We start from the raw sequence: 228,448 nt of genomic DNA on the forward strand, positions 1-228,448 counted from the left end.
CCCAGGACGGTGACGCTGATCAGCCCGCCACGTGAATCGGCGTACCGGCACTGTGATGCTGGTCGGAACGGCAGCCAGCTCTCGTACCGCACAGACGACATCGGCGTCCGACGACTTCCACACCGCACTCCACCGCCGAGACCAGCCCTCGCCGACCTCCAGATGCTCAGCAACCTGCTCATCCAGCACGTACGGCGCGATCATCATCCAGCCCGCACGTATGCGACCACACCGGCCCGCAGGGCCCCGTAGAGACCTCCACCAGCCCAGCACAGCCGATGAACCCGACATAGCGGTCGACTTAATCGAAACCGGCATCAGCTACCTGAATCCATCGCTGTCCTCCGGCCAACTGTGACGCTCAGAGTGGCCAACAGAAGCGCTCAGTCACAGCCGCACCGGACCGACGGCTGAACGAAGACCAGCGCGCCCGCCCCCGCAAGGGCGAACGCGCTGGGCTGGTCGATCCGGCGGGTGCCGCGAAGGCGGACTGGCGGACTAGTCGACGTCCACCGGACCGTCGTCCGACTTCCGCCCCTTGCTGGTGGGCAGCTGGAGCAGGCCGCCGGTCTCGCTCTCCCCGGAGCGGCGGCCGTCGGGGCGCTGCCCGTCGGAGTCCTGGCCGCCCAGGTTCTGCCGGACCGAGTCGAGGATGGTCAGGCCCTGGGACACCAGACCGGCGGCGAGCTCGCCGAGGCCGTCCGCGCCGTTGAGGACGTTGACGTTGGCGCCCGCGAGACCGCCGGCGGCCTCCTTGACGATCTGCGGGAGCTGGTCGATCAGCATCCGGTCGAGCGCGACCCGGTCGTACGACGCCGCCGCCTCCGCCTGGATCTTCATCCGCTCCGCCTCGGCGGCCGCGAGGATCCTGACCCGCTCGGCCTCGGCCTCGGCGGGCCGCACGATCTCGGCGACCAGCTGCTCCTGGCGCAGCCTGGCCTGGCGCTGGGCCAGCTCCGTCTGGGCGGCGAGCACCTCCTGCTGGGCGTGCGCCTGCGCCAGCGGTCCGGCCTGCGCGGCCTGCGCCTGGGCGCGGTCCACCTCGGCCGAGTACTCGGCCCTGACGATCGCGGTCTGGCGGGCGTACTCGGCCTGGTTGCGGGCCGCCACCTGCTCCGCCTCGACCGAGGCCTGGGTGGCCTGGGCCTGGGCGATCTGCGCCTGCCGCTGGATGGCCGCCTTGTGCGGGGCGGACATGGCATCGATGTAGCCGGTGTCGCCGTCGTCTATGGACTGGATCTGCAGCGAGTCGACGATCAGCCCGATCTTCGCCATCTCCGTCTTCGAGGTGTCCAGCACCTCCGCGGCGAGCTTCTGCCGCTCGGTGACGATCTCCTCGACCGTCATCGAGCCGATGATGGCCCGCAGGTGCCCGGCGAAGATCCGGCCGGTGAGCACCGACATCTGCTCCTGGTCGGAGAGGAACCGCTGGCCCGCGTTGATGATGCTCTCGTGGTCGTTGCCGACCTTGAAGGCGATGACCGCGCGGACGTGCAACGCGATGCCCTGCTTGGTCACGCAGGTCTCGGTGACCTCGGACTCACACATGGACAGGGTGAGGAACCGGACCTTCCGGAAGACCGGCAGCACGAACTTTCCATGCCCCGTGACCACTCGGAACGGCGCGCCCCCCAGTCCCCGCCTGCCCCCCGAGATCAACATCGCCTCGTCGGGAGCGGGTACGCGGTATCCGAACATTCCTGTTACTCCTCAGCCGGCCTCGGCGCTGTCGCCGAGCGCGTCCAATGGATCCACCCACTCGATGACGCCGACTTCGCGGCATCCCCGTGATTCGATCACGAGTACCGTCGCGCCTACCGGCAGTGGCTCCTCGGACCAGGCGAGGAACGTCTCCGAGCCGCCTCTGACCCGGACCAGGACTTCGCCGGGGCCTGTGGAACCGCGGGTTCCGATGAGCACCGTCCCCGTGCAGCCGATCACGGCCTCGTCCTGCGGCATCACCGGCCGTCCTCCTCGTTCCTCCTCGTTCTGGCCCGATGATTCCGACGATAGACCCGTTCCGCGCGGGACCCAACGGTCAGGGGGGACCGGTCCTGCAACATCGGCCGCGCCGGCCGGCGGGACGGGGCCGGCAAAGCCGCTCCCCGAGGCGGTGCCCTCGCCCCGCGAGCCGGCCGGAAGCCGGTCCGCCCGCTGTCCTGACCGGTGGGATGCCGTGCGACATGAAGGGCGATACGGTGTAAATGCTGTCAGGCTGCGCGCAGTTGCCCGCATGGTGGGCGGGACGGATCGCCCGTGCGGGGCGACATGTGCGGGACGTGGCGGGGCCGTCACGTCCTGCCGGTCGCATCAGTGGCATCCAGAGAATGGCATCCGAAGCAGGTTGAATGATGAACCGAACTCGTCGTCTCGCAGCGTTCGCCCTCCTTGCCGCCCCCGCGCTCGCGGCGGGCCCCACGACGACCGCACCCGCCGCTGCCGCCGCCGTGCCGCACGCCCCGTCCCGCGCGGTGTGCCATGTCGAAACGGAGTCCGACGGCAACTACCACCTCTGGGGTGTGGGGTTCCCCGGCGGTGCGAGGGTGACCTACTCCGGTTCCGCCTCCGGCACCGTCTCCACGGACCGGACGGGGCGGTTCGACATCGGCGGCCTCAGCGGAAGCAGGTTCGTCGTCAACACGGCCGACGGGAAGGCCACGGTCGCCTGCACCATGGTCCATCACTGAGCCCGCCGGCGGGGGCGTCCCGGAATCGGATCGGAAGCGGTTGGCGGGTACCGGCGGAAGCGCCCGGGGTGGTCTCGTGGACAGCGGTGAGGCCGGGCGAAGCGGCGCGAGGCGTGGCCGGCGGGACGATGCCGCGAAGGGGGAACGGAGAGATGCGGAGCAGCCCGTCGGCCCGGGGGACACGCCCGGGCCGCCGCCCGGCCCCACCTTCGCCGTCAGTCCGCCGCGCGCAGCCCGAGCACCAGGTCCGCGAACCGCTGCTCCACCGGGGCCAGGTCGGTCCGGGCCAGCTCCTGGGGCAGGATGACGATCCGGAGCTCGGGGGTCAGCGCGGGGTGGCGACCGCAGGCGTCGATGAACGAGTCGACGATGAGCGCGGCCAGCTGGCCCCGGTCCAGGTCGGTGACGCGGGCGAGGCCGGAGCCGATCAGCGGCACGGCGACCGGCTTGAACAGGCCGTGCACCGCCACCGAGGCCCACAGGTTCTCCAGGCTCAGCCGCAGGTCGAGGTGGTTGGACCTGGCCACCAGATCGTTGCCGAGCCGCGAATAGGCCGTGGCGAACACCCGGCGGCCCTCGACCGGCACCATCACGGTCGTGCCCACCGGATAACGGACCCGCCGGCCCAGCGGCTTGGTCCGCACGGTCTCGGTGCCCGCCGCCTTCACCGCCCGCAGCCCCGCCCGCAGCCGGTCGTCCAGCAGGCGACGCCGCCCGGCGAACAGCCGGTCGACGAGCTGGCTCTGCAGGCTCTCCCGGCTGATCACCAGGTCTTCCGCGGTCTCCGTGTCGAAGGTGTCGGAGAACCCGATCACCAGGTTGCAGTCCATCTGGTCGAACAAGTCGCCGCGCACCAGCACCACATCCGCCCGCTGGCCGGGCAACGGCACCCGGTGCCGCAGCAGTTCGGCCCCGTGCCGGGCGCGCAGCTCCGCGCGCAGCGCGTCGAGGACACGCGCGGCCTCGGTGTCGTCGGGATGCTCGTGGGCCATCAGTTCGGCGACCGGCAGGGCGAGTTCGGGTCGTCCCAGGTCGGTCTGCACGCGGACCAGTTCGCGTCGCGCGGAGTCCTGGAGGGCGGTCAGGCGGCGTACGAAGGGCGCCGCGAAACCCTCGCCGTTGACCTCGGCCAGCGGCCGGCCGCGCACCAGGGACAGCGCCTCGGCCAGCCGGTGCGCGGCGGTGGCCGGCGGTGCGTGCAGGGCCTCGCCGACGATCGCGGTGAAGCGCGCGCTGTCCAGCTCCTCGGGCCGCAGCACCAGACGGTAGGCGGTCTCCGGGCCCTGCACGGTGACCTGCTGCTCGGTGCACAGGACATGCGTTCCCGCGCTGTCCTGGCCGGGGGCCAGCGCCCGCCGCAGCTCCAGGACCCGTTTCTGCACCTCGTTGCGGTTGCGCTGGTCCAGATGGCGCGGCTCGTCCGCGAGCCCCCACACGTCGCGGCGCAGCTGCCGCACCGGCACCGCCTCGCCCTCGGCCGCCACCAGACGGACCAGCAGCCGTACCGTCAGCGGGGTCAGCCGGACCGGAACCCCGTCGACTTCGAGCTGGACCGGGCCCAGTACCTTCACCCGGATTTGTGCTCTTGCACCGGCCATCCGCGTCGCCCCCCGGCGGTTTTGCGTCACTCTGCGTCAGCCATAGTGACTGAAAGATTATCATGATGCCTTGGGGAATCCATGAGTTCGGGTGATTCCGGCGGGCTGGACCCGATGAGCCCGATACGGCCCCCGGACGCGATCCGGCCACGCGCCCCACACGCCCCACGCACCCCACGCCTCCACCCCCACCCGCGCCCGCATCTGCGGCCGCATCTGCGTCTGCGTCTGCCGCGGGGCACGCGGCGCGCCCGGCAGGTCTTCGTGCGCGACACGATGGTGGCGTTCGGCGGGCTGTCCGCCGTGTCCCAGGTCGTGGGCCCGTTCGTGCCGCAGAGCGCCTCCGGCGCGGTGGTCGGGCTGTCGGTGGGGGCCTGCCTGGGCTGGGGGCTGCTGCGGTCCCGTCCCGCGGCCCGGGTACGGCAGGTGTTCCGGCGGCCCGACATGGCGGTGGTCGTCGAGACGGGCGACGTCTTCGACCAGCCGGCCCATCTCGTCGTCGGGTTCTGCGACACCTTCGACACCCTGTCGGCCGGCGGCCGGCTCATCAACGGCGACAGCGTGCAGGCCCAGCTGCTGGACCGCCGGTACGACGGCGACGTACACCGCCTGGACGCGGAGCTCGGCGCGGCGCTCGCCACGGCCGAGCCCGTCGCGCGGGAGGAGCGGGCGGACAAACCGCTCGGCAAGCTCGACCGCTACCCGGTCGGCACGGTGGCGGTGCTGGGCACCCGGCCCCGGCTGGTGTTCGGCGTGGCCTACAGCCGGATCGGCAACGACTACGTGGCCTCCTCCGGCGTGGAGGACCTGTGGCGGGGCCTGGGCGGCCTGTGGGACGCGCTGCGCGCGCACGCCCAACTGGAGCGGGTGGCCATGCCGTTGGTCGGCTCCGGGCTGGCGCGGCTCGGCCACCTCGACCGGGACAGCCTGCTCCGGCTCATCCTGATGTCCTTCGTGGCCCGCTCCCGGGAGGGCGCGATCTGCCGCGAACTGCGCCTGGTCATACGGCCCGAGGAACTGGAGGGCATCGACATGCGCGAACTGGCCGCGTTCCTGGACGCGTTGGCGTCGGGCCCGGAACGGTAGCGCGGTACGGACGAGGGGGCGGGCGGCCCGCGGCCCCCGCCCCCTCGCCCGTACCGTCCGTCAGGCCAGCCGCCGGTAGGCCGCCAGATTCCTGAAGTACGAGGTGTCACGCCAGTCCGGCCGGGTGTCGTCGAGGTCGCACTCGGCGCCCTTGAGCCGCTCGACGATCTTCGAGACGGCGGTCTCGGAGCCGTCGAAGCGGATCACGTTGCGCCCCCCGAGGTCCGCGGCGGGCCGCACCCGGCCGACCTCCACGATGATCGTCCGCTCCGGGTAGGCCATCAGCGCCATGCCGAGCTCGATCAGCACGTTCTGGCGGGGCTGGCCGGTGTACTGGGTCTCGTAGGGCTGCTCGTTGTCGCCCAGCAGATGCGGATGGAGTTTGGCGACGTCGTCCGGGGTGAGCAGCACGAGCGCCGCCTGCGCCTGCGACAGCGCGGTCTCGATGACCTCGCCGAGGAACGGCGCGGTCCCCCCGGTGCTCCGCACCAGCCGCTCCCACTCCAGCGGGCGCAGGTCGAGCCGGCGCAGCAGCCCGAACATGGCCGTGCGGACCTCCTCGTCGCGGCCGTGCACGACGAAGACACTGCGCCTGCGGGCGTGCTCCGCGCGCGCCCGGTCCGCGAGCGCCGCCGCCTCCTGCTCGGCGGCCTCCCGGTCCTGCGGCGGGGTGTTGTAGACGTTGTACCCGAAGCCGCTGTTCCGGCCGCCGAGGATGTTCTGGCCGTTGTCGCCGAAGGTGTGGCCCTGGCTCATGGTCACTGCCCCGCCTTTCCCGATGAACCGCCGTTCGACGGCTGGTAGTTGTACCCGAACCCGCTGTTCTCGCCGCCGAAGATGTTCTGGCTGTTGTCGCCCAGCAGGATGTTGGTCTGCGCGCGGTCGTGCTCGACGAGGTCCACGTCGTGCTCGTCGAGGAACGCGCGGATGTTCTTGAGCAGCCGGCGCTCGACGATCTGCATGTACTTCACCGCGTCGGACTGCTGGAAGAAGTGGTGGTACGTCTCGCTGGTGGCCAGTTCCCGGACGCTCGCCAGCGCACCGCAGTTGGCCCAGCGGTTGACGTAGCGGCCGAGCCGGAACTCGCTGGTGTCCGTCACCCGGTCCGAGAGCAGCAGCGCGGCCGTGGCCCGCCTGGCCCGCCTGACCCGCCAGGGCCGGGTCACGCGGGCCACCCACGCCGGCAGGAACCGCTCCGGGACCAGCAGCAGCGGCCACATCCACAGCGTCACCCACCAGCGCACCATGGCCGTGAACATGTCCCACACCACCCGCACCGCCAGCCGCCCGTCGACGGCACTGGGCAGCTGGTCCACGAGGTGGAAGTCCGCCACGAGCGGCCCGAGCACATAGGTGTAGAACTCGGTGTGCAGCGTGTTGCCCTTGATGTCGAACCCGACGAAGATCGAGGTCACCAGCTCCTCGTTCCACGACCCGACGCGCACGCACAGGTACTCGCGGGCCGCGTCGTAGTCCTCCCGCCAGTGGATGCCGGGCAGGTCGTCCACGCTGGGCAGTTCGGACCAGCCGGCGCCGGTGGTGCGGTCGTTGGTGCGGATCGCGGTGGTGTAGCGGCGCTGCTCGACGGTCAGCCCGTCGATCCGCTCGTCGGGGCGGGGATCGTCGCGCAGATCGGCCCGCAGCCGGGCGGCGACCTCGCTGGTGATCTCGTGCACGGTGAACGGGACGACCCGCCTGCGCTCGACGGTGTCGAGGTCGGGCGGTGTGCCGTCCGTGCTCTTGCGCGCCATGATCCGGGTCTTCGGGGCGCCGAGCAGCAACTGTGCGTTGGACCAGTCGCGCAGCGGCAGGCCCGCGCCGACGAAGGGCCGGTAGCCGCCGTAGAAGACCAGTCCGCTGCGCCCGGCCTGCTCGTGGTCGATCTTGCGGGCCAGTGCGTCGGTCAGCCTGGGGTGCGACGGGCAGGCGCCGTCGAAGCCGCCGTCCGGGCCCTTCTCCCGCACCCGGGTCATCAGGACGTGCAGGGTGACGATCCGGCGCAGGTAGGCCGCCGCCCACGGCACCCAGCACAGCAGGACGACGCCGAGGAACGGGTTGAGCACCCCGTTGCTCAGCAGTACGAGGACCAGGATGTCCACGCCGGCCGCGACCGACCACTGGATGCGGCGCAGCCGGCGCGCGGCGAGGGCGTGGGCGAGGACCGACACGGCGTCGTAGCCGTAGGAGGGCGCGACGACCCGGAACCGCCTGCGGAGCAGTTCCCGGATGACGGCGCGCCGGTAGCCGGGATGGAGGTAGGTGCCGGCGGACAGCAGCCGGGTGGCTCTGGTGCGCGCGTACGCGCGGTGCTCCGGCGGCTCCTGCGGTGCCGGGCCGGGAGGACTGGGGTCGAGAACTTGTGTGGCCATGGTGGTTCAGCGCTCCGCTCGTGCGGGCGCACCCCTCCGGGCACGCCCCGGTGGGTGTCAGCCGGTCTGGGTGGCAGTGCCGCTGGTGATCACGCCGTCCTGGACGGTGTAGGTGGCGTCGTACGAGTGCGTCGTGCCGTCCGTCTGCAGGGCCTCGATGGTCAGCCGCACCTTGGTGCCGGTCACGGAGACGATGGCGATGGTGTCCTGCTCGGTGGTCGAGTAACCCGAGACGAAGCTGTCGTAGCTGGAGTCGAGGTTCTTGCCGCCGAGGGCCCAGGCGGTCTGGTAGTCGCGGGCGTCGAGCGCCGCGAAGTAGGCGGTGACGACTCCGCCCGGTCCACCGCTCGGGCTCGCGCCCGGAGTACCGGCGGCGGTCTCCGACGGGTAGCCGAACCCGTCGGTCGTGGTCGTGGTCGCGTCGGGGGTGCCGTAGGCGTCCGTCGGTGTACTGGTGTCGCCGTACGGCCACGCGGACGCCGTCGTCGGATCCGCGTAGGTCGGCTGGCCGCCCGTGCCGCCGCCGTCCGAACCCGAGGTGCCCGAGCCGTACAGGCCGGAGCCGGAGCCGGACGCCCCGAATTCGCCGGATGATCCGGATGATCCGGAGCCGCCGGCCAGGCTGCCGATCAGGGTCAGGATCAGGGCGAGCAGCAGGGGTGTGGCGATGACCACGAGCCCCCAGGTGCGGGCGGGGCCGCCCGGCGGTATCAGCCCCGGGGCGCTGTAGGAGGGCGGTGCACGGTGGGTGGACGGCGGGTCGGGACGCTCGGCGGGCGGCGTCAGCCCTGGGTCGGTCATGGGGTTCTCCAGCGGTCACGGCAGTGCACCGCGCTCCGCTCCGGCCGGCCCGGCAGCGGGCCCGCACGGTGACGGACCCGCCCTGGGTCGACCGTGAACAGCGGTGCGCGACAAGGCGGTTGACGCCTCCGATGCGACCAGCGCGACCGCTTCCGTGGCCAGAACCGGGCTGCTTCCGATCCGCTTCCGGCCCGCTGTGAACCCCTTCGGGCCGCCCGCCCCACCGCCCACGCCCCAGACGTGAACCAACTACCCGTCCGCCGCCGCGCCGGCACCGGATCCGGCCACCGACTCCCGGGGACGCCATCCGCTTGCCGTCCGGGTAGCGGAGTCCACCGGCCCCTTCCTCGGCCGCGCGCCGCGGAGCCCTGCCGCCGCCGGTCGATAACTCCGTTGCCGGAACAGGTGAGTTGATGTCTAGTGACCTCGCACATCAGCATCCGGAGAGGAGAAGAGAGTGATCGGACTCAGACGCCTGGCGGCGTCGATGACCGCCGCCGGAGTCGCGTGCCTGCTGGGCGCGGTCCCCGCGGCCGCGGCGCCCGCAGGGGCAGAGCACCACGTGGCGGCCCCGGGCACCGCGTCGGCGATGGGCGTTTCGGCACTGTCGTTCAGCGCCAAGTCGGTCGATGCCACCTCGGGGTCGGCCACCATCGATCTCAACTGGACGATGACCTCGTCCAACCCGAACGCCTCCGGCTTCGGCGGCGACATCCACCTGCGCCGGATCAATCCGAAGACCGGCGCCTACATCGGCACCGAACTCGCCGTCGATTTCGACTCCCAGGGTTCGCCGTCCGGCGGCGTCACCATCGGGTCCGGGGCCACTCCCGCCTCGACCACCTACACATGGACCGTCGCCGTCCCGCAGTACGGAGCCACGACGAAGACGACCTGGGCGGTCTCGGAGATCCGGGGTGCCGACGGCGCCGACGACTCGATCGACTGGACCGCGCCCGAACTGTCCGCGTTCCCGCGCACCTTCACCGCCAAGACCACGGCGGACCAGGGCTCCCCGAGCCTCGACCGGATCGCCCTGGCGCAAGGTTCGCAGGCCACCGTCTACGAAGCCCCCGGCCAGGGGGCCACGCTGCGGTACCAGCTGGACAGCCAGGAGACCAGGTCCGGCGTGTACGGCGGAACGGTCGTGGCCACCGGTCCGGACGGCCGAACCGCCCGTGGATCGTTCGCCATCGGCTGGGACTGGAGCGAGGGCTACCAGGGCTGCGGCTACCTCGACTGGATGCAACGGCAGGTGCTCGACTGCGCCGTGACCGTGCCGCTGCCGGCCGGCCTGCCGGAGGGCGACTGGAAGGTCACCGAGGTCGACCTGACCAGCAACGCCGGAGTCACCCATGCCTACACCGGGCTGTCCGAGGCCGCGGTGCACGTGACCTCCGACAGCGTGCTGTCGGCGACCGGCTTCGCGTTCACCCCGAGCCAGATCGACAGCTGGCACTCGCCCGTCCCGACCGCACAGCTCTCGCTGCGGCCCACCGGCGCCGTGGGCGGGATCAGCTCCGTTCAGCTGACGAGCTGGGGGAACAACGCCAACGAGTGCACCCAGCTGTCCACCACCCCGACCGTGCAGGACGACGGCACGATCACCGTGCCGGTGCGCGGGCTGCCGCGCCAGTTCAGCTGCCGGCTCACCGGTGTGATCATCACCGACGGTCACGGCGACCAGGCCGTCTACGGTTCGTCGCTGGGCGCCCCGGACATCGACGCCACGCTCACCAACATCCCCGACACCGTGCTGCCCACGGTGGACACGGTCACCGTCGCCCCGGACACGATCGCGGCCGGCGACACCCAGACATGGATCAAGCTGACGATCGACGTGTCCGCCTCCACCGCCGGGGTGAACGGCCTCGACCTGTACCTGGTCGACGCCTCCGGACATGCCGCCTCGATCCAGTCCGGCGGTGTGCCCACCACCTTCTCGGGCCCGATCGACGAGTACTTCACGCTGCCGCAGGGCACCGCACCCGGCCAGTACACCATCGGTTTCCGGCTCCAGGACCAGGGCTACAAGACCGTGAGCTACGGCCTGCCCGGCACCGGCAGCCAGCCGACACCCGGCGGACCGGCCACCCTCACGGTCACCTGACCCCAAGCCCACACACGACTGAGGGCCGGCCCGGGAGAAAGCCCCTCCCGAGCCGGCCCTTCGCTCCGCGCCCCGGCAGGACTCGAACGAGTCCGATCAGGCCTTGGGCGAGGCCGCTGCACGCCTGGCGGATTCGGGGCGGGCCGGCCGGGTGCGCGGGCAGGGCGAGGCAGGTCGCCTGAAGCTTGCGATCCCATGGCGCCAGGAGCACTGTGGATACTGCCTGGGACAAGAGATCAGAGACCACCATGCACACCTGGGGCAGGCGGAACACTCGCCGATTCACCGGTGCTCGCCTGGACGTGTCCGCCGCGACAGGCGTGTTGGACCGGGACGGCTGCGTCACCCACTGGAGCAGTGGTGCGCAGGAACTGCTCGGATACGCCCCTGTCGAAATCATCGGCAGGCCGGTGGACGACCTGCTGACGGCCGAGGGAACGCTGCGGCACCGCGACGGCCTCCCGCTGCACGCGCGGGTGCACCTGTGCCCGCTGCAGGACACCGATCGGGACGGCGGCTTCCTGCTCCTGCTGACGGCCGTGCCCGAGGCCGCGACAGACACACCCCGGGATTCCCTGCTCCCGCAGTGGATATTCGAACAGCAGCCGCTTGCCGTTGCCATCTGCGACCTCGACGCGCGCCTGCTGCGCGGGAACGAGCCGATGCTCGGAGTGGGGGGCTTTTCCGAGGAGGAGGCCCGCGGTCGGCGCCTGACCGAGATCCTCCAGGGCAACGCCATCGAGGAGGTGGAGCGGCGGGTACTGCGAGTGGCCCGGACCGGGAAAGCGGAAGCGGCGGAGCCCATCGTCAGGCTTCCCGGGGAATCCAAGGCTCATGCCTGGGCCATGGACGTCTTCCCGCTCAAGGACGCGGACGGCTCGGTGCGTGCGGTGGGCGTTACGGCATCCGACTACTCCCAGCAGTACGACTCCAGGGAGCGCATCGCCTTGATCAGCGAGGCCAGGACCCGCGTGGGTACGAGCCTGGACATCGTGGGAACCGCACGAGAATTCGCCGAACTCGCTGTCCCCCGCTTCGCCGACTTCGTCAGCGTGGATCTTCTGGAGCCTGTCTTCCAGGGGGAGCTGCCCGCGCCCGTCCTTCCTCGGGGTGTCACCGCCCTGCGCAGGGCGGCACACCGGTGGGCCGCCGGGCACGTGCCCGCCCTCGATGCGGTGATCAGCGCTACGGAAGTGCACCCTCATCCGTGGTCGTCGCCGGTCGCCCGGTGTCTGGCCGAGAGCCGGGCCGTTCGCCACAGCACCGAGGACCCCGAGGTCGTCCGCTGGCTGGCCGAGGATCCCGTTCAGGCGTCCCTCGCGGAGTCGTTCGGCCCCCACTCGCTCATCGCTGTGCCGATCCGTGCTCAGGGCGTTTCCCTCGGGGTGGTCCTGTTCGTCAGGTACGCGGCCTCGCACGAGGAAGCCTTCGGCCCGGACTGCACGGCGATCAGCGAGGACCTCGTCGACCGGCTCGCGATCTGTCTGGACAACGCTCGCCGGTTCACGCGGGAGCGCGGCATCGCGCTCGCACTGCAGCGGGCCCTGCTGCCCCGGGAATCGGCCGTGCACCCCGCTGTGGAGACGGCCGCCCGTTACCTGCCCGCGGGCGGCGGCGCCCAGGTGGGCGGTGACTGGTTCGACGTGGTTCCCCTGCCCGGGGCACGGGTCGGCCTGGTGGTCGGCGACGTCGTGGGACACGGCATCAACGCCTCCGCGACCATGGGACGCCTGCGTACCGCCGTGCGCACCCTTGCCGACATCGACCTGCCGCCCGAGGAACTCCTCACCCACCTCGACGACATCATCACCCACACCGCGGGTGAGCAAGGCGGCGAGCCCACCGGTGAGATCCCCGGCGACATCGGTGCCACCTGCCTGTACGCCGTCTACGACCCGGTCTCCGGCACCTGTTCCCTGGCCCGGGCCGGCCACCCCGCCCCGGTACTGATCCGCCCGGACGGCACCAGCAGTGTCATCGACATGCCCTGTGGCCCCCCGCTGGGACTCGGCAGTCTGCCGTTCGAAGCGGCGGACGTCATCGTGCCTGAAGGGGGCCTGCTGGCACTGTTCACCAACGGTCTCCTCAGCACCCGGGATCGCGACATCGACGAAGGGTTCTCCGACCTGCGCCGTGCCCTCGCCCTCCCGGCCGCCTCGCTCGACGCCCTGTGCGACACCGTCCTGGACACCCTGTGCCCCGAACCGCACGCCGACGATGTCACCCTGCTCCTTGCCCGCCCCCGCGTGTTCGACGAGGACCGCCTCGCCAGCTGGGACCTGCCCGGCAATCCCGCGGTCGTCGCCGACGCTCGCCGGCTCGCAGCGGAACAGCTCGCCCTGTGGGGACTTGCGGAGGCCGCGTTCGTCACGCAACTGGTGGTGAGCGAGCTGGTCACCAACGCGATGCGGCACGCCGGAGGGCCGATCCGGCTGCGGCTCATCAAGGGCGAGACGCTGATCTGCGAGGTCAGCGACGGAAGCAGCGTCAGTCCTCACCTGCGCCGGGCCCGAGTATTCGACGAGGGCGGCCGCGGCCTGTTCATGGTCGCCCAGATCACTCAGCGCTGGGGCACCCGCTACACCCGCACCGGCAAGACCATCTGGGGCGAGCAGGTGCTGCACATGCCGTAGGTACCGGCAATCCGGCCGGGAAGGGCGGTCACGATCGGCGGCGACCTCTGCCTGGCAGGTCTGAGGATGATCTCCAAGCGGCTGCCCTGATCACCCCTCCCGTGCGGGCCTTCACTCACCTCGACCTGCCCCCCGACCAGCTCCTGCACCATCTCGACGACACACCCCAGGAAGTCGACAGCCCCCTCAAGGCCACCTGCCTGTACGGGATCTGTGGCTGCACAGCCTGCCGCTGCCGGCGCAAGGACGGCCGTTACGAGGCGCGCGTCTACGTCCCTCAAAGAGGCACACCGCGTGCTCCGCACCGCGCTCACGGCGGCTGTGCGGGAGGAACTGATCACCCGGAACGTTGCAACGCCGGTGGAGCCACCGCGAGTCAGGCAACGGGAGGTCCGGCCCTGGACCCTGGAGGAGACCTTGGCCTTCCTGGAAGCCGCACGTCGTGATCCGTTGTACGCGGCGTTCGTGCCGGCGGTGGCCATGGGCCTGCGACGCGGTGAGCTCGTGGGTCTGCGCTGGTCGGATGTGGACCTGGACAACCAGGTGTTGTATGTGCGTCAGCAGACGCAGCGTCGAAGGGGCGAGTTGTACGACGACGACCCCAAGAGCCGTCGCAGCCGCCTGGTTCCGATGCCCGCACGGTGCATTGCGCCGCTGCGCCGGCACCGCTTGCGGCAGCGCGAGAACTTCTCACGCACAGGCGTCGAGTGGTCGGAGAGTGGCTACGTCTTTGCCACGCGGAACGGTCGGCCGGTCGAGCCGCGCAACGTCTACCGCTCGTCCACGCGGGTTGCCGCTGATGCCGGGCTGTGTGTGGTCCGGCTGCACGATGCCAGGCACGGCACCGCCACGCTGCTGTGAACCCACGTCCTGCTGGTCTCGAACCACTGGGTGCTAGGTCCGCCAGGGGCCAATCCAAAATGCCGCCTCTGACGTATTGGAAATAGGCCGCATCCTGGGAGTACGCACCTGGTCGGCTGGGTCCTGTGCAGCGGGATCTTGGATTCGGGACGTGCTCCGCGGCTGCAGACGACGGAAGGAAAGGCGTATCCATCATGCGAGCACAACGCGCGAGGCGTCTCGTCGCGCCGTTCGCTGCCAGCATTCTGATGGCTGGCGGCGCTGCGATCAGCGCAGCCGGTACGGCCGAAGCAGCCCCTGCCGTGCACACCCAGGTGACCACCAACCGGTGCTTTGGCCACGATGACTGGCGCTGCTTCGACCACGGCGGGTTTCCGCTTCGACCCGGGTTTTGCTTCAACCACCCCGGGCTCTGCTTCGACCACCGCTTCGACAATGGAAGCATTGTGATCATCGTGTTCCGGTAGTGGTCACCGCAGGCACATAAGGGCGCGCCCGTCACGGGCGCGCCCTGAGTCACGCCATGAACGATCTTGAAAACCGTCGTAGCGCGAGCCACCGTGGGTTCAAGTCCCACACCCACCGCATGATCGAACGGCCTCTGCCCCGGGCTTTCGTCGCTGGCAGCTTTGGGGCGTCTGTCACTCTAGGTCGCCGTTGTTCGGCCTGGGGACCTTGGACTGCCCAGGGTCCGACCAGAGCTGACCACGCGGACTGGTCGACGACGGACCCTTACGATGCGGGCCGCATGAACCTCGGCCGACGACAGTCAGGCATGACGGCGGGTGCGCCGACCGATCAGGCGCGCATACGTCTCGCTGCACCCCTACCCGCCTCAACCGCGGTGTAGTGCCGTCGATGGGAGCAAGTCGCGGGCGTGTCCACCGGCGTTGCACGTGGCGGGACACGATCCCTTGCTGCTCGGCAACAGTGGCTCCAGCACTGCCCACTGCCTGTCCGTCAGATTTCCGCGCCACAAAGTGCCGCCCCGGTTTGCCGCTGCGCTGACGGATCTCGTCTGTCCGAAGCCGGCACGTGAGACGGAGGCCAAGGCGTTAGGCGCCTTGGCCGTGGTTGCGAGCGTGTCGAGACGATTCATTGTGGTCGCCCTTGCTACCGTCCACTTCGCCTGAATAATCCTAAAAACCCGATTCGCGTCTGCTTATGGTCGAGAGGACACGGACCATGAACGACTTCTCCCGTCGCGGCCTGCTCAAGGCGACGGCGGCCGCCGGTGCCGGCGCTGTCGCAGTCCCGGGCATTACGGCCGTGGAGGCCCCCGGCGCGAGCGCCGCGAGCAAAGGGCCCGGGCACGGGAAATGCCCGCCGGCGGAACTGACCGGCCGCATCGTGCGCCCCGAAGACGCCGGGTACACGGATGCGCGCCTCGGCTGGGACCAGCTCTTCTCCCACTATCCGCTGGTCATCGTCTTCGCCCAGAACACCCAGGACGTGGTCAACGCCCTGACGTGGGCGCGGCAGAACGACGTCGCGGTGCGGGTGCGCAGCGGCCGCCACGCCCTTGAGGGCTGGTCGAACGTGGACAACGGCGTCGTGATCGACATCAGCGAGCTGAAGTCGGTCGACATCGACGCCCACTCGCGTGTCGCGACGGTCGGCGCCGGGCTCAACCAGCTGGAAGCGGTGACCACGCTCGCGAAGCAGGACCTCGCGGTGACCACCGGAACGGAGGGCAGCGTAGGTCTGTCCGGTGCGACGCTCGGCGGTGGATTCGGCTTCCTGACCCGCTGGCTCGGCATGGCCTGCGACAGCCTTGTGGGAGCTGAGATTGTCATCCCGTCGGGTGACGAGTGCGCCAAGGCGATCAAGGCGGATCTGAGCAACAACTCGGACCTGCTCTGGGCGCTCCGCGGGGCGGGAAACGGCAACTTCGGGATCGTCACGTCACTGACCTACAAAGTGGCTCCGTTGAAGAGCGTCACTTATCTCCAGGCGACGTGGAAGGGTATCAAGGACCTCCACGCCATCTTCGACGCATATCAGCGTACGGCGCCGACCACCGACGCCCGCCTCGGAACCCAGCTCGAGATCCACAGAAACCAGATCTTCCTGTTCGGGGTTCTCCCCGAGGGAACGCCGGACGAGGCGAAGGAGTTGCTGGCCCCGATCCTGTCGATCGACAGCCCCAAAGTCACTACGCAGGTCGACAACTGGGGCGACGTATACGCGGGATTCCAGATTCCGACCAAGCTCGAACCGGCGAACTGGAAGTTCTTCTCGCAGTTCACCAGAAAGCCGTTCCCGAGCGAAGCGATCGACATCGTCACCTCGTTCATTCAGCACGCCCCTACGGATGACACCAACTTCTTCGTCCAGGCCTTCGGCGGGAACGTCAGAAGGAGCCCCCGCGGCGGCACCGCGTTCCCGCACCGCGACGCGCTCTTCTACTCCGAGCCCGGCGTCGGCTGGGGGACTCGTTCGAACCAACCAGGCGTCTGCGACCCGCTCACCTCGACGTGCCAGGCCTGGATCGCCGAGTTCAGCCAGGCGCTGCGGCCCTACGTGAACGGCGCCTACGTCAACGTGCCGAACATCGCGCAGCAGGACTGGGAAACCGCCTACTGGAGAGACAACTTCGACCGGCTGCGCAAGATCAAGGCGAAGTACGACCCGCACAACGTATTCCAATACGAGCAGAGCGTCCCGCCCGCGGTCTGCTGACCGAGCAGCTGCAGGGGCCAAGGAAGCTCCTTTAGGAGCGTGAGCTCTACGCCGGAGTCGCGCCCCGTGTCGTGATGGATATCCTCGGGCACTCCCAGATCAGCATCACCATGGATGTCTACACCCACGTCGTCCAGGACACCCAGCGCGAAGCCATGAGCCACATGGACCGGCTGCTGAGGAACAGGAAGAAGCGCCCCGGTCGCGGCTGACCCCCCGCGTTGATGTCAAAGGCCCCGGACCATGATCGGTCCGGGGCCTTTTGCCTGGTGCCCCCGGCAGGATTCGAACCTGCGACACTCGCTTTAGGAGTGGGATTGGATCCTTGCCGGGTGGTGCACGGCGCTGCTACATGGTGCTGTTTCCCCTGGTCGGAAGAGCACGGCGAGCCACTTGATCCGGCTCATGCCGCCCTGTGTCGGGCCGTCCGCTCACGCATCGCCTGTGTCGGGCCGTCCGCTCACGCATCGCCTGTGTCGGGCCGTCCGCTCACGCATCGCTCACGCGCTGCCGGCTGCTGAGCAGCGCCAGATCAGACCTGCCCGAGGTCGATCTCCACTGGGAACGGGGCCACTACCTTGAGAACGCCGGTGAACACGTCTCCCTCCCGGTAGGTCTTCGTCGCGGGGTCGAGAATGTAGGTGTACACGAGCGGAACGCCTGTCGCGGCCTGCTCGATCCGCCAGTAGAAGCCGATGCCTGCCTTGGCGTACTGGTCGACCTTCACGATCCGGTCGGTGGTCTCCGAGCCCGGCGACACCACCTCCGCGACCAGCAGCACGTGCTCGGGGCGGGTGGGGGTGACGTCGATGGTGTCTGCGCGGTACACGACGACGTCCGGGCGGCGATTGGTGAGCGGGACGTCCTGGAGCCGGACGTCGAAGTCCGTGTCGGCGTTCCACTCAGGGCCCGCGGCGGCGTCCAGGGAGTTCGCCAGGATCCGGGCCAGCCGGTTGTGCCGCTTGGACGCACTCGGACTCACGACGACCATCCCGTCCACGATCTCGATGCCGGCGCACTGCTCCTCGGACCAGGACTCGTACTCCTCCGCCGTGATCTGCTCATGCATCCACGCCGGGGCCACCATCTCGGCCGTCATGAAGCACCTCCCGGACACTGTGCTGCGGGCCCGATCCCGCTGGATTCAGCGTACTGTCCGCCATCCGCCCGGCATGCTGATCCCGCTCACGCCCCTCCCCGTCGGCCGGCGTCCGACCAGCGATCCCACAACAAGTGAAGAACCGGCGCCGGCCTGCGGAACGCCCCGGTCGGTAGCAGCCCCTCCGTCGAGGGACCGTACGGGGCGTTCACCTCGCTGCCCCGGACCCGGACCGGCACCCTGCTGATCGCCGAGGGTGCGGGGATCACGCCCGTGCGGGCCATGCTGGAGGAGGCGCCCGGCGTCGTCGTGCTGTGCCGGCTAGACAGCGGCGCCGACGCCGTGCAACTGAACGAGGCGCGCCACCTGGTCGCGCTACGGGGGCGGACGGCTGCACCTGCCCACCGGCGGAACCGGCGAGGGCGGCACTGCGCCGTTCGGCCCGGGCAGCCGGTACCGGCTGGTCCCCGACATCACCGAACACGACGTGTACGTCTATGGCCCGCCCGCCATGACCAGGGCCGTGCTCGCCGGCCTACGAAACCTGCGGGCCCTGCGCGACAGGCGCACGCCGAGAAGTTCGGTCTGGCCTGAATCGGAAAGGGGCCCGACGCTTGCGGCCCTGGGCCATTAGGTACAAAGCGGCTTGAAAGTGTCGCTTCATCTGATTTCCGGATGGGGAGACATGCGCTCGTTGACCAGTCAACGGCGAGGAGGCTGCGTGTCGCGGAGACAGGACACAGAGAGGATCTTCAAAGAGCTCGAAGAGATACGGGAGGCGCTCAACGATCCGACCATCGGGCTCGGTGCTTTCCATCAAGATCAGGACCAACTGCGCCGCAGGTCCTGGAGAACGTCCAGCAGGGCACGGCCGGGCTGCGCGAAGAGAACCGGGAGTTGCGCCGCCGCCAGGAGCGGATGCTGAGCGATCTCGGCGACACCCGCACTGCGGTCGAAGCGCTGCGTCGCGAGATCGCGCAAGCGTGGGCGCACACGTTGGGGGTGCCACGCCCAGTGACTCCTGATGACCGGATCCGGATTGTGCTTCCAGAGCATGAGCCACAGCCTTTGGGGGCCGGCAGCGACAACGAGGAGCCTCACAGGTGGGGGGAAGAAGAGGTGGCCGAGGTGACAGACGCGGACCCTGCTGACGAAGGAAGCGACAGGCACGACGATCAGTCGGGAACGAACGACCCACCTGCAGAGGCGTTTGCGGTGCCTGAACCGGACGTGGCGTCAGCTGATGCGAATTCCACCGAGGCACCGAACGCCGTAGTACCTGAGGGGGCGCCAACCGGACACGACGTAACGGCATCGGACATCGAACTGAGGGAGTCCCGGCGTGCGGAGGAGCGCGGCAAGCACCTTCGCGGCCTACTGACGGCCGCGGCCATTTCCTCGGTCCGACTGATCTGCCACAAAGATACGTGGGCATTCCTGCTTGAGCAGACCTCTCGGCACCAGCACTTTCGCCTGCCGGACCGCGTCACCGACCTCGAAGACGGGCGAATCGAGACGTTCGTCTCCGGTCGCTCCCTGCTCGCGGTTCTGGTCACCACCCGGGAAATTCTCGATGATCACGGGCCCGATACCGACATGGTGACGTGGGCCCTGGCAAGCGCGGTGTACTCGCGAACTCACCTGGCTATCGAGAACGCCACGCTGAATCGACCCGATGACAGCGAGGTCACGACCATCGTTCTGGACGACCGTCCAGGCCGCCCGGTGCAAGGCAGCGCCGCGTGATCTCCTTGAGCCCGACCGCCGGTTCGTGCCCATGAAGCACTGCGGCGTTCGCCCAGAGGGCGATGTCAGCTGCGATGGGTGAACTCGGTAAGTGACCGCCGAGTGGCGCCCCCTGGACTTGGTTCGCCCGGTCTGCAGGGGGCGCACGTATCCGAGTTCTTCGAGCAGCCCGAGCACTGGGCATCCCGAGCACCGGGCTGACGGTAGGGATCTTGGACCCGGTCAGAAGCGTGGACTGCTCAGTACTGGTCGAACTGGCGTCGCCGACACCAGCATCGCGCGACGGCCTGCCGGCGCCGCTGGAACAACGTCACAGCAGTGGCCAACGCATGACAGGAACCTCACAAGTCACGAACTACAGCTGCCGTGGCTGTATAGCCACGTGCGAGTGATTTTGCGTTCCCGGGCGGAATGCTGAATCGTTCCGTCGGGGAAGTCTTCCGGGCATGAGCCCGCAGAACAGGTGGCGTTCCGGCGCTGTCGTGACCGCCCTGCTGGTCGCCGTCTCCTCCGCCTTCGCAACTGCTCGTGCACTCGCCGCCGCTTCGCCTGAGTCCCGGGCGGTGTCGGCATCGGCGATGGCACCCTCCTCCCTGCCGAAGCCGTCGTCGGTGGCCACCGCCCCGGGCAGAGCTGGACAGCAGTCCGACGCCGATGCCTGCCGGGGGACAGCCGCTGTCCACCAGGCTGTGGTGGAGGCCGTACGCCGTGGCGACTGCGCCCGGGTGCCGCACTGAACAGGCGTGAAGGCTGGAGTTGGGTGGGTCATGTGGGCTTGGGATGCACGGGATGTCCGGCGCTCGGGGGAGATTGTGGGTGCTGTTGCCGAGCGGCTCGCCGATCCGGCCGGTGTCGCTTCGGCGGCACTCCGCGATACAGCGCGGGAGGCTGCCGGTGCTGTGCCCGGGGGTTTGGATCCGAAGGCGCCTTGGGAGCCGGTGTCGCTGGCTTCGGGGCTGTGCGGGACGGCGGTGCTGTTCGCGGAGCTGTCCGACCGGCGTGCGGCTCGTGCGCATCTGGCGGCGGCTGTGGGTGCTGTGCCGGGACGTCTGCCCGGTGGGGTGTGGAGCGGTGTGACCTCGCTGGCCTTCGCGGCCTGCGCCGTACGCGGCATGGCCGGCGGCTGCGAGACCTTGCTGGAGGGGCTCGACCGGCGGGTGGAGGCGTTCACACAAGGGGTTCTGGCACGGGAGGAGCAGCGGCTGGCCGAGGGCGGTGCCGGGGTAGCTGTGCCGGTCTACGACGTCGTCAGCGGGCTTGCCGGGGTCGGCCGGTATCTGCTGCTGAGGGAAGGGCGCCATCGTGCTTTGCTGGACCGGCTGCTGGCCTGCCTGGTCCGGTTGGGCAAGCCGGTGCGTGTCCACGGGCGTGATGTTCCGGGCTGGTGGACTCCCGACGTGTCACTGCTGGGGGAGGAGGCCGACCTGCCGCGGGGGCACCTCAACGTGGGGCTGGCGCACGGCATCGCGGGGCCGCTGGCGCTGCTGGCTCTGGCGGCGCGGGCGGATGTGCGGGTCCCCGGTCAGGACGAGGCGGTGGAGCGGATGTGCGACTGGCTGCTGGCCCGCCGCACCGCGCAGGGGCTGTGGCCGGCGTACATCGCGTTCGACGAGGAGAGCGACACGGCAGCGGCGGGGCTGGCACCGGGGCGTCTGGCCTGGTGCTACGGGACCCCTGGGGTTGCCCGCGCCGTCTACCTGGCCGGCTGCGCCCTGTCGCGTGCCAGCTGGCGGCATACGGCCGTTGACGCGCTGGCGCGGGCTCTCGACGAGGCGCCCCAGCCGGCGGATCCGTTCTTCTGTCATGGCTGGAGCGGTGTGCTCAACCTGACCTGGCGCATGGCCCGTGACAGCGGCGACCCGCATCTGGCGGCCCGCCTTCCCGCGCTGGCCGGGTCCGTCGCCGACGCCTTCGATGCCCGGCATCCGTTCGGGTTCGGCAGTGCGCCCCTGGGGTCCGGCCGGCCCGGCAGCCGTCCTGGGCTCCTGGACGGCGCGGCGGGCTGTGCCCTGGCCCTGCATGCCTACGCTTCGGGCAAGGCGCCCGCGGTGGCCTGGGACGCCGCGTTTCTGACCGACTGACGTGTCCCGTTGACGTAGCCGGACCCACCCATTGTTTCCTTCTCTGAATATTTCCTGCCCGAACGCGGTCCTGCCGGCCAGAATTTTTCGGCGAAGGAGCCGATCATCAGGCGTTTCGCTCGTTCGAGTGGTTTTCAGTACCGCTTTGAGGAAAACATGAGACACGAGAAGAGTTGGCAATGAGGGCCAGCTTTCATAGCAAGGAAAGGATGAATCATGCACGAGCAGAGTGCAGAATTCGATCTTGACATTCGTGAGGACGTGGAGATCGAGGAGCAGCCAACCATCGGCCGCTCAGGCGTCACCTGCAATTCCTTGGGCTGCTGAGGATATCCGGCTGCCGCACGCCCGGTTTCCATGGGAACGCCGGGCGTGCCCGTCAGCATATTGGGCGCTTGTCGCCGTTCAGCCACACCGGGCTCCGCTTCGCCTGGGCCCGGTACCGAGGAGGAACCCGGATGGCGTGGGATTTCCTGGAAGGTAGAAAGTGTAATCTGCGTTCCCTTATGTCTGAGGACGCGGATTCCGTGGTGGCGATCATGGCTGATCCGCAGGTGATGGAGCCTTACGGTCAGCCCGTTCGGAACCGTGAAGAGATCATCTCGTACCTCCGGGAAGCGGAAAAGGAAGCAGCCGAGAGCCCGAGGCTGCACTACAAATGGGCTGTGGTCCGCAAAGACACCTCTGTGGTCATCGGCGTCTGGACGCTGGACCTCGCGGGCGCCGGCACCAGCAGTGCGATGTTCGGTGCCTTTTTCGGTGGACGCCACCAGGGGAAAGGCGCAGCCACGGACGCCGCGCGGGCGGTGTTCCGGTTCGCGTTCGAGGAACTGGGGCTCCACCGGCTCTGGGCCTGCCACAACGACACCAACCCCGTGTCCGGGTTCGCCATGCGTTACTACGGCATGACCTACGAGGGCTGCCGGCGCGAGGTCAGCTTCGCCGACGGCCGCTGGGTGAACTCCCTTCACTATTCCCTTTTGGAGCACGAGTGGCGCCAACTGGAAGCCCCGACAACGGGCTGAACACGCCGCCCGCTGCCGGGGGCACTGTGTTCTGCGAGACCGGTATCGGACTGCTGCGGGCACCGGTCCATGCTCTCGGCGCTCCCGGCGGTGTGCACGGCCCTGCTGCTGTTTCCGGCAGCGGACCGGATGAGGCGGCCCGCCTGTCCGCCTGGTTGTGCACGATGGTGGCCGACCCGCTCGTGGAGGAAGCCGTCGCAGTCTCCAGCCCGGCCCTGGCCGCGGTGGTGGGGCGGGTGCGGGAAGGCGGGCCTGTCGGCCTGCGGCAACTGCGGCGTGCCGTGCGGTCCCTGGCCCGGTACCGGCTGCGGATGAGCACCCGGGCGACGCCGTTCGGTCTCATGGCCGGTGTCGCGGCCGTCCGCTTCACCGGTGAGGCCGCCGTACGGCTGGGCGGGGCGCATACCCGCGCGGTGCGTCCGGACCAGGAGTGGCTCACCCACCTCGTCGCCTGCCTGGAGCGGCGGCCGGAGGTGCTGCGCCATGTGCGGCTGGTGTCCAACGGGCTGTGCTTCCGACGCGGGGGCCGCCTGGTGCTGCCATACGTTCCCCAGACGCGCCGGGACGACGAACCCGCGGAATCGGGCGTACGCGCGGTGCACGAAGTCAGCGTCCGCCTGACGAGTGTCGTCGAGACGGTGCTGGAAGCCACCGAGCGGCCCGTGACCGGGGCGGAGGCCGTTCGGCTGCTGCTGGAAGGCCACCCGGGAGCCACCGAAGACCAGGCGCTCGGCGCGCTGTCCCAGCTGGTCGGCACCGAGATGCTGCTCACCGATGTGCGGCCGCCGCTGGAAAGCGCCGACCCGCTGGGACACGTCATCCACGCCCTGTCCGGCATCCCGTCCGGTGCCCTGCCCGGCGGCGTGCCGGAGCTGCCCGGACTGCTCAAGGTGCAACAGGGAATCGCCCAGTACGCTGCCCAGCCCTTGGGGACAGGTGCGCCTGCCCTGGCCTCGGTGACCGGCGTGATGCGGGGCCTGGCCGCTTGCGATCACCTGCTGCAGGTGGACCTTGCTCTGGACGCCCGCGTCCACTTGCCGCACGCCGTTGCGGAGGAAGCCGCGCGTGCCGCCGGCCTGCTGTGGCGGCTGGCGCCCGCCGACGGCCGTCCGCCGCATCTGCGGGAGTACCACGAAGCGTTCCTGGAACGGTACGGCACCGACCGCCTCGTCCCCCTGACCGAACTCCTCGACGCCGGCACCGGGCTGTCCGCCCCGGCCGGCTACCGCCGGCCGCCCAGCACCCGCACCGCACCCGCACCCGCCGTAGACCACGAGCGTGACCAGGTGCTCGGCGCTCTGACACAAGAGGCCGTGCTGGCCGGGCAGCCGGAGATCATCCTCGATGACGACCATCCCGCTGTGCGCCGTCTTGCTGACGACCGGGGACGGCCCCCGGACTCCCTGGAGGTACTGGCCCATCTGCTGGCCGCCTCCGAGACCGGCCTGGCGGCGGGCGACTTCCGGCTGGTGCTGCTCGGCGGTTCGCAGCAGGAGGGAGCCGTGCTCGGACGGTTCACCTACCTGCTGGACCGCCGCACCCGCCAGCAGGTGATCCGCACCGCCCGCGGGGAAGGGGACGACGGTGTGCTGGCCGCCCAGCTCACCTTCCGCCCCGAGCGTTCCCGCACGGCCAACGTCGGCCAGGCGCCGGCCTTCCTGGACCACCTGCTCCCGGTCGGTACCTACGCCGACCCCGGACAGGCCGGCGTGCTGGATGTCCGACGCCTGGCCGTCGGCGCCGACTTCGAATGCCTCCACCTCGTCGACACCGCCTCGGGCCGTCATGTCGAGCCGGCCGTCTTTCACGCCCTCAACCCGGAATGGGGACTGCCCAACGCCGCCCGCTTCCTGGCCGAAGTCTCCTCCATGCACGTACGCCCCTGGCAAGCCTGGCAGTGGGGCGCGGCCGCGCACCTGCCCCACCTGCCACGGGTCCGCTACGGGCGTACCATCCTCGCACCGGCACGTTGGCGCCCCCCGCCCGAACTGCGCGACCCCGCCCTGACCACGCCGCAGTGGACCCGCGCGCTGCACAGCTGGCGGGAACGCTGGCGCGTACCCAGCCGACTATGGGCGGGCCAGCGTGACGTCGGACTTCTCCTCGACCTGGACCTGCCCGGCCACGCCGACCTGCTGCGGCGCGAACTGCTGGACGCACAGAACCCCGAGCTGCGGGAAACACCCGCCGACGCCGCCGGAATCCCCAACGGCTGGCTACACGGACCGGGCGGCGCACACCACAGCGAGATCGTCATCCCGCTGCGCAACACCGCACCCAGGCCAGCCCCCCGTCACGTGCCGCGCCGCCCGCTCCCGCGGACCACCCCGGGCGACCACCTGCCCGGCGGCCCCTGGCTCTTCGCCAGCCTGTACGCCTCCGCGGCCCGGCACGACGAACTCCTCGCCGTCCACCTGACGCCCTTCCTCACTAGCCTGCCCGGCGAAGTCGACCGGTGGTTCTTCGTCCGCTACCACGACAGCAGCGGATCCCACCTGCGCCTGCGATTCCACGCGCCGCAGCCCGTCCTCGCCAATGCCCTGCTGCCCCAGCTGCACCGCACCGCAGCCGACCTGCGCGAGGCCGGGCTGATCAGCCGTATGGCCGTGGACAGCTACGACCCCGAACTCGAACGCTACGGCGGCCCCGACGCCATCGCCGCCGCCGAAAAGGTCTTCCACACCGACAGCATCACCGTCCTGGAACACCTCAAGCGCCGCCACCGGCACCAGGACACATCAGAACCGGCTGTGCTCACCGCCGCAGGCTTCACCGAACTCGCCCGCGCTTTCCACACCGACGCGCCGGAAGCAGCGGACTGGCTGCTGCGCACCTTCCGCAAGGACGAGGAACACCACCGCGCCTTTCGCGGACACCGCGCCACAGCACTGGACCTGATCGATCCCTACCGCACCGGACCGGCCCCTGCCGCCGCAGCCGACCCTGCCCTGCAAACGGCCTGGAACCAGCGCGCCGAAGCCGTCGCCCAGTACGCCCGGCAGCTCCGCGACCTCGGCTCCCGATCCTGGACCGACCCCACACGCGTCCTCTCCTCCCTCCTCCACATGCACCACAACCGCCTCATCGGAACCGACCCGGACACAGAGAGAGCCGCTTACGCCATCGCCCGCGGCGCCACGCAAGCCCACACCGACCGACGACGGCACACCAACCAACACAGACCAGCCGCGCTCGTGCCGGCTGAACCGCCACAGAGCGGCTGAGTCCTGCCCGGGGATCGCCCGCGGCCCACCCCGGCAGGCGCGATGAACACCACGAGCAGGAGCCTGCTGCGGACCGCTCGCCTCGTCACCGATGCACCGGTCCTTGAGATGCCGCGGGAACACCACGGGAACGGGGCCGCGGGTGCTGCGCTGCTTCTTGCCCAGCTTGGAATAGGAGGTCCGGCCTGGATCTCGCACAGCGAGTCGAGGCTGGCCAGGGAGGCCGGCTGGTTCCTCCGGCGCAGCGGTCCTGGTCCCCGACGAACGGCAGTTGAGCGGCGGCGTCCTGTACATCCCGTAGGTGCTCTTCGGCGTCGCTCAGCCGCTCCCGGGCGGACACGAGCTCGTGCTCGATGCCTTCTCCTCCGTCGCTCCGGCGTTCGACATGGTCAAGAGGGTTGGTATCCACACAGAGACCGGTACGGCAGCGCCGGTGAACAACTGGGCCGGCAGGGCGACGACACAGTCGACGACTCCGCGCTCCACCAGATTCCGCCGAATGCTCTGCTCGGCTTTGTGACCGGAGTTGCCTGCCCTGTTGGGCATGATGATCCCGGCTCGGCCCCCCTCGCGCAGCTTCGCCAGACAGTGCTGGACCCAGGCAAGGTTGTCGTTGTCGAGCGGCGGAGCCCCGTACGCCCACTGCCCCTCGCCGCGCTCCCCGCGGCCGGGGTCGCTCATGTTGAACGGTGGGTTGGCGAGCACGATGTCGAACGACTCCAGCGGAGCCCGCCCCGGGCCGTCGTGCCAGGGCGGTGAGCGCTTCAGGTCGAGAGCAGGGGAGACGCCATGAAGAAGGAAATTCATGGTCGCCAGTCGCCATGTGTCGGCGCGCCGTGTCTCGCCGTACGTCCGCAGCGTCTTCTTGTTGAGAGTGCGGGCGCGGGCGGCCAATGTGTCGAAACGGTCCGCGGCGGCGCCGCGGAGATAGTGGAGGCAGCCAGCAGGTTCAGATAGTCGAGCACACTGGCTGCCCCCCGTACCCGGTCGATGAGGCTGCCCATCAGATCGTTTGCGATCTGTCGGTTCTCGGGGCGGGGTTCATCGACAGCGCCGGTCGGCATGCGGTACGACGACCCGGCGCCGAGACGGCGCTTCGCCGCGTCGGCTGGAGGCTTACCGGCTTGTTCCCCCTTCCGGGCACGGTTCCCGTAGCTGGTGCCGACGGGTTCTCCTGCGACGAGTCGCTCGGGCGGCACCGGCCTCCGGTCCAGCCACTCCGTGATCTCCGACCGTCGAAAGCAGTCCTGCCCGTTGGAGCGCCGCGGTGAGGGGAAGTCGGTCTCCTGTCTTTCCGAGGCTGTTACGGTCGGTCGGCTTACGCCTGCGAGCGCGGCGATCTGTGCTCGCCGGAGCAGCGGATCGTCACCGGTCGGCAGGGGCCACCTGCGGCAGGCCCTCCAGGACGTACAGCCCGGCGGGCAGTTCGGGAGATCAACTTTCCGCCCGCTCACGCAAAACGGCCCCGGACGGGGAGTCCGAGGCCGAATAAAGTGCCTCCCTGGGGGAGAAATCCCAGGTCAGCGGCGTAATGCGTTGTGCCCCCGGCAGGATTCGAACCTGCGACACCCGCTTTAGGAGTGGGATCGAATCTCTGGCGGATGGTGCTTGGCTGTGCCGCGTGGTGTTCTTCTGCCTGATCAGCGTCGCGCGGTATGACCGGCCATCCGGCTCAGGACGGCTCTTGTCACGCCGTCCGCTCACGCGCCGCTCACGCATTCGGCCGCCGTGGGGCATCCCGTGCTGTGGCGCCGGAGGCTGATTTTCTCCCATGGGTGTACCCGGGTAAGCAGCATCGGCTTCCGAGCCCGCCTCTGCTACTAACGTTAATGTTGCTAACCTTAATGTTAGTATCTAAGGTGCCGGGTAACACTCTGGAAGGCGGCGACATGACGGATTTCGTGGGCAGGCGGCACGAACTCGAGACGCTGGACCGCGAGCTGGGCAAGGTGACGGCCGGGGTCGGTGGGGAGCGGCCGGGGCGGTGCGTGATGCTTCGAGGGCGACGCCGGGTGGGTAAGTCGCGGTTGGTGGAGCGGTTCGCCGAGAGGTCCGGTGCGCCGTTCCTCTTCTACGCCGCCACAGGGGCGTCGCCGGGGGTGGACCTGGAGCGGCTGAGCCAGGATGCGCAGTCGTCCAGCCTTCCGCTGGCGAATCTGCTGTCCGCGGCCCGCCCGGCGAGTTGGGATGCCGCCTTCGATGTACTGGCGGCGGCACTGCCGCACGACCGGGCGAGCGTGGTGGTCATGGATGAGGTGCCCTATTTGATGGATGCGGAGGGCGCCTTCGAGGGCATGCTTCAGCGGGCCTGGGACCGAGTGCTGGAGTCGAAGCCGGTTCTGCTGGTTCTCATCGGCTCCGACCTGTCGATGATGGAGGCGCTGAACAGCTATGGACGCCCGTTCCACCAGCGCGGACGGGAGATGGTGCTGGGTCCGCTCAACCCGGCGGAGGTGGGCGAGATGCTCGGCCTCGAGCCCGCCTCGGCCTTCGATGCGGCCTTGATCACCGGTGGACTGCCTCTGATCTGTGCAGAGTGGACGCACGGCGCCGGGATGTGGGAGTTCCTGCAGGCGGCACTCAGCGATCCGGTCTCGGCCTTGCTGGTGTCGGCGGAGCGCTCGCTCGCTGCAGAGTTCCCCCAGCAGGTGCAAGCCCGCACTGTCCTCTCGGCGATCGGCAGCGGTGAGCGGACGTTCTCCAATATTGCCCGCGCCGCCGGCGGGATCGGGGCGACCCCGCTACAGCGGTCGCTGGGGATCCTTGCGGACAAGCGGGTGATCGCGGCGGAGCTTCCGGTGTCCACGCGGCCTTCGAAGGATCGTCGCTACCGGGTCGCGGATCCCTACCTCCGCTTCTGGCTGAAGTTCCTGGGGCCGGCGATGGAAGAGATCGAGCGGGGCCGGGGCGACCTGACGTTGCGGCGCATCCGCGAAAATTGGACCAGCTGGCGTGGCAGGGCCGTTGAACCTCTGGTGCGCGACGCGCTGGCACGGCTGCTGCCCGACGCGAACCTCCCCGCCGCGCCCGCCATCGGCGGTTACTGGACCCGTACCAACGATGTGGAGATCGACGTCGTGGGAGCGGACCGCGCGCCGATCGCCCAGGAGCTGTTGTTCGTCGGCTCGGTGAAGTGGCTGGAGAACTCCCCGTTCGACCGGCACGATCTCGCGGCGCTGCACCGACACCGCGCCGCGCTCACGCCTGCTCCCGTGCCTGTGATCGCTGTCTCGCGCAGCGGGACCGACTGTGCGGGGCTCGACGCTGTGTACGGTCCGGCGGAACTTCTCGCTGCGTGGTCCTCCTGAGTACGCCGGGATACATGGTGGGCCGGAAGCGTACGGCCTGCCGGCCGAACTCGGGTCGGCCGAGCCTCTGGCCCCGGATACTCGATCCTGCCTTGCGAAGTCCGCCTGGACGCCGCTGAGGAGCGCAGCTGAGGAGCACCGGACGCAGTTGAGGAGCAGGGGTGCACCAGGATGTCGGTCGTCGGCGCGGGTCGCCCCGCCGTCGAGCGGCGCACGATGCACGGCACGGACCGCCGACCGTACCCGCGCTGAGCCGCCCTCGACCAGGTCCACCGCGGCCCCGGCACCGTGCCGACACCCTCGACGAGTACGTCCTTCCGCTCAAGCAAACGGCCCCGGACGAGAAGTCCGAGGCCGAACAGAACGCCTTCCTGGGGAAGAAATCCCAGGTCAGCGGCGTAACGCGTGGTGCCCCGGCAGGATTCGAACCTGCGACACCCTCTTTAGGAGATTTCCCGGGGCGAGGCCGTGACCTGCGAAAACGTCGACCATCCAGTGTCTGGCCTGGGAAAACACCCCTCCGTGGTTCTCGCGTGTTCGCGGGGTTCCCCGGCTCATGTGTGCTGAATCCGTTCCGTCAAGCGCTTGGTGCAAGCGACCTGACGTACGACGTCGTCATGGACGTCGAGCGCGGCGGCAAGCGAGCCGATCGCCACAGCCTGCGCATCAGCCCCAGGCCGGACTCGGCTCCGAAGGTCCTTGACGGCTCACGGGCGATTGCGGGGGCTCGCTGCCCCCGGCTGTCCATGGGCTGTCGCGAGCCGCGCGGGCGGCCGGACATCGGCCATGCGCCGTTCCGGGCCGCGCCGCCGCAGCACGACGTACCCGAAGAAGGCGGCCGGGCCGAAGAAGATCTGCGCCGGCACGACCTCCGGAAGATGTCCGGTGAGCGCCTCGACCGTGATGGGCGTCAGCGTCGGTCCGAGCGCGCCGAACACGGCGACCAGCCCAAGAGCCAAGGCCAGCCCCGAACGTCCGTACGCCTTGTAGGCCACGGTGGTGAAGAGGGCGTACACAAGGAGGTCGCCCATGCCCAGGACGGCACCGAACTCGCCCATGCGCAGCCCGGCCGACGGTGCGAAGGCGTAGCCCTGCACAGCGCCGAACAGTTTCTGGGTGAGCGGCACGACGGTGGCGAAGAAGAGGTCATACACGGCGAGCGCCAGCGCGAAGCGGGAGACGTGCCGCAGCTTCAAGCCGCCCTGTGCGTTGAGGTTGGCGGCGCCGACCGCCATCATCATGATGACCACGCTGTTGACCAGCCAGTACGGCAGAGCGTGGGTGGGATCGTCCTCGGCGGTGCGCGCGGCGAGCCAGTCGGCGGCCAGCAGAGCGACGATGAGCGACCACCTCACCAGACCCCGCCGGACGACGGGCCCGTAACCGACCGCGAGACCACCGGCCAGCGTCAGCCCCAGCACGGGCGGCAGCAGCCAGCCCGGAAGGGAGAGATAGAGGAAGGGCAGTGCGATGACGAAGCCCATCATGATGACCATGTCATTGCCGTTGAAGGCGCCGACGGCCGGGCGGGGCAGCGTGACCCGCCGGAAGTAGGCGACCGAGGCGAGCGAGACACCCAGGGCGATGGCGAGCGTCACGAAGACGAAGAACACGCTCTGTGCGACGGTCATGAGGCCCGCCCGGCGTAGGCGAAGCTGGTCTCGACCAGATCGCAGCGGTAGCGCCGCAGCTCAGGTCCTTCCACCGGTACGACGTCGACGGTGGCGGCGATGCCCGCCTCGGCGAAATGACGCGCGATGCCGCTCGTCTCCGGCACCGAGGAAGCGGCCACGTCCACATGCAGCCGGCCGTCCACCACGTCGGTGCGGTAGCGCATCGGCCAGCGCGCGCCGGGCAGTGCGTCGAGGACCTCGATGACCTCGCGCGGGGTCACCGGGCCATCCTGGGTGCGCAGCACATGGTCCGCCTTGCCGAGGATGTGCGAGGTCGCCGGCACGTTCGCCATCTCGCAGGTGAGCGGTGTGTCGGGCAGCTGCCGCACCAGGTCCCGGGTGTCGTAGCGGAAGAGCGGCATGCACTCCCGGTAGGGGAAGAAGGGAGTGGCGACGATTGTGCCGAGCGCTTCGGGCGCGGCTTTCCTTCCGGTGTCGAGGTCGCACACCTCCACCAGGCCGATGCCCGCGTCGATGTGGAGGTGCCGCTGCCGGCAGATCGCGCCCGCCACCGGCATCACCTCGGTCATACCGTAGAGGTCGTGGACGGTGGCGCCGAAGGTCTCCTCGGCGGCGGCCGCGAGGGCGGGTGAGAGCACTTCGCTGCCGACATTGATGCTGCGCAGCCGGAAGTCCGCGGGGCCGAGTCCCCGTTCGCGAGCAAGTCGGGTCAGCTGCCCCAGATAGCTGGGGTAGGTGACCATCAGGGTCGGCGCCGATTCGTCGGTGCCCGCCGTGAGGTCCAGCGTCTCCGCGGGCGGTATCAGGCCCACCATCCGGATCGACGCTCCCGTCAAGCGGGCGACCTGCATCTCCGCGTACATCGTGCCGGTCGCACGGGAGCTGACGTTGAACTGGACCAGGTCGGTGGTGCGGACGCCGCCGCGCAGCACCTGGGAGAGGGCGACGAGCGCAGGCCACAGGCGCTCCTCGTAGCGGGAGTACCAGATCTCGGTGGGCCGGCCTGTCGTCCCGGTGGTCCGGGAAGCGAGGAAGGGCTCGCCGCACAGGAAGTCGCGGGACCGCTTGACCAGGTCGGTCTTGGTAGTGACGGGCACTGCGCCGATGTTCTCGGTGGTCAGTGCGGCCGGGTCGACACCCGCTGCCGCGAAGTGGTCGGCGTAGAAAGGCGACTTCGCCGCGAGGCGTTGCGCGGTGCGGCGCAGCGCCTTGTTGGTGAGGTCGGCGCGCATCTGCGGGTCGGCAGCGGCGCCGCGCAGCAACTGTTCGACGTCCTCGCCGGGCGAGCCGAACTCCGCGAGTGTCGCCAGCGCGTCCTCGACGAGCCGTTCGGCGGAGCGCACATTGATCGGACGGCCGAGCACCATGGCCAGCGCCATCCGGAACTGCCGTATCCCTGCGTCGAACATGGATCCTTCCCCCGCCCTCCCCCTCGCCCCCCGGCCCCGTCGACGTGGTGGGGCGGGCGGCCACGGCCGCCCGCCCCACCCTCGCGTCAGCTGATGCAGGCCGTGAAGAGCACCGCCGCCAGAGAACCCATGACGTACTTCGTGTGCTTGAGCGTGGAAACGATCGCGGACATTCGAGAACCCCCTGCTTCGTTCACAACTGAGCCCCTACCGATCAGCAGAAGCACGACGATACTCAATGGCGCAATATTCTCCTGTCAAGGAGGTTTCAGGCGATCACCCTTCCGTCGGCAAACATGCAATCTGCCCGTTTTTACTGCGAGTTCCCGCCATGTGGAGCGCACCCAGCCTCCCCTGTGACCGGCTTGCCCGGGCCGCGGACGGAATTGCCCCCCATCAGGAGCGCTCGGCATCCCGGCCGCACCAGCAGCGCTGCACGCTTTGCGGACGAAACGGCGAGGGTGCTTCCAGATGTGGACCGATACGCATCTGGATGCCGGGCTCCTCACCGTCACCAGGCAACTCGTCGTGGACGGCTGGGAGGTGTACGAGGACGCCCCAAGACCGATGCCGGCACCTGTACCATCGTCCTGGACTTCCGGCACGGTCGAGATCCTGCGGCAACACCGCGCCTAGCAGGACAAGGAGCGCCAGGATTGGGGGAGCGCCTGGGCGGAGACCGGACGCGTCTTCACGCGGGAGAACGGCAAACTGCTCCATCCCGCCAATGTCACCCGCCGCTTCATCGAGCTGTACGAGGAGATCGGCCTCCCGTCGATCCGGCTCCACCTGCGCAACGGCGCGGCGACCCTCATCCACGCGGCCGGAGCCGAGCTGAAGGACACCCAGGAGATGCTCGGCCACTCCTCGATCACCGTCACGGCCGACACGTATACAAGCCCGCTGCCCGAGACGGATCTCGCCATTGCCGAGGCGGCGGCGCGACTCGTGCCGCGTGCATGCATGCGACGGGATGCCGCCGAACCAACCGCAGCGCCTGCGGGTGGCGAGGCATCCGCAGGCGCACCGCTCACGCAAACGGCCCCGGACGAGGAGTCCGAGGCCGAGTGGAACCCCTCCCGGGGGAGAAATCCCAGGTCAGAGCGGTAATGCGTTGTGCCCCCGGCAGGATTCGAACCTGCGACACCCGCTTTAGGAGTTCGATCTACGCCCGCCCCTGGAGCCGTCGACGGCTGGTCCGACGGTCGCCCGGGTGTGCTGCTGTATGCCGCCGTTTGGCTTCGTTGATGTCAGCGTTGGATGTCACCGGAACAGCTTCGGAACTGGGCAGACCTCCAACGGATCGTCCGGCCGGTCCGCCCACTGCCACCACATGTGCCAGCCCGCGCACCGCCACAACGCCCGGCAGGTCCGTCGGCCGTCGTCGTCCCGCCCGACGAGCACCAGGCCGCCCGACCTCAGGGGCTGGTTGCACTCGGGACAGGGCGGAGCATCGTCGGCCATACGGAGAACCCTAGACAGGGCTACCGGTTGATCGGGATCTCATAGACGATCTCGCAGTGAGCGGTGGGCACCACGATGTCCGCCGTCTCCACGGGTTGCCCGTCGTCGCTGTAGTACGTCCGCCGGATGTGCGTAACGAGCGCGGCCTTCTGGATGCCGAGTAGCGACGCTTCCTCGGCGGTCGCCTGCCTCGGCTCCGGCTGCTCCACGGCATGGCTGACGGTGACTCCGATCGCGGCCATGCGGTTCACGACCCCGGTGCCCGCATGGGGCCCACCTTCGGGCAATACGACGAGGGTGCCGGCGGTGAGGTCGTACGGCTCCCAACTGGTCGACAACTGCACCGGCCTGCCGTCCGCCAGGAATTCGTACGTCGTCCGGACGCACAATTCGCCCTCGGCGATCCCGAGTCGCACAGCGATCTCCGTCGGCGCCGGCACCTTGGCGTCCGTCCGGCTCTCCCAATCCCCTTGCCTGCCCACGGCCTTCATGTCGGCACGGAACGGCGATCCGCTGGGCTGCTCGCGCGCGGTTGACCGGACGATCCGCACCCGCTGCCGGGGCTCGGCGACGTAAGTGCCCGATCCGGCGCGGCCTTCCAGCACGCCCTGGGAGATCAGCAGCTCCTGCGCCCGGCGGACCACGTTCTCGCCCACGCCGTACTCCTGGCCGATCTGGGCGCGGGAGGGCAGACGGTCGCCCGGTTCCCATACGTGCTCCGCGATGCGCTGCCGAAGTTCGTCGGCGATGCGGAGATAGGGCGGCTGCTCAGGCATATGGAAAATCTAGTCCACTAGCTCTAATCTAGTTAACTAGCGTCACTCAAAGTGATCGCTGGTGACGGAGGCTGCCCTGTGCCCGCTTCGGGAGTTAGCGCGGCGGCCATCGCCGCCCGGCTGTCCGCTCTCGGGCTCCTCACGCGAGTGGAGGAACACCCCCGGCACACCTCGGTGGAAGCGGAGGTGCCGGAATCGGTCTCCGCCGAGACATGGCGGGAGGTCCTGGACGTGGTGGCGGAGGCCGATCGGTTCGGGCTCCTCGCCACCAGCTTGAACGGCCGCACCCTTTGGGCGGTCGTACGCAAAACGGTCCCCACGACGGGCGATGTCGGGGGACCGGGCCATCAGCGATAGGAGCTGAACAGCGTGCTCAACCGTATCCGCCGCGCCGTCTCCCTCACCAGAGCGCGACGCATCCCGAAGGGCAAGCACCGCCGCCCCTTAACGCCCCTTCGGCCGCCGACCGCTTCCGCCTCTACTGCGTCGGCTGATGCGTCGACCGTCGTTCTGGGTCGGGCTTCTGCGGGCCCGGACCGTCGACACCCGCTCAGGGGTGAGGACACCGCGCTCGTCCGCCCGTACGTGCTGGCTTGGGAGGCGCGCGTACGGGCGCGCCCGGTAGTGGTCGCTTCCCATGTACCGACCGATACCTGGTCGGCCCTCGCGGGGGTTCGCTGATGTCTCCTCGCCACCAGCCTCGTATCGCGGACACCCCCGCTGCCCTCTACCGATCGACCGCCTGCCGCATCGGCACCCATCCCGCCTGCGTGGAGTCCTCCCCGGCCTCGGTGTCGGTCGACCTGCCGGTGATCTACGAAGCGTGTAACTGCCCGTGCCACACGGCGCGTGACCAGTGCGCGCCTGCGGAGGTGACAGGGTGAGCGAACGGATCCCCGGTGGCGTTCTGATCTCCCACATCGAGGTCACCTCGACCACTGTGCAGCGCGGCGACATCATCCAACTCGGCGGCTGCACCTGCCGGGTGAGAGACCTTTTCCAACTCCCTCACGGAGCCAAACAACTCGTCTTCGAGTCAGGTGAGTCGCTGACCATACACGGGCGTACCCGGCTCTTCGTCGCGCGAATGCTGAGAAGGCGGTGACCGGAGTCGTGCCGTCTCGCCACCACGACATCGCCGAGGACCTCCGGCGCCAGATCACGAGCGGTCGGATCCAGCCTGGCGAGCGTCTTCCTTCCGAAGCCGGCCTGGCCGACAGGTACAAGGTCAGCACGGTGACTCTGCGGAACGCCCTCGCGGTGCTCCAAGGGGAAGGCCTCGTCGAGAAGATCCACGGTAAGGGCAACTTCGTCCGCCGCCCCGTGCGCAAGATCATGTACGTCGGCGGTTGGGGCACGCTGGACCCCTGGACCGCCGCAGATGCGCCCCTACGCGTCACCATTCGCAGTGCGACGGTGCAGGCTCACGGGCATCTGACGACCTTGCTGAAGGTGCCCATGGGCAGTCCCCTTGCCGAGTTCACCTGCGTCAGCCTCGAAGGAGACGCACCGCACGGGTTGGCCCGCATCTACATCCCGCGTGATCTCGTACCGGCCGAGGTGCTCGACGACGAGTCAACATGCCGGGAGACGGTCACGAGATTCGCCGTACTCGGCCCGTCGCCGGCCGCCGTCAGAGAGACGGTGTGCGCCCGCCAGCCGACGCCGGACGAAGCCTCGGCCCTCCGCATCGGCTCCGCCCCGCCCGTCCTTGCGATCACACGCGTCGCGACCGACCCCGCCGGTCGAGTCGTCGAAGCCGCACTACTGGCGTTCCCAGGAGATCGCGTCGACGCGGTCTTCACCACCCACCACATGACCGATGAGAGGCAGACGCAAGGATGACGGCACAGAACGAACTGCGGCTTCTCCCGTGGTCGGGCCCGGAGGGCAAGCCCTGCTACCTGAGCACCGATGACCGGAACGGCTCCATGTCCCGCCTGGCGGACAACATCGAGGCGGTGCAACTCGGCACGGCGGCCGAGCTGTTGGAACGAGCCTGCGAAGCCCTCGACGACCGGGACGCGAACCCGGAGGACATGCGGCGCCTGGCGAAAGAACTGACCGGCGCTCTGCGAGACGTCCTCCGCGTCGCGACCAGCCGCGGCCACCTCCTGGCGGCGAGCGAACGGCAGGGCGAGTGAAAAGGAGCGGGCGAAAGGGCGCTTGACGACTACGGTCGTCCTGGCGGGGAGGGGAGCCTGAGCACCAACTTGGGCTCTCCTCCCTGTCGCGTTATGCCGGTCCCAGCCGATACGCCGGGCATCGAGTGGAGAGGAATCTCTCTGGGACCGTTTAGGCCTTAGCCGACGAAAGTCAGCCACGGTGGCGGGTCAGCCGACCGCGCAGGCGCGCGTGTGCCTCGCTGTACCCCCACCTGCCTCGGCAACGTTGCTCGGTGATGTTCGTCAGAGTCTGCAGCGACGGCGGAAGCGTGGCGGTGGGGATTGGACAATGACCTCTTCGTCCTCAAGTCCACAGATAGTCCGCGACTCAGCAAGGCCTCCTCGTCTCAGAGCGGCTGGACGCTGACTGGTCAAGCTTGTTAAGCACCCCATGCGCCCCCTGTGCTTCTGTCGTCATGATATGAGGAGATCAGTGCTTGACATGGCGTGAATGCTCACGGTTATAGAACAACTTGAGAAACAGTTGCAACGTTGGTTGGTTGTTTCCCCTGATGCGACAATGTGGCATTGTGAGCTACTGAAACTATCCCGTACTCTCCCAACGCATTGCATTAGTGAGTCGGAGTGCGGGGGTGTTGTGGCCAGCGGACAGGGCGATACAGGGGGACACGCACGTTCGACCGGGGGCGTTACGCACACTCCTTCTACACTGGCAGACGAGGAAGAAAGACGCTTACAGGAAGAGTACAGGCAGCGCGTAAAAACATTTGACGAGATCGAAGATGATCTGCGTGCTTCTAGGGCCTTTCAGCGCATTTTCGTACTGTGTCTATTCGGTGCCATCGCGCTAGCCTTTCTGCTGGGATACACGGTAATCGTTGGGCTTTGGGAATCGAAGCCAAATTTCACGCGCTGGGCTGGACTGGTAATTGTTCTGGGTCTCTGGGTTGCCCTAACCTGGAGCATCTGGAAGAACCGCAAGAAAATCGTTAGTCGTGCCGGGTCTCTTCGCAATGCCTTGCAAGATCGGCAGACGGCCGCCGCCCGTCTGCCGCTGGACTCTCCATCTGGGCTTCGAATCTATCGTGAAGCATCGCTTGATCTGATTGCCCAGTACCGAAAGGGAGCCAGCAGGAATAGGCGGGTGCACAACATATTCCAACTGGTGATCATCAGCGGCTCGATCGTAACATCTACCCTCACTGCTATGAATGAGGGAGACAACAAAGCTCTCGCCATCGGCACGTCGATCCTAAGCGCCTTAGTCGGCATCTCGGCTGGTGTTACGGGATACTTCAAGTTCCGAGAACGCGGCTACAACCTTCAATCCACCGCGGATGAAATTGAGAAGCATTACAATGCTTCTCAATTTATGCTCGACGATTATGCGAGCCAGAACGGTGTCCCCCTGGCTGAAGCAGACCGTCTGCGGCTCTTCGCGAGATACGTGGAGCGTCTCAAGGAAGAACAGAGAAAGCGTGAATTGCAACTAGAGCAGTCCAGCTCGTCTCGCGAGGAACGGGCCAGTTAAATCCCGCTAAGCGCGTTGTCGAGCCTACGGAGAAGAGTCCGTGACTGCAATGTGGCGGTGGTTGCTGGCGCCTATAAGCCAGTGGCGTGCTTATCGGCTAGTGCGGCATCACGGCGCATCGATGAGTTATAAGATGGCATGGTGCCTGGTATTACTGGCTCAAGATCCGGCATCCCTTCCCTATGTGCGTCGATTATGGCTTGAAGGCGGGAGTAGAAAACCCCAAGTGGGCGTCATGGTAGATGTCTGGGTTCAAATGGCCGAGGAAGAGCAGGAAAGACGGCTTAAGTGGCTTCAACGCTATTCCGAGACGCCTTTGCATAGGCTAGGTATTACGGAAGAGTTGATCGAGCTAGCTGGGCTGTCCGTCACTGAGTGGGCTTTGCCGCCCAACTGCCCGGCCACGTCTATCGTGGTTCAGCAGCGAGGCCACAGGGCTGAGTGACTCTGCCGCGCCTGTGTCTCCCCACTTCGGGGACCCGATAGGCGCCGGTCGTCCTCCTGCTCAGAGAGCGCCAAGCCGGCCGACTTCATGACCTGGCCGCACTCTGGACGGCTGGAGTCATGGTCCTGCGACGCACCCTAACGGCGAATCTCTTCGTCCCGAAGCAGCTTGGCTTGGGGTTGCTGGCTTGGGGTGGTGCGGATCCCACCTGCACTGATGGTCCGCCGACGTTCGCGGTTGTTCGCCGGTGTTCGGCTGCGTTGTCACGCAGTTAGATACTCACTGCTGCGGCATGTCAGCGGTGGGTTCCGCGACTTGGCCAGGGGAGTCCGTCGGGAGATTGGTCCGCAGGCCGGCCCGCTCGAACGAAGTCGGCATACTCATCGTGGACCATGCTCTCGTTGACCCACCTTCCCGGCACTGCGCCTGTGGCCTCCTTAGCAGCGGTTAGCGCGATAGATGGGTCCTCAGCCGTGGCAACGAGTCGGCCGGACTCCTCTTCGTCCGAGTCGGCGTCGAACGGTGGAAACTCGATCAGGTCGCAGAACCTGTCATGGCCGACGTCCTCAACGGTATAGACGTAGACCCCGTATGACGCCTTCGCTGGACGGACCTCGACGTAGGTGACCCTGGGCCGACCTGGAGCACCGATCGGGCCAAGGAACTGGTTCCACGGGCCGTCCCCGTTTCAAGGCCCCAACAACGAACCCCTCTGTCAGGTAGCGCACCCGGTAACCCCTACCTAGCGTGGCTGGCCTGTAGTGCCGACCAAGCTCTCAGATTGGGAAGCTTGGGCTTCTTGGCGGTGGTTGCGGCGCTGACCTGCCGCGGAGTGATGTTGGAGCCCTGGTTGCACCCAGGGCGATTCCCCGCCGTTCCCCGTGGCTCCCTGCAGGATCTGGCACGCGAGTGGCACGTTCCCCTCTTGGCGCACCTGGGCCCCGTCGTGTCTGAGCCTCAACCGACGACAGTCAGCCACGATGGCGAGCGCGCCGAAAGAACCACGCACGCGTATGCCTCGCTGAACCCCCACTAGCATCAGCCACGTTGATAAGGATTGCTCTCGGCAACCAGAGCAAGTCCTGGCGGCGGGCTCGGAACTTTCCACAAAGGCTCTGAATTTGTTTCGACCTCTGCTATGCCGAGACCAGCGTCTGCTGTGGGTTAAGTCGTCTTGGGACTGCCTGACTCCGCACCTTTCTGCAACGGGAGAACTGATCAGAGGCAAGTAAAAATTTCTCGTTGCCTAGAGGACCCCCACTTGCTAATGGATGAAAACAACGGGGATTCTCTGACATCTGAACAGCTATACGCACCCCTCACGGCACGTGATATCGCATCTATGGATGCTTTAGAACCGCACTTCTTATGTAGCACCGTGGCGAGAGCCGCAAGAAGGTCATGTCCCGAGAAATAACGTACAGGGTCTATTATCTCCTCAATCTCTTCCCGATACAGCCGGGTAACCTCCTCCTTGCAATCGTCTTCCTTTCCTGATCGCTTTAGTGCAATATTGATGAGGTTATCAACATCAATCCCGCTGGCATCCTCATTGAGAATCACGGAGATGGGAAAGTCTCTCATGTTAAGCTGAAGACGATGCTTCTCTGATGTAAATCGGAGCAAGCCTACAGGAAGCGCAATTTGCTTCACTGCTTCATGCAAGGTAGGGCAATCAGAATTCGCGACGTACGATCTCAGTTGCGCCCTATTTGAAAAAGTTCCTGCAACCCTTAGAACATTCTGCTCGCGAAAGAAGACGGTGGCATCAATGTCGTAGTGATCCGTGAAGAAAACTCCATCTTCCTTTGTCTTTGGGTACAAAATTTCGGCCCAATCGAGGTCGACAATCGCAGCCAAGCGATTAAATCCCTCTTCGCGCGCCATGCGGACTGCGCCAAGAACTACGGTCTTGCCGCCACTCGGGAGGGTGTCGCATACCGCCATGTCAATATGCGGATCGATTACGCTACAGTCTGTATCGCCTTCCACTAGCAAGTACAGCAGCTCATTCGTGTCGGCCAACATCATGACATGAGACAGCACGTCATCAGCCGTCAAGAGATCAAGCATTTCCCCGCCCCCAGTCGAAAGATTCCTAGTCGTCCACCCCGAGTGAAACAGCGCGACTTCGCCATTTGTGAATAATCTGCGGCGAATGGGTGGCAACGATGAACCTCAATGAGGCGGTATTTGCGATTTTCGCGATGTCGTTGAGGAATTCTTGCTGCCAGGCGACATGTAGCGAAATTTCAGGTTCGTCAATAAGTACGAGACTGTTCTCTGCGACATTGAACAATAGATCGTACGCCAGGACCAGTTCGTGCTGCTCGCCAGAGGAAAGGCTTTCGGCCGGGATTTCCTGCCCCAAGTCCGTAACGAAGCTAAAGCCGCCGCGATTCAGGCGAAGTTGTTTGAATTGAAAACGGGAATTTACAATGTCTCGGAAGAGTTGGACACGCCTCAATAGATCTTCGAAAGTGGCAAGCTTCCTCTCGGAATCGTCAAGATACGTCCACAGAACAAGGCGTTGAGATGGGTCGAGCTTCTTATTTGGCAGCGGCAGGTCTGACGACCCTTGTAGCAGGGAAATTTCGGCGAGCCGATCCCTGAGTTGACTTTGTTCATCGTAGCGGGCGCGAATTGCCTCTTCCGTGGCGGCAGCAGGAGGGTGACCTGCAGAAAGAAGGCGTCGAGGAAATGTTCTGTCTAGCTCCTGAGAGGTTCGCGAGTTCTGGGCAAGAGCTTCGTGCATCCTACGTGAGAAATCTTCGGAGAACTTTTGAACTGTGATTCGGCTGGACGGTTCACCGCGTGGGTCTTGTTGTGGTTTTCCGTTAGTGAGAAGTCTTTGAGTCTCAATTAGATGAACATCTGCACCCTTTAGGAAATCCTTGATACCTTCCGGGAACTGTGGAAAGGGAATCAGTTCAGGAGGGATCACATATCCGTACCTGTCAATCACCTCCGCACGGCTAAGGGTGCGTCCTGTTTCGTGGTCAGTGAATCTGCCGCCCCCCGCGTAGCGGATAGGCGTATACCTCTCAATAAGTCTCGCCCATCGACTCATGGGGATGTCTCGTAGGTCAGCCTGCTCTCTGGTGTTCACCCACTCAATACTCTCGCCGCCTGCCTGTTCGAGCAGTAAGCGCAGCGTGTATTCATACTCGTTATGTTCATCGCTTACTAGTGGCGTAATATTTTCGAGAGTAAGGCGTGCGCCGTCATTGAAGCTAAATAGCGCTTGCGTGAATGGAGTACGCGACACCTCGCCCATTTTGAGAGCGAAAGTGTTGCTGATTAGCTCTAGCAGCCTGGTTTTACCAATACCGTTGGGACCGTAGACAATCACAAACTCTTGGTCTGGGGGAAACTTGATGGTGTGATTAAATCGTCCAAGAAGTCCTTGTACTGAAATCTCGGTCAGCTTTGGAGCTTCGGCCACCGGTCCCCCTTGTCAGGCCTGTGAGGTCAGACACATCTTTGCGGTAGTGGCCGCTTGTGTCTACCGATACACAAAGTGTCGCGGCCGTCAACTGTTGGCTGCACGAGACCTGTCTCTTCTTCGGCGTTCTGGTGGCTGATTGTTCTGCGCGGCACGGGCGCCGGCCGGGCTGGAGCGGGGCGGAGACAGGAGCGCAGGCCCGGCCGGGGGCCGGGCCGCGCGCGGGGAGCGGAGCGAGCGGCCTTGATGATGGAGAGAAGGTCTTATCCCGCTGGGATGAGGCGTTTGCCGTCGTGGCTGCGGACGTGGGGGCCGTTGTCGTCCAGGGCGTCGAGGAGTCTGACCGCGTAGACCTCGGACATGCGGTCGCTGACCTCGTCGGGGGTGAGCCAGGAGACGGCGGTGGATTCGCTTGAGGTGCGCTCGATGCCGCCGGAGGGCTTGCAGCGGAAGACCAGGGCGACGATGCCTCGGGTGGTGTTCTTGTAGACCCCGGTGAGTTCGTCGATCTCGACGTGGATGCCGGTCTCCTCCAGGACCTCGCGGGCGACGCCGGCTTCGGGGGTCTCGTTGAGTTCGAGGATGCCGCCGGGGAGCTCCCAGGTGCCGTTGTCGGCTCGGCGGATCGCCAGGAGGCGGCCGTCCTCGCGCACCACTGCTCCGGCCACGGACACGGAGTGCAGGGGGGAGGGTGTCGCTTCCTGTGGTTGACTCATGTAGAGGAGCATAGGAGGCAGAGAAGGACTATGGGAACTGTGGCGGGAGGGGTCGGTACCGGGCCTCGGTACGTGCAGATCGCGGATGAGATCGTGCAGCAGATCCGGGCGGGGGTTCTTAAGCCTGGTGACATGGTGCCGAGTGAGTCCGAGCTGGTGGAGCGCTATGGCGTGTCCGGCGGGACGATCCGTAAGGCCATGGTCGAGGTGCGGGCGAGTGGGCTGGTCGAGACCCGGCATGGCAAGGGCTCGATCGTGAAGAACCGGCCTCCGGTGCGGCACCGTTCCTCCGATCGCTTCCGGCGCTCGCTGCGACAGGGTGGGCAGGCGGCCTACCTCGCGGAGTCTGCGCAGTCCGGGGCCACGGCCAAGGTGAGCGTCCTCTACATCGGGCCCATGGAGGCGCCCGAGGATGCCGCCGAGCGGCTGGGCGTCCCCGCCGGTACGCAGGTGCTGGCCCGTCGGCGCCTGTACTTCCGTAACGGCACGCCGGTCGAGACCGCCACGTCCTACCTGCCCTGGGACGTCGTGAAGGACATCCCGGAGTTGTTCGCCGAGAACCCCGGCGGTGGTGGGATCTACGCCCGACTGGAAGACCACGGGCATGAGTTCGCGGAGTTCGTCGAGACGCTGCAGGCGCGGCCGGCCTCGAAGGCGGAGGCGTCGGAGCTGGCGCTGAGCCCGGGTGCTCCGGTGGTTCACCTGATCCGGGAGGCTCGTACGGCCGCGGGTCTCGTGGCCGAGGTGTGCGACACGCTCATGGCTGCTGATCAGTTCGTTTTCGAGTACCGGATCCCTGCGGACGACTGACGGCCGCTCAACTTCTCATAGCCCGTCGCGAGTTCTTCTTCGCGGCGGGTTGACTCATGTACAGGAGTGATGCACTCTTCTTCATGTCACTCATGTACATGAGTGACGGAGTTCAGCATCTATAGAGGAGTGATCTCTGTGCGTCAGATTCCCGTCGACACCTCCGGCGCGGTTGTCATGGTCGCCAAGTCCCCGCAGGTCAAGGTGCGTGACCGCCGTACCGGCGAGATCGCCACCGACACCGAGACCGGGGCGAAGCTGATGACGGTGGACGTGATGTTCGCGGCGAACGAGGAGGTGGAGATCCTGTCCATCACCGTCCCGGAGCCGGGCATCTCCGGTGAGCTGGCCATGGGTACGCCGGTCGCGCTCACGGGGCTCATCGCTCGGCCGTGGGAGAACGACTTCAACGGCCAGAAGCGGCACGGCATCGCGTTCCGCGCGGTCGCGGTGACCTCGCTCTCCAACGTCGCCGCAGGGTCCAAGGCGGCCTGATCATGACCGACTTCACGGTCGCTCTGGTGCTGGTCGTCGCCGCCGTGGGTTTCCTGCGGTGGCGGCGCCCCGCCTGGTACTGGTTGACCTTCGGGGTCACGCTGGCCGTGGTGCGGGTCCTGGTCCGGTACGGCTCGGTCATGGACGCGTGCGGGCTGACCGTTCCGCCCGCTCGGTGGCGGCTCGCTCTGGCCCGTGCGACCAACCGGCCGATCCCGGAGGCGCGTCCGCCGCGCATCCTGCGGCTGCGGCCGACCCGTACCGGCCTGGTCCTGCGGCTCAAGCTCCGCCCCGGGCAGGACGCCTTCGACATCGCCGCCGCCTCGGACCGGCTCCGGCACTCGTTCTCCATGTACGGCGTCACCTCGCGGGAACTGCGCTCCGGCGTCGTCGAAGTGCGGATGACCGGCTACGACGTGCTCAAGCGGGTACAGATGCCGGCCGAGACCGACCCGCGGCCGATGCGGGTGCCGGTCGCTCTGCGGCAGGACGGCTCGGTGCACTACCGCGACTACCGCGCGATACCCCACGCCCTCACCCTCGGAGCCACGGAGTCCGGCAAGTCCGTCTACCAACGCAACCTGGTCGCCGGGCTCGCTCCGATGGACGTCGCCCTCGTCGGCATCGACTGCAAGCAGGGGGTCGAACTGTTCCCGCTGGCCCGTCGGTTCTCCGCGCTGGCCGACGATCCCGACACCGCCGCCGAAGTGCTCGATGCGCTCGTGGGCCGGATGGAGCGCGTCTATCAGGTCATCCGGGCTCAGCAGCGGATCACCTCCGACGTGCCGGACGCGGAGATCGCTGCCGACATCTGGGACCTGCCCGACGAACTGCGCCCGGTGCCGGTCGTGGTTCTGGTCGACGAGGTCGCCGAACTCGCCCTGTATGCAAGCAAAGAGGAGGAGAAACGCCGGGATCGCATCGTCACCGCTCTGGTTCGCCTCGCCCAGCTCGGCCGCGCGGCCGGCATCTACCTCGAAATCTGCGGGCAGCGCTTCGGGTCCGAGCTCGGCAAGGGCATCACCATGCTTCGCGCCCAGCTCACCGGCCGTACCGCCCACCGCGTCAACGACGAATCGTCCGCCAACATGGCCTTCGGCGACATCTCCCCGGACGCCGTCCTCGCCGCCATCCAGATCCCGGCTGAGATGCGGGGGCTCGCCATCGCGGGCGACTCCTCCGGCGGGTGGCACCGCATCCGCGCCCCGCACACCTCGCTCCGCCAGGCCGTGAACGTCTGCAACCGGCATGCCGACCGGACCCCGGACCTGCCCGAGTTGGCTCCGTTCCGGCCCGCTCTCCCCGGCTCCGACGTCGAGTCCGTGCCGCTGATCAAGGCGTCCTCGGCTACTGCCTGATCTCTCACCGTTCCTCACGGTCGGCGTGACCGCCTTCGCGCCGTGTCCCTACCCCGCCATGCCCAATTGAAGGGAGACCCGCCATGTGCCCGGACTGCGAAGACTTCGCCCGGACCGTGCTCCTGCTCGGCCAACTCGCCCTCTACGCCGACATGGCCGGCGCCGACCTCGACTTCGTGGAAGCCGTCAGCCCGTCCCTCGCCGTCTCGCTGCCCGATCCGCCGACCGGCACGTTTCCGGACGACTACGACCCCGAAGGCGGCCCCGCCTACCCGGGTGACTCCTGATGGGTGCCCGTCACGGTCTCCGGGTGGATGCGGTCCTGGTCCAGGCCGTGATCGCCGGTGCCCTGTCCTTCGCGCACCTGCACGACCTGGCAGCCGCCGCCGGACAGAACGGCTGGAAGGCCTGGGCCTACCCGGTCAGTGTCGACCTGCTTCTGGTCGCCGCCTGGCGGCGCCTGCGCAGTGAGGGTCCGTCCCGGCTGGCCTGGTGCTGGTTCGTCGTCGCGCTGTTCGCCTCGCTCGGCGCCAACGTCGCCACCGCCGGGTTCCTCGACCTGACCGACCCGCCCGCCCTGCTCCGCCTCGGCATCGCCGGATGGCCCGCGCTCGCCTTCCTCGGCGGCACGCTCCTCGCTCACTCATCGCCCGCCGAGTCGGAGCCGATTCCGCCGGCCTCCGTCCCGGACACGCCGGACGCTGAGCAGTCCGCACCGGAAGCCGTGCCCGTGCCCGACGCGGCCCCCGCGCCGGAAGTCACGGCCACCGTGGCGCCGGTGCCCCCGGTCCCCGCCGCCCTCGTCGACCACGCCCGCAAGGTCGCCGACGAGTACCGCACCCGCACCGGATCACCGATCGACTCCGACACCCTCCGCTCGCGCCTCGGCGTCCCGCCCCACCTCGCCGACGCCATCGCCGCCCACCTCACCTGACCCGCGAGAGACACCGGAAGGAGGACCACAGATGACCCGCGACCCCGCCGCCCTGACCGCCGCCGACTACCTCGACAGCGCCCACGAGATGGCCGCAGCCGATCGGCCCTACCTCGCCCACCTGCTCGCCGAGGAGGCCGCCAAGCGCACCCCCGACCCGGCCACCGCCGCCGGTATCCGCGCCACCTTTCCCGACCCGACGACCGCCCGAAAGGAGAGCGACTGACATGCCCGCCCGCGACAACTTCCACTCCCTGATGCGGATCGGCCCCGTGCAGATCGGCACCCACCGTGACCGCAACGGCCGCACCACGCACGCCGCCGTCTGCACCGCCGACCGCTGCGGCTGGTCCGCCGACTACTCCAGCCAGACCGCCGCCCAGCTCGCCGCCCGTACGCATCGCTGCCGCGTCGCCTAGGAGGCCACCGTCCATGCAAGTTCCGCTCTGGTTTGCCCTGTTGGCCGTCGGCTGCCTCGGCGTCAAGCTCATCCGCCCGCCCTGGTGGCTGATCTGCGTGCTCCTCCTCGGCGGATACCTCCTCGCCGACAGCGTCTTCGCCCCGCTCATCAACACCGCCGTCAAGTAACCCGCCGCGAAAGGAGAACCGCCCATGCTCCGGCCCAAGCTCCCGACCATGCCCCAGCCCACCGGCCTGACCACCCCGCCCGCCGTCATCCACCCGACCACGATCGCCCCGGGAACCCCGACCGCTCCGGTCCCGTCGGCACCCGTCGCCGTTCCCGCACCGCCGTCCCGCCCGGTCGTCCAGCTCACCCCCGGCACCGCCCTTGCCCTCGTCGGCGGCGGCACGGCCGTCGTCCTGGTCGTCGGCGCCGTCCTGGTCTCGCTGCTCCTGGCGGTCGCCATCACCGGCGCCTCGGTCGCCGTCTGCGCGGTCGTCCTGCGCTCCCTGCTCGCCTCCGACGCCCAGCGCCGCTGACCGGCCCCCGGGCGGCATCGATACCGCCAAGCATCCGCCGCCCGGGAGCCGTCCCCGCCGATCGATCTCGCAACCGGAAGGAACCCCCAGCATGGCCCACCGGGCCTCACCCGCGACACGGAAGACGCGCACGCCCACTCCGCCACCGCTCGACCCGACCACCCTCCGGGACGCCCTCCGGGTCGCCTCGGCCGCCGACTACACCCGCTGGGAAGACCAGATCCGCCGTACCGGCGGCTGCTCCGACCCGATCCACCTCACCGGCTGGACCCTCCACAAGGACAAGACCACCGGCGAGACCCTGCACCGCTACTCCACCGCCACCGAGCCGGGCGGACGCCTCCGCCTCGCCTGCGGCAACCGCCGCGCCTCCCGCTGCCCCTCCTGCGCCTGGACCTACGCGGGCGGCACTTACCACCTGATCCGCGCCGGCCTCGCCGGAGACGACCGCCGCGACATCCCCGCCGCCGTCCGCGACCACCCCCGCGTTTTCACCACCCTCACCGCCCCTTCCTTCGGCCCGGTCCACAACCGCCCCGACCACGGCGGCACCTGCCGCTGCGGCACGCCACATACCCTCGACGCCTCCGAGCTGGGCACCGCTCTCGACCCGAACTCCTACGACTACGCGGGCGCCGTCCTCTTCAACAACTACGCCGGACAGCTCTGGCAGCGCTTCACCACCCGCCTGCGTCGCGAACTCGCCGCCCGCGCCGGCCTGCCGCGCCGTGAACTCGCCGACCACCTCCGCGTCTCGTACGGCAAGGTCGCCGAATTCCAGAAGCGCGGCGCCCTCCATTTTCACGCCGTCATCCGCCTCGACGGCCCCGACGGACCTGGCACACCACCGCCCGCCTGGGCCACGGTCGGCCTCCTCACCGACGCGGCCCGCGCCGCCGCCGCGCACTCGTACACGTCTGTCTCCGTCCCGGCCGCGGCCGACCAACCCGCCCGAACCTTCCGATGGGGTCGGCAACTCGACGTCCGTCCGGTCAAGGCCTTCGGCGACGGCTCCGACATCACCGAACAGGCCCGTCGCCTCCTACGTGGCCAAGTACGCCACCAAAGCCGCGGAGAACACCGGCACCCTTGACCGCCGTATCGGCGAACTCGCCGAACTCGACCGCCACCATGTCCCCGACCACACCCGCCGACTCATCACCGCCTGCCGGGACCTGGACGCCCTCTACCCGGACCGACGTCTCTGGGCCTGGGCGCACATGCTCGGCTTCCGCGGCCACTTCTCGTCCAAGTCGCGCACCTACTCCACCACCCTCGGCGCCCTCCGCCAGGAACGCGCCGACTACCGCGCCGCCCAAGAGGCCGCCGCCCTCGGCCTCGACGACCGCGAGCCGGACACCGTCCTCGTCCTGACCGACTGGCAATACGCCGGCCACGGCCACACCCCCGGCGAAGCCGCCCTCGCCGCCACCATCGCCCGCGACCTCCAGACCAACCGCGAGACCGCCCGCGAAGCCCTGCGCGACAAGCTCACCGAGGACGGAGCCGCAGCATGACCACCGCCACCGCCACCGCCGAACTCATGACCGTGCCGGAGGTCATGGCCCGGCTCAAGCTCGGGCGCTCCAAGGTCTATGACCTCATCCGGTCGCACCGCCTCGTCTCGATCAAGATCGACGGCGCCCGCCGGATCCCGGCCGATGCAGTCCGGGACTTCGTCCTCGGCCAGTTGGAGGAGGCTGCCTGATGGCCACTCAGCGCAAGCGCAACCCGAACGGCGCCGGCACCATCACCAAGCGCAAGGACGGACGCTTCCAGTGCGCGGTCTACGTGCTCCAGCCGGACGGCACCCGCGCCCGCAAGTTCGCCTATGGCAAGACCTGGGCCGAGTGCGACGCCAAGCGCCGCGAGCTGCTCGACAAGGTGGACCAGGGCGTGCCCGTGCCCACCAAGTCGGCCAAGCTCTCCGAGTGGCTGCCGTACTGGCTGGACAACGTCATCAAGCCCCGACGGAAGCTCAGCACCTTCGACAAGTACGAGACGCACGTCCGCCTCTACCTGGTGCCCCTCCTCGGTGCCAAGCGCCTCGAATCCCTCGGCGTCGCGGACGTCCGCCGCTTCCTCGTCCGCCTGGAGAAGGAGACCACCGCCGCAACCGCCAAGGAATCGCACCGAGTTCTGCGCTCGGCTCTGTCCTCCGCCTGTCGCGAGGAACTCATCACACGCAACGTCGCCAAGCTCGTCGAGCCACCCCGCACGGACACGCCTGAACTGCACCCCTGGACCCTCGACGAGACGCTCGACTTCCTCGCCGCGTCCCGGAAGGACCCGCTCTACGCAGCCTTCGTCCTCGCCATCGCCATGGGCCTCCGTCGGGGAGAGATCGTCGGCCTCCGATGGTCTGACATCGACCTCGACAACCGAGTGCTCTACGTCCGCCACCAGGTCCAGCGCCGCCGTGGCGTCCTCTACGACGACGATCCCAAGAGCCGCCGTCGCCGTGTCGTCCCGCTGCCCGCCCTCTGCATCGCACCCCTGCGCTGGCACCGCATGCGGCAGTCAGATGCTCGTGCCAAGGCGGGGGAGAGGTGGCAGGGCTCGGACTACGTTTTCGCCACTCGCACCGGGCGCTCGGTCGAGCCGCGCAACCTGTACCGCTCCTTCACGCGCGTCGCCGAGTCCGCCGGCCTCCGCGTCATCCGGCTGCACGACGCCCGCCACGGCACCGCCACCCTCCTCACGGCTGCCGGAGTCGCGCCCCGCGTCGTGATGGAGATCCTCGGTCACTCCCAGATCAGCATCACCATGGACGTCTACACCCACGTCGTCCAGGACACCCAGCGCGAAGCCATGAGCCACATGGACCGGCTCCTCAGGAACAGGAAGAGGCGCCCCGGTCGCCAGTGATCAGCGGCGACCGCCCCCGTTGATGTCAAAAGTGGATGTCAAAGGCCCCGGACCATGATCGGTCCGGGGCCTTTTGCCTGGTGCCCCCGGCAGGATTCGAACCTGCGACACCCGCTTTAGGAGAGCGGTGCTCTATCCCCTGAGCTACGAAGGCGGGGCTTGCGTGGAGCGTGGGTGAATACTCTGGGTGAGTAGTCGCCCCCGTTGTCGCAAGGGTGGGGACCGCCGGTGAAGGCGGTCGTTGACAGCCTAGCGGATCAGCGTATGGCGGTGGGCTGAGGTGGAGACCTCTCTGGTCCGTGGTCGTGGTCGTGACCGTTTCCCTGCGGCGGTGGTGAGGCCTGTGGCGTCTGCGTCGGTGGTGGTGGGGCAGGAGTAGGGCATCACGGAGGCTCCGGGGATCATGGGAGCGGGAACGTGGGTGGTGGCGGCAGGGTGGGGGTGCTGTTCGGGGTTGTGCGGTGTCGTGGGGTGGCGAGTTGTACGTCGATGGGTGAGCCTGCTGCGGCCGTCTCGCCTGCCGTGACGCTCTGGTCGACGACGGAACCCGCTGGGGAGGTGCTGGTGACCTCCGTCGTGGTGCCCGGCTTGAGGTTGCTCCCGGCCGGCAGCTTCCTGGCCTCGCTCACTGTCCGGCCCGTGAGGTCCGGGACCGTGACGCGCTCGGGTGCCTGGGCCGCGGTGAGCGTGATCTCCGTGCCCATGGCTGCCTGTTCGCCGGCCTGTGGGTTCTGTTCCAGGACGGTTCCGGGAGTCCGTGCCGAGCCGATGCGTCGGGTGCGTACTTCGAAACCCCTGTCCTCCAGGATCCGGGTCGGTGCGCCGGTGGAGACGACGACGGAGACCGGCCGACCCCTCGCGAGCTGTCCGTCGGCCGGGGTCTGGTGGCAGACGAGGCCCTCTGACTGGTCGGCGCAGGCTCCCGCTTGGCGACGGTGACGGTCAGGCCGGCGTTGCCGGCCTCCTGACGGGCGGTTCCGACGGTCCGGCCGACCAGATCCGGGACGTCCGCCCTGGTGCCCATTGCCGTTCCGTTCCCGAAGACGAACCATCCGAGGGCCGCTGCCGCGACGGTGACCGCGAGGGTGGCGGCGATGAGCAGGGCCATGGGCAGGCAGCCTTCAGTTGCGTCGCCGTCTTCATCGCCGTCTCCGCTTTGGCGGCGGGTGGGGGATGGTCGGTGCGGGGCGGAGGCCCAGGCAGGTCTCCACCTCGGTGAGCATGTCTTCGGCCGACCGGTGTCGTCGGCCGGGGTCCTTCTCCAGGGGAAGAGGCCCTGCCGCTGGCCCTGGGCGAGGATCCCGGCGACCGCGGCGCGGGCCGGTGCGAGCACCTCGTCCACGTGGTGGGCGCCCAGGTCCTGGCGGGCGAGGTTCACCAGCACGCGGTAGCGGTCGGCCGCCGGCCACAGTGTGAGGACGAAATGGGCCAGGGCGGTCACTGCGTCCGCGGTCGGGCCGTCGGCGACCTCGCTCGCGAGCCGGACCGCCTCGGCGGCCTCCGCGGCGAGCCCCCTGACGAGTGCGGCCCGGCCCGCGAAGTGGACGTAGACGGTCCGCCGTGCGACCCCGGCGGCCTCGGCGATGTCGGCGATGTCGGCGAGCGTGCAGTCGGGACTGCGGCCGAGTTCGCGCAGGGCCGCTTCCAGGATGCGGGCGCGGGCGCGGGTGCGGGCGCGGGGGTGGGCGCGGGTGCGGGCGCGGGGGTGGGCGTGAGCGTGCGTGCCGGTGCCGGTGCCGGTGCCGGTGCCGGTGCCGGTGTCGGTGCCGGTGTCGGTGCCGGTGTCGGAATCGGTGTCGGTGATGTGCGGGTCCTGGCCGCGGGGCGGGGGTCGGGCGGGTCGGCTGGTCACGGCGGTACCTCGGAGCTGGGGGCGGGCACCCGATAGTTGCACGTCGATGAGTAATAAACTAGCGTGCACATCGGTGGGCAATTAAGTGGCCCCTCGAACCCCCACGTCCCCCTGGGAGAGTCCCGTGCCGTTTCTTGCCAACACCCCCGTCGAGAAGATGAGCGAGCCGTACCCGCGGCGCTGGTGGGCCCTGATCGTGCTGTGTCTGAGCCTGCTGATCGTCGTCATGGCGAACACGTCGCTGATCGTGGCGGCGCCGGACATGACGACGGACCTCGGCCTGTCCGGCAGTGACCTGCAGTGGGTGATCGACGGCTACACCGTCCCCTACGCCGCGCTGATGCTCGTGCTCGGTTCGATCGGCGACAAGTACAGCCGCCGTGGCGCCCTGGTCCTGGGTCTGCTGGTCTTCGCCGGCGGCTCGGTCATGGGCAGCCAGGTTCACCACACCGACCTGGTCATCACCGCCCGCGCGATCATGGGCGTGGGCGCCGCCGTGGTGATGCCGGCCACGCTGTCACTCCTCGTCGCGATCTTCCCGAGGAACGAGCGCGCCAGGGCCATCACCGCCTGGACCGCCACCTCCGGCCTGGCCATCGCGGTCGGCCCGCTGGTCGCCGGCTGGCTGCTTGAGGACCACGCCTGGGGTTCGACGTTCCTCATCAACGTCCCGATCGCCGTGGTCGCCGTCTTCGGCGCCCTCGCGCTCGTGCCGCCGTCGAAGGCGGAGAAGCCGGGCCGGATCGACTACGTCGGCGGACTGCTGTCGATCGTCTCCGTGGGCAGCCTGGTCTACGCGACCATCGAGGGCCCGCACTTCGGCTGGGGCAGGGGCCCGGTCACCGCGGCCGTCGTCGCCGGCGTGGGCCTGGTGGCGTTCGTGGCCTGGGAGCTGCGGCACCCGCACCCCATGCTGAACGTCCGCAAGTTCGGCCACCGCCCGTTCTCCGGGTCGATGCTCGCGGTGCTGTTCTTCTTCTTCGGCACGTTCGGCGCGATCTACTACGCCACCCAGTTCCTGCAGTTCGTCCTCGGCTACAGCGCGCTGGAGACCGGCGTACGGCTGCTGCCGCTGGCCGGGGCCGTCTTCGTCGGCGCCGCGATCACCGGGCGGCTGACCCCGAAGCTGGGCATGAAGCCGATGGTGGTGACCGGCATGGCGATCGGTACCGCGGCCGTCTTCCTGCTCACCCGGATCGACAAGGGCTCGGCCTACACCGACTTCCTGCCGACGATGATGATGCTCGGCTTCGCGATCGGCCTCAGCGTCTCCCCGGCGACCGACACCATCATGAGCTCCTTCCCCGAGTCTGAGCTGGGCGTCGGCGGCGGCGCCAACGACACCGCCCTGGAACTCGGCGGCTCCCTGGGCATCGCGATCCTCGGCTCGCTGCTCGGCACCGCCTACCGCGACAAGCTGACCGGCCTGGTCGGCGACCACCTTCCGGCCGCGGCGCTGGACACCGCCAAGGACTCGGTGGGCGGCGGAATCGCCGTCGCCGAGCAGGTCGCGAAGAACCCGACCGCCGGAGGGCCGCAGCAAGCCCAGGCGCTGATCGACGCCGTGCACGAATCCTTCGCCCATGGTGTCGCCCAGACCAGTCTGGTCGGCGGGATCATCATGGCCGCCGGGACGATGATCGTCCTCGCGGTGCTGCCCGGACTCCGCGGCGAGACCAGGTCCGAGGAGGACGCCGAGGAGCCGCAGAAGGAAGAGGAGAAGGAGCAGGCGAGCATCGCCTGAGCGGTGGCCGTGGCCGTGGATGCGACTTCGGCTTCGGCTTCGGTTGCGGCTTCGACCGCAACCGCAACCGCAACCGCAACCGCAACCGCGTACAGGAAGCCGGACTCCGCTTCAGCGCTCCGGCTTCCCATGCCCCGAGACGGACCGTGCCTGAGCGGCGCACGGTCCTGGACGGTGCCGGGAGGGACGCCCGGCACCGTCCCTTTTCCGTTTTCGGAGGGAACCGGACAACCGGACGGGGGCAGCCGGAAGCGGGGACGGGCGCGGTGAAGCGCCTCGCGAGGCGTTGTCACCGGTGCCCCGGTCGCCACGTTCGCCGCCTTCCGCGTGCCGCGCTCCAGCGCGCTCGATGACCGCGGCGATCAGGTCGTCCTTGTCCCCCGCGCCGTCGCCCCCTCGTTTTCCGTCCTGAGTGCTTGACCCCTGTTGGCCCTCGCCTTACCGTAGCATCCGCTCCAATTGGAGTAATCGTTACAGCAATAGCGGTAAGAGCCGTAAGGGCCGCAGGCGAACAGGGACGACAGTGAGGTGGCCTGGTGAGCGAAGTCAGTGCCAGGGGTGGAGTCGACGGCAGCGCCTATGACGTGGCGGTGATCGGCTACGGGCCCACGGGGGTGACCGCGGCGAACCTGCTGGGCGGCATGGGCCTCAGGGTCGTCGTGCTGGAGCGGGACGCGGGGATCTACTCCCGTGCGCGGGCGATCTCCACGGACGAGGAGGTCATCCGGATCTGGCAGCGCATCGGCCTGGCCGAGCGGCTGAAGCTGGACATGCTCACCGAACGGCCGCTCGACTTCGTCGACGCACAGGGCCGTACCTTCCTCAGCGCCTGCCCCGCCCCGCGCGGCCACGGCCATCCGCCGCAGATGTTCATCTACCAGCCGGCGCTGGAGCAGGTCCTGCGCGACGGCGTCGACCGCTACCCGAACGTGGAGGTGCTGCTGCGCCACGAGTGCCTGCGGCTGCGTCAGGATGCGCACGGCGATGGCGACGGTGCCGGTGCCGGCGCCGCCGCCGGCGTCGAGCTGACGGTCGTCGGCGCCGACGACTCGGTGCGACGGCTGCGCGCGAGGTACGTGATCGCGGCCGACGGCGGTTCAAGCCTCACCCGTGCCCAGCTCAACGTGGGCTACGAGGGGCGGACGTACGAGGACCGCTGGGTGGTCGTCGACACCGAGATGCTGAAGCCCTGGCCGGACCACGACCGGCTGCGGTTCCGCTGCGACCCGGCCCGCCCTGCCGTGGACTGCCCGACGCCGTTGGGGCACCACCGCTGGGAGTTCCCGATCCTGCCCGGCGACGACGAGAAGCACCTGACCAGCGACGACGCGATCTACGCGATGGTGTCCCGGTACGGCATCGGCCCGGACCGGATCAGGATCCTGCGGGCGACCGTGTACAGCCACCACGTCCGCTTCGCAGACCGCTTCCGGGTCGGCCGGGTCTTCCTCGCCGGGGACGCGGCGCACGCGATGCCGCCGTGGATCGGCCAGGGCATGGCGGCCGGGGTACGCGACGCGGCCAACCTCTGCTGGAAGCTCGCCGCCGTGCTGCGGGGCGAACTCCCCGAGTCGGTCCTGGACTCCTACGAGGCCGAACGCAAGCCGCACGTGAAGGAGGTCACCCGGCGGGCGGTGCTCGTCGGCCGCCTCATCACCGAACGCAGACTCCCGGTGGCCCGCGTCCGGAACACCGCGCTGCGTGCGATCCGCCCGGTGCCGGGCCTCACCTCCCGGCTGGTCGACGCCAACTGGATACCGGTCGCGTCCTACGCCAAGGGCTTCCAGGCCCGCCCGCGCACCAAGGCCTCCGGGCGCCAGATCCCGCAGCCCTGGGTCACCGGCCCCGACGGGGAGCGGGTCCGGCTGGACGACGTGCTCGGCGGCCGCTGGCTGCTGCTGCACCTCGGCCCGCCCCGCCCGCAGCCGGCCTGGGAGCGGGCCGGTGTGCCCTCACTGGCGGTTCTGCCGGCGGGTTCACGCCCGGCGGAGAACGCGGTCGTGGACAGCGACGGCGTGCTGCTGCCCTGGCTGGCGGAGCGCGACGCGACCACGCTCGCCCTGCGCCCCGACGCCTACGTCTACGCCGCCGCGCGCGCCGGCGCCCAACTCCCCCCACCGCCCGCCGGGTTCGCGCCCACAGCGCGACCTGCCGCCGTCTCCGCCCAGTGAGGACCCCCATGACCCCGCAGATTCAGCCGCAGTCGATGCCCGAGCACCCGCACGACTCCCTGCGCGAGTCCCCGCGCGAGTCCCCGCACGACTCCCCGCGCGAGTCCCCGCACGACTCCCCGCGCGAGTCCCCGCGCGAGTCCCCGCACGACTCCCTGCGCGAGTCCCCGCACGACTCCCTGCACGACTCCCCGCACGAGTCTCCGCACCACTCCCCGCCCCACTCCCTGCGCGAGTCCGTGCTCGACGTCGCGGGCAAGGAGATCTTCGTCGCGGAGACCGGTGACGGCCCCCCGGTCCTGCTGCTGCACGGCGGTGGTCCGGGCGCCTCGGGCGTCTCCAACTACAGCCGCAACATAGCTGAGTTGGCCAAGGAGTACCGGGTCATCGTGCCCGACCTGCCCGGCTACGGCCGCAGCACCAAGGGCGTCGACCGGAGCGACCCGTTCGGCTACCTGGCCGACAGCATCCGGGGCCTGCTGGACCGACTCGGCCTGGACAGGGCCCACCTGGTCGGCAACTCCTACGGCGGGGCCTGCGCGCTGCGGCTCGCCCTCGACACCCCCGACCGGGTCGACCGGATGGTCCTGATGGGCCCCGGCGGCATCGGCACCACCCGCGCCCTGCCCACCCCCGGCCTCAACAGCCTCCTCGACTACTACACGGGGGACGGCCCTTCGCGGCTGAAGCTGGAGAAGTTCATCCGCACCCACCTCGTCTTCAACGCGGCGGAGGTGCCCGCGTCGGTCATCGATTCCCGCTACCGGGACAGCATCGACCCCGAGGTCGTCGCGAACCCGCCGCTGACGCGTCCGTCCGGCCCGAACGCCCTGCGCACCCTGTGGAAGACGGACTTCACCCGCGACCGGCGCCTGGCGCGGCTGCCGGTGCCGACCCTGGTGCTGTGGGGCGCCGCGGACAGGGTCAACCGGCCCTCCGGCGGCCGGATGCTGGCCGACCGGCTGCCCAACTGCGACCTGTACCTGGTCGCCAACACCGGGCACTGGGTGCAGTGGGAGCGTGCCGAACTCTTCAACAGCCTGTGCGCGGACTTCCTGGCAGGCCGGCGATGACAGCACAGCCCGACGTCTTCGGTTCCGTCCGCCTCGGTTACCTGGTCATCGAGACGAACCGGTTCGCGGACTGGCGCCGCTTCGGCACCGACGCCATCGGCATGCACCACGACGACCTCGGCACCGGCCTGATGCGGTTCCGCCTCGACGGCCATGAGTGCCGCTTCCTGCTGCGCCGCGGACCCGCCGAGGACGTCGTCGCCATCGGCTGGCACCTCGACGACCACACCGCCTTCGAGCAGATCGAGGCCCGGGTGCGCCTCCACGGCGTCCCCGCCGTCCGGGGCACCGCCGAGGAGGCGAAGCTGCGCGGCGTCGAACGCCTGCTCCGCTTCCCCGGCCCCAAGGGCATCGCCCAGGAGATCACCACCACCCCGGTCACCTCTTCGGAACCGCTGAAGACGCAACCCCTGAAGACGCAACTCCTGAAGACGCAACCCTTGAAGACGCAACCCTTGAAGACGCAACCCCTCAAGATGCTCGCGTCCGGCTGGGTCACCGGCGACTCCGGGATGGGCCATGTCGCCCTCACCTCGACCAGGCCCACCCTGACGCGGGGCTACTTCAGCACCGTCTTCGACGCCCGCCTCACCGACTGCATCGACGAGACCATCGGCGGCGTCAAGCTGAAGATCCGCTTCCTGCGGGTCAACGAACGGCACCACTCCATCGCGATCGCCGCCGTCCGCGGGCTGCCCGTCGACCCGGTCCGCACCCGCGTCCAGCACCTCAACATCCAGGCGGCCTCCCTGGACGACCTGGCCCGCAGCTACGAACGCGTCCACGAACTCGGCTTCGACATGGCCCTGTCCGTCGGGCAGCACACCAACGACAAGGAACTCTCCTACTACGCCCGCACCCCCTCGGGCTTCGAGTGGGAGGTCGGCTGGAACCCGCTCGTCGTCGACGAGAGGACCTGGGAGCCCAGTACCCACCAGGGCATCAGCATCTGGGGCCACAGGCCCGTCGGGCAGACGATCACCGACAAGCTCGAACAGTTCCGCCTCGGGGCCCGGTCCCTGGCCCGCCCGGAGAGGACCGTCCCCGCGCTGAGCGGCGCCGGTGTCAGGACAGCGGGACGTGGGTGAAGCGGGACGCGATGTGGAGGTCGTCCTGGACCTGGGCCGTCGTGGCGTGCAGGGCGGGCAGCACCTCGCTCACGCACTCCGCCAGGGTGCGGCGGGCCGCGTGGGTGGCCACGTTCAGGGCGGCGACCGGGCGGCCCGCCCGGTCCCGTACCGGTACCGCGATCGAGCGCAGCCCCGACTCCAGCTCCTCGTCCGCCAGGGCGTATCCGCCGGGTTCGGCGAGGCCGAGCAGGGCCCGGCCGAGCGCGGTACGGCCCGCCGGCAGGCGGGTGCCCACCGTGATGTCCACCGTCAGGACCCGGCTCGCGGCCGCCACCGCGACGTACTGGATCTCCGCCGGATCGGTCCCCGGGACCAGAACCGCCAGCGCCGTCGGCTCGTCGAGCCGGTCCGCGAGGGCGCGCAGCCGGGGGGCCGCGAGGCGGGCGAGGGTGGTGCGGGACAGCGGCGGGTAGCCCAGGGACAGCACCCGGGGCGTGAGGGTGAAATGGCGTCCGTCCGCGGTCACCAGGCCCAGGTGCTCGTAGGTGATCAGGGCCCGCCGGGCCGTCGCCCGGGCCAGGCCCGTCGCCTTCGCCACGTCCGTCAGGGTCAGCGCCGAGCGGCCCTCGCCGAAGGCCGTCAGGACCGTCAGGCCCCGGGCCAGGGACTCCACGAAGTCGCGGCCGAGTTCGTGCTTCGAGGCCGTGGTCCACACGGCGAGGCCCGAGGGCGGCGGGCCCGGCTCCGCGGGCCGGGCCGCGGCCTCGCGCAGCTCCGTCTCCATCGCCGTCACCGCCGTCCGCAGCCGGGGGAGCAGGGTCGCGCGCAGGTCCGCCGCCGTGTGGCGGCTGGTGTGGCTGACGACGCTCGCCACGCACGCGACCCGTCCGCTGCCCGGGGCGCGCACCGGGACGGAGACCGCGACCAGACCCGGCTCGACCAACTGGTCGTCCAGGGCCCAGCCGCTGCGCCGGGTCTCCTCGGCCCGCGCCTCGAAGTCGTCGGCGGCGGCCGGACTCCGGGGCGGTACGGCAGGGAAGCCGGCGTCCGTCGGGTCCGCCGCGCGCCTCGCCCGCCAGGCCGCCCACTCCCGCTCCGTCCACTCGGCCGCGAACAGCGGGCCGGGGGCGGTGCGTTCGGCCGGCAGCAGGTCGCCGATGCGGAAGCTCACGGACATCGCGCGGCGCCGGGTCGCCTGGTGGATGAACCGGATGCCGTCCCGGTCGGCGACCGCGAGGGAGACCGACTCGTCCAGTTCGTCGGCGAGCGCGTCGGCGTGCGCGTCGAGGAGGGCGGGCAGGCGGAGCGCGGCCAGGTAGGCGTTGCCCAGCTCCATCACCCCGGGGGTGAGCACCGCGTCCCGGCCGTCCTGGCGGACGTAGCCCATGCGGGAGAGGGTCGCGGTGATCCGGTCCACCGTGGAACGGGCGAGGCCGGTACGCCGTTCCAGCGCGCTCGCGCTCAGCGTCCCGCCCGCCTCGGTCAGCGCCTCCAGCACCGCCACGCCCCGGATCAGCGGCGTCACCGCCTCGGCGGGCGGCTCCTGCGCCGCGGGGGAGGAGGGCAAGGGGGCGGTCATCGACTCTCCGGCTCCGGTACGACGGTTTCCGTGATCTCCCGTACGACGGTTTCCGTGATCTCCGGTACGGCACGACCTTCGCTACGGCGATCAGCGCACGCCTACCGTAAACCGTGGCCCACCTGGCCCGCGCCGGGTCCGGCAACCCCGGTCCGCCCGGCGGCGGTCCGCTACCCCCGCGTCACCCGCACCCGGTAGGTGCCGTCCCCGTCCACCCCCTCCACGAGCACCTCGATCCCGTGCCGGGGATCCTTGAAGCTCTCGCCCTGGCCGAACGGGGCGTCGGAGAGTTCCGCCTGGACGTTGGGGCTGCGGGTGCAGCCGCCGGTGCCGCCGTGGGCGTCGTACACCTTGATCGGTCCCCGGCCGGTGTCGACGTTCGCGTCGACCTTGTATATGAGGACGCCGGGGCGGCAGACCTCCTCGTCGTTGCCGCCCTTGGTGCGCACCTCCAGGGCGTAGCCGGTGCGGGCGTCGACGGGGACGAAGACGAGTTTGGGCCCGCCGGCCCGGGAGAGCGGGGTCAGCGTGTACGCGGTGCTGCCGCGGGCCGCCGCGCAGCTGACCTGGTCGGCGTCCAGCCAGCCCAGCTTCCACTTGTGCCAGGCGAGGAAGTCGTTGTCGGAGCCCCAGTCCTCGCTCATGATATCCCAGTGCCCGACCGCGCCGCCGCCCTCCTGGGTGTAGAGGTCGGGCAGGCCGAAGACATGGCCGTTCTCGTGGGGGAGGACCCGGTAGCCGGTGCTGGCGTAGGAGCCGGAGCCGTCGTCCTGGCGGGAGTAGACGAAGGAGGCGTTGGCGACCGGCGTGCCGTCGGCGACCGGGGCGTCGCCGTTGCCGGCGAAGGTCACCGACAGCACGGTGTCCAGGGCGGAGGGGCCGGCGTTCGGGGTGACCAGCACGTTCAGGAGGTCGTACGACCGGAAGTCCACGTCCGGGTCGGCGGCGGCCACGATGTCCTGGACCAGCTGCCGGTAACCGGGGTCGAAGGGCGCGCCGCGCTCTATGCCGTAGGCGCTGAACGGCTTGGGCATCCGCAGCCAGTGGTCGATCGGGGCGGCGGGCCGGTAGTCGAGCTTGCCGTAGGAGGAGATGCGGAACCAGTCCTGGGTCTGCGGGAAGAACTCGCGGTAGCGGTCGAGCGCGCTGCCCTGGCCGGGCGCGTCGGGGAAGTCGACCATCAGGGTGAGGGCGTGCACGGTGCCGGTGGAGCGGGAGTAGCCGCCCGGGGTGGGTATGCCCTCGGTCATCTGGATGTCGTGGCCGCCGCTGATCAGGCAGGGGCCGTAGACGGAGGAGCGGGCCAGCGCGATCGGTCCTGCGCCGGCCGGTGCGGGGGCCGCCGTGAGGTGCCCGGTGCCCGCCGAGGTGCCGACCGCGAGGATCAGCGCGGCGACGGCGGCGAGGCAGACCGCACGGCGGGGGCGTATGCGGCGGCCCGGCCGTATCCCGCGGACCGGCGCCGTCCGACGGGCCGACGGGGTACGGCGGCGCGGCGCGGTACGGCGGCTCCTGAGGCGCGTGAGGCTCGCGGGTGTACGGCGGCTGGGCTGCGGCTGCATGCATGGACCTTTCGCTCCACGGCAGCCGCCGGTCTCCGGCTGCACCCTTTCGATCACCCTGTGTCGAGGGGGCGTTGGGCGCGCGCTGGAGCGGCCGATCGTGGGACGCCCCGGCCCGGACGGGCATGACTCGGGGCGCCCACTATGGAGTGACTCAGGTCACATGAAATTCGGGGATGGTGCGGAAATAACCGGGGAGCCCCTCCCCGTTTAGACCTGTGTCCGCGCGAAACGGGGAACGCCTCCCCGGATCGCGGAAACCCGAGACCAGGAGTGCGCCGTGCAGACCGCGACCGCCGTCCCCGCCGTGCGCAAGGCACCCCGGCCCCGAGCCGACGCCCTGCGCAACCGGGAGCGGATCGTCAGCGCCGCTCGCGAGATGTTCACCGAGTACGGCCCCGACGTGCCGCTCGACGACATCGCCCGCCGGGCCGGCGTCGGCAACGCCACGGTGTACCGCAACTTCCCCGACCGCGACGCGCTCGTCCGTGAGGTCGTCTGCTCCGTGATGGACCGGACCTCGGAAGCGGCCGAGCTGGCGCTCGCGGAGACCGGGGACGCCTTCGAGGCGCTGGAGCGCTTCGTGCACATCTCCGCCGACGAGCGGGTCAGCGCGCTGTGCCCGATGGTCTCCAGCACCTTCGACAAGAACCACCCCGACCTGGAAGCGGCGCGTGAGCGGTGCGAGCAGCTCATCGAGCAGCTCATGGACCGGGCCAAGGCTGCCGGACAGCTCCGTCCGGACGTGGGCGTCGGCGATGTGATGATCGCCGTGGCCCAGCTCAGCCGGCCCCCGTTCGGCACCGACTGCCTGGTAGGCGACCGCTTCGTCCACCGTCACCTGCAGCTGTTCCTGGACGGGCTGCGGGCCCCGGCCCGCTCCGCCCTGCCGGGCACGGCCGTGACCATGGAGGACCTGCGCCAGGCCTGACCCAGCCGCCCATCGCCCATCGCCGATCGCCGATTAGTTCGGGGCCGTCCGCCGGTCCTTCACCTCAAGCATCCCTTTCCGTATCGCACGCATCACTTCTGTACCGCACGCATCGCTTTTTCCGTCACGAAGTCACGAAGTGGGTACCCCCATGTCAGAAGCAGTCTCCAAGGCTCCCGGCGCACCGGCACAGTCCGGTGATGCCAACCGCTGGAAAGCGCTCGTCTTCATCGCGCTCGCCCAGCTGATGGTCGTCCTCGACGCCACCATCGTGAACATCGCGCTGCCCTCCGCCCAGACCGACCTGGGCATCTCCGACGGCAACCGGCAGTGGGTCGTCACGGCCTACGCCCTCGCCTTCGGCGGTCTGCTCCTCTTCGGCGGCCGGATCGCCGACCTGTGGGGCCGCAAGCGGGCCTTCGTCATAGGCCTGACCGGCTTCGCCGCCGCCTCCGCGCTCGGTGGTGCGGCGACCAGCGGCGCGATGATGTTCGGCGCCCGCGCCCTCCAGGGCGTCTTCGGCGCCATGCTCGCCCCGGCCGCGCTCTCCCTGCTCGCCGTGATGTTCACGGACGCCAAGGAGCGCGCCAAGGCGTTCGGCATCTACGGCGCGATCGCCGGTGGCGGCGGCGCCGTCGGCTTCATCCTCGGCGGTGTGCTCACCGAGTACCTCGACTGGCGCTGGACGTTCTTCGTGAACATCCCGTTCGCCATCGTCGCCGCGCTCGGCGCGTACTTCGTCATCCGCGAGCCGGAGGGCGGCCGCAACCGCAACCCGCTCGACATCCCCGGCGTGCTCCTGTCCACCCTGGGCCTGGTATCGCTGGTGTACGGCTTCACCCGCGCCGAGTCCGACGGCTGGGGCGACGCCACCACCGTCGGCCTGTTCGTCGCCTCCGCGGTCCTGCTGATCGCGTTCGTCGTCACCGAGACCCGGGTCAAGGCCCCGCTGCTGCCGCTGCGCGTGGTCCTCGACCGCAACCGCGGCGGTATCTACCTCTCCCTCGGTATCGCGATCATCGCGATGTTCGGCACCTTCCTCTTCCTGACCTACTACCTCCAGGTCATCAAGGGCTTCTCGCCGATCAAGACCGGCTTCGCCTTCCTGCCGATGATCGCGGGCATGATGGTCGGCTCCACCCAGATCGGCACCCGCCTGATGACCCGGGTCCCGGCCCGCGCGCTGATGGGCCCCGGCTTCCTGGTCGCCGCGGCCGGCATGCTGGTCATGACCCAGATGGAGATCGGCTCGTCGTACGCCTCGACGATCCTGCCGGCGATGCTGCTGCTCGGTCTCGGCATGGGTACGGCGTTCATGCCGGCCATGTCCCTGGCCACGCTCGGCGTCGAGCCCCGGGACGCCGGTGTCGCCTCCGCGATGGTCAACACCTCGCAGCAGGTGGGCGGCGCGATCGGCACCGCCCTGCTGAACACGATCGCCGCGTCCGCGACGACGTCGTACATCAAGGACCACATTGCGACCGCGACCTCCAAGTCGCAGCAGCAGCTGGTCCAGATGGAGGGCGCGGTGCACGGCTACGCCAACGCGATCTGGGTCGCCGTCGGCATGCTGGTGCTGGCCGCGGTGGTCGTGGTGACCTTCGTCAACGCCGGCAAGCCGGACACCACGACGGTGGCCTCCGGCGAGGGCGCCGAGGACGAGGTGGCGGTCCCGGTGGTCGCCCACTGAGCCTCTGAGCGACCACCCGGGTACCCGCACGCGGACCTGTTCCCGCGCTCCTCAGCGGAGCCAGGGCAGGTCCGCACCCGCTTCGTTGGGCTGCAGGCCCTCGGCGACGATCTGCATGATCTCGCCGAGGGCCTGCTGCTGTTCCGGGCTCAGCCGCTCGAAGAACGCCTGCCGTACGGCGGCCACATGGCCCGGTGCAGTGCGCCGCAGCACCTCGGCGCCCTCGTCGGTCAGGACGGCGAACTGGCCCCGCTTGTCGGAGGGACAGTCCTCCCGCCGTACCCAGCCGTTCTTCTCCAGGCGGGCGACGGCGTGCGAGAGCCGGGACCGGGTGATCTTCGCGTTCATGGCCAGCTCGGTCATCCGCAGCTGCCGCCCGGGCGCCTCGGCGAGCCCGACGAGCAGTCCGTAGTAGATGTGCGGCATCCCCGCGTCCCGCTGGAGCTGACGGTCCAGATGGTCCTCCAGCAGGGTCGTGGCGTGCAGATACGCGCGCCAGACGTGCTGCTCGTCGTCGGTGAGCCAGCGGCTCTGAGCCGGGGCGGAAGCGGATGCCGTATTCATGTATCCCACTGTACGAGGCCTCTCCTTGAAGATTAAACAAGTGGGGCGTAGGGTGGCGGGCAGAAAGATTGAGAGTTAAAACAGTCAGCCCGTGTAGAGCTGGAACATGGGGGCCGGGAAGGTCCGGTACCCGGAGGGAGCCACCGCGATGTCCGCCGCCGCACAGGAGCGCATGCCCGCCCTCTATCTGAGCCACGGCGCGCCGCCGCTCGCCGACGACCCGGTCTGGCCCGGCGAACTCGCCGCCTGGAGTGCCGGCCTCCCCCGTCCCAAGGCGATCCTGATGGTCTCCGCCCACTGGGAGGAGGCCCCCCTCGCCCTCGGTGCCGTCCAGACCGTCCCCCTCGTCTACGACTTCTGGGGCTTCCCGGAGCACTACTACAAGGTGCAGTACGCGGCCCCCGGCGCGCCCGAGCTGGCCGAGTCGGTGCGCAAGCTGCTGCGCGCCCCCGGCATCCCCGTGCAGGACATCCCGGACCGCGGCCTCGACCACGGCGCCTACGTGCCCCTGGTGGAGATGTTCCCGGCCGCGGACATCCCTGTCCTGCAGATCTCCATGCCCACCCTCGACCCGGTCCACCTGATGGAGATCGGCCGCCGGCTCGCCCCGCTGCGCGACGAGGGCGTGCTGATCGTCGGCTCCGGTTTCTTCACCCACAACCTGGCCGCGCTGCGGTACGCCGGCCACGGGGTGCCCTCCTGGTCCTCCGAGTTCGACGACTGGGGGCACCGGGCGCTGGAGAACCGCGACTGGGACGCCCTCCTCGACTTCCTCGACAAGGCCCCGGCCGGCCGCTACGCCCACCCGCGCACCGAGCACTTCGCCCCGCTCTTCGTCACCATGGGGGCGGCCGAGGCGGGCGGCGAGCTGGACGGGCAGAAGTCGGTGATCGACGGGTTCTGGATGGGGATGGCGAAGCGGTCGGTGCAGTTCGGCTGACGGGGCGGCCCGCTTACAGCGGGCGCTCGTACCAGGCCACGTCCCAGTAGCGGCCGAACTTGCGGCCCACCTCGTGGTACGTGCCGACGTACCGGAAGCCGAAGCGCTCGTGCAGCCGGGTGGACGCCTCGTTCGGCTGCGCGATGCCCGCGTAGGCGCGGTGCAGGTCCTCGCCCGCGAGCGCCGCGAAGAGGGCCTTGTAGAGGAGCGTGCCGATCCCGTGCCCGCCGGCGTCCGGGGCGACGTACACCGTGGTCTCCACGGAGGTCGCGTAGGCCGGTTTCGCTCTGTAGGGGCTGGATGTGGCGTACCCGAGAATCTCCTGTGAGTCCGCTGACGTGGCAACCATCAGGCGGTATGGGCCGTCTTCCGGGTGGGAGAGCAGCCACGGACGACGCTCTTCCGGAGTGAAGACCACCGTGTCGAATGTGATGGACGTCTCACGAACGTAGTGATTGTAGATCTCCGTGAGGGCTTCGAGGTCCCCCTCGGCTCCCGGTCTGACCTGCACCTCTGTACGTTCCGACGGCACCACGCCTCCTCACATGGTCGCACAGGGTACTGCATGATCAGAAAATCCGGGGGGCAGCATGGGAATTCTGTCCGGATTCCAGTCGTTGTTTCCTTCGGATGCTGGGCACTGGACGAGAGTCCCAGGAGTTCCAGGAGTGGAGTTCCTGAGCACAGCCGGCCGCGTGCCGAGCATTCACCGAAGGACCGAGAAGAACCGGACAGGACCACCCCGCCCGCCCACCATCGCAAGGGAGCACGCATGGCAACCCGTGCCGTCGCCCGTCGTCAGTCCGCCGCCACCGGCGAGACGGCCGACTCGGCAACCAGTGTTCGCGCCCGTGGCGTTCGCGGCCACGGCGCCGAGATCGCCGACCGCGATCTGGTCGGCATGTACCTCGACGAGATCGCGCGCACACCGCTCCTCGACGCCGCCAAGGAAGTCGAGCTGTCCCAGACCATAGAGGCGGGTGTGTTCGCGCGGCAGGTCCTCGACGGCGAGGAGGAGTCCGCGTCGGACGCCACCCGTGAGGAGCTGGAGGCGCTCGTCGCCGCCGGCGAGCGGGCGAAGGACGTCTTCATCCGCTCCAACCTCCGTCTGGTCGTGGCCGTCGCCCGGCGCTACCCGCGCAGCGGTCTGCCCCTCCTCGACCTGATCCAGGAGGGCAACGCCGGTCTGGTGCGCGCCGTCGAGAAGTTCGACTACCGCAAGGGCTTCAAGTTCTCGACATACGCCACCTGGTGGATCCGCCAGGCGATCACCCGCTCCATCGCCGACCAGTCCCGGACCATCCGGCTCCCCGTCCACCTGGTGGAGGAGCTCGGCCGGATCCGCCGCGTCCAGCGCGAGTTCAACCGGGAGAACGGCCGCGAACCGGAGCCCGCCGAGATCGCCGCCGAGCTCGGCTCCACGCCCGAGCGTGTCATCGACGTCCTGGACTGGGCCCGTGACCCGGTCTCGCTGAACATGGCGGTGGACGACCAGGGCGAGACCCAGTTCGGCGACCTCCTGGAGGACACCTCGGCGGTCAGCCCCGAGCAGTCCGTCCTGACCCTCCTGCGCAGCGAGGAACTCGACGACCTGATCGGCCGTCTGGACCAGCGCACGGCCTCCATCATCAAGATGCGGTACGGCATCGAGGACGGCCGCGAGCGCACGCTGACCGAGGTCGGCAAGGAGCACGGCCTGACCCGTGAGCGCATCCGCCAGATCGAGAAGCACGCGCTCCTTGAGCTGAAGAAGCTGGCCCGCTCCACCGGGTTCGAGCCGGCGGCGTAAGGGGGTTGCGGGTGGTGAGGGGGCTGGGGTCCGCACGAGTGGGGCTCGCGTGACCAGCGCGCGCGAGGTCCCACTCACGCCGGGCGCGTGCGCCGGGTGGCGAAAGACGGCGCAAACATGGCGCGGTACCGCCGCTTCAAGGCTCCGCGTGTAGGGAACAACCATCCAGGGCCGGGGAGTTGAGGCTACGGCCACGCCGCCGCTCCCCATCCCCTCACTCACACGACACCCCTGACGCCCCGTCGACTAGCCACGTCCCGACGCACCATCCCCCCGGCGCCGGGACTCTCCCAGAGCCGGACTCCGGTGCCCATCCCCCCCGGGCGCCGGAGTCCGGCTCCACACTCCGCACGGGGAACAGCGGGCCGCGTTTGCTCCCGTCCGAGGCGCCCGGACATGCTGAGACGGTGGCCCACCCCGTACCTGAACCACGGGGTGGACCACCGGATGGCAGATTCTGCCACAGAGGCATAGCCTGCCGAGGTGAGCACCCCCAGCACCACGGGCGACACCCCCGCGCAGGACCCCGCCCCCCTCTCCCTCACGGAACGGCGCAAGGCGGAGACCCGCATGGAGATAGCCCGGGCGGCCGCGGGCCTCTTCGTACGGCATGGCCTGCGGGCCACACGCGCCGAGGACATCGCACAGGCCGCGGGCATCGCCCCCCGCACGTTCTACCGTTACTTCGCCACGAAGGAAGAGGCGGTCGCCCCGCTCTACGCGGCGGGCGCCCGGCGCTGGGCGGAGGCGGTACGGGCGGCCCCCGCGGCCCTCTCCGTCCCCGAGGCCCTGGAACACGCCGTCCGCCACACCCTGACCCCCGGCGAGGGAGTCTCCGCCGCCTCCTGGGAATGGGTCCGCACCCTGATCCACCTGGCCGACACGAGCCCGGCCCTGGGCAGGGTGTGGGCGGAGGTCTGCCAGTCCTCGGACCGCCTCCTGACGTCGATCCTGGCGGAACGCACCTCCACCGCCATCGACAACGTTGCCCCACCGGCCCACCTCCGCTTCACCGCAGCGGTGGCCGGCGCCGCGGTGCGAGTGGCGGTCGAATCCTGGGCAGCAGGCACGGCCACCCCCACAGGTACGGAAGGCCCGGCAGCCCTGGCCCTGCAAAACCTGGCGGCGCTACGGGGGTTCACGTGGGAGCCCCCGAGCCCGTAGACAATCGGCTGCGGGCCGGTGGGGGCTGATCGCGCAGTTCCCCGCGCCCCTTACGGGGCGCTGCCCAGCCGCCAAGCGAAACCCCGCCCCCGGCCCCCACCCTCACGCACCCCCGGCCCGACTCAGCCGGCCCCCCAACTCCCGTACACACGCCACCAGTTCCGCAGGCTCCCGCACCACGAACTCGTGCCCTGCCATCACCAACCGCACCGCCAGCCACTCCACCGGATCCCCGGTCTCCCCTCGAACGACACACCACCCGCCCCCGCCCCCTTCCTCTTCCACCGGCGTCCCCAGCCACCCCGGCAGCCGGGCCGCCACCTCCGCCGCCGTTCCGGCGAACGCGACGGCGAACCCGTATGTCTCCTGCTGCCGCTGGATGGACCGCCGCAGGTACTCCGCCGCACTCCCCGTCGGCATCTCCCGCGGCGCGAACCGTGCCCCGGTGGCGAACGGCTCGCTCACCCGGTCGACCCGGAACGTCCGCCAGTCCTCGCGATCGAGGTCGTACGCCACGAGGTACCACCGCCGCCCCGTCGACACCAGCCGGTACGGTTCCGCCTGCCGCCGCGTCTCACTCCCGTCCGCCGCCCGGTACACGAACCGCAACCGTTCCCGCCCCGCGACCGCCGACGCCATCACGGTCAGCGTCTCGGGCGCGATACTCGCCCCGTCCCCCATGGTCAGCGGCGTGGTCGCGGCCTGCAACGTGGCCACCCGGTGCCGCAGCCGGGCCGGCAGCACCTGCTCCAGCTTCGCCAGCGCCCGCACCGACGCCTCGTCCACCCCCGCCACGGCATGCCCCGCCCCGGCCCGCAGCCCGACCGCGATGGCGACGGCCTCCTCGTCGTCGAGCAGCAGCGGCGGCATCGCCTTCCCGGCGACCAGCCGGTACCCCCCGTCGGCCCCCTTGCTGGCCTCCACGGGATACCCCAGCTCCCGCAGCCGGTCGATGTCCCGCCGCACGGTACGCCGGGACACCCCGAGCCGATCGGCGAGCTCCCCACCGGGCCACTCACGGGGCGTCTGGAGAAGGGACAGCAACTGAAGCAGCCGAGCCGGAGTGTCTGTCGTCATGCGTCCGAGCATGCCGGATAACTAGGACGGGATCTGTCCTAATGCCTACTTAGCTTGGCGATATGACCTCCAGCGACATGAGCGCCCCGCAGGGGCGCGGGGAACTGCGCGACCAGCCACAACGCTCCGGCACGGACAACACCACTCCGACCCCGACGGCGATCGAATCGTCGGCCTTCCCCGGTGCACCGCACCGCTGGCTGGCCCTGGCCATCGTCATGACCGCGGCTTTCATGGACCTCGTCGACGTGACGATCGTCAACATCGCCATCCCCTCCATCCAGCGGGACGCCGGCGCCTCCTTCGGCCAGATCCAGTGGATAACCGCCGGCTACGCCCTGGCCTTCGCCGCCGGCCTGATCACCGGCGGCCGCCTCGGCGATATTCACGGCCGTAAACGACTGTTCCTGATCGGTGTCGCGGGCTTCACCCTCGCCTCGGCCCTGTGCGGCTTCGCCGCCAACCCGGAGATGCTGGTCGCCTCCCGCATCCTGCAGGGCGGCATGGCCGCGATGATGGTCCCGCAGGTCCTGTCGATCGTGCACGCCACCTTCCCGGCACACGAACGCGGCAAGGTCTTCGGCATGTTCGGCGCGATCGTCGGCCTGGGCGCGGTCTCCGGCCCGCTGCTCGGCGCCCTCCTCGCCGAGTGGAACATCCTCGGCCTCGAATGGCGCCCGATCTTCCTGATCAACCTCCCGGTCGGCATCGCCGCCCTCCTCCTCGGTCGCCGTTACATCAGCGAATCCAAGGCCCCGCGCGCGCTGCGGCTGGACCTCGTCGGCGTCGCCCTGGTCACCCTCGGCCTGCTGATGCTGCTCTACCCGCTGACCCGCGGCCGCGAGCTGGGCTGGCCGCTGTGGGGGTACGCGTCGATGGCCGGCGCGCTCGCCGTCCTCGCCGTCCTCGTCGCATACGAACGCCGCAAGGCCGCCCGCGACGGCTCCCCCCTCATCGAACCCTCCCTCTTCACGGTGAAGAGCTTCGCCGCCGGTATCGCCGTGCAGACCGTCTTCGGCGTGGCACTCGGCATCTTCTTCCTGGTCTGGACGCTGTACATGCAGGTCGGCCTCGGCTGGACCCCGCTGCACGCCGGCCTGACCGGGGTGCCGTTCTCGATCTCCGTCTCCGTCGCGGCCGGCGTGTCCGTGCAGAAACTGGTCCCGCGCTTCGGCCGCAAGGTGCTCCAGGCCGGCGCCCTGCTGATGGGCCTCGGTGTCCTGCTCTACATCTGGGAGTCGGACCGCTACGGCCTCGCCATCGCCTCCTGGCAGATGGCCCTGCCGCTGGTCGTGATGGGCGTCGGCATGGGCCTGATCGTCGCCCCGCTGACGGACGCGGTGCTGTCGGAGGTCCCGCGCGAGCACGCCGGTTCCGCCTCCGGCCTGATCAACACCGTGCAGCAGATGGGCAACGCGCTGGGCCTCGGCCTGGTCTCGGTGGTCTTCTACGGCGTCGTCGACGACAGTCCGGCCGCTTCCGGGCTCGGCCCGGCCTTCGTGAACGGCTTCCAGCACGCCCTGCTCTGGGTGGCCGCGGTCATGGCCGTGATCTTCCTTCTGATGTCCGCCCTGCCCAAGCGCCCGGCGCAGCACCTGGAGGCGGGCGGTGCGCAGGCGCTGCTCCCCGCGCCGGAGGAGGAGCCCGAACTCGTCCACTGACCACCACCGGCCATCACCGGTCAAGGGGCCCGGCGCCGGAAGGCGCCGGGCCCTTCCGCGTGGGTCCGCGCGGGCGCCTCGGAGGTGCCCTGAACAGGCCGAAAGCCCGATCATGTCCGTTTGCGGCCCGAACCTGTTTACTTTCCGGAAATCCCGGCGTAGCCTCCTCGCGAAACCACAAGTTCGGGCATCAGTCGGACGCAGTCGGACATGAGTCGGACGCCAGTCGGACGTATCTTGGAGCGGAGGCACAGGGGCATGTACGCACCGGAGCGGCAGCAGGAGATCCTCCGGCTCGCCCGTGACGGCGGCCGCGTGGACGTCGTGTCGCTGGCCGAGGAGTTCCAGGTCACGCAGGAGACGATCCGCCGCGACCTGAAGGCGCTCGACCGCGCCGGCCTCGTCCGCCGGGTGCACGGCGGTGCCATCCCGGCCGGACGCCTCGACTTCGAGCCGGACCTCGCCGAGCGCGAGTCCACCTCCGCCGACGAGAAGGACCGCATCGCCGAGGCCGCCGTCTCGGAACTGCCGACCGAGGGCACCCTGATCCTCGACGCCGGTTCCACGGTCGCCCGCCTCGCCGCGGCCATCCCGCTGGACGCGTCCCTCACCGTCGTCACGCACAGCCTCCCCATCGCGGCCCGCCTCGCCGACCACCCGGGCATCCAGCTCCACCTGGTCGGCGGGCGCGTACGGCACAACACGCGTGCCGCCGTGGACGCCTGGGCGCTGCGTGCGTACAGCGAGATCCGCGCCGACGTCCTCTTCGTCGCCGCCAACGGCTTCTCCGCCGACCAGGGCCTGACCACCCCCGACCTCGCCGAGGCCGCGGTCAAGCGGGCGGCCGTCGCCGCGGCCCGCCGGGTGGTCCTGCTCGCCGACTCCGGCAAGCACGGCCAGGAGCACTTCGCCCGCTTCGGCGACATGGGCGACGTGGACCTGCTGATCACCGACAGCGGGCTGAGCCCCGAGGACGCCGCCGCCATCGAGCGCGGCGGCACGGAAGTAGTACGAGCATGAGCGCCACGAGCACCACGATCGGTACGGGCATGATCCTCACCGTCACCCCCAACCCCTCCCTCGACCGGACCTACGAGGTCCCCGCCCTGGAGCGCGGCGAGGTCATCCGCGCCTCCGGCGAGCGCATGGACCCCGGCGGCAAGGGCGTGAACGTCTCCCGCGCGGTCGCCGCCGCCGGCCGCCGCACCGTCGCCGTCCTGCCCCTGGGCGGAGCACCGGGCGCACTCGTCGCCGACCTGCTCGACGCCCAGGGCATCGAGGTCGCGCCGGTCCCGGTAGCCGGAGCCACCCGCTCCAACATCGCGCTCGCGGAGTCCGACGGAGTGCTCACCAAGATCAACGCGCCCGGTCCGGAACTCTCGGCCGAGGAGCAGGAACTGCTTCTGGAGACCGTGCGCGAGCAGTCGCGCGACGCCGACTGGATCGCCTGCTGCGGCAGCCTGCCGCGCGGACTCGCACCCTCCTGGTACGCCGAGGTCGTCGCCCGGGCGCACGCCGGCGGCGCGCGCATCGCGCTGGACACCTCGGGGCGCGCGCTGCTCGAAGCGCTGCGCGAGCAGCCCGACGTGGTGAAGCCGAACGCCGAGGAGCTCGCGGAAGCCGTCGGGCGCCCCCTGGCGACCGTGGGCGACGCGCTCAAGGCGGCCGAAGAGCTGCGCGGCATGGGCGCACGTGCCGTCCTCGCCAGCCTGGGCGCCGACGGCCAGCTGCTCGTGGAGGACGCGGGCGCCTGGTTCGCGAGCGCCCGCGTGGACACCGTCCGCAGCAACGTCGGTGCCGGCGACTCCTCCCTCGCCGGTTTCCTCATCGCCGGCGGCAGCGGCCCGAAGGCCCTCGCCTCCGCGGTCGCCCACGGCGCCGCCGCCGTCCAGCTGCCCGGCAGCGTGATGCCCACCCCGGCCGACCTGGACCCGGCGGCGGTCACCGTCACCGACCGCGTCCCCGTCGACCGCGAACTGACGGAGCCGGTGTCATGAACGCTCGTACGACCGCTCACCAGGCCGCGCTTCTCCCCGGCGCCGGCCGCCGACAACCGGCCCAGGAGCGGCGAGGCGTCTCGTTACTCGCCGCACCGACGGCCCGTCGGGGCACTCTGAGCCGCCCCGCCGTGCCCGGGAGGCGGGGCTTCCCCGGTCCCGCCTCCCACCCCGCACCCCACGGCACCCCCGTCCCCACCCCCGCCCACCCCACACTCCGGGCGATACGCGTGCATAGGAGCCCGCGATGAGCGACATGATCACCGCGGACCTGGTCGATCTCGACCTGTCCGCCGATACCAAAGAAGCGGCGGCGCGCGCCCTCGCCGAGCGCATGGTGGCCCTGGGCCGGGTGACCGACCTGGAGGGCTTCCTCGCCGACGTGGCCGCCCGCGAAGCCCAGATGCCGACCGGCCTCGACGGCGGCATCGGCATCCCGCACTGCCGCAGCGCCCACGTCACCGAGCCGACGCTCGCCTTCGGGCGCAGCGCCGCCGGCATCGACTTCGGCGCCGCCGACGGCCCGGCCGACCTGATCTTCCTGATCGCGGCCCCGGCCGGCGCCGACGACGCCCACCTCACGATCCTCTCCTCGCTGGCCCGCCAGCTGATGAACAGCGAGTTCACGGACGCGCTGCGGTCGGCGGGCGACGCGGCGACCGCGGCGGCCCTGATCCGCGGCGACGAGACGCCCGCGAAGGGTGCGCAGGCTGCTGCGGCCACCCCTGCGGGTGCCGCCCAGAACACCGCTGCGGCGCCGGCGGCGGCCTCCGCCGGCACCGCGGCGGCCAACACGAGCACGGACTCGGGTCCGGACGCGGGCGAGCGTCCCTTCCGTATCGTCGCCGTCACCTCCTGCCCCACCGGCATCGCCCACACCTACATGGCGGCGGAGTCCCTGGAGAACGCGGGCCGCGAGGCGGGCGTCGAGCTCGTCGTCGAGACGCAGGGCTCGGCCGGTTTCACCCGGCTCGACCCCGACGTCATCGCGGCGGCGGACGGCGTGATCTTCGCGCACGACGTCCCCGTGCGCGACAAGGACCGCTTCGCCGGCAAGCCGACCGTCGACGTCGGCGTGAAGGCGGGCATCAACCGCCCCGCCGAGCTGATCGGCGACGTCCGCGCCAAGGCGGCCCGCGGCGAGGTCACGTCCGGCTCCGCGCCGTCCACACCGGTCGAACGGGCCGGGGAGGCGGGCGAGGGCTACGGCACCAAGCTGCGCAAGTGGCTGATGTCCGGCGTGAGCTACATGGTCCCGTTCGTCGCGGCCGGCGGTCTGCTGATCGCCCTCGGCTTCGCGATCGGCGGCTACCAGGTCAACAAGGCGCCGTCGGTCATGGACCACTTCGTGTGGACCCAGGGCGACAGCTGGGCCGCGCTGCTCTTCCAGATCGGTGTCGTCTCCTTCGGCTTCCTGGTCCCGGTCCTGGCCGGCTACATCGCCTACGGCATGGCGGACCGGCCGGGTCTGGTCCCCGGTTTCGTCGGCGGCATGATCGCCTCCACCATCGGCGCCGGCTTCCTCGGCGGCCTGGTCGCCGGTCTGATCGCCGGTGGCGTGGTGATGTCGATCCAGAAGGTGAAGATCCCCGCGGCGGTTCGCGGGATCATGCCGGTGGTGGTGATCCCGCTGATCTCCTCGGCGATCGTCGGGTTCCTGATGTTCGTCGTCATCGGCAAGCCCATCGCCTCCGCCCAGAAGGGCCTGACCGACTGGCTGAACGGCCTCTCCGGCTCCAACGCCATCCTGCTCGGCGCCCTGCTCGGCCTGATGATGTGCTTCGACCTCGGCGGCCCCGTCAACAAGGTCGCGTACACCTTCGCCACCGCCGGTATCGCGGTCTCCAACCCCAGTGACTCCGCGATGAAGATCATGGCGGCGGTCATGGCGGCCGGCATGGTCCCGCCGCTGGCGATGGCCCTGGCCACCACCGTGCGCGGCAAGCTCTTCACCGAGACCGAGCGCGAGAACGGCAAGGCCGCCTGGGTGCTGGGAGCCTCCTTCATCTCCGAGGGCGCGATCCCGTTCGCGGCCGCCGACCCGCTGCGCGTCATCCCGTCCTCGATGGTCGGCGGCGCCGTCACCGGTGCCCTGTCGATGGCCTTCGGCGCCACCCTGCGCGCCCCGCACGGCGGCATCTTCGTGGTCCCGCTGATCGGCAGCCCGTTCCTCTACCTGATCGCCATCGCCGTCGGTGTCTGTGTCAGCACGGCCCTGGTCGTCATCCTGAAGGGTCTGCGCAAGCCGGCCCAGCAGACCCCCGCGGGCGGTTCCGCCGCCGGAGCGGCCGCCACCTCCAAGGAGGCCAAGCAGCCGGTCGCGGCCTGAGCGCCCGCGCCCCTCTTGTCCCTTTGATTCGCTGTGAGTTGTTCACGGCACCTGCGAGATACGTCACGGTCCGGGACCAAAGTCCCGGACCGTGGTGTGTACTGGGGCGTATGCCCGCGCACGTCTCGACCCTCCAGCTGATCGGCATGACCGCGCTCACCCTGGCGACCGTCGCCTGGGCGGTCGTCGTGACGCGCCTGCTGCGCCGCAACCGCCGCGAGGCCCTCGCCTGGCACGCCGCGCGCGCCCTCCCCGCCTTCCCGCACCAGCCCAAGGCCGCCCCGCCCCGCGAGAGCGTCGAACTGACCCCCGCCGAGCAGGACGCCTTCGCCGGTCTGGTCCGCAGGCTCGGCGGCCGCTCAGGCCGCTCGGGTCGCCCAGGCCGCTGAGCCCCCGCGACACCGCGGGCCCTGCTAGCCCTGCCGCGTCGCCCGCCGCTCCATCGCGTCCCTGGCCGCGTTCTCCGACGGGTACACCTCGCACATGTGCCGGCCGTCCGGCGTCGCCGTGTGCTCGACCTCCCACAGGGACAGCTCCCGGCCGTCCCGCAGCAGGAACGCGTGCTCGTAGAGCGAGAAACCCGGACCCGACCCGCCCACCCGCCCCGGCCGCCCGAACGCCTGGGTGATCTGGTGCGCGAACGCCGCCGTCAGCACCCGGGCCGTCTCCGCGTCCGGCCGGTCGGGGTTCTCCGCACGGCGCAGCAGCCGGCGCGCGTGGTCCGCCGAGTCGTCCGGCACGTACACGTGCCGGGGCTCCGGGACCGGCGCCAGCGTCACCAGCACCGGCAGCTCGAAGTCCGGAGTCTCCGGCGGTAACGGCAGTCGCGCGGTCGCGGCCCGCAGCTCCTCCTCGTCGACGTACACCTCGTGCTGCGGGTCGCCGCCCGGCACGGTGTTGTGCACGAGCTCCCACAGTGTGACCGCCGAGCCGTCGGCCAGCAGCCAGGTGTGCCGGTACGTCTCCCGGTGCAGCCCCGCGCTGTGGTGCGCGGAGTGCAGCGAACTGTCGTGCGCCAGCGCGCAGTCCAGCTGCCTTATGGCCTCGTCGGGCAGCTCGAAGGAGTTCAGGGCACGGCCGAGGAGCCGCGCGAGGTGCTCCTCCGGAGACTCGGGCGACTCGGCTGGTTCGTACGCTGCCGTCTCGTACGGAACGCTCAAGGTTTCTCCCGGCGTTGCTGCATGTCACCTTGTGGGTGCATACCGTAGCCCCTCGGTCGGACATCATGTCCGGGAACCGAGAAAACGTACGCCGGGAAAACTCGCGGGCCGCGCGAAAAGTTCCCGCGCGGCCCGACGATCCGTCAAAACGTGCCGGTCAGACGGAGCTTCCGGCGGTCCAGTCGCTCCACGACAGGTTCCATCCGTTGAGCCCGTTGTCCGGCTGCACGGTCTTGTCGGGGGAGTTCTTCACGATCACGACGTCCCCGACGAGCGAGTTGTCGTAGAACCACTTGGCCGTCGTGTCGCCCTGCGCGCCCTGCACGTCCGCGAGCCCCACGCAGCCGTGGCTGGTGCCCTCGCTCCCGAACGGCGGGTTGCCCTTGTTGTACCAGTAGTTGCCGTGGATGAACGTCCCCGACGTCGTCAGCCGCATCGCGTGCGGCACGTCCGGGATGTCGTACTCCCCGCCCAGGCCGACCGTCTGGCTGTTCATCCGGGTCTGGACGAACTTCTCGGAGATCACCATCTGCCCGTTGTACGTCGTGTGCTCCGGGCTGCCCGTGGACACCGGCACCGTCTTGAGGACCTTGCCGTCCCGCACCACGGTCATGGTCTGCGTGTTGGCGTCCACCGTGGAGACCTGCGAACGTCCCACGGTGAAGGTCACCGTCTTCTTCTGCACCCCGTAGACGCCGTTCGCGCCCTCGACCCCGTCCAGGTCGATCTTCATCGTGACCTCGGAGCCGGCCTTCCAGTAGTCCTGCGGCCGGAAGTCCAGCCGCTGCGCCCCGAACCAGTGCCCCACCACCTGCTGGCCGCTGCTGGACGTGACCGTGATGTGCGACTGCACGGCCTTCTTGTCGGTGATGACCTTGTCGAAGTTGAACGACACCGGCATCCCCACACCGACCGTCGTCCCGTTGTCCGGCGTGTACGTGCCGATGTAGCTGTTCGCCGAGTTGACGGTGGTGAAGATGGAGTTGGCCGCCGCCGTGAGCCCCTTGGAGTCCTTCGCGGTCGCCGATATCTCGTACTTCGTGCCGCGCTCCAGCTGCTCCTTCGGCTTCCAGACACTGCCGTCCGCCGAGAGGGTGCCGTCCACGGCCTGCCCCGACCCCGACACGGTCATCTTGACGTCGGTCAGCTTCCCGCCGCTGACCTGGACGCCGGTGGTGTTGATGGACGCGCCGGTCGAACCGTCCTTCGCCGAGATCGCGATCTTCGCCGTGGACGTCCTGGCGGCGCTGTCCTGCTGCCCGCCCTTGCTGTCGTCGCTCTTGGCGCTGGCGTTGCCGCCGCAGGCGGTGAGGGTGAGGGCGCCGACCAACAGGGCGGCACAGGCCCCCAGTGCGCGCCGCGCTGCAATGTCCGGCGATGTCACGGGCTGCTCCAGGTTCTTGTGATGTGCGTGATCCGTTCCAGTGCGTGGAGAAAGAGGCCGGAGGCCCCCGCCGGGGTTCCCTCCGGCGCCCGCGAACGCCATCACGTGACAGAACCAGGACAATCGACAGGAACGCGCAAGGTTCCGACCGGCCGCGGAGAGCCCCCCCGCCGTCGTCAGCGCGCCCCGTACAGCTCCTCGTACGACGGCCACACCCCGCCCGGTCCGTCGACCGGCCCGGCGGCCCGCACGGCCCGCACGATCGCGCGGGTCACCAGGTCCGCGCCGGCCGCGAGGATCTCGTTGAGCGCGAGCGGGTGTTCGCCCAGCGGGCGCGCACCCGTCGCCAGCGCGAACACCGTGTCCCCGTCGTTGAGCAGGTGCACCGGCCGGACGGCGCGCGCGATTCCGTCGTGCGCCGTCCCGGCGAGCTTCTGCGCCTGCGCCTTGGACAGTCCGGCATCGGTGGCGACCACCGCGAGCGTGGTGTTGAGCGGCGGCATCCCGTTCCTGGCGGCGGTCTCGGCGAGCCGCCGGCGCGCGGCCTCGTGCACCCGCTTCTCGGGGTACTGCACACGCCCCTGGAACAACTCCCCGTACAGCGCCCCCGTTTCGGGATCCAGCACCGCCCCGGCCGCGTTGGCCACCACCAGCGCGGCCACCGTGATCCCCGAGTCCAGCACCGTGCTCGCGCTGCCCACCCCGCCCTTCACCGCCCCGGCCACGGCGCCCGTACCGGCGCCCACGCACCCCTCCGGCACCGGGGCGCCCGGCTCGCTCGCCGCGGCCGCCTCGACCGCCGCACGCCCGGTCGCCGCGTCCGGCCGGGCCCGGAAGTCCCCGCCGCGCCCCAGATCGAAGACGCAGGCGGCGGGCACCACCGGCACCACATGCGCCGGATCCGGTCCCACCCGCACCCCGCGCCTTTGCTCCTCCAGCCAGGCCATCACCCCGGACGCCGCGTCGAGCCCGTAGGCGCTGCCGCCCGTGAGCACGATCGCCTCCGCCCGCTGCACCAGGTTGCGCGGGTCGAGCGCGTCCGTCTCCTTGGTGCCCGGACCCCCGCCGCGCACGTCCACGGCGGCCACCGCGCCGCCCTCGGGGGCGAGGACGACCGTGGTGCCGGTGAGCCAGCCCTCGCCGGTACGGGTGGCATGCCCCACCCGCAGTCCGGCCACGTCCGTCAATGCGTCAACTGTCATGAGGGCCAGTCTGGCCCAGCCCGGCGCGGGTCCGTAGCGGTCAGGAGGCGGTCAGGAAGCTGTCGCGGACGCCGCCGCCAGCGTCGTTCGAGAGGCGGGACGTGGTCACTCACTTGGGTGATGTTGATCGATGGTGTGCGCGGGTGGGGAACGTGGTGGCTAGGTTCGTGGCATGTCACGTTTCCGGATGCACCCGACGCCCGCGCAGGCGGAGCAGATGCTTCTGCACTGTGTGCACGCCCGGTACGTCTGGAATCTGGCTGTCGAGCAGCATGCGCACTGGAAGCCGGGCCGCAGGTCCGCGCCCGCTTTCGCGGAGCAGTGTCGCCAGCTCACCGAAGCCCGCGCCGAGAACGAGTGGCTGGCCGCAGGGAACGCTGATGTGCAGCAGCAGGCGTTGAAGGACTTCGCCAAGGCCAAGGCTGCCAGATTCACGTTCGGGTTCGGTGAGCCGACCTGGCGTAAGAAGTACGTGCATGAGGGTTTCCGTGTCATCGGTACCGACCGTGTGCCCGAGTGGAACAAGGACGGCACACCGAAGCTGAACGCCAAGGGCAAGCAGGTCATGGGCCGCTTGGTCGTGGTGCAGAAGCTGAACCGCCGGTGGGCTCAGGTCAGGGTCCCGGGCTGTGGGTGGGTGCGCTTCCGGCTCAGCGTCAAGGGCAAGGGCGCGAAGTTGCCTTCCGCGAAGACGTTCCGGGTCACCTGGCGCAACGGTCAGTGGCACGTGGCGTTCGCGGTCGTTCCCGAGCCGGCTCCCGCGCCCGGCACGGGCGAGGTCATCGGTATCGACCGGGGCGTGACCATCACGGCGGCGCTGTCGGACGGGCGCAAGCTGAACTGCCCGCAGCTCACGGTCAAGGAGCGGGCACAGATCCGCAAGCATGAGCGCCGCGCGACTCGGGCCCCCAAGGGCAGCGCTCTCAAGACCGCCGCGTATGCAAAGGTCGCCAGGCTCAAGGTCCGTGAGGTGAACCGGCGCAAGGACTGGTGCGAGAAGACCAGCACCATGCTCGCCCGCAGCTACGGCGTGATCCGGTTCGAGAAGCTGAACATCAAGAACATGACCCGCACCGCGAAGGGAACCGCGGCACAGCCCGGCAAGAATGTCCGGCAGAAGGCCGGGCTGAACCGGGGCATCCTCGCTCAGGGCTGGGGTCTGCTGAGGCGGCGCACGGAGCAGAAGGCTCCGGGCCGGGTCGAGGACGTGCCCGCACCCTTTACGTCGCTGCGGTGCAGTGCCTGCGGGTGGATCGAGAAGAAGTCGCGCAAGAGCCAAGCCGACTTCGTCTGCGTGTCCTGCGGGTTCACCTGCAACGCCGATGAGAACGCCAGCATCAACGTCGCGGCAGGACAGGGCGGGATCCCCCGTCCCCGGCGAACAGCCGGTGCCGGAGGGGTGACAGCGGCCGCCGGCCGTTCGAGCGCCCGTGAACCTCAACCCGCCTGGGTTGGAATCCCCCTTTTTTAAGGGGGAGGATGTCAAGAAGCACAGGTCGAAGAAACTTAGCCCTGGGAGATCGGCGCCGGAGCGGAACTTGACGTAATGACTCCCAGCACAGCAGAAAACCGCTGGCCGCGCCCCACCCGCCCTGCGGGGACTCATGGGCCACCTGAGGGCAGCCCTGACGGTGCGGTCGGGTCGGCGCCGTACTCTTGAGGAATGAGCACCGCCCCCGAGCCCGCGCCGCGCGACCCGAAGCCCGCGCTGGTCTTCGACGACCCGCTGGACCGGCAGTCCTCGGACGACACGGACCGCGGCTGGGGCGACCGCCCGGAGGGCGACTCGGCGGCCGACCTCAGGCGTTTCCTCGACGAGAAGCCGCCCCACCACCTCTGAGCCGTCCGCGCGACCGCCCGGAGCGCCGCTAACGCTGGTTGTGGCCGTTTCCGCGCTGCGCGACCAGGGCGTCGCGGATCTCCTTCAGCACCTCCAGCTCGGTCACCTCGATGACCTCGTGCGTGCCCTCCCTCGCCCTCCGGCGGGCCTCGATGCGGGACAGGTACTTCGCCATCGGCAGGACCATCAGGAAGTACACGACGGCCGCGGTGATCACGAAGGAGAGCGTGGCGCCCAGGACCTCGCCCCACATGATCGGAATGCCGGTCTTCACCGTGCCGTCCGCGTTCAGCTTGCACGGGGCCTTCAGGCACGAGCTGTAGCTGTCGAGGTTCTTGGTGCCGATCGCGCCGACCAGCGGGTTGATCAGCCCCTTCACCACCGAGTTGACTATGTTCGTGAAGGCGGCGCCGATGACCACCGCGACTGCCAGATCGACGACGTTTCCGCGCATCAGGAAGGCCTTGAAGCCCTGCCAGATGCCCGGTTCCTTCTTCTCGCTCACCTCGGGGACTCTCCTCACGTGCACAGGGTGTGGAACAAAGTGATCCGCAACCTACGTCACCGTGTGGCCATTGCGCCCAACCCGGTGGCTCGGACGAGCGACTTGACACAAAGTGTCCCGTAAATCGCCCCAGGTTGTTCAGCACACTGTCACCGCCAGCCGTGCCGTGGCGCTCGCGCCGACCAGCCGGGCCGCGGTGTCACGCGGCACCGAGAGCACGATCAGCGCCCCGCTCTCCGCGGCGGCGTCGGCCGGCTCCGGCAGCCGCGTCACGCGCACCCCGCGCGCGATCACCCGGGCCTCCCCGCCCGCCGCGGGATCCCCGGCCGCGATGACGTCCACCCGGTCACCGGGGCGCAGCAGCCGGACGGTCGCCGCGTCGGCGATCCGCACCGGTGCCGTCACCATGTCCACGGGCGGGGCGTGCCGTCGTACCGGCTGGGTGACGACCGGGTGTCCCCGGGGCCGCTCGGCGCGCAGGGGGTTCGTGGCGGCACGCGGTCCCGCCGCGACGAGCGCCGCCGCCGTGACCGCCAGGCCGGCCGCGAGGGCCCGCCTGCGGTGGCGCAGCAGTCGGTCCAGCTGATACCGCCCGCCGCGTACCCGCACCGGTTCGAAGTGCGGGACTTCGCAGGTGGCGGGGGCGTCGGTGCCCAGCGGGCGCGGGACGCGAAGGGGTGTGGGGACAGTGGGGTAGGGGGAGGGGGGAACGGACATCGGGGATCACCACCTGCGACGAGGAATCGGCTTGCGAGACCACGATGACGTCTCGCGCCGAAACCCGCCGGAGCCGGTGGGCCACCGACCGGTTGTGGACAACTCGGCCACCCGAACGAGGAGTTCCGCCCGCTGTCCACAGCGGCCGCGCGCTGGGGATCCGTCCGCCGCCTCGGCCCTACGGGATCCGTCCGCCCGCTCGGCCCTACGGCAGCTCGAACCCCGGGTCCATGCCGCCGAGCGCGTTCGTGCACAGGCAGTCCCGTGCCGTGTTCTCCGGCAGAGCCGCCACCGCGTCGAACAGCACACCCCGCAGCCGGTCCACATTGGCCGCGAACACCTGCAGAACCTCGTCGTGCGAGACGCCCTCACCGGTCTCGGCGCCCGCGTCCAGGTCCGTGACCAGCGTCAACGACGAGTAGCAGAGCTCCAGTTCACGGGCGAGCGCCGCCTCGGGGTGGCCGGTCATGCCCACCACCGACCAGCCCTGCGCCTGGTGCCACAGCGATTCGGCGCGGGTGGAGAAGCGCGGCCCCTCGATCACCACCAGCGTGCCGCCGTCCACCGGCTCCCAGTCCCGGCCGCGGGCCGCCTTCAGCGCCGCCGCCCGCCCGGTGGGGCAGTAGGGGTCGGCCAGGGAGACGTGCACCACGTTCGGCACGGTGCCGTCGGGCAACGGCAGCCCGTCGAAGTAGGACTGCGCCCGGGACTTCGTACGGTCCACCAGCTGGTCCGGCACGAGCAGCGTGCCCGGACCGTACTCGGGGCGCAGACCGCCCACCGCGCACGGGCCGAGCACCTGGCGCACGCCGACGGAGCGCAGCGCCCAGAGGTTGGCCCGGTAGTTGATGCGGTGCGGCGGCAGGTGGTGGCCGCGTCCGTGCCGGGGCAGGAAGGCCACCCGGCGGCCGGCGATCTCGCCGAGGAAGAGGGAGTCGCTGGGCGGCCCGTAGGGCGTCTCGACCTGGATCTCGGTCACGTCGTCGAGGAACGAGTAGAAGCCGGAACCGCCGATTACGCCGATCTCTGCGTTCACCATGCGCAGCACACTAGCTGGCCGTTCGCCGGCCGTTCGAGCGGGGCGGGAGCCGGTGTCCGGGGACGCCCAGAACCCCGCCGTCGCTCGACAGCGGGGTCCCAGGGGTGAGGTATCAGGCGGCGGAGCTGCTGGCGGAGCCCGACGAGGACGACGTCGAGGACGACGACGTCGAGGACGACGACGTCGAAGAAGACGACGACGGCTTCGAGTCGGATGCCTTCGAGTCGGACGACTTCGCATCGGACGACGCGGAGCCCGACGACTTCGACGCGGGGCTGCTGCTCGACGAGGAGCCGCGGCTGTCATTGCGGTAGAAGCCCGAGCCCTTGAAGACAATGCCGACCGCGGAGAACACCTTCTTCAGGCGGCCACCGCAGTTGGGGCACTCGGTCAGGGCGTCGTCGGTGAACTTCTGCACCGCCTCGAGGCCCTCGCCGCACTCGGTGCACTGGTACTGGTAGGTCGGCACTGTCTTCCTCCTGGCACTCTCACTCGATGAGTGCTAACGACGGTCCATAGTGACGTATTCCTGAGGATCAGTCCACCGTCACCGGCACTCGGTGACCGACGCCACGTGCGACGGTACGGTTCCGGGGCGGGGTGACCAGCCGCGAACGCAGCGCCAGAAGGGTCACCAGGGCGAGTACGGTGCCGGCCATCGGCACCAGGAACCCGGCGCCGCCCCACAGGCGGTCCTCCAACTGTCCGGCGACCGTGACCGCGGCCGCCTGGCCGAGCGCCACCGCGCCGGTCAGCCAGGTGAACGCCTCGGTGCGGGCGCCGGCCGGGACCAGGCCCTCGACCAGCGTGTAGCCGGTGATCAGGGCGGGTGCGATGCACATGCCGACCAGCAGGCCGAGCCCGGCCAGGACCAGCACGGAGTGGGACGTCCACAGGGCCGACGCGGTCAGTGCGAGCGCCGCGTAGCCGACGACCAGGCGCCGGTGCGGGGCGGCCTTCCAGGCGAGCGCGCCGCACACGATGCCGGAGAGCATGTTCCCGGCGGCGAAGGTGCCGTACAGGACGCCGTTCAGGCCGGGCTCGCCGATCGACTCGGTGAACGCCGCGAGGGAGACCTGCATGCCGCCGAAGACGGACCCGATGCCCAGGAACGCCACGACCAGCACGCGCACGCCCGGGACGCGGAGCGCCGAGGTGTGCCGCACGCGCGCGTGGCCGGTGCCGGTCACCTGGGGCTGAGTGCTCTTCCGCGCGGCGAACAGCAGACCGCCGGCCAGCGTGAGCGCGGCCTCCGTGACCAGGCCGGCGGCCGGGGCCACGGTGGTGCACAGGGCGGTCGCGAGCAGCGGGCCGAACACGAAGGTGAGCTCGTCGGTGACGGACTCGAAGGCGGCCGCGGTGGACATCAGAGGGGAGTCCTGGAGCCTGGCGCCCCAGCGGGCGCGGACCATGGGGCCGACCTGGGGTACCGAGGCGCCGGTCGGCACGGCCGCCGCGAACAGCGCCCACAGGGGCGCGTGCGCCAGCGCGAGCGCCGTCAGGACGAGGCCCGACAGGGCGTGCACGAGCACGCCGGGGACCAGTACCGCCCGCTGCCCGTAGCGGTCGGCCAGGCGGCCACTGTAGGGCGCGAACAGCGCCATGGAGACGCCGGTGGCGGCCGCGGCGGCACCCGCGGCGCCGTACGAACCGGTGGTGTGCTGCACGAGCAGCACGATGGAGATGGTGAGCATCGCGAACGGCTGGCGTGCCGCGAAACCTGGGATCAGGAACGTCCAGGCGCCGCGGGTGCGCAGCAGCTGGCCGTATCCCGGGCGGGACGGCGCAGCCGAGCTCTCCGACGGCTCGGTGGTGACCGTGGATGCCACGGCCCGTGCCTTTCTGCCGCCTGGTAGCGCGGCCCCTCCGGATGCGGGGGCGGCGCCGAGAGCTGTCCTCTTGCGCGGAACTGCGGTAGATACCGGCGCCCACTGCGAGGAGTGATCCGGCCGCCATACGGTCGCGCCAGCTCTGCGTCAGGCAGAGTTGGTTCGATCAGGGTGCTTTCATCGTACAGGGGTGAAAGCCCGGTACGCCTGTGAAAACGAGCACCGCGAACCCTGTTCACCTGCGATTGGTGGCGGTGTGAACCATCCGAAACACACCCTTAACGCGCGCTCGGCGCACCGCCCGGCCCCGCGCCCGGCCTGGACCCCGCGCCCGCCGTCCCGTTCGTGCCCAGCCAGCCCGCCAGCTTGCCCCCGTGGCCGACCGCGCGCAGCCGCCGTTCCGCGGCGTCCCGTACCGGGTCGGTGGCGACCACGAGGAGTTCGTCCCCGCGCCGCAGCACCGTCGCGGGCAGTGGAACAAACGATTTTCCTTCGCGGACGACGAGGGTGACGGCGGCCCCGGCGGGCAGCCGCAGCTCGTTGATCTCCACGCCGTGCATCCGGGAGCCCTCGGGGATCGAGACGGACAGCAGATGCCCGCGCAGCCGCTCCAGGGGCGCGGACTCGATGCCGAGGTCGGCGGCCTCCGGTCCCTCGCCGAGCCGCAGCTTGCCGGCCAGCCAGGGCAGCGTCGGCCCCTGGACGAGGGTGTAGACGACGACCAGGACGAAGACGATGTTGAAGATCCGGTGGCTGGTGTCGACGCCGTTCACCATGGGGATCGTCGCCAGGATGATGGGCACGGCGCCGCGCAGCCCGGCCCAGGACATCAGGGTCTGCTCCGGCCAGGGCACCCGGAACGGCGCGAGGCTGACGACCACGCTCACCGGCCGCGCCACCATGGTGAGCACCAGCCCGATGACCAGGGCGGGCACGATGTCGTCGCCGAGCTCGTGCGGGGTGACCAGCAGGCCGAGCAGGACGAACATGCCGATCTGGGCGATCCAGCCGAGCCCCTCGGCGAAACCGCGGGTGGCCGGCCAGTGCGGCAGCTTGGCGTTGCCGAGCACCATGGAGGCCAGGTAGACCGCGAGGAAGCCGCTGCCGTGCGCCAGCGCGCCGGCCGCGTACGCCGTGACCGCGATGGCCATCACGGCGATCGGGTAGAGGCCGGAGGCGGGCAGCGCGACGTGCCTGAGGCCCCAGGAGCCGAGCCAGCCGACCGCGAGGCCTATGCCCGCGCCGATGGCCAGCTCCATGGCTATCTCGCCCACCAGGACGTACCAGTGCTCGACCGGCCCCGCGGTGGACAGGGCGACGACCAGGATGACCACCGGGGCGTCGTTGAAGCCGGACTCCGCCTCCAGGGTGCCCGTCACGCGCGCGGGCAGCGGAATGCGCCGGAGCACCGAGAAGACCGCCGCCGCGTCCGTCGAGGACACCACCGCGCCGATGATGAGCGCCTGCCGCCACTCCAGTCCGACCAGGTAGTGCGCGCCCGCGGCGGTGACGCCGACGCTCACCCCGACCCCGGCCAGGGCCAGCATGGAGGCGGACGCCAGGACGGGTTCGACCTCCTTCCACTGCGTGCCGAGACCGCCCTCGGCCAGGATCACGACCAGGGCCGCGTATCCGATGACCTGGGTCAGTTCGGCGTTGTCGAAGTGGATGTCGCCGATGCCGTCCTGGCCCATGAGGACGCCGATCCCCAGGTACACGAGCAGGCTGGGGAGCCCGCTGCGCGAGGAGATCCGGACGGCCGCGACGGCGACCAGCAGGACCACGGAGCAGACGAGCAGAAGCTGGTTGAGGTGGTGGACGGTCAGCGGCGCTTCCTTTCCTTGGCTCGCGCGCGGGCGACGCGGAAGCTCTCACGTACAAGACCCGAGGTTGCGGCACTCCGCACCCAAGTACTTCGTTACCTTACCTAACTCTTGACGCTTTCTTGACGCTTCCCGAGGCAAGATCGAACGCCCGTGCCTGCCGGATCCCTACTCCGCGTCAAGTGGCGCAGGGCCCTGCGCCTATGGTTGCTCCAGCGCTCAGTCAAGTGCACATGCCCGCCTGCCGCTCGCGTTAGGACAGCAAGGACAGCGATGCCCCCCAACACCACCGCCACAACGGGTGACAAGCCTGGCAAGTCCGGCAGGAAGAAGGGGCGCAGAGCCCGACTTATCGTGCTCGTGCTCGTTCTGGCTGTCGTCGGTGGCGTCTTCTACGGGGCGTACTGGTCGGTCAGCACGGTCCGCGCGTCCTTCCCGCAGACCAAGGGTTCGATCACGCTCCAGGGCCTCTCCGGGCCCGTGACCGTGAAGCGCGACAGCTACGGCATCCCGCAGATCTACGCCTCGACCGACGAGGACCTGTTCATGGCGCAGGGCTACGTCCAGGCGCAGGACCGGTTCTACGAGATGGACGTGCGCCGCCACATGACCTCCGGGCGCCTGTCCGAGATGTTCGGCAAGAGCCAGGTGAAGAACGACGAGTTCCTGCGCACCATGGGCTGGGACCGGGTCGCGAAGGAGGAGTACGACACCAAGCTGTCGGACTCCACCAAGAAGTACCTCCAGGCCTACTCCAAGGGGGTCAACGCCTACCTCCAGGGCAAGGACGGCAAGGACATCTCCCTGGAGTACGCGGCCCTCGGGTTCGTCAACGACTACAAGCCCGAGCAGTGGACCCCCGTCGACTCGGTCTCCTGGCTGAAGGCGATGGCCTGGGACCTGCGCGGCAACATGGACGACGAGATCGACCGGGCCCTGATGACCAGCCGCCTCGGCCCGCAGCAGATCAAGGACCTGTACCCGGACTACCCGTACAGCCGCAACCAGACGATCGTCCAGGACGGCCAGTACGACGAGCTCACCAAGACCTTCGAGCAGAGCGGCTCCACGAGCGGCTCCGGGACCTCGACGGACACGAGCGGCTCCTCGACCTCGTCGACCACCGGATCGGCGCTCACGAGCCAGCTGGCGGGCCTCTACAACGTCCTCGACGACGTCCCCACGGCGGTCGGCGTGAACGGCCAGGGCATCGGCTCCAACTCCTGGGTCGTCGGCGGCGAGCACACCATCACCGGCAAGCCGCTGCTCGCCAACGACCCGCACCTGTCGGCGTCCCTGCCGTCCGTCTGGTACCAGATGGGCCTGCACTGCACCACGGTCTCCAGCAAGTGCCAGTACGACGTCACCGGCTACACCTTCGCCGGCATGCCCGGCGTGATCATCGGCCACAACGCGGACATCGCCTGGGGCATGACCAACTCCGGGGTCGACGTCACCGACCTCTACCTGGAGAAGCTCTCCGGCGACGGCTACCTGTACGACAAAAAGACCAAGCCCTTCACGACCCGTACGGAGACCATCAAGGTCGCCGGCGGCACGTCCAAGAAGATCGTCGTGCGCCAGACCGCCGACGGCATGCCGCTGCTGTCCGACCGCGACGACGAACTCGTCCAGGTCGGCAAGAAGGCGAGCGTCGACACCGCCGCACCCGACCGCGGCGACGGCTACGGCATCGCCCTGAGGTGGACCGCCCTGGACCCGGGCACCACCATGGACGCCGTCTTCGCCCTCGACAAGGCGTCCGACTGGACCTCCTTCCGGGACGCGGCCGCCCAGTTCGACGTGCCCTCGCAGAACCTGATCTACGCCGACACCAAGAACAACATCGGCTACACGCTGCCCGGCAGGATCCCCACGCGCGCGTCGGGGGACGACGGGTCCATCCCGGCACCGGGCTGGGACTCCGAGTACAAGTGGACCGGCTTCATCAAGCAGGACGAACTGCCCTACGAGTACGACCCGAAGCGCGGCTACATCGTCACCGCCAACCAGGCCGTGATCGACAAGGACAAGTACCCCTACACGCTCACCACGGACTGGGGCTACGGCACCCGCAGCCAGCGCATCACCGACCTGATCGAGTCGAAGATCAAGGACGGCGGCAAGATCTCCACCGACGACATGCGCCAGATGCAGATGGACAACAGCAGCGAGATCGCCAAGCTGCTGGTGCCCAAGCTGCTGAAGATCGACCTTCCCGACAAGGACGTGCGCGAGGCGCAGAAGCTCCTGGAGGGCTGGGACTACACCCAGGACGCCGACTCCGCGGCCGCGGCCTACTTCAACGCGGTCTGGCGCAACGTCCTCAAGCTCGCCTTCGGCAACAAGCTGCCCAAGGAACTGCGGGTCAAGGGCCAGTGCCTGTGGGTCGACAAGGTCGACAGCACCGGCCCGCTCGACGACGACACCAAGGTGCGCGAGTGCGGCGAGCGCGACGCCGACCAGGCCCAGCCGGACGGCGGCGACCGCTGGTTCGAGGTGGTCCGCAACCTCATGGACAAGCCGGACAGCGCCTGGTGGAAGACGCCGGCGTCCGGCACCCGCCCCAAGGCCGACAACATGGACCAGCTGTTCAAGCGCGCCATGATCGACGCCCGCTGGGAGCTGACCGCCAAGCTCGGCAAGGACATCGACACCTGGAGCTGGGGCCGGCTGCACCGCCTGTTCCTGAAGAACCAGACCCTCGGCACCGACGGCCCGGCCATCGTCCAGTACATCCTCAACCGCGGCCCCTGGAAGCTCAGCGGCGGCGAGGCCACGGTCAACGCGACCGGCTGGAACGCCGCGGGCGGCTACGGCGTCGTCTGGGTCCCCTCCATGCGGATGGTGGTCAACCTCGACGACCTCGACAAGTCCAAGTGGATCAACCTCACGGGAGCCTCCGGCCACGCCTTCAGCGCCCACTACACCGACCAGACGGGCAAGTGGGCCGACGGCGAACTGCTCCCGTGGTCGTTCTCGGACAAGGCGGTCGACAAGAGCACCAGCGACACACTGGTCCTCAAGCCCTGAGACCGTCGGGCACCCGCCGGTGAAACGGCCCTCCACGCACGCGTGGAGGGCCGTTTCACATGAGGGTCACGGGGCGTCCGGGCTCGTGAACCGGCGCGTGCCCGACGGCGTCACCACCGCCTGCACCGGCCGGTCGTGCCCCTCCGCGGGCACCCGCCCGACGACCTCCGTGTCGTACAGCAGCACCACGAGCGCCGGGTGCGCGCCCGCGCGCTCCAGCCGCGCCAGCACCCGGTCGTACGACCCTCCGCCGCGCCCCAGGCGCATCCCGCGCGCGTCCACCGCGAGCCCCGGCAGCAGCACGACGTCCGCGCCGAGTACGGCGTCCGGCCCGAGGCGTTCACCGGAGGGTTCGAACAGCGCCATCTTGCCGCCGTGTTGGACGCGGGCGAGCGAGCCCTCCCCGCCGTACGCCCCCCAGTCCAGGTCGTGGTCCGGCAGGAGCGCGGGGAGCAGGACGCGTACCCCCCGCGCGAGCAGCGCATCCAGCAGCGTGAGCGTGCCGGGCTCGTTCTCGACGGAGACGTACGCCGCCACCGTGCGCGCACGCACCAGCTCGGGCAGCTCCAGCGCGTGTTCGGCCAGCGCCTCGGCCGCCTCCCTGACGACATCCGTCGTCAACCTGTTCCTCACCCCGAGGAATTCTCGGCGCAACGTTCGCTTGTCACCCTCGGCCTCAGGTCCACCGTGCTCCACAGGTCGTTCCCGCACCCTTCCCAATCCGCTCATATGAGTGCCAATTAACCGGAGCCTCAGATTCTCCGCAAAGGCACCGGATAAGGTTGCGGACATGACTCAGTCGCACCCCAGGATCAGCAAGGCTGTCATTCCCGCGGCAGGCCTCGGCACCCGGTTCCTGCCGGCCACCAAGGCCACTCCCAAGGAGATGCTGCCGGTCGTCGACAAGCCGGCGATCCAGTACGTGGTCGAGGAGGCCGTGTCGGCGGGGCTCGACGACGTCCTCATGATCACCGGACGCAACAAGCGTCCCCTGGAAGATCACTTCGACCGCAACTACGAGCTGGAATCGGCGCTCCAGAAGAAGGGCGACGCCGGCCGGCTCGCCAAGGTGCAGGAGTCCAGCGACCTGGCCACGATGCACTACGTGCGCCAGGGCGACCCCAGGGGCCTCGGCCACGCCGTGCTGTGCGCGGCCCCGCACGTGGGCCACGAGCCCTTCGCCGTCCTGCTCGGCGACGACCTGATCGACCCGCGCGACCCGCTGCTCCAGCGCATGATCGAGGTCCAGGAGCGGCACGGCGGCAGCGTGATCGCGCTCATGGAGGTCGACCCCGAGCAGATCCACCTCTACGGCTCCGCCGCCGTGGAGACCACCGCCGACGCCGACGTCGTCAAGGTGACCGGCCTGGTCGAGAAGCCCGACGCGGCGGACGCCCCGTCCAGCTACGCGGTGATCGGCCGCTACGTCCTCGACCCGCACGTCTTCGACATACTGCGGCGCACCGAGCCGGGCCGCGGCGGCGAGATCCAGCTCACCGACGCCCTCCAGCAGCTCGCCCAGGACGAAAAGGTCGGCGGCCCCGTGCACGGCGTCGTCTTCAAGGGCCGCCGCTATGACACCGGCGACCGCGGCGACTATCTGCGTGCCATTGTCCGCCTCGCGTGCGAACGTGAAGACCTGGGCCCGGACTTCCGGACCTGGCTTCGCAGTTACGTAGCCGAGGAGATGCAGCAGAGTTGAGGAACGCCGCGACCCGCCCCGCCGGCCCGGACCACGTGTGGTCGGTGGACGAGCACCTGGAGGACATCCTCACCACCGTCCGGCCCCTGGAACCCATCGAGCTGCAACTGCTCGACGCCCAGGGCTGCGTCCTGGTCGACGACGTCACGGTGCCCCTCTCGCTGCCACCGTTCGACAACAGCTCCATGGACGGGTACGCGGTACGGGTCGCGGATGTGGCGGGCGCGAGCGAGGAGTTCCCGGCCGTCCTGGAAGTCGTCGGGGACGTCGCGGCGGGCGCGGCCGAGCTGACCCCCGTGGGCCCCGGCCAGGCGGCCCGCATCATGACCGGCGCCCCGCTGCCGCCCGGCGCCGAGGCCGTCGTCCCGGTGGAGTGGACCGACGGCGGACTCGGCGAGGGACCGGTCGCCGGGATGCGGGCCCGCAGTCTCGCGCCCGAGGGCGCCGAGGGGCACGTGCGCGTGCACCGGCCGGCCGAGGCACGCGCGCATGTGCGCGCGAGGGGCAGTGACGTGAAGGCCGGCGACCTCGCCCTGGAGGCCGGCACCGTCCTCGGCCCGCCCCAGATCGCACTGCTCGCGGCGATCGGCCGCGGCACGGCACGCGTACGCCCGCGCCCGCGCGTGGTCGTCGTGTCCACCGGCAGCGAACTCGTCCAGCCCGGCGAGGCACTCGGCAGCGGCCAGATCTACGACTCCAACAGCTTCGCCCTCACCGCCGCCGCCCGGGACGCGGGCGCCATCGCCTACCGGGTGGGCGCCGTCGTCGACGACGCCGACACACTCCGCGCCACCATCGAGGACCAGCTCGTCCGCGCCGACCTGCTGGTCACCACCGGCGGGGTCAGCGTGGGGGCCTACGACGTCGTCAAGGAGGCACTGGCGCACGTCGGCGACGAGGACGTGCCGGGCAGCGGCATCGACTTCCGCAAGCTCGCCATGCAGCCCGGCAAGCCCCAGGGCTTCGGCGCGATCGGCCCCGACCACACGCCCCTGCTGGCGCTTCCGGGCAACCCCGTGTCCTCGTACGTCTCCTTCGAACTGTTCGTCCGCCCCGCCATCCGCACCCTGATGGGCCTCAAGGACGTGCACCGGCCCAGCGCCACGGCGACCCTCAGGGCGGACAAGGCGCTGAGCTCGCCCAAGGGGCGCAGGCAGTTCCTGCGCGGGACGTACGCCGACGGCGAGGTGACCGCCGTGGGCGGCGCCGGTTCGCACCTGGTCGCGGCCCTGGCCCACGCCGACGCGCTGATCGTCGTACCCGAGGACGTCGAGTCCGTCGAGCCCGGCACCGACGTCGAGGTCGTCCTGCTCGGCTGAACGCTCCGCTGGAAGTGCCGCGATGTGCGGCCGTCTGCCGACTGCGGCGCCGTCGTGGCTGGTCGCGCAGTTCCTCCCCCAGCCTTCGGCCGGGGGTGCCCCCAGCGCCCCTTCAGGGCGCTGCGGAACCGCAGCGGACTTCGCCGGACCCGCTTGGACGGCCGTCCTGGTCGGCCGGGGGGTGTCCGCCGGACGGCCGCCACGTGCGCGTACCCGTCCGCCGGGCGGGTCCTGCCCGTTGGTGTGTGCTGCCTTGGCGGTACCGTGTCGCGCACAGCAGGCCCGAGCGCCGCACCGCGACGGGCCAGGACCGGGAGCGCCACACAGCATGACTGAGCCCTTCCGGGGGGACACCCCCGGACCCTCCGAGCCAGACCGACTGACGCACCTCGACGACGCGGGCGCCGCCCGCATGGTCGACGTGTCCGGCAAGGACGTGACCGCGCGCACCGCCCGCGCGAGCGGACGCGTCCTCGTCTCGCCCCGCGTGGTCGAGCTGCTGCGCGGCGAGGGCGTTCCGAAGGGCGACGCCCTCGCCACCGCCCGTATCGCCGGGATCATGGGCGCCAAACGCACCCCGGACCTGATCCCGCTGTGTCACCCCTTGGCCCTGTCCGGTGTGAAACTGGATCTGTCGATCGCGGACGACGCCGTGGAGATCCTGGCCACGGTGCGGACGACGGACCGCACGGGTGTCGAGATGGAGGCCCTCACGGCGGTCTCCGTCGCGGCACTCACCGTGATCGACATGGTCAAGGCGGTCGACAAGGGAGCGGTCATCACGGACGTACGCGTGGAGGAGAAGACGGGCGGAAAGTCGGGCGACTGGAGCCGGGCATGAACGCCGGGCCGGCCACGGACGGTACCGTCGGCGGTGCGCCGCGCGCGCCGTACCGCGCGCTGGTCGTGACCGCTTCCAACCGTGCCGCCGCCGGTGTCTACGAGGACAAGGGCGGCCCGCTGGTCGCGGCCGGCCTGGCGGGCTTCGGGTTCAGCGTGGACGGGCCGCGGGTGGTGCCCGACGGGGAACCCGTGGCGGCCGCGCTGCGCGCCGGGGTCGAGGCCGGGTACGACGTCGTCGTCACCAGCGGCGGCACCGGCGTCTCGCCCACCGACCGCACGCCGGAGGCGACCCGCGCGGTGCTCGACTACGAGGTGCCGGGCATCGCCGAGGCCGTCCGGGCGTTCGGACGGGAGAAGGTGCCCACCGCCGCGCTCTCCCGGGGCCTGGCCGGGGTGGCGGGCCGGACACTGATCGTCAACCTTCCGGGGTCCACCGGCGGGGTGCGGGACGGGCTGGCCGTCCTGGAACCGCTGCTGGCGCATGCCGTCGACCAGATCCGCGGCGGCGACCACACCGGACCCAGCAGTGGGGGTGCGAGCTGAACAGCCTGTCCTGGCCCGTCGTGCTGGTGGACGGCGACGTCGTCCTCCGGCCCATAAGGGTGCGCGACCAACGGGCCTGGCGCGAGGTCAACCGGCGCAACCGCGACTGGCTGCGCCCGTGGGAGGCGACCATCCCGCCGCCCACGCCCAGCGGGCCGATAGCGCACCGGCCGACCTACCGGCAGATGGTCCGGCACCTGCGCTCCGAGGCGAACGCGGGCCGGATGCTGCCGTTCGTCATCGAGTACCAGGGGCAACTGGTCGGGCAGTTGACGGTCGCCGGGATCACCTGGGGTTCGATGTGCTCGGGGCACGTCGGCTACTGGGTGGACCAGTCGGTGGCCGGCCGCGGGGTGATGCCGACGGCCGTCGCGCTCGTGGTGGACCACTGTTTCCGCACCGTTGGTCTGCACCGCATCGAGGTCTGCATTCGCCCGGAGAACCGGCCCAGCCGCCGGGTCGTGGAGAAACTCGGATTCCGTGAGGAGGGGCTGCGGCCACGTTATCTCCACATCGACGGCGCCTGGCGCGACCACCTCGTCTTCGCCCTCACCGCGGAAGAGGTCCCCGAGGGGTTGCTCGGCCGCTGGCAGCGGGCACGCTCCCAGAGCGCGTCCGCGAAGGCACCGGGCCCGACCGGCACCCCGAACGGGCCCTGGAATCCGGAGAACACCCCAGGGAATCCCGGCTAGCCGAAAAATTGAATGCATGTTCGAAAGTGATCGGTTGTTGACTGTCTCAGGGCATTGAATTCGCGGCTTCGGCGGCCTGCTGATCGCATCGGTCACAAAAAAAGCTCGAAATATCAGCCGGATCGTGCGACACACCGGCGCAATTGGCAGATGGCCCCATGCAAACCCCTCTACCGTGTGAGGCGTGAGCAGCAGCGGCCTCATCTACGCAGTCATTGTCGGGGCCTGGGCCGCCTACTTGGTGCCGATGTGGCTCCGTAGGCAGGACGAGCTGAACGAGGCCCGTCCGACGGAACGCTTCAGCACCGCCATCCGGCTGCTGTCCGGACGGGCGGGGATGGAGCGCCGGTACGCCAGGGACCTGCGGGCGCGCTCCGCCTCGGAGGGGGAGCAGGACGCCGGCGATCCGGACGCCGCCACCGACTCGGTGGACGTCCGGGCCTTCGCCATGCCTCCGACCCGCCGTCAGGTCCGGGCGGACGTGCAGCCGGAGGCGCCCGGGCGTCAGGAACCGGCGCGCGACCAGACGGTCGCGCCGGCGGCCAAGTCCCCGTCCGCGCCGCCCCGTCAGACGGGCGCCGCGCCGGCCTCGGCATCCGCCCCCGTGTCCACCTCCACTCCCGCGCCCAAGTCGGGCTCCGTGCCCGCCCGCAAGCAGGTTCCGGCCGCACGGCGCGCGCCCTCCGCGCAGGCGGCCGCGGAACGCGCCCGGCGCTCGAAGGCGCTCGCGCGCCGTCGGCGCACCACCGTCATGCTCTTCGCCGCGTTCACGCTGGGCGCGATCGTCGCCGCCGTCGGAGGGCTCGCGTTCCTGTGGGCACCCGGCGTGCCCGCCGTCATGCTCAGCGCCTACATCGCCTACCTGCGCGCACAGGAGCGCCGGCGCTTCGCCTACCAGATGGACCGGCGTCAGGCCGAGGCCGCCGCGCAGCGGTTGCGGGAGCGCCAGCCGCGCCGCCGCCCGCCCCTCGCCCCCGAGGCGGGCGCGGACGAACCGGAGGAAGGACCAGAGACCGGGACCGACCCCGGCCTGTCCGCACTCGCCGCCGACCGGCGCGCCCTCGTCGAGCAGACCGACCACGCCGAGTGGGTCGACCAGCAGCGCGAGCGGCAGCGGCGGCCCGGACACGGGGACAGCTGGGACCCCGTGCCGGTGCCCCTGCCGACGTACGTGACCGCGCCGGTCGCGCCGCGCGCCACCTCCGACGTGGACCTGGGGGCGCCGGACGCGTGGAGTTCGGCGCGGTCCAGTGCCGTCACGCCGGAGCAAGAGACCAAGCCGGCGGAGCCGGAGGCCGAGGCGGAGGAGCCGGTGCCCGCCGCCGACGACGACAAGACGGCCGACGGCCGGACCGACGCCCGCCGCGCGGCCTCCGCCCGCCGGGCACGCGAGCGCGGCCGCACCCCCCTCTTTGACCAGTACGAGGACGGCGACCGCCCGCGCGCGGCCAACGAATGACCTGAGGCCGAGGGCGCGGGACGCCTCGGCACCCCGCTCCTGACCAGTCAGGGAACGGATTTCCAAGCACCCCGACGGGGATGCTAGAGTTTCACTCGTTGCAAGGGCCTGTGGCGCAGTCCGGTAGCGCACCTCGTTCGCATCGAGGGGGCCAGGGGTTCAAATCCCCTCAGGTCCACTGCACGGTGAGACCCCGCACGATCGTGAAGATCGTGCGGGGTCTTCGTCGTTCCCGGGGCACGCCGGCCCGGTGGGTGGCGGCTGGGCCGCCACCCGGCAGGTCCGTTGCGGCAGTTGCGGCCGTGTGGCCGTTGTGGCCCTTGTGGCCGTTGCGGTCTACAGATCCGCCGGTGCGTCCGTCCGCAGGGCCTTGGCGAAGCAGCGGCTCGACTCGTAGTGCCGGTAGTAGCCGAACTTGGTGCACGGTTCGTAGCCGCTGGAGGTGTACAGGGCGATGGCCTCCGGCTGCTTGGTGCCGGTCTCCAGGACCATGCGGAGGCGGCCGGCCGCGCGGGCGTCGTCCTCCAGGGCCGTGAGCATGCGGCGGGCCAGGCCCCGGCCGCGCATCCCCTCGATGACGAACATGCGCTTGAGCTCGGCGTCGCCGTCCTCGTTGCCCTCGCCGTTCGCGTCCTGGCTGCGCCAGCCGCCGGTGGCCACGGGGTGGTCGGACTCGTCGTACGCGATCAGGTAGACGCCGTTCGGCGGCTGGAAGTCGGCCGTGTCGAGGACGGTGGCGTCGCCGCCGTCGCCGTAGCGCAGCTGGTACTCGGCCTGGACCTCGTCGTTCAGCTTGACGGCGTCGGGGTGGTCGAAGGCAACCGGGCGTATATTCATGTAAGGCATCGTATATTCGTGCAGGCGGTGAACGCGGTGGACATCCGGACTCCGTCCAGTGTGCCGGTATGGTTCCCGCGTGCTGACTGTGACCTCGGTGAATGTGAACGGGCTTCGGGCCGCCGCGAAGAAGGGCTTCGTGGAGTGGCTCGCGCAGACCTCCGCGGACGTGCTCTGCCTGCAGGAGGTGCGCGCGGAACCGCAGCAGCTCCCGGAGGAGGTGCGCGCGCCCGGCGGGTGGCACGTGGTGCACGCGCCCGCGGCCGCCAAGGGGCGCGCGGGTGTCTCCCTGTACACCCGGCGTGAGCCGGACCGGGTGCGCATCGGCTTCGGGTCGGACGAGTTCGACGTGAGCGGGCGCTATGTCGAGGCCGACCTGCCCGGTGTGACCGTCGCCTCCCTCTATCTCCCCTCCGGGGAGGTGGGCACCGAGCGCCAGGACGAGAAGTACCGGTTCATGGACGAGTTCCTGGCCCATCTGAAGGAGCTGCGCGAGCGGGCCGCCGCCGACGGGCGCGAGGTCGTCGTCTGCGGCGACTGGAACATCGCCCACCAGCAGGCCGACCTGAAGAACTGGCGCGGCAACACCAAGAACTCCGGCTTCCTCCCGGAGGAGCGGGAGTGGCTCGGCAAGGTCCTGGATCCGGCCGACGGCGGCTATGTCGACGTCGTACGCGCCCTGCACCCGGACGTCGAGGGGCCGTACTCCTGGTGGTCCTACCGGGGGCGGGCTTTCGACAGCGATTCAGGATGGCGCATCGACTACCAGCTGGCCACGCGTGGGCTCGCGGCCAAGGCGGTGAAGGGGTTCGTGGAGCGTGCGGCCACGCATGCCGAGCGGTGGTCCGACCATGCGCCGGTCACCGTCGTGTACGACCGCTGATCATCACGGCTGCTTGCGCAGCCGTCGGTCCAGTGCCAGGGACACCTCTGCCTCCACCACGCTCCGGGCCAGGGGGCGCAGGCGTTCCATGTCCTCCTCGGGGCCGTGGCGCAGGACGAGTTCGGCGAAGAGTTCGGCGAGGGCGTCGGCGTGTTCGCGGACGGTGCGGCCGGCCGCCAGGACCTCCGCCAGCGGGAAGCCCTCGCGGACCAGGGCCGAGGAGGCGTCCAGCAGGCGGCGGCTGATGTGGACGATGTCGTCGCCGTCGGTGCCGAGGTAGCCGAGGTCCATGGCGGCGGCGAGGTTTTCCGGGGTGACCTCGCCCTCGAAGCGGGCGGCGAGCTCCTCGGGGGTGAGGCGGACCGGTTCCTCCTCGGTGGGGGCGCCGACGCCGATCAGGTCGGCGACGTTGCGGCCCTGGTCGAGGGCTTCCGCGAGCTCCGCGATGCCGTTCAGGGTGTGGCCGCGCTCCAGGAGCGCCGAGATCGTGCGCAGCCGGGCCAGGTGGTGGTCGTCGTACCAGGCGATACGGCCCTCGCGGCGGGGTGGCGGGATCAGCTTGCGCTCGCGGTAGAAGCGCAGGGTGCGCACGGTGATGCCGGCCAGTGCGGCCAGTTCCTCCATGCGGTACTCGTGTCCGCCGCCCTGGTCGAGCCGCTGGTCGGGGGCCGTGGAGGTCTTTCGCGCGCCGTGGTCTGCCACGTGCGCAGCCTATGTTGTACCGCGGGTACCCGCGGCGGAGCCGCTGATGTGAACGCCGCCCGTCCGACCCCTACCCATCGGTACACGGCTGCTCTACAGTCCAACCGTGCCAGTGTTCACTGGCGTAATCACGGGCGAGGTGTGGAGGCTCCGGGATGGCCCAGCACGAGCAGGTACGGGTGGCGGTGATCGGGTCCGGGTTCGGCGGACTGGGCGCGGCCGTGCGGTTGCGCAGGGAGGGGATCACCGACTTCGTCGTCCTGGAACGGGCCGGCAGCGTCGGCGGTACCTGGCGGGACAACAGCTATCCGGGGTGCGCCTGCGACGTGCCGTCCCATCTGTACTCCTTCTCCTTCGCGCCCAACCCGGACTGGCCGCGCACCTTCTCCGGGCAGGAGCACATCCGCGCCTATCTGGAGCACGTCGCCGATGTGTTCGGGCTCCGGCCTCATCTCCGCCTCGACGCCGAGGTGAAGCGGATGACCTGGGACGCGGAGGCGCTGCGCTGGGACATCGAGACCGCCGCCGGCTCCTTCTCCGCCGACGTCGTCGTCTCCGCCACCGGGCCGCTGTCCGACCCGAAGATCCCGGAGATCCCGGGGCTTGACTCGTTCCCCGGCAAGGTCTTCCACTCGGCCCGCTGGGACCACGACTACGACCTGCGCGGCAAGCGGGTCGCCATGGTCGGCACCGGCGCCTCGGCGATCCAGATCGTGCCCGCCGTCCAGCCCGAGGTCGCCCACCTCACCCTCTTCCAGCGCACGCCCCCGTGGGTGATGCCCCGCGTGGACCGGGCCATCAGCGCCGCCGAGCGCCGGCTGCACCGGGCGCTGCCCTTCACCACCCAGGCCCGGCGCGGCCTCCTGTGGGGCATCCGGGAGCTCCAGGTCCAGGCGTTCACCAAGCGGCCCGACGAACTCGGCCTGGTGGAGAGCCTCGCCAAGCGCAACATGGGCCGCGCGATCAAGGACCCCGCGCTGCGCGCCAGGCTCACCCCGGACTACCGCATCGGCTGCAAGCGGATCCTGCTCTCCAGCACCTACTATCCGGCGCTGGCCCAGCGGAACGTGGACGTGGTGGCGAGCGGGCTCAGCGAGGTCCGCGGGTCGACGGTGGTGGCCGCCGACGGCAGCAGCGCCGAGGTCGACGCGATCATCTTCGGCACCGGCTTCCACGTCACCGACATGCCCATCGCCGAGCGGGTCGTCGGGGCCGACGGGCGGACCCTCGCGGAGGCCTGGAAGGGCGGCATGGAGGCGCTGCGCGGTGCCTCGGCCGCCGGGTTCCCCAACTGGATGACGATCATCGGGCCCAACACCGGCCTCGGGAACTCCTCCATGATCCTCATGATCGAGTCCCAGCTGAACTACATGGCCGACTATCTGCGCCAGCTCCGCGTCCTCGGGGGGCGTGCGGCCCTGGACGCGCGCCCCGGGGCCGTGGCCGCCTGGAACCACAAGGTCCAGGAGCGTATGAAGCGCACCGTCTGGAACACCGGCGGCTGCACCAGCTGGTACCTGGACGCGAGCGGCCGCAACACCACCATCTGGCCCGGTACGACCACGGAGTTCCGGCGGGCGACCCAGCGGGTGGACCTCGCGGAGTACGACGTGATCCGCGCGCCCCTGCCGAGCGGCACCGCCGGCGAGAAGACCGCGGACGCGGAGGTGGGCGCGTGAGCCGGCTCACCCACGTGACCACCGGGCCGTACGCGCCCCCCGCCCCTGCCCGCGAACTCACCGTCGTCTCCGCCGACGGCGCCCGCCTGCACGTCGAGGTGCACGGCCCCGAGGACGCGCCCCCCGTCGTCCTCGCCCACGGCTGGACCTGCTCGACCGCCTTCTGGGCCGCGCAGACGCGGGAACTGGCCGTCGACCACCGGGTGATCGCGTACGACCAGCGGGGGCACGGACGCAGTCCCGCGAGCCCCGCGTGCAGCACCCGGGCGCTGGCGGACGACCTCGAAGCGGTGCTCACGCAGACCCTCGCCCGCGGGGAGCGTGCCGTGATCGTCGGGCATTCCATGGGCGGCATGACCGTCATGGCGGCCGCCGCGCGCCCCCGCTTCCGTGAGCACGCCGCCGCCGTTCTGCTGTGCAGCACCGGCAGTTCGCGGCTGGTCGCCGAGTCGCGCGTCCTGCCGTTGCGCGCCGGTGGCCTGCGCACCTGGCTGACGGCGCGGGTCCTCGCCTCGCGCGCCCCGCTCGGACCGGTCACGCCCGTCGCGCGGCGCATCCTCAAGTACGTGACCATGGGCCCCGGTTCCGCCCCGCACATGGTGGAGGCGTGCGCACGGATCGTGCACGCCTGCCCGCGCGCCGTGCGCCACGCCTGGGCGCGCGTCCTCGCGCAGCTCGACCTCGACCACGGCGTACGGGAGTTGCGCGTCCCCACCGCGATCGTCACCGGCGCGGCCGACCGGCTCACGCCCCCGGTGCACGCCCGCGCGCTGATCGCCGCGCTGCCGCACCCCCTCGGCCTCACCGAACTCCCGGGCATGGGCCACATGACCCCGGTCGAGGCACCGGAGCTGGTCAACGGAAAGATCCGGGAACTGGTCACCGCGTATGTGACCGGCGCCCCTGAGGAAGCCGGCGCCGACGGGCCCGAGCGGATCAAGGAGGGCTCATGAGCAGGGTCGGTCTCGAAGGACAGGTCGCCGTCGTCACCGGAGCGGCGCGCGGAGTCGGCGAGTTGCTCGCCCGCAAGCTCTCCGCGCGCGGGGCGAGGATCGCGCTGGTCGGGCTGGAGGAGGAGGCACTCAAGGAGGTCTCCGGGCGGCTGCACACCGACAGCGCGCACTGGTACGCCGATGTCACCGACCACGAGGCGATGAGCCGGGTCGCGCGGGAGGTCAAGGAGCGGTTCGGGAAGGCCGACATCGTGGTGGCCAACGCCGGGGTGGCCAACGGCGGTCCGTTCGCCGACTCCGACCCCGGTGCCTGGCGGCGGGTGATCGAGGTCAACCTGATCGGCTCGGCGGTGACGGGGCGGGCGTTCCTGCCGGTCCTCGCGGAGAGCCGCGGTTATCTGCTGCAGATCGCGTCGCTGGCCGCGATCACGCCGGCGCCGATGATGACGGCGTACTGTGCGTCCAAGGCGGGCGTGGAGGCGTACGCGCACAGCCTGCGCGCCGAGGTCGGCCACCAGGGCGTGCGGGTCGGGGTCGGATACCTGTCCTGGACGGACACCGACATGGTGCGCGGCGCCGACCAGGACGACGTGATGCGGGAGTTGCGGCAGCGGCTGCCGTGGCCGGCGAACAAGACGTACCCGCTGGGTCCGGCCGTGGACCGGATCGTGGCCGGGATCGAGCGGCGCTCGGCGCACGTGTACGGGCAGTGGTGGCTGCGGGGGATGCAGGGGGTGCGCGGGTACCTGCCGGCGCTGATCGGCACGGTCGGTCAGCGGGAGATGAAGCGGTTCGCGCCCCGCTTGCAGGGCATCCGTACGGGGCTCGTCGGTGCAGGTGGGGCGGCCGACGAGGGGGCGCGCGCTACGCACCGTGATTGATCGAAATGCGCGCGTAGTCGGCCCGTGTGAGTCTGGTCGAGGCCCCACTGAGGGCCGTTCCCCTCACCCTCCACGGGAGTGAACCCACATGGGTATGAAGGACAAGGCCGGCAAGACGCAGGGACAGGCCAAGCAGAAGATGCACGAGGGCCAGCAGCAGGCGCAGCAGCGCGGCGAGCAGGCCCAGCAGCGCGGCGAGCAAGCCCAGCAGCGCGGCGAGCAGGCCCGCCAGCAGGGTCAGCAGGCCCGCCAGCAGGGTCAGCAGAGCGGCCGGCAGGCGCAGGAGCGTGGCCGGCAGATTCCTGAGCGCGGTCGTCAGAACCTGGACGACACCGAGCAGGAGATGCAGGACCGGTTCGACCAGGACTACGACGCGTAGCCGTTGCACTTGGCTTGGCCGATAAGCGTGGGGCGCCCTTCGTTTCGGAGGGTGCCCTGCGTTTTGTTTTGGGGTGGTGGCGGTGGGGGGCGGGTGCGGGTCGGTGGGGGCTTGTCGCGCAGTTCCCCGCGCCCCTTACGGGGCGCTCATCGGCCTTGGCGGCAGCTTTGGGCGGGAGTGGTTCGGGACCTCGCTGTGGTCCGGGGGGACCGCTGCCGGGTGGTCGGTCAGGAGGTCCAGGGCGAGTTGGATCGCGTCGTCCATCTCGACGTGGCGGCCCTCCGCCCAGTCCAGGGGGGTGCGCAGGACCTCCAGGTCGGGGGCGACGCCGTGGTTCTCCACGGACCAGCCGTAGTCCTCGAACCAGGCCGCGTTCATCGGCACCGTGATCACCGTGCCGTCGCCCAGGCGGTGACGGCCGGTCATGCCGACCACTCCGCCCCAGGTGCGCTGGCCGACGACCGGGCCGAGCCTCAGCAGCTTGATCGCGGCCGTGATCATGTCGCCGTCGGAGGAGGTGGCCTCGTCGGCGAGCGCGACGACCGGGCCGCGCGGGGCGTTGGAGGCGTACGACACCGGCTGGGCGTTCCTCGTCAGGTCCCAGCCGAGGATGGTCCGGGTGAGCTTCTCCACGACGAGTTCGCTGATGTGGCCACCCGCGTTGCCGCGCACGTCGACGATGAGCGCCGGCCGGGAGACCTCCATCCGCAGATCGCGGTTGAACTGGGCCCAGCCCGAGCCGCCCATGTCCGGGATGTGCAGGTAGCCGCACTTGCCGCCGCTCATCTCCCGTACCACCTCACGGCGTTTGGCCACCCAGTCCTGGTAGCGCAGCGGCCGTTCGTCGATCAGCGGGAGGACGGCGACCCGGCGCGGCGGCCCCGACTCGCCCTCGCCCGGGGTGAACGTCAGCTCCACCGTCGTGGCCCCCGCCCCCGCGAGCAGCGGGAACGGTCCGGTCACCGGGTCCACCGGCCTGCCGTCCACGTGGGTGAGGACCGCGCCCTCCCGGATGCCGGTGCCCGCGAGCGGGGACCGCGCCTTGGAGTCGGAGGAGTCGCCGGGCAGGATCCGCTTGACCGTCCAGCCGCCGTCCCGGCGTACGAGGTTGGCGCCGAGCAGGCCCTGGAGGCGCTGGTAGTGCGGCGGGCCCTCGTTGCGGCGGGCCGGGGTGACGTAGGCGTGCGAGGTGCCGAGTTCGCCGAGGACCTCGCGCAGCAGGTCGGCGAACTCGTCGGGGGAGGCGACCCGTTCGACCAGCGGACGGTACTGGTCGAGCACGCCGTCCCAGTCGATGCCGCACATCCCGGGGTCCCAGAAGTAGTCGCGGATGAGGCGGCCGGCCTCGGCGTACGCCTGGCGCCACTCGGCGGGCGGGTCGACCTCGTGCAGGATGCGGCGCAGGTCGATCCAGACGGTCGTGTCGCCGTCGCCGGACTCGGTCGACGGAACGGCCCGCAGCTCGCCCTCGTCGACCACGACCAGCCGGCTGCCGTCGCCGCTGACCGTGAACCAGTCGAGGTGGTCGACGAGTTCGGACTTCTTCGCCTTGCTGATGCTGAAGTACTCAAGGGTCGGCCGGCCGCTGGTGTCGGCCGGGTTGACGAAGGTCTCGCCCAGCGCGCCCGAGATCGGCCAGCGCAGCCAGACCAGTCCGCCGCCCGCGACCGGGTACAGCGTCGAGTACTTGGAGGCGGTGACCGGGAACGGGGTCACCCGGCTCTCCAGGCCCTCCACCTCGACCGTCACCGCGCTGCCGTCGCCGGGCTCCTCGTCCTCGACGGGGTCCAGGCCGCCCGCGGCCGGGCGTCCGTCCGGGTTGAGGGCGAAGGGGGAGGGGGTCGCCGAGGAGAGCGGGACCAGGTAGGGGCGGCAGCCGAGCGGGAACGACAGGTCGCCGGTGTGGACGTCGTACACCGGGTCGAAGCCGCGCCAGGAGAGGAACGCGAGGTAGCGGCCGTCGCGGGTGAAGACCGGGTTCTCGTCCTCGAAGCGGCCGTTGGTGACGTCGATGACGTGCCGGTCGCTGATGCGGGCCATCTTGATCTGCCGCAGCGACCTGCCGATGCCCGGATGCGACCAGGTCAACCATGATCCGTCGGGCGAGAAGGCCAGATCACGGACCGGTCCATTGATCGACTGGATCAACTCGGTGACCACGTCGTCGGAGTCCGCACCGTCAACGGAGTCAATGTCGGCAGGCTCGGCGGCATCAACCTGGTCAATGCCGTCAACACCGTCAATGCTGTCAACAGAATCAACAGAATCAACAGAATCAACGGAATCGGCGGAACTCTCGACGACCTCGACCTCCTCGGCCACGTCGATGAGCAGCAGCCGGCCGTCGTGGGCCGCCACGGCCAGCCGTTCGCCCAGTGGGTCCGAGACCAGTTCGAGCACCCGGCCCAGTCGGCCGGAGGCCAGCCGGCGCGGTGGGCGGGCGCCGGTCGCCCGGGGCAGGTGGGCGATCTCGACGGCGTCCTCGCCCCCCGCGTCCGTGACGTACGCGATCTGCCCGGTCGAGCCGAGCATCTCCGGGAGCCGCACCCGTACCCCCGGCGTGTCGGCGATGGTGCGGGCCGGGCCGTCGCGGTGGGTGAGCCAGTACAGGCTGCCGCGTACGACGACGGCGCTGGCCCGGCCCGTCTCGTCGACGGAGACGCCGTCGACGTGCTGGGCAGCGGGCACCTGGTAGGGGCGGCGCCCCGCCCGGGGCCCGGAGAGGTGTACGTCGAGCCTGCGCGGTGTCGCGTCCGGGCCGAGGTCGTCGACCAGCCACAGGTCGCCCGCGCACTGGTAGACGACCCTGGTTCCGTCGCTGGCGGCGTGCCGGGCGTAGAAGGCGTCGTGGTCGGTGTGCCGGCGCAGGTCGGAGCCGTCGTGGGCGCAGGAGTAGAGGTTGCCGACGCCCTCGTGGTCGGAGAGGAAGGCGATCCGGCCGCCGACGAACATCGGGGAGCACAGATGTCCGCCGATGCCTTCGAGCAGCCGCTGCCCGTGCAGCCACAGCCGGCCCATGGCGCCGCCCCGGTAGCGCTTCCAGCCGGCCGGTTCGTGCGGTGGGGTGCCGGTGAGCAGCAGGGTCCTGCGCTCGTCCGCGATGTCGGCGACCTGGATGTCGGCGACCGGGCCCCAGGGCAGCTTGCGGCCCGGGTCGCCGTCGGGGGAGACCTTGTAGGCCCAGGTGAAGTAGGAGAAGGGCTGCCCGTGCGAGGCGACCGCCAGGATGTCGGTTCTGCCTTCCGCGTCGGGCGGAGTCCAGCCGCACACCTGGGTGTCGGCGCTGCCCCAGTACGTCAGCTGCCGGCCGGGCCCGCCGTCGACGTCGACCAGGTGGATCTCGGGCACCAGGCTGCGCCAGCTCGTGTACGCGATCCGGCGGCCGTCCGGCGAGAAACGGGGGTGGCCGACCTTGGTGCGGTCGACGGTGAGCCGCCAGGCGCGGCCCGGGGTGTCGAGCGAGGTCAGCCAGAGGTCGTCCTCGGCCACGAAGCACAGCAGATCACCGTGGAGGTGCGGCAGGCGCAGATAGCTCACCTCCCCATGCTTTTCCGGGGGAGGGAGGCCAGCAACTCGTGGGAACTCACGGATTTCCCGGCCACGTGAGACAGCACACGTACGAAACGGTTTCGTTTCTGTAGATCGCAGGGTATCTTCGAGATGTACGCACGAAGGTGTCCATGGAGCGGTGAAGGGTGAGTGGCATGACTGAGGTCGCAACGGCGCGTCGCAGTCGGATCACGCCCGAGCGCGAGGCCGAGCTGTACGAGGCCGTGCTCGACCTGCTCCGTGAGGTCGGCTACGACGCCCTCACCATGGACGCCGTCGCCGCCCGCACCAAGTCCAGCAAGGCCACCCTCTACCGCCAGTGGGGCGGCAAGGCCGAGCTGGTGGCCAGGGCGGTGCGGTACCAGAAGCCGGGTGCCGCGTTCGACGAGATCGACACCGGGTCGCTCCGCGGCGACCTGCACGCCCTCACGATGCGCTCGGACGACTGCGAGATGGAGCAGAACGCCGGGCTGATGCGCGCGCTCGCCATGGCGGTCCACGGCAACCCGGACCTCCTGAAGGCGTTCAAGGAGCATCTGATCGAGCCCGAGATGGCCCAGTTCCGCCAGGTGCTGCAACGGGCGGTCGACCGGGGTGAGATCCGGGCGGACAACCCGGCGATCGAATTCCTGATGCACATGATGATCGGCGGGTTCGCCGCTCGCAGCCTGATCGACGAGCAGCCGCCCACCCAGACCTTCGTGCTGTCGTACATCGACGCCGTGGTGCTCCCCGCCCTCGGCGCACCCGTCACCTGCTGACGACTCCCCACAGCCAGCCCACCTGACGTCTCCGTTCACGTCGTCGGGCCGATCACGCCTGCTCCCCACCAGGCCGATCACCCCTGCCCTGAAAACCCCACGACCTGACCGGGAGTACGCCTTCGTGGCCACGTTCCTCTACAAACTCGGCCGGCTCGCCTTTCGGCGTCGGCACTTCGTCGCCCTCATATGGGTGGCGCTGCTGACGCTGGCGGGCGTCGCCGCGGCCAGTGCCCCCACCGCCGGCAGCACCTCCTTCTCCATCCCCGGAACCGAGGCCCAGAAGGCCTTCGACCTGCTGGACCAGCGCTTCCCCGGCTCCAGCTCCGACGGCGCCACCGCACGCGTGGTCTTCAAGGCGCCGGCCGGCGAGAAGATGACGGACAAGCTCAACAAGGCCGCCGTCAAGAAGACCGTGAAGGAACTGGCCGACGGCTCGGAGGTCACCTCCGTCACCGACCCCTACAAGCAGCACGCCGTCAGCAAGGACGGCACGGTCGCCTACGCCTCGGTGCGCTACGACGTCTCCGGCACGGAGCTCAAGGACTCCTCCCGCAACGCGCTGGAGGCGGCCGGGCACGACGCCCAGAAGGCCGGGCTGACCGTCGAGGTCGGCGGTGACGCGCTCCAGGCCGGAGCCGAGGCGGGAGGCGCCGGTGAGGCCATCGGTCTCGCCATCGCCGCCGTCGTGCTCGTCATCACCCTGGGCTCGCTGGTCGCGGCCGGACTGCCGCTGCTGACGGCGATCATCGGCGTCGGCATCGGCGTCTCCACCATCACCGCCCTCGCCAAGACGCTCGACCTCGGTGACACCACCTCCACACTGGCGCTGATGATCGGTCTCGCGGTCGGCATCGACTACGCGCTGTTCATCGTCTCCCGCTACCGCGGCGAACTGGCCGAGGGCCGCGACCGCGAGGAAGCGGTCGGCCGCGCCGCCGGCACGGCCGGCTCGGCGGTGGTCTTCGCGGGCCTCACGGTCGTGATCGCGCTGGCGGGCCTCTCGGTCGTCGGCGTGCCGATGCTGACGAAGATGGGCCTCGCGGCGGCGGGCACGGTCGTGGTCTCCGTCCTCATCGCGCTGACCATGATCCCGGCGATGCTCGGATACGCGGGCCGGCGGGTCAGGGCCGTGGGCGAGAAGCGCCGGCCGCACGCCGCTGCCGCCCGGCAGGACAAGCCCGGCCTCGGCGCCCGTTGGGCGAGCTTCGTGGTCCGCCGCCCGGCAGCCGTGCTGCTGCTCGGCGTGGTCGGACTGGGCACGATCGCCCTCCCGGCCTCCCAGCTGGAACTGGGCCTGCCCGACGACGGCTCGCAGCCCACGTCCACCACCCAGCGCCGGGCGTACGACCTGCTGTCGGAGGGCTTCGGCCCCGGCTTCAACGGGCCCCTGATGATCGTGGTCGACGCCAAGGACAGCGACGCCCCCAAGGCCGCGGCCACCAAGGTGGCCGACGAGATCAAGGGTCTGAAGGACGTCGTGACGGTGACCCCGGCGGCGTTCAACAAGGCCGGCGACACCGCGACGATCACGGTGATCCCGGACTCCAAGCCGTCCTCGGTGCAGACCGAGGACCTGGTGCACGCCATCCGCGACCAGGGCGCCGGCGTCAAGGCCGACACCGGCGCGCAGGTCCTGGTCACCGGCACCACCGCGATGAACATCGACTTCTCGCAGAAGCTCAACGACGCGCTGGTCCCGTACCTGGCGCTGGTGGTCGGCCTCGCCTTCCTCCTCCTGATCGCGGTCTTCCGCTCCGTCCTGGTCCCGCTGAAGGCGGCCCTCGGCTTCCTGCTCAGCGTGCTCGCCGCGCTCGGCGCCGTCGTCGCGGTCTTCCAGTGGGGCTGGCTCGGCGGCCTGCTCGGCGTCGAGCAGACCGGCCCGATCATGTCGATGATGCCGATCTTCATGGTGGGCGTGGTCTTCGGTCTCGCCATGGACTACGAGGTGTTCCTCGTGACCCGGATGCGGGAGGCGTACGTCCACGGCGAGACGCCCGGCCAGGCCGTGGTGACCGGCTTCCGGCACAGCTCGCGGGTCGTGGCCGCCGCCGCGATCATCATGATGTCCGTCTTCAGCGGCTTCATCACGTCCAGCGAGTCCATGATCAAGATGATCGGCTTCGGCCTCGCCATCGCCGTCTTCTTCGACGCGTTCGTCGTCCGGATGGCGATCGTCCCGGCGGTGCTCGCGCTGCTCGGCAAGCGTGCCTGGTGGCTGCCGAAGTGGCTGGACCGCGCGCTGCCCAACGTCGACGTCGAGGGCGAGGGCCTGCGCGCCCTGTCCGACGAGAACGCCGGCAAGGATGACGAGGACCGGGAGCTGGTACGCGCCTGACACAGGGCGCACGACAGACCGCCGGTGAGGGTCCGTGGGGACGGGGCGCCCTCACCGGCTTCCTCGTGCCGTGACCGCCCCGGCGCCGCGCCCCGCGTTAACCACTCGCCGTCACTTCCCCGGCTTGGCTAGCGTGCCCCCATGACGACGACAGCCGCCACTGACGCCGATGCCCAGGGCTCCGGTGCCCATCCTCGTTTCGCCGCCGCCCTGGAGGAGCTGGGCCTCGGGGAACTGACCTCGCGGATCCGGCGGTTCCCGGACGCGACCCGTACCGCGGCCGAGGCCGCCGCGGCGGTCGGCTGCGAGCTGAGCGAGATCTGCAAGTCACTGATCTTCGCGGCCGACGGGGTGCCGGTGCTGGTGCTGATGGACGGCGCCTCCCGGGTCGACGTGGAACTGGTCCGCAAGGAACTCGGCGCCGGGAAGGTGACCCGGGCCAAGGCGGACGTCGTACGCGAGACGACCGGGTACGCCATCGGCGGCGTGCCGCCCTTCGGACACCGGACGCACACGCGCGTGCTCGCCGACCGGGCACTGCTGCGGCACGACCTGGTGTGGGCCGCGGCCGGCAACCCCCACGCCGTCTTCCCGATCGCGCCCGCCGCCCTGGTGGAGCACGCCGGCGCCACCGTCGTGGACGTGCGCGAGCCCACCGCGTGACCCCACTGGTCACCGCGGCCGTCCTGCTCGCCGCGGTCACCCACGCCGGCTGGAACGCCATCGCCCACCGGATCACCGACAAACTCGTCGGCTCCTCGCTGATCGCCGGCGGAGGCGTGCTGATCGGGCTGCTGCTGATGCCGTTCACCGCCGTACCGGCGGCCGGCGCATGGCCGTACCTGATCGCCTCCGCGGTCGTCCATGTCGCCTACTTCGCGCTGCTGATGCTCTCCTTCCGGCTCGGGGACTTCGGGCAGGCGTACCCGATCGCGCGCGGCACCGCCCCGCTGCTGGTGACGCTGTTCGCCGCCGTGTTCGCGCACGAGGTGCCCGACGCCCCGGCGGCCGCGGGCATCGCCGTGTCCTGCGCCGGGCTCACCGGGGTCGCCCTGTGGGGCCTGCGCGGCCGCCGCCCCGACTGGACGGCGATCGGGGCCGCCCTCGCCACCGGCCTGACGATCGCCGCGTACACCGTCCTGGACGGCCTCGGGGTCCGGGCCTCGGGATCCTCCGTGGGCTACATCGCCTGGCTGATGGCCCTGCAAGGGCTCGTGATCCCGGCGTACGCCCTGTACCGCAGACGCGGCGAACTGCTCACCGCGGCCCGCCCGTTCGCGGCCCTGGGGCTGTTCGGCGCCCTGCTGTCCGTCTTCGCCTACGGACTGGTCCTTTGGGCACAGACCCGCGCCGAACTGGCACCGGTCGCCGCGCTGCGCGAGTCGTCGATCATCGTCGGGGCGGCCATCGGCGCGGTCTTCTTCAAGGAGCGGTTCGGGGCGCCCAGGATCGCGGCGGCCGGTCTGGTGGTCGTCGGGATCGGGCTGATGCTGCACGCCGGGTAGTGCGTCAGTTCACCGGACTTGCCGTTGCCTTGACGAACCGTTCCTCGAACGTTCAGCCGACCACCTGTGCCCGGGTTGTGTGTTCTCCATAAAGTCCCTGCGGGTTGCGGAAGAAGGGACGCATGGGACTCATGGACACACTTCACGCAGTCCGGGCCCGCGGGATCACCAAGTGCTTCGGTGACGTCGTGGCACTGGACGCCGTGGACCTCGACGTGACGCAAGGTCAGATCCATGGCCTGGTCGGGCCGAACGGCGCCGGCAAGACGACCCTGCTCGGGCTGCTGCTGGGGCTGGCCGTCGCCGACGGCGGCCGGCTGGAGATCCTGGGCACCCCGGTCGAGCGGGCGCTAGCCGCCCCCGACGGCGTCGCCGGCTTCGTGGACGCGCCCGGTCTCTACCCCTCGCTGACGGCCCGGCAGAACCTCGCCGCGCTGGCCGCGCTCCGCGGTCTCGGCACCGGGCCCGCGGGGACCGCGGGGATCGACGACGTGCTCGCCGAGGTCGGGCTCACCGATGTCGCCGACGACAAGACCCGCGGCTTCTCCCTCGGCATGCGCCAGCGGCTCGGGCTCGCCGCCGCCCTGCTCACCCGGCCCCGGCTGCTCGTGCTCGACGAGCCCGCCAACGGCCTCGACCCGGCCGGCAAGAGACATGTGCACGGCGTCCTCACCCGGCTCGCCGCCGACGGCACCGCCGTGGTGCTCTCCAGCCACCGGATGGACGACCTGGAGGCGCTGTGCTCCGAGGTCACCATCCTCGCCACCGGACGCGTCGTCTTCTCCGGCCCGCTGAACAAACTGGCCGCCGAGAACCGCGAACTCGACTACCGGCTGCGCACCTCCGACCCCGAGGCCGCGCGCCGGCTGGCCGCCGACACGGCCGGCATCCGGATCTCCGACCACACCGGCCTCGGCCTGCGGCAGGACCCCGACGTGCTCGTCGTACGCGCCCTGGTGCCCGCCCTCGACGAACTCGTCGCGGAGGTCGTGCGGTCGGGTGTCGCGGTGCGCGAACTCGCCCCCGTCGTGTCCCCGCTCGAAGCCGCGTTCCTCGCCCTCACCGAGCACCAGGAGGCCGGCCGATGACCACCGCCACGACCCCCGCCACCGCCCCCGTCGGCACCGAACCCGCCGCCCGTCGGGTCCCGGTGTCGCGCGGTTACCGCTTCGAACTGGTGAAGCTGGTCTCGCAGTGGCGGATCCGGCTGCTGGTGCTCGCCTGCTGGATCGCGCCGGGGCTGTTCGTCGCCGGGGTCAGCCAGCAGAGCACGCTCCCCGCCGACACGCTCTTCGGCCGCTGGATGCACGCGACCGGCTGGGCCGGGCCGCTGGTGATGCTCGGTTTCGCGGGCACCTGGGCGCTGCCGCTGCTGACATCGGTGGTCGCCGGCGACGTGTTCGCCGCCGAGGACCGGCTCGGCACCTGGCGCCACCTGCTGGTGGCGGTCCGCTCGCCCGCGCGGATCTTCGTGGCGAAGTCACTGGCCAGCCTCACCGTCATCCTGCTGCTGGTGGCCGGACTGGCCGCCTCCAGCACGGCCGGCGGGCTGGCGTCGGTCGGCGACCAGCCGCTGGTCGGCCTCGACGGCCATCTGCTGTCGTCCGGCGACGCGGCCGGCCGGGTCCTGCTCGCCTGGCTCGCGGCCCTCGCCCCGACCCTCTCCCTGGCCGCGATCGGACTGCTCGGCTCGGTCGCCCTCGGCCGCTCCCCGATGGGCCTGCTGCTGCCCCCGATCGTCGCGCTCGCGATGTCGGTCGCCCAGATGCTGCCGCTGCCCGTCGCCGTGCGCCTCGCCCTGCCCGGCTACGCCTTCATCTCCTGGAACGGCCTGTTCACCAGCCCCGCCCAGCTCGCCCCGCTCCTCATCGCCGTCGCGGTGAGCCTGACGTGGGCGGTGCTGGCCACCGCCCTGGCCTATCTGCTGTTCGTACGGCGGGACTTCACCAATCCGGCCTACGACGGCTCCGGGCGCCGCGCGCTCACCCTCGGCGTGCTGCCGCTGGCCGCGCTGACCGCCGTCACCGTCGGGGCGGTCGCCGTGGCCACCCCGTCGACGGGCTCCGGGATCGAGCAGGACAAGGTGCAGAAGTCCCTCGCCACGGTCTTCGGCCACCTCTACCGCCTGCAGACCGGGCAACTGCACCGGCCCGCCGTCACCGAGGCGCAGTTGAAGGCCACGGCGGCGTGCACCAAGAGCGACGGCCAGGCCGCCCAGGAGGGCGCGGGCAACGACTGGCGTTGCGTAGTGAGCTGGCACCTCCCCGGCGTCACGGCGGTCACGGGGACGGCGATCTACCAGCTCGACATCACCTCGGACGGGCGGTTCGTGGCCGACGGCGACGGTCCCAAGGAAGTCAACGGCTACTTCCTGGTGCGGACCCCGACCGGCGACGCCCCGAATCCGCTGTGGCAGTTCGACGGCAACGTCGACCTGCTCGACACCCACTGAAGGGAAACAGTTCCGTGCAGGTAACACGCCAGCGTCGGATCAGCGAGAAGAAGCAGTTCAACCTCTTCGGCAGACGCGTCGGCCGCCGGGCCCTGCTGGTGACGTCGGGTATCGCCGTCGCCCTGGGCGTCACGGGCACCGCGGTCGCCTCGACCTACCAGTTCGGCACCCAGCAGGTCGGCCAGACCACCGCCAACGGCCAGGTCGTCTCCGCCGATCAATACATCAACCCGTACGGCACCCGCAGCGTCATCAATGACGGCAAGATCATGTCGTCGGTGGTCAGCCCGGACGGCACCCACCTCGCGGCCTCGATCGCCGACGGCGACGCGTCCCTGGTCGTCGTGGACCTGGCGACCGGTCAGGTCACGCAGAAGATCGGCACCAACGCGGCCGACAACCTGCGCATCAGCAGCGGCGCGGTCGGCCAGGAGGGTCCGACCTACTCGCCCGACGGCAAGCAGCTGTGGCTGGGCCAGGCCAACGGCTACACCAAGTTCACCGTCAACGCCGACGGCACCCTCGCGAGCCCCACGGCCGTACCGATCGCGGCCGACGGCTCCAAGCAGGCACTGGTGGGCGTGGCCGTGTTCTCGGCCGACGGCTCCACCGTGTACTCCGCGGTCAACGGCCAGAACAAGGTGGTCGCCATCGACGCGGCGACCGGCACGATCAAGCAGACCTGGGCGGTCGGCAACGCCCCGCGCGGTCTCGCGCTGGTCGGCGGCAAGCTCTACGTCAGCAACGAGGGCGGGCGCCCGGCCAAGGCCGGCGACACCACCATCAACTCCTACGGCACCGACGTGGTCGCCAACCCGAAGACCGGCGCCAGCACCACCGGCACGGTCAGCGTCATCGACACCGCGGACCCGGCCGCGGCCGTCGGCACCGTCGACGTCGGCCTGCACCCGACCGCCGTGTACGCGAGCAAGGGCGCGGTGTTCGTCACCAACACCGCCGACAACAGCGTGTCGGTCATCGACAGCCGCAAGGACAAGGTCGTCCAGACGATCTCCACCCAGCCGTGGCCGGAGGCGTCCGTCGGCTACGAGCCGAACGCTGTGACGCTCACCGACGACGACCGGCTCCTGGTGACACTCGGCCGCGCCAACGCCGTCGCCGTCTACCGCTACACCTCGGCGCAGCAGCCCGCCCGCTACGTCGGCCTGCTCCCCACCGACTACTTCCCGTCGGGGATCACCGCCATCGGCACGAAGGTCGTCGTCGCCAACACCCGCGGCATCGACGCGCTGCGCCCCGACGCCGCCGGCCACAACACGCACGACACCACGTCGAGCCTCACCCAGTTCACGCTGCCGAGCGACCAGGTCGTCAGGTCCGAGACCAACAAGGTGTTCAAGCAGAACGGCTGGACGTCCAACTCGGTCAAGACCGCCAAGAGCAACAGCCACAAGAAGGCCGTCCCGGTCCCGAAGCGGATCGGCGACCCGTCGACGATCAAGCACGTCTTCCTGCTCGTCAAGGAGAACCGCACCTACGACCAGGTCTTCGGCGACCTCCCGCAGGGCAACGGGAACTCCGCGCTCACCCAGTTCGGCGAGAACGTCACGCCGAACCAGCACGCGCTGGCCCAGCAGTTCGGCCTGTACGACAACTTCTACGACATCGGCACCAACTCAGCCGAGGGCCACAACTGGCTGATGCAGTCGGACAACCCGGAGTACACCGAGTCGTCGGCCGGCGAGTACACGCGCAGCTACGACACCGAGAACGACGTCCTCGGCCACCAGAAGACCGGCTTCCTGTGGACCGGCGCGCAGGCGGCCGGCCAGACCGTCAAGGACTTCGGCGAGTTCCAGTCGTACGAGAGCAAGCCGGCCGGTGCGAACTGGCAGAACCTGTACTGCGACAGCAAGAACATGGCCGCCACCGGGGCCCAGACCGCCTACCCGATCAAGACGGGCTCGGCGATCCCCTCGCTCAACGACGTGTCGGTGCAGGGCTTCCCGCTGTTCGACCTCGACGTCCCGGACATCTACAAAGAGCAGATCTGGAAGCAGGACTTCGAGAAGAACGGCCCGGCGAACCTGAACATGTTCTGGTTCTCCAACGACCACACCGGCGGACCCGCCAACGCGGCCGCCGAGGTCGCCGACAACGACCTGGCGGTCGGCCGGATGGTCGACGAGATCACCCACAGCAAGTACTGGAAGGACTCGGCGATCTTCGTCGTCGAGGACGACTCCCAGGCCGGCCTCGACCACGTCGACGGCCACCGCGCCCCGGTCCAGGTCATCAGCCCGTACGCCCAGCACGGCACGGTCGACGACCACTACTACTCACAGATCACCATGGTCCGCACCATCGAGCAGATCCTCGGGGTGCACCCGATGAACCAGCTCGACAGCGCGGCCACCCCGATGTACGGGGCGTTCACGGGCAAGGCGGACGACACGCCGTTCACGGCGGTCCCGAACCGGACCTCGCTGACCCTCGGCGTGAACCCGCAGCCGACCTGCGGCTCGGACACCCCGGCGGCCCAGGACGCCCAGGCGGCGGCCGCGCCGACGTCGGTCTCCGTCCCGGCGGCCGAGGCCAAGGTCGCGGCGCAGTGGAAGTCGTGGGCCTCGCACCAGCGGCTGACCGGCAAGAACGCCGTGCCGGACTACGCGAACCCCACCCAGATGAACCGTTACACCTGGTACCAGACCCACAACTGGACCAAGGCCTACCCCGGTGACAAGAAGATCTACGCGCCGAACGACGTGCCGGGCGCCTATCTCCCGTCCGCGGAGAACGACGGCTGACCCCAGCCCGCTCGACAGCCCGCTCGACGTCAGGGGACCCCGGCCACCCGACCGGGGTCCCTGCGCTTTCCGCCGCGCTGCCGCGTACCGCGCGCCCGTCGGCCCGCGGTACGCCAAGCTTGCTGCGGACCGTACGAGGACAGGGAGACGTCATGACCGACAAGCCGACCGTGGGCATGCTGGGCACCGGCATCATGGGCGCCGCGATGGCCCGCAACCTCCTCAGGGCCGGGCACACCGTCCGCGCGTGGAACCGCACCCGCGCCAAGGCCGAACCCCTCGCGGCCGACGGCGCCCAGGTCACCGGCACACCGGCCGAGGCCGTCGAGGGCGCCGACGTCGTCCTGACCATGCTGTACGACGGTGCCACCGCGCTGGAGACGATGCGCGAGGCGGCCGGCGCGCTGCGCCCCGGGGCCGTCTGGGTGCAGTCGACCACCGCGGGCCTCGACCAGATCCCCGTGCTCGCCGCCTTCGCCCGCGAGCACGGCCTGGTCTTCTACGACGCCCCGGTCCTCGGCACCCGCCAGCCCGCCGAGGCCGGACAGCTCACCGTCCTGGCCGCGGGGCCCGAGCAGGGCCGGGAGACGGTCACGCCCGTCTTCGACGCGGTCGGCGCCCGCACGGTGTGGACCGGGGACGACGGGTCCTCGGCCGCCGCGACCCGGCTCAAGCTGGTCGCCAACAGCTGGGTCCTCGCGGCCACCGCGGCGACCGGCGAGGTGGTCGCGCTGGCGCAGGGTCTCGGCGTGGACCCGCAGCGCTTCTTCGACCTGATCGCGGGCGGCCCCCTCGACATGGGCTACCTGCGGGCCAAGGCCGGGCTGATCCTCGACGGCGGGCTGACCCCGCCGTCGTTCGCGGTGGACACCGCCGGGAAGGACGCCCGGCTGATCGTCGCCGCCGGCGCGAGCCACGGCGTGCGCCTGGACGTCGCCGAGGCGGCCGCCGAACGCTTCGCCCGCGCTGCCGCCCAGGGGCACGCCGACGAGGACATGGCCGCCGCATACTTCGCCAGCTTCGACGGCAGGTAGCCGGGCGGAAGGGCCTGCGCCGACGTGACGGCCCGGGCCCTGAGGGAGCACCCTGGAAGCAGCGATTCCGGAGGTGGACCCCATGATGGACATGATGAAGACCGCTGTGGGATGGCACGTCGAGATGGAGTTCCTGGAGGACGACACGCACACGCGGGCGGTGGCCCTGGTCCGTCTGCCCGACGGCACCGAGGTACGGGCGCACGGCCATGCGAGCCGGCACGAGTCCGACAGCAACCAGCCCAGAGTCGGCGAGGAGATCGCCGGCGCCCGCGCCCTCAACGAACTGGCCATGCAGTTGCTGTCCAAGGCGCACGGCGAGATCGACGCGCTGTCGGGGCGGCACTCGCACCCGATCAACGTGTGAGAAGCAACGTGAGAAGCAACGTCTGAGAAGCACGGGAGCGCAGGCGGGCGTGGGGGGCGCGTGTGTGGCGCGCGGTGGCGTGTTCGGTGGTTACGAAAGCGCCGTGCGCACCGCGCGCACCAGCGCCTGCGCCCGTGGGTCCGCTGTCACGCTCTTGCGGAAGCCGTTGGTGACATAGCCGAAGGCGATGCCCGACTCGGGGTCCGCGAAGGCGAGCGCGCCGCCGCGGCCCGGGTGCCCGAAGGAGACCGGGGAGAGCAGCGGGGAGGCGCTGCCGTGCAGCATGTAGCCGAGCCCGAAGCGGGTGGAGACGACCAGCACCCGGTCCGGCCCGGCCGACTGCTCGGTGCGGGCCAGCTCCACGGTCTCCGGGGTGAACAGCCGCCTGCCGCCGTCGACCTCGCCGATCAGGGAGGCGTAGAAGCGGGCCAGGCCGTCGGCGGTGGCGATGCCGTTGGAGGCGGGGAGGGCGGCCGCGCGGTAGCCGGGGTCGTTCTCGTCCGGGAGCGGGCTGATCGCGCCGAACGCCCGGCGGGTCAGCGATCCGGGGTCGGCGTACGCCTCGGAGACGGCGCGCTTGGGCCGGGTCCGGAGCGCGCTCGCGGTCTCCGGCGCCGCCACGGGGCCGACGCGCCCCACGCGCGCCTGCTCCGCCGCGGGGAGCCCGAGCCACAGCTCGGCGCCGGCCGGCCCGGCGACCTCGTCCGCGATCCACTCGCCGACGGTCCGCCCGGTCACCCGCCGCACCAGCTCACCGGTCAGCCAGCTGTACGTCTGTGCGTGGTAGCCGTGGTCGGTGCCCGGCTCCCACACCGGCGCCTGCGCCGCCACCGCGGCCGCGCCGAGGTCCGGGTCGGCGGCCTCCGCGGGCGTGAGCGGCCGGTCTAGGACCGGTACGCCCGCGCGGTGCGCGAGCAGCTGCCGCACCAGCGTCCGCTCCTTGCCGGCCGCCTTGTACTCCGGCCAGTACTCGCCCACCGGCGCGTCCAGGTCCAGCTCCCCGCGCTGGCGCAGCAGCAGCAGTACGGCGGCGGCGACGCCCTTGGTCGCCGAACGCACGATCTGGGCGGTGCCGTGCTCCCACGGCGCCTCGCCGGCGGCCCCGTCGAAGTCCCGGGCACCGCCCCACAGGTCGACGACCCGGTGCCCGTCCCGGTACACGGCCACCGCCGCGCCCCGGTCCCCGAGCAGCCCGAAGTTGCCTGCGAACGCGTCCCTGACCGGCTCGAAGCCCTCGGCCACAGTGCCGTGCACGTCCACGTCCGGATCCCTTCACTCGCCGGTGACAGTGGGGGAAACATGGCCGTCGGGCCCTGGATTCCTCGCTGCGACGTGGTCTGCGGCACGTGCCCCGGGATCAGCCGAGCACGATGGTGACCTCGATGTTCCCGCGCGTCGCGTTCGAGTAGGGGCACACCTCGTGGGCGGCGTCCACCAGCTTCGCCGCGACGTCCCCGTCCAGCACCGGGAGCGAGACGCTGAGGGCGACCGCGAGGCCGTAGCCGCGCTGCTTGTTGGGGCCGATGCCGACCTTCGCGGCGACCGTGGAGCCGGTCAGGTCGTAGCCCGCGCGGTTGCCGACGAGGATCAGCGCGTTGTGGAAGCAGGCGCTGTACCCCGCCGCGAACAGCTGCTCCGGGTTGGTGCCGTTGCCGTCGCCGCCCAGGGCCGGAGGCATCGCCACCTTGAGCTCGATCTGGCCGTCCTGACTGCTGACATACCCGTCCCGGCCGCCGTGCGCGGTCGCCTCGGCGACATACATGATCTTCGTCGGACGAGAGTCGACGGTGGCGCCTTCGATCACGGCGGGACCTCCCCCAGGGCTGAAACAGTGGTGGGCAACACAGAAGTGTGCAAGCACATCGTGCACAAGGTACCGACCGGTAGGAAGCCCTGGGAGGGGCAGGGGGTGGAAACCGTGGGTAACAGGAGCCGGGGCGCGGAGTGCATCGCGAAGTGCCGGCGTGCGCGCTGCTACGAGGGGCGTGCGGCCGCCCTGCCCGCCCGCTCCGCGAGCTGCCGCAACTCCTCGCGCAGCCGTGTCACGTCGGCCCCGTCGAGCCCGGTCGTCGTGAGCAGGGCGCCGGGGATGCGCGCCGCGCGCTCCCTCAGTTCCTCCGCGCGCCCGGTGCACGCGACGAGCACCGAGCGCTCGTCCCGCTCCGAGCGCTCCCTGCGCACCAGACCCGCCCCCTCCAGCCGCTTCAGCAGCGGGGACACCGTGCCGTAGTCCAGCCGGAGCGCCTCCGCCAGCTCCTTCACCGTGGTCTCGCCCCGCTCCCACAGGACGAGCAGCACGAGGTACTGCGGGTAGGTGAGCCCGAGTTCGTCGAGGAGCGGGCGGTAGGCGGCGGTCACGGCGCGCTGCGCGGCGTACAGCGCGAAGCACAGCTGGTCGTCCAGCCGCGGCGACCCGGTGAACGGCCCAGCGGGCGGCCCGGTGAGCGGCCCGGCGTCCTCTTGATGCGTCACGCGCCCATTGTCACGGATGCGCGGACGGGCGGGACGGCCGTCACGGAAACGCGTCACATGCTCCCGGGCCCCGCCGTCACCCCGCCGTCGCCGCGCGCGGGTCGAAACCGAAGGGCAGTTCCAGCCGGTGGGCGCGCATCAGGGCGTCGTCGCAGAGGAGCCCGGCGGTGGGCCCGTCGGCGGCGATCGTGCCGTCGCTCAGGATCAGGGCGCGCGGGCACAGCTCCAGGGCGTACGGCAGGTCGTGGGTGACCATCAGGACCGTCACGTCCAGGGAGCGCAGGATGTCGGCGAGTTCGCGCCGGGAGGCCGGGTCGAGGTTGGAGGAGGGCTCGTCCAGGACGAGGATCTCCGGCTCCATGGCGAGGACGGTCGCCACCGCCACCCGGCGGCGCTGCCCGAAGGACAGGTGGTGGGGCGGGCGTTCGGCGAAGCCGGCCATGCCGACCCGGTCCAGGGCGGCACGCACGCGTGCCTCCAGTTCCGCGCCCTTCAGGCCGGCCGCCGCCGGTCCGAACGCCACGTCCTCGCGGACCGTCGGCATGAACAGCTGGTCGTCCGGGTCCTGGAAGACGATGCCGACCCGGCGCCGGATCTCCGCCATGTGCCGCTTGCCGACCGGCAGTCCGGCCACCGTCACGGTGCCCGTGCCGCCGCCCAGGATGCCGTTGAGGTGCAGCACGAGGGTGGTCTTCCCGGCGCCGTTCGGCCCGAGCAGCGCGACCCGTTCGCCGCGCGCCACGGAGAAGTCCACGCCGAACAGGGCCTGGTGCCCGTCCGGGTAGGCGAAGGCGAGGCCGGAGACCTCCAGGGAGGCGGGAGCGGTGGTCACAGGGCCCATCCCAACAGGCAGACGACGAGGGCGGACAAGGGCAGCGCGAGGGCGTGGGACCACTGCGCCCGGGACGCGGTCACCTCGTCGACGACCGGCATCGAACTGGGGGCACCTCCCACACGTTTAGTAGTGGGGGAGTATCCCCGGCTCACCATGGCCAGGTGGACGCGCTCCCCGCGTTCGTAGGAGCGGATGAACAGCGCGCCCGCGGACTTCGCGAGCACACCCCAGTGGCGCACGCCCCGCGCCTCGAAGCCGCGTGACTCCCGGGCGATCCGCATCCGGCGCATCTCGTCGGTGATCACGTCGCCGTAGCGGATCATGAAGGAGGCGATCTGGACGAGCAGCGGGGGCAGCTTCAGCCGTTCCAGGCCGAGGAGCAGTGCGCGCAGCTCCGTGGTGGCCGCGAGGAGGACGGAGGTGGCGACGCCCAGGGTGCCTTTGACCAGAACGTTCCAGGCGCCCCACAGGCCGTTCACGCTGAGCGAGAGGCCCAGCACGCCGACCCGCTCGCCCTCGGCGACGAACGGCATCAGCACCGCGAAGGCCACGAACGGCACCTCGATCAGCAGCCGCTTCAGCAGGAAGCCGGCGGGCACGCGCGCGTGGTGGGCGACGCATGCGAGCAGCACGGCGTACAGCGCGAACGCCCACATCGCCGTGCGCGGGGTCGAGACCACCACGACCACGAAGGCGAAGGCGGCGGCGAGCTTGGTGTGCGGCGGGAGCGCGTGCACGGGGGAGTGCGCGTGCCGGTAGAGCCGGTGGGCGTGCCCCGCACCCATGTCAGCGCGCCCCGGCCGGGGCGCCCGTACGGCGCCTGCGCACCGCCCAGAACACCGCGCTGCCCGCGACGACGGTCGTGCCGACCCCGATGACGCCCGCCAGGCCGCCGGAGAGCCGGGCGTCGGAGACGTCCTCGACGCCGTAGTCGGCGAGCGGGGAGCCGGCCGAGGCGTGCTCCCTGGTCTTCGTGTCGATGCCCTGGTCGTGGGCGACCTTCTCCAGCCCGTCGGGGCTGGCGGAGGCGTAGAAGCTGACGAACCCGGCGAGCACCAGGGAGGTCACCAGACCGCTGATCCACAGCGTGCGACGGGAGGTGCGTGCCGCCACCGGCGCGGCCGGCTCCGGCGCGTCCACCAGGGCGCCGTTCACGCGCAGCTTCAGCCCCTGGCGCAGGCCGCGCGCCCCGTACACCAGGTCGGGGCGTACGGCGACGACCGCGCCGACCGTGAGGGCGGTGATCGCGGCCTCGCCGACGCCGATGAGGACGTGCACGCCGATCATCGCGCCGGCCACCTTGCCGATGGCGACGTCGGTGGTGCCGCCGACCGCGTAGAGGAGCGTGAAGGCGACCGCGGCGGCGGGCACCGAGAGCAGGGCGGCGACGAAGGCGGCGGCGGTCACCGAGCGCCTGCCGCGGGGCAGGATCTTCAGCAGGCCGCGGAAGACGGCGTACGCGACCACGGTCGTCACGATCGCCATGTCGGTGATGTTGACGCCGAGCGCGGTCAGCCCGCCGTCTGCGAACAGGATGCCCTGCATGAGGAGGACCACGGACACGCACAGCACGCCCGTGCAGGGGCCGACGAGGATCGCGGCGAGCGCCCCGCCCAGCAGATGGCCGCTTGTTCCGGCCGCGACGGGGAAGTTGAGCATCTGTACGGCGAAGATGAACGCCGCCACCAGACCGGCCAGCGGCGCCGTGCGCTCTCCCCCACGCTCGGCTTCGCTCGCGCGGGAGGTGCCCCCCTGTTCACGGCGGGCGCCGCGCAGGCTGACCGCGAGGGCGCCGGCCGCGACCACGGCGGTGACCGCGGAGGTGGGGGCGTCGATAAATCCGTCAGGTACATGCACGGTCCGATTTTAGGGTCCCATTGCGAACCTTTTGCAAGAGCGAGAAGGTCGTCACATGCGGAATGTCCTGCGGGGTGCGGGGGCTCCCGCAAGCGCATTCCGGAAAATGTGCGACATTGGATAAGAAAGCGGATGCACCACTTTCGCACAGGTCACGGAGCGTAAAGGGCAGTCCGATGTCTGTAGTCGAGCAGTATGCGCGAGCCCACATCGTCACGGACGAGGACCCGCAGGAGGAGCCGCCCGCGGTGCCCGTCGTCCTGCGCTACGACCCCGATACCGATCCGAGGACGGTACGGGTCGGCCTCCCCGGCACGGACGAGTGGACGTTCTCGCGCTCGCTGCTGGAGCAGGGCCTCAGGTCGCCCGCGGAGAGCGGTGACGTACGCGTGTGGCCGCTGGGGCGGGTCCAGGCCGTGGTGGAGTTCCACTCCGACCACGGCACATCGGTGGTGCAGTTCGAATCGAAGGCGCTGCTGCGCTTCCTCCGGCGGACCTACATGGCCACTCCCGTGGCCGGCTGACACTCCCCGCTACAGCGAGGACCCCAGCTTCAGCAGGGCCGCCACGATCGGTCCGGCCGTGTCGCCGCCGTGGCCGCCCGCCTGGACCACACCCGCGGCGGAGAAGTCGCCGCAGTACGCGGTGAACCAGCCGTTCGGCTTCTTCTGGCCGTCGACCTCGGCCGAGCCCGTCTTGGCGCCGCAGCTCGAACTCAGCCCCGACATCGCCTTGGCCGCCGTACCGTACCCCGCCGTGTACTGCATGACCTCCTTCAGCTCCGACTGCGTCTTCGACGACATCGTGCGCGAGGCCTTCGCGATCGTCCGGTTGTCGACGCTGGGGGCGACCAGGTACGGCTGGTGGAAGGTGCCGGTGTCCACCGTGGCCGACACCGACGCCATGTTCAGCGGGTTCATGCGCACCCCGCCCTGCCCGATCAGCGAGGCGCCCATCTGCGCGCCGCTCTGCACCGGGACCGAGCCGTCGAAGGTCGGGACGCCGATGGCCCAGTTGTTCATGCCGAGGCCGTAGACCTGCTGGGCCTCCGTCGTCAGGTCGCTGTCGGACAGCTTGGGCGCGAAGTCGATGAAGGCGTTGTTGCAGGAGGCGCCGAAGCTCAGCTTGAACGAGCCCTGCTTGATCTCGGAGTCGTCGTCGTTGTGGAACGTCCACCCGGCGAGCTTGTACGTCTTCGGGCAGGGGTGCGACGCGTCCGGGGTGATGAGCCCCTTCTCGAACAGCATCGTCGACGTGATGATCTTCATCGTGGAGCCGGGCGCCAGGGAGCCCTGGAAGGCCACGTTGAAGCCGTGGCTGGAGTTGGCGACGGCGAGGACCTCGCCGGTCGACGGGCGCATCATCACGACCGAGGCGTTCTTCTGCGTGCTGACCTGCTTCTCGGCGGCCGCCTGCAGGGTCGGGCTGAGCGTCGTCTTCACGGTGCCCGGCGTGCCCTTGCTGAGCTCCAGGAGCGTCTTGTCGGAGAGCTTCGCCTTCTCGGACGCCGTGCCGCGCACCACGCGCAGTTCGACGCCCGCCTTGCCGCCGGCCTTCTTGCCGAACTTCTCCCGCAGCCCGTCCAGGACCGAGCCCAGCGACGGGTACTTGGCGGTGGTGATCTCCCCGCCGTCGCGGTCCAGGGCCTTGATGGGCGGGGTGCCGGACTCGCCGGTGACCAGGGTGTCGCCGTCCGCGAGGTCCGGGTGGACGACCGCGGCGTGCCACTTCACCACCGGCTTGCCGTCGCTGGTCCGCCGGACGACGGTGAACGCGGAGCTGTACGACAGCGGCTTGCTGACACCCTTGTACGACACCGTCGCCTTCACGGAGAAGGGGACCTTGTCGCCGGTGCGGGTGCCCTCGGTGAGGGTGACGCCCTTGACGTGGGCGTCCTTCGCATAGCCGGTGAGGAGCTTGATGCAGGCCTTGCTGTCGTCCGTGACGGCGGCGGCCTGGGTGACCTTGCCCTGCTGCCAGGACGACAGGAAGGTGCGCGCCGTCGTCTGCACCTCGGTGGCGGACAGCGGGCCGGTCTTGACGGGCTTGTGGTCGGCCGTCTTCGTCGACGCCGCGTCGGCGGCACCGCCGCCGTACAGCGCGTAGAGGCCGAAGCCCGCGCCGCCGACGACCACGGCGATCACCCCGCCGATGACGGCGGGTCTCTTCTTCCGTCGTTCGACGACGCGCCTTCTCTTGCCCACAGTCCAGTTCCTCCGCGCACTTCCCCCGGGGTCCCCGTCGCCCCGTAGCCCTCACGCTCCCCAACGACTGCACCCAGCCTAGAGTCCCGGCCTGTGGGAGTGACGTCAGCCACCGATCCGTAGCACACTCGCGACAATCGGTCCGGCCGCGTCGATGCCGTGGCCGCCGTCCTGGGTCATGGCCGCGGCCGCCACGTCGTTGCGGTAGCCGGCGAACCAGCTGTTCGACTTGGACTGGCCGTCGACCTCCGCCGAGCCCGTCTTGGCGCCGATGCTGCCGCTCAGCCCGCGCATCACACCGGCCGCGGTGCCGCTGGTCGCGGTGCGGTTCATCATGGCGCGCAGCTGGCCGGTCGTGGCGGGCGACAGGCCCTTCGCGGTGGCCAGTTCACGGCCGTCCAGCTTCTGCGGGACGAGCACCGGCTGCCGGAAGGTCCCCGTCATCGCGGTCGCCGCCACGGACGCCATGTTCAGCGGGGACATCTGCACCTGGCCCTGGCCGATCAGGTTGGCCGCGGTGTCCGGGCCGCCGGAGGCGGGGACCCGGCCGTCGAAACTCGGGATGCCCACCTTCCAGTTGTTCTTCCCGAGCCCGAAGCGGTCCTCGGCCTCCTTGGTGAGCGAGTCGACCTGGACCGAGTCCGCGTACTTCACGAACGCCGTGTTGCAGGACCGCGCGAAGCTGTCCGAGAGGGTGGCCTTCTCGTCCGGCTGAAGTCCCTTGAGATTGCTGAAGGTCTGGCTCTGCCAGGTCGCGGTCGGCGGGCAGGGGGCTGGACCTGTGGCCGTCGTCAGCCCTGTGTCGATCAGGGTGGCCGCGCTGATGATCTTCATGGTGGAGCCGGGCGCCAGCTCGCCGAGGAAGGCCGCGTCGAAGCCGTCCGCGCGGTGGTTGGCCACCGCCAGCACCTCGCCGGTGCTGGGCTTGACGGCCACCACCGACGACTCGGCGTACTTCGTCACCGCGGTCTCGGCGGCGGCCTGCACGCGCGCGTCGAGCGTCGTCTGCAGCTTGCCTGCCTTCCCCTCCGCGAGGGTCAGCAGCGTGGTGTCGGCCGACTCCTCGGACGCGTGCTGGATGACCAGCTCCACGCCGGGGGTGCCGCCCGCCTTGTCGCCGTAGCGGCTGCGCAGTTCGTCCAGGATCGGGCCCAGGGACGGGTACTTCTCCTTGGTGAGGACCTTGCCGTTGCGGTCCACGGCCTCGATGGGCGGGCTCGCCGCCTCGCCGGTGGACAGGGTGTCGCCGCGCCGGAGGTCAGGATGGACCACGGTCGGGTCCCAGTCGACCAGCGCGCGGTGCGTGGTCTCGCCGCGCACGACGGTCAGACGGCTCTTGTAGGCGAGCGGCTTCGACTTCCCGCCGTAGGACACGGTCGCCTTCACGCTGTACGGCACGGTGGCGCCGGTCGCCTTGCCGGGCGTGATGTGCACGTCCTTGATGTGCGCCACGTCGCTGAAGGACGTGAGCACGGGTTCGGCGTCGGCGGAGTCGTTCGTCAAGGACGCCGCGGTCACCGACTGGCCCTTCTCCCAGGCCGCGAAGAACTTCTGCGTGGCGTCCCTGATCTCGTCCTTCGTGGGCGGCCCGGTCCGTACGGCCGGTGTGCTGTCGCCGCGGAGCGCCGACAGCACGTTGTAGGCGCCGTACCCGCCTCCGCCCAGCACGGCTGCGCAGACGCCGCCGATCAGGGCGCCCTTGACCCCCTTGCGCATGGTGCGAAATCCCTCCCCGTGAGCCTTTTCCGCATTTTGTGAACGCGTTCAAAAAGCTGGTTGTGACTCGCACTGTAGGTCGTTGTGGGGTCCCTGTGGCAGGTGTTGGCCGATTATTGGCCGAACTGTTGGCCGAACGGAGATCAGGGATATGGCTCACACCCAGGTATCGAGCCACATACGTGAACGCCAGGAGTCGATGGGGATCGCCGTGCCCGTGTACAGCGGCCAGAAGTAGATGAAGTTCCAGGCGATCAGCAGCACCAGGACGCCCGCGCCCGACGCGCCGACCAGCCGGCGGGTGTCGCTGGAGCCCGGCGGGCCGATGATCGCGCCGACCATCATCGCCACCGCGAGACACAGGAACGGCACGAAGACGACGGCGTAGAAGAGGAAGATCGTGCGCTCCTGGTACATGAACCAGGGCAGGTACCCGGCCGCGATGCCGCAGGCGATGGCGCCGGCCCGCCAGTCGCGGCGGAACGCCCACCGCCACAGGATGTAGGCGATCGCGAAGCAGGCCGCCCACCACAGCAGCGGGGTGCCGATCGCGAGCACCTCACGGGCGCACTTCTCGCCGGCGTCCGACGGGCAGCCGTCGACACCCGGGGACGGCGACTCGTAGTAGTACGACACCGGGCGGCCCAGCACCAGCCAGGACCACGGGTTCGACATGTACGTGTGCGGCGACGAGAGGCCGACGTGGAACAGGTACACCTCGTGCTCGTAGTGCCACAGGCTGCGCAGCCAGTCCGGCAGGAACGTCCAGCTGCCGCCCTTGCCGTCGGTGGCCGCCCAGCTGCGGAAGTAGCCGCCGGTGCCGTCGGTGGGGGACAGGATCCAGCCGATCCAGGAGACCAGGTAGACGGCGATCGCCACCGGGACCGTCGCCAGGAACGTGATCCCCGTGTCGTGCGTCAGGACCGCCTTGTACGGGTGCCGGGCACCGGCCACCTTGCGGGCGCCGACGTCCCACAACAGGGCCATCACGCAGAACGCGGCCAGGATGTAGAGGGCGTTCCACTTGGTGCCGAGCGCGAGTCCCAGCAGCAGGCCCGCGGCCCAGCGCCAGGGACGCCACCCGAAGCGGAAACCGTCGGCCACGCGCGCGTCCGGGCGGACCCGGCCGTCCGTGTCGGGCGGCAGCGCGGCCGCCAGCCTCGCCCGCGACCTGTCCCGGTCGATGACCAGACAGCCGAACGCGGCCAGCACGAAGAACATCAGCACACCGTCGAGCAGTGAGGTGCGGCTCATCACGAAGTGCAGTCCGTCCACCGCCATCAGGCCGCCCGCCAGGCAGCCCAGGAAGGTGGACCGGAACATCCGGCGCCCGATCCGGCACAGCAGCAGCACGCTCAGCGTGCCGAGCAGCGCCGTCATGAACCGCCAGCCGAACGGGTTGAAGCCGAAGACCAGCTCCCCAAGCCCGATGACGTACTTGCCGACCGGCGGGTGCACGACGTACGCCGCGTCCACCGGGATGCCGACGTGACCGGCCTTCTGCAGGATCAGGTCGTTGGCGTTCTTGTCCCAGTTGACCTCGAAACCGCGGTGGACGAGCGCCCACGCGTCCTTCGCGTAGTACGTCTCGTCGAATATCACCGCCTTGGGGCTGCCCAGGTTCCAGAACCGCAGCAGGCCCGCCATCAGCGTCACGAGGAGCGGACCGCCCCAGCCCGACCAGCGGGTGATCCGCTCGGCGAGCACCGGGGGCACCCCCAGGGCGAGCCACAGCCGCGAGCCGGGCTCGGCGTACGGCGGCACCAGGCGGTCGATGACCTCGGCGTGCGCGCCGGAGCCCGCGGCGCCTCTGTCGCCGGTGGGGTGCGCCGTCTGCGCCGGGCCGGCCGTGTAGCCGAACCGGCGCAGCCGCTGCTGCCACGTCGGCCGCTCGTCGAGCGCTGCCTGGCCCTGCCGGGTGTCCGTGGAGGACGCGGTACTGGTCACCGCGCCATCGTAGGGAACCGTTCTGTGTGAGTCCCGTGCAATGGGGCTTCGCGGTGGGTTCCTTTGCGTTCGGCGGCGGTGGCCGCGTCCGGCGGTCCGGGAGCCGGCGGGACGGCGCTGTCGGTGGCGGCTGCGAGGATGGAGGCGTGACTGGAACCCTTGTCCTCGCGGGCACCCCCATCGGCGACGTCGCGGACGCGCCGCCCCGGCTCGCCGCGGAGCTGACCGGCGCCGACGTGATCGCGGCCGAGGACACGCGGCGGCTGCGCTGGCTCACCCAGGCGCTCGGCGTGACGCCCAAGGGGCGCGTGGTGTCGTACTTCGAGGGCAACGAGGCGGCCCGCACACCGGAGCTGGTCGAGGAGCTCGTCGGCGGCGCGCGCGTGCTGCTCGTGACCGACGCCGGGATGCCGTCGGTCTCCGACCCCGGCTACCGGCTGGTCGCGGCCGCCGTGGAGAAGGAGATCCGGGTCACCGCCGTTCCGGGGCCGTCCGCCGTGCTCACCGCGCTCGCGCTGTCCGGGCTGCCCGTCGACCGGTTCTGCTTCGAGGGCTTCCTGCCGCGCAAGGCGGGCGAGCGCCGCTCGCGGCTGGCGGAGGTCGCCGGGGAGCGCCGCACCCTCGTCTACTTCGAGGCCCCGCACCGCCTCGACGACACCCTCGCCGCGATGGCCGAGGTCTTCGGCGCCGACCGGCGGGCCGCCGTCTGCCGTGAGCTGACCAAGACGTACGAGGAGGTGCGGCGCGGTCCGCTGGCCGAACTGGCGGTCTGGGCCGCCGACGGGGTGCGCGGTGAGATCACCGTGGTCGTCGAGGGCGCGCCGGAGCGAGGGCCGGAGGAACTCGACGCGGAGGAGCTGGTGCGGCGGGTGCGGGTGCGGGAGGAGGCCGGTGAGCGCCGCAAGGAGGCGATCGCGGCGGTGGCGGTGGAGGCGGGGATTCCCAAGCGGGTGGTGTTCGACGCCGTGGTTGCCGCGAAGCGTGCGGATGGGTGAGGTCGGTTTCGGTAGCGCCGTGGTGGTTGCTCCTGTGTAGTCGTGTGCGGGGCGGTGGGGGCTGGTCGCGCAGTTCCCCGCGCCCCTTCGGGGGCGCTCTCGTGCAGGGTGTCTGAAAGGGGGCGCGTCCTGATCTCTGAGTGAGCCGTTCCTCCTCCGAGCGTGCGCCCCTGACCTGCGGTGATGTGTCCTCTGAGCGGGGTGCGTCTCCTCTGAGCGCGCGTCCCACGGGACGGTAAAGCGGGGGCGGGAAACGCAAAGCCCAGCCCTGCGCGGCGAGGCCGATTTGGCAAGCAGAATCCAAATCGCCTCCAACACTCGGCAGGCCTGTCGCATTCGCGTCGGTGAAGGCGTCCACTGGTCAGCAGGGACGCACCCGTCCCTCACCCCCATGGGATTCCGGGGGGAATCCCCGCGCCGGGGGTGCGTGCTTGTCCGAGCGGACAAGAGGAGCTGGCATGAGTGAGATCGCAGGGCAGACCGGCCTCCGCGGTACGGCCACAGCCGTCGTCCACGAGTCGTATTCCTTCGCCTGCATGCGATGCGGGCACGGCTGGGAGCAGTCGTACGAGATAGAGCACCACACCGACGCCGACAACCACGAGTTCGTCAAGTACGTGGCGAACGGCCGGGTCGTCCCGTCGCCGCTGAGCCGGCCCTCGTGCCTGAACTGCGACGGCCAGGTCCTGCGGATCATGCGCGCGGGGCAGGTCTCGTCGGTGCGGAACGCCGCGCAGCGGTCGCATCAGGCGCCGGTGCAGGACCACCCTGCCGTGCAGGACGGTGCGGAGACCGGACCGGCCGCGGCGGCGGAGGCCTCCGCGCAGGTCAAGGCGGTGCACCACTGGCACCTGTCGGATCTCCTGCATCCCTTCCAGCGCAAGGCGAGCTGATTCGGGCCCTGGGCGCAGGTCCGGCGGGCATGCCCCTTTCGTAGGATCGGGGCATGCCTTCGAACGCCTCCGGTACGGCCTCCCGTACGGCCGACAAGAACGCGGCGCCGCCGCTCCCGGAACCCCTCCGGGTGCCCGTCGCCGACTCCCACACCCACCTCGACATGCAGTCCGGCACGGTCGAGGAGGGCCTCGCGAAGGCCGCGTCGGTGGGCGTGACGACCGTCGTCCAGGTCGGCTGCGACATCAAGGGCTCGCGGTGGGCGGCCGACACCGCCGCCGCGCACGGGAACGTCCACGCGACCGTCGCCCTGCACCCCAACGAGGCCCCGCGCATCGTGCACGGGGACCCTGGGGGCACCTCCCAGCCCCCTGGGGCTGGGGGAGGGTGGTCCCGGCAGGGGGCCCGCGCCGGGGGCGGGGACGCGGCGCTGGACGAGGCCCTTGCAGAGATCGACCGGCTGGCCGGGCTGCCCCAGGTGAAGGGCGTCGGCGAGACCGGCCTCGACTACTTCCGGACCGGACCCGAGGGCAAGGCCGCCCAGGAGCGTTCCTTCCGCGCCCACATCGAGATCGCCAAGCGGCACGGCAAGGCCCTCGTCATCCACGACCGCGACGCCCACGCCGACGTCCTGCGCGTCCTCAAGGAGGAGGGCGCCCCCGAGCGGACCGTGTTCCACTGCTACTCCGGGGACGCCGAGATGGCCGAGGAGTGCGCCCGCGAGGGCTACTTCATGTCCTTCGCCGGCAACGTCACCTTCAAGAACGCCCAGAACCTGCGGGACGCGGTGCTGGTGGCTCCCCTGGAACTGCTCCTTGTGGAGACCGACGCGCCCTTCCTGACCCCGGCGCCGTACCGCGGACGGCCCAACGCCCCGTATCTCATTCCGGTCACGGTGCGCGCGATGGCCGCCGTGCGCGGCATCGACGAGGACGCGCTGGCGACGGCCCTGGGCGCGAACACGGCCCGCGCCTTCGACTACTGAGGGTATATCGATCATAACTGGCGCATAACGTTCGCGGGGTCGCACCTTTGGTCCGCCCGCGACCGTGCGTAGTCGTGCCACTTTGGAGAGTGACGGGTGCTCCGCTAGGTTCTGGGGGCCCGATCCGGACCCCTCTGGCCCTCTGGAGCGTGTCGGCGTGAGTGCATCGCAGTACGAGACGTCTGGGACGTACGACCCCTATGGCGCGCCCGGAGTGCACGGCGCGCAGGAGATGTACGGCGTGTACGACGCCGAGACGCAGGCATACGGCGCGGCGTACGGGACCTCGTACGGGACGGCGTACGGGGGTGACACCTACCGCCCGGCGTACGAGGCCGCGGCGCAGGCGTCCGTGAGCGAGCCGGTGCTGCCGCGGCAGGGCGAGCGCGGTTCGCAGCGGGAGGCGGGTGCGCGTGCCGTGGCGGGGCGCCGCGCCGCGCGCCGGCGGAAGGCGCGCTACTCCAGGCGCCCGGAGTCCGCGGTGCGCCGTCTGCTGCCGCAGGCGCTCGTCGTCGCGTTCCTCGCGGGCGGCACCACCGCCTTCCTCGCCAAGGACAAGGCGATCGAGCTGACCGTGGACGGCAGGCCGCGCGCCCTGCACACGTTCGCCGACGACGTGACCGGCCTGCTCGCCGAGGAGGGCGTGCCGGTCGGGGCGCACGACGTGGTGGCGCCCGCCCCCGGCACGGCACTGGCCAGCGGCGACGAGGTCGCGGTGCACTACGGCCGCCCGGTACGGCTCACGCTGGACGGCGAACGGCGCGAGGTGTGGACGACGGCGCGCACGGTGGACGGGGCGCTCAGGCAGCTGGGGGTACGTGCCGAGGGCGCGTACCTGTCGGCCTCGCGCTCCCAGAGCATCGGACGCGCCGGGCTCGCGCTCGACGTACGCACCGAGCGCACGGTCACGGTCCTGGCGGACGGCCGGACCCGGACCATCCGCACCAACGCGGCGACCGTCCGCGAGGCCGTCGAGGAGGCCGGGGTCACCCTGCACGGCCAGGACACCACCTCGGTGCCCCAGTCCGGCTTCCCGCGCGACGGGCAGACGGTGACCGTGCTGCGTGTCACGGGCAGCAGGGAGGTGCGCGAGGAGACCATCCCGTTCGAGGTGCGGCGGACGGCGGACCCGATGCTGTTCAAGGGCACCGAGGTGGTCGAGCGGGCCGGGCGGCCGGGGTTGCGCCGTGTGACATATTACTTCCGCTCCGTCAACGGCGTCCGGCAGAAGCCCCGCCGCGAGACGTCCGAGGTGGTGCGGGAACCGCGCACCCAGCTCGTGCAGGTGGGGACCAAACCGCACCCGGACTCCGCGAAGGGCGCCGACGGCCTGAACTGGCACGGTCTCGCCACGTGCGAGTCCGGCGGCCGCCCGCACGCGGTGGACCCCTCCGGGACGTACGGCGGGCTGTACCAGTTCGACACCCACACCTGGCACAGCCTCGGCGGCAACGGGCGCCCGCAGGACGCCTCGGCCGAGGAGCAGACGTTCCGCGCCAAGAAGCTCTACGTGAGCCGCGGCTCCACGCCCTGGCCGCACTGCGGGGCGCGGCTGCACAGGTGACCGGCGGAAGCGGCCGCACGGGCGACCGGCCGGAGGCGTCCCCGGTGGCCCGTACCCTTGTCCCGTGAGCAGCCCCAACCCCGACGCCCTCCTCGGCCCCGCCGACATCCGTGAGCTCGCGGCAGCGCTCGGTGTACGCCCCACCAAGCAGCGCGGCCAGAACTTCGTGATCGACGCCAACACGGTCCGCCGTATCGTCCGCACCGCCGGGGTCCGCCCGGACGACGTCGTCGTGGAGGTCGGTCCCGGGCTCGGGTCCCTCACACTCGCGCTCCTGGAGGTCGCCGACCGGGTCACCGCCGTCGAGATCGACGACGTGCTGGCCGGCGCGCTGCCCGCGACGATCGCGGCGCGCATGCCGGCGCGCGCGGACCGGTTCGCGCTGGTCCACTCCGACGCGATGCACGTCACCGAGCTGCCCGGCCCCCCGCCGACCGCACTCGTCGCGAACCTCCCCTACAACGTCGCCGTCCCCGTCCTCCTGCACATGCTCGAAACCTTCCCGAGTATCGAGCGGACGCTGGTGATGGTGCAGTCCGAGGTCGCCGACCGGCTCGCCGCCGGACCCGGCAACAAGGTGTACGGCGTGCCGTCGGTCAAGGCCAACTGGTACGCCGAGGTGAAGCGCGCCGGTGCCATCGGGCGCAACGTCTTCTGGCCCGCCCCGAACGTCGACAGCGGGCTCGTCTCCCTCGTCCGGCGCGCGGAGCCGCTGAAGACGACGGCCTCCAGGCGCGAGGTCTTCGCGGTCGTCGACGCGGCGTTCGCGCAGCGGCGCAAGACCCTGCGGGCCGCGCTCGCGGGGTGGGCCGGGTCCGCGGCGGCCGCCGAGGCGGCGCTGGTCGCGGCCGGGGTCTCGCCGCAGGCCCGCGGCGAGGCGCTGACGGTCGAGGAGTTCGCGAGGATCGCAGAACACAAGGAGCCCGGTAAGTGAGCGTCACGGTACGCGTCCCCGCCAAGGTCAACGTCCAGCTCGCGGTGGGCGCCGCGCGCCCCGACGGCTTCCACGACCTGGCCAACGTCTTCCTGGCCGTCGGCCTCTACGACGAGGTCACGGTCACGCCCGCCGACGAGCTGACCGTCACCTGCGAGGGCCCGGACGCCGCCGAGGTCCCCCTCGACCGCACCAACCTCGCGGCCCGCGCCGCGCTCGCGCTCGCCGAGCGCCGGGGCATCGAGCCGGCCGTGCACATCCACATCGCCAAGGACATCCCGGTCGCCGGCGGCATGGCCGGGGGGAGCGCGGACGGGGCGGGCGCGCTGCTCGCCTGCAACGAGCTCTGGCGCGCCGGCGCCTCCCGCGCCGAACTCCTCGCCATCTGCGCCGACCTGGGCAGCGACGTGCCCTTCAGCCTGGTCGGCGGCGCCGCCCTCGGTACCGGGCGCGGTGAGCGCCTCACCGCCCTCGAAGTCGGCTCCACCTTCCACTGGGTGTTCGCGATGGCCGGGCGGGGGCTGTCCACCCCGGCCGTCTTCCGTGAGTTCGACCGGCTCGCGGAGGGGCGTGACATCCCGGAGCCCGTCGCCTCCCGCGACCTCCTCGACGCCCTCGCCAAGGGCGATGCCGACGCGCTCGCCGCCGCCGTCTCCAACGATCTCCAGCCCGCCGCGCTCTCCCTCTTCCCTGAGCTCGCGGACACGCTCGACGCGGGCCGCGCGGCCGGCGCCCTCACCGCGCTGGTCTCCGGTTCCGGTCCCACCACGGCGTTCCTGGTCCGCGACACCGCGTCGGCGCAGAAGGTCTCCGAGGCGCTCCTCGCCTCCGGCACCTGCCGCACGGTGCGCACGGCGACGGCACCCGCGCCGGGCGCGACGGTGCTTCCGGCGGACCGGACGGCCGGGTCCGTGTAACCTGAAACTAGGTCTGACCTGCGGAAATGTGAAGATTCAGCGCTGTTACCTACTTCACGGTAACTAGATTTTCACAAATGCGCCCCAGGGTCCCTTTCGCGCCATCTGGCTCATGGTGACGGCTGGCATGATCGCCATCCCCGCCCTCTGTTACCGGCGGTACCTCGTGTGCGCGGCGACTACGTGTCCGTGCCACGTAGAGAGGACATTTCCATGGGGCACATGGACCACTTCAGCGCCGGATGGGTCACACCCGTCCTGTCCTACGCGATGGCCTGCGTCGGCTCGGCGCTGGGACTGCGCTGCACCGTCAGGGCACTGGAGGCGGACGGCGCCTCGAAACGGAACTGGCTGACGCTCGCCTCGTTCGCCATCGGGTCCGGCATCTGGACCATGCACTTCATCGCGATGATGGGCTTCTCCGTGGAGGGCACGCCCATCCGCTACGACATCCCGCTGACCGTGCTCAGCCTCGTCATGGCGATCGCCGTCGTCAGCGCCGGCGTCTTCACCGCCGGATACGGCCGTTCGCGCGTGCAGGCAGTGCTGCTCGGCGGTCTCGGCACCGGGCTCGGCGTCGCCGCGATGCACTACACCGGCATGGCCGCGCTCAACCTGCACGGCTCGGTGGGCTTCGACCCGCTGATGGTCATCGCGTCCGTCGCGATCGCCGTCGTCGCGGCCACCGCGGCGCTCACGCTCTCCCTCGTCGTCCGCGGCCCCGTCCTGGCGACGCTGTCCGCGCTCGTCATGGGCCTCGCGGTGAGCAGCATGCACTACACGGCGATGTTCGCCGTCAGTGTCAACCTCAAGCCCAGCAGCGCCGAGTTGCCCGGTGCCACGGCCACCGAGTTCCTCTTCCCGCTCGCGGTGCTGCTCGGCTCGTTCCTCTTCCTGGCCTCCGCGTACGTGGCGCTGTCCCCGACCGGCAAGCGCCACGAGTCCGCCGTCGCCGCGGAGTTGCTGCGCGAGGTCGAACTGACCACGGCCTGAGCGCCGTTCCCCGCTGCCACCACCCCCCGCACCTCCTCGACACCCTCACCCCGTCCGGGAACGCGCGCGCCCTCGGCCCGCCGGTTCCCGGGCGCGCCCCTCCCCGAACGAGGTCCCCATGCGCGTTCGCCGTACCATCGAACGACTCCGCCCCAGATCCGTCCGCGCGAAGATCGTCGCCCTGCTCATGCTGCCCGTCGTGTCGCTGATGGCGCTGTGGGCGTACGCCGCCGTGACGACCGTCGCCGCGATCGGCGACACCGAGCGGGCCAAGGACGTCAACGCCCAGCTCCTCACCCCCGTGGCCGGCTTCGTGACCGCGCTCCAGGGCGAGCGGACCGCCGCCACCCGCTACGCGGCCGCCCCCGGCACCCGTTCCCTCGCCGCGCTGAAGACCGCCAGGGCGGCCACCGACAGGGCGAGGACGAAGCTCACCGACGGCATCAACGCCTCCACCTCCGACGCGGCCCTGCTCAACTCCGCGCTCCCCGCCCGGATCGACCTGCTCTCCGCAGCCGCGGACTCCGTGGGCACCATCCGAGCGGACACCGCGGAGAAGGGCGCGGCGCAGACGGCGTACACCAAGTACACGGCCGTCGTGGAGCGCGCCTTCGCCGTCACCGGGGCGCTCACCGGCGAGAAGGGCACCGACTCCGCCTCGCAGACCCGCGTGGTGCTCGAACTGGCACGCGCGCGTGAGGCGTTCGCGCGCGAGCAGGCGCTGCTCGCGGCGGGCGAGGCGGCCGGAGACCTGACGCGGCAGCAGTACACCGCGTTCGTCGGCGCGGCAGCCACCCACCGCGAGCTGCTGGAGCCCGCGGCCGCCGATCTGAAGGCCGAGCACAGGCGGGCCTACGACGAGATCCTGGACGGCGCGGGGTACCGGAGGCTGGCCGCCGTGGAGGAGCGCGTCGAGGCCGCGGGTCCTGGCACCGACGCGGTGTCGGCGGCCACGCTGTCCGGCTGGGACGGCTCCGCCACCGGCGTCCTCGGACAGCTGACGGCGGCCGAGGAGAGCGCCGGCACAGGAGCCACGGCCAAGGCCGCCACGTTCGGCTGGAGCACGCTCGGCGCGTCCGGCGTCGCCGTCGTCCTCGGCCTGGTCGGCGTCCTGCTGTCGCTGCTGGTCTCGGTGGGCGTCGGCCGCGGCCTGATCGTCGAACTCCTCGACCTGCGGAACTCCGCCCTGGAGGTGGCCGGCCGCCGCCTCCCGCAGGCCATGCGCAAGCTGCACGCCGGGCAGGGCGTCGACATCGACGCCGAGGCGCCCATGCGCCGCCTCGTGGGTGACGAACTCGCCCAGGTGGGCACCGCGCTCACGGCCGTCCAGCGCGCCGCCCTGAAGGCCGCCTCCGAGCGCGCCGAGCTCCTCAGCGGCATCTCCGGCGTGTACGTCAGCCTCGCGCGCCGCAGCCAGGTACTGCTCCACCGCCAGCTGGACCTGCTCGACCAGATGCAGCGCCGCCAGCAGGACCAGACCGAGCTGTACGACCTCTACCGCGTCGACTACCTCGCCACCCGGATGCGCCGCCACTCGGAGAGCCTGCTCATCCTCTCCGGGATCGCGCCGGGCCGCGGCTGGCGGGACCCGATCCCGCTGGCGGACGTGGTGCGCGCCGCCGTCGCCGAGATCGAGAACTCCGCGCGCGTGCAGATCTGGGCCGTGCCGCGCGTGTCGCTCGCCGGCGGCTCGGTGGCCGACGTGATCCATCTGATCGCCGAACTCGTCGAGAACGCGGCCGCCTTCTCACCCCCCAGCACCAAGGTGCAACTGCGTGCCGCGCGGATGCGCGAAGGCCTGCTCGTCGAGATCGAGGACAGCGGCTTCGGCATGAACGAGCAGGCGATGGCCGAGGCCAACGGCAAGATCCAGTCCGCCAAGGTCGACCTTCTGGACGCCAAGCAGATCGGGCTGTTCGTGGTCAACCGGCTGCGCGAGCGGCAGGGCCTCAGGGTCGAGCTGCGCCCCTCGCCGAACGGCGGTGTCACGGCCGCGGTCCTCATCCCCGAGAACCTCATGCGCGACGACATGCCGGTCGGCGAGCAGACCGCCGTGACCGGCCGCGGCCTGGCACCGGCGGCCGCGCTGATCCAGGGCCGGCGACTGGGCGGGGCGGGCGCCTGAGCCCCCGGAAGCACGAGCCGCGCGCCGCGGCGCACTTTCCCACGGCGCGCACCACCCACACGAGCCGCACCGCACCCCGTACCGGGGCACCCCGTGGTGAGGCACCCCACCGTGCGTCGGCCCCCGTGCCGGGGTCGACCTCCTCGACGAGACGCCCGCACGTCCGCTCGCACGCTCGCACGTCCGCACGTCCGCACGTCCGCACGTCCGCACGTCCGCATGTCCGCATGTCCGCACGTCCGCATGTCCGCACGCCCGGACGCCCGGACGCCCGCACGCGTGCGGGCGGAAGGCGGCTCTCGGCGGGACCGCCTCTCCGCGCGCATTACGCTGGGAGGCTGACCGTCCCCCTGCGCAGGAGTGAAATGGCCGTCAACCTGGTCAATGTCGAGAACGTCAGCAAGGTCTACGGCACCCGTGCCCTGCTGGACGGCGTCTCGCTCGGCGTGTCGGAGGGCGACCGCATCGGCGTGGTGGGCCGCAACGGCGACGGCAAGACCACCCTCATCCGGATGCTCGCCAGGCTGGAGGAGGCCGACACCGGCCGTGTCACCCACTCCGGCGGACTACGCATCGGCGTCCTCACCCAGCACGACTCCCTCGACCCGGCCGCCACCGTCCGGCACGAGGTCATCGGCGACATGGCCGATCACGAGTGGGCCGGCAACGCCAAGGTCCGGGACGTCCTCACCGGCCTCTTCGGCGGCCTGGACCTGCCCGGCTTCCCCAAGGGCCTGGACACCGTCATCGGCCCGCTGTCGGGCGGTGAGCGGCGGCGCATCGCGCTCGCCAAGCTGCTCATCGAGGAGCAGGACCTGCTCGTCCTCGACGAGCCCACCAACCACCTCGACGTCGAGGGCATCTCCTGGCTGGCCAAGCACCTGCGGGAGCGCCGGTCGGCGCTGGTGTGCGTGACCCACGACCGCTGGTTCCTCGACCAGGTCTGCACCCGCATGTGGGACGTGCAGCGCGGCGCCGTCTACGAGTACGAGGGCGGCTACTCCGACTACGTCTTCGCCCGCGCGGAGCGCGAGCGGATCGCGGCCACCGAGGAGACCAAGCGGCAGAACCTGGTCCGCAAGGAGCTGGCCTGGCTGCGCCGCGGCGCTCCCGCCCGTACCTCCAAGCCGCGCTTCCGGGTCGAGGCCGCCAATGAGCTGATCAAGGACGTGCCGCCGCCGCGGGACACGTCCGAGCTGATGAAGTTCGCCTCGTCGCGGCTCGGCAAGACCGTCTTCGACCTGGAGGACGTGACCGTCCAGGCCGGGCCGAAGGTGCTGCTCAAGCACGTCACCTGGCAGCTCGGCCCCGGCGACCGCATCGGCCTGGTCGGCGTCAACGGCGCCGGCAAGACCTCGCTGCTGCGCGCCATGGCCGAGGCCGCGCGGACGGAGGGCGAGGCGCAGCCGGTGGCCGGGCGGGTCGTCGTCGGCAGGACCGTCAAGCTGGCCTACCTCTCCCAGGAGGTCGCCGAGCTCGACCCGGCCACACGGGTCCTGGAGGCGGTCCAGCAGGTGCGCGAGCGCGTCGACCTCGGCAAGGGGCGCGAGATGACCGCCGGGCAGCTGTGCGAGACGTTCGGCTTCAGCAAGGAGAAGCAGTGGACGCCGGTCGGCGACCTGTCCGGCGGTGAGCGCCGCCGCCTCCAGCTGCTGCGCCTGCTCATGGACGAGCCGAACGTCCTGTTCCTCGACGAGCCCACCAACGACCTCGACATCGAGACCCTCACCCAGCTGGAGGACGTCCTCGACGGCTGGCCCGGCTCGATGATCGTCATCTCCCACGACCGGTTCTTCGTGGAGCGCACCACCGACCGCGTCTTCGCCCTGCTCGGCGACGCCACCTTGCGGATGCTGCCGCGCGGCATCGACGAGTACCTGGAGCGCCGGCAGCGCATGGAGGAGGCGGTCGCCGCCACCACCACCGCCGCGGCCCCCAAGGCCGCCACGGCCGAGCGGAGCGCCGCCGACCAGCGCGTCGCCAAGAAGGAACTCCAGAGGATCGAGCGTCAGCTGGACCGCGTCTCCGAGAAGGAGACCAAGCTGCACGACCAGATCGCCGCGAACGCCACGGACTTCACGAAGGTCGCCGAACTCGACGCCCAGCTGCGCGACCTGGCCGCGGAGCGCGAGGAACTGGAGATGCGCTGGCTGGAGCTGGCGGAGGACGCGTAGCCGCCACCGGCGTGAATCAGCCCTCTTCGGTGCCCGCGCAACCCCCTTGCGCGGGCCCGGTGAAGGGGGCGTGAAGGCGCGTAACGGTGGCATCACGGGCCGGTTCTCCCTTGGGAACAGCGGCACATGAGGGCCCGTGGGCTGTCGGTGCCGGGTGGTAGAAAGGTCAGTCTGAGAACTGCCTGAGTGCGACCGAGGGCCCGTCACCGGCCCCAGGCATGGCTCGAAATCAGTGAACGAGGGGGAAGAACGCTGATGACACAGCCGCCCGGCCAGCCGCCGCACGGCGCATTCGGAGCGCCACAGGACCAGCCGACGCCGGGCGGCGGATTCGGCGCCCCGCAACAGCCGCCCGCGCAGGGAGGCTTCGGCGCGCCTCAGCCGCAGCCGGGTTACGGCTACCCGCAGCAGCCCGCTTACGCCCCGGGCCCCTATGCCCAGCCGGCCGGCCCCTACGGCGCACCGGGGCCGGGACCGGGACCGTACGGGCCGCAGCCCGGTTACGGCTACCCCCAGCAGCAGCCGCAGTACCCCGGCGCCCCCGGCGGACCCGGGACGGCCCCGCCCTCCGGCGGCAGTGGCACGGGCGGCGGGCCGTTCAGGGGAAAGCCCGCGCTGATCGTCGCGGCGGCGGTGGCGGGGCTGCTGGTCGTCGGCGGCACGGTGTACGCCCTGACCGGCCAGGGCGACGGCAAGAAGCCGGTCGCCCAGCGGTCCGACGACCCCAAGGCCTCCGGCACCGGCACCCCGGTCAACCCGGGTGACGGCAGCGGCGACGGCGGTGCGGACCCGGAGAACCTCAACGCGGGCCGCAAGTCCGGCGAGGCCAAGGTGCTCTGGTATAAGTCGGCACCCGACGCGCCCGCCTCCGGCGCCGACGCACCCGGCATGTGGATCACCGGGAAGACGGCGGTGAAGGCGGCGTACAAGCAGGTCTTCGCCTACAGGGCGGGCAGCGGCGACCCGGCCTGGGCCCCGATCACGTTCCCGCAGAAGATCTGCGCGGTCACCTCGCAGAAGTCGGCGGACGACAAGGCCGTCGTGGCCTACATGAACGGCACCAGCGACCGCGCCAAGTGCAACCAGCTGCAGGAGATCGACCTCGACACGGGCCGGAAGGGCTGGACCGCGACCGTCGCCGACGGCGGGCTGTTCGACAGCGCCCTCAGCATCGAGCTGACGCTCAGCGGAAAGACCCTGATGGTCGGCCGTTCCGAGTCGGGCACGGCGTACGACCTCGACAGCGGCCACAAGTTGTACGACAAGAAGAAGTACGGTGCGGCCTGCTTCCCGACGGCGTTCGCCGGCGGCACGAACAGGCTGATCGAGGTGGCGTCCTGCGCCGCCGGCGGCAGCGCCGAGCACGACGAGATCTCGCAGCTCGACCCGGCCACCGGCCGCGTCGAGTGGACGCGGCCGATCAAGAAGGGCTGGACGATCGAGCGGACCTACTCCGTCGACCCGCTCGTGGTCTACCTGACCAACGAGGAGAAGAAGGCCTGGAACATCTCGGTGATGGACGGCAAGGGCACGTTCCGTTCCGAGGTGAAGGTGAACGAGAAGTTCGCGCCCCAGTGCGGCCTGGCGATCCTCGCCCGTGACCTCCAGGGCTGCCAGGGCGTGGCCGTCGACGCGAACACCCTCTACCTGCCGACGGACGTGAGCGGCGGCGGCAACGAGATCGTCGCGATCAGTCTCACCGACGGCACGGCGAAGTGGCGTACGAAGTCCCCGACGGACGAGTCGATGTACCCGGTCGAGGTCGAGGGCGGCAAACTCGTCGCGTACGTTCGGCCGTCGTACGACGCGGGCGGCCAGGTCGTGTCGATCCCGACCACGGGCTCCGCCCACCCCGCCGCCAAGCTGCTGCAGAACCCGCAGCACACCGCCGACATCGAGGGCGGCTTCTACGACGGCGCCGTCGACTGGGCCGACGGCCGCTTCTACCTCTCCGCCACGCGGCTGACCGGCAGCGACGACGCGAAGGAGAAGCTGATGATGGCCTTCGGCAACTGAGCGGGGCCCGTCCCGTGCCGTCCAGCAGTCCACGCCGTCCCCAGCCGTCTCACGCGCCGTCCCCAGCCGTCTCACGCGCCGTCTCCCGAGGTACCGCCGTCATGACCCAGCCGCCCCCACCCCCGCCCAACCAGCCTCCGCAGCAGCCCGGTTTCGGCGCACCCCAGCCCCAGCCGGGTTACGGCTATCCGCAGCAGCCCCCGAACCCGTACGCCCAGCAGCCCGCTTACGGCTACCCGAACCAGCCGCCCCAGCCCGGCTACGGCTACCACGGCGGCCAACCGGGCGGCCCCGCTCCCGGCCCCGGCCGGAACAACGCCACGCTGCTCATCGTCGTCGCCGCGGTCGCCGCCATCGCGCTGATCGTCGGCGGCGGCATCTGGTACGCCAAGTCCTCCGACGGCGGCGACGGCAAGAAGGACGACACGGCGAACTCCGGCGGCGGGCAGAACGCGAGCGGTGGCAAGAACGGCAAGGGCACCGAGAAGGTGCCCGCGGACACCGCCTCCAAGGTCCTCTTCCAGGTCCCGCTGCCCACGGTGAAGGACACCACCGTCACCGCCGGTTCCTGGCTCACCGACAAGGTGTACGCGAAGAGCGGCGTCGCCGGGATCACCGGCTACGACCCCGACTCGGGCGCCAGACTGTGGACGGTCCCGCTCTCCGGCCCGGTCTGCCGCGCCAGCGAGCACGCCAGTGCGGACGGCAGGACCGCGGTCGTCTTCCAGCCGAAGATGCCCGCGAAGGGCTCCACGGCCGGCTGCACCCAGGTCGCCGCGATCGACCTGAACGCCGGGAAGAAGCTGTGGACCAAGACGATCAAGTCCGGTGATGTCCCGGTCAACTTCGACAATGTGACGGTCGCTCAGCAGACGGTCGCGGTCGGCGGCAGCAGCGGCGGCGCCGCCTTGGACCTCGCCTCCGGCAGGATCCGCTGGCAGCCGAAGCCGGCCGACAGCTGCTACGACGCCGGCTACGGCGGCGGCGCCAAGCTGGTCGCGGTCCGCAGGTGCGGCAGCGGCGACACCGGGCAGCTGCACATCCAGACCCTCGACCCGGTCTCCGGCAAGGTGCTCTCCGAGTACAAGATGACGCCGGGCATCGACTACGCGAGCGTCGTGTCGACCGACCCGCTGGTGGTGGCCGCCGACGTCAACGACAGCGCCGGCGACGGCAGCGGCTTCTCGGACGTCTTCTCCATCGACGGCAGGGGCGCCCTGCGCACCCGTATCTCCACGCCGGGCAGCTCCTACGCGGCCCGCTGCGACGGCATCTACGAGCTGGAGAAGTGCACGGGAGTGGTGGTCGGCAACGACAGGCTGTACCTGGCGACCGAGGAGCACGACGGCGACGGGGACTACACGAAGACCAACGAGATCGTCGCCTTCGACCTGGCCACCGGCAAGCAGACCGGCCAGCGCGCCGACGCCGGGGACAACTACACGATCACGCCCCTGCGCATGGACGGTCCCCATGTGATCGCATACAAGAACGCGCCGTACGACAAGGGTGCTCAGGTCGTCAGCATCGACGGCGGCTCCTTCAAGGAGACCAAGCTGCTGGAGAACCCGGCGACCACGGCGGTCAAGGCGGTGGAGACCGCCATGTCACCGGAGTACGCGGAGGTCCGCTACTCCCAGGGGCACCTCTACCTGTCCGCCGGGTACGCCCATACCGCCGGTTCGTCGTCGTCGGCCAAGGAGTACCTGGTCACCGCCTTCGGCGCGGGTGGCTGATACGCGCTCTCCCTCCACGAATAAGAGAAAACCCAGAGATTCCTCCGATCCGGGGCACTTCTCATCAGTAGGGGCAGCGCAACGTCGAACAAGCGTGTAGCTTCCGGGGGCATGAAGGACGAGGTGCCGGGGGGCCCTCTGTCCATGCGGACCAGTGGGCATCCATAGTGGGGCATCCATTGGGGGGACTGGGGGGTTGCTCTATGGGAGTGCGGCTCATGGTGGTCGACGACCACCGGTTGCTCGCGGAGGCGCTGGCCTCGGCGCTGAAACTGCGCGGCCACCGGGTGCTGGCGGCGGCGGCGCCGGCCGCGGGCGCGGCCGAGCTGGTGATCACGCGCGCGCCCGAGGTGTGCCTGCTGGGTACGGCGGCACCGGCCGAGCCGGGGATCTTCGACCCGGTGGTGCGGATCAAGAAGGAGCGGCCGCAGGTCGCGGTGCTGGTGCTGGGCCCGGTGCCGTCCCCGCGGGGCATCGCGGCGGCCTTCGCCGCGGGCGCCTCCGGGTACGTACGGCACGACGAGCGGATAGAGGGCGTCGAGCGGGCGATCATGAAGGCGCGGGCCGGGGAGGCCGCCGTGGCACCCGCCCTCCTCCAGGGCGCCTTCGCCGAACTCCTCAACCCGGCCGCCCAGCCCGACGACGAGGGCCAGCGCCTCCTCCAGATGCTCACCCCGAGGGAGGTCGAGGTCCTGGTCCGCGTCGCCGACGGCGAGGACACCCGCCTGATCGCGGCAGGCATGGGCATCGCCCCGAGCACGGCCCGCACCCATGTACAGAGGGTGCTGATGAAGCTGGGGGTGGGGTCGAGGCTGGAAGCGGCTGCGCTGGCGGCACGCACAGGGCTACTGGACCGAGCGGGACCTCTGAACGGCGGCACAGAAGCGCCCCTTTAGGGGCGCGGGGAACTGCGCGACCAGCCCCCACGCACCCGCAGACAATGCACGACCTACGCCGCCTCCTTCTCTCCTTCCACCGGAGGAACCGGCGGCGGGGTGGGCCGGAGCCACAGCCACACCACAAAGAACACCCCCAGCAACAGCATCCCGATCCCCGTCCACAGGTTGATGTTGATCCCCTGCGCCTTGTCGATCTCGGCCTGCGAGTCCGTGATCCCGGTGATCGTGACGATGATCCCGTACAGCACGAACAACCCGCCGATGATCCGCCGCAGGTCGAAGATCCGCGCGGCGGTCGCGGACTTGCCCTCCAGCTCGGTGACTTCCCGCTGGACGTCCTGCTCGGAGTAGTGGAACCCGGAGTGCCCGGAGTCGTCGGTCATGGTCTCTCCATTCTGCAGCGAACAGCGACGGCGATCAGAACGAGAACGGCACGTAGCAGAGGGCGGCCAGGATCACCGCACCCCAGCCCAGCAGCGCCGGCCGGCGGTACCAGGCGTCGTCGCCCGCGGCGGGCGCCTCGGCCATGCCGGGGGAGCGCGTGCCGTAGACGAGGCCCGCGAGCTCCGCCTCCGGCTTGGGCGCGGTGAACAGGGACACGATCACCATCACCACCGCGCCGGCCACGAAGCCGGCGATCGCGGAGACGAAGTTGGCGCCCTGGTCGGTGGGGATGCCGATGATGCCCTTCTTGTAGAGGACGAAGTAGTTGACCATCGCGGTCACGGTGCCCGCGAGCAGCCCCCAGAAGCCGGATTTCGCCGAGGCCCGCTTCCAGAACATGCCGACGATGAAGACGACGAACATCGGCACGTTGAAGAAGGAGAACAGCGTCTGGAGGTAGCTCATGATGTTCGAGAACGACGACGCCAGGAACGCCGTACCGATGGACGCGCAGACGCCGATCGCCGTGATGAGGCGTCCGAAGCGCACGTAGTAGCCGTCCTCGCGGCCCCGGACCACGTACTTCGCCCAGATGTCCGTCGTGAACACGGTGTTGAAGGACGACACGTTGGCCGCCATGCCGGCCATGAAGGCGGCCAGCAGCCCGGTGACCGCGATGCCGAGCACGCCGTTGGGCAGCAGCTGTGACATCAGGTACGGGATCGCGTCGTTGTACTGCAGGTCCGAGCCGGGCCTGCCGATGCCCGGCACCAGTGCGGCGGCGACCAGGCCCGGGATCATCACCAGGAAGACGATGAAGATCTTCGGGTAGGCGGCGATCAGCGGCGTGCGCTGGGCGGCGGAGAGGTTCTTCGCCGACAGGGCGCGCTGCACCTCGGCGAAGTTCGTCGTCCAGTAGCCGAAGGAGAGCACGAAGCCGAGGCCGACGACGATGGTCAGCCAGTTCGCGCCGAGCGGGTTGGCGGAGCCGATGCCGGTGCCGCCCCAGGCGGTCGTGAAGTTGCGGCCGTGGGTGGCGGTGAGCTTGTCGACCAGGCCGTCCCAGCCGCCGACCTTCTTCAGGCCGAGCACGGACAGCGGGATGAGGGCGGCCAGGATCACGAAGAACTGCAGCACCTCGTTGTAGATGGCGGAGGAGAGACCGCCGAGGGTGATGTACGCCAGCACGAACGCGCCGGCGACCACGATCGCCACCCACTGCGGCCAGCCGAGCAGCGCCTCCACGACGATCGCCAGGGCGTACAGGTTCACACCGGCGATCAGAATGGCCGCGAAGGCGAACAGGATCGCACTCAGCAGGTGCGCGGCTCTGTCGAAGCGGAGCAGCAGCATCTCGGGGACCGAGCGGACCTTGCTGCCGTAGTAGAAGGGCATCATCACCAGGCCCAGGAAGACCATGGCCGGAATGGCGCCGATCCAGTACCAGTGCACGGTGTACGCGCCGTACTGCGCGCTGTTCGCGGCCATGCCGAGGATCTCGGTCGCGGCCAGGTTCGCCGAGATGAAGGCGAGACCGGTGATCCAGGCGGGCAGCGACCGCCCGGAGAGGAAGAAGTCGAGGGTCGTCTTCACCGAGCGGCGGGCCGCGAAGCCGATGCCCAGGACGACGACGAAGTAGATCGCGAGGATCGTGTAGTCCAGGCCGTTGGTGGGGAGCCGCAGCCCCGCCGCGAGGTCCCTTGTGAGGTCCGTGGTGAGGTCCGTCGCGAGGTGTGTGGGGGATACGGGGGCATCTGTGGGGTTCTGCACCCGGTAATTCAACACTTTCGTTGTCTCACCTTGATTGATTGCGATGTTGACTGGGGTGGTGAGTTGTGTTTTGGTGTGTTCGGTTCTGTTTGATGGTTGGCTGGCTCGATCAATGGGAGTCCGCAGTGAAGAAGACCTCGACCCGGCTGGCCGACGGTCGCGAACTCATCTACTACGACCTGCGCGACGACACCGTGCGGGACGCGGTGGACCGCCGTCCGCTGGAGCGGACGCACACCACCTCCGAGATCCGGAGGGATCCGCTCCTCGGCGACCAGGTGGCCATCGCCTCGCACCGGCAGGGCCGCACCTACCACCCGCCGGCCGACCAGTGCCCGCTGTGCCCGACCAAGGGCGACCGGCTGAGCGAGATCCCGGACTCGTCGTACGACGTCGTTGTCTTCGAGAACCGGTTCCCCTCGCTGGCCGGCGACTCCGGGCGCTGCGAGGTGGTCTGCTTCACCTCGGACCACGACGCGTCCTTCGCGAGCCTCACCGAGGAGCAGGCGGGCCTGGTCCTGGACGCGTGGACCGACCGGACCTCGGAGCTGTCGCATCTCCCCTCCGTCGAGCAGGTGTTCTGCTTCGAGAACCGGGGCGAGGAGATCGGCGTGACGCTCGGTCACCCGCACGGCCAGATCTACGCCTACCCCTTCACCACCCCGCGCACCGCCCTGATGCTGCGCTCACTCGCGACCCACAAGGAGGCCACCGGCGGGGAGAACCTCTTCGACGCCGTGCTCGCGCGTGAACTCGCCGACGAGCGGGTCGTCCTTGAGAGTGAACACTGGGTCGCCTTCGTGCCGTACGCGGCACACTGGCCCTACGAGGTCCACCTGTACCCGAAGCGCCGCGTCCCCGACCTGCTCGGGCTCGACGAGGCGGCACGCTCAGAGTTCCCCCAGGTTTATCTGGAACTCTTGAGGCGCTTCGACCGTATCTTCGGTGAGGGTGAGCCTCCCACGCCCTACATCGCCGCCTGGCATCAGGCGCCGTTCGGGACGCTGGAGGAGTTCGAGGGTGTCACGCGCGACGACTTCGCGCTGCACCTGGAGCTTTTCACCATCCGCCGAACGTCCGGCAAGCTGAAGTTTCTCGCGGGTTCCGAGTCAGGCATGAGCGTGTTCATCAACGACGTGCCGCCGGAGCGCGCGGCCGAGCGACTGCGAGAGGTAGCGAGTTGATGAAGTACCTGGTGACGGGCGGGGCGGGTTACGTCGGCAGCGTGGTCGCCCAGCACCTGCTGGAGGCGGGCCACGAGGTCACCGTCCTCGACAACCTCTCCACGGGATTCCGCGAGGGCGTCCCCGCGGGCGCCGCCTTCGTCGAGGGCGACATCCGCGACGCCGCCAAGTGGCTGGACTCCTCCTACGAGGCGGTGCTGCACTTCGCCGCGTTCTCCCAGGTCGGCGAGTCGGTCGTGAAGCCCGAGAAGTACTGGGACAACAACGTCGGCGGCACCATGGCGCTGCTCGGCGCGATGCGCGAGGCCGGCGTCCGCAAGCTCGTCTTCTCCTCCACGGCGGCCACCTACGGCGAGCCGGAGCAGGTCCCGATCGTCGAGACCGCCCCGACCCAGCCGACCAACCCGTACGGCGCCACCAAGCTCGCCGTCGACCACATGATCACCGGCGAGGCCGCCGCGCACGGCCTGGGCGCGGTCTCCCTGCGCTACTTCAACGTGACCGGGGCGTACGGCGCGCAGGGCGAGCGTCACAACCCCGAGTCGCACCTGATCCCGCTGGTCCTCCAGGTCGCCCAGGGCAGGCGCGAGGCCATCTCCGTCTTCGGCGACGACTACCCGACGCCCGACGGCACCTGCATCCGCGACTACATCCACGTCGCCGACCTGGCCGACGCCCACCTGCTGGCCCTGACGGCCGCGCAGCCCGGCGAGCACCTGATCTGCAACCTCGGCAACGGCGAGGGCTTCTCGGTCCGCGAGGTCATCGAGACGGTCCGGCAGGTCACCGGCCACCCGATCCCCGAGGTCGTGGCCCCGCGCCGGGGCGGCGACCCGGCCGTCCTGGTCGCCTCGGCGGCCACCGCCCGCGAGAAGCTGGGCTGGAACCCGACCCGCGCGGACCTCGCGGGGATCGTCGCGGACGCCTGGGAGTTCGCGCAGCACATCTCAAGGGAGCAGTAAGTGGGGGCAGCACAGCAGGTCGCAGGCGCCTTCGAGGAGCTGTACGGGACGGCTCCCGACGGCGTCTGGGCGGCGCCGGGCCGGGTCAACCTGATCGGCGAGCACACCGACTACAACGACGGCTTCGTGATGCCGTTCGCGCTGCCGCACGTGGCGACGGCCGCCGTCGCCCGCCGTGCCGACGGCGTGCTGCGGCTGCACTCCTCGGACGTCGAGGGCGGGGTCGTCGAGCTCTCCCTGGACGCCCTGGAACCCGGCACCGACCAGGAGTGGACGGCGTACCCGGCGGGCGTGGTCTGGGCGCTGCGCGAGGCCGGCCACCCGGTCACCGGCGCCGACGTCCACCTCGCCTCCACCGTGCCGACCGGCGCCGGCCTGTCCTCCTCCGCGGCCCTGGAGGTGGTGATCGCCCTCGCGCTCAACGACCTCTACGAACTGGGCCTGCAGCGCTGGCAGCTGGCCCGCCTGTGCCAGCGCGCGGAGAACGTCTACGTCGGGGCGCCGACCGGCATCATGGACCAGACGGCGTCCGCCTGCTGCGAGGCCGGCCACGCGCTGTTCCTGGACACCCGCGACCTCTCGCAGAAGCAGATCCCCTTCGACCTCGCGGCCGAGGGCATGCGCCTGCTGGTCGTCGACACCCAGGTCAAGCACGCGCACAGCGGCGGCGAGTACGGCAAGCGCCGGGCCGGCTGCGAGAAGGGCGCGGCCCTGCTCGGCGTGGACGCGCTGCGGGACATCGCCTACGCCGACCTCGACGCGTCGCTCGAACGCCTCGGCGACGAGGAGGAGGTGCGGCGCCTGGTCCGCCACGTCGTCACCGAGGACCACCGCGTCGAGCGCGTCGGCGCCCTCCTGGAGGCGGGCGACACCCGCGCGATCGGGCCCGTCCTCACCGAGGGCCACGCCTCGCTGCGCGACGACTTCCAGGTCTCCTGCCCCGAGCTGGACCTGGTCGTGGAGGCGGCGAACTCGGCCGGTGCCCTGGGCGCCCGGATGACCGGCGGCGGCTTCGGCGGCTCGGCGATCGTCCTCGCCGAGGCGGCCGACGTCGACACGATCACCAAGGCGGTCGAGGAGGCCTTCGCGGCGGCCGGCTTCAAGGCCCCGCGGGTGTTCGAGGCGGTGCCGTCGGCCGGCGCCCGCCAGGAGAGCTGAGGCTCAGGCCAGCCGCTTCGTCAGGGTGTACTCCGTGATCCCCGGCGGATAGTCGGGGATCACGCACACCACCTCGTACCCCTGCTTCCGGTAGAACTCCGGGGCCTGGAAGTCCCAGGTCTCCAGGCGGGCGGCGGTGCAGGCGCGGTCCGCGCGGGCGATGCGCTCGGCCTCCGCGAGCAGGCTGCCGCCGAGACCGGTGCCGCGATGGCGGGCGTCCACCCAGAGGTAGGTGACGTGCAGCCAGGACGCCCAGCTGTGCCCGACCAGACCACCGGCCAGGTCGCCCGAACCCTTGTCCATCGCCCAGAGGTGCAGCGGTACTTCGCGTTCGGCCGGGGTGCCGCGCAGGGCCGCCAGGACGGGAGAGGCCGCCGTGTTGGTGGCCAGCAGCCGCGCGCGGAGCAGATCGCGTCGTTCCTTGTCGACTTCCGCCTCAATACGAAACATGCGGCACACCATAAACGCGTCGGCCGGGCAGTTCTGCAAATTGCCTTCCGCTCCCGGCGACCGCCCGTACTCTGATGAGCAGTACCGGTGGGGGCCGGTACTGATCAGGGGGCGAGACAAGTCGGATACGACGCCCGCGGTGGGGGTAGCAGTTCAGGCACGGCGGCGGCCGTGCGGTTCCGTCCCTCCGCGGGTGTCGTGTCCGCATGGTTTGTCGTTCTCCGGACCTTGGGGTATCCCCTGCTCGTGAAGAGCACTGGGGAAGGGGGTTTCGTGGTTCGTATCCGAGTTCTGGTCGTCGACGACCACCGCATCTTCGCCGAGTCGCTGGCCGCCGCACTGGCCGCCGAGCCCGACGTCGACGTGTCCGCGGCCGGCAGCGGTCCGGCCGCGCTGCGCTGCCTGGAGCGCGCGGTCGCCGAGGGTCGCCGCTACGACGTGCTGCTCGTCGACGCCGACCTGGGCGGTCAACTGCCGGGCGGCCGGGCGGCCGTGCCGGTGCAGGAGGCCAACGAGGAGGGGCTGGTCGACGGCATATCGCTGGTCGTCGGCGTCCGCTCGGCCCAGCCTGCCGTCCGGGTCGTCGTCCTCGCCGAGAAGGACGACCCGCGGCGCGCGGCCCTGGCCCTGCAGGCCGGTGCCTCCGGCTGGGTCGCCAAGGACTGCTCGCTGTCCCGGCTGCTGAACGTCATCCGGGGCGTGCTGCGCGACGAGACGCATCTGCCGCCCGCCCTGCTGACCGGGGTGCTGCGGGAGCTGACGGCCGCGCGCAAACACCGCACCGAGAGCGAGCGGCTCGTGGAGTCCCTCACGCCGAGGGAGCGGGAAGTGCTCCGGTGCATGGTGGCGGGCCTGGGGCGCAAGGCCGTCGCCGAGCGCCTCTTCCTGTCCCCGCACACCGTCCGCACCCATATGCAGAACGTCCTCGGCAAACTGGGCGTCCACTCCACCCTGGCCGCGGTGGCGCTGGCGCGCAGGGCCGGGGTGGGGCCGGTGGATCTGGGGCCTGCCGGGCGGATCATGCCGGAGGAGAGCAGCAGCGCCTGACCGGGGCTGAGCGCTCCGCTGGAAGTGCCGCACTACGCCGTCTGTCGACTGCGGCGCCGTCGTGGCTGGTCGCGGCCACGCGGCGGAGCCGCATATTGAAACGGTCCCGCGCCCCTTACGGGGCGCTGCCGAACGGACCTGCCTAGCCCGGGATGTTGTCGAACGGGGCGGTCAACTGGCGTAGCAGGCTGGCGAGTTCGGATCGCTGGGCGGGGGAGAGCTCGCCGAGGATGGCTCGCTCCTGGTCGAGGAGGCCGGCCAGGGCCTGGTCCGCGCGGTCCTGGCCCTCGGTGGTCAGGCGTACCAGCACGCCCCGCCGGTCGCTGGGGTCCGGCAGCCGTTCCACCAGGCTCTTCTTGGCCAGCCGGTCGATCCGGTTGGTCATCGTCCCCGAGGTGACCAGGGTCTGCGTCAGCAGCTGTCCCGGGGAGAGCTGGTACGGCGTGCCCGCGCGCCTCAGCGCGGTCAGCACGTCGAACTCCCAGGGCTCCAGGCTGTGCTCGGCGAAGGCCAGCCGACGTGCCCGGTCCAGGTGCCGCGCCAGCCGGCTCACCCGGCTGAGCACCTCCAGCGGTTCCACGTCGAGGTCCGGGCGCTCCCGGCGCCACGCAGCGACCAGCCGATCGACCTCGTCCTCCATGGCGATCAGTGTAGTGGTTGTGTCGACATGAAGTCTCTTGATATCAAGTCTCTTGACATCAAGAGATCTTCCCGGGGAGAGTGATGAGCATGACGACGCCCTCCTGGGACCCCGCCCAGTACCTCCGCCACGCCGGCCACCGCGCCCGCCCCTTCGCCGACCTCCTCGCCTGCATCCCCGACCTCCCCGGCGAACCCCCGGCCGTCGCCGACCTCGGCTGCGGACCCGGCAACGTGACCGCCGTCCTCGCCGACCGCTGGCCCACCGCCCGCATCACCGGCTACGACAACTCCACCGCGATGCTCGACAAGGCCCAGGTCGACCACGCCGGGCCCACCCCCGGCGGCGGCCGCCTCGACTTCGCCCACGCAGACCTGCGCACCTGGGCGCCCGAACGGCCGTACGACCTGATCGTGTCGAACGCGGCGCTCCACTGGGTCCCCGGCCACCTCGACCGCTTCGCCGGCTGGCTGGACGCGCTCGTTCCCGGCGGCAGCCTCGCCTTCCAGGTGCCGAACAACATCGACGCGCCCCTGCACGCCCTGATGCGCGAGCTCGCCGCCACGCCCCGCTGGAAGGCCCGGCTCGCCGACGTCCTGCGCCACGAGGACTCCGTCCACCCGCCCGTCGCCTACCTCGACCGGCTCGCCCGCCTCGGCTGCGCCACCGACGTCTGGGAGACCACCTACCTGCACGTCCTGGAGGGCGAGGACCCCGTCCTGGACTGGGTCAAGGGCACCGGGCTGCGCCCCGCCCTCACCGCCCTCGGCGACGACCCCGAGGCCCGGGACGCCTTCGTCGCCGAGTACCGCGACCTGCTGCGGGAGGCCTACCCGAGCGCCCCGTACGGCACGGTCCTGCCGTTCCGCCGGCTGTTCGCCGTCGCCCGCAAGGAGGGCTGATGCTCGCCGCCGTCGACCACGTCCAGCTCGCCGCCCCGCCCGGCTCGGAGGACGCGCTGCGGGCGTACTACGGGGACGCTCTCGGCATGACCGAGGTGGCCAAGCCGCCGGTGCTCGCGGCGCGCGGCGGCTGCTGGTTCGAGGCCGGCGCGGTCCGGCTCCACCTGGGCGTCGAACAGGCCCCCGCCGGAGGCGGAGAATGTCACTTCAGGCCGGCGAAGAAGGCCCACCCCGGCCTGCGGGTCACCGGCATCGACGCGTACGCCGCCCGGCTGGCCGCCCACGGCGCCGCCGTCACCTGGGACGACGACCTCCCCGGCCACCGCCGCTTCTACTCCGAGGACCCCGTCGGCAACCGGCTGGAGTTCCTGGAGCCCGTCACGGCGTGAGGCGGCGCTGGAGACGGCGTGTGAGGCGGCGTGTGAGGCGGCGTGTGAGGCGGTCCTACGCCTTGCGGCGCCCTATCAGGTGCGGCTTCTGCTCCAGGCCGTCCAGACCGTGCCAGGACAGGTTCACCAGGTGGGCGGCGACCTCCGCCTTCTTCGGGCGGCGCACGTCCAGCCACCACTGGCCGGTCAGCGCGACCATGCCCACCAGCGCCTGCGCGTACAGCGGGGCCAGCTTGGGATCGAAGCCGCGGGACTTGAACTCGCGGCCCAGGATGTCCTCCACCTGGGTGGCGATGTCCGAGATGAGGGACGCGAAGGAACCGGTCGACTGGGGGATGGGGGAGTCCCGGACCAGGATCCGGAAGCCGTCCGTGTACTCCTCGATGTAGTCGAGGAGGGCGAACGCGGCCTGCTCCAGCAGCTCCCGCGGATGACCGGCGGTGAGGGAACTGGTCACCATGTCCAGCAACCGCCGCATCTCCCGGTCGACCACCACCGCGTACAGCCCCTCCTTGCCGCCGAAGTGCTCGTAGACCACCGGCTTGGAGACCCCGGCCTTCGCCGCGATCTCCTCCACCGAGGTGCCCTCGAAACCCTTCGCCGCGAAGAGGGTGCGACCGATCTCCAACAGCTGCTGGCGACGCTCCGCCCCGGTCATACGGGTACGACGCGCCCGCCGCTGCTTTTCGGGACTGGGGGTGCTGGAGTCGGTCGCCACGGCGTCAATCATGCCGCCTTCGCAGCCTCCGCCCCCTGTCGGGAGCCGCCTTCCCCGGTGTCACGGCGCGAATCGATACGTGAGCGTGACGGCCAGCGCACGTCGTACGCCCACCCCAGCTGCTCGCACCAGCGGATGATCCGCGCCGACGAGTCCAGCTGCCCGCGCTCCACCCCGTGCCGCGCCGAGGTCGGGTCGGCGTGGTGCAGGTTGTGCCAGGACTCGCCGCAGGACAGCACCGCCAGCCACCAGACGTTGCCCGAACGGTCACGCGACTTGAACGGCCGCTTGCCGACCGCGTGGCAGATCGAGTTGATCGACCACGTCACATGATGGAGCAGGGCCACCCGCACGAGTGAACCCCAGAAGAACGCGGTGAACGCGCCCCACCAGGACATCGTCACCAGACCGCCGATCAGCGGCGGCAGCGCCAGCGACAGCACCGTCCAGTAGATGAACTGCCGGGAGATCGCCCGGATCGCCGGGTCCTTGATCAGATCCGGCGCGTACTTCTCCTGCGGAGTCCGCTCCTCGTCGAACATCCAGGCGATGTGTGCCCACCACAGGCCCTTGATCAGCGCCGGCACGGTCTCGCCGTACCGCCACGGGGAATGCGGGTCGCCCTCCGCGTCGGAGAACTTGTGGTGCTTGCGGTGGTCGGCCACCCAGCGCACCAGGGGCCCCTCCACCGCCAGCGACCCCGCGATCGCCAGCGCGATCCTGAGCGGCCGTTTCGCCTTGAAGGAACCGTGGGTGAAGTAACGGTGGTAGCCGATCGTCACGCCGTGACAGCCCAGATAGTAGAAGAACACCATCAGGCCAAGGTCGAGCCAGCTCACGCCCCACCCCCACGCCAGCGGCACCGCAGCCAACAGCGCGAGGAACGGCACCACGATGAACAGCAACAGGGTGATCTGCTCCAGCGAACCCTTCCGCTCGCCCCCGAGGGTGGCGGACGGGAGCGCGGTGTCGGCCGCCTTCCGGGGGTCTTCGATCACATTGGAACTAGACGAGGTCATGCGCGTCCCCTGTGGGGTCGAGGGTTGAGAGAGACGCCGATCCGCGGCGACCGCGCGGGACGATAGAGGTGCTTCCCTACGGTTCCGTAACCTACGGCGACGTAAGTATGGCAGTGAGGCGTCTCGCGGCAAGAGCCCCAGAACCTGCGCGTCCTCATGGACACCTATCCTTGAAGTCGGTCGGACAGCGCGGTCCGCTCTGTTTCCTTCCCTGATGTCCGGCCCGTATGCGGCCAGGCCCCGCCTGCCGCCCGGCCGACTGACGGGTTCCCTCCAGACGAGCTTCAACACTGCAAGGAGCCGCACCTGTGAGCAGTGCCGACGACCAGACCACCACGACCACCAGTGAGCTGCGCGCCGACATCCGCCGGCTGGGTGACCTCCTCGGCGAGACCCTCGTCCGCCAGGAGGGCCCCGAGCTGCTGGAACTCGTCGAGAAGGTCCGCCGCCTCACCCGCGAGGACGGCGAGGCCGCCGCCGACCTGCTGCGGGGCACCGAACTGGAGACCGCAGCCAAGCTGGTCCGCGCCTTCTCCACCTACTTCCATCTTGCCAACGTCACCGAGCAGGTGCACCGCGGCCGCGAGCTGCGCGCCCGCCGCGCCGCCGAGGGCGGCCTCCTGGCCCGCACCGCCGACCGGCTCAAGGACGCCGACCCCGAGCACCTGCGCCAGACCGTGCAGAACCTCAACGTCCGCCCGGTGTTCACGGCACACCCCACCGAGGCCGCACGCCGTTCGGTCCTCAACAAGCTCCGGCGCATCGCCGCGCTCCTGGACACGCCGGTCATCGAGTCCGACCGCCGCCGCACCGACATCCGCCTCGCCGAGAACATCGACCTGGTGTGGCAGACGGACGAGCTCCGCGTCGTACGCCCGGAGCCCGCCGACGAGGCCCGCAACGCCGTCTACTACCTGGACGAACTGCACGCCGACGCGGTCGGAGACGTCCTGGAGGACCTGACGGCGGAGCTGGAGCGGGTCGGGGTGAAGCTGCCCGACGACACCCGGCCGCTCACCTTCGGCACCTGGATCGGCGGCGACCGCGACGGCAACCCCAACGTCACCCCCCAGGTCACCTGGGACGTCCTCATCCTCCAGCACGAGCACGGCATCAACGACGCCCTGGAGATGATCGACGAACTCCGCGGCTTCCTCTCCAACTCCATCCGCTACACCGGCGCCACCGAGGAACTCCTGGAGTCCCTGCAGGCCGACCTGGAGCTGCTGCCCGAGATCAGCCCCCGCTACAAGCGCCTCAACGCCGAGGAGCCCTACCGCCTCAAGGCGACCTGCATCCGGCAGAAGCTGACCAACACCAAGCAGCGCCTGGCCACCGGCACCCCGCACGAGATGGGCCGCGACTACCTCGGCACCGCCGAACTCCTCGGCGACCTGCGCCTGATCCAGGCCTCCCTGCGCGAACACCGCGGCGGCCTGTTCGCCGACGGCCGCCTGGCCCGCACGATCCGCACCCTCGCCGCGTTCGGCCTCCAGCTCGCCACCATGGACGTCCGCGAACACGCCGACGCCCACCACCACGCCCTCGGCCAGCTCTTCGACCGCCTCGGCGAGGAGTCCTGGCGCTACGCCGACATGCCCCGCGAGTACCGCGCCAAGCTCCTCGCCAAGGAGCTCAGGTCGAGAAGGCCGCTCGCCCCGACCCCGGCACCCGTCGACGCGGCCGGCGCCAAGACCCTCGGCGTCTTCGAGACCGTGAAGAAGGCCCTGGAGATCTTCGGCCCCGAGGTCGTCGAGTCCTACATCATCTCCATGTGCCAGGGCGCCGACGACGTCTTCGCCGCCGCGGTCCTCGCCCGCGAGGCGGGCCTGGTCGACCTGCACGCCGGCTGGGCGAAGGTCGGCATCGTGCCGCTCCTGGAGACCACCGACGAGCTCAAGGCCGCCGACACCATCCTGGAGGACATGCTCTCCGACCCGTCGTACCGCCGCCTGGTGGCACTGCGCGGAGACGTCCAGGAGGTCATGCTCGGCTACTCCGACTCCTCCAAGTTCGGCGGCATCACCACCTCCCAGTGGGAGATCCACCGCGCCCAGCGCCGGCTGCGCGACGTCGCCCACCGCTACGGCGTCCGGCTGCGTCTCTTCCACGGCCGCGGCGGCACCGTCGGCCGCGGCGGCGGCCCCTCCCACGACGCGATCCTCGCCCAGCCCTGGGGCACCCTGGAGGGCGAGATCAAGGTGACCGAGCAGGGCGAGGTCATCTCCGACAAGTACCTGATCCCCTCCCTGGCCAGGGAGAACCTGGAACTGACGGTCGCGGCCACCCTCCAGGCCTCCGCCCTGCACACGGCGCCCCGCCAGTCGGGGGAGGCCCTGGCCCGCTGGGACGCCGCCATGGACGTCGTCTCCGACGCCGCCCACGCGGCCTACCGCCGCCTGGTGGAGGACCCCGACCTGCCGACGTACTTCCTCGCGTCGACGCCGGTGGACCAGCTCGCCGACCTGCACCTGGGCTCCCGGCCCTCCCGCCGCCCCGGCTCCGGTGTCTCGCTCGACGGCCTGCGCGCCATCCCCTGGGTGTTCGGCTGGACCCAGTCCCGGCAGATCGTCCCCGGCTGGTTCGGCGTCGGCTCCGGCCTGAAGGCGCTGCGCGAGGCCGGTCTGGACACCGTCCTGGACGAGATGCACGAACAGTGGCACTTCTTCCGCAACTTCGTCTCCAACGTCGAGATGACCCTCGCCAAGACGGACCTGCGGATCGCCCAGCACTACGTCGACACGCTCGTCCCCGACGAGCTCAAGCACGTCTTCGACACCATTCGCGAAGAGCACGAACTGACGGTCGCCGAGGTCCTGAAGATCACCGGTGAGACCGAACTGCTGGACGCCACCCCGGTCCTCAAGCAGACCTTCACCATCCGCGACGCCTACCTGGACCCGATCTCCTACCTCCAGGTCACCCTCCTCAAGCGCCAGCGCGACGCGGCGGCAGCGGGAGAACCGGCCGACCCGCTGCTCGCCCGCGCCCTGCTTCTCACGGTCAACGGCGTGGCGGCCGGCCTGCGCAACACCGGCTGACGGCTCCCGGACACGGCGGTGCCCCCGGGGTCGTACACCCCGGGGGCATCCGTCGTCTCACGGTCGTCTCACTGCAACGCGCCGAACGCCGCCGTCAGCAGCGCGATCCCCGAACCCCCCAGCAGCCACGCCACCCGCGTCAGCCGCAGGCCCCCGGCCACCACCACCGACGCCAGCAGCAGCGCGCCGCCGAGCGGCACCCAGGCGTACAGGATCCCGGCGGGACCGGACCGGACCACGTCCTCGGTGCCGGGCTTCACGATCACGTCGTACGTCTGCCCCTTGCGCACCGCGACCGACTTGCCGATGACCACGCTCGCGCGCTTGGCCGCACCGGCCGAGACGGGCGTGAACGGCCCCGTGCAGGTGTCGTCACCGCACGCCGTCACCTTGACGGTGCCCTGCTCCTTGCCCTTCGTCAGCATCACGTCCTGCGCGGTGCCCCAGGACCCCCACACCCCGGCGACCAGGATCAGCACGGCGACCGCGCCCATCGACACGACACGCAGCGCGTTGACCGAGGCCGTACGGGAGGAAGCGGCAGAGGCAGCAGGCATGGCCGGGATCATTGGCCATGTCCCTACGGCCGGTCAACTGCCGTGGGGGACAAGTCAGGAGTTGTACGTGCTTTGCGCCCGCTCCAGCCCCTCGATGACCAGCGCCTCCACCGCGTCGGCGGCCCGGTCCACGAAGTAGTCCAGTTCCTTGCGCTCGGCCGAGGAGAAGTCCTTCAGCACGAAGTCGGCGACCTGCATACGACCCGGAGGACGCCCGATCCCGAACCGCACCCGGTGATAGTCCGGCCCCATGGCCTTCGTCATCGACTTCAGCCCGTTGTGCCCGTTGTCGCCGCCGCCCAGCTTCAGGCGGAGGACGCCGTAGTCGATGTCCAGCTCGTCGTGGATCGCCACGATGTTGGCGACCGGCACCTTGTAGAAGTCGCGCAGTGCGTTGACGGGGCCGCCGGAAAGATTCATGAACGACATCGGCTTCGCCAGGATCACCCGCCGGTTCTCGGGCCCCGGCGCCCCGATCCGGCCCTCCACGACCTGTGCCTGCGCCTTCCCGGCCCGCTTGAACTTCCCCCCGATCCGCCCGGCGAGCAACTCCACGACCATGAACCCGACGTTGTGCCGGTTCATCGCGTACTCGGGCCCGGGATTACCGAGCCCGACGATCAGCCAGGGGGCGTTGGCGGGGGTGGTCACGTCCATGTCTCCTTGATACGCGCCAGCCGCCGCTCCCGGGGGAACGGCGGCTGACCGTTGCTCAACTGCTTGCCGTTCACGGCTCACCGCATGGCTACCGCTGTGGGCGGCCGCCCCGCATGGCTGCCGCTGTGGGCAATCGTTCCGCAGGGCGATGGGGGTCCCCCCCGCGCGAGCGAAGCCGAGCGTGGGGGAGGGTGGGCACAGCCATCAGCGCCGGGCGCCTGCTCTCAGCAGGCGGCACCTGAACCGACGGCTCAGGCCTCGGCAGCCTCTTCGGACTCGCCCTCGCCCTCCGCGGCCTCCTCCGCCTGCGCGGCCAGGACCTGGAGGACGACCGCGTCCTCGTCGACGGCCAGGGTCGCGCCGGACGGCAGGGTGATGTCCTTGGCGAGGACGGAGGCGCCGGCCTCCAGGCCCTCGATCGAGACGGTGACGGCCTCGGGGATGTGGGTGGCCTCGGCCTCGACCGGCAGCGCGTTCAGCACGTGCTCCAGCAGGTTGCCGCCGGCGGCCAGCTCGCCCTCGGTGTGCACCGGGATCTCGACCGTGACCTTCTCGCCGCGCTTGACCAGCAGCAGGTCGACGTGCTCCAGGAAGCCCTTGATCGGGTCGCGCACCACGGACTTCGGGATCGCCAGCTCGTTCGACTTGCCGTCGATGTCCAGGGAGATCAGGACGTTCGGGGTACGCAGCGCGAGCAGCAGCTCGTGGCCCGGGAGGGTCAGGTGGATCGGGTCCGAACCGTGGCCGTACAGGACACCGGGGACCTTGCTGTCACGGCGGATACGGCGCGCGGCACCCTTGCCGAACTCGGTGCGCGACTCGGCGGCGATCTTCACCTCGGACATGGTGATCACTCCTCGTAGAGATAGGTACGGACGTGGTCACCCGGCCACGAACGGCCTGCTACGAAGAGCGCGTCGATAACGGACCGCCGACACCTGCGCAAACAGGTACGGCCTCCCTCGCCGAGCAACTGCAGCAGTCTACTCGGAGGGGAGGCCGTACCCAAAAGGATCTTCAGCGGCGGCCGACGGAGGTCAGCTCAGCCGATGCAGAAACCTCACTGCTCGTCGAAGAGGCTCGTCACCGAACCGTCCTCGAACACCTCACGCACCGCACTCGCGATGGTCGGCGCGATCGACAGCACCGTGATCTTGTCCAGATCCCGGCTCAGCTCACCCGGCGTCGGCAGCGTGTTCGTCAGCACGAACTCGCTCACCCGCGAGTTCTTCAGCCGGTCCGCCGCCGGACCCGACAGCACACCGTGCGTCGCCGTCACGATGACGTCCTCCGCACCGTGCGCGAACAGCGCGTCCGCCGCCGCACAGATCGTGCCACCCGTGTCGATCATGTCGTCGACCAGGACACACACGCGTCCCTTGACCTCACCCACGACCTCGTGGACGGTCACCTGGTTCGCCACGTCCTTGTCGCGCCGCTTGTGCACGATGGCGAGGGGCGCACCGAGCCGGTCGCACCAGCGGTCGGCCACCCGGACCCGGCCGGCGTCCGGGGACACGATCGTCAGCTTGTCCTTGTCCACCTTCGCGCCGACGTAGTCCGCGAGCAGCGGAAGCGCGAACAGGTGGTCCACCGGACCGTCGAAGAAGCCCTGGATCTGGTCCGTGTGCAGATCCACGGTCAGGATGCGGTCCGCGCCCGCCGTCTTCATCAGATCCGCGATCAGCCGCGCCGAGATCGGTTCACGACCGCGGTGCTTCTTGTCCTGCCGCGCGTAACCGTAGAAGGGCACGATCACCGTGACGGACCGCGCCGACGCGCGCTTCAGCGCGTCGATCATGATCAGTTGTTCCATGATCCACTGGTTGATCGGAGCCGTGTGGCTCTGGATCACGAAACAGTCGGCACCGCGCGCCGACTCCTGGTAGCGGACGTAGATCTCGCCGTTCGCGAAGTCGAAGGCCTTCGTCGGGACGACCCCGACACCCAGCTGGTGGGCGACCTCCTCGGCAAGCTCGGGGTGGGCGCGGCCGGAGAAGAACATCATCTTCTTCTCGCCGGTCGTCTTGAACCCGGTCACAGCACTGTCTCCTCAGAGGTTTCTCAGCCGTACAGCTGGATCTCCAGCGCCCTGTGTGCCGGGCGCGGGAGGCCGAATCAGCTGGTTAGGTGCGGGTGTGCACTTATCACGGTACGACGTCTTCGGCGCACCTGTTTCCGGTCAGTCCTCGCTCACGCCCCGCCGGGAAGCCGCCTCGGCCGCCTTCGCCGCCGAGCTCCCCGGACGCTTCCGCGCCACCCAACCCTCGATATTCCGCTGCTGACCGCGGGCCACGGCCAGCGAACCGGGCGGCACATCCTTCGTGATCACAGACCCGGCGGCGGTGTACGCACCGTCCCCGATCGTGACAGGCGCCACAAACATGTTGTCCGAACCCGTCTTGCAGTGCGACCCGACGGTGGTGTGGTGCTTGCTCTCGCCGTCGTAGTTCACGAACACGCTCGCCGCACCGATGTTCGAGTACTCGCCGATCGTCGCGTCACCCACATAGGAGAGATGCGGAATCTTCGTCCCCTCCCCGATCGACGCGTTCTTCGTCTCCACGTACGTACCGATCTTGCCCTTTGCTCCCAGCCGGGTCCCCGGCCGCAGATAGGCGTACGGTCCCACAGACGCGTCCGCGCCGACATGGGCGGAATCGGACACCGTGTTGTTCACCCGCGCCCCCGCACCCACCCGGGTGTCCTTCAGCCGGCTGTTCGGCCCGACCTCGGCGCCCTGCGCCAGATGCGTCGAACCGAGCAACTGCGTCCCCGGATGGACGACGGCGTCCTGCTCGAAGGTCACCGTCACGTCCACCCACGTCGTCGCCGGGTCCACGACGGTCACGCCGTCCAGCATCGCCCGCTCCAGCAACCGGTCGTTGAGGATGCGGCGCGCCTGAGCCAGCTGCACCCGGTTGTTGATCCCGGCGATCTCCCGGTGGTCGCCGGCCACCGAGGCCCCCACCCGGTGCCCGGCCTCCCGCAGGATCCCGAGCACGTCGGTCAGGTACTCCTCGCCCTGGCTGTTGTCCGTCCGCACCTTCCCCAGCGCGTCCGCCAGCAGCCGGCCGTCGAACGCGAACACCCCGGAGTTGATCTCCCGGATCGCCCGCTGCGCCTCGGAGGCGTCCTTGTGCTCCACGATGGCCGTCACCGCACCGGAGGCGGCGTCGCGCACGATCCGGCCGTAACCGGTCGCGTCCGGCACCTCGGCGGTCAGCACGGTCACCGCGTTGCCGTCGCCGTGATGCGTCCCGGCGAGCCGCTTCAACGTCTCCCCGGTCAGCAGCGGGGTGTCCCCGCAGACCACGACAACGGTCCCGTCGACCGCCCCGCCCAGCTCCTCCAGCGCCATCCGCACGGCGTGCCCGGTGCCGTTCTGCCGCTCCTGCACGGCGGTACGGACGGCGGCGTCGACCTCACCGAGATGCGCGGCGACCTGCTCGCGCGCGTGCCCGACGACGACGACCAGGTTCTCGGGGTCCAACTCACGGGAGGCGGCGAGCACATGACCCACCAGGGAACGGCCACAGATCTCATGCAGGACCTTCGGTGTGGCCGACTTCATACGGGTGCCCTCACCCGCTGCGAGAACGACGACGGCTGCCGGGCGAATGGCGCTCACGGAGTTGCCCTTCGGCTTTTTGGATGGGTGGGGGTGACATCCGCAGGATACCGGGGCGTTTCGTGGGGGACATGAGAGCGGGCCCTGACGGTGCTGTCAGGACCCGAACCGAGCATGGCTCCCCCGCCAGGACTCGAACCCGGACAGATGGCACCAAAAGCCACAGTGCTGCCAATTACACCACGGGGGAACGTTCTCGACTGAACCGGACATTTAGCCAGGTCGCCGAGTGGCGCTCCCTACTATGCCGTACCGGGTGCCCTCGATGCGACGGTACGGATCCGCGCTCCGCGGGACGCCGATCGCGAGCCAACCCCCCATGGGCTCCGCCGACGTTGGTGCGGACCGTGTCCCGGCACTTGTCCTGGGGTGCGCCACGGACATGCCGTCCGGTCGGAATGGCTGATTCCGTGCTCGAACGTGCGGGGTTCGGCAGTTCGAGGGATACCTGGGGGTTTCGGTGTTGTTCGGTTACGGAGTGTGGTGTAGGCGAGTAGACGAAACTCACCGGAAAAGCCCACCCCTGCGCCCGTAGGCTGGAGGCATGACCACGACGGGGGCAGACCGCGCGACGGCCTTGAGCGGGCCGTGGTGGTGGTCGCGGTGGCGTAGTGCGGTTCTGGACGTGGGGCTCGCACTGGTGTCGGCGCTGGAGTGCGCCGCGGAGGGGATTCCGTTCGCGCGGGACGCGGGGATCCCGGTGTCGGCGGGGATCGTGTTCGGTCTGCTGGCCGGTTCCGTACTGGTGCTGCGCCGGAAGTGGCCGATCGCCGTGGTGCTGGTCGCGATCGCGATCACGCCGGCCCAGATGGGTTTCCTGATGGGCATCGTCGGCCTCTACACCCTCGCCGCGGCGGAGCTGCCGCGGCGGATCATCGTGGCGCTGGCCGGGATGTCGCTGGTCGGGACGATGATCGTGACGTTCGTGCGGGTGAAGCAGGACATGGCGCGGGGGGATCTGACGCTGGGGGACTGGTTCGTGCCCTTCGCGGCGGTGACGACCTCGCTGGGCCTGACCGCTCCGCCGGTGCTGCTGGGGTTGTACGTGGGTGCGCGGCGGCGGCTGATGGAGAGCCTGCGGGAGCGGGCGGACAGTCTGGAGCGGGAGCTTCAGCTGCTCGCGGAGCGGGCGGAGGAGCGTGCGGAGTGGGCGCGGGGCGAGGAGCGGACGCGGATCGCGCGGGAGATGCATGACGTGGTCGCGCACCGGGTGTCGTTGATGGTGGTGCATGCGGCGGCGTTGCAGGCGGTGGCGCGCAAGGATCCCGAGAAGGCGGTGCGGAACGCGGCGCTGGTGGGGGACATGGGGCGCCAGGCGTTGACGGAGCTGCGGGAGATGCTGGGGGTGCTGCGGTCGGGAGAGGCTGCGCAGCGGCGTACGGTGCCGGTTTCCGCGTCGGCCTCGGTGCCGTTGGCCGCCGTGGGGGTGGCGGCCGCCGCGGCGGCTTCGCGCGTGGTGGAGGAGGACGGGCCGTGGCTGTCGGAGCTGGAGGTGCTGATCGGGCAGTCGGCGGCGGCGGGGATGGTGGTGGATCTGTCGGTCGAGGGCGCTGTGCGGTCGTACACGGCGGTGATCGAGCAGACGGCGTTCCGGGTGGTGCAGGAGGCGCTGACGAACGTCCACAAGCACGCGGCGGGCGCGAAGACGCATGTGCGGCTGGCGCACCGGGTGGCGGAGATCGCGATGCAGGTGGAGAACGAGCCGCCGCCGGAGCCGGCCTCGGCGGCGTCGGCGGGGTTGCCGTCGGGTGGGAACGGTCTGGTGGGGATGCGTGAGCGGGTGCTGGGGCTGGGCGGGGTGTTCGTGTCGGGGCCGACCGATGCCGGGGGTTTTCGGGTGTCGGCGGTGATTCCGGCGGCCTGACCCGTCGGTTACGACTGGGTGGTGAGGCGCTGGGGTTCGACGCCCGCGATGAGGGCGGTCAGGGCGTGGTCGATGTCGGGGCCGAGGTACCAGTCGCCGGTGTGGTCGAGGGTGTAGACACGGCCCTCGGCGTCGATGGCGAGGAGGGAGTGGGTGTCGGTCTCCGCGCCGAGGGGGCAGACCTCGGTGTCGAGGGCGCGGCCGAGGTCGCCGAGGGTGCGGGCGAGGTGCAGGCCGTGCAGGGGGTCGATGTGGAGGGTGGCGGGGGCGATCTGGCGGCCGGTGCCGGCGGGGTTGACGTGCAGGCCGCCGAACTCGGCCCAGGCCTCCACCGCGGCGGGGAAGACGGCGTGCCGGTGTCCGGCGGGTGAGGCGTGGTCGCGCAGGGCGTCGGCCCAGACCTCGGCCTGTTTTATGTCCCAGCGTCCGGGTTGCCAGCCGGCGGCGCGCAGGGCTGCGTCGACGGGCGCGGAGAAGCGCGACGGGGATCCCCCCGGTCGCGCGAAGCCGAGACTCGGGGATGAGGTGCGGTCGGCGTGCATCTGCCCTTCGATCGTCCTGGTTCGTGTGCGGGTGCGTGTGCGGGTGCTCGGTGTCTGTGGGGTGGGGGCGCGTCAGGCGTCGGTGGTGGTGGGGTCGACGACGCGGACGCCGAAGTGGGCGGTGAGGGCGGCGCAGGCCCGGCAGGGGGCCGCGAAGCTGCCGTGCAGGGGGTCGCCGTCCTCGCGTATGCGGCGGGCGGTGAGTTTGGCCTGTTTGAGGGCCTTGCGGGCTTCGCCGTTGGTCATGGGTTTGCGCAGGGCGCGTTTGCTGCGGGCGGCGTCGGCCACGCCGATGTGGCGTGAGATGAGGATGGCTTCGGCGCAGCGGCCGGTGAAGCGGTCGCGTTGTCCGCTGGGGAGGGTGTCGAGGAACTCCTGGACCAGCGGGTGCAGCGGGGGCGGCTGGTCGCCGCGGGCGGCGGTGCCGGTGAGGGTGGCGCCGCGGACGGAGAGGGCGGCGGCGACGGTGGGCAGGATGCCGTCGCGGCGGTGCTGGAGGGTGGGCGCGGGAGGTATTTCGCTGCTGCTCCAGCCGATGCGGGGGTCGCCGTTGAGGGCGCCGTGGTTGGCGCCGGACATGGCGGTGTGTGGTCCCGTCTGTGTGGCGTTCATGATCGTCTTCCCCTCCCGGGCATCCCCCCGAAAGTCACAGACTGCCAAATCCCGTGGCGGGTGCGGAAGCTGGGGCGGTGCGACACGCCCGGGTTTGGGCAGGCTGTCACGGCGGGGTGACGGCTGGTCACTGAACCGGAGGGCCGGTGACCGGGGTTCGTGTACCGCATAGGCTGTCGGCACCGCGATGGGCGCGGTCGACGCGTCTGGGACGTGGGAGAGACAGCCGGATACGGGCCGTGGCGCGCCGCAGGGGTGTGGTGTCGGTTCGTACAGAGTGCCGCAGGGGGCAACCGTCATGACGACAGGTCGGCTCGGGCAGCAAGCCGCGCCGCCGAACGCGGCCTATGCCGGGCAGGTCGTGCATTTCCCGGATCCGGTCCGGGCGGCACGTCACCCGAGAGGGGTACGGATCGACGAGCATGGCTACCCCGACTTCTCGCCCTACGCGCGCGCGGCGGCGGAGATCGCCGATCCGCCGGAGGGTTTCGGGGTCGACGAGTTGCGGCTGACGGACTTCGTGTCCGCGAACGCGGTGCTGTCGGCTTCGGGCCATGAACTGTGGGACACGGTGCCGGCGGTGGCGACGCCGCACGGCTGGACGTGGCACCACGTGGTGGGGTCGCGGCGGCTGGAGCTGGTCCCGGTCGAGGTGAAGGCGCTGCTGCGGCATCACGGCGGGGTGGCGACGGCGCGGGTGGACCACAACAAGCGGGGGACGCGGCCGTTGCAGGAGACGCGTCCGGCGCACTTCGGGCTGCCGAAGTCGGGTGTGGCGGTGTCGGAGTCGCAGGTGCAGGGGGTCGAGGAGGATCTCGGGTACCGGCTGCCGGGTGCCTACCGTTCGTTCCTGAAGGCGGCGGGCGGCTGTGCGCCGGTGGGCACGGCGCTGGACGCCGGCCTCGGACTGCTGCTGGACCAGCCGTTCTTCACGGTCCGCGACGAGGCCGCGGTGAACGACCTCGTGTACGTCAACAAGTGCCTGCGCGACCATCTGACCAAGGACTACCTGGGTGTCACCTTCGTGCAGGGCGGTCTGCTCGCGGTGAAGGTGAAGGGCGACCGGCTGGGTTCGGTGTGGTTCTGCGCGTACGACGACGCGCGTGACGTGGATCCGGGGTGGTCGCCGGCGGAGCGGGTGGAGCGTCTGCTGCTGCCGTGCGGTGAGGACTTCGACGTGTTCCTGTCGCGGCTGGCGGGGTCTCCGCCGGAGTTGGTGACGGTGGCGAACCTGATGGTCGACGGTGGTTTCGCGCGTGCCGCTTCGGTCGGCTCGGGTTCGGGGGAGTGAGGTCCGGCATGGTGACGTTCGCGCAGGCGCAGGAGCGCGCGGAGGAGTGGATCAACGGCGACGTGCCGGCGTACCAGCATCGTGAGGTGCGGGTACGGGAGTTCGGTCTCGGGTTCGTGGTGTGGGGCGAGGACCGTGCGGAGGGTCCGCGGTCGGACGCGGGCGGGCAGCGGCTGGTCATCGCCCGTGACAGCGGTGAGGCCACGCTGTGGCCGGCACTGCCGGTGGGCGAGGTGATCCGCCGGTACGAGGAGGAGTACGGCCGTGAGGCGGAGATCGCCGACGCGGTGCCGGCGCCTGCGGCCCGGGTGGACCTGAACCAGACGTCGTTCCTGTTGAGCCCGCCGGAGTGGCTCCAGGAGGCGGCGGACAAGCTGGGTATCCAGGATCGGCGCCCGGCGAGTGACGGGGCGTCGGCTGGTGCTGGTGCCGGCTTCGGCTCTGGTGCGGGTTCCGGTGGGCTTGCCGAGACGCAGGCCGGGGTGCCGGCGGCGGCCGGCGGGGCCGGTCCGGCGGGGGGCGGTGGCGCTTCCTGGCCGGTGGCCGGCGGGGCGCAGGGGCCGTCGAGTGCGCCGGGCGCGCACAACGTGCCCGCCAGTGCGACTCCTTGGGCCGGTACCGACACGAACGCCGATGCCGGTGAGGACCGTTCCGTCCCGCTGCCCGCGACGGTGTTCGCGCCGCCGCTGAGCGATGCGGACGACGGTGCCCTGGGAGATGCCGAGACGGCGCTGATGGCGGGGGGCAGCCAACTGCCCCGCACGGCGGTGTCTCCGGCGCTCGACGATCCGGGTGCGCCGGGCGTGCAGGGTGCGCCGGGCGTGCAGGGCGTGCAGGGCGTGCAGGGTGCGCCAGGTGTGCAGGGTGGTGCGCCGCAGGGCGGCACGCCTCCGCGGCCTCCGCAGGACGCCCCGCCGTACGGCTACCCGCAGGGACCGGCGGCCCCGGCTGCGCCCGCGACCCCGCCCGCGCCTTCCTACGGCTATCCGCAGGCGCCGGCCGCTCCTGGCTACGGCTATCCGCAGGCACCTGCCGGTGCTCCGGCCGGTGCTCCGGGCGCGCCCCGGCCTCCGGCGAATCCGGCGGGCCCGGCCGCTCCGGGGCGGCCTCTCGCGCCCAACGCCAGTGACATAGCGGACGCCGCGACGAGCAAGGCCGCGCCTCCGCCGCGCAGGGCGCGTGGCGGGGCAGGTGCGCCGCCTCCGCCGCCGGGCGCCCCGGGAGCGCCGGGCGCTCACCCCGGAGGCATGCCTCAGCCGCCCGCGCCGGTGGGCGGGTACGCGCCGACGCAGATGGTGTCGGCCTTGGGGCCCGAGGGACCTGAAGGTCCGGGGGGTGCGGGTGCGGCGCAGGTGCCGGGCGCGCAGACTCCGCCGGGCGCCCCCAACTCGCCCGGCGCGCCGGGTACTCCGGGTGGCACGCCTCCGGGTGACGTCCATCGCTCGGCCACGATGCTGGCCGACCCGAGCGGGATGGGCGGCGCGCAGCAGCCGCCGGGCGCCCCGCGTATGCCTGGCGCCCCGGGTGCGCAGGGCGTGCCGAGCGCCCCGGGTGTCCCTCCCGCGCCGGGCGTACCTCAGCCCCCGAGCAACGCCCTGGGCACGCCTCCCGCGCCCGGCGGCGCGCAGGGCGCTGCCGCCGGCCCGGGTCCGGGCGGCGCGCCGGTGCACCATGCGGAGACCGTGCTGTCCGCGCCTCCGGTGGGCGCTCCGGGCGCCCCCGGTATGCCGCCGGGCGCCGCGCAGATGCCGCCCCCGATGCCGGCCGGTGCGATGCCGCCGCCTCCCGGTCGGCCCATGCCCGGTCAGCCCTTGCCGGGGCAGCCCGTACCCGGGCAGCAGCCGCCGGCGTACGGCTACCCGCAGCAGGGGCAGCCGACGGTCGGGCCGGGATATCAGGCGGTGCTGCGCTACCGGGCGCAGGACGGTTCCGAGCAGCAGCTGATCCGGCGTTCGGCGCCGGGCACACCGCACCCTGAGTGGCAGATCTTCCACGAGCTGCGGGCGATGAACGTGCCGCCGGACCAGGTGCTGGAGCTGCACACGGAGCTTGAGCCGTGCGAGCTGCCGGGTGCCTACTGCGCGCGGATGATCCGGGAGCAGTGGCCGCAGGCGCGGCTGGCGAGCATCGCGCCGTACGGGACGGACCACGCGAGCCGGCAGCAGGGGATGCGCCAGTTGCTGGCGCATCAGGGCGAGTTGCACCAGGTGGCGGCGGGTCCCGCGCGGCCCGCGCCGGTGCGGGCGCCGTTGCCGCAGGTGCAGGCGGCGCCGCCGATCCCGCCGGAGGCGATCGCGCAGGAGCTGGCGGCGGCGTTCGGTCCTGGCGTGTTCCGGTTCGAGCAGGCGGCGGTGTCGCGGCAGGGTGTGCCGCCGATCGTGGCGCACACGCTGGTGGCCGCGGGGCTGCCGCTGGACATGGGGCCCTTCTTCTGGGCGCAGGCGCAGCCGGGCCGTCCGGTGCCGACGCTGGCGGAGCTGGCGCAGGAGCGCGGGTTGCAGCCGGCGCCGGACGCGGCGTCGTACCTCGTCATGGGGACCGACTTCGGCAAGGCGGTCTGTGTGCAGTACGGCACCGCGAACATCGTGGCCGTGCCCGTGGAGGCGGGGCCGGGCGGGGCGTCCGTGCCGCCGCAGTTCGTGAACACGGGGCTGCCGGAGTTCGCCCGCTGTCTGGCCCTGCTGGGCCGGATGTGGCGGCTCAGGTTCGGCCTGAACCAGGAGCAGGCGGGCCGCTGGACCGTCGACTTCCAGGCCCAGCTGGCCTCCCTGGACCCGGCGGCGCTCGGCTCGCCGGAGAGCTGGTGGTCGGTGCTGCTGGAGCAGATGTGGGACGGGCTGCTGTAGCGGCGCGGGGGTAGGACGGCCGTACGGGGGCCGGTCGGGTCGGGAGACCGGACCGGCCCCCACGCGCGCGCCCGACTGTCGTACCGCGCGGGCATGATGGGCGGATGGACTTCGAGCCGTACCGGGGCGAGTTGGTGGCGTACTGCTATCGGATGCTGGGCTCGTTCCACGAGGCCGAGGACCTGGTGCAGGAGACCATGCTGCGGGCCTGGAAGGCGCGTGAGCGCTACGACCCCGCGCGGGCGTCCGTGCGGACCTGGCTGTACCGGATCGCGACGAACGTGTGCCTGACGGCGCTTGAGGGGCGGGTGCGGCGGCCGTTGCCGTCCGGGCTCGGGGCGCCCGCCGCGGACCCGGAGGCGCCGCTCACGCCCGCGCCGGACGTGCCGTGGCTGGAGCCGTTCCCCGACGCGCGCTTCGACGTGGAGGCGCGCGCCGATCTGCGGCTCGCGCTGGTGGCGGCGCTCCAGCTGCTGCCCGCGCGGCAGCGGGCGGTGCTGGTGCTGCGCGAGGTGCTGGAGTTCAGTGCCGTGGAGGTCGCCGACCAGTTGGAGACCTCGGTTCCGGCCGTGAACAGCGCACTTCAGCGGGCGCGCGCCGCGCTCGCGGGGGCGGGCGGGGCGGACGAGGTGAGCGAGCCGGACGATCCCGAGGTGCGGGCGGCGGTCCTGAGGTATCAACAGGCGTTCGAGGCGGCCGATGTGCCCGCGCTGGTGCGGCTGCTCACCGACGACGCGGTGCTGGAGATGCCGCCGCTGCCGCTGTGGTACCGGGGCCGCGGCGACTACGGCCTGTTCATGGAGCGGGTGTTCCGGCTCCGTGGCACCGGCTGGCGCACGCGCTCCCTCACCGCGGGCGGACAGCCCGCGCTCGTCGCGTACGCCCCGGAGCCGGGCGGCGGGCACCGGCTGCACTCCGTGCAGGTCCTCACGGTCACCGGCGGCGGCCGGGTGGCGCGCAACGTGGTCTTCACGGACCCGCGCGTGCTGACGGCGTGCGCGCCGGCTCAGCCGCCTGCGCCTCGCGCCGGCTGAGACGGCCGGGAAAGAAATTCCGGGGACGGCGATGAGTCCGCCCGGTGCCGCCGGTATGTACCGGTGACCATCGAGCGAAGGGACAACCGTCATGAGCGTTGTCGTCATCCAATTCACCACCCTGGACGGGATCGTGTCCGACCCGGACGGCACCGAGGGCACGCCGTACGGCGGCTGGCTCTTCCGGTTCGGCCCGGAGGAGATCGCCGGGGACAGGTTCGGCCTGGGCCGCACCCTGGACGAGGGGGTCGTACTGCTGGGGCGGTCCACCTGGGAGGCCTTCTCGCGCCTGTGGCCGGGCCGGGACGACCCGTTCTCCGCGCGCCTGAACGCCGCGCCGAAGCTGGTCGCCTCCCGCACCCTGACCGACGTGTCCGCGTGGGCGAACTCCCGGCTCGTCGACGGAGATCTCCTGGACGCCGTCAAGACCGAGCAGCGGGACGTGGTGGTCATGGGCAGCCTCGGTGTCGTCCATGCCCTGGCGGCCGCCGGCCTGGTCGACGAGTACCGGCTGCTGACCTTCCCCACCGTCCTCGGCGCCGGCCGGCCGCTGTTCCCGGCCGGCGGCCCGCCCGCCGAACTGGAGTGCCTGGCGGCGGAACGCGTGGGCGCCCTGGTGCTGACCCGCTACCGCAGGGCGCGCGACTGAGCGTGCACGCCCCCTGACGTGCTTGCCGTCCCCTGGTGTGCGGTGTTTGGAGGGCGGCATGCGGAGTGTCGCGTTATGAACACTTACGTCCGATCCATCAAGATGGCCGCGAAATCATCATTTTCGTGCGGGTCTGGCGGAGAGGGGTTCCAGGTGAGCAGCACATCGATGTCGCCGTACGACTTCGTGACCGTCCGGGGGCGTGGCTACCGCCCCGATCAGGTCGACACGTTCATGGTGGAGCTCTGCGAGGACCGGGACGCGGCCTGGGAGCGTGCCGCACGGCTCACCGTGCTCGCCAAGGAGATGGAGGCCGAGGCCGGGCGGCTGCATGCCGAGGTCGAGCAGCTCCCTCCGCAGACGTACGAGGCGCTCGGGGACCGCGCGCACCGGGTGTTCCGGCTCGTGGTGGAGGAGGCGAAGGCCCTGCACGAGGGCGCCCGGCGGGCGCTGACGGACGGGGTCGCGGAGGCCGCGGAGCGCGCCGACAGCGCGCGCTGTGCGGTGCAGGAGCAGGCCGACGCGCTCCGCGCGGACACCGAGGAACGTGCCCGCCAGTGGCTTCTCGCGGCGCGCGCCGAGGCGGACGACATCCGCATCGGCGCCCGCCTGGAGGTCAAGGAGCAGCGGGGCGAGGCCCTTTCGGCGTTGCGCGAGGTGCGGCAGCGCACCACCGGGATGCTCGCCGAACTGGTCAAGGAGCACGCCGAACGCTGGGCCGAGGAGGAGCGCGAGGAGGCCGCGCGCGCCGCCGCGGTCGACGCGCACAACGCCGAACGCATCGCCCGCGCCGAGGCCGCCCTGGCGGAGGCGGAGCGGGCCCTGGTCGAGGCCGAGGAGTCGGCGCGCCGCTCCCAGGAGGAGGCGCACGAGCGCGCCGCCGAGGTCCTCGCGGAGGCCCGGATCCGCGAGGACCGCACCGCGCGGGAGACCGAGCGGGTGCTGCGCGAGCACGGCGAGACCTGGGACGCCGTCCAGGCGCACATGGACCACATGCGGGACAGCCTCATGTCCCTGACGGGGCGCGCGACGGCGGAATAGCCGCTCGGCAGCGCCCCGAAGGGGCGCGGGGCTGTATCGATATGCGGCTCCGCCGCGCGGGCGCGACCAGCCACGACGGCGCCGCAGCCGACCGACAACACATCGCGGCGCTTTCGGGCGGAACGCCCGCGGCGCTTCCAGCGGAGCGCTCAGCTCCCTCTCCGTACCGCCCCCGCGAGGATCCACCCCTCCACCGCCTCGTACTGCCGTCGCTGTTCCGCGGCCCTGCGCCGGCCGGAGGCGACCGTTCCCAGCCAGCCCAGGAAGAAGCCGGCCGGGATGGAGACGAGGCCGGTGGTGGTGAAGGGGAACCAGTTGAAGTCGGCGTGCGGGAAGGCGGCGCCCGGCGAGCCCGACACCAGGTTCGTGCCGGGCATCAGGAGCAGCACGGTGAGGGTGCCGCCGACGAGGGTGCACATCAGGCCGGCGCGGGTGTAGCGGCGCCAGAAGAGGCCGTAGACCAGGGCGGGGGCGAGGGCGGAGGCGCCGAGGCAGAAGGAGAGGGTGATCAGGGGCTGCAGGCTGTGGTGCTGCACCAGGGTCGCCAGCAGGATCGTGGGGACTCCTATGGCGAGCGCGGAGACGCGGGCCAGGGTCATCTCGCGGCGGGCCGGCATGTCCTGAACGCGGGTCGCGAAGACGTCGTGGGCGAGGGAGTTGGCGCAGGCGAGGATCATGCCGGCGACGGAGGCGAGCAGGGTCAGGAAGATCGCCGCGGTGACGGTGGTGAAGAGCAGGGTCTCCGCCGTCGAGACGTCGGTTCCGAAGGCCGCGCGGGAGCCCAGCAGATAGGCGGTGTTGCCCTGCGGGTCGGCGGCGGCGATGGCGGCGCGGCCGACCAGGGCGGTGGCGCCGAAGCCGACGACGCTGACGACCAGCACGAACAGGGCCACGCACGACACGGCCCAGGACATCGACCGGCGGACCTGGCGGGCGCTGGAGGCGGTGTACATGCGCATGGTGATGTGCGGCAGGCAGGCGCCGCCGAGGACGACGGTCAGTTCCGAACTGATCATGTCCAGGCGGGGCGCGGGGCCGCCGGTGAACTGGAGGCCCGAGTGCAGGTAGGCGGCTCCGGCGCCGCTGCCCCTGGCCGCCGCGGTGAGCAGGGCGCCCGGGTCCCAGTCGAAGCGGTGCCGGAGCCGAGCAGGGTCACGATCTTCAGGATCTGGATGAGGGCGGTGCCCTTCATGCCGCCGATGGCCGCGTAGCTGATCATCAGGGCGCCGAGGCCGATGACACAGCCGGTCTGCACGGTCTCGTTGGAGAAGCCGAGGACGAAGGCCATCAGCTGGCCGGCGCCGGCCAGCTGCACCAGCATCAGCGGCAGCAGGGCGGCGACGGTCACCGCGCAGGCCGCGATCCGTACGCTGCGGCCGGGCATCCGGCGGGCCAGCGCGTCGCCCATGGTGAACCGGCCCGCGTTGCGCAGCGGTTCGGCCAGCAGGAACATCAGCAGCATCAGCGACAGGGCCGTGCTGAGGGCGAGGACGACGCCGTCGTAGCCGCACAGAGCGATCACCCCGCCGGTGGCGAGGACGCCGGCCCCGGAGATGTAGTCGCCGGCGATGGCCAGGCCGTTGCGCAGCGGGGAGAGGGAGCCGTAGCCGGTGTAGAACTCGTCGAGGTCGTCGCGGTCCGGGCCGGTCATCACGCACAGCAGGAGGGTGAGCGTGGCGACGACGGTGAAGGCGACCAGGGACATGGACTGGGCGGAGCCGCTGAAGCCGGTCACCGTGCGGCCCCCCGCCTGGCGTCCAGTTCCGCGGTCCTGCGGATGCGGTCGGCGAGCGGGTCGACGTGGCGGCGCGCGGTGTGCTCGTAGAGGGCGATCGCCAGCCAGGTGACGGGGAGCTGGAGGAGTGCGAGGAGCAGTCCCGCGGGTACGCCGTCGGCGACCGTGCTCGTCATCACGCGCGGGGCGAAAGCCGACAGCACCAGGAAGAGCGTGAAGTAGCCGAGCGCGGTGAGCGTCGCGGTGCGCCGCTGGAGGCGGTAGGCGCCGCGCAGCACCCGCAGGTCGCTGTGGTGCCCGACCGGCTCCCGGTGCGGCACGTGCCGGGGTCTCGGCGGCTGGGGCGGCAGCGGCTGCCAGGGGTAGGTGAGGCGGGGCGGCTCGGGTGGGGAAGGGTCGTAGGACATCCCGGTGCTCCTTGCATGGCTCGGGTCCGTGGCGGCGGACCGCAGGGAGAGGAGGGAGCGGGGGACGCACGTTACTCGCAGGTATCCGGGGTGTGCGGCCATTTTCGGCAACTGGCCGGTCGGTACGCGCTTACTTCACGCGAACGTGTCTGACCTCGGGTGTTACCCGCGTTAACTCCGGGGCGGGAGTCAGTCCTTGAGGACCGGGAAGCGTCGCGGTGCCACCGACAGGAGCACCAGGAACGCCAGTGCCGCCGCGCACGCCGCCCCGAAGTAGACGGCGTGGACCGCGTCCGCGATGGCGTGGCGGGTGGCCTCGGCGGCCGTTCCGTCGTCCAGTGCGCGCGTGACGGAGTCGAGGTCGCCCGCGCCGCCCAGCCGCGCGGCCAGCACCCCGTTGGCGACCGCCCCGAACACCGACGCCCCGATCGTCTGGCCGGTCTGCCGGCAGAACAGCACCGACGCGGTCGTCGTGCCCCGCTCCTCCCAGCCCACCGTCGACTGCACGCCCACGATCAGCGGCAGCTGGAACAGGCCCAGCGCGCCGCCGAGCAGGAGCATCAGCAGCGTCGGCTGCCAGGCCGACCCCGGGTAGGGCAGGAAGGGGAACGCGAACAGGATCAGCGCGGCCGTGCCGATGCCGACAAGCGCGGTGTCGCGGAAGCCGATCCGCCGGTACACGTGCTGGCTGAGGGCCGCGGAGACCGGCCAGCTCAGCGTCCAGACCGACAGCACGAACCCGGCGGCCACCGGCGCGAGCCCGAGGACCGACTGCGCATACGTCGGCAGGAACACCGTCGGCGCCACCATCAGCAGGCCGAGCGCGCCGAGCGCGAGGTTGACGGCCGCGATCGTACGGCGCCGCCACACCCACCCCGGGATGATCGGCTCCGCCGCCCGGCGCTCGATCCACACCACGACTCCCACCAGCGCGAACCCGGTGGCGAACAGCGCGCACGACGGCGCGGACCACCATGCCCACGCCACCCCGCCCTGCACGAGCGCCGTCAGCAGCACGCCCCCGCACGCGAAGACCGCCAGCGCACCCGCCCAGTCCACCCGCGGGGGCGTGCGCGGCGCGCGCTTCTGCTCGTGGAGGTGACGCACTATCAGCCAGAGCGCGGCCACGCCGATCGGCAGGTTGACGAGGAAGATCCACCGCCAGTCCGCGTACGCGGCCAGCACCCCGCCGAGGCCCGGCCCGGCGACCGCCGACACCGCCCACACCGTGGACAGCTTCGACTGGATCTTCGGGCGCTCCTTGAGCGGGTACAGGTCGGCCGCGAGGGTCTGCACGGTGCCCTGCAGCGCCCCGCCGCCGAGGCCCTGCACGATCCGGAACGCGATCAGCGCGGCCATGTTCCAGGCGACCGCGCACAGCAGAGACCCCAGCAGGAACACCGCGGCGCCCGCGACCAGCACCGGCTTGCGGCCGAAGGTGTCGGAGAGCTTGCCGTACACCGGCAGCGTCACGGTGACGGCCAGCAGGTAGCCGGAGAAGAGCCAGGAGAAGACCGAGAACCCGCCGAGGTCGCCGACGATCTGGGGTACGGCGGTGGAGACGACGGTGGAGTCGAGTGCCGCCAGCGCCATGGCGAGCATCAGGGCGGCCACCACGGCCCCCCGCCGGCCCGTCGCGGCCTCGCGTCCCGCCGTGCGTATCGCGGGTTTCGTGTTCCCCACGCCGGATCCCCTCCCGATGTGTTCCTCATGTATCTATGTCGCGTACGACAGCTTCCCATCCGCTCCGGCACGGCGGGAGTACGCGTCCACCTGGTGGAAGTCCGCAGCCACCTGGCCGGAGCGGGCGTCCGCTTGACCCTCACGCGACGGGAGGGTGGAGGCTGCCTGGGCCGGTGGGTGGAGCGCGACCCTGAGAAGGGCTCCACCCGGCGGTGGACGTCCCCTAGGGGGTTCTCCGTACTACGGCTCGGGGAGGGTTCGTACCGCCGGAGGACGAGACGGCACCCCGCTCGTCCTTAACCTGGCTTTACGCCGCCGGGGGTGGTTGACCGAACCGGCGGGGGTGGGGTTTTCCCCCCGGAAAGACGGGGCTTCGCACCAGCGCGGTACAGGCCGCGTGCGGACAGACTCATCGGCGTACCAACCGCTTCGCAGCAGGACGCAGCACAGTGCTGCTTATTGGCTGACCGACTTAGGAGACATACCGTGACATCGGCTGTGACCATTCCCAGGCACGGGGGTACTGGAGGGCGTACGGCCGTTGCCGCGCGGGCGCGGCAGGTCGTCAAGGCGTACGGGGCCGGAGAGACCCGTGTCGTCGCCCTGGACCATGTCGACGTGGACATCGCGCGGGGGCAGTTCACCGCGATCATGGGCCCCTCGGGGTCCGGAAAGTCCACCCTGATGCACTGCCTCGCCGGGCTCGACACCGTGACGAGCGGTCAGATCCACCTGGACGACACCGAGATCACCGGCCTGAAGGACAAGAAGCTCACGAAGCTGCGCCGGGACCGGATCGGCTTCATCTTCCAGGCGTTCAACCTGCTGCCGACGCTGAACGCGCTGGAGAACATCACGCTCCCCATGGACATCGCCGGCCGCAAGCCCGACAAGGAGTGGCTGCGGCGCGTGGTCGAGACCGTGGGGCTCGCGGACCGGCTCAAGCACCGCCCCACGCAGCTCTCGGGCGGTCAGCAGCAGCGCGTGGCCGTGGCGCGCGCCCTCGCCGCCCGCCCCGAGATCATCTTCGGCGACGAGCCGACCGGAAACCTCGACTCCCGCGCGGGCGCGGAGGTCCTCGGCTTCCTGCGCCGCTCCGTGGACGAGCTGGGCCAGACGATCGTGATGGTCACGCACGACCCGGTCGCCGCTTCCTACGCGGACCGCGTGCTCTACCTCGCCGACGGCCGGATCGTCGACGAGATGTTCAAGCCGACCGCGGACACCGTCCTGGACCGCATGAAGGACTTCGACGCGCGGGGGCGTACGTCATGACCGTCATGAAGACCTCGATGCGCAACTTCTTCGCGCACAAGGGGCGCATGGCCCTGTCGGCGGTCGCCGTCCTGCTGTCGGTGGCGTTCGTGTGCGGCACGCTGGTGTTCACCGACACCATGAATACGACGTTCGACAAGCTGTTCGCGGCGACCTCGTCCGACGTCACGGTCAGCGCCAAGGGCGCCTCCGACACCGGTGCGACGACCTCCGACAACGGCAGGCCGCCGGTCATGCCGGCCTCGGTGGTCGGCAAGGTCCGCGCGGCGGCCGGCGTCAAGGCGGCCGAGGGGACGGTCTTCTCGACGTCCGTGACCGTCGTGAACGCGGGCAAGGACAGCATGTCGCCGTCGAGCGGCGCGCCGACCATCGTCGGCAGCTGGAACTCCAACGACGCCCGCACCATGAAGATCACCTCCGGTGCGGCGCCCGGGAACTCCGGCCAGATCATGGTCGACGCCGACACCGCCGACAAGCACCACCTGAAGCTCGGCGACGAACTCGCCGTCATCAGCGCGGTCGGCACGCACACCGCGAAGATCTCCGGCATCGCCGACTTCACCGTCACCAACCCCGGTGCCGCGATCTTCTACCTGGACACCAGGACCGCCCAGCAGGCGCTCGTCGGGCAGACCGGCGTCTTCACCAATGTCAACGTGACGGCCGCGGCCGGGGTGACCGACCCGCAGCTGAAGAAGAACGTCACCGCCGAACTCGGCTCCGCCTACAAGGTGCAGACCGCCAAGGAGACCGCCGACGCCAACCAGAAGGACGTCGAGAGCTTCCTGAGCGTCATGAAGTACGCGATGCTCGGCTTCGCCGGGATCGCCTTCCTGGTCGGCATCTTCCTGATCATCAACACCTTCTCGATGCTGGTCGCCCAGCGCACCCGCGAGATCGGCCTGATGCGGGCCGTCGGCTCCAGCCGCGGCCAGGTCAACCGGTCCGTGCTCGTCGAGGCCCTGCTGCTCGGTGTGGTCGGCTCGGTCCTCGGCGTCGGCGCGGGCGTCGGCATCGCGGTCGGCCTGATGAAGCTGATGGGCTCCATGGGCATGCACCTGTCGACCAGCGATCTGACGGTGGCCTGGACGACCCCGGTCATCGGCCTGATCCTCGGCGTCGTCGTCACCGTCCTCGCCGCCTACCTGCCCGCGCGCCGCGCCGGCAGGGTCTCCCCGATGGCCGCGCTGCGCGACGCGGGCGCCCCCGCCGACGCCAGGGCGGGCCGCATACGCGCCCTGGTCGGCCTGGTGCTGACCGGCGCGGGCGGCTACAGCCTCTACCTGGCCTCGGCCACCGAGAAGGCCAAGGAGGGCTCGGCCTGGCTCGGCCTCGGCATCGTCCTCTCCCTCATCGGGTTCGTCGTCATCGGCCCGCTGCTCGCGGGCGCTGTCGTACGGGTCCTGGGCGCCGTCCTGCTGCGGATGTTCGGCCCGGTCGGACGCATGGCCGAACGCAACGCGCTGCGCAACCCGCGCCGCACCGGCGCCACCGGCGCCGCCCTGATGATCGGACTGGCACTGGTCGCCTGCCTCTCGGTGGTCGGCTCCTCCATGGTGGCCTCCGCGTCCGACCAGCTCGACAAGACCGTCGGCACGGACTTCATCATCCAGTCCGACAGCGGCCAGCGGATCACCCCGCAGGCGGTCAAGGCCGTCAAGGACGTGCCGGGACTCGCGCGGGTCACCGAGTACCGCACGACCACCGCCGACTACACCACGCCCGACGGCGAGACCCTCAAGGACACCGACATCACGGCGGCCGACCCGACGTACGCGACCGACCTGCGCACCAAGACCGTCGCCGGCGACCTCAAGGACGCCTACCTGCCCGACTCGATGTCCGTGCACGACAAGTTCGCCAAGGCGCACGGCATCCGCCTCGGCTCGAAGATCGCCGTGAAGTTCAAGGACGGCCGCACGGCCCACCTCACGGTCCGGGCGATCACCAGCAGCGACGGCCTCATCGACGCCGGATCCAAGTACACGAACATCACCACGCTCGCCAAGTACGTGCCGGCCGCCAAGATGCCGCTCGACGACCTGGTCTTCGCCACCGCCAAGGACGGGCGGCAGGACGCCGCGTACACGGCGCTCAAGTCCGCGCTGCACGACTACCCGCAGTACACCGTGCGCGACCAGACCGACTACAAGCAGGCGCTCAAGGACCAGATCGGCCAGCTGCTGAACCTGATCTACGGCCTGCTCGCCCTGGCGATCATCGTCGCGGTCCTCGGCGTCGTGAACACCCTCGCCCTGTCGGTGGTCGAGCGGACCCGCGAGATCGGCCTCATGCGGGCCATCGGCCTCTCCCGCCGCCAGCTGCGCCGCATGATCCGCATGGAGTCCGTGGTGATCGCCCTCTTCGGCGCCCTGCTCGGCCTCGGCCTCGGCATGGGCTGGGGCGCCACGGCCCAGAAGCTGCTCGCCCTGCAGGGCCTGAAGGTCCTGGAGATCCCCTGGCCGACGATCATCGGGGTCTTCGTCGGCTCGGCCTTCGTGGGCCTGTTCGCCGCCCTGATCCCGGCGTTCCGCGCGGGCCGCATGAACGTCCTGAACGCGATCGCGACGGACTGAACCAACCGAGGAGACCACCGCATACGGGGGTTGCGGGGGAACGCCCGGCGCCGGAAGTCCTGAGGGACCTACCGGCGCCGGGCGCCTTCGCGTCCGCCGGCCCCGGCTTCTCGACCGACCGCGTTGCACGGCGGGCACGTTTTTGTCTTTCGAGCCCGGCTTCTCGATCGACCGAGTCGGGCGGCGGGCGCGTCCTTGTCTTTCGAGTCCCGCTTTTCGGTCCGCCGAGTCGGGTGGTGGGTGGGCATAGGCTTCGGGGGTCCAGGGGGCGGAGCCCCCTGGGACGGCCACCGCGACGCACGGCACCTCACAGGGCGACGGAGGTTATCCACAGCCCCGGCACCCGCGCCCGCGTAGTCGTACGCTGGAGACCCCCCGGTCGCAGCCCGCGCCGGGCACTTCGCGTTGCCCACCCCCCGACGAAAGCCGCCCTGAATGAGCCTGCACGGTCTGCTCGACGTCGTCGTCAAGGACCCCGCCCTCGCGGAAGCGATCAAGGCGGCCGCGGACGGCAACCGCATGCACGTCGACCTGGTCGGCCCTCCCGCGGCCCGCCCCCTCGCGGTCGCCGCCCTGGCCCGCGAGGCCGGCCGCCCCGTGCTCGCGGTCACCGCCACCGGCCGCGAGGCCGAGGACCTGGCCGCGGCCCTGCGCACGCTCCTGCCCTCCGAGGGCGTCGCGGAGTACCCCTCCTGGGAGACGCTCCCGCACGAGCGCCTCAGCCCCCGCAGCGACACCGTCGGCCGCCGCCTCGCCGTCCTGCGCCGCCTCGCCCACCCCAGCTCCGACGACCCCGAGACCGGCCCGGTCTCCGTCGTCGTCGCACCCGTACGATCCGTGCTCCAGCCGCAGGTCAAGGGCCTCGGCGACCTGGAGCCGGTGGCGCTGCGCAGCGGCCAGACCGCCGACCTCAACGACATCGTGGAGGCCCTCGCCGCAGCCGCCTACGCGCGCGTGGAGCTCGTCGAGAGGCGCGGCGAGTTCGCCGTCCGCGGCGGCATCCTGGACGTGTTCCCGCCCACCGAGGAACACCCCCTGCGCGTCGAGTTCTGGGGCGACGACGTCGAGGAGATCCGCTACTTCAAGGTCGCCGACCAGCGCTCCCTGGAGGTCGCCGAGCACGGCCTGTGGGCACCGCCCTGCCGCGAGCTGCTGCTGACCGAGGACGTCCGCGCCCGCGCGCGTGCCCTCGCCGAGGAGCACCCCGAGCTCGGCGAACTCCTCAACAAGATCGCCGAGGGGATCGCGGTCGAGGGCATGGAGTCCCTCGCCCCGGTCCTGGTCGACGACATGGAACTGCTGCTCGACGTGCTGCCCAAGGGCGCGATGGCCGTCGTGTGTGACCCGGAGCGGGTGCGGACGCGCGCCGCCGACCTGGTGGCCACGAGTCAGGAGTTCCTGCAGGCGTCCTGGGCGGCCACCGCGGGCGGCGGCGAGGCGCCCATCGACGTCGGCGCGGCCTCCCTGTGGTCGATCGCGGACGTCCGCGACCGCGCGCGCGGGCTGGACATGATGTGGTGGTCGGTGTCGCCGTTCGCGGCGGACGAGGAGCTGGCGGCCGACACCCTCAAGCTGGGCATGCACGCCCCCGAGACCTACCGCGGCGACACCGCGAAGGCCCTCGCCGACACCAAGGGCTGGCTCGCCGACGGCTGGCGCACGGTGTACGTCACCGAGGGCCACGGCCCAGCCTCCCGCACGGTCGAGGTGCTCGGCGGCGAGGGCATCGCCGCCCGCCTCGACGTCGACCTGGAAGAGCTGAGCCCCTCGGTCGTGCACGTGTCGTGCGGCTCGATCGACTACGGCTTCGTCGACCCGGCGCTCCGGCTCGCCGTCCTCACCGAGACCGACCTGTCCGGGCAGAAGGCGGCCGGCAAGGACGGCGCCCGGATGCCGGCCCGCCGCCGCAAGACCATCGACCCGCTCACCCTGGAGCCGGGCGACTACATCGTGCACGAGCAGCACGGCGTCGGCCGCTACATCGAGATGGTCCAGCGCACCGTCCAGGGCGCCACCCGCGAGTACCTGGTCGTGGAGTACGCCCCCGCCAAGCGCGGCCAGCCCGGCGACCGGCTGTACATCCCCACCGACCAGCTGGAGCAGATCACCAAGTACGTCGGCGGCGAGGCCCCCACCCTGCACCGCCTGGGCGGCGCGGACTGGACGAAGACCAAGGCGCGCGCCAAGAAGGCCGTCAAGGAGATCGCCGCCGACCTGATCAAGCTCTACAGCGCGCGCATGGCCGCCCCCGGCCACGCGTTCGGCGGGGACACGCCGTGGCAGCGCGAACTGGAGGACGCCTTCCCGTACGCGGAGACCCCCGACCAGCTGACCACCATCGCCGAGGTCAAGGAGGACATGGAGAAGTCCGTCCCCATGGACCGCCTGGTCTGCGGCGACGTCGGCTACGGCAAGACCGAGATCGCGGTGCGGGCCGCCTTCAAGGCCGTACAGGACGGCAAGCAGGTCGCCGTCCTCGTGCCCACCACCCTGCTGGTGCAGCAGCACTTCGGCACGTTCTCCGAGCGGTACTCGCAGTTCCCGGTGAGCGTGAAGGCGCTCTCCCGGTTCCAGACCGACACCGAGGCGAAGGGAACCCTGGAGGGCCTGCGCGAGGGCGCCGTCGACGTCGTCATCGGCACCCACCGCCTGTTCTCCTCGGAGACCAAGTTCAAGGACCTCGGCCTGGTCATCGTCGACGAGGAGCAGCGCTTCGGCGTCGAGCACAAGGAACAGCTGAAGAAGCTGCGCGCCAACGTCGACGTGCTGACCATGTCCGCCACCCCGATCCCGCGCACCCTGGAGATGGCGGTCACCGGCATCCGCGAGATGTCCACGATCACCACGCCCCCGGAGGAGCGGCACCCGGTGCTCACCTTCGTCGGGCCGTACGAGGAGAAGCAGATCGGCGCCGCCATCCGCCGCGAACTGCTGCGCGAGGGCCAGGTCTTCTACATCCACAACCGGGTGGAGTCCATCGACCGCGCGGCGGCCAGGCTCCGTGAGATCGTCCCCGAGGCACGCATCGCGACCGCTCACGGCCAGATGTCGGAGTCGGCGCTCGAACAGGTCGTCGTCGACTTCTGGGAGAAGAAGTTCGACGTCCTCGTCTCGACCACGATCGTCGAGTCCGGCATCGACATCTCCAACGCCAACACGCTCATCGTCGAACGCGGCGACACCTTCGGCCTCTCCCAGCTGCACCAGCTGCGCGGCCGCGTCGGCCGGGGCCGCGAGCGCGGGTACGCGTACTTCCTGTACCCGCCGGAGAAGCCGCTGACCGAGACCGCCCACGAGCGCCTCGCCACCATCGCCCAGCACACCGAGATGGGCGCCGGCATGTACGTCGCGATGAAGGACCTGGAGATCCGCGGCGCGGGCAACCTGCTCGGCGGCGAGCAGTCCGGGCACATCGCGGGCGTCGGCTTCGACCTCTACGTCCGCATGGTCGGCGAGGCCGTCGCGGACTACCGGCGGCAGCTGGAGACCGGGGCGATCGAGGAGGAGCCGCCGCTGGAGGTCAAGATCGAGCTGCCCGTCGACGCACACGTCCCGCACGACTACGCGCCGGGCGAGCGGCTGCGCCTCCAGGCCTACCGTTCCATCGCCTCCGCCAACTCGGAGGAGGACATCAGGGCGGTCCGCGAGGAACTCACCGACCGCTACGGCAAGTTGCCCGAGCCGGTGGAGAACCTGCTGCTGGTCGCCGGGCTGCGGATGCTCGCCCGTGCCTGCGGGGTCGGCGAGATCGTCCTGCAGGGCACCAACATCCGCTTCGCGCCGGTCGAGTTGCGCGAGTCGCAGGAGCTGCGGGTCAAGCGCCTGTACCCGGGGACCGTCATCAAGCCGGCCGTCCACCAGCTGCTGGTGCCCCGCCCGAAGACCGCGAAGGTGGGCGGCAAGCCGCTGGTCGGCCGGGAACTGCTGGGCTGGGTCGGAGAGTTCCTCGCCTCGATCCTCGGCTCGTGACGGGTGACGGGTGACGGGTGACGGGTGACGGGTGACGGGTGACGGGTGACGGGTGACGGGTGACGGGGGCGCGGGACGTGCGGATCGGTGAACTGGCGCAGGCGACCGGATCGACACCGCGCGCCCTGCGCCACTACGAACAGGCGGGCCTGATCACCTCCGCACGCGCCGCCAACGGCTATCGCGCGTACGACGCCCGTACGGCCGTACGCGTCCGCAACATCCGCCGGCTGCTGGCGGCGGGCCTCACCCTGGACGACGTACGGGCCTTCCTGCCGTGCCTGGACGGCGAGGTCACCGCAGGCCGCGCGTCGGCGCGGGGTCTGCGGATCGCCCGGGACCGGCTGGCGGTCCTGGACGCACGGATAGCGGCACAGACGGAGGTACGGGAGCGACTGGCGGCTGCGCTGCGCGAGGCGGGCGAGACGGCCTGACGGTCGCCCCGGGACGCCGGAACCCGGGACGCCGGAACCCGGGACGCCGGGTCAGGCGACGACCGCCCCGCCGTCCACCGGCAGTACCACGCCGGTCACGAACGACGCCTGTGGCGAGGCGAGCCGGGTGATGGCCCAGGCGACCTCCTCAGGACGGCCGATCCGGCCGAGCGGGGTGTGGTCGAGCTGCCACCTGCGCAGGGCGGCCCGCTGCTCCGGGGTGTATCCGGAGTGGTCGGCGATCGGTGTCTCGATCGCGCCCGGGGCCACCGCGACCACCCGGATCCCGTGCGGGGCCAGTTCGACGGCCCAGCTGCGGGTGAGCACTTCGAGCGCGGCCTTTCCCGCCGCGTACAGGGAGTTGCCGGTCGGCCAGCCACGCTGGCCGACGGCCGTCGTCACGTTCACCACGACACCCCGGCTCTCCTCCAGCGCCGGGAGCGCGGCCTGGGTGAGCAGTACGGGAGCGATCAGGTTCGTCTCCAGTAGCGGCCGCACGGCCGCGCGGGTGTAGGTGCGCAGGGAGCCGGCGGTGACGACCGCCGCGTTGTGGACGAGCACGTCGAGACGGCCGTGGCGCTCCAAGGCCGTCCGTACGACGGTGCCGGGCCCGTCCTCGGCGGTGATGTCCGCGGGCAGCGCGGTGATCCCGGGGTGCCCGTCGGCGGTTTCGGAGAGGGTGCCCGGTCGGCGGCCGACGGCGACCACGTGCGCGCCCTCGGCGGCGAACGCGCGCGCCGTGGCGCGGCCGATGCCGGTGCCGGCTCCGGTGACGACGACGGTGCGGGGGGCCCGGGGGCGGATGTTCTCGCTCATGCCGGGATCGTCGGACCCTGACACCGGCGTCAAGGTCAAGTCCCCCTCGACAGGCCTCGACAGGCCTCGGCAGGTCCCGGGAGGCATGCGGGCGCGGCAAGGTGTGAGGCGTGTCATCGGGGGCATTCGGTCGCAGCGGGGAGTGAGCGGGCGCGAAGGCGTTCGGGCCGGGCTTCCCTCCGGGCGTCAATCGCTTGCCGATAAGGCCGAGTTGATGGCATACACCCTTTTAGGTGCTATCTGGCCCGAACCGTGCGGCAGTTACCGTTGGACCAGCAGGAATCCGCCCGTGCGAAGGCGGATCTGGGCAAGCAAGAGGGGGCGCACGTGGCGCGTCTGAGGGGCGGGGCGGTCACCGCTGCCGTCGTGGTGTTCGCGGTGGCCGGCTGTACCGACCTGCAGGACAAGGGGAGTCCGGGAGCCCAGGGCGCGGGCGGCGGGGGAGCGGCGCTGACCGCCGCCGACTCGCTCACCGTCAAGGGCCGGGCGCCGAAGACCGGTTACTCCCGGGAGAAGTTCGGCTCCGCCTGGGCGGACACGGACTCCAACTCCTGCGACACCCGGGACGACATACTCAAGCGCGACCTCAAGGAGGTGAAGTTCACCGACGGCGACTGCAAGGTCTCCTCCGGAGTCCTGGAGCCGGACCCCTACTCCGGCAAGGAGGTCACCTACAAGCGCGGCCGCAGCCTGGTCGACATAGACCACCTCGTCGCCCTCTCGGACGCCTGGCAGAAGGGCGCCAAGTACTGGGACGCCAGCAAGCGCATAGCCCTGGCCAACGACCCGCTGAACCTCCTGGCCGTCGACGCGAGCGCCAACCGGGGCAAGGGCGACGGCGACGCGGCCACCTGGATCCCGGCGAACAAGGCCTACCGCTGCACCTATGTCGCCGCGCAGGTGGCCGTGAAGAAGAAGTACGGCCTGTGGGTCACCGCCGCCGAGAAGGCCGCGATGAAGAAGGTCCTCGCCACCTGTCCCGGCCAGAAACTCCCCTCGGGCGGCAACCCGACCAAGGCGCCGTCACGCTTCAAGGCGCGCTGAACCGGCCCGCCCCCGCCGCGTGCGTCAGTACCCCAGGGCGCGGCCGCGCGGCGGAGGGGCGGGGCAGCCCGCCTTCTCCCAGGCCACGAAGGTGTTGGTGCGGGCGAAGACGAACGCCTTGACCGGGTTGGCGGAGTACGACCACGGCGGGCTGCCGACGTATCCGCCGACCGCCCGGAACTGCTCGACGGCCTCCGCGTACCGATCCGTCTGGAACAAGGCCTCCGCCAGCAGGTGCCGCACCATCGGCAGCCGGTGGTGCCCGGCCGGTGCCCACTCCACGGCGTCCAGGGTGGCGTCCACCGCCGCCTGCACGAACGGCTGGCGGTACACCGGCTCCTTGGGCTCCCGGAACGCGTGCTCCATCAGCCCGTACAGGCGTAGTACGGGCAGCAGGCTGCCCTGCGGCGCGGTGACTGCGGCCTGCTCGGCGAACGCGTACATCAGCTCGTGCGAACCGCGCCACTTGGCGCACCAGTACTGCAGGGCGCTGATGTGCGCCCCGAAGTGGTGCGGGTCGCGTGCGGTGATCTCGGCCCACAGCGCCCGGAAGTCGTCGTGCGACCAGCCGAGCCCCAGCGCGATGGAGATCTGTGCGATCCAGGGGCAGGGGTCCTCGGGTGCCATCCAGGCGGCCTCCTGGCAGGCGGGCAGTGCCTCGGCCAGCAGCCGGTGGAAGCCCTCGAACTGCTCCGCCGTGGTGTGCTTCGCCAGCTTCGCGCCGCGGACCTTGCCCGCGAGGTCCACGAGCGCGTCGGCGTGCACCAGGGCGGCGGCCGGATCGCCGGGGTACTCGGTCCGCCACGCCTTGAGCCAGGTGTCGTCCTCGGCGGCGGCGTGGGTGAGGATGCCGAGCCGGTACCACCGCAGGTCCCAGTCCCGGCCCGCTCCGGCCAGGTAGGCGGCGGCCCGCCGCCAGTCACCGGCGAGGGCGGCCTGCGCGACCGCGTCGGCCTCGGGATCGGGGCCCGCGAAACGGCTGTCGAGCTGAGCGGCGGGCACCAGCCCGTACTTGGCGGGGTCGATGTTGACCGGCGCCTTGGCCTTCGCCTCCGCCCGGAGCGCCCGCGCCTTGCGGGCGTTGCGCGGGACGGTGACGGCGGAGTAGGCGAGGATGCCGGCGCCGGCTATGTCGATGAGGACGTTCATACCGGGTCTTTCGGGTAGAGGCCGCCGGAAGAGGCGGGTGGCTGGGCGGGCGGACGAGTGGGCCGGGAGGCGGCCGAAGGGGCGGTCCGAGGGCCGGCCCAGGAAGCCGTCGGAGCGCGGACGCCGCCGGACAGCAGGGCCCGCAGGGGGCCCGTGCCGGGCGGATCGGCGACCGCGTGGTCCAGGGCCTCCTCCAGCGCCTCGGTGAACTGTACGGGCGCCACCGCCCGGAGCGGGGGCCCGGACCAGCACAGCTCCCACCGGCACAGCCCGGTGTCCAGCGCGGTGAGCAGGGCCAGTTGCCGCAGGGCCGAGCGGAAGGCCGTCCGAGCGGACTCGCGTGCCGCGCGGCCACTGCTCCGGCCGGCCTGCTCCGACCTGGGCAGCCGGCCGGCGATGTCGTACAGCAGGCCGTGGTCGACCAGGTCCAGAAGGCGGCCGAGGTGGTCGTGGTGGTCGTGGTGGTCGTGGTGGTCGAGGTGGTCGACGCGGCCGAGGTGGTCGAGGTGTGTCGCTCCGGATGCGGCGGCGCCCCTCGCGCCGGCCGCCTGGGCCATGGCCCCCAGCAGCGGCCCCGCTTCCCGCGCCCAGCTCTCGCGCCGGGTCTGCGCGGGCAGTTCCGCCCAGGGCACCCGCCGCCAGGACAGCGTCTCCCGGCTCAGTACGGCTCGTTCCAGTCGGGCGAGGAGGCGCTCCGGCTCCCGGAGCAGCGCGAGGGCGGGGCGCCGGGGGAGCGTGGCGGCGCGTCCGTCGTCGGGGAGTGCCTCCAGCACCGCGATGCGGTCGGCCGTGGGCGGGTGGCTGTCGTACGGGGACCTCTCCTCGGGAACCACCTCCGGGAGCGGCCCGCGGGCCCACGCTTCGAGGTCCGCCCGGCGGGCGGGGTCCGCGAGCAGGAGGGCGAGCCCGCCGTGGAACTGCCCTTCCGGCGGCAGCAGTCCGGCGTCCCGGCCCATCAGGGCGTACTCGCGCAGGTAGAGATCGTCGGCGGCGTCGAGCACGGGGATGCGGCGCAGCGCGGCGGCCGTGGTGTCCCGTCCGGCGATCCGGGCGGCCACCAGGTCGGCCGCGTACTCCTGCCGGCGGCTGACGGCCTCGGTCAGGCGCAGACAGAGCCGGGCGTACCCGGAGAAGACGAGGGCCAGATAGTGGTCCGGGCCCCGCGTCGGCTCCCGCTTCACCGGCGGCGGCTTGCCGGCCGCCCGGCGCCGGGCGGCCCGCGCGGCGGCCCTCGCCTGCTCCTCGGCCTCCTCACGCGCGGCCCGCTGCCGCAACGTGTGCGTGGTGTGCAGCAGTCTGCCGTGCAGCGCCCAGAGCAGGCCGCCCAGCCGGGTGTCGTCGTGCGCGTAGTGGCCCAGTTCGTGCGCGAGCACGGCGTCCAGTTCGTCGTCCGGCAGGCCGATCAGCAGGGCGACGCCGAGGAAGAGCCGCCGTTCGCCCGCGGCCAGCCCGAGCCATCGGGCGTCCTCCCGCACCATGGCATTGGCCCCCGGGATCACCCGGATCTCCGTGGGCGGCCGGGTGCCCACCCGCTCGGCCAGGTCCCGCACGCGCCGCCACAGCTCCGGCTGCTCCTGCGGCGCCGGTGACACACCGGGTACCTCGTCCTGCCCGTCCCCGGGGCCGCGGCTGAGCAGGACGACCCGCACCACGCACCAGGCGATCGCCAGCGAGCCGAGGTAGCCCTCGACGGCCATGAGCGTGAAGCTCCCGTCCCGGGCCAGGAAGACGTCCAGGACCGCCAGCGCGACGAGGAGGAGCAGAGCCAGTACGTAGAACCCGAGCAGCAGTCCGAGAACGAGCGCGGCGCGCAGCGGTGTTCCGGGCACGCCCCGTTCTCGTACGGCGGTTTCCCCGGCGGCCGCCCGGCCGGCGGGGCGGGACGTCAGGCGCATCGGCATCCTTCACGGGAACGGAACGGTGGTGTGGCGTCGACGCCGGGCTCGGAGCCGGCCGCACGCGTCGCCTGCTTCTTCGGCTACTTCTTCAGCGCCGAGAGGATCGCCGTCGTCACCTTCTTCGCGGACGCGGCACCGTTGTCGCCGCCCGCCGTGGACAGCACGGTGACCACGGAGGCGCCGGAACGGGCCGCGATCAGCGTGGTGCCGTTCTCCCAGTAGCCGCTCGTCAGCGTCATCGTGTAGGCCTCGTCACCGAGTCCGGTCGTGGAGCTGCCGGTGAGCTTCACCTTGGCGTGCGCGTCGGTGTCCGTGTACGTGGCGCACTCGGCGGCCACGGTCCGCAGCGCCTTCATCACGTCGGTCGCCGTGGTGCCCTGGAAGGCGTCGATCTCCTGGTCCACTTCCTCGGTCTTGTTCGCGTAGCCGTTCTGTGCGAACGACACCCCGCCCTTGTAGCCGGACACCTGGATCCAGGACGTGGTCTCCAGCCTGGTGCAGTCCGGCTTGCCCGTCTTCCGGCCGGCCGGGGAGAGGAACCGGCCACCGCTGTCCGCGGAACCGTCGGACTCCAGGGTGAGCCCGGACGGGAAGGCCGAGGCGGGCGCCAGCGCCTTCTTCAGCTGGGTACCCGTGAGCAGACCGGAGTCGGGGTCCTTCGCCTTGGCCGGTGCGGCGCTCGTGCCGGTACCGGAGTCGGCGGTCGTACCGGTGGATCCGGAGGAGCAGGCGGTCAGGGCCAGCGGAAGGGTCGCGACGGCTATCAGCATCACGGCACGGGACGGGAGACGCATCAGGAGTCCTTCTCGGGTGGGTTGGAGTGGCGAGTCAATAAGAGCAGAGGCTGTGAACCGAGTCAACACGGATTACGTGGTGCGTGGTGTGCACGCCCGTGAAGGGGTAGATCTTGTGTACATCGGTATGCTCGGTGCACACAGGGGCACCTGGGCACCTGGGTACCTGGGACGAGGGGAGCGAGGCCGCGTGCAGGACAACGCCACGGAGGTGACCGCGGCCGGTATCGCACGGCTCGCCGGAGTGGGCCGCGCCGCCGTCAGCAACTGGCGCCGCCGGCACGCCGACTTCCCCAAGCCGGTCGGCGGCACCGAGACCAGTCCGTCCTTCGCACTCGCCGAGGTCGAGTCCTGGCTGCGTGAGCAGGGAAAACTCGCCGAGGTCCCGCTGTGCGAGCGGGTCTGGCAGCAGCTCGCCGGGCACCCCGAGGGCGCGCTGACGGCGCTGGTGCACGCCGGCTGTGCGCTGCTGCTGATCCACGAACGCCCCACCGTCTGGCTCGACGTGAGCGCCGGCTCGGACGAGCGCCTGGCCGCGATGCTGCCGGGCGCGCTGGAGCAGGTGCTGACCGCGCGCCTCGGCGGGGCAGCGGAGCGCACGGTTCACAGCGGCCGGTCCGCGGGCGGCGCCGAGGCTGTGAACAGGCCCGGCAGCGCAGCGGGTGTGAACACATCAGCGGCCGCCCGCCCTGTGAACACCCCGCCGACGACACCCGGCGCGACCGTCGCCCCCACCGCCTCCGTCGCCCCCACCACCCTCACCACCCCCGCCGTCCGCACCCCCACCGGCCCCCAACTCCTCCCGTCCGCCCCCCTCCTGCGCGGCGCCGCCGAGCTGGCCGCCGAGGCCGGGGCCCGGCAGGCCTTCGAGTTCCTGCTGGGCCGGCACCTGGACGCCAACCCCCGCCAGTACACGCTCACCCCGTCCGACCTCGCCGGTCTCATGGCCGACCTGGCCGGCCCCGCCCGCACCGTGCTGGACCCGGCCTGCGGGACCGGTGCCCTGCTGCGGGCCGTGGACGTCCGCCCCGGCCAGGAGCTGTACGCCCAGGACAGCGCCCCCGATCTCGCCGCGCTCACCGCGCTGCGGCTCGCGCTGCACTCCCGGGCCGGGGTGCACGGCGCCGCCGGCGACACCCTGCGCGCCGACGCCTACCCGGAGCTGCGCGCCGACGCGGTGCTCTGCCACCCGCCGTTCAACGAGCGCAACTGGGGCCACGACGAGCTGGCGTACGACGCACGCTGGGAGTACGGCTTCCCCGCGCGCACCGAGTCGGAACTGGCCTGGGTGCAGCACGCCCTGGCCCGGCTCGCCGACGGCGGCACCGCGGTGCTGCTGATGCCGCCGGCCGTCGCGTCCCGCCGTTCCGGGCGCCGGATCCGTGCCGACCTGCTGCGCCGGGGTGCGCTCAGGGCGCTCGTCGCGCTCCCGGTCGGGGCGGCGCCGCCGTACAGCATCCCGCTGCACCTGTGGGTGCTGCGCCGGCCCGACCGGACGCCGGCCACGCCCGAGGTGCTGCTCGTGGACACCGGGAGGTTCGCAGGCGAAGGGCGGGGCGGCCCGGACTGGGCGGCGGTACGGGACGCCGTCCTGGACGCCTGGCGTGCCTTCGAGCGCACTGGGGGGCCGGTGGAACGGCCGGGGCTGGCCCGTTCGGTGCCGGTCATCGAACTCCTCGACGACGACGTGGACCTCGCCCCCGCCCGCCATCTGCCCCCGGCCGCCGGGGCCGACGGCGCGGAACAGCTCACGGCGGTCCGCGAACGGTTCGGTGTGACCCTGCGCCTGACCGCCGACCTCACCCCGCCGCCGGCCGACCAGGCGCCGCCCGCGCGGTGGCCGCTCACCACGGTCGGCGAACTCGCGCGCGCGGGCGCGCTGGTGCTGCGCACCGGCGGGAACGGCGGCCACGCGCGCGTGCCCGTGCTCACCGACCACGACGTCCTCGCCGCGGTGGCCCCCTCGGGCACGCTTCCCGAGAGCGACGAGGAGGCCGTGCTGACCGAGTCGGGCGACGTCGTCGTACCGGTCCTCGGCGGCGGTTCGGTGGCGCGCGTGATCGACGACGCGACGTCGGGCGCCGCCCTGGGGCGCAACCTCGTGCTCCTGCGCCCCGATCACACGGCCATCGACCCCTGGTTCCTGGCCGGCTTCCTGCGCGGCACCGCCAACAACCGGCAGGCCAGCAGCTATGCCTCCACCGCGACCCGGCTGGACGTGCGCCGGCTCCAGCTGCCCCGGCTCCCCTTGGAGGAACAGCGGCGCTACGGCGCGCGCTTCCGCGCACTCGACGAGTTCGAACGGGCGCTGCGCCACGCGAACCGGCTCGGGGAGCACCTCGTGCGCGGAATGTACGACGGCCTCACCGACGGGACCGTCACGCCCGACTGATCCCCGCCTGATCCCCGATTGATCACCGATTGATCCCTGATTGACCCTTGATCGATCCTTTCCCGGCGCGTCCCGGCAGTCGGTCCGACAACGGTTCGGTACAACCCGGACCGGTTGTCCGTGCCGGGCCATATGCTCGAAGCGACCATCACACGACCGATGTTGTCCGCGGGCGGACGGCGCCGGACGGTGGAGTACGCCCTTTTCAGGGAACTTCAGGCAACACAGGAGCGATCATGCAAGGCCAGGGCCATGCGCAGCCGGTGCAGCGGCCGCCGCACGACGCGGTACTGGTCCTGTTGCGCGTGGTGTTCGTGGCGGTCGGGGTGTTCAGCGCCGGCTTCCTGGCATGGGCGATGCTGCTGCGGCTGGCCGTGGTGACCCGCAGGTCGGTCGACTCCGGCCTGCTGGTGGCGGCCGCGGCGGCCGACGTCCTCAGCCTCGTGCTGCTGGGCACCGAATCGGGCGACGACGTGCACACCACCGGCGGCTACCTGGGGATCACCCTGCTGTTCGGCACGCTCCTGGCCACCATCGTCTACTACCTCGCGGCCGACGTGCGCCACTTCCAGCGGCAGCGCGAGGCGTACGCGGCGCAGACGTACGGCTACCCGCCCGCCCCCTCGCCGTACGCCACGGGGACGACGCCCCTGGGCATGCAGCCCCCGCACACCGCGCCCCCGCACACACCGCCCCCGCACACCGTTCCCCCGATGTCCCGGCCGCCGCTCCCGCAGCCTCCGATACCCGCGCCGCCCCAGCGCCCGGCGCCCGCCCGGATCGAGCAGGTACGCGCCGAACTCGACGAGCTCAGCGACTACCTGCGCAAGCACGACGGGCACCACGAGGGCGGAAGGTGACCGTGGCGACAGGACGTGTCGTCGCCGGCCGCTACGAGCTGTCCACGCTCATCGGGCAGGGCGGCATGGGCCAGGTGTGGACGGCGTACGACCAGCGGCTCGACCGGCGGGTGGCGGTGAAACTGCTGCGCCCCGACAAGGTGGCGGGCGCGGAGGCGGAGGAACTGCGCCGGCGGTTCCTGCGGGAGTGCCGGGTCACCGCGCAGGTCGACCACCCCGGGCTGGTCACCGTGCACGACGCGGGCAGCGAGGGCGAGGAGCTCTTCCTCGTCATGCAGTACGTGGACGGTGCCGACCTCTCCGACCACCTGGCGGAGCACGACCCGTACCCGTGGCAGTGGGCGGTGGCGGTGGCCGCGCAACTGTGCGCCGTGCTCAGCGCCGTGCACGCGGTGCCGATCGTCCACCGCGACCTCAAGCCGCGCAATGTGATGGTGAAGCAGGACGGCACGGTCACCGTCCTCGACCTGGGCGTGGCCTCCGTCATGGACACGGACACCACCCGCCTCACCCACACCGGCTCCCCGATCGGCTCGCCCGCCTACATGGCACCCGAGCAGGCGATGGGCGGTGCGGTCGGCCCGTACACCGACCTGTACGCGCTCGGCGTGCTGCTGCACGAACTGCTCAGCGGGGAGGTGCCGTTCGCGGGTTCCACGGCGCTCGGCGTGCTGCACCGGCACCTGTACGAGCCGCCGCTGCCCGTACGCCGGATCCGCCCCGAGGTCCCGGAGCCGCTCGAAAGCCTCGTGCTGCGCCTGCTCGCCAAGGACCCGCAGCACCGGCCGGCGTCCGCGCAGGAGGTCTACGAGAACCTGGCGTCGCTCCTGCCCCCGCGCGGGATGCCCTCCGGGGCGCCCCTGGACCCCACCCGCCCCTTCCTGCGCCCGCACGCCCCCTGGCCGGACCGGGCGCGGACGCCCGCACCCCGGCCCGCCGCCCCCGTGGCCGCCGTACCGGACAGACCGGATGTCGCCGCCGCCGTCGACGAGGTCAAGCGGCTGCTCGGGGAGGGGCGCATCACCCAGGCCGTCGACATCCTGGGCGCGATCCTGCCGGTCGCCGCCGACCGGCACGGCGAGCGCTCCACGGTCGTACGCACCCTGCGCAAGCAGTACGCGGCCACGCTGATGGACGACGGGCAGTACCGGCGCGCGCTGCCCGAACTGCGCCGGCTCGCCGAGGAACGCGCCGCCGAGGCGGGCCAGGCCGACCCCCAGGTCCTGCGCTTCCGCTACGAGACCGCCCAGTGCCTGGAACAGCTCGGCGAACCGGCGGCGGCGCTCGCGGAGTACCGCGCGCTGCTGCCGTACTACGAGAACCAGTACGTGGCCGGCGATCCGCAGCTCGCGCACGACGTGCGCCGCCGGATCGGGCATCTGCTGCTCGCGCTCGGCGACCGGCCCGCCGCGCACGACACGCTCGCCCGGCTGCTGATGGACCTGGAACGGCTGCACGGACCCGGACACCCGATGGCCGCCGAGGTCCGGCGCACGTTGCAGTGGCTGGGACAGGTACGCGGCTGAGCGCTCCGCTGGAAGTGCCGCGATGTGCCGTCTGCCGTCTGCCGTCTGCCGTCTGCGGCGCCGTCGTGGCTGGTCGCGCAGTTCCTCCCCCAGCCTTCGGCCGGGGGTACCCCCAGCGCCCCTTTGGGGCGCTGCGGAACCGCAGCGGACTTCGCCTGCCCCGCTTAGCCGTCACCGGCCTGGCAGACGAGCGGCTCCGGCCTCCTGATAGGTTGCGGTCCGTTTTCCTCGGTCTTTCTTGCACAGTGCATACACAGGGGTGGGGTAGGGGCATGTCCGGCCATCGGCAGTCGAAGAAGCGCAGATACATCACCTGGGGCGTCGCGGGCGCCGCCGTCGTCGCCGGGGCCGGGATCGCCGCGCAGACCTCCATGGCGGCCACCACCTGGCCCGCCCAGAAGACGTTCACCGGCCGGGCCTTCGACACCTGCGCCGCGCCCTCCGCCGATGTGATGAAGGCCTGGAACACCGGCTTCTACGGCGCCGCGGCTGTCTACATCGGCGGGAAGAACCGCGGCTGCAACCAGCCCTACCTCACCGCCTCCTGGGTCAAGACCGTCACCGCAGCGGGCTGGAAGCTCATCCCGCTCTACGTCGGCTCCCAGCCGTCCTGCGGATCCGGCGGCTCCGTGAAGATCAGCGCGGCCACCGCGGCCTCCGTCGGCAAGTCCGAGGCGGACGACGCCGTGTCCAAGGCCGCCGCCCTCGGCATGAAGGCGGGCAGCCCGGTCTACCTCGACATGGAGGCGTACGACACGACGAACACGTCGTGCAACAACGCGGTGCTGACGTATGTCCGCGCCTTCGACAAGGAACTGCACGCGAAGACGTACCGCGCGGGCTACTACGGCTTCACCAGCTCCAGCGCCAAGGCGATCGCGAACGCCACCGACAAGACCGACCTGCCGGGCAACCTCTGGTACGCGCTGTGGGACCAGAAGAACACCACGACCACGGACTGGCCGTTCGGTGCGTCGCAGTACACCGGGCACAGCCGGGCCCACCAGTACATGGTGAACAGCAAGGAGACGCGCGGCGGTCACACGATCACCGTGGACCGCGACGCCTGGGACGCCCCGGTGGCGATCACGGGCTGAGCGGGATCCGTACCGCAAACCCTTCCGGAGGGTGGTGCGGCGGTGCCGGATGCGCGTGTGAATCGTTGGTCGAATGGGTTGGCCAGAGCTTGCCCACTGCCTACCATCGATCACCGCAAGACTTTGTGCACCGTCGCACAATCTCCTCGGGAGGCATCCTTGCACCGCCGCCGTCGCACCGCGCTCGTCCTGTCCGCCGCGATCGCCGCCGCGGCCCCCTTCCTCACCGCCTGCGGAAGCGACGCGCACCCGGGCGCTGCGGCCGTCGTGGGCGGCCAGCGGATCACCGTCTCGCAGCTGGAGAACCGCGTGAACGAGGTGCGCCGGGCCCAGCGCGCCGCGGTTCCGGACGAGACGCAGTACCAGCAGGTCCTCGCCTCCACCAGCAGCCTCACCCGGGACACCCTGTACAACATGGTCCTCGACCAGGTGCTGCACCGGGCCGCCCAGGACGCGGGCATCACCGTCACCCGCAAGGATGTCGAGGCGACGCGCGCCGGCTACGAACAGCAGCTCGGCGGCGCCAAGGCGCTGCAGACCGCCTGGCTGCAGAAGTACGGCATCGCCCCCGAGCGCCTGGACGACAACCTCCGCTTCCAGACGGAGGCCACGAAGCTCGCCCAGCTGCTCGGCACCGACACCTCACAGCCCGCCTTCTGGAAGGTCCTGGCCAACGCCTCCAAGGAACTCCACGTCGACCTCAACCCCCGCTACGGCGCCTGGGACGTCCAGAAGAGCAGCCGGGTGGACGCCAAGACGCCGTGGGTACGGGAGGTCACGTCGGCCGGGACGCAGGTGTCGGCGTAGGCCAGGCCACTGGGGCGGGCCGCTGGGGCAGCCCACTGGGGCAGCCCACTGGGGCAGGCAGGCCACGGGGGTAGTCACGTCCGCGCCGGTCATACGATCACTTGACCGCCCCCGCCCTGTGGACAAACCGCGAGGTGGGCGGCGGCGGTGCGTTACGTTCGGAGCGTGAACACCACCAGGCCCGAACCCACCACCCCGGACCCCTCTCCTGCGCCTGCGCCTGCGGCCGCCGGCGCCGGCCGGGTCGTCCTGCTCACCACCAGCCACCGGGTCGCCCCCGGCCTGCTGTCCTGGCCCGCCTGGCAGGCGCTGCGCGCGGCGGACCGCGTGCTGTGTGCGGACGGCGCGCATCCGCAGCTGCCGTATCTGCGGGAGGCCGGGACGGCCGTGGACGAGGCCGCCCCCACCGCCCAGGAGCTGGTCGACGCCTGCGCCGGCGGCCGGACGGTGGTGGTCGTGGCGGCGGGTGAGGGCGAGCCCGCCCTCACGGACGGCCTGGCCCGCCTGGCCGGCTCCGGCCGCGTCCGGATGCCCGAGCTGGAACTGCTCCCCGCCTCCTACGACCTGCCCGGCGCCCGCCTCCTCGACCTCGTCCAGGTCATGGACCGGATCCGCGCGGAGTGCCCCTGGTCGTCCCGGCAGACCCACAAGGGCCTCGCGAAGTACGGCATCGAGGAGGCGTACGAACTCGTCGAGGCGATCGAGGAGGGCGACCGCGACGAACTGCGGGAGGAACTGGGCGACGTGCTGCTCCAGGTCGTCTTCCACGCACGGATCGCGGAGGAGGACCCGGACGCCCCCTTCTCCATCGACGACGTGGCGGGAGGCATCGTCGCCAAGCTCATCCACCGCCACCCGCACGTCTTCGGCGACGAGACCGCGGCGACGCCGGAAGAGGTCAAGGAGCACTGGCTGCGCACGAAGGCGACAGAGAAGCGGCGCGAGTCGGTGACGGACGGGATACCGCTTGCGCAGCCGGGTCTCGCGCTGGCGGCGAAGCTGGCCTCGCGGGTGCGGACGGCGGGGCTTGAGGTGCCGCTGCCGCAGGCGCCGGGCATCGGGTACGAGCTGCTCGCGCTGGCGGCCCGCGCGGAGGCGGAGGGCGTCGACCCGGAGGCGGCCCTGCGCGCGGCGGCCCGGGCCTACCGGGACGCGGTGCGGGCGACGGAGGGCGTGGAGAAGTGACCGCGCCCGCCCCCGACCTCTTCACCCGGGAGTTCGCCGCCGACCCCTACCCCGCCTATGCCTGGCTGCGGGAGCACGAGCCTGTGCGGCGGACCAGGCTGCCCAGTGGGGTGGAGGCCTGGCTGGTCACGCGGTACGCCGATGCCAAGCAAGCCCTCGCCGACCCCCGTCTCTCCAAGAACCCGGCGCATCACGACGAGCCCGCGCACGCCAAGGGGAAGACCGGCATCCCCGGCGAGCGCAAGGCCGAGTTGATGACGCATCTGCTCAACATCGACCCGCCCGACCACACCCGGCTGCGGCGGCTGGTGAGCAAGGCGTTCACACCGCGCCGGGTGGCCGAGTTCGCGCCGCGGGTGCAGGAGCTGACCGACCGGCTCATCGACGGGTTCGCGGCGACCGGGTCCGCCGACCTCATCCACGAGTTCGCCTTCCCGCTCCCCATCTACGCCATCTGCGATCTGCTCGGCGTCCCGCGCGAGGACCAGGACGACTTCCGGGACTGGGCCGGCATGATGATCCGCCACGGGGGCGGGCCGCGGGGCGGGGTCGCGCGGTCGGTGAAGAAGATGCGGGGGTATCTGGCCGAGCTGATCCACCGGAAGAGGCAGGCGCTGCCTGCCGAGCCGGCCCCCGGTGAGGACCTCATCTCCGGGCTCATCCGGGCCTCGGACCACGGTGAGCACCTCACCGAGAACGAGGCCGCGGCCATGGCGTTCATCCTCTTGTTCGCAGGGTTCGAGACCACCGTCAATCTGATCGGGAACGGGGCGTACGCCCTGCTCACCCACCCTGAGCAGCGCGCCCGGCTGCAGGACTCCCTCGCCGCCGGTGAGCGCGGGCTGCTGGAGACCGGTGTCGAGGAACTGCTGCGCTACGACGGGCCGGTGGAGCTGGCCACCTGGCGGTTCGCCACCGAACCGGTCGACATCGGCGGGCAGCACATCGCGCCCGGCGACCCGGTCCTGGTCGTCCTGGCCGCGGCGGACCGGGACCCGGAGCGGTTCGCCGAGCCGGACACCCTCGATCTCGCACGGCGGGACAACCAGCACCTCGGGTACGGCCACGGCATCCACTACTGTCTCGGTGCCCCGCTCGCCCGCCTGGAGGGCCAGACCGCGCTCGCCACCCTCCTCACCCGCCTTCCCGATCTGCGACTCGCGGCGGACGAAGGGGAGTTGCGGTGGCGCGGCGGGCTCATCATGCGCGGACTGCGCTCACTCCCCGTGGAGTTCACGCCCGCCGGACGATGAGCCCTCGCCGGGCCCTCGGAGCCCTCGCCGAAGCCCTTACCCGCCCGTACGGGCAAAAGGTGACCAGCGTTCAAGTCTGTGATCTTCACGTGATCTGCGCGGCATTAACTTGTGACAAGTGATCGTCTGCCGATACGTTCACCCATCAGCGCGGCGCCCTGCGGGACCCGCCGCGCCGGTCACCGCTGTCGCTCGAAAGGTTTCCGCATGCTCTCCGGGAACGGTCGTCACCGTCGCCCCCGTCAGGCTCCGGCTCTTCTCGTCGCGGCCGGGGTGACCGGCTCCGCCATCGCCATCCCGCTCCTCGGTGCGGTGAGCGCCCACGCGGCCGACGGCTCCACCTGGGACCAGGTGGCCGAGTGCGAGAGCGGCGGCTCCTGGAGCGCCGACAACGGCACCGGCTACTACGGCGGCCTCCAGATGTCCCTGGACGACTGGAGCAAGTACGGGGGCCTGGAGTACGCCAGTACGCCCGACCAGGCGAGCCGTTCGCAGCAGATCGCGGTCGCCGAGAAGATACTCGCCGACCAGGGCACCAAGCCCTGGCGGACCTGTGCGCTGATCGCCGGGCTCTCGTCCGACGACGCCTCGGTGAACGTCGACACGGGGCTCGGCGACTCGGGTGATTCATCCGGTTCCTCCGACTCGTCGGACTCGTCCTCCGGGCTGTCGGATTCGTCGTCCTCTTCCTCCTCCTCCGATTCCGGTTCCTCCTCGGGTGCCGCGGACTCCGGGGACGACTCCGCCACTCCCTCCCCGAGCGCGAGCGGTGACTCCAAGGCGGACGCCTCCGGTAAGTCCAGCAAGACGGACAAGTCGGAATCTTCCGGCTCCGGCTCCGGCTCGGACGCCTCGAAGGCGAGTGAGAGTCCCGTCATCTCCGAGGCCGATGGATCGGACAATTCATCGCAGACCGGAGGTTCTTGGAGCCTGGTCGACACGGGGGCCGTCGGCAGCAGCGGCAAGCATCGCGGCGGCTCGGCGGACGAAAACGTGACAAACGGTCAGAGTGCCACCTCCTCCGGCCGTCACGCCTCCCGCGACAGCGGCACCTACACCGTCCGCGCCGGCGACACCCTCGCCTCCATTGCCGACTCCCTTGACCTCGACGGCGGATGGCGTGCGCTCTACACCGCGAACAGGGCGGCCATCGGCACCGACCCCAACAACATCACCGCCGGTCAGACCCTGAAACTCGGTAGCTAAACGGGCGAAAAGCGGCGGGAGTTGGCGCCTCTCACCCGCCCCACTTAGAAGTTAAATGTCCGGTTTGGTGAAAGTGTGGGATGAGTCTCAGAAGCCCTGATCATCTTTGAAATTCACCGGATGCCCTGTTTACGGTCAAGGCCGCTCGTCACCACGAGCCCCGGCCGTCGCAACGCCGAGTCCTGCCAGCGGCCGTCCGGGAACAGTCGACGCGTCAAGCGCCGTAGGCAGGAGCGGGGGACCCAAGGTAAGTGCCGGGAAAGGTAGTTGAGGCTGCCGATCCGGCTCGGGGTGAAGCCGCGCACCGACACACGGGTGTGCGGCCGGGCAACTCAACCGGCCCGAACCCGACAGCTCACCTCGCAGGCGTCGGTGAGGGGATCGATCCATGCTGTTTTCCGGCAAGGGCAAGCACCGTCGTCCGTCCAAGGCCGTTCGCGCCATCGCTGTCGCCGGTGTCACCGGCGTCGCCGTCGCCGCCCCGCTGATGGCGGCCGGCACCGCCTCCGCCGCCACCGCCTCCGAGTGGGACGCCGTCGCCCAGTGCGAGTCGGGCGGCAACTGGGCCATCAACACCGGCAACGGCTACTACGGCGGTCTGCAGTTCTCCGCCTCCACCTGGGCCGCGTACGGCGGCACGCAGTACGCCGCGCAGGCCAACCAGGCCACCAAGGCGCAGCAGATCCAGATCGCCGAGAAGGTCCTCGCCGCGCAGGGCAAGGGTGCCTGGCCGGTCTGCGGCACGGGCCTGTCCGGCGCCGCCTACACCGGCAGCACCTCCGGCTCCTCGTCGAGCGGCAGCGCCGGCACGAGCAGCCGTACGGCCGACACGCAGGCCGCCTCCCGCTCCGCCGAGCGCCCGGCCGCGACCAAGACCGTCACCACCCCGGCCGGCAAGAAGGTCAAGAAGGGCGACGGCGAGTACAAGGTCGTCAAGGGTGACACCCTCAGTTCGATCGCCGAGAAGCACAAGGTCAAGGGCGGCTGGCAGGCGCTGTTCAAGCTGAACAAGGGCATCGTCCAGGACGCCGACTTCATCTACCCGGGCCAGCAGCTCCACCTCAAGTAAGACGGGGGGTGACCGCCGTAAGTATGAGGCGGCACCCAGCTGAACCACAGCGCCCGCACAGCCGTGGTCCCCATAGTGGAGACCACGTGAGGGCCACCCCCGTCCCCACGGGCCCCCGCCTCGGTGCGTTTTCCCCCGTACGCACCGGGGCGGGGTTTCTCTTTGCCGTCTCCTTCTTGGCCCGCTCTTCTCCCGTTCTTCATCGGGACCCCCTTTGTTCCGCACGTGAACAATGAGTACCGTCTGTGTGTCCACGGGCCGGTCGGTCGTGCCGGCCGACGGCCCTGGGACGGTTAGGCTCTAGTCGCAAGGCTGAGCAAGGGCCGGCAAGGCCCGCGTGCGCCCCGCACAACCAGCGTCACATCCCAAGAAGGAGATGCTCGTGCCGTCCATCGACGTCGTCGTAGCCCGGGAAATCCTGGACTCCCGAGGCAACCCCACGGTCGAGGTCGAGGTCGGCCTCGACGACGGCAGCACGGGTCGTGCCGCCGTTCCGTCCGGCGCCTCCACCGGGGCCTTCGAGGCCATCGAGCTCCGTGACGGCGACCCCAACCGCTACCTGGGCAAGGGTGTCGAGAAGGCCGTCCTCGCCGTCATCGAGCAGATCGGCCCGGAGCTCGTCGGCTACGACGCCACCGAGCAGCGCCTGATCGACCAGGCGATGTTCGACCTGGACGCCACCGACAACAAGGGCTCGCTCGGCGCCAACGCCATCCTCGGCGTCTCCCTCGCCGTCGCGCACGCCGCCTCCGAGGCCAGCGACCTTCCGCTCTTCCGCTACCTCGGTGGCCCGAACGCGCACCTGCTGCCCGTCCCGATGATGAACATCCTCAACGGCGGCTCGCACGCGGACTCCAACGTCGACATCCAGGAGTTCATGATCGCCCCGATCGGCGCGGAGTCCTTCTCCGAGGCGCTGCGCTGGGGTGCCGAGGTCTACCACACCCTCAAGAAGGTCCTGAAGTCGAAGGGCCTGGCCACCGGCCTCGGCGACGAGGGCGGCTTCGCGCCGAACCTGGAGTCCAACCGCGCCGCGCTCGACCTCATCCTGGAGGCGATCAAGCAGGCCGGTTACGTCCCCGGTGAGCAGATCGCCCTTGCGCTCGACGTCGCCGCGTCCGAGTTCTACAAGGACGGCAAGTACGAGTTCGAGGGCAAGTCCCGCTCGGCCGCCGAGATGACCGAGTACTACGAGGAGCTCGTCGCCGCGTACCCGCTGGTCTCCATCGAGGACCCGCTGTTCGAGGACGACTGGGCCGGCTGGAAGGTCCTCACCGACAAGCTGGGCGACAAGGTCCAGATCGTCGGTGACGACCTCTTCGTCACCAACCCGGAGCGTCTCGCCCGCGGCATCGAGGAGGGCACCGCCAACGCCCTGCTGGTGAAGGTGAACCAGATCGGTTCCCTGACCGAGACCCTGGACGCCGTCGAGCTCGCCCAGCGCAACGGCTTCAAGTGCATGATGTCGCACCGCTCCGGCGAGACCGAGGACGTCACCATCGCCGACCTCGCCGTCGCCACCAACTGCGGCCAGATCAAGACCGGCGCCCCGGCCCGCTCCGAGCGCGTCGCCAAGTACAACCAGCTGCTGCGCATCGAGGAGATCCTCGACGACGCGGCGGTGTACGCGGGCCGCAGCGCCTTCCCGCGCTTCAAGGGCTGAGCCTCACAGAGTTAAGCCTTAGCCAGTCGTACGTACGTCCCCGTACCCGGTCCCGTACCGTGTCCGGGGACGTACGCACGTACCAGGGTTGACCCAGGGAGGCGGGGACATGGCTGTGAAGGACCGGGACCGGTTCTCCACCGCGACCAGGCTCAAGCTGCTCGGCGAGCAGACCGCGGCCCGGGTCTACCGCTCCCAGACCAGGCGCCAGGCCCGCCGCTCCCGGCTCACCGGCCGCGCGGCGCTGCTCGCGATCGTGCTGTGCACGATGGTCGTCGCGCTCGCCTATCCGATGCGGCAGTACGTCTCGCAGCGCGCCGAGATCTCCGACCTCGAACGCCAGCAGCAGCAGGCCCGGCAGCGGGTCGAGCAGCTGCGGGACCTCAAGGCGCGGTGGCAGGACGACTCCTACGCCGAGCAGCAGATCCGGCAGCGGCTGCACTATGTGATGCCGGGGGAGACCGGCTACATCGTGATCGCCCCCAGTACGGCCAAGCAGGCGCACGCCTACCGCGGGGCGGCCGACCGGCCCTGGTACGCGAACGTCTGGGACGGCGTCGACAAGTCCGACGCGTCCGACCAGTGAGCAGCAGAGCAGTGGCGCAGTAGCGCCGCAGAGCAGCAGAGCAGCAGAGCAGAAAGACAGGCATGGAAACGGCTCCTCCCTCCACTCCGCGTACCGAGCCGACCGACGCGGACGTCGAGGCCTTCAAGCAGCAGCTCGGGCGGCCGCCGCGCGGACTGCGGGCGATCGCGCACCGGTGCCCGTGCGGGCAGCCGGACGTCGTGGAGACCGCACCGCGGCTGCCGGACGGGACGCCGTTCCCGACGCTGTACTACCTGACGTGCCCCAAGGCCGCGTCCGCCATCGGGACCCTTGAGGCCAACGGCGTGATGAAGGAGATGACGGCGCGGCTGGAGAGCGATCCGGAGCTGGCTGCGGCGTACCGGGCGGCGCACGAGGACTACATCCGGCGCCGGGACGAGATCGAGGAGCTGACGGGCTTTCCGAGCGCCGGGGGGATGCCGGACCGGGTGAAGTGCCTGCATGTCCTGGTGGCCCACTCGCTGGCCGCCGGCCCCGGTGTGAACCCGCTCGGCGACGAGGCGATCGCGATGCTGCCTCAGTGGTGGGCGAAGGGGGCGTGCGTGGTGCCCTCTGCCGGAGACTGAGCGTCGGACAGCTCACCGTCCCAGGGGGCTCCGCCCCCTGGACCCCCGAGACCTTCGCCCACCCGCCACCCGACTCGGTCGGTTGAATGAGTAAGGAACCCACCGCCATGACCCGCGTCGCCGCCATCGATTGCGGAACCAACTCCATCCGGCTGCTCGTCGCCGACGCGGACCCCGAGACCGGGGAGCTCGTCGATCTGGACCGGCGGATGGTGATCGTGCGGCTCGGGCAGGGGGTCGACCGGACCGGGCGGCTCGCGCCGGAGGCGCTGCAGCGGACCTTCGCGGCCTGCCGGGAGTACGCGGCGGTCATCAAGGAGTACGGCGCGGAGCGGCTGCGGTTCGTGGCGACCTCCGCCTCCCGGGACGCGGAGAACCGGGACGAGTTCGTGCGCGGGGTGCTCGACATCCTCGGTGTGGAGCCCGAGGTCATCAGCGGTGACCAGGAGGCCGAGTTCTCCTTCACGGGCGCGACCAGGGAGCTGAGCGGCCGCGACGACCTCGCCAAGCCCTTCCTCGTCGTGGACATCGGCGGCGGTTCGACCGAGTTCGTGGTCGGTGACGCGCACGTGCGGGCGGCCCGGTCCGTGGACGTCGGGTGCGTGCGGATGACCGAGCGGCACCTCGTGCACGAGGGGCACGTCAGCGACCCGCCCACCGAGGCCGAGACCGCCTCCATGTGGGCCGACATCGAGCGCGCCCTCGACCTCGCGGAGGAGACCGTGCCGCTGCGCGAGGCGCACACCCTGGTCGGTCTCGCCGGCTCCGTCACCACGCTCTCCGCCATCCACCAGGACCTGCCGGAGTACGACTCCGCCGCCATCCACCACTCCCGCATCCCCTACGCCCGGGTCCGGGAGATCACCGAGTGGCTGCTGCGGTCGACGCACGCCGAGCGGGCGGCGATCCCCTCCATGCACCCCGGGCGCGTCGACGTCATCGGGGCCGGTGCCCTCGTCCTCCAGTCGATCATGGAGCGGGTGGGTGCGACGGAGGTCGTGGTGAGCGAGCACGACATCCTCGACGGGATCGCCTGGTCCATCGCCTGAGCGCTCCGCTGGAAGTGCCGCGATGTGCCGTCTGCCGACTGCGGCGCCGTCGTGGCTGGTCGCGCAGTTCCTCCCCCGGCCTTCGGCCGGGGGTGCCCCCAGCGCCCCCTCGGGGCGCTGCCGAACCGCAGCGCACTTCGCCGGACCCGCTCAGGCCTGTGCAGCGCCCTCGGCTGAGCAGGTCAGGTCTGCCGATGAGCGGTTTTCCGGTCCGTGACACGCCGTGCCACGGCACCCCGTCGGAAAACTTCGTGAAGTTCTTCACAAGGAATTCGGTGCAGGTGGGGGGTCCGGTGCGGGCTCTTGGGCCGTTCGGGGGCTCAACAGGCTTGAGCGCGTGCTCAGGAGAGCGTCCAGGGGGTGCTCCGGGAGGTGCTCTTGAGGGTGACATCGGGTGCCCTCACGGTGCCCCCGGAAGCCTGGAGAGGCAGCTCACGCGGCATTGACAACGGGTCGTATCGGAAGTGGGTTCCCGCTGTTGACCATGACCTGCGTCACGTGAGCGGCGGAGTGTAGCACGGGCCCTGTGGAAGCTTGTGAAGGGGCGCACGAGCGGCCCCCCTGAGGCGGGTGGATACTCGATGCCATGAGCACCACGGAGCGTCCCAGGATCCTCGTAGTAGGCGGTGGGTACGTAGGCCTGTACGCAGCTCGGCGCATTCTCAAGAAGATGCGCTACGGCGAGGCGACCGTCACGGTCGTCGACCCCCGGTCGTACATGACCTACCAGCCCTTCCTCCCCGAAGCCGCCGCCGGCAGCATCTCCCCTCGGCATGTCGTCGTCCCGTTGCGACGTGTGCTGCCGAAGGCGGAGGTCCTCACCGGCCGCGTCACCACCATCGACCAGGACCGCAAGGTCGCCACGATCGCGCCGCTGGTCGGCGAGTCGTACGAGCTGCCTTTCGACTACCTGGTGATCGCGCTCGGCGCGGTCTCCCGCACCTTCCCGATCCCCGGCCTCGCCGAGCAGGGCATCGGCATGAAGGGCATCGAGGAGTCCATCGGCCTGCGCAACCACGTCCTGGAGCAGCTGGACAAGGCCGACTCCACGACCGACGAGGAGATCCGCCGCAAGGCGCTCACCTTCGTCTTCATCGGCGGTGGCTTCGCGGGTGCGGAGACCATCGGTGAGGTCGAGGACATGGCCCGCGACGCGGCCAAGTACTACAAGAACGTCTCCCGCGAGGACATGCGCTTCGTCCTCGTCGACGCCGCCGACAAGATCCTGCCCGAGGTCGGCCCCAAGCTCGGCCTGTACGGCAAGGAGCACCTGGAGAGCCGCGGTGTGGAGATCTACCTCTCCACGTCCATGGACTCGTGCGTCGACGGGCACGTGGTGCTCAAGAACGGCCTTGAGGTCGACTCCAACACGATCGTCTGGACGGCGGGTGTGAAGCCGAACCCGGCGCTGGCCCGCTTCGGCCTGCCGCTCGGTCCCCGCGGCCACGTGGACACCGCCCCGACCCTCCAGGTCCAGGGCACCGACTACATCTGGGCCGCGGGCGACAACGCCCAGGTGCCGGACGTCGCCGCCCGCAAGGCCGGTGTGGAGAACGCCTGGTGCCCGCCGAACGCGCAGCACGCGCTGCGTCAGGCCAAGGTCCTCGGCGACAACGTGGTCTCCGGCATGCGGGGCTTCCCGCAGAAGGAGTACAGCCACGCCAACAAGGGCGCGGTCGCCGGTCTGGGTCTGCACAAGGGCGTCGCGATGATCGTCCTGGGCAAGACGAAGATCAAGGTCAAGGGCCGTCTGGCCTGGTACATGCACCGCGGCTACCACGGTCTGGCCATGCCGACCTGGAACCGCAAGATCCGCATCTTCGCCGACTGGACCCTCGGCATGTTCCTCAAGCGCGAGGTCGTGTCCCTGGGTGCCATGGAGAACCCCCGCGAGGAGTTCTACGAGGCCGCCAAGCCGGCGCCGGTCGCCGCCCCGAAGGCCGAGGAGAAGGCCAAGGCCTCCTGACCCCGGTCACCGGTCGCTGAACCATCCGAAGGACCTCCCGCCATCCGTGGTGCGGGAGGTCCTTCGGCGTTCCCGGGCGCGGGAGCAACAGGGCGGCAACAGGCGGGCAGTAGAACTGGGAGCAGTGCCGGGTAGTGCGTGGTGCATACAACGGTTTTGCCCAGTCGTAACTCCTTTGCGGGACTGCGCCGCTGCCCTCACGGTGTTTACGTGGTAACCGGCATCCGGGATCGACGTCTTGGAGGTGTGCGCCATGGCCGACGCCGCGTCGCGGCTGAGGAGTGTTGCCGAGCAGGTACTGGGAGTTCCGCTCCCGGTGCGGCTGCGGGCCTGGGACGGATCCCAGGCCGGACCGCCGGACGCGCCGACGATCGTCGTGCGCAACCGCCGTGCCCTGCGCCGCATCTTGTTCAAGCCGGGCGAACTGGGCGTGGCCCGCGCCTGGGTCGCCGGCGACCTGGACATCGAGGGCGACCTCTACGGCGCCCTCGCCGCGATGTCCGGTCTGATCTGGGAGCGCGGGGAGGACGACCGTACGGTCCTCCAGGCCCTGCGCGACCCCGTCGTACGGGCCGGCGTGGGCGAGCTGCTGAAGCTCGCCGGGCCGCCCGTTCCGCCCGCCCCGCCCCGCGAGGAGGTGCGCAGGCGGAGTCACCTGCACACCCGCCGCAGCGACAAGCAGGCCATCAGCCACCACTACGACGTGGGGAACGACTTCTACGAGATCGTCCTCGGGCCGTCGATGGTGTACTCGTGCGCCTATTGGGGGTCCGTCGAAAACGCGGAGACCCTGGAGACCGCCCAGCGCGACAAGCTCGAACTCGTCTGCGCCAAGCTCGGCCTGACCCCCGGTCAGCGACTGCTCGACGTCGGCTGCGGCTGGGGCTCCATGGCGATCCACGCGGCACGGGAGCACGGCGTGAGCGTCGTCGGGGTCACCCTCTCCCAGGAGCAGGCCACGTACGCCCGTAAACGGGTCGCCGACGAGGGTCTGACGGACCGGGTGGAGATCAGGGTCCAGGACTACCGGGACGTCAGGGACGGGCCGTACGACGCGATCTCGTCGATCGGGATGGCGGAGCACGTGGGAGCGGAGCGGTACCTGGAGTACGCGCAGAACCTGTACGGGCTGCTGAAGCCCGGCGGACGGCTGCTCAACCACCAGATCGCACGGCGCCCGCAGCTGGACGAGTCGACGTACCACGTCGACCGGTTCATCGACGCCTATGTCTTCCCGGACGGCGAGCTCGCCCCGATCGGCACCACCGTCACCCAGCTGGAGCGGGCCGGGTTCGAGGTGCGGGACGTGGAGCCGATCCGCGAGCACTACGCCCGCACGCTGCGCCAGTGGGTGGCCAACCTGGAGGCCGACTGGCCGCGGGCCATGCGGCTGGCCGGCCCCGGCCGGGCCCGCGTCTGGCGGCTGTACATGGCCGCCTCCGCCCTCGCCTTCGAACGCAACCGCATCGGCGTCAACCAGGTGCTGGCCGTCCGGACCCCGGAGTCGGGTGCCTCCGGGCTGCCGCTGCGCACGCGTACCTGGAACTGACGGCACCGGAAAGGGGCCCCACAACGGGCGTGGGGCCCCTTCGCCGTACGTACCGCTACTCGGACTTGATCGCCGCCAGCACGTTCAGCCGCGCCGCGCGGCGGGCCGGCCACAGGGCCGCCAGGACGCCGACCGATCCGGCCAGGAGGAGGAAGACCGCCATCCGGGTCCAGGGCAGGACCAGTTCGTACGTCGGCATCTTCGCGCCGACCAGCTGACCGGCCGCCCAGCCGAAGAACACGCCCAGGCCGATGCCCAGCACCCCGCCGAAGAGGGAGATGACCAGGGACTCCAGGCGGACCATCCGCTTGACCGCCTTGCGGTCCAGGCCGATCGCGCGGAGCATGCCGATCTCCTGGGAGCGTTCGAACACCGACATGGCCAGGGTGTTGATGACCCCGAGGACCGCGACGATCACCGCCATCGCGAGCAGGCCGTAGACCATGTTCAGGATCAGCGTGAACGCCTGCGCGATGGAGTTCGACAGGTCCTGCTTGTCCTGGACCTTGATCGCCGGGTTGGAGCCGAGGGCCTTCTCCAGCCTGTCCTTGGTCGCGCTCGACGCGCCGTCCGCCGTCCTGACCATGACCTGCATGTCGGCGGGGTCGGTCTCGTGCGGGGTGAGGACGGCGCTGTCGAGCATGATCCCGCGGATGAGCTGGTTGCCCTCGTAGACCGCGGCGACCGTCAGCCGCTGCGCCTTCCCGTCCTCGTAGTGCACGGTGAAGGCGGAACCGGCCTTCCAGCCGTGCGACTTGGCCGTGTCGTCGTCCACGACGACGTCCGAGCCGCCGACCCTGAAGGTGCCGCTGTCCACCGTGAGGTCGGTCAGCTTGCCGATCGCCGAGCCGTTGACGCCGGTCAGGAACTCGGTGTCGCCGTCGATCCGGGAGGCCGCGTTGCTCAGCGGGCTGGAGGCGGTGACGCCGTCGGTGGCCGCGACCTTCTTGGCGACGTCGGGGGAGAGGGCGTTGCCGTTGGCCATCGAGACCACGTAGTCCGCGCGGATCGCCGCGCTCGCCATCTTGTCGATGGACTTCTGCAGGCTGCCCGCCATCACCGTCATACCGGTGATCAGGGTCAGGCCGATCATCAGCGCGGACGCGGTGGCGGCGGTACGGCGCGGGTTGCGCACCGAGTTCTGCCGGGCGAGCTTGCCGGAGACGCCGAACCCGCGCAGCAGCGGGGCCGCGGCCGCGATCAGCGGGCGGGAGAGCAGCGGCGTGAGGACGAAGACGCCGATGATGAGCAGGACCGCGCCGAGGCCCATCGGCGCCTGGCCGTCGCTGCCGCTCATCGTGGTCGCCGCCAGGACCACCGTCACGCCCGCCGCCGAGAACAGCGCGCCGATCGTGTTGCGCAGCACCAGCGACTTGGTGGTCGGGGCGGAGTGCAGGGCGCTCATCGCGGCGACCGGCGGGATCTTCGCGGCCCGGCGGCCGGGCAGCCAGGCGGCCAGCATGGTGATGACGATGCCGACGGCGAGCGCGGCCGCGGCCGTGCCGGGGGTGACGACCAGCGGGCCGTCCGGGACGGTCGCGCCGATCGAGCCCAGCAGCGAGCGCAGTCCGGCGCCGATGCCGATACCGGCGACCAGACCGGTCACGCCGGCCACCGTGCCGACCACGAACGCCTCGATCAGCACCGAGCGGGTGACCTGGCGGCGGGAGGCGCCCACCGCCCGCAGCAGCGCGAGCTCCTTGGTGCGCTGGGCGACCAGCATGGTGAAGGTGTTGGCGATGATGAACGTGCCGACGAACAGGGCGATGCCGGCGAAGACCAGCAGGCCCGAGCGCAGGCCGCTCATGCTGCTGGAGATGGCCTGCGCCTGGTCGTCGGCGAGCTTCTGTCCTGTGGTGGTCTCGACGAGCTTCTTCGGAAGGGCCTGGTCCAGCTGGGACTTGAGGGCGGCCTGCCCGGTGCCCGCCTTCGCGGTCACGTCGATCTCGTCGTACGCGCCCTTCGTGCCGAACAGCTGCTGCGCGGTCGCCGTGTCGAACAGGGCGAGGCTGCCGCCGGCCGCCACGTTGCCGTCGTCGGTGGTGAAGACGCCGGCGACGGTGGGGGTCAGGACCGGGCCGTCGACGGAGATGCGCACGGTGTCGCCGACCTTGTAACCGGCCCGCCCGGCGGTCCTGGAGTCGATCAGCACCTCGTTCTTCCCGCTCGGCGCGTGGCCGCTGACCAGCGGGTAGCGGGCGTCCTTGGCGCCCCAGTAGTTGCCGCCCTCGGACTGCCAGCCGCCGCCGATCAGCTTGCCGTCCTTGTCGGCGATCGCGGTGAAGCCGGAGACGACACCGGTGGCGGAGGCGGCCCCGGGGACCTTCGCCGCCTTGTCGAGCAGGGCCTGGGTGAGGTCGGGCGTCTTGCCGACGGTGTTGCCCTTGTCCGCCTGGCTCCTGGCGGTGACGGCCACGTCGACACCCTCGAAGCCCTTGGCGGAGCTGTTCTGGAAGGCGTCCGAGATGGTGTTGGTGAAGACCAGGGTGCCGGAGACGAACGCGACGCCGAGCATGACCGCGAGCACGGTCATCAGCAGCCGGGCCTTGTGCGCGAGTACGTTGCGCAGGGCGGTGCGGAACATCAGCTGGTCCGGCCCTTCGCGTCGAACTGCTTCATGAAGTCGAGCACGCCCTCGGCCGTCGGGCGGTACATCTCGTCGACGATCCGGCCGTCCGCGAGGAAGACGACGCGGTCCGCGTACGAGGCCGCCACCGGGTCGTGGGTGACCATGACGACGGTCTGGCCGAGCTCCCGCACCGAGTTGCGCAGGAAGCCCAGCACCTCGGCGCCGGAGCGGGAGTCGAGGTTTCCGGTCGGCTCGTCGCCGAAGATGATCTCCGGCCGGGAGGCGAGGGCGCGGGCCACGGCGACGCGCTGCTGCTGGCCGCCGGAGAGCTGCGAGGGACGGTGGCCGAGCCGGTCCCGGAGGCCGACCATCTGGATCACGTTGTCCAGCCACTGCTTGTCCGGTTTCCGACCCGCGATGTCCATCGGGAGGGTGATGTTCTCCAGGGCGGTCAGCGTCGGCAGCAGGTTGAACGCCTGGAAGATGAACCCGATCTTGTCCCGGCGCAGCTTGGTCAGCTGCTTGTCCTTCAGGGAGCCCAGTTCGGTGTCGCCGATCCGCACGGAACCGGAGGAGAAGGTGTCGAGGCCGGCCACGCAGTGCATCAGCGTGGACTTGCCGGAGCCGGACGGCCCCATGATCGCGGTGAACTCGGCCTGCCGGAACTCGACGGTGACCCGGTCCAGGGCGACCACCTGGGTCTCGCCCTGGCCGTAGATCTTCGAGAGGTCCGTGGCACGTGCGGCCACGGAGGTGGTCCGCCGGTCGGCTGGGGGCACCCCCGGACGAAGTTTGGGGGAGGGTGTGGTGGACACGGAAGGGTGCTCCTGTCGGGACGACGGCTTCATGGGGACCGCACCATCGTCTCGGCCGTACGGGCCCGTGTAGTCAGCCGCAGTTCCGGTTCCGGGGGCGACTCGGGACGGACCGCGGGGGGCGCCGAGTCATACCTGGGGATGACGGCTGACCCTGAGGCCGGCGATCCGGAATCACAGACTCCCGATCGTCGAGAACAGGTGGAGCCCCCTTGTTCGGACGGTGAAATTCCGTCATTCCGTGTACGCGGTCACCCACCGCGCGTAACGCTATTGGCAAGTGCGGATGGCTCGTTCCGGGGGCTGATGCTCCCTCAGACGTCAATAAAATAAGACAACATCGGGTCGTCCGTCCGCTGTTCGGGGGACGCCTCCCGATAGGGTCGGAACCTCGTAGCGGAGCCCATGGCCTGCCCGGATGGTGGAATGCAGACACGGCGAGCTTAAACCTCGCTGCCCCTCGCGGGCGTACCGGTTCAAGTCCGGTTCCGGGCACTTCCCGCGTCTTTCGCGGGCGGCGTCGACTCACCCCTCGTAGACGGTCAGCACCGCCCCGTCGGCCTCGATGCGGCGGCCCGCGCGCATGCCGTTGCGGCGCAGGGTGCGCAGGCACTCCTCGAAGAGGGCGAGTTCGCCCGGGTCCAGGATGGCGGCGGCCAGGTCCAGGAGCTCGGTGACCGAGGCGTCGGTCAGCACCTCGGGCAGTTCCCCGGACAGCAGGACGACGGACTCGCCGTCGGGTTTCCGGACCACGGCCGTCGCCGGTCCGCCGTGCACGAACAACACATGTCCCCCTGAGAGCCCGTGGTCGTGCGGCTCTCGCGTCCCGGGCAGATCGAGAGACTAGCCCTGGATCTTCACGGTTTCGTGCGGAGTCGGATTCTTTTTCCGACTTGACGGAAGAACACCCGGGAGTGTTACGGCCGCGGTCACTTCTCCTCGGCGGACCGGGACGGCCCGGCAGGGCGGGAGGAACGGTCCAGCAGGGACTCCACGAGCGCGGTGACATGCCGGCGGTCGTCGGCCGACAGCTGCTGGACACTCGCGATGAGCAGCGCGACCTCGGGGTCGGCGGCGGCGGTGCCGTTCGGATCCGCGGCCGGCGAGGTGTCGTACACGTGGATCCCGCAGGCCTCGGCGGCGGCGCGGCGCACCGCCTCCAGCGGGAGTTCCAGCCCCTTGGCCAGGCCCTCCAGGGTGGTCGCCTGGGGCATCCGGACCACGCGGTCGGTGGTGGCCAGGTGGTGCACGGTGGAGCGGGGGATGCCGCCGCGCCGCGCCACGTCGCCGTAGGACCAGCCCTTGCGGTCGAGGTGCTCACGGATCAACTGCTGCAGTGCGTTGGCCACTGACCGTCACTTCCTGCTCGCCACCTGCGGAGTCCGCCATGTCGCGGCCGATTCTACGGGCGGGTCCGCGATAGGCCGAGAGGGTGATTTTCCGAAGGGGTTGCGCGGCGGGTTCCCGAGGGCCTAGTGTCCAATCTCGTTGGACAGCATGTCCGACCAGATTGGACAGAGTCCGGGGGGAACCTGACTCGGTCCGATCGGAAATGTCTATCCCTGAGGGGGAAAAGATCATGATGGACGCCCATGAGCTCGAGGCCGAGTCCGCGGAGCTGCTGCCGGGCCGTGAGGCCCTGGGCCGGCTGAAGTTCGGCTTCGGCAAGACGGTCAACGTCACCAAGCACGTCGCGAACATCAGCGCCCACAACGAGTCCGCCGCGCTGAACGACCACTCGTCGTGGTCGGTGGCCGACTCCGGCGCCGGTCAGACCATCAGCGTCACCCAGTAACGCCGCCCTGGCGCACGGCGCCGGCACCGAGTTCGACCTCAACCTCATCGCACACGAAACGAAGGGACATCCGTCATGAGCATGGACATGAACGAGCTGGAGAACGAGTCCGCCGAGCTGCTGCCGGGCCGTGAGGCCCTCGGCCGCCTGAAGTTCAGCTTCGGCAGGACGGTCAACGTCACCAAGCACATCGCGAACATCGACGCGTCCAACCAGTCCGCCGCGCTGAACGACCACTCCGCCTGGTCGTCCGCCGAGTCGTCGGCCGCGCAGACGATCAGCGTCACCCAGTAGTCCCCAGGGGCGCCACCGCCGTCGCCCCGGCGGTGGCGCCCCCGGCTGTCGGGGGGGAAACGCCGGGCGGAACACCATGGGGACTCGGGGGGAGACCACATATGACGGTGCTCGGAGACGGGGCCGCCGCACTGTACGACACGGGCCCGGTGCCCGGACCCGGCGGCTGGCCGGTGACCTACGAGCAGGTGGCGACGGGCAACCTGCCGGTCGTCGACCAGCCGTCGCCGGCCCCGAGGCTGAGCGCGGGGCTGCGGCTGCACGGTGAGTACCAGGGGTCGGGTTTCACCGAGCCCAAGTACATCGCCCGTCGGGGGGACGGGCAGGTCGTGCAGCTGTCCAGGCTGCTGTACCTGGTGGCGTCGTCGGTCGACGGCGTCCGCGATGCCGAGGCCATCGCCCACCGGGTCAGCGCCCGCTTCGGTCGCGAGGTCAGCGGGGAGAACATCCGCTTCCTCGTCGAGAAGAAGCTTCAGCCGCTGGGTGTGACGGTCCCGGAGGGCCAGGAGGACGACGAGGTCGACGCCCCGCGCTCCGACCTGCTGCTCGCCCTCAAGGGCCACCGGGTCATCTTCAACGAACGGCGTACGGCGAGGATCGCACGTTCGCTGGCGTGGCTGCACCGGCCGGCCGTGGTCGCGCTGGTGCTGGGCTCGGCCGTCGCCATGGACGTCTGGCTGTTCGGGTTCTTCGGGGCGATCGAGCCCGTCCTGCAGGTGCTCGACCAGCCGGTCCTGATCCTCGTCGTCTTCGTGCTCACCGTGGCCTCCCTCGTCTTCCACGAGTTCGGACACGCCTCCGCGTGCAGATACGGCGGAGCCCGCCCCGGCTGCATCGGGTGCGGGCTCTTCCTCATCTGGCCCTCGATGTACACCGACGTCACCGACGTCTACCGGATCGGGCGGGCCGGCCGGCTCCGCACCGACCTGGGCGGCGTCTACTTCAACGTCGTCTTCATGCTGGCCATGGCCGGCGCCTACTTCGCCACCGGGGCACAGTTCTTCCTGGCCACGGTGTATCTCGGGCACTTCGAGATCATGGAACAGCTGATGCCGGCCGTACGGCTGGACGGCTACTACATCCTCGGCGACCTGGCCGGGGTCCCGGACCTGTACGGCAAGATCAAACCGATTCTGCTGGGCCTGGTACCGGGGCCGAGGGGGGACCGGGCCCGCCAGGAAGTAGCCGGGCTGAAGAAGTCGGCGCGGGCCATCGTCGCCACCTGGGTGCTCACGATGGTCCCGCTGATCATCGGCGAACTCGGGTACGCGCTGTGGAACCTGCCGCGGATCCTCACCACGATGACCCGTTCGCTGACCGAGCAACTCCTCGGCACCGGCTCGGCGTTCGTGGACGGGAAGATAGTCGAGGGCCTGGTCGGGACGATCGGCTGCGTGATGCTGCTGTGCCCGATGGCCGGTGTCGTCTATCTGTCCGTGAAGATCGGCGGACGCATCATCCGGGCCGCGAAGCGTTCCACGGCGGGCCGCCCCCGGCTTCGGCTGGCCATCTGCGCCCTCGCCCTCGCCGGGCTCACCGGGCTCAGCTACGCCTGGGTGTCCGGGGTGACCCCGAAACCGCTGCCCAAGCAGCCGCCGATCGCACCGATCCTCCAGCCGGGGGTGCCGACCGAGGAACCGCCGCCCGCGCGGCGGGCCTCGACCCCGGACGGGCCGGAGGACTCCGGTGCCCCGTCGGACACCGTGTCCGGCGCGCCGGCCGCCTCGGCCGGGGCGAGCGCCGTGCCCTCGGCCGGGGCGACGTCGCCCGGCGCGTCCGCCTCGGCGTCGCCCTCCGCCTCGGTGCCGGGCAGCCCCGGGCAGGGCGCCACCTCATCGCAGGCGCCGACCAGCGCGGGGCCGGTCACCGAACCGGTGTCCTCGCCGCCGGCGAGCGTGCCGGAGTCCTCGACGCCCACCCCGTCGGAGAGCGTCCCGGTGTCCCCGACACCCAGCCCGTCACCGCCGCCGGCCAGCGACCCGCCGAGCCCGGCTCCGGCCACGTCCTGACGAGCGGCAGCCAACCACTTACCGCAGCAGCACCGGAGCACAGGAGCACTCCATGAGCAGTCACCGAAAAACCCGTACCACCCCAGGTCCGCTCACCCGGCGGGCCGTCCGGATCGGCCTGTTCGCCGCCGGGGTCGCCGGGGCGGCCACCGCCGTACCCGCGCAGGCGGCCACCGCCGCCCCGCATGCCGCGGTCGTCTCCGACCACGTCTTCAGCCACGCCGACCGCGGGCACCACACCCAGGCCAGGGACTCCTTCACGGTCCGCCAGTTCGGCACGGTGAACGCCACGGCCGTACGCAACCAGGCCAACGCCGTCTCGGCCGGCTGCTCGGCGGACGACCACTGCCGCTCGGTGGCCCTCTCCTTCCAGATCGTCACGGTCGCCGGGGAGCACACCCACCTGAACGCCGTGAACCTCAGCGACGCCGCCAACAAGGAGTGCACGGGCTGTCAGACCCTCGCCGGGGCCTACCAGTTCGTGGTCTCCACGCCGACCGCGCTGCGCTTCGACGACGCCACCCGCGGCAAGCTCGCCGACATCCACCGCCGGCTCGACGAGCTGACCCGCTCCACCCTGCCCGCCGACGAGCTGCGCTCGAAGGCCGACGGGCTCGCCGGCGAGGTCACCGCCGTCCTGCACGACGCGGTCGCGAACGCCCCGAAGGGCGACCCGCAGAAGGACGTCACCCTCCACCGCCACCTGGACGGCTGGCCGGGCCACTGACCCGTCCGACCATCCCGTACACCGGCCGCCGGGCCCGCGACCGCCTCCCGCGGGCCCGGCGGCCTGCCGCGTGCGCCGCGTCGACATCGGGTGTGTCCATTGACATGGGGTATGAGCGGACGGAGACTCAAGAGAGCCAAGTGAAGGAAATTTCACCAGACGAACACCACTCATCGAAGGGAACGACCGATGCGCACCACCGTCGGCATCATCGGAGCCGGACCCGCCGGGCTCCTCCTCGCGCGGCTGCTGCACAACGCGGGCATCGACTCGGTCGTCCTGGAGAGCCGCGACCGCTCCTACGTCGAGCACCGCCAGCGCGCCGGGATCCTGGAGCAGGGCACGGTGGACGTGCTGCGCGAGGCCGGCGCCGCGGAGCGCATGGACCGCGAGGGCCTGCGCCACGACGGCATCGAGCTCCGCTTCGACCGGCAGCGCCACCGCGTCGACTTCCCCGGCCTCACCGGCGGCCGGTCCGTGACGGTCTACGCCCAGACCGAGGTCTGCAAGGACCTCATCGCCCTCCAGTTCAAGGAGGGCGGCCCGCTGCTCTTCGAGGCGGAGGCGCTGGCGGTGGAGGGCGCCGGGAGCGACCGGCCGCGCATCCGGTTCCGGCACGAGGGCCGCGAGGACGTCCTGGAGTGCGAGTACGTCGTCGGCTGCGACGGCTTCTGGGGCGTCGCCCGCGAGGCGTTCCCCGAGTCCCTCTCCCGGGTCTTCGAACGCACCTACCCCTACGCCTGGCTGGGTATCCTCGCCGACGTCGCTCCCTCCCACGACGAACTGGTCTACGCCCGCCACGACCGGGGCTTCGCCCTCCTCTCCATGCGCTCCCCGTCCGTCTCCCGCCTCTACCTCCAGGTCCCGGCGGACACGGACGCCGAGGACTGGACCGACGAGGCGATCTGGGACGAGCTGGAGCGGCGCCTGGAGACCGACGACGACTGGCGCCTCGCGCGCGGCCCGATCACCCAGAAGTCGGTCACACCCATGCGGTCGTACGTCCACGAGCCCATGCGGCACGGCCGGCTCTTCCTCGCCGGGGACGCCGCCCACATCGTGCCGCCGACCGGCGCCAAGGGGCTGAACCTCGCCGTCGGTGACGTCGTCACCTTCGCCCGCGCCCTGCTCCACGAGCGGGACACGGGCTCGCCGGAGCTGCTCGACGCCTACTCGGCGACCTGCCTGCGCCGGATCTGGCAGGCCGAGCGGTTCTCGTACGACATGACGAGCATGCTCCACCCCGGCCCCGGCGACAGCCCCTTCGACGCCCGGCTCCAGCTGGCCCGGCTCGGCCGGATCGCCTCCTCCCGGGCCGCCGAGACCGACCTCGCGGAGGCCTACACCGGCTTCCCCCTGGACGCCTGACGGATCTCCGGCCGATTCCGGTCATGTTCCGGCTTCGTCATGGAATGAAGCCCTCCATGGCCGGGAATCAGGGCTCCGCGTAGCGTGTTGCGCACCAGGGTGAGGGAAAGATCCTCCGCAGGTAGTAGGGTCAGTCTTTTGCCAATCCATTACTCTTGACGCCAAGGCCACGCACGGTGGCCATGGAGGAGTGAAATGAGGAGCAGCAACCCGGTCTTCTCGCGACGGGGGTTCAGCCGCGACAACGGCTACGCGGGCTTCAACACCGCGCCGCAGGCCGGGTACGCCCAGGGCAACCCGTACGCGCAGAACCCGTACGCGAACAACCCGTACGCCCAGCAGGACCTCCAGCAGGGCGCCCCGCCGCAGGCCCCGGCCACCACCGGCCGGATGACGATGGACGACGTCGTTACACGCTCGGGCATGACGCTCGGCACGGTCGTCGTCGGCGCGGTCCTCGCCTGGGCCCTGCTGTCGGTCTCGTCCACGAGCTACGGCCTGGCCGTCGGCTCCGCGATCATCGCGTTCGTCCTGGCCATGATCCAGAGCTTCAAGCGCACCCCGGTGCCCGCGCTGATCCTGGGATACGCCGCGTTCGAGGGCGTCTTCCTCGGCGTCATCAGCGAGATGTACAACAGCCAGTGGAGCGGCGCCCCGTTCCAGGCGGTGCTCGGCACCCTGGCGGTCTCGGCGGCGACCCTGCTGGTCTACAAGGCCGGCTGGATCCGCGTCACCGCCCGCTACGCCCGCATCGGCATGGCCATCGCCATCGCCTTCGTGCTGGTCATGGCGGTCAACCTGCTGCTGGTCGCGTTCGGCGTCGCCGAGAACGGCGGACTGCGCAGCTTCGGGCCGCTCGGTGCGATCGTCGGCATCATCGCGATCCTGCTCGGCGCGTTCTTCCTGACCCTCGACTTCAAGCAGATCGAGGACGGCATCGCCTACGGCGCCCCGAAGAACGAGGCCTGGCTGGCCGCGTTCGGCCTCACCATGACGCTGGTGTGGATCTACGTCGAGATGCTGCGCCTGGTGGCGATCTTCAGCAGCAACGACTAGCTCGACGGCAAGCTGTAGCAAGCGAGCTGAGAAGGGCCCCGGGTCACCGCCCCGGGGCCCTTCGCCGTCTGTGTGCGTGCGCGCCTAGAGAAGTTTGCGCGCGGCCCTCCTCAGGTCGTACTCATGGATCAACGCCTTCGCGTGGCCGTACGCGAGGTTGTGCTCGTGGCGGAGCCAGCTGACCTTTTCCTCGAAACGGAAGAGGGCGGGGCCTTCGTCGACGGTGCGCAACCAGTCGGACACTTCACGACCGGTGCAGTGGGGGATGCGGGCGAGCAGGTTGCGATGGGTCTCCTCGGAGAAGACTTGGGACATCGGCGCCTCCGGTGCGCAAAGGGGGTTGTAGCCGGTCCTTCACGTCACCGTGCCTGAGTGTTGGCGTGTTGGCAACAGTCGTGACAAGACAGCCGGTGGCACGCGTTACGCTCACGGCGTGGTTGATACGACGCCTCTCACCCGTGCCGTGGAACACTTCGCCGACAAGCTGAGGGCGGCACCGCAGAGCCGGCTGCAGCGGGGCGCCGCCGCCGAGGCGCTGGGGCTGGCCAGGGAGTTGGCCCGGTGGGCGCAGGCGGTCGAGGAGCCGGGCACCGAGAGCCGCGAGATGCCGGACGCCGGGATGTTCGCGGTGGCCGACCAAATCACTGTGGCCGGGAACGACTTGGCGGTGGTGCTGAAGAACGAGGCCGAGGTGGGGGATGCGGTGCGGCTGGTGGAGGAGGCGCAGAAGAGGGCGGGGGTGTGAGGGCCGTGCGTGGTCGGGTGCGGCGCCGTCGTGGCTGGTCGCGCAGTTCCCCGCGCCCCTTCTTTTGCTTTTGGGGGCGCGGGGAACTGCGCGAACAACCCCCACGCACCCGCACCCGACAACGCACCTCAGAGCGACGCTATGACCCTGTCCGCCAGGATGTAGACGTTCTCCTCGCCGCACGCGAACGTCAGCGTGTACGCGCCGGAGATCCCCGAACCGCCGAGCAGATACGGCGTCTCACCGGCGCCCAGGGCGGCAGCCAACCGCTCCGCCGTCTCCCGGTGCCCCGGCGTCATGCACAGGGTCGTGCCGTCGGCGAAGACATAGACGTCCAGCGTCCCCAGCGGACCGGGACGGACGTCGGAGAGTTCGACCTGGGACTCGGCCAGCTGCTCCAGCGTCGCGACCGTACGCTCATGGTCGTTCACCACCGGCGACTGCACCGGTACGAAGTCCGGGTGGGACGGGTGACGGCGGCGGGCCGCCGCCAGTTCCGGGGACTCCCCGGTGAACTCGTCGGGCTCCGCCGCCGGCTCGGCGACCGGCTCAAGACCCACGAAGTCGCTCTGCCGGGGCAGGAACGGCTCGCCGTCCGCCAGACCCAGCAGCGACGGCGCGTCGGAGGCGTCACGCGCCTCCTGCGCGGCCCAGAAGGCACGCGCCTCGGCCAGCTCCCGCTCCCGCTCCTCGGCCAGCGCCTCCGCCACGGCGGCGCGTATCTCCTCGGCGGCGGCATGACTGCGGGCCGCAGGCATGAGCGCGCGCAAGGTCGCGGCCTGGTTCTGGGCAAGCTGGGTGTGCAGCTCGGCGACCTGGCGGCGCAGCTTCAGAACGGTGCGCAGGACAGCGACGCCCACGGCGCCCGTGGCGGCCGTGGTGAGCAGCAAGGCGATCGGCATGGCGCTCACTGACGTACTCCCGGTTCAAAATCGACCCCCGACTTCCTACATCAGCTTGAAGGGTGGACTATCAAGCTGTCAGTGCGTAACGTCACGAAACGGACAGGGCTTTGGCCCTGGGGTTTACCGGGACAACCGCGCTGACCTGCGGCGATACCCCCTCAGAGGGAGATAGGTCACATCCTGGGGGAGATTGGATCACAAATCGGCCCGGTGTTCGGGGTTTTCTCGAACACCGGGCCGTGGTGTCACGGTGGGTCCCGTGACGGTTACTCAGCGACTCAGCTGAGGCGCTCGATGACCATCGCCATGCCCTGGCCGCCGCCGACGCACATCGTCTCCAGGCCGAACTGCTTGTCGTGGAACTGGAGGGAGTTGATGAGCGTGCCGGTGATGCGGGCGCCCGTCATGCCGAAGGGGTGGCCGACGGCGATGGCGCCGCCGTTCACGTTCAGCTTCTCCAGTGGGATGTTCAGGTCGCGGTAGGAGGGGATCACCTGGGCGGCGAACGCCTCGTTGATCTCGACCAGGTCGATGTCGTCGATGGTGAGACCGGCGCGGCTCAGGGCCTGCTTGCTCGCCTCCACCGGGCCGAGGCCCATGATCTCGGGGGAGAGGCCGGTGACGCCGGTGGACACGATCCGGGCGAGTGGGGTCAGGCCCAGCTCGCGGGCCTTGGTGTCGCTCATGATGACGACCGCGGCGGCGCCGTCGTTCAGCGGGCAGCAGTTGCCGGCCGTGACCAGGCCGTCGGGGCGGAAGACCGGCTTCAGGCCGGCGACGCCCTCCAGGGTGACGCCGGCACGCGGACCGTCGTCCTTGCTGACGACCGTGCCGTCGGGGAGGGTCACCGGGGTGATCTCGCGCTCCCAGAAGCCGTTCTTGATGGCTTCCTCGGCGAGGTTCTGGGAGCGGACGCCGAACTCGTCCATGTCCTGGCGGGTGACGCCCTTGATGCGGGCCAGGTTCTCGGCGGTCTGGCCCATCGCGATGTACGGGTCGGGGAGCAGGCCGTCCTCGCGCGGGTCGTGCCAGGTGGAGCCGGTCGACGCGGCGGTGGCGGCGGTGCGGGCCTGGGCCTCGTCGAAGATCGGGTTCATGGTGCCCGGGAGGCCGTCGGAGCTGCCCTTGGCGTACCGGGAGACCATCTCGACGCCGGCCGAGATGAAGACGTCGCCCTCGCCGGCCTTGATGGCGTGCAGGGCCATGCGGCTGGTCTGGAGGGACGAGGAACAGTACCGGGTGATCGTGGTGCCGGGCAGGTAGTCCATGCCCATCTGCACGGCGACGATCCGGCCGAGGTTGTAGCCCTGCTCGCCGCCGGGGAGGCCGCAGCCGAGCATCAGGTCGTCGATGTCCCTCGGGTCGAGCTCGGGGACCTTGGCGAGGGCGGCCTGGATGATCGTCGCGGTGAGGTCGTCGGGGCGCAGGTCCTTCAGGGAGCCCTTGACGGCGCGGCCGATCGGGGAACGGGCGGTCGAGACGATGACGGCTTCGGGCATCTCACGGCTCCAATGAAGAAGGGGCGGCGCGCGGCGCCTCGTTGAGGGGTGGCGGCCGGGCGACGGGTGGGCGTACGAAGGTGGGCAGGGCCGCTTCGGAAGTTACCGGTACGTATGTCATCGGTCACCGGTGTCGGGGTGTGACACTGGCCGCACTTTCTAAGCGCTTGCTTGGCTGGTCTGCCGGGGTGCGTCGTCGGCTGCGGGTGGGTGGGGGTTGCTCGCGCAGTTCCCCGCGCCCCTTACGGGGCGCTGCCCAGCCGCTCCTCTCGCAGCTACCCAGCTGCGGGCAGGCGTGCCGCAGGGCGGCACGGGTGGGCGCTGGGGGTCCCCCCTCTGGGGGAGGCACCCTGTCGGCGCCGGTAAGCGACACCCCCTGCCCCAGCTACCGCGTCCTCTCTGTCCTACTCCGTCGTACCGGCCCTCGACCTCGCCTCTTCGGAAGCCGAGTCGGGCGGGAGGGTGGGCGGCGGTTCCACGGGCTGGCGCCGGCGGCGTTTCAGCAGGGCCCAGGGGCCACGCGGACCCGTCGGCATCGCCGCCGTGACCTCCGTGCCGGCCTCGGCTGCCGCCTCCGCCGCGGCTCGGGCGACCGGCAGGAAGCCCTCGCGACGGCTGACGTCGGGGCGTTCCTCCTCCGCCGGCCACAGGCCGAGGGCCGCGCAGACCGTCGGCAGCACCGCCATCGCCGCCGTGGCGTAGCCCTCCGCCGAGGGGTGGAAGTTGTCGGGGCCGAACAGCTCGCGCGGGTTGGCCGCGAACTCGGGGCCGAGCAGGTCGCCCAGCGACACCGTGCGGCCGCCCTGCTCCACCGTCCCGATCGTCTGGGCCGCCGCCAGCTGCCGGGACGCCCGCCGGGCCAGCCAGCGCAGCGGCTGTCGTACCGGCTCGATCGTGCCCAGGTCGGGGCAGGTGCCGACCACGACCTCGGCGCCGGCCGTGCGCAGCCGGCGGACGGCCGCCGAGAGGTGGCGGACCGAGCGGGTCGGCGGCATACGGCGCGTGACGTCGTTCGCGCCGATCATGATCACGCAGACGTCGGGGACCGGCGAGGCCGTGCCCAGGACCAGCGCCACCTGGCGGTCCAGGTCGTCGGACTGGGCGCCGGGCTGCGCCACGTTGCTGAGCCGGACCGGGCGTTCGGCCACGGCCGCGAGGCCCGACGCCAGCAGCGCGCCCGGCGTCTGGGCAGCCCGGTGCACGCCCTGCCCGGCCGCCGTGGAGTCGCCGAGCATCGTCAGGAGGATGGGCGGCTCACCAGAGGCGCCGTACCCTCCCCCACTCTCGGCTTCGGTCGAGTGGGGGGACCCCCACCCGTAGCAGCCGTCCGCGGTCGGCACCCGGCCGCCGCTGTTGCCGTTGTGCACCGCCGTCCTGGCCATCCGCACCTCGGCCAGCACCAGGCCCACCGCGGCCGCGCCGACCAGCCCGACCCCGCCGCCGCCGTACGCCGCCCCGGCCGCGATCCGCCGGGCCACCCGCGCCCTCGACATGTTCGTCATGCGTCGCCGCCACCTCCTCGTTGCCGCACATCCACTCCTTGCCCCGTACAGGGCGTCCGTCAATCTCAACGGGGAGTGAACCTCCGGAGCGGTCGCTGATCAGGACCGTTTCGTCCCGGCGGCCCGATCCGCCGGACAGGCCCTAGGCTGGCGGCACCACTAGGACCACACCTTTTGCAAGCAACCGGAGACAACGGTGCGATTCCACGACTCGATGATCAGCCTCGTCGGCAACACCCCGCTGGTGAGACTCAACAGCGTCACCCAGGGCATCCAGGCCACCGTGCTCGCCAAGGTCGAGTACTTCAACCCGGGCGGGTCCGTGAAGGACCGCATCGCGCTGCGGATGATCGAGGCCGCGGAGAAGAGCGGGGAGCTGCAGCCCGGCGGGACGATCGTCGAGCCGACCAGCGGGAACACCGGGGTGGGGCTGGCGATCGTGGCCCAGCAGAAGGGGTACAAGTGCATCTTCGTGTGCCCCGACAAGGTGAGCACCGACAAGATCAACGTGCTGCGGGCGTACGGCGCCGAGGTCGTGGTCTGCCCCACCGCCGTCGACCCGGAGCACCCGGACTCGTACTACAACGTCTCCGACCGGCTGGTCCGCGAGACGCCCGGCGCGTGGAAGCCGGACCAGTACTCCAACCCGAACAACCCCCTCTCGCACTATCACTCGACCGGCCCCGAGCTGTGGGAGCAGACGGCGGGGAAGATCACCCATTTCGTGGCGGGCGTGGGCACCGGCGGGACCATCTCCGGTACCGGGCGCTACCTGAAGGACGCCAGTGAGGGCCGGGTGCAGGTCGTCGGCGCCGACCCGGAGGGCTCCGTCTACTCCGGCGGTTCCGGGCGGCCGTACCTGGTCGAGGGTGTCGGCGAGGACTTCTGGCCCACCGCCTACGACCGGACCGTCGCCGACGAGATCGTCGCCGTGTCGGACAAGGACTCCTTCCAGATGACCCGGCGGCTGGCCAAGGAGGAGGGCCTGCTGGTCGGCGGCTCCTGCGGGATGGCCGTCGTGGCCGCGCTGCGGGTGGCCGAGCGGCTCGGCCCGGACGACGTGGTCGTCGTCCTCCTCCCGGACAGCGGCCGCGGCTACCTGAGCAAGATCTTCAACGACGAGTGGATGGCCGACTACGGCTTCCTGGAGGACGAGGGCCCGAGCGCCCGCGTCGGCGACGTGCTCAGCGACAAGGCCGGGGCCACCATCCCCTCCCTCGTCCACATGCACCCGGACGAGACCGTCGGACAGGCCATCGAGGTGCTGCGCGAGTACGGCGTCTCGCAGATGCCCGTCGTCAAGCCGGGCGCCGGGCACCCGGACGTGATGGCCGCCGAGGTCGTCGGCTCGGTCGTCGAACGCGAGCTGCTCGACGCGCTGTTCAGCAAGCGGGCCTCCCTGGAGGACCCGCTGGAGAAGCACATGTGCGCCCCGCTGCCCCAGGTCGGCTCCGGCGAGCCGGTCGCGGACCTGATGACGGTGCTGGGCGCGGCCGACGCCGCGATCGTCCTCGTCGAGGGCAAGCCCACCGGAGTGGTCAGCCGCCAGGACCTGCTGGCCTTTCTCGCCAAGGGCGGCAAGCAGTAGCGAAACGTCCGGTGAACGGCCCGTGACCCCGCGGAACTTGCCGTTTCCTATCCGAGTGGTGGACTTCGCGGAAGTGGTACGAGCGTGTCACGTGCGCGCAGCACCCGCTTAACACGGGTCCGGCAGATTAGTGGGTGTCGGCAGGGCGGGAGCGGCTCCCCGCCTCGGCCGACACCGAACGTCCAAGGACCTCCGGAGCGGCTCCCGGACCTCCATGGACGCTTGGACGCGAAGCCCGGCCCTGACCCGGCTCGTGTCCCTCGCGGGGACCGCCGTCGTCCCGCCCCCCGGTAACGGGGGTGCGGCGGTCCCCGCGCATTACTTTTCCCGGCCTCAGCCGGTCGTCGCCCAACTCCCCAGCAGCGCCAGCCGTTCCGCCGTCTCCGAGCCCGGCTCGGGGGTGTACGCCACGATCGTCTGGTCCGGGTCCGTCGGGACCGTGAGGGTCTCGTAGGGGAGGGTGAGCAGGCCCGCCACCGGGTGCTGGATGCGTTTCGTGCCGTACGCGCACTCCTTGACCTCGTGGTCCGCCCACAGTCGGCGGAAGTCCGCGCTCTTCAGGGAGAGTTCGCCGACCAGCGCGGCCATGCGGGGGTCGTCGGGGTGGCGGCCCGCGTCGATGCGCAGGTTGGCGACGGTCTGGGCGGCGACGGCGGCCCAGTCGGGGTAGAAGCCGGCGGCGGCCGGGTCGAGGAAGACCTGGCGCGGGATGTTCCGCTCGGCCGGGGCGAGGGCGCTGAACCCGTTCACCGCGTCGCCGAGCGCGTTCCAGGCGAGGACGTCCATCCGGCGGCCCAGCACGAACGCGGGCGTCCGCTCCATGCCGTCCAGCAGCAGCTGTACGCCGGGGCGGACGCGGGGACGGGCCGGGCGCGCGGTGTTGCCCTTCTTGTGCGGCCGGGCGACCGTCAGCAGGTAGGTGTGCTCGGTCTCGTCCAGCCGCAGCACCCGGGCGATGGCGTCCAGTACTGCGTCCGAGACGCTCGGCCCCCGCCCCTGTTCGAGACGGATGTAGTAGTCGACGCTCACCCCCGCCAGCTGTGCCACCTCCTCGCGGCGCAGGCCCGGTACGCGGCGCCGGCCGTGCGAGGGCAGCCCCACCTCCTCGGGCCGGATGCGGGCACGGCGCGAGCGCAGGAAGTCTCCGAGTTCCCCGTCCATGGGTTCGATCGTAGGGGAGTCGCGTCCTCCCAACCTGGTTCTGCCAGACCCAGGAAAAGCTCAGCCCTGGGTAGGCCGCCCGGACCCGGCGAGTGTGGAGACACGCCACCGGGGCGGTCCCGGCGGCACTGACCAGGGAGTACCTCATGTCGTACGACAACCTGTCCGGCCGTACCGCCGTCGTGACCGGCGCCGCCAGCGGGATCGGGGCGGCCGTCGCCGTGCGGCTTGCGGAGTCGGGCGCCCGGGTGGCGCTGCTCGCCCGGCGCGCGGACCGGCTGGAGACGGTCGTGGCGAAGATCCGGGCGAACGGCGGGGAGGCCCTCGCCGTGGTCGCCGACGTCACCGACGGCGCGTCGGTCCAGGCCGCGGCCGACACCGTGCACGCGGCCTACGGGAGCGTCGACCTCGTTGTCAACAACGCCGGCGTCATGCTGCCCAACCCCGTCGACGACGGCCGTATCGACGAGTGGCAGCGCATGCTCGACACCAACGTGACCGGTGTGCTGCGGGTGCTGCGGGCCTTCACCGGGGACCTGGTGGAAGCCGCGGCAA

At 70.8% G+C, this 228,448-nt stretch carries 192 protein-coding genes, 5 tRNA genes, 9 pseudogenes and 1 riboswitch (1 of these 207 only partly in view); of the genes and pseudogenes, 127 read left to right on the forward strand and 79 right to left on the reverse strand.

What is annotated here, in order from left to right:
• The 3 genes and pseudogenes from SSP29_RS59350 to SSP29_RS20380 all read right to left on the reverse strand — a co-directional run.
• A pseudogene (locus tag SSP29_RS59350) lies at positions 1–207 on the reverse strand (hypothetical protein); the annotation flags it as partial.
• 291 nt (positions 208–498) lie between these two features.
• The gene (locus SSP29_RS20375; RefSeq protein ID WP_089102111.1) at positions 499–1,698 is read right to left on the reverse strand and encodes an SPFH domain-containing protein; all 1,200 of its coding nucleotides are present in this window, start codon (positions 1,696–1,698) and stop codon (positions 499–501) included.
• 12 nt (positions 1,699–1,710) lie between these two features.
• Positions 1,711–1,959: an NfeD C-terminal domain-containing protein gene (locus SSP29_RS20380; protein WP_089102112.1), complete on the reverse strand. Its 249-nt coding sequence runs from the start codon at positions 1,957–1,959 to the stop codon at positions 1,711–1,713.
• Positions 1,960–2,348: 389 nt separating this feature from the next.
• On the opposite strand from SSP29_RS20380, the gene SSP29_RS20385 reads away from it, so the two are divergent.
• Positions 2,349–2,687 (forward strand): hypothetical protein, encoded by a 339-nt coding sequence (locus SSP29_RS20385; protein WP_145968931.1) that lies wholly within the window; start codon positions 2,349–2,351, stop codon positions 2,685–2,687.
• A gap of 215 nt (positions 2,688–2,902) precedes the next feature.
• Here SSP29_RS20385 and SSP29_RS20390 read toward each other — a convergent pair whose 3' ends face one another.
• Positions 2,903–4,258 (reverse strand): AfsR/SARP family transcriptional regulator, encoded by a 1,356-nt coding sequence (locus SSP29_RS20390; protein WP_089102114.1) that lies wholly within the window; start codon positions 4,256–4,258, stop codon positions 2,903–2,905.
• A gap of 108 nt (positions 4,259–4,366) precedes the next feature.
• Between SSP29_RS20390 and SSP29_RS20395 the strand changes: the two genes are divergently transcribed.
• Complete coding sequence (locus tag SSP29_RS20395) at positions 4,367–5,371, forward strand: macro domain-containing protein (protein ID WP_150134549.1); 1,005 nt, start codon at positions 4,367–4,369, stop codon at positions 5,369–5,371.
• Positions 5,372–5,431: 60 nt separating this feature from the next.
• On the opposite strand, the gene SSP29_RS55960 is transcribed toward SSP29_RS20395, so the two are convergent.
• The 3 genes from SSP29_RS55960 to SSP29_RS55970 are packed head-to-tail and all read right to left on the reverse strand — an operon-like array spanning position 5,432 to position 8,541.
• On the reverse strand, positions 5,432–6,127 hold the full coding sequence (locus tag SSP29_RS55960; protein WP_089102115.1) for a TIR domain-containing protein: 696 nt from the start codon (positions 6,125–6,127) through the stop codon (positions 5,432–5,434).
• 2 nt (positions 6,128–6,129) lie between these two features.
• Positions 6,130–7,740 (reverse strand): AbeC-like domain-containing protein, encoded by a 1,611-nt coding sequence (locus tag SSP29_RS55965; protein ID WP_089102116.1) that lies wholly within the window; start codon positions 7,738–7,740, stop codon positions 6,130–6,132.
• A 57-nt stretch (positions 7,741–7,797) separates the two neighbouring features.
• Positions 7,798–8,541 carry a hypothetical protein gene (locus tag SSP29_RS55970; RefSeq protein ID WP_245883152.1) on the reverse strand — a complete coding sequence of 248 codons (744 nt, stop codon included), beginning with the start codon at positions 8,539–8,541 and terminating at the stop codon, positions 7,798–7,800.
• A gap of 457 nt (positions 8,542–8,998) precedes the next feature.
• Between SSP29_RS55970 and SSP29_RS20415 the strand changes: the two genes are divergently transcribed.
• The 6 genes and pseudogenes from SSP29_RS20415 to SSP29_RS20440 form a co-directional block, all read left to right on the forward strand.
• Positions 8,999–10,651: a hypothetical protein gene (locus tag SSP29_RS20415; RefSeq protein WP_089102117.1), complete on the forward strand. Its 1,653-nt coding sequence runs from the start codon at positions 8,999–9,001 to the stop codon at positions 10,649–10,651.
• A gap of 302 nt (positions 10,652–10,953) precedes the next feature.
• Positions 10,954–13,284, forward strand: coding sequence for a SpoIIE family protein phosphatase (locus SSP29_RS20420; RefSeq protein ID WP_245883153.1), 2,331 nt, complete (start codon positions 10,954–10,956; stop codon positions 13,282–13,284).
• 279 nt (positions 13,285–13,563) lie between these two features.
• Positions 13,564–14,142, forward strand: a pseudogene (locus SSP29_RS20425) (tyrosine-type recombinase/integrase); the annotation flags it as partial.
• Positions 14,143–14,339: 197 nt separating this feature from the next.
• The gene (locus SSP29_RS20430; protein ID WP_089102119.1) at positions 14,340–14,612 is read left to right on the forward strand and encodes a hypothetical protein; all 273 of its coding nucleotides are present in this window, start codon (positions 14,340–14,342) and stop codon (positions 14,610–14,612) included.
• A 718-nt stretch (positions 14,613–15,330) separates the two neighbouring features.
• Positions 15,331–16,827, forward strand: a complete 1,497-nt coding sequence (locus tag SSP29_RS20435; RefSeq protein ID WP_089102120.1) for an FAD-binding oxidoreductase — start codon at positions 15,331–15,333, stop codon at positions 16,825–16,827.
• 50 nt (positions 16,828–16,877) lie between these two features.
• Positions 16,878–17,039: pseudogene (locus SSP29_RS20440) on the forward strand (site-specific integrase); the annotation flags it as partial.
• 320 nt (positions 17,040–17,359) lie between these two features.
• On the opposite strand, the gene SSP29_RS20445 reads toward SSP29_RS20440, so the two are convergent.
• The gene (locus SSP29_RS20445; RefSeq protein ID WP_089102122.1) at positions 17,360–17,926 is read right to left on the reverse strand and encodes a Uma2 family endonuclease; all 567 of its coding nucleotides are present in this window, start codon (positions 17,924–17,926) and stop codon (positions 17,360–17,362) included.
• An 822-nt stretch (positions 17,927–18,748) separates the two neighbouring features.
• On the reverse strand, positions 18,749–18,907 hold the full coding sequence (locus SSP29_RS58555) for a hypothetical protein (RefSeq protein ID WP_167449966.1): 159 nt from the start codon (positions 18,905–18,907) through the stop codon (positions 18,749–18,751).
• 138 nt (positions 18,908–19,045) lie between these two features.
• On the opposite strand from SSP29_RS58555, the gene SSP29_RS20450 reads away from it, so the two are divergent.
• The 5 genes from SSP29_RS20450 to SSP29_RS20465 all read left to right on the forward strand — a co-directional run bounded on the left by SSP29_RS20450 (position 19,046) and on the right by SSP29_RS20465 (position 26,002).
• Positions 19,046–19,672 carry a hypothetical protein gene (locus SSP29_RS20450; protein WP_145968932.1) on the forward strand — a complete coding sequence of 209 codons (627 nt, stop codon included), beginning with the start codon at positions 19,046–19,048 and terminating at the stop codon, positions 19,670–19,672.
• Positions 19,673–20,118: 446 nt separating this feature from the next.
• Positions 20,119–20,409, forward strand: coding sequence for a hypothetical protein (locus SSP29_RS52565; protein ID WP_145968933.1), 291 nt, complete (start codon positions 20,119–20,121; stop codon positions 20,407–20,409).
• Positions 20,410–20,610: 201 nt separating this feature from the next.
• Positions 20,611–21,753: a lanthionine synthetase C family protein gene (locus SSP29_RS20455; RefSeq protein WP_167449967.1), complete on the forward strand. Its 1,143-nt coding sequence runs from the start codon at positions 20,611–20,613 to the stop codon at positions 21,751–21,753.
• A gap of 458 nt (positions 21,754–22,211) precedes the next feature.
• The gene (locus SSP29_RS20460) at positions 22,212–22,778 is read left to right on the forward strand and encodes a GNAT family N-acetyltransferase (RefSeq protein WP_089102125.1); all 567 of its coding nucleotides are present in this window, start codon (positions 22,212–22,214) and stop codon (positions 22,776–22,778) included.
• Positions 22,745–26,002: a lantibiotic dehydratase gene (locus SSP29_RS20465; RefSeq protein WP_145968934.1), complete on the forward strand. Its 3,258-nt coding sequence runs from the start codon at positions 22,745–22,747 to the stop codon at positions 26,000–26,002. The genes SSP29_RS20460 and SSP29_RS20465 overlap by 34 nt, the downstream gene beginning before the upstream one ends.
• Before the next feature lie 318 nt (positions 26,003–26,320).
• On the opposite strand, the gene SSP29_RS20470 is transcribed toward SSP29_RS20465, so the two are convergent.
• Positions 26,321–26,896 carry an HsdM family class I SAM-dependent methyltransferase gene (locus SSP29_RS20470; protein ID WP_089102127.1) on the reverse strand — a complete coding sequence of 192 codons (576 nt, stop codon included), beginning with the start codon at positions 26,894–26,896 and terminating at the stop codon, positions 26,321–26,323.
• 995 nt (positions 26,897–27,891) lie between these two features.
• Between SSP29_RS20470 and SSP29_RS20475 the strand changes: the two genes are divergently transcribed.
• Entirely contained in the window at positions 27,892–29,310 is a 1,419-nt protein-coding gene (locus SSP29_RS20475) for an ATP-binding protein (RefSeq protein ID WP_089102128.1), read from the forward strand.
• A gap of 406 nt (positions 29,311–29,716) precedes the next feature.
• Here SSP29_RS20475 and SSP29_RS52810 read toward each other — a convergent pair.
• The 3 genes from SSP29_RS52810 to SSP29_RS20485 all read right to left on the reverse strand — a co-directional run bounded on the left by SSP29_RS52810 (position 29,717) and on the right by SSP29_RS20485 (position 32,353).
• Positions 29,717–29,772 (reverse strand) — tRNA-Ser (locus tag SSP29_RS52810).
• Between the two features lie 245 nt (positions 29,773–30,017).
• Positions 30,018–30,941 (reverse strand): hypothetical protein, encoded by a 924-nt coding sequence (locus tag SSP29_RS20480; protein WP_089102129.1) that lies wholly within the window; start codon positions 30,939–30,941, stop codon positions 30,018–30,020.
• Positions 30,938–32,353 carry a phenylacetate--CoA ligase family protein gene (locus SSP29_RS20485; protein WP_089102130.1) on the reverse strand — a complete coding sequence of 472 codons (1,416 nt, stop codon included), beginning with the start codon at positions 32,351–32,353 and terminating at the stop codon, positions 30,938–30,940. Before SSP29_RS20485 ends, SSP29_RS20480 begins: the two co-directional genes overlap by 4 nt.
• 471 nt (positions 32,354–32,824) lie before the next feature.
• On the opposite strand from SSP29_RS20485, the gene SSP29_RS58560 reads away from it, so the two are divergent.
• The gene (locus SSP29_RS58560; RefSeq protein WP_167449969.1) at positions 32,825–32,989 is read left to right on the forward strand and encodes a hypothetical protein; all 165 of its coding nucleotides are present in this window, start codon (positions 32,825–32,827) and stop codon (positions 32,987–32,989) included.
• 627 nt (positions 32,990–33,616) lie between these two features.
• Here SSP29_RS58560 and SSP29_RS20495 read toward each other — a convergent pair.
• Both SSP29_RS20495 and SSP29_RS20500 read right to left on the reverse strand, forming a co-directional pair.
• Positions 33,617–33,817 (reverse strand): dehydrogenase, encoded by a 201-nt coding sequence (locus SSP29_RS20495; protein ID WP_089102132.1) that lies wholly within the window; start codon positions 33,815–33,817, stop codon positions 33,617–33,619.
• 20 nt (positions 33,818–33,837) lie between these two features.
• The gene (locus SSP29_RS20500) at positions 33,838–34,593 is read right to left on the reverse strand and encodes a GntR family transcriptional regulator (protein WP_089102133.1); all 756 of its coding nucleotides are present in this window, start codon (positions 34,591–34,593) and stop codon (positions 33,838–33,840) included.
• Between the two features lie 78 nt (positions 34,594–34,671).
• Between SSP29_RS20500 and SSP29_RS59835 the strand changes: the two genes are divergently transcribed.
• From SSP29_RS59835 to SSP29_RS20535, 5 genes are all read left to right on the forward strand, one after another.
• Complete coding sequence (locus tag SSP29_RS59835; protein WP_089102134.1) at positions 34,672–34,950, forward strand: hypothetical protein; 279 nt, start codon at positions 34,672–34,674, stop codon at positions 34,948–34,950.
• A 523-nt stretch (positions 34,951–35,473) separates the two neighbouring features.
• Positions 35,474–35,698 carry a hypothetical protein gene (locus SSP29_RS20520; RefSeq protein ID WP_089102137.1) on the forward strand — a complete coding sequence of 75 codons (225 nt, stop codon included), beginning with the start codon at positions 35,474–35,476 and terminating at the stop codon, positions 35,696–35,698.
• A complete protein-coding gene (locus SSP29_RS20525; protein WP_150134554.1) occupies positions 35,695–36,438 on the forward strand; it encodes a GntR family transcriptional regulator in 744 nt (247 codons plus the stop codon). The genes SSP29_RS20520 and SSP29_RS20525 overlap by 4 nt, the downstream gene beginning before the upstream one ends.
• Complete coding sequence (locus SSP29_RS20530) at positions 36,435–36,737, forward strand: hypothetical protein (protein ID WP_089102138.1); 303 nt, start codon at positions 36,435–36,437, stop codon at positions 36,735–36,737. Before SSP29_RS20525 ends, SSP29_RS20530 begins: the two co-directional genes overlap by 4 nt.
• 619 nt (positions 36,738–37,356) lie before the next feature.
• Positions 37,357–38,250: a DUF4231 domain-containing protein gene (locus SSP29_RS20535; protein ID WP_167449970.1), complete on the forward strand. Its 894-nt coding sequence runs from the start codon at positions 37,357–37,359 to the stop codon at positions 38,248–38,250.
• Between the two features lie 1,663 nt (positions 38,251–39,913).
• Here SSP29_RS20535 and SSP29_RS52570 read toward each other — a convergent pair.
• The 3 genes from SSP29_RS52570 to SSP29_RS20550 form a co-directional block, all read right to left on the reverse strand.
• Positions 39,914–40,756, reverse strand: a complete 843-nt coding sequence (locus tag SSP29_RS52570; protein ID WP_145968935.1) for a DUF4435 domain-containing protein — start codon at positions 40,754–40,756, stop codon at positions 39,914–39,916.
• A 37-nt stretch (positions 40,757–40,793) separates the two neighbouring features.
• The gene (locus SSP29_RS20545; RefSeq protein ID WP_089102140.1) at positions 40,794–42,140 is read right to left on the reverse strand and encodes an AAA family ATPase; all 1,347 of its coding nucleotides are present in this window, start codon (positions 42,138–42,140) and stop codon (positions 40,794–40,796) included.
• A gap of 263 nt (positions 42,141–42,403) precedes the next feature.
• On the reverse strand, positions 42,404–42,868 hold the full coding sequence (locus SSP29_RS20550; protein WP_150134555.1) for an NUDIX hydrolase: 465 nt from the start codon (positions 42,866–42,868) through the stop codon (positions 42,404–42,406).
• Between the two features lie 18 nt (positions 42,869–42,886).
• On the opposite strand from SSP29_RS20550, the gene SSP29_RS20555 reads away from it, so the two are divergent.
• The 12 genes and pseudogenes from SSP29_RS20555 to SSP29_RS20610 all read left to right on the forward strand — a co-directional run bounded on the left by SSP29_RS20555 (position 42,887) and on the right by SSP29_RS20610 (position 50,263).
• The gene (locus tag SSP29_RS20555) at positions 42,887–43,666 is read left to right on the forward strand and encodes a GntR family transcriptional regulator (RefSeq protein WP_089102141.1); all 780 of its coding nucleotides are present in this window, start codon (positions 42,887–42,889) and stop codon (positions 43,664–43,666) included.
• Positions 43,667–43,804: 138 nt separating this feature from the next.
• Positions 43,805–44,161 carry an SCO3933 family regulatory protein gene (locus SSP29_RS20560; protein ID WP_089102142.1) on the forward strand — a complete coding sequence of 119 codons (357 nt, stop codon included), beginning with the start codon at positions 43,805–43,807 and terminating at the stop codon, positions 44,159–44,161.
• A 2-nt stretch (positions 44,162–44,163) separates the two neighbouring features.
• A complete protein-coding gene (locus tag SSP29_RS20565) occupies positions 44,164–45,519 on the forward strand; it encodes an FtsK/SpoIIIE domain-containing protein (RefSeq protein WP_089102143.1) in 1,356 nt (451 codons plus the stop codon).
• A gap of 83 nt (positions 45,520–45,602) precedes the next feature.
• Positions 45,603–45,806: a hypothetical protein gene (locus SSP29_RS20570; RefSeq protein ID WP_089102144.1), complete on the forward strand. Its 204-nt coding sequence runs from the start codon at positions 45,603–45,605 to the stop codon at positions 45,804–45,806.
• Positions 45,806–46,453, forward strand: coding sequence for a DUF2637 domain-containing protein (locus SSP29_RS20575; protein ID WP_089102145.1), 648 nt, complete (start codon positions 45,806–45,808; stop codon positions 46,451–46,453). The genes SSP29_RS20570 and SSP29_RS20575 overlap by 1 nt, the downstream gene beginning before the upstream one ends.
• Positions 46,454–46,484: 31 nt before the next feature.
• The gene (locus tag SSP29_RS20580) at positions 46,485–46,679 is read left to right on the forward strand and encodes a hypothetical protein (RefSeq protein ID WP_089102146.1); all 195 of its coding nucleotides are present in this window, start codon (positions 46,485–46,487) and stop codon (positions 46,677–46,679) included.
• A 1-nt stretch (position 46,680) separates the two neighbouring features.
• On the forward strand, positions 46,681–46,872 hold the full coding sequence (locus SSP29_RS20585) for a mobile element transfer protein (protein ID WP_089102147.1): 192 nt from the start codon (positions 46,681–46,683) through the stop codon (positions 46,870–46,872).
• Positions 46,873–46,885: 13 nt separating this feature from the next.
• On the forward strand, positions 46,886–47,041 hold the full coding sequence (locus tag SSP29_RS56000; protein ID WP_089102148.1) for a hypothetical protein: 156 nt from the start codon (positions 46,886–46,888) through the stop codon (positions 47,039–47,041).
• 24 nt (positions 47,042–47,065) lie between these two features.
• Complete coding sequence (locus SSP29_RS20595; protein ID WP_089102149.1) at positions 47,066–47,395, forward strand: SpdD-like protein; 330 nt, start codon at positions 47,066–47,068, stop codon at positions 47,393–47,395.
• Positions 47,396–47,486: 91 nt separating this feature from the next.
• Positions 47,487–48,912, forward strand: a pseudogene (gene repSA / locus SSP29_RS20600) (replication initiator protein RepSA).
• Positions 48,909–49,103: a helix-turn-helix domain-containing protein gene (locus SSP29_RS20605; RefSeq protein ID WP_089102150.1), complete on the forward strand. Its 195-nt coding sequence runs from the start codon at positions 48,909–48,911 to the stop codon at positions 49,101–49,103. The pseudogene repSA and the gene SSP29_RS20605 overlap by 4 nt, the downstream one beginning before the upstream one ends.
• Positions 49,103–50,263 carry a tyrosine-type recombinase/integrase gene (locus SSP29_RS20610; RefSeq protein ID WP_089102151.1) on the forward strand — a complete coding sequence of 387 codons (1,161 nt, stop codon included), beginning with the start codon at positions 49,103–49,105 and terminating at the stop codon, positions 50,261–50,263. Before SSP29_RS20605 ends, SSP29_RS20610 begins: the two co-directional genes overlap by 1 nt.
• Before the next feature lie 78 nt (positions 50,264–50,341).
• Here SSP29_RS20610 and SSP29_RS20615 read toward each other — a convergent pair.
• The 3 genes and pseudogenes from SSP29_RS20615 to SSP29_RS61225 all read right to left on the reverse strand — a co-directional run.
• Positions 50,342–50,417: transfer RNA gene (locus SSP29_RS20615), tRNA-Arg, on the reverse strand.
• 247 nt (positions 50,418–50,664) lie between these two features.
• A complete protein-coding gene (locus SSP29_RS61220; RefSeq protein ID WP_089102430.1) occupies positions 50,665–51,315 on the reverse strand; it encodes a PASTA domain-containing protein in 651 nt (216 codons plus the stop codon).
• A 473-nt stretch (positions 51,316–51,788) separates the two neighbouring features.
• Positions 51,789–52,184 (reverse strand): annotated as a pseudogene (locus SSP29_RS61225) (hypothetical protein); the annotation flags it as partial.
• A gap of 55 nt (positions 52,185–52,239) precedes the next feature.
• On the opposite strand from SSP29_RS61225, the gene SSP29_RS20630 reads away from it, so the two are divergent.
• The 4 genes and pseudogenes from SSP29_RS20630 to SSP29_RS61560 form a co-directional block, all read left to right on the forward strand.
• Positions 52,240–53,859, forward strand: coding sequence for an MFS transporter (locus SSP29_RS20630; protein WP_089102152.1), 1,620 nt, complete (start codon positions 52,240–52,242; stop codon positions 53,857–53,859).
• Positions 53,860–54,395: 536 nt separating this feature from the next.
• Positions 54,396–56,030, forward strand: coding sequence for a bifunctional 3-(3-hydroxy-phenyl)propionate/3-hydroxycinnamic acid hydroxylase (locus SSP29_RS20635; protein WP_089102153.1), 1,635 nt, complete (start codon positions 54,396–54,398; stop codon positions 56,028–56,030).
• A gap of 227 nt (positions 56,031–56,257) precedes the next feature.
• A complete protein-coding gene (locus SSP29_RS20640) occupies positions 56,258–57,103 on the forward strand; it encodes an alpha/beta fold hydrolase (RefSeq protein ID WP_089102432.1) in 846 nt (281 codons plus the stop codon).
• Positions 57,100–57,225 (forward strand): annotated as a pseudogene (locus tag SSP29_RS61560) (VOC family protein); the annotation flags it as partial. The gene SSP29_RS20640 and the pseudogene SSP29_RS61560, both read left to right, overlap by 4 nt.
• Positions 57,226–57,533: 308 nt before the next feature.
• Here the strand turns inward: SSP29_RS61560 and SSP29_RS61565 are convergent.
• Positions 57,534–57,650: pseudogene (locus SSP29_RS61565) on the reverse strand (hypothetical protein); the annotation flags it as partial.
• Between SSP29_RS61565 and SSP29_RS61235 the strand changes: the two are divergent.
• A pseudogene (locus tag SSP29_RS61235) lies at positions 57,628–58,191 on the forward strand (VOC family protein); the annotation flags it as partial. The pseudogenes SSP29_RS61565 and SSP29_RS61235 overlap by 23 nt on opposite strands.
• Here the strand turns inward: SSP29_RS61235 and SSP29_RS20650 are convergent.
• Together SSP29_RS20650 and SSP29_RS20655 are read right to left on the reverse strand one after the other, a co-directional pair.
• Positions 58,169–59,752 carry an IclR family transcriptional regulator domain-containing protein gene (locus SSP29_RS20650; protein WP_089102155.1) on the reverse strand — a complete coding sequence of 528 codons (1,584 nt, stop codon included), beginning with the start codon at positions 59,750–59,752 and terminating at the stop codon, positions 58,169–58,171. The pseudogene SSP29_RS61235 and the gene SSP29_RS20650 overlap by 23 nt on opposite strands.
• A 170-nt stretch (positions 59,753–59,922) precedes the next feature.
• Positions 59,923–61,314 (reverse strand): M6 family metalloprotease domain-containing protein, encoded by a 1,392-nt coding sequence (locus tag SSP29_RS20655; protein ID WP_089102156.1) that lies wholly within the window; start codon positions 61,312–61,314, stop codon positions 59,923–59,925.
• 280 nt (positions 61,315–61,594) lie between these two features.
• Here SSP29_RS20655 and SSP29_RS20660 point away from each other — a divergent pair, with 280 nt between their 5' ends.
• Complete coding sequence (locus SSP29_RS20660) at positions 61,595–62,245, forward strand: TetR/AcrR family transcriptional regulator (protein ID WP_089102157.1); 651 nt, start codon at positions 61,595–61,597, stop codon at positions 62,243–62,245.
• Positions 62,246–62,396: 151 nt separating this feature from the next.
• On the forward strand, positions 62,397–63,935 hold the full coding sequence (locus tag SSP29_RS20665; protein ID WP_089102158.1) for an MFS transporter: 1,539 nt from the start codon (positions 62,397–62,399) through the stop codon (positions 63,933–63,935).
• 51 nt (positions 63,936–63,986) lie between these two features.
• Here SSP29_RS20665 and SSP29_RS20670 read toward each other — a convergent pair whose 3' ends face one another.
• Complete coding sequence (locus SSP29_RS20670) at positions 63,987–64,499, reverse strand: MarR family winged helix-turn-helix transcriptional regulator (protein WP_089102159.1); 513 nt, start codon at positions 64,497–64,499, stop codon at positions 63,987–63,989.
• A 148-nt stretch (positions 64,500–64,647) separates the two neighbouring features.
• On the opposite strand from SSP29_RS20670, the gene SSP29_RS20675 reads away from it, so the two are divergent.
• The gene (locus SSP29_RS20675) at positions 64,648–65,439 is read left to right on the forward strand and encodes a dioxygenase family protein (protein WP_089102433.1); all 792 of its coding nucleotides are present in this window, start codon (positions 64,648–64,650) and stop codon (positions 65,437–65,439) included.
• 13 nt (positions 65,440–65,452) lie between these two features.
• Here SSP29_RS20675 and SSP29_RS20680 read toward each other — a convergent pair whose 3' ends face one another.
• Positions 65,453–65,971, reverse strand: coding sequence for a GNAT family N-acetyltransferase (locus SSP29_RS20680; protein ID WP_089102160.1), 519 nt, complete (start codon positions 65,969–65,971; stop codon positions 65,453–65,455).
• Positions 65,972–66,211: 240 nt separating this feature from the next.
• Here SSP29_RS20680 and SSP29_RS20685 point away from each other — a divergent pair, with 240 nt between their 5' ends.
• Positions 66,212–67,228, forward strand: coding sequence for a sigma-70 family RNA polymerase sigma factor (locus SSP29_RS20685; protein WP_089102161.1), 1,017 nt, complete (start codon positions 66,212–66,214; stop codon positions 67,226–67,228).
• 570 nt (positions 67,229–67,798) lie between these two features.
• Positions 67,799–68,392 carry a TetR/AcrR family transcriptional regulator gene (locus SSP29_RS20690; protein WP_089102434.1) on the forward strand — a complete coding sequence of 198 codons (594 nt, stop codon included), beginning with the start codon at positions 67,799–67,801 and terminating at the stop codon, positions 68,390–68,392.
• Between the two features lie 102 nt (positions 68,393–68,494).
• Here SSP29_RS20690 and SSP29_RS20695 read toward each other — a convergent pair whose 3' ends face one another.
• Complete coding sequence (locus tag SSP29_RS20695) at positions 68,495–69,469, reverse strand: helix-turn-helix transcriptional regulator (protein ID WP_174855982.1); 975 nt, start codon at positions 69,467–69,469, stop codon at positions 68,495–68,497.
• Positions 69,470–69,546: 77 nt separating this feature from the next.
• On the opposite strand from SSP29_RS20695, the gene SSP29_RS20700 reads away from it, so the two are divergent.
• The 5 genes from SSP29_RS20700 (at position 69,547) to SSP29_RS20720 (ending at position 75,845) form a co-directional block, all read left to right on the forward strand.
• Complete coding sequence (locus tag SSP29_RS20700) at positions 69,547–71,130, forward strand: MFS transporter (protein WP_438363803.1); 1,584 nt, start codon at positions 69,547–69,549, stop codon at positions 71,128–71,130.
• 258 nt (positions 71,131–71,388) lie between these two features.
• Complete coding sequence (locus SSP29_RS20705; protein ID WP_089102164.1) at positions 71,389–72,150, forward strand: DeoR/GlpR family DNA-binding transcription regulator; 762 nt, start codon at positions 71,389–71,391, stop codon at positions 72,148–72,150.
• A gap of 29 nt (positions 72,151–72,179) precedes the next feature.
• Positions 72,180–73,127, forward strand: a complete 948-nt coding sequence (pfkB, locus tag SSP29_RS20710) for a 1-phosphofructokinase (protein ID WP_089102435.1) — start codon at positions 72,180–72,182, stop codon at positions 73,125–73,127.
• 247 nt (positions 73,128–73,374) lie between these two features.
• On the forward strand, positions 73,375–75,456 hold the full coding sequence (locus SSP29_RS20715) for a PTS fructose transporter subunit IIABC (RefSeq protein WP_089102165.1): 2,082 nt from the start codon (positions 73,375–73,377) through the stop codon (positions 75,454–75,456).
• A gap of 110 nt (positions 75,457–75,566) precedes the next feature.
• Positions 75,567–75,845: a hypothetical protein gene (locus SSP29_RS20720; protein ID WP_089102166.1), complete on the forward strand. Its 279-nt coding sequence runs from the start codon at positions 75,567–75,569 to the stop codon at positions 75,843–75,845.
• Positions 75,846–75,869: 24 nt separating this feature from the next.
• Here SSP29_RS20720 and SSP29_RS20725 read toward each other — a convergent pair whose 3' ends face one another.
• The 3 genes from SSP29_RS20725 to SSP29_RS20735 all read right to left on the reverse strand — a co-directional run bounded on the left by SSP29_RS20725 (position 75,870) and on the right by SSP29_RS20735 (position 79,202).
• Positions 75,870–76,616: a DUF6227 family protein gene (locus SSP29_RS20725; protein ID WP_089102167.1), complete on the reverse strand. Its 747-nt coding sequence runs from the start codon at positions 76,614–76,616 to the stop codon at positions 75,870–75,872.
• A 157-nt stretch (positions 76,617–76,773) separates the two neighbouring features.
• Positions 76,774–78,000 (reverse strand): L,D-transpeptidase, encoded by a 1,227-nt coding sequence (locus SSP29_RS20730; protein WP_089102168.1) that lies wholly within the window; start codon positions 77,998–78,000, stop codon positions 76,774–76,776.
• 176 nt (positions 78,001–78,176) lie between these two features.
• Positions 78,177–79,202 carry a P1 family peptidase gene (locus SSP29_RS20735; RefSeq protein WP_089102169.1) on the reverse strand — a complete coding sequence of 342 codons (1,026 nt, stop codon included), beginning with the start codon at positions 79,200–79,202 and terminating at the stop codon, positions 78,177–78,179.
• A 187-nt stretch (positions 79,203–79,389) separates the two neighbouring features.
• Between SSP29_RS20735 and SSP29_RS20740 the strand changes: the two genes are divergently transcribed.
• Positions 79,390–80,673: an RNA-guided endonuclease InsQ/TnpB family protein gene (locus SSP29_RS20740; protein WP_245883155.1), complete on the forward strand. Its 1,284-nt coding sequence runs from the start codon at positions 79,390–79,392 to the stop codon at positions 80,671–80,673.
• 192 nt (positions 80,674–80,865) lie between these two features.
• The gene (locus SSP29_RS56015) at positions 80,866–81,042 is read left to right on the forward strand and encodes a hypothetical protein (RefSeq protein ID WP_089102171.1); all 177 of its coding nucleotides are present in this window, start codon (positions 80,866–80,868) and stop codon (positions 81,040–81,042) included.
• Between the two features lie 28 nt (positions 81,043–81,070).
• Here the strand turns inward: SSP29_RS56015 and mscL are convergent, their stop codons facing one another.
• The 6 genes from mscL to SSP29_RS20775 form a co-directional block, all read right to left on the reverse strand.
• The gene (mscL, locus tag SSP29_RS20750; protein ID WP_089102172.1) at positions 81,071–81,547 is read right to left on the reverse strand and encodes a large conductance mechanosensitive channel protein MscL; all 477 of its coding nucleotides are present in this window, start codon (positions 81,545–81,547) and stop codon (positions 81,071–81,073) included.
• A 138-nt stretch (positions 81,548–81,685) separates the two neighbouring features.
• Complete coding sequence (locus tag SSP29_RS20755) at positions 81,686–82,264, reverse strand: CpaB family protein (protein WP_089102173.1); 579 nt, start codon at positions 82,262–82,264, stop codon at positions 81,686–81,688.
• A gap of 205 nt (positions 82,265–82,469) precedes the next feature.
• Positions 82,470–83,303, reverse strand: coding sequence for an S-methyl-5'-thioadenosine phosphorylase (locus tag SSP29_RS20760; RefSeq protein ID WP_089102436.1), 834 nt, complete (start codon positions 83,301–83,303; stop codon positions 82,470–82,472).
• A gap of 112 nt (positions 83,304–83,415) precedes the next feature.
• Positions 83,416–83,772, reverse strand: a complete 357-nt coding sequence (locus SSP29_RS20765) for an FmdB family zinc ribbon protein (protein ID WP_089102174.1) — start codon at positions 83,770–83,772, stop codon at positions 83,416–83,418.
• 67 nt (positions 83,773–83,839) lie between these two features.
• Complete coding sequence (locus tag SSP29_RS20770) at positions 83,840–85,132, reverse strand: MFS transporter (RefSeq protein WP_089102175.1); 1,293 nt, start codon at positions 85,130–85,132, stop codon at positions 83,840–83,842.
• Between the two features lie 278 nt (positions 85,133–85,410).
• A complete protein-coding gene (locus tag SSP29_RS20775) occupies positions 85,411–86,958 on the reverse strand; it encodes a potassium/proton antiporter (protein ID WP_089102176.1) in 1,548 nt (515 codons plus the stop codon).
• A gap of 270 nt (positions 86,959–87,228) precedes the next feature.
• Between SSP29_RS20775 and SSP29_RS20780 the strand changes: the two genes are divergently transcribed.
• Positions 87,229–89,988, forward strand: a complete 2,760-nt coding sequence (locus SSP29_RS20780) for a penicillin acylase family protein (RefSeq protein WP_089102177.1) — start codon at positions 87,229–87,231, stop codon at positions 89,986–89,988.
• 66 nt (positions 89,989–90,054) lie between these two features.
• On the opposite strand, the gene SSP29_RS20785 is transcribed toward SSP29_RS20780, so the two are convergent.
• The gene (locus SSP29_RS20785) at positions 90,055–90,717 is read right to left on the reverse strand and encodes a 5-formyltetrahydrofolate cyclo-ligase (RefSeq protein WP_089102178.1); all 663 of its coding nucleotides are present in this window, start codon (positions 90,715–90,717) and stop codon (positions 90,055–90,057) included.
• 61 nt (positions 90,718–90,778) lie between these two features.
• Between SSP29_RS20785 and galU the strand changes: the two genes are divergently transcribed.
• The 7 genes from galU (at position 90,779) to SSP29_RS20820 (ending at position 96,724) form a co-directional block, all read left to right on the forward strand.
• Positions 90,779–91,690 carry a UTP--glucose-1-phosphate uridylyltransferase GalU gene (galU, locus tag SSP29_RS20790; RefSeq protein WP_089102179.1) on the forward strand — a complete coding sequence of 304 codons (912 nt, stop codon included), beginning with the start codon at positions 90,779–90,781 and terminating at the stop codon, positions 91,688–91,690.
• On the forward strand, positions 91,687–93,009 hold the full coding sequence (gene glp, locus SSP29_RS20795; RefSeq protein ID WP_089102180.1) for a molybdotransferase-like divisome protein Glp: 1,323 nt from the start codon (positions 91,687–91,689) through the stop codon (positions 93,007–93,009). The genes galU and glp overlap by 4 nt, the downstream gene beginning before the upstream one ends.
• Positions 93,010–93,337: 328 nt before the next feature.
• Positions 93,338–93,850, forward strand: coding sequence for a cyclic pyranopterin monophosphate synthase MoaC (moaC, locus tag SSP29_RS56020; protein ID WP_089102181.1), 513 nt, complete (start codon positions 93,338–93,340; stop codon positions 93,848–93,850).
• Positions 93,847–94,395, forward strand: coding sequence for a MogA/MoaB family molybdenum cofactor biosynthesis protein (locus SSP29_RS20805; protein WP_089102182.1), 549 nt, complete (start codon positions 93,847–93,849; stop codon positions 94,393–94,395). Before moaC ends, SSP29_RS20805 begins: the two co-directional genes overlap by 4 nt.
• 20 nt (positions 94,396–94,415) lie before the next feature.
• A complete protein-coding gene (locus SSP29_RS20810) occupies positions 94,416–95,087 on the forward strand; it encodes a GNAT family N-acetyltransferase (RefSeq protein ID WP_089102183.1) in 672 nt (223 codons plus the stop codon).
• Between the two features lie 184 nt (positions 95,088–95,271).
• Complete coding sequence (sepX, locus tag SSP29_RS20815) at positions 95,272–96,546, forward strand: divisome protein SepX/GlpR (protein WP_089102184.1); 1,275 nt, start codon at positions 95,272–95,274, stop codon at positions 96,544–96,546.
• Positions 96,547–96,650: 104 nt separating this feature from the next.
• A tRNA-Ala gene (locus SSP29_RS20820) sits at positions 96,651–96,724 on the forward strand.
• A gap of 158 nt (positions 96,725–96,882) precedes the next feature.
• Here SSP29_RS20820 and SSP29_RS20825 read toward each other — a convergent pair.
• Positions 96,883–97,383 (reverse strand): GNAT family N-acetyltransferase, encoded by a 501-nt coding sequence (locus SSP29_RS20825; protein WP_089102185.1) that lies wholly within the window; start codon positions 97,381–97,383, stop codon positions 96,883–96,885.
• A 79-nt stretch (positions 97,384–97,462) separates the two neighbouring features.
• Between SSP29_RS20825 and SSP29_RS20830 the strand changes: the two genes are divergently transcribed.
• A complete protein-coding gene (locus SSP29_RS20830) occupies positions 97,463–98,266 on the forward strand; it encodes an exodeoxyribonuclease III (protein ID WP_167449973.1) in 804 nt (267 codons plus the stop codon).
• Between the two features lie 3 nt (positions 98,267–98,269).
• Here the strand turns inward: SSP29_RS20830 and SSP29_RS20835 are convergent, their stop codons facing one another.
• Complete coding sequence (locus SSP29_RS20835) at positions 98,270–98,890, reverse strand: MerR family transcriptional regulator (RefSeq protein WP_089102437.1); 621 nt, start codon at positions 98,888–98,890, stop codon at positions 98,270–98,272.
• 233 nt (positions 98,891–99,123) lie between these two features.
• Between SSP29_RS20835 and SSP29_RS20840 the strand changes: the two genes are divergently transcribed.
• The 4 genes from SSP29_RS20840 to SSP29_RS20855 all read left to right on the forward strand — a co-directional run bounded on the left by SSP29_RS20840 (position 99,124) and on the right by SSP29_RS20855 (position 102,860).
• Entirely contained in the window at positions 99,124–100,647 is a 1,524-nt protein-coding gene (locus tag SSP29_RS20840) for a flavin-containing monooxygenase (RefSeq protein ID WP_089102187.1), read from the forward strand.
• Positions 100,644–101,600, forward strand: coding sequence for an alpha/beta fold hydrolase (locus SSP29_RS56025; protein WP_089102188.1), 957 nt, complete (start codon positions 100,644–100,646; stop codon positions 101,598–101,600). Before SSP29_RS20840 ends, SSP29_RS56025 begins: the two co-directional genes overlap by 4 nt.
• Entirely contained in the window at positions 101,597–102,481 is an 885-nt protein-coding gene (locus SSP29_RS20850; protein WP_089102189.1) for an SDR family oxidoreductase, read from the forward strand. Before SSP29_RS56025 ends, SSP29_RS20850 begins: the two co-directional genes overlap by 4 nt.
• Before the next feature lie 94 nt (positions 102,482–102,575).
• Positions 102,576–102,860, forward strand: coding sequence for a hypothetical protein (locus tag SSP29_RS20855; RefSeq protein ID WP_245883156.1), 285 nt, complete (start codon positions 102,576–102,578; stop codon positions 102,858–102,860).
• A gap of 135 nt (positions 102,861–102,995) precedes the next feature.
• On the opposite strand, the gene SSP29_RS20860 is transcribed toward SSP29_RS20855, so the two are convergent.
• Positions 102,996–106,397, reverse strand: coding sequence for a S41 family peptidase (locus SSP29_RS20860; protein ID WP_089102191.1), 3,402 nt, complete (start codon positions 106,395–106,397; stop codon positions 102,996–102,998).
• 167 nt (positions 106,398–106,564) lie between these two features.
• On the opposite strand from SSP29_RS20860, the gene SSP29_RS20865 reads away from it, so the two are divergent.
• From SSP29_RS20865 to SSP29_RS20905, 9 genes are all read left to right on the forward strand, one after another.
• Positions 106,565–107,170 carry a TetR/AcrR family transcriptional regulator gene (locus SSP29_RS20865; protein WP_089102192.1) on the forward strand — a complete coding sequence of 202 codons (606 nt, stop codon included), beginning with the start codon at positions 106,565–106,567 and terminating at the stop codon, positions 107,168–107,170.
• Positions 107,171–107,294: 124 nt separating this feature from the next.
• Positions 107,295–109,508, forward strand: coding sequence for an MMPL family transporter (locus tag SSP29_RS20870; protein WP_089102193.1), 2,214 nt, complete (start codon positions 107,295–107,297; stop codon positions 109,506–109,508).
• A 141-nt stretch (positions 109,509–109,649) separates the two neighbouring features.
• Positions 109,650–110,171: a YbaK/EbsC family protein gene (locus SSP29_RS20875; RefSeq protein WP_089102194.1), complete on the forward strand. Its 522-nt coding sequence runs from the start codon at positions 109,650–109,652 to the stop codon at positions 110,169–110,171.
• Positions 110,168–111,013 carry an EamA family transporter gene (locus SSP29_RS20880; protein WP_089102195.1) on the forward strand — a complete coding sequence of 282 codons (846 nt, stop codon included), beginning with the start codon at positions 110,168–110,170 and terminating at the stop codon, positions 111,011–111,013. Before SSP29_RS20875 ends, SSP29_RS20880 begins: the two co-directional genes overlap by 4 nt.
• Positions 111,014–111,144: 131 nt before the next feature.
• Complete coding sequence (locus SSP29_RS20885; RefSeq protein ID WP_089102438.1) at positions 111,145–112,101, forward strand: ABC transporter ATP-binding protein; 957 nt, start codon at positions 111,145–111,147, stop codon at positions 112,099–112,101.
• A complete protein-coding gene (locus SSP29_RS20890) occupies positions 112,098–113,465 on the forward strand; it encodes an ABC-2 transporter permease family protein (protein WP_089102196.1) in 1,368 nt (455 codons plus the stop codon). The genes SSP29_RS20885 and SSP29_RS20890 overlap by 4 nt, the downstream gene beginning before the upstream one ends.
• 14 nt (positions 113,466–113,479) lie before the next feature.
• Positions 113,480–116,233: a bifunctional YncE/alkaline phosphatase family protein gene (locus tag SSP29_RS20895; protein WP_089102197.1), complete on the forward strand. Its 2,754-nt coding sequence runs from the start codon at positions 113,480–113,482 to the stop codon at positions 116,231–116,233.
• Between the two features lie 152 nt (positions 116,234–116,385).
• The gene (locus SSP29_RS20900) at positions 116,386–117,267 is read left to right on the forward strand and encodes an NAD(P)-dependent oxidoreductase (protein WP_089102198.1); all 882 of its coding nucleotides are present in this window, start codon (positions 116,386–116,388) and stop codon (positions 117,265–117,267) included.
• 91 nt (positions 117,268–117,358) lie between these two features.
• Positions 117,359–117,634: a DUF1876 domain-containing protein gene (locus SSP29_RS20905; RefSeq protein WP_089102439.1), complete on the forward strand. Its 276-nt coding sequence runs from the start codon at positions 117,359–117,361 to the stop codon at positions 117,632–117,634.
• A gap of 90 nt (positions 117,635–117,724) precedes the next feature.
• Here SSP29_RS20905 and SSP29_RS20910 read toward each other — a convergent pair whose 3' ends face one another.
• The 6 genes from SSP29_RS20910 to SSP29_RS20935 form a co-directional block, all read right to left on the reverse strand.
• Positions 117,725–118,894 (reverse strand): serine hydrolase domain-containing protein, encoded by a 1,170-nt coding sequence (locus tag SSP29_RS20910; RefSeq protein WP_089102199.1) that lies wholly within the window; start codon positions 118,892–118,894, stop codon positions 117,725–117,727.
• Between the two features lie 97 nt (positions 118,895–118,991).
• Positions 118,992–119,396 (reverse strand): organic hydroperoxide resistance protein, encoded by a 405-nt coding sequence (locus tag SSP29_RS20915; RefSeq protein WP_174855992.1) that lies wholly within the window; start codon positions 119,394–119,396, stop codon positions 118,992–118,994.
• A 212-nt stretch (positions 119,397–119,608) separates the two neighbouring features.
• Complete coding sequence (locus tag SSP29_RS20920) at positions 119,609–120,106, reverse strand: MarR family winged helix-turn-helix transcriptional regulator (protein WP_174855983.1); 498 nt, start codon at positions 120,104–120,106, stop codon at positions 119,609–119,611.
• 76 nt (positions 120,107–120,182) lie between these two features.
• A complete protein-coding gene (locus tag SSP29_RS20925) occupies positions 120,183–120,947 on the reverse strand; it encodes an energy-coupling factor ABC transporter ATP-binding protein (RefSeq protein ID WP_089102201.1) in 765 nt (254 codons plus the stop codon).
• Complete coding sequence (gene cbiQ / locus SSP29_RS20930) at positions 120,935–121,726, reverse strand: cobalt ECF transporter T component CbiQ (protein WP_089102202.1); 792 nt, start codon at positions 121,724–121,726, stop codon at positions 120,935–120,937. The genes SSP29_RS20925 and cbiQ overlap by 13 nt, the downstream gene beginning before the upstream one ends.
• Before the next feature lies 1 nt (position 121,727).
• A complete protein-coding gene (locus SSP29_RS20935; RefSeq protein WP_089102203.1) occupies positions 121,728–122,798 on the reverse strand; it encodes an energy-coupling factor ABC transporter permease in 1,071 nt (356 codons plus the stop codon).
• Between the two features lie 176 nt (positions 122,799–122,974).
• On the opposite strand from SSP29_RS20935, the gene SSP29_RS20940 reads away from it, so the two are divergent.
• Positions 122,975–123,322, forward strand: coding sequence for an SsgA family sporulation/cell division regulator (locus SSP29_RS20940; RefSeq protein ID WP_089102204.1), 348 nt, complete (start codon positions 122,975–122,977; stop codon positions 123,320–123,322).
• A 9-nt stretch (positions 123,323–123,331) separates the two neighbouring features.
• On the opposite strand, the gene SSP29_RS20945 is transcribed toward SSP29_RS20940, so the two are convergent.
• From SSP29_RS20945 to SSP29_RS20955, 3 genes are all read right to left on the reverse strand, one after another.
• Positions 123,332–125,002: a penicillin-binding transpeptidase domain-containing protein gene (locus SSP29_RS20945; RefSeq protein WP_089102205.1), complete on the reverse strand. Its 1,671-nt coding sequence runs from the start codon at positions 125,000–125,002 to the stop codon at positions 123,332–123,334.
• Between the two features lie 105 nt (positions 125,003–125,107).
• The gene (locus SSP29_RS20950) at positions 125,108–126,718 is read right to left on the reverse strand and encodes a penicillin-binding transpeptidase domain-containing protein (RefSeq protein ID WP_089102206.1); all 1,611 of its coding nucleotides are present in this window, start codon (positions 126,716–126,718) and stop codon (positions 125,108–125,110) included.
• A gap of 156 nt (positions 126,719–126,874) precedes the next feature.
• On the reverse strand, positions 126,875–128,665 hold the full coding sequence (locus SSP29_RS20955; protein WP_089102207.1) for a dolichyl-phosphate-mannose--protein mannosyltransferase: 1,791 nt from the start codon (positions 128,663–128,665) through the stop codon (positions 126,875–126,877).
• Positions 128,666–128,811: 146 nt separating this feature from the next.
• On the opposite strand from SSP29_RS20955, the gene rsmI reads away from it, so the two are divergent.
• From rsmI to SSP29_RS21015, 12 genes are all read left to right on the forward strand, one after another.
• Positions 128,812–129,660, forward strand: a complete 849-nt coding sequence (gene rsmI, locus SSP29_RS20960) for a 16S rRNA (cytidine(1402)-2'-O)-methyltransferase (protein ID WP_089102208.1) — start codon at positions 128,812–128,814, stop codon at positions 129,658–129,660.
• 458 nt (positions 129,661–130,118) lie between these two features.
• Positions 130,119–130,553 (forward strand): hypothetical protein, encoded by a 435-nt coding sequence (locus SSP29_RS20965; RefSeq protein WP_089102209.1) that lies wholly within the window; start codon positions 130,119–130,121, stop codon positions 130,551–130,553.
• A 53-nt stretch (positions 130,554–130,606) separates the two neighbouring features.
• Positions 130,607–131,539 (forward strand): TatD family hydrolase, encoded by a 933-nt coding sequence (locus SSP29_RS20970; RefSeq protein WP_089102210.1) that lies wholly within the window; start codon positions 130,607–130,609, stop codon positions 131,537–131,539.
• A gap of 157 nt (positions 131,540–131,696) precedes the next feature.
• Positions 131,697–133,103 carry a resuscitation-promoting factor gene (locus SSP29_RS20975; protein WP_089102211.1) on the forward strand — a complete coding sequence of 469 codons (1,407 nt, stop codon included), beginning with the start codon at positions 131,697–131,699 and terminating at the stop codon, positions 133,101–133,103.
• 64 nt (positions 133,104–133,167) lie between these two features.
• Positions 133,168–134,037 carry a 16S rRNA (adenine(1518)-N(6)/adenine(1519)-N(6))-dimethyltransferase RsmA gene (gene rsmA, locus SSP29_RS20980; RefSeq protein WP_089102212.1) on the forward strand — a complete coding sequence of 290 codons (870 nt, stop codon included), beginning with the start codon at positions 133,168–133,170 and terminating at the stop codon, positions 134,035–134,037.
• A complete protein-coding gene (locus SSP29_RS20985; protein WP_089102213.1) occupies positions 134,034–134,954 on the forward strand; it encodes a 4-(cytidine 5'-diphospho)-2-C-methyl-D-erythritol kinase in 921 nt (306 codons plus the stop codon). Before rsmA ends, SSP29_RS20985 begins: the two co-directional genes overlap by 4 nt.
• Before the next feature lie 213 nt (positions 134,955–135,167).
• Positions 135,168–135,947, forward strand: a complete 780-nt coding sequence (locus SSP29_RS20990) for an MHYT domain-containing protein (protein WP_089102214.1) — start codon at positions 135,168–135,170, stop codon at positions 135,945–135,947.
• Between the two features lie 118 nt (positions 135,948–136,065).
• Positions 136,066–138,072: a sensor histidine kinase gene (locus tag SSP29_RS20995; RefSeq protein WP_089102215.1), complete on the forward strand. Its 2,007-nt coding sequence runs from the start codon at positions 136,066–136,068 to the stop codon at positions 138,070–138,072.
• Positions 138,073–138,437: 365 nt separating this feature from the next.
• Complete coding sequence (locus SSP29_RS21000; protein ID WP_089102216.1) at positions 138,438–140,246, forward strand: ABC-F family ATP-binding cassette domain-containing protein; 1,809 nt, start codon at positions 138,438–138,440, stop codon at positions 140,244–140,246.
• A gap of 255 nt (positions 140,247–140,501) precedes the next feature.
• Complete coding sequence (locus SSP29_RS21005) at positions 140,502–142,262, forward strand: outer membrane protein assembly factor BamB family protein (RefSeq protein WP_089102217.1); 1,761 nt, start codon at positions 140,502–140,504, stop codon at positions 142,260–142,262.
• A 101-nt stretch (positions 142,263–142,363) separates the two neighbouring features.
• Positions 142,364–143,998, forward strand: coding sequence for an outer membrane protein assembly factor BamB family protein (locus tag SSP29_RS21010; protein WP_089102218.1), 1,635 nt, complete (start codon positions 142,364–142,366; stop codon positions 143,996–143,998).
• Positions 143,999–144,201: 203 nt separating this feature from the next.
• A complete protein-coding gene (locus SSP29_RS21015) occupies positions 144,202–144,894 on the forward strand; it encodes a helix-turn-helix transcriptional regulator (RefSeq protein ID WP_089102219.1) in 693 nt (230 codons plus the stop codon).
• 53 nt (positions 144,895–144,947) lie between these two features.
• Here the strand turns inward: SSP29_RS21015 and SSP29_RS21020 are convergent, their stop codons facing one another.
• Both SSP29_RS21020 and SSP29_RS21025 read right to left on the reverse strand, forming a co-directional pair.
• Complete coding sequence (locus tag SSP29_RS21020; RefSeq protein WP_089102220.1) at positions 144,948–145,280, reverse strand: hypothetical protein; 333 nt, start codon at positions 145,278–145,280, stop codon at positions 144,948–144,950.
• 34 nt (positions 145,281–145,314) lie between these two features.
• A complete protein-coding gene (locus SSP29_RS21025) occupies positions 145,315–146,964 on the reverse strand; it encodes a sodium:solute symporter family protein (protein ID WP_089102441.1) in 1,650 nt (549 codons plus the stop codon).
• 212 nt (positions 146,965–147,176) lie between these two features.
• Between SSP29_RS21025 and galT the strand changes: the two genes are divergently transcribed.
• The 3 genes from galT to galK are packed head-to-tail and all read left to right on the forward strand — an operon-like array spanning position 147,177 to position 150,355.
• The gene (gene galT, locus SSP29_RS21030; RefSeq protein ID WP_089102221.1) at positions 147,177–148,235 is read left to right on the forward strand and encodes a galactose-1-phosphate uridylyltransferase; all 1,059 of its coding nucleotides are present in this window, start codon (positions 147,177–147,179) and stop codon (positions 148,233–148,235) included.
• A complete protein-coding gene (gene galE / locus SSP29_RS21035) occupies positions 148,235–149,197 on the forward strand; it encodes a UDP-glucose 4-epimerase GalE (RefSeq protein ID WP_089102222.1) in 963 nt (320 codons plus the stop codon). The genes galT and galE overlap by 1 nt, the downstream gene beginning before the upstream one ends.
• A complete protein-coding gene (galK, locus tag SSP29_RS21040; protein ID WP_089102223.1) occupies positions 149,198–150,355 on the forward strand; it encodes a galactokinase in 1,158 nt (385 codons plus the stop codon).
• Positions 150,356–150,358: 3 nt separating this feature from the next.
• On the opposite strand, the gene SSP29_RS21045 is transcribed toward galK, so the two are convergent.
• Positions 150,359–150,817 carry a GNAT family N-acetyltransferase gene (locus SSP29_RS21045; protein ID WP_174855984.1) on the reverse strand — a complete coding sequence of 153 codons (459 nt, stop codon included), beginning with the start codon at positions 150,815–150,817 and terminating at the stop codon, positions 150,359–150,361.
• A 261-nt stretch (positions 150,818–151,078) separates the two neighbouring features.
• Here SSP29_RS21045 and SSP29_RS21050 point away from each other — a divergent pair, with 261 nt between their 5' ends.
• Positions 151,079–151,852 carry a LuxR C-terminal-related transcriptional regulator gene (locus SSP29_RS21050; protein ID WP_089102225.1) on the forward strand — a complete coding sequence of 258 codons (774 nt, stop codon included), beginning with the start codon at positions 151,079–151,081 and terminating at the stop codon, positions 151,850–151,852.
• Between the two features lie 142 nt (positions 151,853–151,994).
• On the opposite strand, the gene SSP29_RS21055 is transcribed toward SSP29_RS21050, so the two are convergent.
• The gene (locus tag SSP29_RS21055) at positions 151,995–152,492 is read right to left on the reverse strand and encodes a MarR family winged helix-turn-helix transcriptional regulator (RefSeq protein WP_089102226.1); all 498 of its coding nucleotides are present in this window, start codon (positions 152,490–152,492) and stop codon (positions 151,995–151,997) included.
• Positions 152,493–152,581: 89 nt separating this feature from the next.
• On the opposite strand from SSP29_RS21055, the gene SSP29_RS21060 reads away from it, so the two are divergent.
• Both SSP29_RS21060 and SSP29_RS21065 read left to right on the forward strand, forming a co-directional pair.
• Positions 152,582–153,394, forward strand: coding sequence for a trans-aconitate 2-methyltransferase (locus SSP29_RS21060; RefSeq protein ID WP_089102442.1), 813 nt, complete (start codon positions 152,582–152,584; stop codon positions 153,392–153,394).
• Positions 153,394–153,783, forward strand: coding sequence for a VOC family protein (locus tag SSP29_RS21065; RefSeq protein ID WP_089102227.1), 390 nt, complete (start codon positions 153,394–153,396; stop codon positions 153,781–153,783). Before SSP29_RS21060 ends, SSP29_RS21065 begins: the two co-directional genes overlap by 1 nt.
• Positions 153,784–153,838: 55 nt before the next feature.
• Here SSP29_RS21065 and SSP29_RS21070 read toward each other — a convergent pair whose 3' ends face one another.
• Positions 153,839–154,513 carry a TetR/AcrR family transcriptional regulator gene (locus SSP29_RS21070; RefSeq protein ID WP_089102228.1) on the reverse strand — a complete coding sequence of 225 codons (675 nt, stop codon included), beginning with the start codon at positions 154,511–154,513 and terminating at the stop codon, positions 153,839–153,841.
• Positions 154,510–155,520: an acyl-CoA desaturase gene (locus SSP29_RS21075; protein WP_089102229.1), complete on the reverse strand. Its 1,011-nt coding sequence runs from the start codon at positions 155,518–155,520 to the stop codon at positions 154,510–154,512. Before SSP29_RS21075 ends, SSP29_RS21070 begins: the two co-directional genes overlap by 4 nt.
• A 308-nt stretch (positions 155,521–155,828) precedes the next feature.
• On the opposite strand from SSP29_RS21075, the gene ppc reads away from it, so the two are divergent.
• Positions 155,829–158,561, forward strand: a complete 2,733-nt coding sequence (ppc, locus tag SSP29_RS21080; protein WP_089102230.1) for a phosphoenolpyruvate carboxylase — start codon at positions 155,829–155,831, stop codon at positions 158,559–158,561.
• A gap of 68 nt (positions 158,562–158,629) precedes the next feature.
• Here the strand turns inward: ppc and SSP29_RS21085 are convergent, their stop codons facing one another.
• The 6 genes from SSP29_RS21085 to SSP29_RS21110 all read right to left on the reverse strand — a co-directional run bounded on the left by SSP29_RS21085 (position 158,630) and on the right by SSP29_RS21110 (position 163,596).
• On the reverse strand, positions 158,630–159,130 hold the full coding sequence (locus SSP29_RS21085; RefSeq protein ID WP_089102231.1) for a hypothetical protein: 501 nt from the start codon (positions 159,128–159,130) through the stop codon (positions 158,630–158,632).
• Positions 159,131–159,172: 42 nt separating this feature from the next.
• Entirely contained in the window at positions 159,173–159,775 is a 603-nt protein-coding gene (pth, locus tag SSP29_RS21090; protein ID WP_089102232.1) for an aminoacyl-tRNA hydrolase, read from the reverse strand.
• 251 nt (positions 159,776–160,026) lie between these two features.
• Positions 160,027–160,620 (reverse strand): 50S ribosomal protein L25/general stress protein Ctc, encoded by a 594-nt coding sequence (locus tag SSP29_RS21095; RefSeq protein WP_089102233.1) that lies wholly within the window; start codon positions 160,618–160,620, stop codon positions 160,027–160,029.
• A gap of 215 nt (positions 160,621–160,835) precedes the next feature.
• Entirely contained in the window at positions 160,836–161,816 is a 981-nt protein-coding gene (locus tag SSP29_RS21100; protein WP_089102234.1) for a ribose-phosphate diphosphokinase, read from the reverse strand.
• A gap of 141 nt (positions 161,817–161,957) precedes the next feature.
• The gene (gene glmU / locus SSP29_RS21105; protein WP_089102235.1) at positions 161,958–163,406 is read right to left on the reverse strand and encodes a bifunctional UDP-N-acetylglucosamine diphosphorylase/glucosamine-1-phosphate N-acetyltransferase GlmU; all 1,449 of its coding nucleotides are present in this window, start codon (positions 163,404–163,406) and stop codon (positions 161,958–161,960) included.
• A gap of 115 nt (positions 163,407–163,521) precedes the next feature.
• Positions 163,522–163,596 (reverse strand) — tRNA-Gln (locus SSP29_RS21110).
• 354 nt (positions 163,597–163,950) lie between these two features.
• Here SSP29_RS21110 and SSP29_RS21115 point away from each other — a divergent pair.
• Complete coding sequence (locus tag SSP29_RS21115) at positions 163,951–165,270, forward strand: sensor histidine kinase (protein ID WP_089102236.1); 1,320 nt, start codon at positions 163,951–163,953, stop codon at positions 165,268–165,270.
• Between the two features lie 8 nt (positions 165,271–165,278).
• Here SSP29_RS21115 and SSP29_RS21120 read toward each other — a convergent pair whose 3' ends face one another.
• Together SSP29_RS21120 and SSP29_RS56030 are read right to left on the reverse strand one after the other, a co-directional pair.
• Positions 165,279–165,812, reverse strand: a complete 534-nt coding sequence (locus tag SSP29_RS21120) for an SUKH-3 domain-containing protein (RefSeq protein WP_089102237.1) — start codon at positions 165,810–165,812, stop codon at positions 165,279–165,281.
• Between the two features lie 72 nt (positions 165,813–165,884).
• The gene (locus SSP29_RS56030) at positions 165,885–166,424 is read right to left on the reverse strand and encodes a YwqJ-related putative deaminase (protein WP_089102238.1); all 540 of its coding nucleotides are present in this window, start codon (positions 166,422–166,424) and stop codon (positions 165,885–165,887) included.
• A 298-nt stretch (positions 166,425–166,722) separates the two neighbouring features.
• Between SSP29_RS56030 and SSP29_RS21130 the strand changes: the two genes are divergently transcribed.
• The 5 genes from SSP29_RS21130 (at position 166,723) to SSP29_RS21150 (ending at position 173,285) form a co-directional block, all read left to right on the forward strand.
• The gene (locus SSP29_RS21130; RefSeq protein ID WP_089102239.1) at positions 166,723–167,715 is read left to right on the forward strand and encodes an HNH endonuclease; all 993 of its coding nucleotides are present in this window, start codon (positions 166,723–166,725) and stop codon (positions 167,713–167,715) included.
• Positions 167,716–167,723: 8 nt separating this feature from the next.
• Positions 167,724–170,561, forward strand: coding sequence for an SUKH-4 family immunity protein (locus SSP29_RS21135; protein ID WP_089102240.1), 2,838 nt, complete (start codon positions 167,724–167,726; stop codon positions 170,559–170,561).
• A gap of 104 nt (positions 170,562–170,665) precedes the next feature.
• Positions 170,666–171,595, forward strand: a complete 930-nt coding sequence (locus tag SSP29_RS21140) for an RNA polymerase subunit sigma-70 (protein WP_089102241.1) — start codon at positions 170,666–170,668, stop codon at positions 171,593–171,595.
• A 91-nt stretch (positions 171,596–171,686) separates the two neighbouring features.
• Positions 171,687–172,244, forward strand: a complete 558-nt coding sequence (locus tag SSP29_RS21145; RefSeq protein ID WP_089102242.1) for a dihydrofolate reductase family protein — start codon at positions 171,687–171,689, stop codon at positions 172,242–172,244.
• A gap of 153 nt (positions 172,245–172,397) precedes the next feature.
• Positions 172,398–173,285 (forward strand): coiled-coil domain-containing protein, encoded by an 888-nt coding sequence (locus SSP29_RS21150; RefSeq protein ID WP_150134590.1) that lies wholly within the window; start codon positions 172,398–172,400, stop codon positions 173,283–173,285.
• A gap of 149 nt (positions 173,286–173,434) precedes the next feature.
• Here the strand turns inward: SSP29_RS21150 and SSP29_RS56035 are convergent.
• From SSP29_RS56035 to SSP29_RS21165, 3 genes and pseudogenes are all read right to left on the reverse strand, one after another.
• Positions 173,435–175,020: pseudogene (locus tag SSP29_RS56035) on the reverse strand (sodium/solute symporter).
• Entirely contained in the window at positions 175,017–175,427 is a 411-nt protein-coding gene (locus SSP29_RS21160; RefSeq protein WP_089102244.1) for a DUF485 domain-containing protein, read from the reverse strand. The pseudogene SSP29_RS56035 and the gene SSP29_RS21160 overlap by 4 nt, the downstream one beginning before the upstream one ends.
• Before the next feature lie 189 nt (positions 175,428–175,616).
• Positions 175,617–177,110: an MFS transporter gene (locus SSP29_RS21165; protein WP_089102245.1), complete on the reverse strand. Its 1,494-nt coding sequence runs from the start codon at positions 177,108–177,110 to the stop codon at positions 175,617–175,619.
• A 486-nt stretch (positions 177,111–177,596) separates the two neighbouring features.
• Here SSP29_RS21165 and SSP29_RS21170 point away from each other — a divergent pair, with 486 nt between their 5' ends.
• The 4 genes from SSP29_RS21170 to SSP29_RS21185 all read left to right on the forward strand — a co-directional run bounded on the left by SSP29_RS21170 (position 177,597) and on the right by SSP29_RS21185 (position 185,364).
• Positions 177,597–178,385, forward strand: a complete 789-nt coding sequence (locus tag SSP29_RS21170) for an ABC transporter ATP-binding protein (RefSeq protein WP_089102246.1) — start codon at positions 177,597–177,599, stop codon at positions 178,383–178,385.
• Positions 178,382–180,961: an ABC transporter permease gene (locus SSP29_RS21175; RefSeq protein WP_089102247.1), complete on the forward strand. Its 2,580-nt coding sequence runs from the start codon at positions 178,382–178,384 to the stop codon at positions 180,959–180,961. Before SSP29_RS21170 ends, SSP29_RS21175 begins: the two co-directional genes overlap by 4 nt.
• Before the next feature lie 435 nt (positions 180,962–181,396).
• Positions 181,397–184,930 (forward strand): transcription-repair coupling factor, encoded by a 3,534-nt coding sequence (mfd, locus tag SSP29_RS21180; RefSeq protein ID WP_089102248.1) that lies wholly within the window; start codon positions 181,397–181,399, stop codon positions 184,928–184,930.
• Positions 184,931–185,007: 77 nt separating this feature from the next.
• Positions 185,008–185,364: a MerR family transcriptional regulator gene (locus tag SSP29_RS21185; protein ID WP_089102443.1), complete on the forward strand. Its 357-nt coding sequence runs from the start codon at positions 185,008–185,010 to the stop codon at positions 185,362–185,364.
• Between the two features lie 51 nt (positions 185,365–185,415).
• Here SSP29_RS21185 and SSP29_RS21190 read toward each other — a convergent pair whose 3' ends face one another.
• On the reverse strand, positions 185,416–186,180 hold the full coding sequence (locus SSP29_RS21190) for an SDR family NAD(P)-dependent oxidoreductase (RefSeq protein ID WP_089102249.1): 765 nt from the start codon (positions 186,178–186,180) through the stop codon (positions 185,416–185,418).
• Between the two features lie 327 nt (positions 186,181–186,507).
• Between SSP29_RS21190 and SSP29_RS21195 the strand changes: the two genes are divergently transcribed.
• Positions 186,508–187,224, forward strand: coding sequence for an HNH endonuclease family protein (locus SSP29_RS21195; RefSeq protein WP_089102444.1), 717 nt, complete (start codon positions 186,508–186,510; stop codon positions 187,222–187,224).
• Between the two features lie 24 nt (positions 187,225–187,248).
• Here SSP29_RS21195 and SSP29_RS21200 read toward each other — a convergent pair whose 3' ends face one another.
• The 3 genes from SSP29_RS21200 to SSP29_RS21210 form a co-directional block, all read right to left on the reverse strand.
• Positions 187,249–188,373 carry a hypothetical protein gene (locus SSP29_RS21200; protein WP_089102250.1) on the reverse strand — a complete coding sequence of 375 codons (1,125 nt, stop codon included), beginning with the start codon at positions 188,371–188,373 and terminating at the stop codon, positions 187,249–187,251.
• Positions 188,370–190,268: a M48 family metallopeptidase gene (locus tag SSP29_RS21205; protein ID WP_167449974.1), complete on the reverse strand. Its 1,899-nt coding sequence runs from the start codon at positions 190,266–190,268 to the stop codon at positions 188,370–188,372. Before SSP29_RS21205 ends, SSP29_RS21200 begins: the two co-directional genes overlap by 4 nt.
• An 83-nt stretch (positions 190,269–190,351) precedes the next feature.
• Positions 190,352–191,065, reverse strand: coding sequence for a hypothetical protein (locus SSP29_RS21210; RefSeq protein ID WP_089102252.1), 714 nt, complete (start codon positions 191,063–191,065; stop codon positions 190,352–190,354).
• Positions 191,066–191,255: 190 nt separating this feature from the next.
• Between SSP29_RS21210 and SSP29_RS21215 the strand changes: the two genes are divergently transcribed.
• From SSP29_RS21215 to SSP29_RS21285, 15 genes are all read left to right on the forward strand, one after another.
• The gene (locus tag SSP29_RS21215) at positions 191,256–193,457 is read left to right on the forward strand and encodes an N-6 DNA methylase (protein WP_089102253.1); all 2,202 of its coding nucleotides are present in this window, start codon (positions 191,256–191,258) and stop codon (positions 193,455–193,457) included.
• Between the two features lie 236 nt (positions 193,458–193,693).
• On the forward strand, positions 193,694–194,317 hold the full coding sequence (locus SSP29_RS56040; RefSeq protein WP_089102254.1) for a hypothetical protein: 624 nt from the start codon (positions 193,694–193,696) through the stop codon (positions 194,315–194,317).
• Between the two features lie 38 nt (positions 194,318–194,355).
• Complete coding sequence (locus tag SSP29_RS21225) at positions 194,356–195,843, forward strand: serine/threonine-protein kinase (RefSeq protein WP_275539771.1); 1,488 nt, start codon at positions 194,356–194,358, stop codon at positions 195,841–195,843.
• Positions 195,844–196,115: 272 nt separating this feature from the next.
• Positions 196,116–196,940, forward strand: a complete 825-nt coding sequence (locus tag SSP29_RS21230; protein ID WP_089102256.1) for a glycoside hydrolase domain-containing protein — start codon at positions 196,116–196,118, stop codon at positions 196,938–196,940.
• A 159-nt stretch (positions 196,941–197,099) separates the two neighbouring features.
• Complete coding sequence (locus SSP29_RS21235) at positions 197,100–197,747, forward strand: SurA N-terminal domain-containing protein (protein WP_089102257.1); 648 nt, start codon at positions 197,100–197,102, stop codon at positions 197,745–197,747.
• A 165-nt stretch (positions 197,748–197,912) separates the two neighbouring features.
• Positions 197,913–198,932 carry a nucleoside triphosphate pyrophosphohydrolase gene (locus SSP29_RS21240; protein WP_089102258.1) on the forward strand — a complete coding sequence of 340 codons (1,020 nt, stop codon included), beginning with the start codon at positions 197,913–197,915 and terminating at the stop codon, positions 198,930–198,932.
• Entirely contained in the window at positions 198,929–200,185 is a 1,257-nt protein-coding gene (locus SSP29_RS21245) for a cytochrome P450 family protein (protein ID WP_089102259.1), read from the forward strand. The genes SSP29_RS21240 and SSP29_RS21245 overlap by 4 nt, the downstream gene beginning before the upstream one ends.
• 207 nt (positions 200,186–200,392) lie before the next feature.
• The gene (locus tag SSP29_RS21250) at positions 200,393–201,391 is read left to right on the forward strand and encodes a LysM peptidoglycan-binding domain-containing protein (protein WP_089102260.1); all 999 of its coding nucleotides are present in this window, start codon (positions 200,393–200,395) and stop codon (positions 201,389–201,391) included.
• Positions 201,392–201,600: 209 nt separating this feature from the next.
• Positions 201,601–201,775: riboswitch (cyclic di-AMP (ydaO/yuaA leader) on the forward strand.
• A gap of 4 nt (positions 201,776–201,779) precedes the next feature.
• On the forward strand, positions 201,780–202,460 hold the full coding sequence (locus SSP29_RS21255; protein ID WP_089102261.1) for a LysM peptidoglycan-binding domain-containing protein: 681 nt from the start codon (positions 201,780–201,782) through the stop codon (positions 202,458–202,460).
• A gap of 376 nt (positions 202,461–202,836) precedes the next feature.
• Positions 202,837–204,123, forward strand: a complete 1,287-nt coding sequence (gene eno, locus SSP29_RS21260; RefSeq protein ID WP_089102262.1) for a phosphopyruvate hydratase — start codon at positions 202,837–202,839, stop codon at positions 204,121–204,123.
• 109 nt (positions 204,124–204,232) lie between these two features.
• Positions 204,233–204,709, forward strand: a complete 477-nt coding sequence (locus SSP29_RS21265; RefSeq protein WP_089102263.1) for an FtsB family cell division protein — start codon at positions 204,233–204,235, stop codon at positions 204,707–204,709.
• 62 nt (positions 204,710–204,771) lie between these two features.
• Complete coding sequence (locus SSP29_RS21270; protein ID WP_089102264.1) at positions 204,772–205,296, forward strand: DUF501 domain-containing protein; 525 nt, start codon at positions 204,772–204,774, stop codon at positions 205,294–205,296.
• A 107-nt stretch (positions 205,297–205,403) separates the two neighbouring features.
• Entirely contained in the window at positions 205,404–206,345 is a 942-nt protein-coding gene (locus SSP29_RS21275) for a Ppx/GppA phosphatase family protein (protein WP_089102265.1), read from the forward strand.
• 586 nt (positions 206,346–206,931) lie between these two features.
• Positions 206,932–208,311, forward strand: a complete 1,380-nt coding sequence (locus tag SSP29_RS21280) for an NAD(P)/FAD-dependent oxidoreductase (protein ID WP_089102266.1) — start codon at positions 206,932–206,934, stop codon at positions 208,309–208,311.
• 253 nt (positions 208,312–208,564) lie between these two features.
• Positions 208,565–209,860: a class I SAM-dependent methyltransferase gene (locus SSP29_RS21285; RefSeq protein ID WP_089102267.1), complete on the forward strand. Its 1,296-nt coding sequence runs from the start codon at positions 208,565–208,567 to the stop codon at positions 209,858–209,860.
• Positions 209,861–209,915: 55 nt separating this feature from the next.
• Here the strand turns inward: SSP29_RS21285 and SSP29_RS21290 are convergent, their stop codons facing one another.
• Together SSP29_RS21290 and SSP29_RS21295 are read right to left on the reverse strand one after the other, a co-directional pair.
• Positions 209,916–212,444, reverse strand: a complete 2,529-nt coding sequence (locus SSP29_RS21290; protein WP_089102268.1) for an ABC transporter permease — start codon at positions 212,442–212,444, stop codon at positions 209,916–209,918.
• On the reverse strand, positions 212,444–213,277 hold the full coding sequence (locus tag SSP29_RS21295; protein WP_150134603.1) for an ABC transporter ATP-binding protein: 834 nt from the start codon (positions 213,275–213,277) through the stop codon (positions 212,444–212,446). The genes SSP29_RS21290 and SSP29_RS21295 overlap by 1 nt, the downstream gene beginning before the upstream one ends.
• Positions 213,278–213,656: 379 nt before the next feature.
• Between SSP29_RS21295 and SSP29_RS21300 the strand changes: the two genes are divergently transcribed.
• Positions 213,657–213,739, forward strand: a tRNA-Leu gene (locus tag SSP29_RS21300).
• 30 nt (positions 213,740–213,769) lie between these two features.
• Here the strand turns inward: SSP29_RS21300 and SSP29_RS21305 are convergent.
• Both SSP29_RS21305 and SSP29_RS21310 read right to left on the reverse strand, forming a co-directional pair.
• Positions 213,770–214,030 (reverse strand): hypothetical protein, encoded by a 261-nt coding sequence (locus tag SSP29_RS21305; protein ID WP_150134604.1) that lies wholly within the window; start codon positions 214,028–214,030, stop codon positions 213,770–213,772.
• A 143-nt stretch (positions 214,031–214,173) separates the two neighbouring features.
• A complete protein-coding gene (locus tag SSP29_RS21310; RefSeq protein ID WP_089102270.1) occupies positions 214,174–214,593 on the reverse strand; it encodes a helix-turn-helix domain-containing protein in 420 nt (139 codons plus the stop codon).
• Between the two features lie 230 nt (positions 214,594–214,823).
• On the opposite strand from SSP29_RS21310, the gene SSP29_RS21315 reads away from it, so the two are divergent.
• From SSP29_RS21315 to SSP29_RS21340, 6 genes are all read left to right on the forward strand, one after another.
• Complete coding sequence (locus tag SSP29_RS21315) at positions 214,824–215,039, forward strand: hypothetical protein (protein WP_150134605.1); 216 nt, start codon at positions 214,824–214,826, stop codon at positions 215,037–215,039.
• 75 nt (positions 215,040–215,114) lie between these two features.
• The gene (locus SSP29_RS21320; protein WP_089102271.1) at positions 215,115–215,333 is read left to right on the forward strand and encodes a hypothetical protein; all 219 of its coding nucleotides are present in this window, start codon (positions 215,115–215,117) and stop codon (positions 215,331–215,333) included.
• A gap of 101 nt (positions 215,334–215,434) precedes the next feature.
• Positions 215,435–217,342 (forward strand): zinc metalloprotease, encoded by a 1,908-nt coding sequence (locus SSP29_RS21325; protein ID WP_089102272.1) that lies wholly within the window; start codon positions 215,435–215,437, stop codon positions 217,340–217,342.
• 52 nt (positions 217,343–217,394) lie between these two features.
• The gene (locus SSP29_RS21330; protein WP_089102273.1) at positions 217,395–218,069 is read left to right on the forward strand and encodes a hypothetical protein; all 675 of its coding nucleotides are present in this window, start codon (positions 217,395–217,397) and stop codon (positions 218,067–218,069) included.
• A 189-nt stretch (positions 218,070–218,258) separates the two neighbouring features.
• Positions 218,259–219,437: a 4-hydroxybenzoate 3-monooxygenase gene (locus SSP29_RS21335; protein WP_089102274.1), complete on the forward strand. Its 1,179-nt coding sequence runs from the start codon at positions 218,259–218,261 to the stop codon at positions 219,435–219,437.
• 195 nt (positions 219,438–219,632) lie between these two features.
• Entirely contained in the window at positions 219,633–220,493 is an 861-nt protein-coding gene (locus SSP29_RS21340) for a Bax inhibitor-1/YccA family protein (protein ID WP_089102275.1), read from the forward strand.
• Between the two features lie 84 nt (positions 220,494–220,577).
• Here the strand turns inward: SSP29_RS21340 and SSP29_RS21345 are convergent, their stop codons facing one another.
• Positions 220,578–220,808 (reverse strand): DUF4287 domain-containing protein, encoded by a 231-nt coding sequence (locus tag SSP29_RS21345; protein ID WP_089102276.1) that lies wholly within the window; start codon positions 220,806–220,808, stop codon positions 220,578–220,580.
• A gap of 118 nt (positions 220,809–220,926) precedes the next feature.
• Here SSP29_RS21345 and SSP29_RS21350 point away from each other — a divergent pair, with 118 nt between their 5' ends.
• Entirely contained in the window at positions 220,927–221,238 is a 312-nt protein-coding gene (locus SSP29_RS21350; protein ID WP_089102277.1) for a hypothetical protein, read from the forward strand.
• A gap of 128 nt (positions 221,239–221,366) precedes the next feature.
• Here SSP29_RS21350 and SSP29_RS21360 read toward each other — a convergent pair whose 3' ends face one another.
• The 3 genes from SSP29_RS21360 to SSP29_RS21370 form a co-directional block, all read right to left on the reverse strand.
• Positions 221,367–222,149, reverse strand: coding sequence for a hypothetical protein (locus SSP29_RS21360; RefSeq protein WP_089102279.1), 783 nt, complete (start codon positions 222,147–222,149; stop codon positions 221,367–221,369).
• A 272-nt stretch (positions 222,150–222,421) separates the two neighbouring features.
• Entirely contained in the window at positions 222,422–223,642 is a 1,221-nt protein-coding gene (locus tag SSP29_RS21365) for an acetyl-CoA C-acetyltransferase (RefSeq protein WP_089102280.1), read from the reverse strand.
• Positions 223,643–224,046: 404 nt separating this feature from the next.
• On the reverse strand, positions 224,047–225,144 hold the full coding sequence (locus SSP29_RS21370) for an SGNH/GDSL hydrolase family protein (RefSeq protein ID WP_150134606.1): 1,098 nt from the start codon (positions 225,142–225,144) through the stop codon (positions 224,047–224,049).
• A 196-nt stretch (positions 225,145–225,340) separates the two neighbouring features.
• On the opposite strand from SSP29_RS21370, the gene SSP29_RS21375 reads away from it, so the two are divergent.
• Positions 225,341–226,732: a cystathionine beta-synthase gene (locus SSP29_RS21375; protein WP_089102281.1), complete on the forward strand. Its 1,392-nt coding sequence runs from the start codon at positions 225,341–225,343 to the stop codon at positions 226,730–226,732.
• 333 nt (positions 226,733–227,065) lie between these two features.
• Here the strand turns inward: SSP29_RS21375 and SSP29_RS21380 are convergent, their stop codons facing one another.
• On the reverse strand, positions 227,066–227,893 hold the full coding sequence (locus tag SSP29_RS21380) for a helix-turn-helix transcriptional regulator (RefSeq protein ID WP_089102282.1): 828 nt from the start codon (positions 227,891–227,893) through the stop codon (positions 227,066–227,068).
• Positions 227,894–228,039: 146 nt separating this feature from the next.
• On the opposite strand from SSP29_RS21380, the gene SSP29_RS21385 reads away from it, so the two are divergent.
• Positions 228,040–228,448 carry the 5' portion of an SDR family oxidoreductase gene (locus SSP29_RS21385; RefSeq protein ID WP_089102283.1) on the forward strand. The gene runs 353 nt beyond the window's last position, so only the first 409 of its 762 coding nucleotides appear in the window; its start codon is at positions 228,040–228,042; the stop codon falls past the right edge of the window.

The sequence above is a fragment of the Streptomyces hyaluromycini genome (assembly GCF_002217755.1).
Taxonomy (GTDB): Bacteria; Actinomycetota; Actinomycetes; order Streptomycetales; family Streptomycetaceae; genus Streptomyces; species Streptomyces hyaluromycini.

What these genes read in the sequence shown, in the direction of transcription:
- SSP29_RS21010 (WP_089102218.1), top strand. Translation starts at nt 142,364, where the DNA reads ATGACCCAGCCGCCCCCACCCCCGCCCAACCAGCCTCCGCAGCAGCCC.
- SSP29_RS20700 (WP_438363803.1), top strand. Translation starts at nt 69,547, where the DNA reads ATGAGCGCCCCGCAGGGGCGCGGGGAACTGCGCGACCAGCCACAACGC.
- SSP29_RS21060 (WP_089102442.1), top strand. Translation starts at nt 152,582, where the DNA reads ATGACGACGCCCTCCTGGGACCCCGCCCAGTACCTCCGCCACGCCGGC.
- pth (WP_089102232.1), bottom strand. Translation starts at nt 159,775, where the DNA reads ATGGACGTGACCACCCCCGCCAACGCCCCCTGGCTGATCGTCGGGCTC.
- SSP29_RS21160 (WP_089102244.1), bottom strand. Translation starts at nt 175,427, where the DNA reads ATGTCCTACGACCCTTCCCCACCCGAGCCGCCCCGCCTCACCTACCCC.
- SSP29_RS21230 (WP_089102256.1), top strand. Translation starts at nt 196,116, where the DNA reads ATGTCCGGCCATCGGCAGTCGAAGAAGCGCAGATACATCACCTGGGGC.
- SSP29_RS20385 (WP_145968931.1), top strand. Translation starts at nt 2,349, where the DNA reads ATGATGAACCGAACTCGTCGTCTCGCAGCGTTCGCCCTCCTTGCCGCC.
- SSP29_RS21145 (WP_089102242.1), top strand. Translation starts at nt 171,687, where the DNA reads ATGAGCGTTGTCGTCATCCAATTCACCACCCTGGACGGGATCGTGTCC.
- SSP29_RS21255 (WP_089102261.1), top strand. Translation starts at nt 201,780, where the DNA reads ATGCTGTTTTCCGGCAAGGGCAAGCACCGTCGTCCGTCCAAGGCCGTT.
- SSP29_RS20480 (WP_089102129.1), bottom strand. Translation starts at nt 30,941, where the DNA reads ATGACCGTCGCACAGAGCGTGTTCTTCGTCTTCGTGACGCTCGCCATC.
- SSP29_RS20595 (WP_089102149.1), top strand. Translation starts at nt 47,066, where the DNA reads ATGCTCCGGCCCAAGCTCCCGACCATGCCCCAGCCCACCGGCCTGACC.
- SSP29_RS20970 (WP_089102210.1), top strand. Translation starts at nt 130,607, where the DNA reads ATGCCTTCGAACGCCTCCGGTACGGCCTCCCGTACGGCCGACAAGAAC.
- SSP29_RS20460 (WP_089102125.1), top strand. Translation starts at nt 22,212, where the DNA reads ATGGCGTGGGATTTCCTGGAAGGTAGAAAGTGTAATCTGCGTTCCCTT.
- SSP29_RS21295 (WP_150134603.1), bottom strand. Translation starts at nt 213,277, where the DNA reads ATGAAGCCGTCGTCCCGACAGGAGCACCCTTCCGTGTCCACCACACCC.
- SSP29_RS20735 (WP_089102169.1), bottom strand. Translation starts at nt 79,202, where the DNA reads ATGACAGTTGACGCATTGACGGACGTGGCCGGACTGCGGGTGGGGCAT.
- SSP29_RS21335 (WP_089102274.1), top strand. Translation starts at nt 218,259, where the DNA reads ATGCGCACCACCGTCGGCATCATCGGAGCCGGACCCGCCGGGCTCCTC.
- SSP29_RS20675 (WP_089102433.1), top strand. Translation starts at nt 64,648, where the DNA reads ATGTCCGCCGCCGCACAGGAGCGCATGCCCGCCCTCTATCTGAGCCAC.
- SSP29_RS21280 (WP_089102266.1), top strand. Translation starts at nt 206,932, where the DNA reads ATGAGCACCACGGAGCGTCCCAGGATCCTCGTAGTAGGCGGTGGGTAC.
- SSP29_RS21275 (WP_089102265.1), top strand. Translation starts at nt 205,404, where the DNA reads ATGACCCGCGTCGCCGCCATCGATTGCGGAACCAACTCCATCCGGCTG.
- SSP29_RS21140 (WP_089102241.1), top strand. Translation starts at nt 170,666, where the DNA reads ATGGACTTCGAGCCGTACCGGGGCGAGTTGGTGGCGTACTGCTATCGG.
- SSP29_RS20375 (WP_089102111.1), bottom strand. Translation starts at nt 1,698, where the DNA reads ATGTTCGGATACCGCGTACCCGCTCCCGACGAGGCGATGTTGATCTCG.
- SSP29_RS21250 (WP_089102260.1), top strand. Translation starts at nt 200,393, where the DNA reads ATGCTCTCCGGGAACGGTCGTCACCGTCGCCCCCGTCAGGCTCCGGCT.
- SSP29_RS20530 (WP_089102138.1), top strand. Translation starts at nt 36,435, where the DNA reads ATGACGGCACAGAACGAACTGCGGCTTCTCCCGTGGTCGGGCCCGGAG.
- SSP29_RS21325 (WP_089102272.1), top strand. Translation starts at nt 215,435, where the DNA reads ATGACGGTGCTCGGAGACGGGGCCGCCGCACTGTACGACACGGGCCCG.
- SSP29_RS20940 (WP_089102204.1), top strand. Translation starts at nt 122,975, where the DNA reads ATGTCTGTAGTCGAGCAGTATGCGCGAGCCCACATCGTCACGGACGAG.
- SSP29_RS21315 (WP_150134605.1), top strand. Translation starts at nt 214,824, where the DNA reads ATGATGGACGCCCATGAGCTCGAGGCCGAGTCCGCGGAGCTGCTGCCG.
- SSP29_RS21270 (WP_089102264.1), top strand. Translation starts at nt 204,772, where the DNA reads ATGGAAACGGCTCCTCCCTCCACTCCGCGTACCGAGCCGACCGACGCG.
- SSP29_RS20995 (WP_089102215.1), top strand. Translation starts at nt 136,066, where the DNA reads ATGCGCGTTCGCCGTACCATCGAACGACTCCGCCCCAGATCCGTCCGC.
- SSP29_RS21210 (WP_089102252.1), bottom strand. Translation starts at nt 191,065, where the DNA reads ATGCGTCTCCCGTCCCGTGCCGTGATGCTGATAGCCGTCGCGACCCTT.
- SSP29_RS20575 (WP_089102145.1), top strand. Translation starts at nt 45,806, where the DNA reads ATGGGTGCCCGTCACGGTCTCCGGGTGGATGCGGTCCTGGTCCAGGCC.
- SSP29_RS20785 (WP_089102178.1), bottom strand. Translation starts at nt 90,717, where the DNA reads ATGAGCGGATTGGGAAGGGTGCGGGAACGACCTGTGGAGCACGGTGGA.
- SSP29_RS20885 (WP_089102438.1), top strand. Translation starts at nt 111,145, where the DNA reads ATGGACACACTTCACGCAGTCCGGGCCCGCGGGATCACCAAGTGCTTC.
- SSP29_RS20445 (WP_089102122.1), bottom strand. Translation starts at nt 17,926, where the DNA reads ATGACGGCCGAGATGGTGGCCCCGGCGTGGATGCATGAGCAGATCACG.
- SSP29_RS20380 (WP_089102112.1), bottom strand. Translation starts at nt 1,959, where the DNA reads ATGCCGCAGGACGAGGCCGTGATCGGCTGCACGGGGACGGTGCTCATC.
- SSP29_RS21330 (WP_089102273.1), top strand. Translation starts at nt 217,395, where the DNA reads ATGAGCAGTCACCGAAAAACCCGTACCACCCCAGGTCCGCTCACCCGG.
- SSP29_RS20905 (WP_089102439.1), top strand. Translation starts at nt 117,359, where the DNA reads ATGATGAAGACCGCTGTGGGATGGCACGTCGAGATGGAGTTCCTGGAG.
- SSP29_RS56030 (WP_089102238.1), bottom strand. Translation starts at nt 166,424, where the DNA reads ATGAACGCCACACAGACGGGACCACACACCGCCATGTCCGGCGCCAAC.
- SSP29_RS20990 (WP_089102214.1), top strand. Translation starts at nt 135,168, where the DNA reads ATGGGGCACATGGACCACTTCAGCGCCGGATGGGTCACACCCGTCCTG.
- SSP29_RS20610 (WP_089102151.1), top strand. Translation starts at nt 49,103, where the DNA reads ATGGCCACTCAGCGCAAGCGCAACCCGAACGGCGCCGGCACCATCACC.
- SSP29_RS21345 (WP_089102276.1), bottom strand. Translation starts at nt 220,808, where the DNA reads ATGTCCCAAGTCTTCTCCGAGGAGACCCATCGCAACCTGCTCGCCCGC.
- SSP29_RS20485 (WP_089102130.1), bottom strand. Translation starts at nt 32,353, where the DNA reads ATGTTCGACGCAGGGATACGGCAGTTCCGGATGGCGCTGGCCATGGTG.
- galE (WP_089102222.1), top strand. Translation starts at nt 148,235, where the DNA reads ATGAAGTACCTGGTGACGGGCGGGGCGGGTTACGTCGGCAGCGTGGTC.
- SSP29_RS20565 (WP_089102143.1), top strand. Translation starts at nt 44,164, where the DNA reads ATGACCGACTTCACGGTCGCTCTGGTGCTGGTCGTCGCCGCCGTGGGT.
- SSP29_RS20740 (WP_245883155.1), top strand. Translation starts at nt 79,390, where the DNA reads ATGCACCCGACGCCCGCGCAGGCGGAGCAGATGCTTCTGCACTGTGTG.
- SSP29_RS20900 (WP_089102198.1), top strand. Translation starts at nt 116,386, where the DNA reads ATGACCGACAAGCCGACCGTGGGCATGCTGGGCACCGGCATCATGGGC.
- SSP29_RS20780 (WP_089102177.1), top strand. Translation starts at nt 87,229, where the DNA reads ATGCCCCCCAACACCACCGCCACAACGGGTGACAAGCCTGGCAAGTCC.
- SSP29_RS20890 (WP_089102196.1), top strand. Translation starts at nt 112,098, where the DNA reads ATGACCACCGCCACGACCCCCGCCACCGCCCCCGTCGGCACCGAACCC.
- SSP29_RS20695 (WP_174855982.1), bottom strand. Translation starts at nt 69,469, where the DNA reads ATGACGACAGACACTCCGGCTCGGCTGCTTCAGTTGCTGTCCCTTCTC.
- SSP29_RS21020 (WP_089102220.1), bottom strand. Translation starts at nt 145,280, where the DNA reads ATGACCGACGACTCCGGGCACTCCGGGTTCCACTACTCCGAGCAGGAC.
- SSP29_RS20915 (WP_174855992.1), bottom strand. Translation starts at nt 119,396, where the DNA reads ATGTATGTCGCCGAGGCGACCGCGCACGGCGGCCGGGACGGGTATGTC.
- SSP29_RS21340 (WP_089102275.1), top strand. Translation starts at nt 219,633, where the DNA reads ATGAGGAGCAGCAACCCGGTCTTCTCGCGACGGGGGTTCAGCCGCGAC.
- SSP29_RS21085 (WP_089102231.1), bottom strand. Translation starts at nt 159,130, where the DNA reads ATGATCCCGGCCATGCCTGCTGCCTCTGCCGCTTCCTCCCGTACGGCC.
- SSP29_RS21200 (WP_089102250.1), bottom strand. Translation starts at nt 188,373, where the DNA reads ATGAACGTCCTCATCGACATAGCCGGCGCCGGCATCCTCGCCTACTCC.
- SSP29_RS21320 (WP_089102271.1), top strand. Translation starts at nt 215,115, where the DNA reads ATGAGCATGGACATGAACGAGCTGGAGAACGAGTCCGCCGAGCTGCTG.
- SSP29_RS20925 (WP_089102201.1), bottom strand. Translation starts at nt 120,947, where the DNA reads ATGGGCCCTGTGACCACCGCTCCCGCCTCCCTGGAGGTCTCCGGCCTC.
- SSP29_RS20655 (WP_089102156.1), bottom strand. Translation starts at nt 61,314, where the DNA reads ATGCAGCCGCAGCCCAGCCGCCGTACACCCGCGAGCCTCACGCGCCTC.
- SSP29_RS21095 (WP_089102233.1), bottom strand. Translation starts at nt 160,620, where the DNA reads ATGTCCGAGGTGAAGATCGCCGCCGAGTCGCGCACCGAGTTCGGCAAG.
- SSP29_RS20715 (WP_089102165.1), top strand. Translation starts at nt 73,375, where the DNA reads ATGAGCGACATGATCACCGCGGACCTGGTCGATCTCGACCTGTCCGCC.
- pfkB (WP_089102435.1), top strand. Translation starts at nt 72,180, where the DNA reads ATGATCCTCACCGTCACCCCCAACCCCTCCCTCGACCGGACCTACGAG.
- SSP29_RS21045 (WP_174855984.1), bottom strand. Translation starts at nt 150,817, where the DNA reads ATGGTGTGCCGCATGTTTCGTATTGAGGCGGAAGTCGACAAGGAACGA.
- SSP29_RS21370 (WP_150134606.1), bottom strand. Translation starts at nt 225,144, where the DNA reads ATGACGAACATGTCGAGGGCGCGGGTGGCCCGGCGGATCGCGGCCGGG.
- SSP29_RS20850 (WP_089102189.1), top strand. Translation starts at nt 101,597, where the DNA reads ATGAGCAGGGTCGGTCTCGAAGGACAGGTCGCCGTCGTCACCGGAGCG.
- SSP29_RS20585 (WP_089102147.1), top strand. Translation starts at nt 46,681, where the DNA reads ATGCCCGCCCGCGACAACTTCCACTCCCTGATGCGGATCGGCCCCGTG.
- cbiQ (WP_089102202.1), bottom strand. Translation starts at nt 121,726, where the DNA reads ATGGGTGCGGGGCACGCCCACCGGCTCTACCGGCACGCGCACTCCCCC.
- SSP29_RS20665 (WP_089102158.1), top strand. Translation starts at nt 62,397, where the DNA reads ATGTCAGAAGCAGTCTCCAAGGCTCCCGGCGCACCGGCACAGTCCGGT.
- SSP29_RS20430 (WP_089102119.1), top strand. Translation starts at nt 14,340, where the DNA reads ATGCGAGCACAACGCGCGAGGCGTCTCGTCGCGCCGTTCGCTGCCAGC.
- SSP29_RS21075 (WP_089102229.1), bottom strand. Translation starts at nt 155,520, where the DNA reads ATGACCTCGTCTAGTTCCAATGTGATCGAAGACCCCCGGAAGGCGGCC.
- SSP29_RS21055 (WP_089102226.1), bottom strand. Translation starts at nt 152,492, where the DNA reads ATGGAGGACGAGGTCGATCGGCTGGTCGCTGCGTGGCGCCGGGAGCGC.
- SSP29_RS20550 (WP_150134555.1), bottom strand. Translation starts at nt 42,868, where the DNA reads ATGCTCCTCTACATGAGTCAACCACAGGAAGCGACACCCTCCCCCCTG.
- SSP29_RS21190 (WP_089102249.1), bottom strand. Translation starts at nt 186,180, where the DNA reads ATGAGCGAGAACATCCGCCCCCGGGCCCCCCGCACCGTCGTCGTCACC.
- SSP29_RS21015 (WP_089102219.1), top strand. Translation starts at nt 144,202, where the DNA reads ATGGGAGTGCGGCTCATGGTGGTCGACGACCACCGGTTGCTCGCGGAG.
- SSP29_RS55960 (WP_089102115.1), bottom strand. Translation starts at nt 6,127, where the DNA reads ATGAGCCAGGGCCACACCTTCGGCGACAACGGCCAGAACATCCTCGGC.
- SSP29_RS20605 (WP_089102150.1), top strand. Translation starts at nt 48,909, where the DNA reads ATGACCACCGCCACCGCCACCGCCGAACTCATGACCGTGCCGGAGGTC.
- SSP29_RS58560 (WP_167449969.1), top strand. Translation starts at nt 32,825, where the DNA reads ATGTGGACCGATACGCATCTGGATGCCGGGCTCCTCACCGTCACCAGG.
- SSP29_RS21135 (WP_089102240.1), top strand. Translation starts at nt 167,724, where the DNA reads ATGGTGACGTTCGCGCAGGCGCAGGAGCGCGCGGAGGAGTGGATCAAC.
- SSP29_RS20435 (WP_089102120.1), top strand. Translation starts at nt 15,331, where the DNA reads ATGAACGACTTCTCCCGTCGCGGCCTGCTCAAGGCGACGGCGGCCGCC.
- SSP29_RS20395 (WP_150134549.1), top strand. Translation starts at nt 4,367, where the DNA reads ATGAGTTCGGGTGATTCCGGCGGGCTGGACCCGATGAGCCCGATACGG.
- SSP29_RS21175 (WP_089102247.1), top strand. Translation starts at nt 178,382, where the DNA reads ATGACCGTCATGAAGACCTCGATGCGCAACTTCTTCGCGCACAAGGGG.
- SSP29_RS21065 (WP_089102227.1), top strand. Translation starts at nt 153,394, where the DNA reads ATGCTCGCCGCCGTCGACCACGTCCAGCTCGCCGCCCCGCCCGGCTCG.
- galU (WP_089102179.1), top strand. Translation starts at nt 90,779, where the DNA reads ATGACTCAGTCGCACCCCAGGATCAGCAAGGCTGTCATTCCCGCGGCA.
- SSP29_RS21290 (WP_089102268.1), bottom strand. Translation starts at nt 212,444, where the DNA reads ATGTTCCGCACCGCCCTGCGCAACGTACTCGCGCACAAGGCCCGGCTG.
- SSP29_RS20965 (WP_089102209.1), top strand. Translation starts at nt 130,119, where the DNA reads ATGAGTGAGATCGCAGGGCAGACCGGCCTCCGCGGTACGGCCACAGCC.
- SSP29_RS21205 (WP_167449974.1), bottom strand. Translation starts at nt 190,268, where the DNA reads ATGCGCCTGACGTCCCGCCCCGCCGGCCGGGCGGCCGCCGGGGAAACC.
- moaC (WP_089102181.1), top strand. Translation starts at nt 93,338, where the DNA reads ATGACTGAGCCCTTCCGGGGGGACACCCCCGGACCCTCCGAGCCAGAC.
- SSP29_RS20690 (WP_089102434.1), top strand. Translation starts at nt 67,799, where the DNA reads ATGGAGATAGCCCGGGCGGCCGCGGGCCTCTTCGTACGGCATGGCCTG.
- SSP29_RS21000 (WP_089102216.1), top strand. Translation starts at nt 138,438, where the DNA reads ATGGCCGTCAACCTGGTCAATGTCGAGAACGTCAGCAAGGTCTACGGC.
- mfd (WP_089102248.1), top strand. Translation starts at nt 181,397, where the DNA reads ATGAGCCTGCACGGTCTGCTCGACGTCGTCGTCAAGGACCCCGCCCTC.
- SSP29_RS21365 (WP_089102280.1), bottom strand. Translation starts at nt 223,642, where the DNA reads ATGCCCGAAGCCGTCATCGTCTCGACCGCCCGTTCCCCGATCGGCCGC.
- SSP29_RS21380 (WP_089102282.1), bottom strand. Translation starts at nt 227,893, where the DNA reads ATGGACGGGGAACTCGGAGACTTCCTGCGCTCGCGCCGTGCCCGCATC.
- SSP29_RS21265 (WP_089102263.1), top strand. Translation starts at nt 204,233, where the DNA reads ATGGCTGTGAAGGACCGGGACCGGTTCTCCACCGCGACCAGGCTCAAG.
- SSP29_RS21130 (WP_089102239.1), top strand. Translation starts at nt 166,723, where the DNA reads ATGACGACAGGTCGGCTCGGGCAGCAAGCCGCGCCGCCGAACGCGGCC.
- SSP29_RS20570 (WP_089102144.1), top strand. Translation starts at nt 45,603, where the DNA reads ATGTGCCCGGACTGCGAAGACTTCGCCCGGACCGTGCTCCTGCTCGGC.
- SSP29_RS20755 (WP_089102173.1), bottom strand. Translation starts at nt 82,264, where the DNA reads ATGTCCGTTCCCCCCTCCCCCTACCCCACTGTCCCCACACCCCTTCGC.
- SSP29_RS20650 (WP_089102155.1), bottom strand. Translation starts at nt 59,752, where the DNA reads ATGACCGCCCCCTTGCCCTCCTCCCCCGCGGCGCAGGAGCCGCCCGCC.
- SSP29_RS20685 (WP_089102161.1), top strand. Translation starts at nt 66,212, where the DNA reads ATGGCAACCCGTGCCGTCGCCCGTCGTCAGTCCGCCGCCACCGGCGAG.
- SSP29_RS55965 (WP_089102116.1), bottom strand. Translation starts at nt 7,740, where the DNA reads ATGGCCACACAAGTTCTCGACCCCAGTCCTCCCGGCCCGGCACCGCAG.
- SSP29_RS21285 (WP_089102267.1), top strand. Translation starts at nt 208,565, where the DNA reads ATGGCCGACGCCGCGTCGCGGCTGAGGAGTGTTGCCGAGCAGGTACTG.
- SSP29_RS20805 (WP_089102182.1), top strand. Translation starts at nt 93,847, where the DNA reads ATGAACGCCGGGCCGGCCACGGACGGTACCGTCGGCGGTGCGCCGCGC.
- SSP29_RS21120 (WP_089102237.1), bottom strand. Translation starts at nt 165,812, where the DNA reads ATGCACGCCGACCGCACCTCATCCCCGAGTCTCGGCTTCGCGCGACCG.
- SSP29_RS20705 (WP_089102164.1), top strand. Translation starts at nt 71,389, where the DNA reads ATGTACGCACCGGAGCGGCAGCAGGAGATCCTCCGGCTCGCCCGTGAC.
- SSP29_RS56015 (WP_089102171.1), top strand. Translation starts at nt 80,866, where the DNA reads ATGAGCACCGCCCCCGAGCCCGCGCCGCGCGACCCGAAGCCCGCGCTG.
- SSP29_RS21115 (WP_089102236.1), top strand. Translation starts at nt 163,951, where the DNA reads ATGACCACGACGGGGGCAGACCGCGCGACGGCCTTGAGCGGGCCGTGG.
- SSP29_RS20825 (WP_089102185.1), bottom strand. Translation starts at nt 97,383, where the DNA reads ATGAATATACGCCCGGTTGCCTTCGACCACCCCGACGCCGTCAAGCTG.
- SSP29_RS20500 (WP_089102133.1), bottom strand. Translation starts at nt 34,593, where the DNA reads ATGCCTGAGCAGCCGCCCTATCTCCGCATCGCCGACGAACTTCGGCAG.
- SSP29_RS20835 (WP_089102437.1), bottom strand. Translation starts at nt 98,890, where the DNA reads ATGGAGGAACTGGCCGCACTGGCCGGCATCACCGTGCGCACCCTGCGC.
- SSP29_RS20555 (WP_089102141.1), top strand. Translation starts at nt 42,887, where the DNA reads ATGGGAACTGTGGCGGGAGGGGTCGGTACCGGGCCTCGGTACGTGCAG.
- SSP29_RS20875 (WP_089102194.1), top strand. Translation starts at nt 109,650, where the DNA reads ATGACGACGACAGCCGCCACTGACGCCGATGCCCAGGGCTCCGGTGCC.
- SSP29_RS20855 (WP_245883156.1), top strand. Translation starts at nt 102,576, where the DNA reads ATGAAGGACAAGGCCGGCAAGACGCAGGGACAGGCCAAGCAGAAGATG.
- SSP29_RS52565 (WP_145968933.1), top strand. Translation starts at nt 20,119, where the DNA reads ATGAGCCCGCAGAACAGGTGGCGTTCCGGCGCTGTCGTGACCGCCCTG.
- SSP29_RS20670 (WP_089102159.1), bottom strand. Translation starts at nt 64,499, where the DNA reads ATGAATACGGCATCCGCTTCCGCCCCGGCTCAGAGCCGCTGGCTCACC.
- SSP29_RS56000 (WP_089102148.1), top strand. Translation starts at nt 46,886, where the DNA reads ATGCAAGTTCCGCTCTGGTTTGCCCTGTTGGCCGTCGGCTGCCTCGGC.
- SSP29_RS55970 (WP_245883152.1), bottom strand. Translation starts at nt 8,541, where the DNA reads ATGACCGACCCAGGGCTGACGCCGCCCGCCGAGCGTCCCGACCCGCCG.
- SSP29_RS20720 (WP_089102166.1), top strand. Translation starts at nt 75,567, where the DNA reads ATGCCCGCGCACGTCTCGACCCTCCAGCTGATCGGCATGACCGCGCTC.
- eno (WP_089102262.1), top strand. Translation starts at nt 202,837, where the DNA reads ATGCTCGTGCCGTCCATCGACGTCGTCGTAGCCCGGGAAATCCTGGAC.
- SSP29_RS56040 (WP_089102254.1), top strand. Translation starts at nt 193,694, where the DNA reads ATGCAAGGCCAGGGCCATGCGCAGCCGGTGCAGCGGCCGCCGCACGAC.
- SSP29_RS20950 (WP_089102206.1), bottom strand. Translation starts at nt 126,718, where the DNA reads ATGCGCAAGGGGGTCAAGGGCGCCCTGATCGGCGGCGTCTGCGCAGCC.
- SSP29_RS20580 (WP_089102146.1), top strand. Translation starts at nt 46,485, where the DNA reads ATGACCCGCGACCCCGCCGCCCTGACCGCCGCCGACTACCTCGACAGC.
- SSP29_RS20495 (WP_089102132.1), bottom strand. Translation starts at nt 33,817, where the DNA reads ATGGCCGACGATGCTCCGCCCTGTCCCGAGTGCAACCAGCCCCTGAGG.
- SSP29_RS61220 (WP_089102430.1), bottom strand. Translation starts at nt 51,315, where the DNA reads ATGGTTCGTCTTCGGGAACGGAACGGCAATGGGCACCAGGGCGGACGT.
- SSP29_RS20840 (WP_089102187.1), top strand. Translation starts at nt 99,124, where the DNA reads ATGGCCCAGCACGAGCAGGTACGGGTGGCGGTGATCGGGTCCGGGTTC.
- SSP29_RS21070 (WP_089102228.1), bottom strand. Translation starts at nt 154,513, where the DNA reads ATGATTGACGCCGTGGCGACCGACTCCAGCACCCCCAGTCCCGAAAAG.
- SSP29_RS20865 (WP_089102192.1), top strand. Translation starts at nt 106,565, where the DNA reads ATGACTGAGGTCGCAACGGCGCGTCGCAGTCGGATCACGCCCGAGCGC.
- SSP29_RS20760 (WP_089102436.1), bottom strand. Translation starts at nt 83,303, where the DNA reads ATGGTGAACGCAGAGATCGGCGTAATCGGCGGTTCCGGCTTCTACTCG.
- SSP29_RS21005 (WP_089102217.1), top strand. Translation starts at nt 140,502, where the DNA reads ATGACACAGCCGCCCGGCCAGCCGCCGCACGGCGCATTCGGAGCGCCA.
- SSP29_RS20475 (WP_089102128.1), top strand. Translation starts at nt 27,892, where the DNA reads ATGACGGATTTCGTGGGCAGGCGGCACGAACTCGAGACGCTGGACCGC.